General features: G+C 39.8%; 193 protein-coding genes and 2 pseudogenes (1 of these 195 cut by a window edge). 91 read left to right on the forward strand and 104 right to left on the reverse strand.

The features are described 5' to 3' along the window. Window positions 1-55: 55 nt before the first annotated feature. Window positions 56-328 (reverse strand): MarR family winged helix-turn-helix transcriptional regulator, encoded by a 273-nt coding sequence (locus WDB87_RS02530; protein WP_337848912.1) that lies wholly within the window; start codon window positions 326-328, stop codon window positions 56-58. Between the two features lie 415 nt (window positions 329-743). Between WDB87_RS02530 and hmgA the strand changes: the two genes are divergently transcribed. Beyond that, window positions 744-2042, forward strand: a complete 1299-nt coding sequence (gene hmgA / locus WDB87_RS02535; protein WP_337848913.1) for a homogentisate 1,2-dioxygenase — start codon at window positions 744-746, stop codon at window positions 2040-2042. A gap of 5 nt (window positions 2043-2047) precedes the next feature. Further along, window positions 2048-2677: a maleylacetoacetate isomerase gene (maiA, locus tag WDB87_RS02540; RefSeq protein WP_337848914.1), complete on the forward strand. Its 630-nt coding sequence runs from the start codon at window positions 2048-2050 to the stop codon at window positions 2675-2677. On the opposite strand, the gene WDB87_RS02545 is transcribed toward maiA, so the two are convergent. Then, window positions 2674-2907, reverse strand: coding sequence for a TIGR02647 family protein (locus WDB87_RS02545; RefSeq protein WP_286249185.1), 234 nt, complete (start codon window positions 2905-2907; stop codon window positions 2674-2676). The genes maiA and WDB87_RS02545 overlap by 4 nt on opposite strands. 117 nt (window positions 2908-3024) lie before the next feature. On the opposite strand from WDB87_RS02545, the gene WDB87_RS02550 reads away from it, so the two are divergent. Together WDB87_RS02550 and WDB87_RS02555 are read left to right on the forward strand one after the other, a co-directional pair. Then, complete coding sequence (locus tag WDB87_RS02550) at window positions 3025-3327, forward strand: DUF1496 domain-containing protein (RefSeq protein ID WP_374761410.1); 303 nt, start codon at window positions 3025-3027, stop codon at window positions 3325-3327. 54 nt (window positions 3328-3381) lie between these two features. After that, window positions 3382-3690, forward strand: a complete 309-nt coding sequence (locus tag WDB87_RS02555; RefSeq protein WP_286249181.1) for a VF530 family protein — start codon at window positions 3382-3384, stop codon at window positions 3688-3690. Window positions 3691-3736: 46 nt separating this feature from the next. On the opposite strand, the gene WDB87_RS02560 is transcribed toward WDB87_RS02555, so the two are convergent. Then, window positions 3737-5356 (reverse strand): diacylglycerol kinase family protein, encoded by a 1620-nt coding sequence (locus WDB87_RS02560; protein ID WP_337848915.1) that lies wholly within the window; start codon window positions 5354-5356, stop codon window positions 3737-3739. Between the two features lie 337 nt (window positions 5357-5693). Here WDB87_RS02560 and WDB87_RS02565 point away from each other — a divergent pair, with 337 nt between their 5' ends. The 6 genes from WDB87_RS02565 (at window position 5694) to WDB87_RS02590 (ending at window position 11385) form a co-directional block, all read left to right on the forward strand. Then, window positions 5694-6218: a sigma-70 family RNA polymerase sigma factor gene (locus WDB87_RS02565; protein WP_286249176.1), complete on the forward strand. Its 525-nt coding sequence runs from the start codon at window positions 5694-5696 to the stop codon at window positions 6216-6218. Further along, a complete protein-coding gene (locus WDB87_RS02570) occupies window positions 6215-6898 on the forward strand; it encodes an anti-sigma factor (RefSeq protein ID WP_337848916.1) in 684 nt (227 codons plus the stop codon). The genes WDB87_RS02565 and WDB87_RS02570 overlap by 4 nt, the downstream gene beginning before the upstream one ends. A 158-nt stretch (window positions 6899-7056) precedes the next feature. Then, window positions 7057-8649: a DUF4331 domain-containing protein gene (locus tag WDB87_RS02575; RefSeq protein WP_286249172.1), complete on the forward strand. Its 1593-nt coding sequence runs from the start codon at window positions 7057-7059 to the stop codon at window positions 8647-8649. 10 nt (window positions 8650-8659) lie between these two features. After that, entirely contained in the window at window positions 8660-9163 is a 504-nt protein-coding gene (locus tag WDB87_RS02580; RefSeq protein WP_337848917.1) for an Ig-like domain-containing protein, read from the forward strand. Window positions 9164-9256: 93 nt separating this feature from the next. Next, window positions 9257-10285: a tetratricopeptide repeat protein gene (locus WDB87_RS02585; protein ID WP_337848918.1), complete on the forward strand. Its 1029-nt coding sequence runs from the start codon at window positions 9257-9259 to the stop codon at window positions 10283-10285. Then, complete coding sequence (locus WDB87_RS02590; RefSeq protein WP_286249166.1) at window positions 10282-11385, forward strand: HupE/UreJ family protein; 1104 nt, start codon at window positions 10282-10284, stop codon at window positions 11383-11385. Before WDB87_RS02585 ends, WDB87_RS02590 begins: the two co-directional genes overlap by 4 nt. Before the next feature lie 40 nt (window positions 11386-11425). On the opposite strand, the gene WDB87_RS02595 is transcribed toward WDB87_RS02590, so the two are convergent. From WDB87_RS02595 to WDB87_RS02625, 7 genes are all read right to left on the reverse strand, one after another. Beyond that, window positions 11426-12052 (reverse strand): TetR/AcrR family transcriptional regulator, encoded by a 627-nt coding sequence (locus tag WDB87_RS02595; RefSeq protein ID WP_055018021.1) that lies wholly within the window; start codon window positions 12050-12052, stop codon window positions 11426-11428. 75 nt (window positions 12053-12127) lie between these two features. Beyond that, entirely contained in the window at window positions 12128-13543 is a 1416-nt protein-coding gene (locus WDB87_RS02600) for an efflux transporter outer membrane subunit (RefSeq protein ID WP_337848919.1), read from the reverse strand. Further along, entirely contained in the window at window positions 13540-16674 is a 3135-nt protein-coding gene (locus tag WDB87_RS02605) for an efflux RND transporter permease subunit (RefSeq protein WP_337848920.1), read from the reverse strand. The genes WDB87_RS02600 and WDB87_RS02605 overlap by 4 nt, the downstream gene beginning before the upstream one ends. Before the next feature lie 12 nt (window positions 16675-16686). Beyond that, window positions 16687-17856 (reverse strand): efflux RND transporter periplasmic adaptor subunit, encoded by a 1170-nt coding sequence (locus WDB87_RS02610; protein ID WP_286249160.1) that lies wholly within the window; start codon window positions 17854-17856, stop codon window positions 16687-16689. Window positions 17857-18115: 259 nt separating this feature from the next. Continuing rightward, the gene (locus tag WDB87_RS02615) at window positions 18116-19396 is read right to left on the reverse strand and encodes a hemolysin family protein (RefSeq protein ID WP_286249159.1); all 1281 of its coding nucleotides are present in this window, start codon (window positions 19394-19396) and stop codon (window positions 18116-18118) included. Between the two features lie 125 nt (window positions 19397-19521). After that, window positions 19522-20223 carry a substrate-binding periplasmic protein gene (locus WDB87_RS02620; RefSeq protein ID WP_286249157.1) on the reverse strand — a complete coding sequence of 234 codons (702 nt, stop codon included), beginning with the start codon at window positions 20221-20223 and terminating at the stop codon, window positions 19522-19524. Between the two features lie 128 nt (window positions 20224-20351). Beyond that, complete coding sequence (locus tag WDB87_RS02625; RefSeq protein WP_286249155.1) at window positions 20352-21461, reverse strand: arginase family protein; 1110 nt, start codon at window positions 21459-21461, stop codon at window positions 20352-20354. 439 nt (window positions 21462-21900) lie between these two features. On the opposite strand from WDB87_RS02625, the gene udp reads away from it, so the two are divergent. Further along, window positions 21901-22656: a uridine phosphorylase gene (gene udp, locus WDB87_RS02630; RefSeq protein WP_337848921.1), complete on the forward strand. Its 756-nt coding sequence runs from the start codon at window positions 21901-21903 to the stop codon at window positions 22654-22656. An 80-nt stretch (window positions 22657-22736) separates the two neighbouring features. Here the strand turns inward: udp and cdd are convergent, their stop codons facing one another. Continuing rightward, window positions 22737-23663 (reverse strand): cytidine deaminase, encoded by a 927-nt coding sequence (gene cdd, locus WDB87_RS02635; RefSeq protein ID WP_337848922.1) that lies wholly within the window; start codon window positions 23661-23663, stop codon window positions 22737-22739. Window positions 23664-24008: 345 nt separating this feature from the next. Continuing rightward, window positions 24009-26654, reverse strand: coding sequence for a phosphoenolpyruvate carboxylase (ppc, locus tag WDB87_RS02640; RefSeq protein ID WP_337848923.1), 2646 nt, complete (start codon window positions 26652-26654; stop codon window positions 24009-24011). 120 nt (window positions 26655-26774) lie between these two features. Here ppc and WDB87_RS02645 point away from each other — a divergent pair, with 120 nt between their 5' ends. The 5 genes from WDB87_RS02645 to WDB87_RS02665 all read left to right on the forward strand — a co-directional run bounded on the left by WDB87_RS02645 (window position 26775) and on the right by WDB87_RS02665 (window position 30639). Then, a complete protein-coding gene (locus WDB87_RS02645; protein WP_337848924.1) occupies window positions 26775-27173 on the forward strand; it encodes a thiol-disulfide oxidoreductase DCC family protein in 399 nt (132 codons plus the stop codon). Further along, window positions 27170-27892 carry an SDR family NAD(P)-dependent oxidoreductase gene (locus WDB87_RS02650; protein ID WP_337848925.1) on the forward strand — a complete coding sequence of 241 codons (723 nt, stop codon included), beginning with the start codon at window positions 27170-27172 and terminating at the stop codon, window positions 27890-27892. The genes WDB87_RS02645 and WDB87_RS02650 overlap by 4 nt, the downstream gene beginning before the upstream one ends. 9 nt (window positions 27893-27901) lie before the next feature. After that, the gene (locus WDB87_RS02655; protein ID WP_286249143.1) at window positions 27902-28510 is read left to right on the forward strand and encodes a flavin reductase family protein; all 609 of its coding nucleotides are present in this window, start codon (window positions 27902-27904) and stop codon (window positions 28508-28510) included. A gap of 139 nt (window positions 28511-28649) precedes the next feature. Continuing rightward, window positions 28650-29870, forward strand: coding sequence for a M24 family metallopeptidase (locus tag WDB87_RS02660; RefSeq protein WP_337848926.1), 1221 nt, complete (start codon window positions 28650-28652; stop codon window positions 29868-29870). A gap of 109 nt (window positions 29871-29979) precedes the next feature. After that, window positions 29980-30639 carry a DsbA family oxidoreductase gene (locus WDB87_RS02665; protein WP_337848927.1) on the forward strand — a complete coding sequence of 220 codons (660 nt, stop codon included), beginning with the start codon at window positions 29980-29982 and terminating at the stop codon, window positions 30637-30639. Window positions 30640-30706: 67 nt separating this feature from the next. Here the strand turns inward: WDB87_RS02665 and WDB87_RS02670 are convergent, their stop codons facing one another. From WDB87_RS02670 to WDB87_RS02690, 5 genes are all read right to left on the reverse strand, one after another. Beyond that, on the reverse strand, window positions 30707-30985 hold the full coding sequence (locus WDB87_RS02670) for a peptidylprolyl isomerase (protein ID WP_004588770.1): 279 nt from the start codon (window positions 30983-30985) through the stop codon (window positions 30707-30709). Window positions 30986-31072: 87 nt separating this feature from the next. Beyond that, window positions 31073-31495, reverse strand: a complete 423-nt coding sequence (locus WDB87_RS02675; protein WP_337848928.1) for a thiol-disulfide oxidoreductase DCC family protein — start codon at window positions 31493-31495, stop codon at window positions 31073-31075. A gap of 17 nt (window positions 31496-31512) precedes the next feature. After that, the gene (locus WDB87_RS02680; protein WP_337848929.1) at window positions 31513-32040 is read right to left on the reverse strand and encodes a response regulator transcription factor; all 528 of its coding nucleotides are present in this window, start codon (window positions 32038-32040) and stop codon (window positions 31513-31515) included. Beyond that, window positions 32037-33278, reverse strand: coding sequence for an ATP-binding protein (locus WDB87_RS02685; protein WP_337848930.1), 1242 nt, complete (start codon window positions 33276-33278; stop codon window positions 32037-32039). Before WDB87_RS02685 ends, WDB87_RS02680 begins: the two co-directional genes overlap by 4 nt. 48 nt (window positions 33279-33326) lie before the next feature. Beyond that, complete coding sequence (locus WDB87_RS02690) at window positions 33327-33728, reverse strand: nuclear transport factor 2 family protein (RefSeq protein WP_286249122.1); 402 nt, start codon at window positions 33726-33728, stop codon at window positions 33327-33329. 219 nt (window positions 33729-33947) lie between these two features. On the opposite strand from WDB87_RS02690, the gene WDB87_RS02695 reads away from it, so the two are divergent. Further along, window positions 33948-35027 carry a ketoacyl-ACP synthase III gene (locus tag WDB87_RS02695; protein WP_337848931.1) on the forward strand — a complete coding sequence of 360 codons (1080 nt, stop codon included), beginning with the start codon at window positions 33948-33950 and terminating at the stop codon, window positions 35025-35027. A gap of 95 nt (window positions 35028-35122) precedes the next feature. Next, complete coding sequence (gene gloA2 / locus WDB87_RS02700) at window positions 35123-35509, forward strand: SMU1112c/YaeR family gloxylase I-like metalloprotein (RefSeq protein WP_286249119.1); 387 nt, start codon at window positions 35123-35125, stop codon at window positions 35507-35509. A 17-nt stretch (window positions 35510-35526) separates the two neighbouring features. On the opposite strand, the gene WDB87_RS02705 is transcribed toward gloA2, so the two are convergent. Beyond that, window positions 35527-36888 carry a leucyl aminopeptidase family protein gene (locus WDB87_RS02705; protein WP_337848932.1) on the reverse strand — a complete coding sequence of 454 codons (1362 nt, stop codon included), beginning with the start codon at window positions 36886-36888 and terminating at the stop codon, window positions 35527-35529. 82 nt (window positions 36889-36970) lie between these two features. Further along, the gene (locus tag WDB87_RS02710; protein ID WP_286249116.1) at window positions 36971-37393 is read right to left on the reverse strand and encodes a hypothetical protein; all 423 of its coding nucleotides are present in this window, start codon (window positions 37391-37393) and stop codon (window positions 36971-36973) included. A gap of 104 nt (window positions 37394-37497) precedes the next feature. On the opposite strand from WDB87_RS02710, the gene WDB87_RS02715 reads away from it, so the two are divergent. The 3 genes from WDB87_RS02715 (at window position 37498) to WDB87_RS02725 (ending at window position 42089) form a co-directional block, all read left to right on the forward strand. Continuing rightward, window positions 37498-37656, forward strand: coding sequence for an oxidoreductase-like domain-containing protein (locus WDB87_RS02715; RefSeq protein ID WP_286249114.1), 159 nt, complete (start codon window positions 37498-37500; stop codon window positions 37654-37656). Between the two features lie 338 nt (window positions 37657-37994). Then, window positions 37995-40574, forward strand: coding sequence for a TonB-dependent receptor plug domain-containing protein (locus WDB87_RS02720; protein WP_286249112.1), 2580 nt, complete (start codon window positions 37995-37997; stop codon window positions 40572-40574). Window positions 40575-40661: 87 nt separating this feature from the next. After that, window positions 40662-42089 (forward strand): tetratricopeptide repeat-containing sulfotransferase family protein, encoded by a 1428-nt coding sequence (locus WDB87_RS02725; protein WP_337848933.1) that lies wholly within the window; start codon window positions 40662-40664, stop codon window positions 42087-42089. 10 nt (window positions 42090-42099) lie between these two features. Here WDB87_RS02725 and WDB87_RS02730 read toward each other — a convergent pair whose 3' ends face one another. Continuing rightward, window positions 42100-43002, reverse strand: coding sequence for an alpha/beta fold hydrolase (locus tag WDB87_RS02730; protein ID WP_337848934.1), 903 nt, complete (start codon window positions 43000-43002; stop codon window positions 42100-42102). Window positions 43003-43130: 128 nt separating this feature from the next. Between WDB87_RS02730 and rlmF the strand changes: the two genes are divergently transcribed. Continuing rightward, window positions 43131-44063 (forward strand): 23S rRNA (adenine(1618)-N(6))-methyltransferase RlmF, encoded by a 933-nt coding sequence (gene rlmF, locus WDB87_RS02735; protein ID WP_337848935.1) that lies wholly within the window; start codon window positions 43131-43133, stop codon window positions 44061-44063. A 40-nt stretch (window positions 44064-44103) separates the two neighbouring features. Next, complete coding sequence (gene ltaE, locus WDB87_RS02740) at window positions 44104-45108, forward strand: low-specificity L-threonine aldolase (RefSeq protein ID WP_286249106.1); 1005 nt, start codon at window positions 44104-44106, stop codon at window positions 45106-45108. Here ltaE and WDB87_RS02745 read toward each other — a convergent pair. The 6 genes from WDB87_RS02745 to WDB87_RS02770 form a co-directional block, all read right to left on the reverse strand. Beyond that, the gene (locus WDB87_RS02745; protein ID WP_286249104.1) at window positions 45091-45675 is read right to left on the reverse strand and encodes a thymidine kinase; all 585 of its coding nucleotides are present in this window, start codon (window positions 45673-45675) and stop codon (window positions 45091-45093) included. The two genes, ltaE and WDB87_RS02745, sit on opposite strands and share 18 nt — an antisense overlap. A gap of 101 nt (window positions 45676-45776) precedes the next feature. Beyond that, window positions 45777-46571 carry an amino acid ABC transporter substrate-binding protein gene (locus WDB87_RS02750; protein WP_337848936.1) on the reverse strand — a complete coding sequence of 265 codons (795 nt, stop codon included), beginning with the start codon at window positions 46569-46571 and terminating at the stop codon, window positions 45777-45779. Between the two features lie 67 nt (window positions 46572-46638). Continuing rightward, the gene (locus WDB87_RS02755; RefSeq protein WP_286249101.1) at window positions 46639-47109 is read right to left on the reverse strand and encodes a methylated-DNA--[protein]-cysteine S-methyltransferase; all 471 of its coding nucleotides are present in this window, start codon (window positions 47107-47109) and stop codon (window positions 46639-46641) included. Continuing rightward, complete coding sequence (locus tag WDB87_RS02760; protein WP_337848937.1) at window positions 47106-48461, reverse strand: DNA-3-methyladenine glycosylase 2 family protein; 1356 nt, start codon at window positions 48459-48461, stop codon at window positions 47106-47108. Before WDB87_RS02760 ends, WDB87_RS02755 begins: the two co-directional genes overlap by 4 nt. Before the next feature lie 134 nt (window positions 48462-48595). Next, the gene (locus tag WDB87_RS02765; RefSeq protein WP_286249096.1) at window positions 48596-49081 is read right to left on the reverse strand and encodes a GNAT family N-acetyltransferase; all 486 of its coding nucleotides are present in this window, start codon (window positions 49079-49081) and stop codon (window positions 48596-48598) included. Between the two features lie 10 nt (window positions 49082-49091). Beyond that, on the reverse strand, window positions 49092-53849 hold the full coding sequence (locus WDB87_RS02770; protein ID WP_337848938.1) for a PAS domain-containing protein: 4758 nt from the start codon (window positions 53847-53849) through the stop codon (window positions 49092-49094). 426 nt (window positions 53850-54275) lie between these two features. Here WDB87_RS02770 and WDB87_RS02775 point away from each other — a divergent pair, with 426 nt between their 5' ends. The 3 genes from WDB87_RS02775 to bfr (WDB87_RS02785) all read left to right on the forward strand — a co-directional run bounded on the left by WDB87_RS02775 (window position 54276) and on the right by bfr (WDB87_RS02785) (window position 56463). Next, the gene (locus WDB87_RS02775; RefSeq protein WP_337848939.1) at window positions 54276-55346 is read left to right on the forward strand and encodes a PepSY-associated TM helix domain-containing protein; all 1071 of its coding nucleotides are present in this window, start codon (window positions 54276-54278) and stop codon (window positions 55344-55346) included. A gap of 166 nt (window positions 55347-55512) precedes the next feature. Beyond that, the gene (bfr, locus tag WDB87_RS02780; protein WP_024031963.1) at window positions 55513-55986 is read left to right on the forward strand and encodes a bacterioferritin; all 474 of its coding nucleotides are present in this window, start codon (window positions 55513-55515) and stop codon (window positions 55984-55986) included. Between the two features lie 12 nt (window positions 55987-55998). Next, window positions 55999-56463 (forward strand): bacterioferritin, encoded by a 465-nt coding sequence (gene bfr / locus WDB87_RS02785; protein ID WP_004588793.1) that lies wholly within the window; start codon window positions 55999-56001, stop codon window positions 56461-56463. Between the two features lie 71 nt (window positions 56464-56534). Here the strand turns inward: bfr (WDB87_RS02785) and WDB87_RS02790 are convergent, their stop codons facing one another. The 4 genes from WDB87_RS02790 to WDB87_RS02805 all read right to left on the reverse strand — a co-directional run bounded on the left by WDB87_RS02790 (window position 56535) and on the right by WDB87_RS02805 (window position 59052). Next, entirely contained in the window at window positions 56535-56729 is a 195-nt protein-coding gene (locus WDB87_RS02790; protein WP_286249084.1) for a (2Fe-2S)-binding protein, read from the reverse strand. A gap of 538 nt (window positions 56730-57267) precedes the next feature. Next, entirely contained in the window at window positions 57268-57723 is a 456-nt protein-coding gene (locus WDB87_RS02795; RefSeq protein WP_337848940.1) for a hypothetical protein, read from the reverse strand. Window positions 57724-57842: 119 nt separating this feature from the next. After that, complete coding sequence (locus tag WDB87_RS02800; RefSeq protein WP_337848941.1) at window positions 57843-58451, reverse strand: hypothetical protein; 609 nt, start codon at window positions 58449-58451, stop codon at window positions 57843-57845. A 64-nt stretch (window positions 58452-58515) separates the two neighbouring features. After that, a complete protein-coding gene (locus WDB87_RS02805) occupies window positions 58516-59052 on the reverse strand; it encodes a hypothetical protein (RefSeq protein ID WP_337848942.1) in 537 nt (178 codons plus the stop codon). A 421-nt stretch (window positions 59053-59473) separates the two neighbouring features. On the opposite strand from WDB87_RS02805, the gene WDB87_RS02810 reads away from it, so the two are divergent. The 3 genes from WDB87_RS02810 to WDB87_RS02820 all read left to right on the forward strand — a co-directional run bounded on the left by WDB87_RS02810 (window position 59474) and on the right by WDB87_RS02820 (window position 62800). Continuing rightward, a complete protein-coding gene (locus tag WDB87_RS02810) occupies window positions 59474-61132 on the forward strand; it encodes a P-loop NTPase fold protein (RefSeq protein WP_337848943.1) in 1659 nt (552 codons plus the stop codon). Window positions 61133-61595: 463 nt separating this feature from the next. Continuing rightward, a complete protein-coding gene (locus WDB87_RS02815; protein ID WP_337848944.1) occupies window positions 61596-62318 on the forward strand; it encodes a hypothetical protein in 723 nt (240 codons plus the stop codon). Further along, on the forward strand, window positions 62318-62800 hold the full coding sequence (locus WDB87_RS02820) for a hypothetical protein (RefSeq protein ID WP_337848945.1): 483 nt from the start codon (window positions 62318-62320) through the stop codon (window positions 62798-62800). The genes WDB87_RS02815 and WDB87_RS02820 overlap by 1 nt, the downstream gene beginning before the upstream one ends. 86 nt (window positions 62801-62886) lie before the next feature. On the opposite strand, the pseudogene WDB87_RS02825 reads toward WDB87_RS02820, so the two are convergent. After that, window positions 62887-63510 (reverse strand): annotated as a pseudogene (locus WDB87_RS02825) (tyrosine-type recombinase/integrase). 239 nt (window positions 63511-63749) lie between these two features. Between WDB87_RS02825 and WDB87_RS02830 the strand changes: the two are divergent. The 3 genes from WDB87_RS02830 to WDB87_RS02840 all read left to right on the forward strand — a co-directional run bounded on the left by WDB87_RS02830 (window position 63750) and on the right by WDB87_RS02840 (window position 67126). Continuing rightward, window positions 63750-64928, forward strand: a complete 1179-nt coding sequence (locus WDB87_RS02830; RefSeq protein WP_337848946.1) for a hypothetical protein — start codon at window positions 63750-63752, stop codon at window positions 64926-64928. 400 nt (window positions 64929-65328) lie between these two features. Beyond that, window positions 65329-65838, forward strand: coding sequence for a hypothetical protein (locus WDB87_RS02835; protein ID WP_337848947.1), 510 nt, complete (start codon window positions 65329-65331; stop codon window positions 65836-65838). 388 nt (window positions 65839-66226) lie between these two features. Next, entirely contained in the window at window positions 66227-67126 is a 900-nt protein-coding gene (locus tag WDB87_RS02840; RefSeq protein WP_337848948.1) for an NYN domain-containing protein, read from the forward strand. A gap of 826 nt (window positions 67127-67952) precedes the next feature. Here WDB87_RS02840 and WDB87_RS02845 read toward each other — a convergent pair. Further along, window positions 67953-68558, reverse strand: coding sequence for a TetR/AcrR family transcriptional regulator (locus WDB87_RS02845; protein WP_337848949.1), 606 nt, complete (start codon window positions 68556-68558; stop codon window positions 67953-67955). Window positions 68559-68659: 101 nt separating this feature from the next. Between WDB87_RS02845 and WDB87_RS02850 the strand changes: the two genes are divergently transcribed. Next, window positions 68660-69676: an SDR family oxidoreductase gene (locus WDB87_RS02850; RefSeq protein ID WP_337848950.1), complete on the forward strand. Its 1017-nt coding sequence runs from the start codon at window positions 68660-68662 to the stop codon at window positions 69674-69676. Between the two features lie 543 nt (window positions 69677-70219). Here WDB87_RS02850 and WDB87_RS02855 read toward each other — a convergent pair. Both WDB87_RS02855 and WDB87_RS02860 read right to left on the reverse strand, forming a co-directional pair. Beyond that, a complete protein-coding gene (locus tag WDB87_RS02855; protein ID WP_337848951.1) occupies window positions 70220-71482 on the reverse strand; it encodes a sensor histidine kinase in 1263 nt (420 codons plus the stop codon). Window positions 71483-71489: 7 nt separating this feature from the next. Next, window positions 71490-72185 carry a response regulator transcription factor gene (locus WDB87_RS02860; RefSeq protein ID WP_337848952.1) on the reverse strand — a complete coding sequence of 232 codons (696 nt, stop codon included), beginning with the start codon at window positions 72183-72185 and terminating at the stop codon, window positions 71490-71492. A 168-nt stretch (window positions 72186-72353) separates the two neighbouring features. On the opposite strand from WDB87_RS02860, the gene WDB87_RS02865 reads away from it, so the two are divergent. From WDB87_RS02865 to WDB87_RS02880, 4 genes are read left to right on the forward strand one after another with little or no spacing between them, the layout of a single operon-like run. Continuing rightward, window positions 72354-73175, forward strand: coding sequence for a MipA/OmpV family protein (locus WDB87_RS02865; protein ID WP_337848953.1), 822 nt, complete (start codon window positions 72354-72356; stop codon window positions 73173-73175). 28 nt (window positions 73176-73203) lie between these two features. Beyond that, the gene (locus tag WDB87_RS02870; protein ID WP_337848954.1) at window positions 73204-73854 is read left to right on the forward strand and encodes a hypothetical protein; all 651 of its coding nucleotides are present in this window, start codon (window positions 73204-73206) and stop codon (window positions 73852-73854) included. After that, on the forward strand, window positions 73841-74407 hold the full coding sequence (locus WDB87_RS02875; protein WP_337848955.1) for a cytochrome b: 567 nt from the start codon (window positions 73841-73843) through the stop codon (window positions 74405-74407). Before WDB87_RS02870 ends, WDB87_RS02875 begins: the two co-directional genes overlap by 14 nt. Next, a complete protein-coding gene (locus tag WDB87_RS02880) occupies window positions 74397-75407 on the forward strand; it encodes an alpha/beta fold hydrolase (RefSeq protein WP_337848956.1) in 1011 nt (336 codons plus the stop codon). The genes WDB87_RS02875 and WDB87_RS02880 overlap by 11 nt, the downstream gene beginning before the upstream one ends. A 739-nt stretch (window positions 75408-76146) precedes the next feature. On the opposite strand, the gene WDB87_RS02885 is transcribed toward WDB87_RS02880, so the two are convergent. The 5 genes from WDB87_RS02885 to WDB87_RS02905 form a co-directional block, all read right to left on the reverse strand. Continuing rightward, a complete protein-coding gene (locus WDB87_RS02885; protein WP_337848957.1) occupies window positions 76147-76737 on the reverse strand; it encodes a hypothetical protein in 591 nt (196 codons plus the stop codon). Beyond that, window positions 76737-77150: an AHH domain-containing protein gene (locus tag WDB87_RS02890; RefSeq protein WP_337848958.1), complete on the reverse strand. Its 414-nt coding sequence runs from the start codon at window positions 77148-77150 to the stop codon at window positions 76737-76739. Before WDB87_RS02890 ends, WDB87_RS02885 begins: the two co-directional genes overlap by 1 nt. Then, window positions 77117-77344 (reverse strand): hypothetical protein, encoded by a 228-nt coding sequence (locus tag WDB87_RS02895; protein ID WP_337848959.1) that lies wholly within the window; start codon window positions 77342-77344, stop codon window positions 77117-77119. The genes WDB87_RS02890 and WDB87_RS02895 overlap by 34 nt, the downstream gene beginning before the upstream one ends. Before the next feature lie 101 nt (window positions 77345-77445). Continuing rightward, window positions 77446-78180 (reverse strand): endonuclease, encoded by a 735-nt coding sequence (locus tag WDB87_RS02900; RefSeq protein WP_337848960.1) that lies wholly within the window; start codon window positions 78178-78180, stop codon window positions 77446-77448. Window positions 78181-78316: 136 nt separating this feature from the next. After that, a complete protein-coding gene (locus WDB87_RS02905) occupies window positions 78317-78826 on the reverse strand; it encodes a hypothetical protein (protein WP_337848961.1) in 510 nt (169 codons plus the stop codon). 230 nt (window positions 78827-79056) lie between these two features. Here WDB87_RS02905 and WDB87_RS02910 point away from each other — a divergent pair, with 230 nt between their 5' ends. Next, a complete protein-coding gene (locus WDB87_RS02910; RefSeq protein WP_138684705.1) occupies window positions 79057-79473 on the forward strand; it encodes a LexA family protein in 417 nt (138 codons plus the stop codon). Beyond that, a complete protein-coding gene (locus WDB87_RS02915; protein ID WP_337848962.1) occupies window positions 79458-80717 on the forward strand; it encodes a Y-family DNA polymerase in 1260 nt (419 codons plus the stop codon). The genes WDB87_RS02910 and WDB87_RS02915 overlap by 16 nt, the downstream gene beginning before the upstream one ends. Window positions 80718-81104: 387 nt before the next feature. Here WDB87_RS02915 and WDB87_RS02920 read toward each other — a convergent pair whose 3' ends face one another. Beyond that, window positions 81105-82496, reverse strand: a complete 1392-nt coding sequence (locus tag WDB87_RS02920) for a phospholipase effector Tle1 domain-containing protein (RefSeq protein ID WP_337848963.1) — start codon at window positions 82494-82496, stop codon at window positions 81105-81107. Between the two features lie 741 nt (window positions 82497-83237). Between WDB87_RS02920 and WDB87_RS02925 the strand changes: the two genes are divergently transcribed. From WDB87_RS02925 to WDB87_RS02940, 4 genes are all read left to right on the forward strand, one after another. Next, window positions 83238-83819: a hypothetical protein gene (locus WDB87_RS02925; RefSeq protein ID WP_197107430.1), complete on the forward strand. Its 582-nt coding sequence runs from the start codon at window positions 83238-83240 to the stop codon at window positions 83817-83819. A gap of 131 nt (window positions 83820-83950) precedes the next feature. Continuing rightward, the gene (locus WDB87_RS02930; RefSeq protein WP_337848964.1) at window positions 83951-84175 is read left to right on the forward strand and encodes a hypothetical protein; all 225 of its coding nucleotides are present in this window, start codon (window positions 83951-83953) and stop codon (window positions 84173-84175) included. A 79-nt stretch (window positions 84176-84254) separates the two neighbouring features. Further along, window positions 84255-85031, forward strand: coding sequence for a hypothetical protein (locus WDB87_RS02935; RefSeq protein ID WP_337848965.1), 777 nt, complete (start codon window positions 84255-84257; stop codon window positions 85029-85031). A 112-nt stretch (window positions 85032-85143) separates the two neighbouring features. After that, window positions 85144-86751 carry an LA2681 family HEPN domain-containing protein gene (locus WDB87_RS02940; RefSeq protein WP_337848966.1) on the forward strand — a complete coding sequence of 536 codons (1608 nt, stop codon included), beginning with the start codon at window positions 85144-85146 and terminating at the stop codon, window positions 86749-86751. Between the two features lie 169 nt (window positions 86752-86920). Here the strand turns inward: WDB87_RS02940 and WDB87_RS02945 are convergent, their stop codons facing one another. Together WDB87_RS02945 and WDB87_RS02950 are read right to left on the reverse strand one after the other, a co-directional pair. Then, a complete protein-coding gene (locus tag WDB87_RS02945) occupies window positions 86921-87511 on the reverse strand; it encodes a hypothetical protein (RefSeq protein ID WP_337848967.1) in 591 nt (196 codons plus the stop codon). A 376-nt stretch (window positions 87512-87887) separates the two neighbouring features. Further along, window positions 87888-88211 carry a hypothetical protein gene (locus tag WDB87_RS02950; protein WP_069438783.1) on the reverse strand — a complete coding sequence of 108 codons (324 nt, stop codon included), beginning with the start codon at window positions 88209-88211 and terminating at the stop codon, window positions 87888-87890. 684 nt (window positions 88212-88895) lie between these two features. On the opposite strand from WDB87_RS02950, the gene WDB87_RS02955 reads away from it, so the two are divergent. Genes WDB87_RS02955 through WDB87_RS02970 form a run of 4 tightly spaced genes read left to right on the forward strand, consistent with a single transcriptional unit; the run spans window position 88896 to window position 93806 of the window. Continuing rightward, window positions 88896-89507 carry a TnsA endonuclease N-terminal domain-containing protein gene (locus WDB87_RS02955; RefSeq protein WP_337848968.1) on the forward strand — a complete coding sequence of 204 codons (612 nt, stop codon included), beginning with the start codon at window positions 88896-88898 and terminating at the stop codon, window positions 89505-89507. Then, a complete protein-coding gene (locus WDB87_RS02960) occupies window positions 89504-91531 on the forward strand; it encodes a hypothetical protein (protein WP_337848969.1) in 2028 nt (675 codons plus the stop codon). The genes WDB87_RS02955 and WDB87_RS02960 overlap by 4 nt, the downstream gene beginning before the upstream one ends. After that, window positions 91525-92475: a TniB family NTP-binding protein gene (locus WDB87_RS02965; RefSeq protein ID WP_337848970.1), complete on the forward strand. Its 951-nt coding sequence runs from the start codon at window positions 91525-91527 to the stop codon at window positions 92473-92475. The genes WDB87_RS02960 and WDB87_RS02965 overlap by 7 nt, the downstream gene beginning before the upstream one ends. Beyond that, window positions 92475-93806, forward strand: coding sequence for a hypothetical protein (locus WDB87_RS02970; RefSeq protein ID WP_337848971.1), 1332 nt, complete (start codon window positions 92475-92477; stop codon window positions 93804-93806). Before WDB87_RS02965 ends, WDB87_RS02970 begins: the two co-directional genes overlap by 1 nt. Window positions 93807-94882: 1076 nt before the next feature. Here the strand turns inward: WDB87_RS02970 and WDB87_RS02975 are convergent. Beyond that, window positions 94883-95911 (reverse strand): DUF4041 domain-containing protein, encoded by a 1029-nt coding sequence (locus WDB87_RS02975; RefSeq protein ID WP_337848972.1) that lies wholly within the window; start codon window positions 95909-95911, stop codon window positions 94883-94885. Window positions 95912-96154: 243 nt separating this feature from the next. Continuing rightward, the gene (locus WDB87_RS02980) at window positions 96155-97510 is read right to left on the reverse strand and encodes a DUF4041 domain-containing protein (protein ID WP_337848973.1); all 1356 of its coding nucleotides are present in this window, start codon (window positions 97508-97510) and stop codon (window positions 96155-96157) included. A gap of 148 nt (window positions 97511-97658) precedes the next feature. Between WDB87_RS02980 and WDB87_RS02985 the strand changes: the two are divergent. Beyond that, window positions 97659-98021, forward strand: a pseudogene (locus WDB87_RS02985) (TIGR02391 family protein). A 438-nt stretch (window positions 98022-98459) separates the two neighbouring features. On the opposite strand, the gene WDB87_RS02990 reads toward WDB87_RS02985, so the two are convergent. Continuing rightward, window positions 98460-99344 carry an EamA family transporter gene (locus tag WDB87_RS02990; RefSeq protein WP_337848974.1) on the reverse strand — a complete coding sequence of 295 codons (885 nt, stop codon included), beginning with the start codon at window positions 99342-99344 and terminating at the stop codon, window positions 98460-98462. Window positions 99345-99472: 128 nt separating this feature from the next. Here WDB87_RS02990 and WDB87_RS02995 point away from each other — a divergent pair, with 128 nt between their 5' ends. Continuing rightward, window positions 99473-99931: an Lrp/AsnC family transcriptional regulator gene (locus WDB87_RS02995; RefSeq protein WP_337848975.1), complete on the forward strand. Its 459-nt coding sequence runs from the start codon at window positions 99473-99475 to the stop codon at window positions 99929-99931. Between the two features lie 708 nt (window positions 99932-100639). On the opposite strand, the gene WDB87_RS03000 is transcribed toward WDB87_RS02995, so the two are convergent. The 4 genes from WDB87_RS03000 to WDB87_RS03015 all read right to left on the reverse strand — a co-directional run bounded on the left by WDB87_RS03000 (window position 100640) and on the right by WDB87_RS03015 (window position 105200). Next, complete coding sequence (locus WDB87_RS03000) at window positions 100640-101413, reverse strand: 2-keto-4-pentenoate hydratase (RefSeq protein WP_337848976.1); 774 nt, start codon at window positions 101411-101413, stop codon at window positions 100640-100642. 109 nt (window positions 101414-101522) lie between these two features. Continuing rightward, on the reverse strand, window positions 101523-102488 hold the full coding sequence (locus WDB87_RS03005) for a hypothetical protein (RefSeq protein WP_337848977.1): 966 nt from the start codon (window positions 102486-102488) through the stop codon (window positions 101523-101525). A 75-nt stretch (window positions 102489-102563) separates the two neighbouring features. Continuing rightward, window positions 102564-103757, reverse strand: coding sequence for a family 16 glycosylhydrolase (locus WDB87_RS03010; protein WP_337848978.1), 1194 nt, complete (start codon window positions 103755-103757; stop codon window positions 102564-102566). Between the two features lie 240 nt (window positions 103758-103997). Further along, entirely contained in the window at window positions 103998-105200 is a 1203-nt protein-coding gene (locus WDB87_RS03015; protein ID WP_337848979.1) for a helix-turn-helix transcriptional regulator, read from the reverse strand. Window positions 105201-105470: 270 nt separating this feature from the next. Here WDB87_RS03015 and WDB87_RS03020 point away from each other — a divergent pair, with 270 nt between their 5' ends. From WDB87_RS03020 to WDB87_RS03030, 3 genes are all read left to right on the forward strand, one after another. Beyond that, a complete protein-coding gene (locus WDB87_RS03020; protein ID WP_337848980.1) occupies window positions 105471-108311 on the forward strand; it encodes a TonB-dependent receptor in 2841 nt (946 codons plus the stop codon). Window positions 108312-108515: 204 nt separating this feature from the next. Beyond that, a complete protein-coding gene (locus tag WDB87_RS03025) occupies window positions 108516-109253 on the forward strand; it encodes a FadR/GntR family transcriptional regulator (protein ID WP_337848981.1) in 738 nt (245 codons plus the stop codon). Window positions 109254-109321: 68 nt separating this feature from the next. Beyond that, a complete protein-coding gene (locus tag WDB87_RS03030; protein ID WP_337848982.1) occupies window positions 109322-110056 on the forward strand; it encodes a FadR/GntR family transcriptional regulator in 735 nt (244 codons plus the stop codon). 88 nt (window positions 110057-110144) lie between these two features. Here the strand turns inward: WDB87_RS03030 and WDB87_RS03035 are convergent, their stop codons facing one another. The 10 genes from WDB87_RS03035 to WDB87_RS03080 all read right to left on the reverse strand — a co-directional run bounded on the left by WDB87_RS03035 (window position 110145) and on the right by WDB87_RS03080 (window position 121553). Beyond that, a complete protein-coding gene (locus tag WDB87_RS03035) occupies window positions 110145-110765 on the reverse strand; it encodes a 2-dehydro-3-deoxy-6-phosphogalactonate aldolase (RefSeq protein WP_337848983.1) in 621 nt (206 codons plus the stop codon). After that, a complete protein-coding gene (locus tag WDB87_RS03040; RefSeq protein ID WP_337848984.1) occupies window positions 110756-111763 on the reverse strand; it encodes a 2-dehydro-3-deoxygalactonokinase in 1008 nt (335 codons plus the stop codon). The genes WDB87_RS03035 and WDB87_RS03040 overlap by 10 nt, the downstream gene beginning before the upstream one ends. Window positions 111764-111780: 17 nt before the next feature. Next, window positions 111781-112944: a mandelate racemase/muconate lactonizing enzyme family protein gene (locus tag WDB87_RS03045; protein ID WP_337848985.1), complete on the reverse strand. Its 1164-nt coding sequence runs from the start codon at window positions 112942-112944 to the stop codon at window positions 111781-111783. Window positions 112945-112954: 10 nt separating this feature from the next. Continuing rightward, window positions 112955-114382 (reverse strand): NAD-dependent succinate-semialdehyde dehydrogenase, encoded by a 1428-nt coding sequence (locus WDB87_RS03050; protein ID WP_337848986.1) that lies wholly within the window; start codon window positions 114380-114382, stop codon window positions 112955-112957. Between the two features lie 124 nt (window positions 114383-114506). After that, window positions 114507-115490 (reverse strand): aldose epimerase family protein, encoded by a 984-nt coding sequence (locus WDB87_RS03055; protein ID WP_337848987.1) that lies wholly within the window; start codon window positions 115488-115490, stop codon window positions 114507-114509. Between the two features lies 1 nt (window position 115491). Then, window positions 115492-116271 (reverse strand): SDR family NAD(P)-dependent oxidoreductase, encoded by a 780-nt coding sequence (locus WDB87_RS03060; RefSeq protein WP_337848988.1) that lies wholly within the window; start codon window positions 116269-116271, stop codon window positions 115492-115494. Between the two features lie 11 nt (window positions 116272-116282). Continuing rightward, window positions 116283-117854: a sugar porter family MFS transporter gene (locus WDB87_RS03065; protein ID WP_337848989.1), complete on the reverse strand. Its 1572-nt coding sequence runs from the start codon at window positions 117852-117854 to the stop codon at window positions 116283-116285. A gap of 198 nt (window positions 117855-118052) precedes the next feature. Then, window positions 118053-118928 (reverse strand): SMP-30/gluconolactonase/LRE family protein, encoded by an 876-nt coding sequence (locus tag WDB87_RS03070; RefSeq protein WP_337848990.1) that lies wholly within the window; start codon window positions 118926-118928, stop codon window positions 118053-118055. A 17-nt stretch (window positions 118929-118945) separates the two neighbouring features. Beyond that, entirely contained in the window at window positions 118946-120109 is a 1164-nt protein-coding gene (locus WDB87_RS03075; protein ID WP_337848991.1) for a mandelate racemase/muconate lactonizing enzyme family protein, read from the reverse strand. 16 nt (window positions 120110-120125) lie between these two features. Next, window positions 120126-121553 (reverse strand): sulfatase, encoded by a 1428-nt coding sequence (locus WDB87_RS03080; protein ID WP_337848992.1) that lies wholly within the window; start codon window positions 121551-121553, stop codon window positions 120126-120128. Between the two features lie 307 nt (window positions 121554-121860). Between WDB87_RS03080 and WDB87_RS03085 the strand changes: the two genes are divergently transcribed. Beyond that, a complete protein-coding gene (locus tag WDB87_RS03085) occupies window positions 121861-123996 on the forward strand; it encodes a multiheme c-type cytochrome (protein WP_337848993.1) in 2136 nt (711 codons plus the stop codon). Between the two features lie 772 nt (window positions 123997-124768). Next, window positions 124769-127291 carry a TonB-dependent receptor gene (locus WDB87_RS03090; protein WP_337848994.1) on the forward strand — a complete coding sequence of 841 codons (2523 nt, stop codon included), beginning with the start codon at window positions 124769-124771 and terminating at the stop codon, window positions 127289-127291. A gap of 75 nt (window positions 127292-127366) precedes the next feature. Here the strand turns inward: WDB87_RS03090 and WDB87_RS03095 are convergent, their stop codons facing one another. The 12 genes from WDB87_RS03095 to WDB87_RS03150 form a co-directional block, all read right to left on the reverse strand. Next, window positions 127367-129160, reverse strand: a complete 1794-nt coding sequence (locus WDB87_RS03095; RefSeq protein ID WP_337848995.1) for a CRTAC1 family protein — start codon at window positions 129158-129160, stop codon at window positions 127367-127369. 137 nt (window positions 129161-129297) lie between these two features. Beyond that, window positions 129298-130341 carry a family 16 glycosylhydrolase gene (locus WDB87_RS03100; protein WP_337848996.1) on the reverse strand — a complete coding sequence of 348 codons (1044 nt, stop codon included), beginning with the start codon at window positions 130339-130341 and terminating at the stop codon, window positions 129298-129300. 150 nt (window positions 130342-130491) lie between these two features. Then, the gene (locus tag WDB87_RS03105; RefSeq protein WP_337848997.1) at window positions 130492-132279 is read right to left on the reverse strand and encodes an Ig-like domain-containing protein; all 1788 of its coding nucleotides are present in this window, start codon (window positions 132277-132279) and stop codon (window positions 130492-130494) included. A 58-nt stretch (window positions 132280-132337) separates the two neighbouring features. Next, on the reverse strand, window positions 132338-136072 hold the full coding sequence (locus WDB87_RS03110) for a TonB-dependent receptor domain-containing protein (RefSeq protein WP_337848998.1): 3735 nt from the start codon (window positions 136070-136072) through the stop codon (window positions 132338-132340). A gap of 661 nt (window positions 136073-136733) precedes the next feature. After that, the gene (locus WDB87_RS03115; protein ID WP_055019930.1) at window positions 136734-137852 is read right to left on the reverse strand and encodes a Vgb family protein; all 1119 of its coding nucleotides are present in this window, start codon (window positions 137850-137852) and stop codon (window positions 136734-136736) included. 92 nt (window positions 137853-137944) lie between these two features. Beyond that, window positions 137945-139816 carry a CRTAC1 family protein gene (locus tag WDB87_RS03120; protein WP_337848999.1) on the reverse strand — a complete coding sequence of 624 codons (1872 nt, stop codon included), beginning with the start codon at window positions 139814-139816 and terminating at the stop codon, window positions 137945-137947. A 25-nt stretch (window positions 139817-139841) separates the two neighbouring features. After that, window positions 139842-141284 carry a sulfatase-like hydrolase/transferase gene (locus tag WDB87_RS03125; protein ID WP_337849000.1) on the reverse strand — a complete coding sequence of 481 codons (1443 nt, stop codon included), beginning with the start codon at window positions 141282-141284 and terminating at the stop codon, window positions 139842-139844. 69 nt (window positions 141285-141353) lie between these two features. Next, entirely contained in the window at window positions 141354-142877 is a 1524-nt protein-coding gene (locus tag WDB87_RS03130; RefSeq protein ID WP_337849001.1) for a sulfatase-like hydrolase/transferase, read from the reverse strand. Between the two features lie 203 nt (window positions 142878-143080). Continuing rightward, the gene (locus WDB87_RS03135) at window positions 143081-145519 is read right to left on the reverse strand and encodes a glycoside hydrolase family 42 (protein WP_337849002.1); all 2439 of its coding nucleotides are present in this window, start codon (window positions 145517-145519) and stop codon (window positions 143081-143083) included. Window positions 145520-146134: 615 nt separating this feature from the next. Further along, the gene (locus WDB87_RS03140) at window positions 146135-146653 is read right to left on the reverse strand and encodes a DUF6436 domain-containing protein (protein ID WP_337849003.1); all 519 of its coding nucleotides are present in this window, start codon (window positions 146651-146653) and stop codon (window positions 146135-146137) included. Next, complete coding sequence (locus tag WDB87_RS03145) at window positions 146637-148103, reverse strand: methyl-accepting chemotaxis protein (RefSeq protein ID WP_337849004.1); 1467 nt, start codon at window positions 148101-148103, stop codon at window positions 146637-146639. Before WDB87_RS03145 ends, WDB87_RS03140 begins: the two co-directional genes overlap by 17 nt. A 103-nt stretch (window positions 148104-148206) precedes the next feature. Then, entirely contained in the window at window positions 148207-148761 is a 555-nt protein-coding gene (locus tag WDB87_RS03150; RefSeq protein ID WP_286249079.1) for an isochorismatase family protein, read from the reverse strand. Window positions 148762-148932: 171 nt separating this feature from the next. Between WDB87_RS03150 and WDB87_RS03155 the strand changes: the two genes are divergently transcribed. Continuing rightward, complete coding sequence (locus WDB87_RS03155; RefSeq protein ID WP_443197902.1) at window positions 148933-153429, forward strand: EAL domain-containing protein; 4497 nt, start codon at window positions 148933-148935, stop codon at window positions 153427-153429. Here WDB87_RS03155 and WDB87_RS03160 read toward each other — a convergent pair. Beyond that, a complete protein-coding gene (locus tag WDB87_RS03160) occupies window positions 153426-154322 on the reverse strand; it encodes a cation diffusion facilitator family transporter (RefSeq protein ID WP_337849006.1) in 897 nt (298 codons plus the stop codon). The two genes, WDB87_RS03155 and WDB87_RS03160, sit on opposite strands and share 4 nt — an antisense overlap. Window positions 154323-154520: 198 nt before the next feature. Here WDB87_RS03160 and WDB87_RS03165 point away from each other — a divergent pair, with 198 nt between their 5' ends. From WDB87_RS03165 to WDB87_RS03175, 3 genes are all read left to right on the forward strand, one after another. Continuing rightward, window positions 154521-155972 carry a sensor domain-containing diguanylate cyclase gene (locus WDB87_RS03165; protein ID WP_337849007.1) on the forward strand — a complete coding sequence of 484 codons (1452 nt, stop codon included), beginning with the start codon at window positions 154521-154523 and terminating at the stop codon, window positions 155970-155972. Between the two features lie 106 nt (window positions 155973-156078). Then, window positions 156079-157035, forward strand: coding sequence for an SPFH domain-containing protein (locus WDB87_RS03170; RefSeq protein ID WP_029774439.1), 957 nt, complete (start codon window positions 156079-156081; stop codon window positions 157033-157035). Between the two features lie 28 nt (window positions 157036-157063). Further along, window positions 157064-157519: an NfeD family protein gene (locus WDB87_RS03175; RefSeq protein WP_337849008.1), complete on the forward strand. Its 456-nt coding sequence runs from the start codon at window positions 157064-157066 to the stop codon at window positions 157517-157519. A 4-nt stretch (window positions 157520-157523) separates the two neighbouring features. Here the strand turns inward: WDB87_RS03175 and WDB87_RS03180 are convergent, their stop codons facing one another. After that, the gene (locus tag WDB87_RS03180; RefSeq protein ID WP_337849009.1) at window positions 157524-158396 is read right to left on the reverse strand and encodes an SMP-30/gluconolactonase/LRE family protein; all 873 of its coding nucleotides are present in this window, start codon (window positions 158394-158396) and stop codon (window positions 157524-157526) included. A 204-nt stretch (window positions 158397-158600) separates the two neighbouring features. Between WDB87_RS03180 and WDB87_RS03185 the strand changes: the two genes are divergently transcribed. Continuing rightward, window positions 158601-159437, forward strand: a complete 837-nt coding sequence (locus tag WDB87_RS03185) for a patatin-like phospholipase family protein (protein ID WP_286249069.1) — start codon at window positions 158601-158603, stop codon at window positions 159435-159437. Here the strand turns inward: WDB87_RS03185 and WDB87_RS03190 are convergent. From WDB87_RS03190 to WDB87_RS03200, 3 genes are read right to left on the reverse strand one after another with little or no spacing between them, the layout of a single operon-like run. Then, complete coding sequence (locus WDB87_RS03190; RefSeq protein WP_286249066.1) at window positions 159434-159670, reverse strand: hypothetical protein; 237 nt, start codon at window positions 159668-159670, stop codon at window positions 159434-159436. The genes WDB87_RS03185 and WDB87_RS03190 overlap by 4 nt on opposite strands. Then, entirely contained in the window at window positions 159667-161262 is a 1596-nt protein-coding gene (locus WDB87_RS03195) for a PepSY-associated TM helix domain-containing protein (protein ID WP_337849010.1), read from the reverse strand. Before WDB87_RS03195 ends, WDB87_RS03190 begins: the two co-directional genes overlap by 4 nt. After that, window positions 161259-161546 (reverse strand): hypothetical protein, encoded by a 288-nt coding sequence (locus WDB87_RS03200; protein ID WP_029774445.1) that lies wholly within the window; start codon window positions 161544-161546, stop codon window positions 161259-161261. The genes WDB87_RS03195 and WDB87_RS03200 overlap by 4 nt, the downstream gene beginning before the upstream one ends. A 245-nt stretch (window positions 161547-161791) precedes the next feature. On the opposite strand from WDB87_RS03200, the gene WDB87_RS03205 reads away from it, so the two are divergent. The 4 genes from WDB87_RS03205 to WDB87_RS03220 all read left to right on the forward strand — a co-directional run bounded on the left by WDB87_RS03205 (window position 161792) and on the right by WDB87_RS03220 (window position 165612). Beyond that, window positions 161792-162565 (forward strand): undecaprenyl-diphosphate phosphatase, encoded by a 774-nt coding sequence (locus tag WDB87_RS03205; protein ID WP_337849011.1) that lies wholly within the window; start codon window positions 161792-161794, stop codon window positions 162563-162565. Window positions 162566-162747: 182 nt separating this feature from the next. Then, entirely contained in the window at window positions 162748-162969 is a 222-nt protein-coding gene (locus tag WDB87_RS03210) for a penicillin-binding protein (RefSeq protein WP_286249060.1), read from the forward strand. A 347-nt stretch (window positions 162970-163316) separates the two neighbouring features. After that, window positions 163317-165344, forward strand: coding sequence for a hybrid sensor histidine kinase/response regulator (locus WDB87_RS03215; protein WP_337849012.1), 2028 nt, complete (start codon window positions 163317-163319; stop codon window positions 165342-165344). A 16-nt stretch (window positions 165345-165360) separates the two neighbouring features. Continuing rightward, entirely contained in the window at window positions 165361-165612 is a 252-nt protein-coding gene (locus tag WDB87_RS03220; RefSeq protein ID WP_286249056.1) for a hypothetical protein, read from the forward strand. 111 nt (window positions 165613-165723) lie between these two features. Here the strand turns inward: WDB87_RS03220 and ahpF are convergent, their stop codons facing one another. Together ahpF and ahpC are read right to left on the reverse strand one after the other, a co-directional pair. Further along, window positions 165724-167307 (reverse strand): alkyl hydroperoxide reductase subunit F, encoded by a 1584-nt coding sequence (ahpF, locus tag WDB87_RS03225; RefSeq protein ID WP_337849013.1) that lies wholly within the window; start codon window positions 167305-167307, stop codon window positions 165724-165726. Between the two features lie 156 nt (window positions 167308-167463). Then, window positions 167464-168033 carry an alkyl hydroperoxide reductase subunit C gene (gene ahpC / locus WDB87_RS03230; protein ID WP_286249054.1) on the reverse strand — a complete coding sequence of 190 codons (570 nt, stop codon included), beginning with the start codon at window positions 168031-168033 and terminating at the stop codon, window positions 167464-167466. Between the two features lie 255 nt (window positions 168034-168288). On the opposite strand from ahpC, the gene WDB87_RS03235 reads away from it, so the two are divergent. From WDB87_RS03235 to WDB87_RS03245, 3 genes are all read left to right on the forward strand, one after another. After that, window positions 168289-168708: a DUF3429 domain-containing protein gene (locus tag WDB87_RS03235; RefSeq protein WP_286249053.1), complete on the forward strand. Its 420-nt coding sequence runs from the start codon at window positions 168289-168291 to the stop codon at window positions 168706-168708. Between the two features lie 67 nt (window positions 168709-168775). Next, window positions 168776-169174, forward strand: a complete 399-nt coding sequence (locus WDB87_RS03240; RefSeq protein WP_337849014.1) for a hypothetical protein — start codon at window positions 168776-168778, stop codon at window positions 169172-169174. A 3-nt stretch (window positions 169175-169177) separates the two neighbouring features. Next, complete coding sequence (locus tag WDB87_RS03245) at window positions 169178-170002, forward strand: class I SAM-dependent methyltransferase (protein WP_337849015.1); 825 nt, start codon at window positions 169178-169180, stop codon at window positions 170000-170002. Here the strand turns inward: WDB87_RS03245 and WDB87_RS03250 are convergent. Continuing rightward, window positions 169997-171607 (reverse strand): GMC family oxidoreductase, encoded by a 1611-nt coding sequence (locus WDB87_RS03250; RefSeq protein WP_337849016.1) that lies wholly within the window; start codon window positions 171605-171607, stop codon window positions 169997-169999. The genes WDB87_RS03245 and WDB87_RS03250 overlap by 6 nt on opposite strands. Before the next feature lie 102 nt (window positions 171608-171709). On the opposite strand from WDB87_RS03250, the gene WDB87_RS03255 reads away from it, so the two are divergent. From WDB87_RS03255 to WDB87_RS03270, 4 genes are all read left to right on the forward strand, one after another. Then, a complete protein-coding gene (locus WDB87_RS03255) occupies window positions 171710-172726 on the forward strand; it encodes an AraC family transcriptional regulator (RefSeq protein WP_337849017.1) in 1017 nt (338 codons plus the stop codon). A 288-nt stretch (window positions 172727-173014) separates the two neighbouring features. Continuing rightward, the gene (locus tag WDB87_RS03260) at window positions 173015-174016 is read left to right on the forward strand and encodes a Gfo/Idh/MocA family protein (RefSeq protein ID WP_337849018.1); all 1002 of its coding nucleotides are present in this window, start codon (window positions 173015-173017) and stop codon (window positions 174014-174016) included. A 347-nt stretch (window positions 174017-174363) separates the two neighbouring features. Continuing rightward, entirely contained in the window at window positions 174364-175113 is a 750-nt protein-coding gene (locus WDB87_RS03265; RefSeq protein ID WP_004587131.1) for a FadR/GntR family transcriptional regulator, read from the forward strand. A 219-nt stretch (window positions 175114-175332) separates the two neighbouring features. Beyond that, window positions 175333-176190, forward strand: coding sequence for an EamA family transporter (locus WDB87_RS03270; RefSeq protein ID WP_286249041.1), 858 nt, complete (start codon window positions 175333-175335; stop codon window positions 176188-176190). A gap of 74 nt (window positions 176191-176264) precedes the next feature. Here WDB87_RS03270 and WDB87_RS03275 read toward each other — a convergent pair whose 3' ends face one another. Further along, window positions 176265-177443: an MFS transporter gene (locus WDB87_RS03275; protein ID WP_337849019.1), complete on the reverse strand. Its 1179-nt coding sequence runs from the start codon at window positions 177441-177443 to the stop codon at window positions 176265-176267. Between the two features lie 78 nt (window positions 177444-177521). Further along, the gene (locus tag WDB87_RS03280) at window positions 177522-178616 is read right to left on the reverse strand and encodes an NADH:flavin oxidoreductase/NADH oxidase (RefSeq protein WP_337849020.1); all 1095 of its coding nucleotides are present in this window, start codon (window positions 178614-178616) and stop codon (window positions 177522-177524) included. Between the two features lie 405 nt (window positions 178617-179021). On the opposite strand from WDB87_RS03280, the gene WDB87_RS03285 reads away from it, so the two are divergent. The 3 genes from WDB87_RS03285 (at window position 179022) to WDB87_RS03295 (ending at window position 187582) form a co-directional block, all read left to right on the forward strand. Beyond that, entirely contained in the window at window positions 179022-181439 is a 2418-nt protein-coding gene (locus WDB87_RS03285) for a TonB-dependent receptor (protein WP_337849021.1), read from the forward strand. Window positions 181440-181531: 92 nt separating this feature from the next. Beyond that, the gene (locus WDB87_RS03290) at window positions 181532-183115 is read left to right on the forward strand and encodes a tetratricopeptide repeat-containing sulfotransferase family protein (protein WP_337849022.1); all 1584 of its coding nucleotides are present in this window, start codon (window positions 181532-181534) and stop codon (window positions 183113-183115) included. A gap of 348 nt (window positions 183116-183463) precedes the next feature. Further along, the gene (locus WDB87_RS03295) at window positions 183464-187582 is read left to right on the forward strand and encodes a helix-turn-helix transcriptional regulator (RefSeq protein ID WP_337849023.1); all 4119 of its coding nucleotides are present in this window, start codon (window positions 183464-183466) and stop codon (window positions 187580-187582) included. Between the two features lie 159 nt (window positions 187583-187741). Here WDB87_RS03295 and WDB87_RS03300 read toward each other — a convergent pair whose 3' ends face one another. Continuing rightward, window positions 187742-188701, reverse strand: a complete 960-nt coding sequence (locus WDB87_RS03300) for a hypothetical protein (RefSeq protein WP_337849024.1) — start codon at window positions 188699-188701, stop codon at window positions 187742-187744. Between the two features lie 274 nt (window positions 188702-188975). Here WDB87_RS03300 and WDB87_RS03305 point away from each other — a divergent pair, with 274 nt between their 5' ends. Next, window positions 188976-189098 (forward strand): hypothetical protein, encoded by a 123-nt coding sequence (locus WDB87_RS03305; RefSeq protein WP_337849025.1) that lies wholly within the window; start codon window positions 188976-188978, stop codon window positions 189096-189098. 16 nt (window positions 189099-189114) lie between these two features. Here the strand turns inward: WDB87_RS03305 and WDB87_RS03310 are convergent, their stop codons facing one another. Further along, window positions 189115-189525, reverse strand: a complete 411-nt coding sequence (locus WDB87_RS03310) for a hypothetical protein (protein WP_443197901.1) — start codon at window positions 189523-189525, stop codon at window positions 189115-189117. 77 nt (window positions 189526-189602) lie between these two features. Here WDB87_RS03310 and WDB87_RS03315 point away from each other — a divergent pair, with 77 nt between their 5' ends. After that, window positions 189603-189752 (forward strand): hypothetical protein, encoded by a 150-nt coding sequence (locus tag WDB87_RS03315; protein WP_286249272.1) that lies wholly within the window; start codon window positions 189603-189605, stop codon window positions 189750-189752. On the opposite strand, the gene WDB87_RS03320 is transcribed toward WDB87_RS03315, so the two are convergent. The 13 genes from WDB87_RS03320 to WDB87_RS03380 all read right to left on the reverse strand — a co-directional run bounded on the left by WDB87_RS03320 (window position 189749) and on the right by WDB87_RS03380 (window position 202810). Further along, a complete protein-coding gene (locus tag WDB87_RS03320) occupies window positions 189749-189937 on the reverse strand; it encodes a DUF2798 domain-containing protein (protein WP_337849026.1) in 189 nt (62 codons plus the stop codon). The two genes, WDB87_RS03315 and WDB87_RS03320, sit on opposite strands and share 4 nt — an antisense overlap. 293 nt (window positions 189938-190230) lie before the next feature. Then, on the reverse strand, window positions 190231-190503 hold the full coding sequence (locus WDB87_RS03325; RefSeq protein WP_337849027.1) for a DUF2798 domain-containing protein: 273 nt from the start codon (window positions 190501-190503) through the stop codon (window positions 190231-190233). 320 nt (window positions 190504-190823) lie between these two features. Then, window positions 190824-191294, reverse strand: coding sequence for a DUF4234 domain-containing protein (locus WDB87_RS03330; protein ID WP_337849028.1), 471 nt, complete (start codon window positions 191292-191294; stop codon window positions 190824-190826). A gap of 133 nt (window positions 191295-191427) precedes the next feature. Next, the gene (locus WDB87_RS03335) at window positions 191428-191997 is read right to left on the reverse strand and encodes a hypothetical protein (protein ID WP_337849029.1); all 570 of its coding nucleotides are present in this window, start codon (window positions 191995-191997) and stop codon (window positions 191428-191430) included. 1 nt (window position 191998) lies between these two features. Beyond that, window positions 191999-193198: a murein transglycosylase domain-containing protein gene (locus WDB87_RS03340; protein ID WP_337849030.1), complete on the reverse strand. Its 1200-nt coding sequence runs from the start codon at window positions 193196-193198 to the stop codon at window positions 191999-192001. Between the two features lie 37 nt (window positions 193199-193235). Next, window positions 193236-193949 (reverse strand): hypothetical protein, encoded by a 714-nt coding sequence (locus WDB87_RS03345; protein ID WP_337849031.1) that lies wholly within the window; start codon window positions 193947-193949, stop codon window positions 193236-193238. After that, window positions 193949-195244 carry a hypothetical protein gene (locus WDB87_RS03350; RefSeq protein ID WP_337849032.1) on the reverse strand — a complete coding sequence of 432 codons (1296 nt, stop codon included), beginning with the start codon at window positions 195242-195244 and terminating at the stop codon, window positions 193949-193951. Before WDB87_RS03350 ends, WDB87_RS03345 begins: the two co-directional genes overlap by 1 nt. A 9-nt stretch (window positions 195245-195253) precedes the next feature. Further along, window positions 195254-196618: a hypothetical protein gene (locus WDB87_RS03355; protein ID WP_337849033.1), complete on the reverse strand. Its 1365-nt coding sequence runs from the start codon at window positions 196616-196618 to the stop codon at window positions 195254-195256. After that, complete coding sequence (locus tag WDB87_RS03360) at window positions 196615-197745, reverse strand: hypothetical protein (RefSeq protein ID WP_256845773.1); 1131 nt, start codon at window positions 197743-197745, stop codon at window positions 196615-196617. Before WDB87_RS03360 ends, WDB87_RS03355 begins: the two co-directional genes overlap by 4 nt. 8 nt (window positions 197746-197753) lie before the next feature. Then, entirely contained in the window at window positions 197754-198656 is a 903-nt protein-coding gene (locus WDB87_RS03365; protein WP_337849034.1) for an LPP20 family lipoprotein, read from the reverse strand. Then, window positions 198656-199378, reverse strand: a complete 723-nt coding sequence (locus tag WDB87_RS03370) for a hypothetical protein (RefSeq protein ID WP_337849035.1) — start codon at window positions 199376-199378, stop codon at window positions 198656-198658. Before WDB87_RS03370 ends, WDB87_RS03365 begins: the two co-directional genes overlap by 1 nt. Before the next feature lie 279 nt (window positions 199379-199657). After that, window positions 199658-200278: a LysE family translocator gene (locus WDB87_RS03375; protein ID WP_337849036.1), complete on the reverse strand. Its 621-nt coding sequence runs from the start codon at window positions 200276-200278 to the stop codon at window positions 199658-199660. 69 nt (window positions 200279-200347) lie between these two features. Then, on the reverse strand, window positions 200348-202810 hold the full coding sequence (locus tag WDB87_RS03380) for a S9 family peptidase (RefSeq protein WP_337849037.1): 2463 nt from the start codon (window positions 202808-202810) through the stop codon (window positions 200348-200350). A gap of 165 nt (window positions 202811-202975) precedes the next feature. Here WDB87_RS03380 and WDB87_RS03385 point away from each other — a divergent pair, with 165 nt between their 5' ends. The 3 genes from WDB87_RS03385 to WDB87_RS03395 all read left to right on the forward strand — a co-directional run bounded on the left by WDB87_RS03385 (window position 202976) and on the right by WDB87_RS03395 (window position 206516). Beyond that, window positions 202976-203953 carry a LacI family DNA-binding transcriptional regulator gene (locus WDB87_RS03385; protein ID WP_337849038.1) on the forward strand — a complete coding sequence of 326 codons (978 nt, stop codon included), beginning with the start codon at window positions 202976-202978 and terminating at the stop codon, window positions 203951-203953. Beyond that, entirely contained in the window at window positions 203953-205182 is a 1230-nt protein-coding gene (locus tag WDB87_RS03390) for a glycosyltransferase (RefSeq protein WP_337849039.1), read from the forward strand. Before WDB87_RS03385 ends, WDB87_RS03390 begins: the two co-directional genes overlap by 1 nt. Window positions 205183-205289: 107 nt before the next feature. Then, the gene (locus WDB87_RS03395; RefSeq protein ID WP_248450447.1) at window positions 205290-206516 is read left to right on the forward strand and encodes a threonine/serine ThrE exporter family protein; all 1227 of its coding nucleotides are present in this window, start codon (window positions 205290-205292) and stop codon (window positions 206514-206516) included. Between the two features lie 56 nt (window positions 206517-206572). On the opposite strand, the gene WDB87_RS03400 is transcribed toward WDB87_RS03395, so the two are convergent. The 5 genes from WDB87_RS03400 to WDB87_RS03420 all read right to left on the reverse strand — a co-directional run bounded on the left by WDB87_RS03400 (window position 206573) and on the right by WDB87_RS03420 (window position 209254). After that, entirely contained in the window at window positions 206573-207631 is a 1059-nt protein-coding gene (locus WDB87_RS03400; protein WP_337849040.1) for an alcohol dehydrogenase family protein, read from the reverse strand. Between the two features lie 11 nt (window positions 207632-207642). Beyond that, the gene (locus tag WDB87_RS03405; protein ID WP_337849041.1) at window positions 207643-208149 is read right to left on the reverse strand and encodes a TetR/AcrR family transcriptional regulator; all 507 of its coding nucleotides are present in this window, start codon (window positions 208147-208149) and stop codon (window positions 207643-207645) included. A 309-nt stretch (window positions 208150-208458) separates the two neighbouring features. After that, complete coding sequence (locus WDB87_RS03410; protein WP_286248997.1) at window positions 208459-208677, reverse strand: DUF6500 family protein; 219 nt, start codon at window positions 208675-208677, stop codon at window positions 208459-208461. Window positions 208678-208687: 10 nt separating this feature from the next. Further along, on the reverse strand, window positions 208688-208945 hold the full coding sequence (locus WDB87_RS03415) for a hypothetical protein (protein WP_337849042.1): 258 nt from the start codon (window positions 208943-208945) through the stop codon (window positions 208688-208690). A 57-nt stretch (window positions 208946-209002) separates the two neighbouring features. Next, window positions 209003-209254 (reverse strand): hypothetical protein, encoded by a 252-nt coding sequence (locus tag WDB87_RS03420; RefSeq protein ID WP_337849043.1) that lies wholly within the window; start codon window positions 209252-209254, stop codon window positions 209003-209005. 314 nt (window positions 209255-209568) lie between these two features. On the opposite strand from WDB87_RS03420, the gene WDB87_RS03425 reads away from it, so the two are divergent. Then, window positions 209569-209994, forward strand: coding sequence for a hemerythrin domain-containing protein (locus WDB87_RS03425; RefSeq protein WP_337849044.1), 426 nt, complete (start codon window positions 209569-209571; stop codon window positions 209992-209994). 81 nt (window positions 209995-210075) lie between these two features. On the opposite strand, the gene WDB87_RS03430 is transcribed toward WDB87_RS03425, so the two are convergent. Then, complete coding sequence (locus WDB87_RS03430; protein ID WP_286248990.1) at window positions 210076-210489, reverse strand: hypothetical protein; 414 nt, start codon at window positions 210487-210489, stop codon at window positions 210076-210078. A 275-nt stretch (window positions 210490-210764) separates the two neighbouring features. Between WDB87_RS03430 and WDB87_RS03435 the strand changes: the two genes are divergently transcribed. The 10 genes from WDB87_RS03435 to WDB87_RS03480 all read left to right on the forward strand — a co-directional run bounded on the left by WDB87_RS03435 (window position 210765) and on the right by WDB87_RS03480 (window position 227301). After that, window positions 210765-213119: a TonB-dependent receptor gene (locus WDB87_RS03435; RefSeq protein ID WP_286248988.1), complete on the forward strand. Its 2355-nt coding sequence runs from the start codon at window positions 210765-210767 to the stop codon at window positions 213117-213119. A 21-nt stretch (window positions 213120-213140) separates the two neighbouring features. Further along, complete coding sequence (locus tag WDB87_RS03440) at window positions 213141-215294, forward strand: FAD-dependent oxidoreductase (RefSeq protein WP_337849045.1); 2154 nt, start codon at window positions 213141-213143, stop codon at window positions 215292-215294. Window position 215295: 1 nt separating this feature from the next. Then, window positions 215296-216102: a DUF547 domain-containing protein gene (locus tag WDB87_RS03445; protein ID WP_286248984.1), complete on the forward strand. Its 807-nt coding sequence runs from the start codon at window positions 215296-215298 to the stop codon at window positions 216100-216102. Then, window positions 216089-217366, forward strand: coding sequence for an ABC transporter substrate-binding protein (locus tag WDB87_RS03450; RefSeq protein WP_286248982.1), 1278 nt, complete (start codon window positions 216089-216091; stop codon window positions 217364-217366). The genes WDB87_RS03445 and WDB87_RS03450 overlap by 14 nt, the downstream gene beginning before the upstream one ends. Next, the gene (locus WDB87_RS03455; RefSeq protein ID WP_337849046.1) at window positions 217363-219117 is read left to right on the forward strand and encodes an ABC transporter permease; all 1755 of its coding nucleotides are present in this window, start codon (window positions 217363-217365) and stop codon (window positions 219115-219117) included. The genes WDB87_RS03450 and WDB87_RS03455 overlap by 4 nt, the downstream gene beginning before the upstream one ends. A 22-nt stretch (window positions 219118-219139) precedes the next feature. Continuing rightward, window positions 219140-219778 carry an ATP-binding cassette domain-containing protein gene (locus WDB87_RS03460; protein WP_337849047.1) on the forward strand — a complete coding sequence of 213 codons (639 nt, stop codon included), beginning with the start codon at window positions 219140-219142 and terminating at the stop codon, window positions 219776-219778. Window positions 219779-219807: 29 nt separating this feature from the next. Further along, window positions 219808-220452 (forward strand): CDP-alcohol phosphatidyltransferase family protein, encoded by a 645-nt coding sequence (locus WDB87_RS03465; RefSeq protein ID WP_337849048.1) that lies wholly within the window; start codon window positions 219808-219810, stop codon window positions 220450-220452. Continuing rightward, window positions 220445-221236 carry a sterol desaturase family protein gene (locus tag WDB87_RS03470; RefSeq protein WP_337849049.1) on the forward strand — a complete coding sequence of 264 codons (792 nt, stop codon included), beginning with the start codon at window positions 220445-220447 and terminating at the stop codon, window positions 221234-221236. Before WDB87_RS03465 ends, WDB87_RS03470 begins: the two co-directional genes overlap by 8 nt. 404 nt (window positions 221237-221640) lie before the next feature. Continuing rightward, window positions 221641-224301, forward strand: a complete 2661-nt coding sequence (locus WDB87_RS03475) for a family 16 glycosylhydrolase (RefSeq protein WP_337849050.1) — start codon at window positions 221641-221643, stop codon at window positions 224299-224301. A gap of 66 nt (window positions 224302-224367) precedes the next feature. Continuing rightward, window positions 224368-227301 carry a TonB-dependent receptor gene (locus WDB87_RS03480; RefSeq protein ID WP_337849051.1) on the forward strand — a complete coding sequence of 978 codons (2934 nt, stop codon included), beginning with the start codon at window positions 224368-224370 and terminating at the stop codon, window positions 227299-227301. A 359-nt stretch (window positions 227302-227660) separates the two neighbouring features. Here the strand turns inward: WDB87_RS03480 and WDB87_RS03485 are convergent, their stop codons facing one another. Together WDB87_RS03485 and WDB87_RS03490 are read right to left on the reverse strand one after the other, a co-directional pair. After that, on the reverse strand, window positions 227661-227960 hold the full coding sequence (locus WDB87_RS03485; protein ID WP_286248968.1) for a hypothetical protein: 300 nt from the start codon (window positions 227958-227960) through the stop codon (window positions 227661-227663). A gap of 483 nt (window positions 227961-228443) precedes the next feature. Further along, on the reverse strand, window positions 228444-229550 hold the full coding sequence (locus WDB87_RS03490; protein WP_286248967.1) for a PIN domain-containing protein: 1107 nt from the start codon (window positions 229548-229550) through the stop codon (window positions 228444-228446). A 303-nt stretch (window positions 229551-229853) separates the two neighbouring features. Between WDB87_RS03490 and WDB87_RS03495 the strand changes: the two genes are divergently transcribed. After that, window positions 229854-230054 carry a helix-turn-helix domain-containing protein gene (locus tag WDB87_RS03495; protein ID WP_337849090.1) on the forward strand — a complete coding sequence of 67 codons (201 nt, stop codon included), beginning with the start codon at window positions 229854-229856 and terminating at the stop codon, window positions 230052-230054. Between the two features lie 79 nt (window positions 230055-230133). Continuing rightward, window positions 230134-230686, forward strand: partial view of a LacI family DNA-binding transcriptional regulator gene (locus tag WDB87_RS03500; RefSeq protein ID WP_054981726.1) — the 5' portion only. 479 nt of this gene lie beyond the right edge of the window; the window shows 553 of its 1032 coding nt (coding positions 1-553); its start codon is at window positions 230134-230136; its stop codon lies beyond the right edge, outside the window.

Genomic DNA, 230686 nt, shown 5'->3' on the forward strand with positions numbered 1-230686 from the left:
TGGAAATAGCTTAATCATTTTACTGAGTTACTGGCAGGTGTATTTTGCTAGACGCTTACCGTTTATCTTGCTCACTTAACTGAGTAACTAAGTAGCCTTGATCTATTAACGCTTTAATGGCTCTTGAAACCGTAGACTTATCCATATTGGCCAATGAACATAATTCCCTCGCATTACTTTGACCAAATTGAGCTAAATTGGCCACTATGCGCCATTGAGAAATGGTTAAATTGTATTTTTGTTGATATACACTGGCAAAGTCATTACTAATTTTAGTTGCCAATTGGTTTAGCTGATAAGGTAAAAATTCATTTAAATCTATTTCCATTAGTACTTTCTCACCGTTTTTACACACTTTTCAAGTTGTGCATTTTTATTTACAGGCTAAAACATGCGCTCATTTGAAATTACTCTCACTTGAGAGTACTTTAAACTAATTAGGGCCTGTTGACCTTTCAGGATTGAAATTTGTTCAATCTAGGGGCCATTTAATCGCGGCGCGAGGTTTGTAACCTAGTGGGCTAAGTAAAAACCGAGCAACAAAGAGTAAATGATCCCTAGGCAGAACCCTTCGGGCAGCGCCTGTTTGGCATTTATGCTACGTTATCGCCTATTTATGGGGAACAACCACACTGCATAGGCTCTGTCTTGCCTAATTACCAAACAGACTGCTGCAAATTCAACCTCGAAAGATAAACAGGCCCTAGAAAGATAAAACACTGTCACTCTCACAGGATCACATTATGGCCAACGAAATAAACTACATGAGCGGTTTTGGCAATGAATTTGAAACCGAAGCACTACCCGGAGCACTGCCTATTGGGCAATTTACCCCACAAAAAGTTAAGTACAATTTATACACTGAGCAATTTAGCAGCACTGCCTTTACAGCGCCGCGTGCTGCTAATCGCCGCACGTGGTTATACCGCCTTCGTCCATCTGTTGTACAAGGCGAATACACCGCTATAGATAACGCATTAATAAGAACAGCACCTATAACTGAAGCAATTACGCCCCCTACGATGATGCGCTGGAGCCCGATTGATATTCCCTCGAAGACTACTGATTTTATTGATGGATTAATTACAATGGCTGCAAACGGCAGTGCCAATGGTCAATCGGGTATTGGTATTCATATGTATGTTGCAAACAGCTCTATGCAAGGCCGTTATTTTTGTAATGCCGATGGTGAGCTGTTGTTTGTGCCTCAACAGGGCGAATTGCTATTACACACTGAGTGCGGAAAGCTGACTGTAAAGCCTGGCGAAATTGCAGTAATCCCACGCGGGATAAAGTTTTCGGTTGATTTAATAGATGAAACTGCACGTGGTTACATTTGTGAAAACTATGGCCATGCGTTTGAGCTCGCCGAGCGCGGCCCCGTTGGTGCTAATGGCTACGCAAACGATAGGGACTTTAAATACCCTGTTGCGTCATTTGAAGATAAAGAAGGCAACTTTCAATTAATAACTAAATTTAATGGTAATCTATTTAGCTGCCCAATCACTCACTCGCCTTTTGATGTGGTTGCATGGACTGGTAACAGCGCCCCGTACAAATACGATTTGGCCCGTTTTAATGTTATTAACACGGTGAGTTTTGATCACCCAGATCCCTCTATTTTTACTGTACTTACCTCCCCCTCAGCCACTGAGGGCATGGCAAATGTAGATTTTGTAATTTTTCCACCGCGCTGGATGGTGGCAGAGAATACATTTAGGCCTCCCTACTACCATCGGAATATTATGAGTGAGTTTATGGGTTTAATAGAGGGAGTTTACGATGCAAAAGAGCATGGGTTTGTACCTGGAGGCGCTAGTTTGCATAATTGCATGTCGCCCCATGGGCCTGAAGCAGAGGTATTTGAAAAAGCATCTAACGCTGAGCTCATTCCGCAAAAATACGAGAACACGTTGGCCTTTATGTTTGAATCTCGTTACATAATATCGCCCACTAAATATGCCCTTGAAGGAAAAGAACGCCAAACTAATTACACTCAGTGCTGGCGTAGTATCACAAAACATTTTACAGGCGAGGAATAATAACAATGAAACTATACAGCTACTTTCGCTCATCTGCTGCTTATCGTGTACGCATAGCACTTAATTTAAAAGGCATTGAGCATGATATGCAATTTGTTAATTTACTTAAGTCTGAACAGCTAGCTCAGCCTTATTTAGATAAAAATGTGCAAGGCCTACTTCCCGCTCTAGAAACAGACGAAGGCGTATTAGCGCAATCACTCGCTATTTTAGAATGGTTAGATGAAAGCTATCCACAAACGCCGCTAATTTATGGTACTGCATGGCAAAAAGCGCAAATTCGTAATATTAGCTATGCAGTGGCATGTGATATTCACCCTGTAAATAACTTACGCGTGCTCAAGTATTTAAGCAACGAACTGGGTGTAGACGAGCAAGCAAAAACCACCTGGTACAGACATTGGGTAGAGCTTGGTTTTGAAAAAATAGAATTGATGTTAAGTGAAAATAATAACTTTTGCGCTGGGGATCAGCCATCGCTGGCTGATATATGCTTAGTGCCACAGGTATTTAATGCGTTGCGTTTTAATGTTGATATGGCTGCGTATCCAAAAATTGCAGCCATTTATGCCCGCTGTAATGCTCTAACTGCATTTAGTGACGCCGCGCCGCAAAATCAGCGCGATGCGGTTTAGCTTTTTAACGCACTGTGTATAACACTTACGTGCTCAATTAAATCAAGGCCCAGTTCGGTTAAATAGCCGCCATCTGGGCTATCTATTACGCCTTTATCAAACAACCTTTGCGCTGCGCTTAATAAATTTGGCTGCGCATCCGAGTGTAACTTGATCCCCTGCATTTTGCTCTCACGTGGAAACTTAGCTAATAACGTAAATTCATCTATCATTGTTTGATTAAATTGCATGTGTTCACCTTTTTATAGTTGTGTGTTTAAGTCAGTGTTGTATAACGCTATTACTTACCCTAGCATGTTTTTTAATCGTGTGTACTATTTTTAAACTATCAAAATTCGAGGTTGATCATGCGCCATATTATGAGTTTATTTATTTTTTTAATTGCATTCACTTTAGCCTTTAACAGCTATGCAAAAACGCTCAAAACACATTCTATTATTGACGCCAATGAGATTATTAATAGTGGTGATATCTGTTGGTACGATAACAAACGCTATAGTGAAGGTGCGCTGATACAAGTACAATCTTTTGTCTTAGTGTGCGCGGCCATTAACTCGCAGCAAAATAACCGTGAGCTAATTTGGCTAAAATTAAATAAAAATGGCAATGTTGTTTATCCCGCTAAGCCTAAAACCATTACGGTCAATTAGCGCTAAATGAGTATTTACGCTACAATGCGCGCAGTTTAAATAAGTAGTATGGCTATGGATAATCAACCAAAAAATCCTCTTCACGGGGTAACATTAGAACAAATTTTAGTAGAGCTTGAGCAACGCTTAGGGTTTAAAGCCATGGGCGAGCAAGTAAAAATTAAGTGTTTTACCGACTCACCAAGTATTAAGTCGAGCTTAAAGTTTTTACGTAAAACCCCTTGGGCGCGTGATAAAGTAGAAGCGCTTTACCTTCATACTTTAAGTAACAAGCCACTGCGTAAGCCTAAAAGCGCAGCACGTCCTAAACACACTAACACGCCTGATACGAGCGGTTTTGTTTGGCCGTCTATTAAAAAGTAATTAACAATACGCAATTAAAAAGCACGTTTAATCGTGCTTTTTGTATTTACAGCTCTTTGCTAATAACCTTTAGCGAGCCTGGGTCTATGTTAATAACCAGTGTTTTAGCTGTTTTTACCTCACCATCTAGCACGTACTTTATGTCATCATCTGCCGTAATGGTTACTCTTTTAGCATTTGTATGATGCGAGCTAATTGCCAATTGGGTTTGAGTAATACTGCTAAACATTAGCTCGGCAATGCTAAGCACGCTGGTTGTATTTTCTTCACTTGGTACCAGCCAATTTATGTCTAATAGACCATCTTCGTGATTGGGTTGCCCTCCCCCTTGCGCTAGTAATGTAGTAAACGGAGCCGCATTAGCAACTATAAAGCTATTGGTATGCACCTCTTGTGTTTGGTTATCGTCAAGAGTGACATAGAGTGTTTGCGCTTTTTGCTCACTAAATGCCTGAAAAAAACCGTTTAAATACGCAAGTTGCCCAGATTTATTTTTAGCCTCTCTATCCGCTTTTTCTATCATCGATTGCTCATAACCAATACCAGCTAACAACAGCATTAGCTCATCGTTACAATACGCGGTGTCTATTGTGTGAGTTTGACCATCAATAATTAAATCGCAGGCCTGTTCAACAGGAATTATTTTAGAGCTAATCCCCATAAGCACATGAGCTAAAGCATTGGCTGTGCCCATTGGTATAATGCCCAGTTTACACTGGGTGTTTACCAACACACTTGCTACTTCTGTCACGGTTCCATCGCCACCACAGGCAATAATTATATCTGGCTTATCGTTAATGGCTTGTTTAGCAAGCTCAATACCGTTTATTTCTTTGGTGGTGGTTAATACTTCTAAATCATAATACGCCGACAACCTAGCCACTATTAAATGCTCTTTGTCTTGCCACATTTTGGTACCCGACACAGGATTGGCTATTAATACAGCTTTGTTTTTAATAACCAGCTCGCCCTTTTTATGTCGCTTTGCTAAATGGCGAAGCTGATGCTTATTAAGATTTGCGGTTTCGCGGGTTTCTTTTATTTGCGCGAGCACTTGGTGAACATCGGCGTTTTTATTTTGGCTCAATAAATACGCTGCCATTACAAATACAGAGCGCCCTCTTCCTAGTGCACAATGAACTACCACGCGGCGGTCTTCTTTTATGTGATGATGGATCCAATTTATTGCCTGATTTAACTGCGAATGCGTAGGCACACTATGATCAAGCACTGGAATATTCAAGTAGCTAATATTTTCTTGTGTAGAGCTCCACTCTAAACCATCAAACTCACACGTAACATCTAAAATTGCTGTTATCCCGTTTTCTTTTAACGTATCAATATCGGAGGGGAATAATCTGCATGCTAAAAACAAGTGCTCGTTAACTTTTTGAATCGGAGGGACTTTATCGTGCTTTCGAGAATACGCATTGTAAATTTGCACCCCCAACAAAAAAGGTACAAATGCCCAGCGAATATAAAATGGGATGACACCATTTTCGCGCTTTCTAAAAATTTTCGCTAAATTAAAAATATATGCACCACTAACAAGTATTAACGACAGTGCACTCCAATAAAATACCACGGCAAAATAAACCGAGTTAACCTCCCAGCCTATCAATATAAAAATTAACGCTAAAATTAAATAACTCGTTGCAGCCCACATAAATTCCCCTTTGTATTTACTGTTTTTATGTTTTTTAACAGCCTTGTGCAAGTGTAGTTGCAATTTATACGCCAATAAAACACGAATTTAAAGCCCGGTAATTATTGTAACCAACTGATTATTAAGTACTATAATTTACGCCTTGCTAAGTTAATTAACTAATATGTGCTTTTTACATTTAAGTCGGTCATTTTTTCTCATCATTAAAATGCATTATTTAGGATTAAAACTTGTTTAGATGCGCATAACAGCTAATATGAAAAGTCAGCTATAAAGTGTGCATCCAATTCCCGCCCTTAAACGTTTAATCAGTAATAATAAAAACAACAGGACCCATATGGAAAACGATAATTTACTCCCCCTTTTGTGTAAAACTGCACAGGGTAACAAAACCGCTTTTGCCGATTTATATCAGCAAACCAGTGGTAAATTATTTGCGATTAGTTTGAATATGCTTTCAAACCGAGCTCACGCAGAAGAAGTATTGCAAGAGGCATTTATTAAAATTTGGCATAACGCATCTGAGTACAATTCCACAAAAGGCACTGTAATAAGCTGGATGATAAGCATAGTACGATACAGATGTTTAGATGCGCTGCGCTATCATAAGGTCAGAAAAGAACAAGCCATGGGCGATGAGCAATACGATGAACAAGCAGTCGATGTTAGTTACGACGAACAAACCAAACTCGTTGATTGTATTGAACAACTCGATCCACAGCAAAAACAAGCCATACATTTAGCCTATTACAAGGGCTTGAGCCATGGTGAACTAGTCAATTACATAGAAACGCCCTTAGGTACGGTTAAAAGCTGGATCAGGCGTGGGTTACAGCAGTTGCAGAGGTGTTTAACGTTATGAATTATAACAAACCAGAACTACTAGAGACTTTAGCGGCTCAATATGTGCTAGGCACATTAAAGGGGCTTGCCCGAAAGCGTTTTCAGCGTTTAATGTTGAGCCTACCACAAGCGCGCGAAGCTACCGTTATGTGGGAGCAAAATTTAAATGACTTAGCCAGTGCAATTACACCACAAGCACCCAGCGCTCATGTATGGCAACACATTTTAGATAAAATAGAAAACAACTCACCGCCAGCTAAAACAGTCATAAAACCGGCTCCATCGTTATGGCGTACTTGGTCATTTATAGCCACAGCGGCCTGTATTATTTTAGCATTTTTAATTATTCAGCCAACCACACAACTCCAAGATAGCCAGCAAATTGCGCTGGTACAAAACCAAAATAAACAATCACTGTGGTTTATTAATGTGAACGAGCAAGTATTGTCAGTTAAAGCCAGCACTAAATTAGTTGCTCAAACAGATAAAGACTACGAGCTATGGATGATCTTAAAAGGACAGGATGCACCTATTTCGCTGGGCTTATTGCCTAAACAAGGCGAAAAACTATTAATAAAAGACACACGCTTTAATGCGCAAAACATTGCCTTACTTGCAGTAAGTTTAGAGCCACTCGGTGGCTCACCTAATGGCTCACCAACTGAGGTACTTTATACCACTGAGCTAGTTATTTTATAGCTTTTTGCACGCGAAAAAAAGAGGGGGCTAATCGCGCATTAGCCTCCTCTTTTATTATTTAATTTAACAAAAAATAAAATTTTTTAACTTTTTTGCATCCATTGTGCTTTTTGCTTCGTTATTAATGATGACTCCAATCAAAACTAAAGGAAAAAGTCATGAAAGCTTTAACTCCATCTATACTCGCAGTAGTAGTATGCAGTACCTTAGTAAGCACCTCTAGCGAGGCATCAAGTCACCGTGAAGCGCCAAATATTAGCCGCTTTCCAACTTTAGACTCTACCGACTTTTATGTATTTAATAGTTATGAGGCAGGCAGAGACGATTACGTTACGTTTATTGCCAATTACATTCCATTACAAGATGCCTACGGCGGCCCAAACTATTTTGCCATGGACCCTGACGCAACTTACAGTATTCATATTGATAATGATGGTGACGCTGTTGAGGATATTACCTTTGCGTTTAACTTCAAGAGCATGCTCCCTAACGATAACCAAGGGGTGCAATTAACTGTTGGCCCAGAAGGTAATCAACGCACTGTATCTGTCCCCCTTAAAAATGTAGGTGGCGTTGCAGCAGGTGATGATAGCGCTGCAAATTTTAGTGAGTCATATACACTAAGCATGATTAACGGCCCACAACGCACAGGTACCAGTACCACATTAAGCAATACCACCACCAGCTCAACCACGTTTAATAAACCACTGGACTACGTAGGCGATAAAACATTTGGTTCAATGGCAGATTACCAAACTTATGCCGATCAGTTTGTTTACCAAGTTTCTGTACCGGGCTGTGACAGTATGGCCAAAGTATTTGTAGGCCAACGTAAAGACCCATTCGTTGTTAACTTAGGTAAAACCTTTGATCTAGTAAACTATGTGCCTGTAGAGGGCGACAGTGCACCTGGTGCGGGCGATGGCGGTGGTTTCCCTGGTGGTATTACGCAATCTGCCGATAATGATGACCTCATTGATAAAAACGTAACCTCAATCGCCGTTGAAATGCCTAAAAGCTGTATTGTGGGTGAAGGCAACGGCGTAATTGGCTCATGGACTACAGCGAGCCTACCTCAAGCACGCATTTTAAATCCTAACGCTAAGTTTGCAGATAACGCGGTAAATGGCGGTGCATTAACACAGGTTTCTCGCTTAGGTAACCCATTGGTTAATGAGCTTGTTATTGGTATTAAAGACAAAGATACCTTCTCAACGGCCCAGCCAAAAGACGATGCACAATTTTTAGATTATGTTTCGCACCCGTCTTTACCGGAACTATTAAATATTTTATTTAAAGATGCAGTAAATACCACATTAGGCGCTGAACTGGAAACACTAGCACCTACTAATTTTCCGCGCACAGATTTAATTACTGCATTTTTAACCGGTTTTGCTGGAGTAAACCAACAAGCAACGGTAACGCCTTCAGAAATGTTACGTTTAAATACCGCAATTGCAGCCACAGCCCAGGCTGATCAATCTGCATTTGGTGTTGCTGGTGATGATTTAGCGGGCTTTCCAAATGGCCGTCGCCCAGGTGATGATGTAGTAGATATTGCACTTCGCGTAGTAATGGGCCGTTTGTGTCACCCTATTCCAGTAAATGGTGAAGACACCGACTTAGGCCTGTGTACGCCAGAAGATGCTGATGTAGGTACAGTGCCATTCACTGATGGTGCGCCAGTTGATGCAAGCATGATGGATGCCGCTTTCCCATACTTAGCCACCCCACTTGCAGGGTCTAAATAAGGAGTAACGTATGCGTAATTTAACTCTTACTCATATCGGTGTACTACTTGGCGCACTAACGCTTAGCGCATGTAGCAACGATGATGACAATAAACTGCCTACACCGGTGGTAAATACAGCCCCCAGTGCAACTGATGTAATGTTAACCACACAAACAGAAGTTGAAATTAACGACATGTTAGTGGCTAGCGATGCCGATGGCGACTCACTCACCTATGAACTCACAACAGAGCCTACACTGGGCAATGTAGTAGTTAATAGTGATGGCAGCTTTACCTATACACCCAATAAAGAAGCAACAGGCAGTGACAGCTTTATGTTTGGCGTATCTGATGGGGTAAACCAGCAAGTGACAGCTATGGTTGATATTACCATTGAGGCTTTGCAAGTAGATTTTGCACAATTTGCCAGTGATGCATTTAATCAAAGCCCTAACGATGAGCCACTATCGACCAACGGACGTGTTTTTACCAATACAGATACCGATGTAAGTACTATTTCATCAGGTAACTAATTGATACCAAGCCGCAATAATACTTAATTATGCGGATTGGTATAAGTAATTTAAGCTGATGGCCATGGATGGCTTTTTTAAGAGGATAAAACAATGCACGGTCATTATAAAAAAATGCTCTTTGCTTTTTGCGCTGCACTGTTTGTAAGTAACGTGCTTGCAAAGCCCACGATTCCAAATGATGACGATATTATTGCAACCAGTAATTCATCAATTAGCGCTAATTTGACACTAGAGCAACTCAACACTTTGGTTTTAAACAGCCAATACATAGGGCAAACCGAGCGTTATCAAGGCGTGCTTAAAAACCGCTTAGCGGCACTTTATAAACAAGAACCCACAGCAAAAATAGGCTATTTATATGCAAGAGTGTTACAAAAAGAGCATCAATTTACACGCGCTATTAAAGTTGCAAATACTGTAATAGAAAAACACCCAAGCCATGTTAATACCCATCTTTTATTGGCAAATATGTTGATGACACAAGGTAAGTTTGAACAAGCCAAGCAACACTGTGTATCTCTTATTGGTGCAGCAAGCGTTATCACTGCAACAACCTGTGTGCTTGATATCCAAAGTCAGCAAGGTCAATTACAGCAAAGCTATCAATCATTACTTGATATTACTCAAAATAAAAACATAAGCTTAACAACCAAACAGGTACTTAGTGAGATGGCGTTTAGGCTTAATAAGCTCACCGAAGCGCTTGAGCACATTAACAGTATTGATTTAAGCAAAGCACCTGTGAGCCTCATTGTGTTATGGGCTGATATACAGCTAAGCCAAAACAACCCTGAGCAGGTACTTAATACCTTGAGTCAATTTAGTAATTTAAAGAGTCAACTTGAAGATGCTGTTTTACTTCGGCTCGCCATAGCTGAAAAACGCAGCACACATAAAGTTAGTGATCAGTGGCAAACACGTATGCAGCAACGAGTTAACTTACGAGAACAACGACAAGATACTTTTCATGCCAATGATTTAGCTAACTATTATATTCATGTACAAGTAGATAAAGCCAAGGCACAATATTGGGCAAATATAAATTGGCAGCAAGCAAAAATGAGCACAGATCAACACCTATTACACCAAGCTAATGCCATGGCTAGGGACACCTTATGAAAACATTAAGCTCTTTTTTAACCGCTTTACTTGTTACACTAATTTGCACTTTTAGTGCCCATGCACACCAACTAAGTACCAGTTACATCACTTTAGATAACGCGCAAAATCCGCAGCAATATACAGGTACATGGCAAATAAATATTAACGATTTAGAACAAAGCGTTGCGCTTGATTTAAACCAAGACCAACAAATAAGCTGGGCCGAACTTAAGTCACAAAACGAAGCCATTAATCGCTATGCAAAATCTAATTTTACTGTTTTACAAAACTTGCAAACTTGCCCGCTAACAATAGCTGATAACTACCAATTAGATAACCATTTTAATGAGGCTTATTTAGTTTTACCGCTGCTATTTAGTTGCGCCAATAATGCCGATATCACCCTTAACTACAGTGCTTTTTTTGAGTACGATGCTAATCACAAGGTGATTGTTAACGTAAACCAAGTATCGCGCGTATTTACCAAAGCTGAGCAACAACAGGCGTTTTCTACACAACAAGCAAGTTACCTAAGTACATTTAACCAATATGTTTATCAAGGTGTATTACATATTTGGATTGGTGTTGACCATATTTTATTTTTAATTGCCTTACTTTTAACCTGTGTATTGTATCGCACTAACAAACAATGGCAGGCAATCGCCTCTAAAAAACAAATAATTAAGCACACAGCCTGGATTGTAACGGCATTTACCCTCGCCCATTCACTTACTTTAACAGCGACAGCACTTAATATGGTGTCGCCAAATAGCCGCTGGGTAGAGCTTGGTATTGCAATTTCAGTATTATTTGCAGCTTTAAATAACGTATGGCCAGTTATACTGCGCCTTGGCTGGCTAACTTTTGCATTTGGTTTATTACACGGTATGGGCTTTGCCAGTGTGCTTGGTGAGCTTGGGTTATCGAGTGATTATCAGCTATTGAGTATTTTAGCATTTAACTTAGGGGTTGAACTGGGACAGTTGAGTATTTTGTGTCTAGCACTACCTCTGTTACTTATAGTGCGAGATAAGCCTACCTACATAAAATGGATAATGCCCATAGGTTCGCTTGCAATAGCCGCAATGGCTTTAATGTGGTGTATAGAGCGAATTTAATACAAAAAGCGAGTGCTGAGACTCGCTTTTTTATTTTCCATTACTGGGCTTTATCGAACGGCAATAACAGGGTTTTCATTGCAGGCCTTAGTGCGATTAAAACCGTTTCTTCGGTGAGTTCAGGGTAGAGCATTTTACGTAGCAGTAACCCCGCCATCATCGAAAAAATGACGTTAATGCGGCTTTCAAGCTCTTGTTCATCCGTGTTTTTAAGCGCACTCCGCTCACTGGTGAGCAGTTGGCGCATGCGAGAGCGTGCTTGAGTGTCCATATCGCGCAAAAGCAAGGCCACTTTATTATTGCGACCTGCTTCCGCCATCATGTCTAAATCAATGACACAAGCACCGGTATCCATATGCCTTTGCACACCCATGTTTAAGCCATCTATAAGCGCTTGCAAAACATCACCAGGGTGATCTTCAAACTCCTGAAAGATAGAAAACATTTCTTCCATGTCTTTAGCAATAATACTTTCAATTATTGCCTCTTTGCTTTCAAAGTAGTTATATATATGCCCAGCGCTCATACCTGCAGTTCGGGAAATTTCGGCCATACCTGCGCCATGGTATCCCTTACGTCTAAAGCACTCTGCGGCAGCACTAAGCACCTGTTCGCGCCTGGCTTGGGCTAAGGCTGGGTCTACATGTCTTTTGGCCTTAGTGCTCATAACCTAACTCCAGTATTAAACGCATACATAATAGGTAAGAACATTGCAGATCTTAATTTAATAACACCTTTCATTTTACTGCTCTTGCACAGGAGTTTTAGCAATATTCCAGCCACCACCTAAGGCTTTATACAAGTTAATTTGGCTGGCAAGGTAAGCCTGCTGACCCGTTATTAACTGCTGTTGAGCCGAGTACCACGTACGTTGAGCATCAAGTACTTGTAGGTAGCTATCAGCGCCTTTTTCGTAACGCATTTTTGATAAATCGTAAGTAAGCTGACGCGAACTTATTAGCATATCGAGGGCTTCAAGTTGCTCTTTGTAGCCTTCTCTATCTGCTAATGCATCGGCGGTTTCACGAAACGCATTTTGAATTTTTTGTTGGTAAGTAGCCACTGCAATTTCTTGATCAGCCTTAGCAACATCTAGGTTTGCTTGGTTACGGCCCATAGTAAAAATCGGTAAGTTTATCGACGGTACAAAGCTCCATGTCCCTGAGCCTGAATCAAACAAGCCACTTAAATCACTAGACGTACTTCCCGCCGCTGCCGTTAAGCTAATGCTAGGGTAAAAAGCCGCACGTGCTATACCAATATTCGCGTTTGCGGCTAATAAAGCGTGCTCAGCGGCTTTAATATCAGGGCGCTGCGTTAGTAAATCAGAGGGCAAACCAACCGGTACTTCTGGTAAATCCAATAAATTGGTTAACGAATTAGTTGGCAATAAATCACTCGATACAGGCTGCCCTACCAGTAAATCTAACGCGCTTTTATCACGTTTTAACAAGCGTTTATACGTTGCTATATCTACTTTTGCTGTGGCCACAGTACTTTTGAGCTGCTCAAGCGTAATGGCAGATGTAGCGCCTAAATCAAAGCTTTTTTGCGTAAGCGAAAGTGACTCTTGTTGCGAGCTTAATGTTTCTTTCGCTAGTTCTAATAACTGTAAGTCGGTGGCGTAGTTTAGCCACGCATTAGCAAGCTCAGCAATAAGTGAAATTTGCGTGCTGTACTGAGTAAGCTCAGTGTTATAAAGGTTTTGCAGGGCTTGCTCTGATTGGTTACGGACCTTGCCCCAAATATCCAACTCATAAGAGGTAATACCCACTGTTGCACTGTATTGTGAGCTGATTGCAGCTTCACCCGTACTTGATAAGTCAGCCGGTAAACGTTGGCGCGTACCACTGGCGTTAAAATCTAACGATGGGTATAAAGCCGAGTCTTCAATTTGGTATAAGCCACGTACACGCTGCACATTGAGTACCGCAATTTGCATATCTTTATTATGCTCAAGGCTTAAGCCAATCAGGGTTTTTAATTTTTCATCGTTAAAAAATTGCTGCCAATGTAATTGCTGTGCTGATGCTTGCTCAGTGTCAGATGCATATGCATCTGGCACTGGTAAAGTAAGCTCTTTTTGCTCAGGGGCTAATTGGCAACCACTTAAAATAACAAGCGTAATAGCGCTTAAACTTAAACGTTTTATGCTCATTGTGCGCGCTCCTTTTTGTCTTCGCTATTTGCCATAGGGAATAAACGACGAACCAATACAAAGAATAACGGCACAAATACCACCACTAAAATAGACGAGGCAAGCGTACCACCAATAATTGAAATACCCAGTGCATTTTGTGCGCCTGAGCCAGCACTTGAGGCAATAGCAAGTGGAATAACACCACAAATAAAGGCCATAGATGTCATAAGTATTGGGCGTAAACGCAAGCGTACGGCAGCAACAGCCGCATCGACTAAGCTTAAGCCTTCTTGCATTTTATGAATCGCGAACTCTACAATTAATATTGCATTTTTAGAGGCAAGACCTATGGTGGTTAACAAACCAACCTGTAAGTATATATCGTTAGATAATCCAGCCGTTAGTGCAGCAACCATAGCGCCAAATATACCCAGTGGCACAATAAGCATTACAGCAAACGGTACCGACCAACTTTCATAAAGCGCTGCTAAACATAAAAATACAAACAACAATGATAAACCATATAGCAATGGCGCTTGGCCGCTACTTGAGCGCTCTTGAAACGAAATACCGGTCCACTCAGAGGCAATACCATTAGGTAATTGCTTTACTAAGCGCTCCATTTCATCCATTGCTTGGCCTGTACTGTAACCTGGCGCAGCTGTACCTTGAATTTCCATTGCAGAAAAGCCATTGTAGCGCTCAAGACGTGGCGAGCCATAGGTCCAATGCGAACTTGCAAAGGCTGAAAATGGTACCATATCACCGCTATCATTACGTACATACCACTTGTTTAAATCCTCTGGCACCATACGCGAATCGGCATCGCCTTGTAGGTATACTTTTTTTACACGGCCGCGGTCAATAAAGTCATTTACATAACTACTACCCCAGGCTGTTGCAAGCGTGCTGTTAATATTAGCTTGCGAAACGCCCAGAGCCTGAGCTTTAGCAAGGTCTACATCAAGTTGAAGCTCTGGCATATCTTCTTGGCCATTAGGGCGTACGCCCGCGAGAATTGGGCTTTGGCTTGCTAATCCTAATAACTGGTTACGCGCGGCCAGTAGTGCGTCGTGGCCAAGTCCAACACGGTCTTGTAAGAAAATATTAAAGCCATTAGCCGTACCTAGTTCCACAATCGCTGGCGGCGGAAAAGCAAATACAAACGCTTCTTTAATGGTAGAAAAATAGCCCATTGCTTTACCTGCAACTGCTTGTACAGATAAACCTTCGCCTTGACGCTCATCCCAGTGTTTAAAGTTAACAAAGGCAATTGCTGAGTTTTGACCAGAACCTGCAAAACTAAATCCAGTTACCGTGAAAATACCATTTACAGCATCTGATTGATCGTTCAAAAAGTGCTTTTCTACTTTTTTAACTACTTCAAGCGTCTCTTCAGTCGTTGAGCCTGCTGGTAATGACACCTGATTAAACAAAATACCTTGGTCTTCATCTGGTAAAAATGCCGTTGGTAAGCTTGAAAAGATATACACCATACCCGCTACAATAAGGCCATAACATAAAAGATAGCGCTTAGATAAACGGATCATACGACTGACAAAACTTTGTGCGCCTGAATTAGTTTTATCAAATCCGCGGTTAAAGCCACTAAAAAAACGACCGAATAACGAGCTGTTATCGTGAACATGGCTTGGTTTTAAAAGCGTGGCACACAACGCAGGTGTTAAAATAAGCGCCACCAATACCGATAGTCCCATTGCTGATACCAACGTAATAGAGAACTGACGATAAATAACACCGGTAGAACCACTAAAGAACGCCATCGGAATAAATACCGCCGACAGCACCATAGCAATACCCACTAGCGCGCCTTTAATTTCATCCATTGATTTACGTGTTGCCTCAAGCGCAGAGAGTTTTTCTTCACTCATTACACGCTCAACGTTTTCTACTACAACAATGGCATCATCAACCAGTAGGCCTATGGCAAGTACCATGGCAAACATGGTTAATGTATTTATTGAATAGCCAAACGTGTACAAAATACCAAAAGTACCTAGTAACACCACTGGCACGGCAATCGTTGGAATAAGCGTAGCGCGGAAGTTTTGTAAAAACAGATACATAACTACAAAAACCAGTACCACTGCTTCTATTAACGTATGAACCACTTTTTCAATCGATAGCGATACAAATGGTGTAGTGTCGTAGGGTACAACAACGTCTAATCCTTCAGGGAAAAACTCCTTAAGCTCTGCAATCGCAGCTTTTACACCTTCGGCTGTATCAAGGGCATTTGCCCCACTGGCAAGCTTAATACCTAGGCCTGATGCAGGTTTTCCATCGTAACGAGCTACAACACGGTAGCTCTCGCCACCTAGCTCTACACGCGCTACATCTTCAAGACGAACAAACGAGCCGTCAGCGTTTGCTTTTACTATAATTTGTTCAAACTCTGCTGCAGTTTGTAAACGGCTTTGTGCTGTTACCGTTGCATTGAGCTGCTGGCCTTCAACCGCTGGCATGCCGCCTAATTGACCAGCAGATACTTGCGCATTTTGGGCGCTAATTGAGGTGCTAATATCAGCAGGCGTTAATTTGTAGTTTTGTAACTTAGCTGGGTCTAACCAAATACGCATAGCATATTGAGAGCCAAATAGCTGAACCTCACCCACCCCTTCAACACGCGAAACAATATCTTGCACATTCGATGAGACATAATCACCAATGTCAATATTGGTCATGCTGCCATCTTTTGATACAAAACCTAAAACCATTAAAAAGTTACGTGCAGACTTAGCCACCGATACACCTTGCCTTTGTACTTCTTCTGGTAAAAGCGGTGTAGCTGTGGCTAACTTGTTTTGCACTTGTACCTGTGCAATGTCTGGGTCTGTATCGGCGCTAAATGAAAGCGTAAGCGTAGCAGAACCGCTCGACTCAGACGTAGATGACATATACAACAAGCCATCAAGTCCTTTCATTTTTTGCTCTATAACCTGGGTAACCGTATCCTCTAGGGTACGAGCTGATGCTCCAGGGTAAGTAGCGGTAATGCTAATTGCTGGCGGTGCAATTGACGGGTATTGTGCTATTGGTAAATTTTGAATAGCCAACACACCTGCAAGCATAACCACGATAGCAAGCACCCACGCAAAGATGGGTCTGTCGATAAAAAATCGTGACATTAAAACTCTCCGTTATTGCGCTTTGTCGGCTGTTGCAGACGGTGAAACTTCTGAAGGGCTAACTGGTGCACCTGGGCGAATTTTTTGTAAGCCTTCAACAATTACTTTGTCGCCATCAGCTAATCCAGCGGTTACTAACCAGTTAGAGCCAATCGTTCTATCTACTTTTAACACCCGGCTTTCAACGGTGTTTTCTTTGCTTACAACCATAGCTGTTGGCTCGCCTTTTGTATTTCGGCTTACTCCACGCTGCGGCACTAAAATAGCGTTTTGTTTTACGCCCTCAACCACTGAGGCACGTGCATACATACCCGGTAATAATAACCTATCTGGATTTGGGAATTTAGCGCGCAAGGTTACCGACCCAGTGCTTGGGTCTACAGTTACTTCTGAAAATTGTAACGTGCCTTTAATTGGGTAAATTGAGCCATCTTCCATTTGCAGCTCAACGTCGGCTTGTGCTTTTGAGTCAACACTTAATGAACCAGAAGAAATGGCTTTTTTAAGTTGAGTTAGCTCGTTGCTTGATTGCGTTAAATCAACGTATATAGGGTCAAGCTGGGTTACTGTTGCCAGTGCCGTTGTTTGATTAGCACTAACAAGCGCACCAACAGTAACGCTCGATTTACTAATTTGACCACTAATCGGAGAAGATACATGGCTATAATCTAAGTTTATTTGTGCAGATTTAAGCTGTGCTTTTGCTGTTAATAGCTCAGCTTGTGCTTGCTTTTGTGCTGCATCAGCTTCATCAAAATCTTGCTGACTTACGGCTTTAATTTTTAAAAGCTCACTATAACGCGATGCTTTTGATTTAGTACTAGCAATGCTTGCCTCAGCGCGGGCAACAGCCGCTTCGCTTGCTGCTAAGTCAGCTTCAAACGTGGCAGGGTCAATTTGGTAAAGCGCTTGGCCTTGCTTAACTTGCGCACCTTCTTTAAATAAACGCGATTGCACAATACCACTTACTTGCGGGCGGATCTGTGCAATTTGAAAAGCACTAATGCGACCGGGAAGCTCCTTTTTTAGAGTAAGCGCTTGGCTTTTTAATGTAATTACACCAACAGGTACTGCTTGTGGAGCTGAAGCTTGTTGCGAGTCAGCTGCTTGGTCACAACCTGTTAAAGCAACAGACCCAAACAGGGCTGTTAATACAAATAAAGCGATGCGAGAACGCTGCATGTTAAATACCTTTTAGTCTATTTATCTCTAGAGTGAACGATCATTCTAAAGCAATTTGATAGGATTATAAATCTTAAAAGACTTAAATTTACACTAACTTACAGTTGCAAATTAAACCTAGTCACTAGGTTGTAGGAAATGTTAACTTGATGAAAAATAAAACACACAAGTATGAAAAATAAACTTTCTGCGGTTTTTTTGTTGTAGGTCAGGAAATAAAAAAGCCAAGCTTAGCTTGGCTCTTGACGTAAATTTACGGCTAGTTTTTTATTCGCGAAACCAGTAGTTGTTCTACCCTGATCCCCTCAACATCGACTACTTCAAACTTAAACCCATTAAAGCTTAAATGTTCTGCCCGTTTAGGAATGCGTTTCATGGTATAAATTAAAAAACCGGCAGCCGTTTCAAAATGCATTTGCTCAGGAAACTCTTCAATATCTAAAACCTTAGCTAAATCAGAAATAGGGGTTAAACCATCAACCAACCATGACCCCTCATCACGCTCTATAATAAGCTCATCGCCTTGATGGGTAATTAAATCCCCCATGAAGCCTTTCATTAAGTCTTTAACGGTTACAATACCTACCAATAACGCATACTCATTTACCACTACCGCAAACGGTTTAGCAGCGCTTTTAAATGCATTTAAAGCCTCTGAAAGACTTAACGTTTCGGGCAAGTAAAAAACATCCGCTTCTAATAGCTCTTGCTTAATGGTTGCAGGCTCACCTTTAAGCACTTGACGTAATATATCTTTTGACTCAACAGAACCACGTAGCTTATCTAAACTCCCCGATACCACTAAAAAATGATTATGAGGGTGATCAATAATTTTGGTGGCTATATCATGGCTGCTTTCATTTAAGTCAAAATAAACTATTTGGTCGCGCGGAGTCATAACACTTGATAAAAAACGTGCCTCTAATTCAAACACATTGCCAATTAGCTCATACTCTTGTTGTTGTAAGCTTCCATATTCAGCGCCCGCGTCCATCATCGCCACAATGTCTTCGGTGGTAACAATATCTTCTCGCTCTGCAGGTACTTTAAATAAACGCAGTACAAAATTAGTTAACCCATTAAAAAACATGACTAGTGGCGTGAGCCCAAAAGTAACCCATCGCATAATTGTTACTACACGCACAGCGACAGCTTCGGGCATGATCATCGCTAAACGCTTTGGCATTAAATCTGCAAATAATATAAACAAAGAAGTAATGGTAAAAAACGAAAATAAAAAGCTAATTTTTTCAAGATGTATACCTTGATAAAAAAGCACTAATACACTTTGAACATAAGGCGATAGCGCTTGTTCGCCAACTATTCCGCCTAAAATAGCAATGGCATTTAGAGCGATTTGAATCATCGCAAAAAACGCCCCTGGATTTTCTTGCAGTTTTAATACCGCGGCCGCGTTGTCACTGCCTTCATCAGCCATTACACGCAGTTTAATTTTACGTGACGCTGCAATAGCAATTTCCGACATGGCAAACAACGCACTGATCAAGATCAATAAGCTAATCCCGATTAAATCACCCATTTAACGCTCCAAAAAGTTAGCGCTTTTTCAATAAAAAGCAGCTGATTATAGACGCTTTTTTAAACGCGGCAATTTATATTTGCATTTTTACAGTTTAAATAAGTAAGCCATTGAATTTAATGTACTTACCTTTCCTTTTTTGCTTCATCGAATGCCAAGGCGAGTCTATCTTGTAGACTTTGCTGCATGTTTTTATTACAGGCAAAGTAAAGGGGAGAATGTTGTGTATTGAGCGTAAAGATCGGCTCTAATAACTTTAGCTTTGGCTCAAACTGCGCTCGATAATTAAATTGTTTTTTACTTAAAATAACAAAGTCGAGAATATCGTGCCGTGTGCTTATTATTTTATCTATTTTGTCTAAGCTATCAATTATCAGTAAGTTTTTAGCCTCATTAAAACCACGCTCTAACAAATAATGGTGACTAAAGTTATTCCTAACCACCGCTGTTTTATATTTTTTTGCATCGTTAAGTGTATTTAAACGAATATTACGTGATTTAAGCGCGTAAATGGCAGAGTCAAAACTTTCAAGTTCAGCCACCCAGCTAAATTTATCTTCTCGCTTAGGCAGCCTCACAATAGAAAAAATACAAGTGTTAGTATCTCTTAATACTGCGTTATAAGACACAGCCCAACTATTTGCAGACATATTGTATTTAATATCGGTAGTATCAAGTGCTTTTCTTACTTTATCTACAGAACGCCCAGCAAGTTGGCCGTTCGAGTCAATATACTGAAAATCAGGAAAAACTTCAGTCACAATAGTAATTTCAGCTGCATTAACCCTTATGCATGCAAAACACAGTATAAGTAAATACAACTTCATTTAATTACGCCTTTAAACTATAAATGGGTATAAACCAACTATAGCTGAGGGTAACCGAACTGCTAGTTTTTCAACTAAAAGTCTAGTCCTATACGCTGATAGGACTAGATTTTTTAAGTTTCTACTTGCTACTTATTCATCGCATTAATCAAAAACGCTGAAATTTTAGCGCCTTCGCGCAACGTTGTTTCTGAACTTGATTGCCCTACTAATGAGCTGTCGGTAAATGGGGCTATTTCCATCATATCCGCGCCGGTAATAGGAAACTCATCAGCAATCGCCGATAAAATATCAAGTGCGTGCTGTGGAGTTAAACCATTATCTTCTGGCGTGCCTGTGGCCGAGGCAAATTCTGCATCGAGTGCATCTATGTCAAAGCTTACATACACTTCATCTACGCTATCAGCTTTAAGCTGCGCAATGGTTTCGGCCGCAACCGCTTTAGCACCACGCTCTATTATTTCAGCTGCCCAATGCTGTTTAACGCCAAAGGTGTTTTCCCAATGCGCCTTCGGTTTACCGCTTGAGCGAATACCAAATTGAATTAAATGATGCGGCGCTGGTAAAAATTCTAATATATGTGTACACCACGAACCAAAACATAAATCTATGCCTAAACGCTCTACTAATAAGTCGGTATGCGCATCAAAGTGAATAATTGCAGTGCGTTTACCTTGTTCGCGCTTTGCTTTTAAATAGGCTTTAGTTAGCGGGTAGCTAATTGAATGATCGCCACCAATACCAAAAATGCCTTTCTCTTTAAATGTGGCGTAAAAACTGTCACACACGTCTTCAGTAATAGAAAGCGGGCTTACGTAGTAATCGTTACTCTCATCACCGTAAAGGGCTTTTTGACAATTAGAAATTGTTGCATCGTTTAGGTATTTATCATGCAATAAATGCGGAATTACGCGCACGTCTCCTAAATCGAATGAGTGGCACTGCGGTTGCTGATCTATAAGTGCTGAGCGTAAAAATAATGGCCCCCAATTCGCGCCACGTAAAATACCACCACCACAATCTGAGCTAATGCCTAACATAACGGCTTTATGTGGGGAATTTGGTAGCTCATTTAAAGAATCGCGCCACAGTGAATCTACGTTTTCGGTTTGCCCATAAAGCTTATTACGAAGTGCGGCCTTGCGCTCTTTTGCTGTATTTACAGTAAATACACCATCGCCAGGTGAGCACAAGCAGTGCTCAACTTTATTTTTAAATGCTTGAAATTGTGTGCTCATAATAAACCTCTATAAACTATTACTGTGTAAAACAGAGTTTTTTGATTAGTTATGCAAAAAGATAAAACATACTTAAACTTAAATTTAATTTTACTAAACCATTTTTTGCGCTCTAAAAACGCAGTAGTAAGGGTCTAAATAAAGTTCAAATAAAGCATTAACCACTTGAATTTTAATAACTTTAACTCTAGTTTTAATCAGCAAATATTAGTGTGCTTTTGCTCTTGCCCGATACATATAATGTCTGCAAGGGCAAGTCAACAGCGCCTTTTTTTATACCGGTTAAGTGTTTGATTGAATATTCAAAGTAGATGAATAAATTGTTGTATCTTAATATTTTTAAAGGGGATTAGCACAAAACGGACAAACGTCCTGTACTTGGTAAACGTTTATGGCAATGATGCTAGATTGACAACAAATTTTTATAAAAGGCTTAGTTATGGAAAAGGTATTTCACTTAGGACTATGTATTGACGATCTTAAAGGTGCAAAACTTGCGATTGTACCGGGCGATCCTGATCGTGCAGCACGTATTTCACAATTCCTAGACAACCCAACCTGCCTAGCTCAAACTCGCGAATTTCATGTGTATTTAGGTCAGCTAAATGGCCACTCAGTAGTGGTATGTTCAACTGGTATTGGCGGCCCATCTACATCGATTGCTGTAGAAGAATTAGCGCAACTTGGTGTGCGTAAATTTTTACGTATTGGTACTACAGGCGCGATTCAGCCTCATATTAACGAAGGCGAAATTTTAATTAGCCAAGCATCTGTACGTTTAGATGGTGCCAGCCAGCATTTTGCGCCGCTTAGCTACCCTGCGGTATCTGATTTTTACGCAACACAAGCTATGGTACAAGCGTGTAAAAACTTAGATATTGATTTTCATATTGGTATCACAGCTTCAAGCGATACCTTCTACCCAGGCCAAGAGCGTTACGATACGCACTCGGGCTACGTACCAAAGTCATTACAAGGTAGCTGTGAAGAGTGGCAAAACCTAGGCGTGATGAATTACGAAATGGAGTCGGCGACATTATTTACAATGTGTGCAGCTCTTGGCTTACAAGCTGCGTGTGTTGCAGGTGTACTTGTTAACCGTACTCGTCAAGAAATTCCAAATGTAGATCACGGTGAAATTGAAAGAAAATCAGTAGCCGTCGTAATAGAAGCTGCAAAGGTACTATTAGTCTAACCCCTTCTCAGCACTTTAATTTAACGTATAAAGCACAGCAATTGCTGTGCTTTATTGTTTTAGCTTAAGCTGAGTTCTGATTACCTTAACTCTGCGCTAATCACGTCTATTTCGGGTAGGTTGTCAAAGCTTGCAAGTACAGCACGTGCCACACCACCTTGATTTTCATGGCCATGAGTTTCTAAAAGGGTGATTGATTTAACCGTATTACCATTAAAGCTAAGCCCTGCTAAAAATAACTGACTAAGCGCACTTTGCAGTGGCGAAAGGCTTGGGCTATAGGCTGCATTTTCTGCGTAGCTGCCGTAAAAATCACCATCGTCAAAAGTACTAATTTTAACAGCGCTAAAATTTTGGCTATAAGGTACATATGCATTTAGCGCCATGGCGGCTAATTTGCTATCTAGTCCAGTGTCTGCAAACTTTTTCTGATGAGGCTTAGGATTAAACAAACTGAATTCGTTACCTAAATCGGTAGGCCCAAATGAATGTGGTAATAAATCAGCGAGCTTAAAATGGTTCTCTGGCAGTAAAATATCAAACTCTTTGGCATCGGCCAGCTCGTTCATAAACTGCCTACAATAACCACAGGGTGCATCACTAATAGCTATTTTAACTATTTTTTTAGCGCCGTTTAACCAAGCATTATTAATTGCCGACTGCTCTGCATGTACCACTAAGCTAAGTGCTTGATGATCAAACTCTACATTGGCACCAAAATAAAAATTTATATCACCTTGCTCATCAAGTGCTTTAACAATAGCTCCCACATGAAAATGGGAAACTGGCGCTACTGAAAATTCTGAGGCGAGCGGTACTAAGCCCTGTAATAATGCATCATTGGATACATTAAATTGCGCACATAGCTGTTTTATATTATTAGAATTTAATATGCCGCGTTGGGTTTTTAGCTGACCACGTAAAGCTTGAGTTTGCGCTACGCTTAAAGAGATATGTGAATTTGTAAGGGCTGTGTCTTGTTGCACAGTAAAAGTTGCTGAAGCCATAACATATTATAATTATTTAATGGCCAAGTAGTTTAAAAGGTTAAGGTTAGAATTACTAGGACTATTGACCTTTGCGGTTAATATTTGTTCAGACTGGATTTGTTTTAAACGCGTCTTGAACTTTGATACCCAGCAGGTTAGATAGCTCTCCTGTGCTATTTTAATGACTTACATTCAGCAAGAATAAGTAAAGCTAAACAATGCATCCACCCCTTATCGACCCGCATATAGGCCACAAAAGTTAATTTTTAGGTTATTAAATAAAAAAGGGAACACAGCGTGATCCCTTTTAAATACCGATTACATTAAATTAGTGATTTACTATCACGATAATAAAATCACGTATTAACCTGTATTACGCATACCTGCAGCAATACCTGTCATAGTGATCATTAATGCATTATCAATGTCACCTTCGCTACCTTTTTCGCTTGAACGTGCACGTCGTAGTAATTCAACTTGCAGTACGTTAAGCGGATCAGTGTACGGATTACGAAGCGCAATAGACTCTTTGATCCAAGGCTGATCAGCTAATAAGCTGTTTTGTGGGCTGAGTGACTGTACTAAGCTTATAGCTTCTTCAAGCTCTTTACGCAGTGACACACCCAGTGGTTTGTACATATCCTCCACCAGCGCGTTATCGTAATGCTCACTTAACCAACTGTCGGCTTTACTAAATACCATTTCTAGCATTTCTAGGCGCGCTCTGAAAAACGGCCATTGCAAGCTCATTTCATGTAGCGTTTCAAGTCCATACTTATCAAGCGCTGCTTTTAAGCCTGTTAATGCACCTAGCCATGCAGGTAGCATTAAACGGTTTTGACTCCATGCAAAAATCCACGGAATAGCACGCAAACTTTCTACGCCACCATTTGGATTACGCTTAGCAGGGCGTGAGCCTAATGGTAATTTTGATAGTTCAAGCTCTGGGGTTGCCATTCTAAAGTAAGGGACAAAGTTTTCATCATGACGTACTACATTGCGGTAGTGCTCACACGACTGTTCACTTATTAACTTCATTACTTCACGCCATTCTTGCTTTGGCTCTGGCGGTGGTAATAAGTTACTCTGCAGTACGGCACCCGCATAAATATTTAAACTTTGCAGTGCAACATCGGGTAAACCAAACTTAAAGCGGATCATTTCACCTTGCTCAGTTACACGTAAGCCGCCTTTTAACGACCCCGGTGGTTGTGAATGAAGCGCTTGAGCAGCAGGCGCCCCACCACGCCCAACTGTTCCACCACGACCATGGAATAAAACAAGCTCAATGCCACGTTCATCGGCAAGCTGTACTAATTTATCCATTGCTTCGTACTGCGCCCAACCTGCAGCCATCATGCCGGCATCTTTGGCAGAATCTGAGTAACCGATCATTACATTTTGAGTATTTTTAATATGCCCGCGGTACCACACGTTATCAAGCAATGTAGTAATTACATCGCTACCCGCATTTAAATCGTCAAGTGTTTCAAACAATGGTGCAACAGGTAAATCAAATTGACAGCCACTTTCTTTTAACAGTAGTTGTACCGCTAAAATATCAGAGGCAGTACGCGCCATTGAAATGATGTATAAGCCAAATGTATTTTCATCTTGCTTTGCAATAACATCAAAGGTGTCGAGTACTTCTTGTACCTCTGGGCTTGGTTGCCAATTTTTAGGAATTAGCGGACGGCGAGAATTAAGCTCGGTAAGCAAAAACGCTTGCTTGTCTTGCTCTTGCCATTGGTTGTAATCACCTAAGCCTAAGTGGCGTGTTAGCTCTGAAAACACATCGCTGTGACGATCGGAGTCTTGGCGCACATCAAGTTTTGCCAAACGCAGGCCAAAGCTATTAATACGGTGCAATAAATCAAGTAATAAGCCATCGGCGACTACTTTCATGTTGCACTTTAATAACGAGCGGTAACACACTTCTATTGGGTGTTTAATTTGATTAATATCAGTTATTAAATCTTGTGAATCACTACGCTTGTTTTTAATTTTAGCGCCTAAATGAGCCACTGTTTCAGCAACTTGAACCTTAAGCTTTTTGATTACTGCACGGTATGGTTCAAACTCTTGCCCTGCAAGTTCAATAAGCTCATCGCTTGCATCAGACATAGAAAGCTCAGCGCACAATGTTTTTAAGTCTTGAATATATAAATTAAGCGCCATCCAACGACCGTGATCAAGTACTTCAGAGGTCACTTGCGCGGTCACAAACGGGTTACCATCGCGGTCTCCGCCCATCCAAGAGGTAAACTCAATAGGGCTGTAATCGATTGGTAATTCTAAACTTAAATGCTCTTTTACTTGATCTGAAAACTCACGTAAAAAACGCGGCACAGCATGCCACAAGCTATTTTCAATTACCGCATAGCCCCATTTAGCTTCATCAATAGGCGTAGGACGCGAACGACGAATGTCGTCTGTGTGCCACGCTTGGCTAATAAGCTGTGCAATACGGTTTAAAATAGCAGTGCGTTCTTGCTCTAAATTATCTTTACGTTCAAGCGACGCTAAACATTCGCTAAGTTCAACTTGTTTGTTGATCATTGTGCGGCGCGTCACCTCGGTTGGGTGAGCGGTTAATACTAAGTTTATGTGGAGTTTTGAGAGTGTTTCGGCCAGATGATTACTATCTAATTGACCTTCTTTTGCTTTTGCAGTTAACGTTTTTAATGTTTGAGTGAGAGGGTTTAGTTGGCAAAAGCCAACATCATTAAAACGCGAAACAGTGTGGAACTGCTCTGCTACATTAGCTAAATTTAAAAAATGATTAAATGAACGGGCAACCGGTAAAAGCTCTTCATCACTAAGCGCATGTAGTACCTCAATTAGCGCTTGTCTGTCGTCTTCGTTACCACTGCGAGATGACTTTGATAAAGCACGAATTTCCTCTACTTTATCTAAAATCGCTTGGCCTTGAGCATCCTTAATAGTTTGTCCTAGTAGTTGCCCAAGTAAATTTACATTACCTCGCAAGGCGGCATATTGTTCACTCATTTCTCAGTCTCCTTTGTTTCATGGAGTGCTATTAATATCATCATGCGCGCAGATTTAATAGATCCATTTGCAATGGTGAATCGTAATTAGCTATATGTAAATTATTAGAAAACGGTTTTTATGATCATTTTTTACGATGCTAACTGCCCACTGCGCAACACTGAAATGCAGCACCTCAAAGATGCTGATACTAAACATAAAATTGTTTTAGAAGACCTTAATAGCTGTGACTTCAGCGCGCGTTACCCAAGTGTTAACAAAAACAAAGCGATGGCAATTTTGCATGCACAATTGCCAAGTGGTGAGATGATTTACGGGTTAGATGTAACTTACCAAGCATGGAAAACCGTTGGAAAATACCGCTGGTTGAAAATTTTTCGCTTGCCAATAATTCGCTATTTCGCTGACGTCGCCTATTTATTTTTTGCAAAACACAGGCAAAAAATTAGTCAGTTGTTAATGCCAAGCGCTCAGTGTTCAAGCGGCCAGTGCACTTTAAAACCTAGGGATAAGCAATGAAAACAATTGTTTTATTTGGTGCCAGCAGCGCAATAGCACAAGCTTATATTGAACACTTACAAATTAATGCTCCCACAGTACAAGTCATTTGTGTCAGCTCAAAAAATGCAGAAACCAATAGTAACATTGTTTACCTAAAGAGCGATTACACAGCTCAAAGCTTAGCCAAAGTAACAATGTACTTAAAAGATCAAAATGCCGATATCCAACAAGTTGTTATGTTTAATGGTACGCTGCACAACAAAACCCACATGCCAGAAAAAAAGCTAGAAGATTTAAACGCCGATTACTTTAACGAATTATTTAACGCTAACACACTCACTCCCCTACTGTGCTTACAGAGCATTTTGCCGCTCTTAACACATAAAACTCAGTGCACTATTACTGCACTGAGTGCCCGAGTGGGTAGTATTAACGATAATAAATTAGGCGGTTGGTATACGTATCGCGCCTCAAAGTCTGCACTTAACATGCTATTTAAAACCGCAGCGGTAGAGCTTGCACGCAGAGCTAAAAATACCAAACTGGTGTTATTTCACCCGGGGACTACCGATACAGCGCTTTCAAAACCATTTCAAAAAAACGTACCTGCGGGAAAGCTATTTAGCACTGAATTTGTAGCTAAACAGCTTTTTACACTTACGTTTAATAACCCTCATTTAGAACTTAACGGTGAGCCCGCCTATTTAGATTGGCAAGGCAACACCATACCGTGGTAAGGATTTTTAATGCATTTTACTAAAGAGCGTATAAACGCGCTTGAAAAACACACGCGTACTCATTTAATTAATTCGCTTTCGGGCTTTAAAAGTGCCAACTTAATTGGCACGCAAGACAAACAAGGCAATACAAACGTAGCTATTGTTAGCTCTGTGATACATTTAGGTGCTCACCCGCCATTAGTTGGTATGATCATGCGCCCTAATAGCGTGCCCCGCCATACGTTTGAAAACATCATTGAAACGGGTAGTTACACCATTAACCAAGTTAATAAAGCTATTTATAAGCAAGCTCATCAAACCTCAGCCCGATATGACAAGGGCGAGTCAGAATTTGACGCGACAGGTTTAACGCCTGAGTACCTAAACAACTTTACAGCCCCTTTTGTTAAAGAGTCGAGATTAAAATACGCGGTAAATTACGTTGAGCATCAACATTTAGCAGTAAATGGAACCGAGCTTGTAATCGGTGAAATCACCGACGTATATTTAGACGAAGTAGCCTTGCAAAGCGATGGCTTTTTAGACTTACAAGCAATAGAAACAGTCGCTGTGACGGGGCTTGATAGCTACCACACCAGTAATAAATTAACCCGCCTTGCGTACGCAAAAAAATAGCTACAAATGGGCATTTACGCCCATCATTTCACTACATAGTTTTTATTTAGACCAGCCACACTTATAAATGCGGCTGGTCGCATAACATTGAATTTAAAAAATACATTATTCACACTGTAAAAAATCTAAGGAGAAGCCTATGAGCACAATCGGTGTGGGTATCAATACCCCAGAGCAAGCGCTAGCCAGTTTAAGTAACATGACCCATTCGGTACAGCCTATTCAAGCTGATGAACATATTGAGCGAATAGCAAAAGCGCAAGCTTATATGACGGCCAATAATATAGATGCCATTTATTTAAACGCAGGGTCAAACCTCACCTACTTTACAGGTATGAAATGGTATGCAAGCGAGCGCATGGTTGGCGCAATACTGCCTGCGGTTGGTGAAGTACAATACATAGCGCCTTATTTTGAAATTGGCACCCTAAATGGCTTTAAAGTGATTGAAGGCCCAATTCATGGTTGGCAAGAGCACGAAAACCCGTATGCGCTATTTGTTAGCGTATTAAAGCAACTAAACATTAATGACAATGCCACAATAGGCATTGATGAAAGTGCGCAGTTTTTTATATTTGATGGCATTAACAAAGCGCAAAAAAGCTTAAATATAATCAATGCACAAAGCGTTACTGCACATTGCCGCATGCATAAATCGGTAAACGAATTAGCGCTTATGCAATGCGCAATGAATATGACCTTAGCTGTACACCAAGCAACTGCTAGCATGCTTTACGAAGGCATCACCACCACAGAAGTGGAAGCCTTTATTAAACAAGCGCATCAAAAAGTAGGTGCACCAGGTAACTATTTTTGTATTGTTTTATTTGGTGTGGCAACGTCATTCCCGCACGGTGTTAAAGATGCACAAGTACTTAAAAAAGGCGATATGGTATTAATCGATACCGGCTGTAAAGTACACGATTACCTATCAGACATAACCCGCACGTATGTATTTGGTGAGCCAACACCGCGCCAACGGATGTTTTGGGATCATGAAAAAGCAGCGCAAATAGCCGCATTTAACGCCGCTAACATTGGTGCCACCTGCGAAGATGTTGACGCAGGCGCTCGTCACTATTTAGCGACTCAAGGATTGGGGCCACAGTATCAAACACCCGGCTGCCCGCATCGTACGGGCCATAGTATTGGCTTAGATATTCACGAGTGGCCTTATCTAGTCGGTGGAGACAAAACCCCACTTGCACCTGGCATGTGTTTTAGTAACGAGCCAATGCTAGTTATACCCGATGAATTTGGCGTACGTTTAGAAGATCATTTTTATATGACCGACAACGGCCCGCATTGGTTTACACAACCAAGTTATAGTATTGACGACCCGTTTGGGCTTAACGCTTAAACCCTTTATAAAGAGCAGCCATTAGCTGCTCTTTTTAGTTTGAGGATTGATAAAGCATACTTCATCCCAATATACTTGTTATACCAAAGCAATCCGCAAAAGGATGAATATGAAAAACTTTAAAATTGATATCGTGTCAGACGTAATGTGCCCATGGTGCGTAGTAGGTTATAAAAACCTTGAGACAGCGCTTGGCCAACTTAAAGACGAAATGAGTGCAGATATTACGTGGTATCCTTTTGAACTAAACCCTGATATGCCACTTGAAGGCCAAGATTTAAACGAACACTTAATGCAAAAGTACAACCTGACTGAAGAGCAAGGTGATGAAAATCGTAAAAACATGTTCGAAGCAGGAAAGCGTGCTGGCTTTACGTTTAATTTTGATGGCAAACGCATCATGATCAACAGCTTTGACTTGCACCGCCTACTTACATGGGCACGCGAACAAGGCAAACAAACGCAGTTAAAACTCGCCTTTTTTGAAGCCCACTTCACCGATTTAAAATACTTAAATCAGGAAGACGCTCTGCTTGATGTAGTCGCAAGTGTTGGCCTTGATAAAGAAGAAGCCCGCAGTATTTTACACTCAGATAAATACGTACAAACAGTGCGCCAAGAGCAAGACCGCTTTAAGCAAATGGGTATTACCTCGGTACCTACGTTTATCATAAACGATAAATATGCAATCAGTGGCGGACAACCAAGCGATTCGTTTATTCAAGCACTAAAACAAATTAGTGAAGAAGAAGCCAAGCAAGAAGTTTAAAAACACCTGAAATTTAAAACGAAAAGGCTGCAGTGTGCAGCCTTTTTAGTAATCGTAAGCAAGCTTGTTAGGTACGATAAAGCACTTTAATAACATGCCAGCCAAATTTAGTTTTAACTAAATGCGGCTCTAGAATAGCGCCATTAAAAGCTATTTTGTCAAACTGCGGAACCATTTGCCCGCGTCTAAATTCGCCAAGGTCACCGCCTTTTTTACCTGATGGGCACGACGAGTATTTTTTAGCTAAGGTTTGAAACTTGGCACCTTTACCTAATTGCTTAATAATGTCTTCTGCTATTTCTTTGTGTTTAACCAATATGTGGAGTGCGTGCGCTGTACTTGCCATTTCAAAGCCCTGATAATTTAAAACGCGGCGATTTTAGCACAGCCACCTAAACCTAGCATCTACTTATAGCTAAGTTAACTTAGCCAATTATAAATAATGTTTTGCATCATCTGGGCTGGGTATTCTGCAATAGTTGTACTTGCCAAATAAGGTATACCGGTTTAAAGCAATTTTATCGTACAGCCAATTATTAAAGGTATTAGGTAAAACACTAAATGCAGTTGCTAATTTATAGGGGTAACCTAGCTGCTTTACTACTTCAAAAAAAGCATGGCTTTGCGTGTACGCTTTGCCATTTTGTAGGTAAACCATTGAGGCGTATTGTGTGGTTGAAAAACCAAAGTGAGTTAATAGCAGTGCACCTTTTGGTGATTGCACGCTGCATAGTTTAAAAATGACATTGGCATCGTTACTAATTATAAAATTACACCACGCACTACATAATTTACACTGCGCATCGAATAATATAATTTTTTGATTACGCATTAATAAAGCCGCATCATCACTCATTTTATACCCCTAAGCGGTTACTGCTGAACCGGCTTTTTTTGTAACTTACGCTGCAATGTGCGCCTATGCATATTTAACTGCCTCGCAGTGGCCGACACATTGCCATTATTACTATGCAGTACTTGCTGAATGTGCTCCCACTCTAAACGCTCTGGCGACATAACCGGTGTGACAATACTGCTCACATTTTGCGTATTTAAATCATTGTTTAGCGCCTTTAATAGCGTGGCCATATCAACGGGTTTAGTAAGGTAGTCGTCAGCGCCTAAACGCATGGCCTCTACTGCGGTGGCTATGCTTGCAAATCCGGTTAGTAATACAATATGTGCCTGCGCTAATAAGCTGCGAAGTGGCTTAATTAAAGCAAGGCCGTTATCGTCACCTAGTTTCATATCGAGCAAAATAAAATCGGGCAAGTGTTTATGTGCACTAAGTAATGCATCACTTTGATTATGCGCAACCTCACAACTAAAGCCTTGTTTTGTTAAACGCCGAGCAAGTGTACTGGCTAGGTTTATATCATCTTCAATTATCAGTAATTTCATGTATGTGACTGCTCATTATTTACTATTGCTAATTTTACTTTAGCCACTGCCCCGCCACCCGCGTGATTATACAGAGTTAAGGAGCCGTTTAATCGCTCAAACGTTACATTAGAAAGCAATACCGCAAGCCCCATACCTTGGCTACTAGGCATAAGTTGCCCGCCAAGCTCTGCTAATTGTGATTGGCTAAAACCGCTGCCAAAATCACGAATTAGCAGATATACACATTCACTATGTTGATTATTTTGCTGCCAGCTTAACTCTAACTGGCTTTGGTTATTTTTTTGATTTGCAATGCATGCATTTTGTAGCAAATTGAGAATAGCAGGCAATAGCATTGCATCACTTTTTAAAGTGGCTGCTATTGGCTCACTTAACCAATTAATGTGCTGATCAGGGTATTGCAGTAATAATGTGTCGGTAATTTGCGTTTGCAATTGGCTAACTGTTGTGTGCTCTTTGGTATTTTTATTACGAAGCTGCGCAGAAAGCTCTCTAAAGTCGTCTAATTGCGACGCACATTGCCTGAGCGGTGTTTGCATTTGCACAACAACAGGGTTACTCGGTTGCTCTTCTAAAAGCTCTTCAAATAGTAATTGTAAGTTAGCGATGGGTGTAGCGAGTTGATGGGTTATTTGTGCAGCGGCGCCATCTAAGGTTACCAGTTGCTCGTTACGTAATTGTTGCTCGCGAGCTTTAGCAATTGTACGTTCGCGCTCTTTTAATGCTCTACTCATAGCACCAATAACAAGGGCGATTACACTTGCGCTTAAAACAAAATTTACCCACATGCCTATAAAGTGCCCGCTCATGTTCATTTGATGCATACTATGATCGGGCATCCTAATTAGCAAAAAGCTATAAGCGGCAATAGCAAGCACGGCGATATAAGCGAGTCCTTTTTCACGTAGTGTTACAGCTGCAATCATAATAGGTAACAATAATAGCGATACAAACGCATTAGTTGCGCCGCCACTTAAAAAGAGCAAAATAGTTAAAAACAGGACATCAGCAGTGAGCTGCATCAACATACCAACGGGGCGAGCTTGGCTTACATTTCGATAGGCAAATACGCTCACTAATTGGAATATAGCCTCTATCGCAATTACCACTAATAAGGGCAATAACGCTATTTGGTGTTCTAATAAAAAATAAACGCTCAGTACAGCAATTAACTGCACGGCAATGGCACCACTTCGCAGCAGTAAAAGGCGGCTAATGGTCGGGTCGGTTTGCATAAACAAGATGCGGTTTACCTATAAAATTTAATACGTTAATAAAAGCAGTCAATCATCCATTGATATAGTAAAAAGCGCGCACGGCGTTCCTTGATGAAATACCATTTTCCACTGTTCATTACTTTTGCGCCAAAGCGACATACGTAAGGAGTAATTAAACTCACTTCGGGCAGAGCGCCTGTAAGCCGCTTGATAACTAATTTGTGCTACATCATCGCTAAGCATTCGCCCTTTAAAGTGCTGATTATAAAACTGTGGAACAACCTCAGTAGGTAAACGGGTTAGTACGTGCTGCTTATCAAATACGGTGCCATTAGCTGCAATTTCAATAAACTCATCATCAAGCAAGGCATTTAATGCATGGCTTGATTGGCGTACTTCTGGGTCTAATAATTGCCGCTCAGACTCAATTAAGTGATTAAATAGCGATGCTTTAATTTTATTACCCATACACTTCCCTTTTATCAGTACAGACCTAAGTTAATAATACCTTTATTTGCTTTAAATTCGAACGGTTATATTTATAAATGCAGCAACGGGCATTTAAAATTACAGTAAATTTAAACTTTAAGAGACAAAACAGGTTAATAACTTCTCTTAAAGGGCAATTTTTGATATAACTCCTCCATTAGCAATACACGTCAGACCACCTTTTTAAGAGAACACACTATGGCCTACGCACATATCACAGGTTGGGGTAAATGCATTCCACCAGCAAGCATTAGCAACGATGAAATTAGCGAAATAGTTGATACCAACGATGAATGGATCACAACACGTACTGGTATTAAATCTCGTAGGGTTAGCCATGTAAGCACCGCAGAGCTTGCAACCGTTGCTGCAAAACATGCCATTGATTGTGCAGGGGTTGACGCAAAAGATATCGATTTAGTTATTTTAGCAACATGTACACCCTCTACCGTAGTGGCCAATACCGCGTCTTTAGTACAAAAAAATATTGGTGCAACCGGCGCTGCAGCTATGGATACCAATGCTGCGTGTTCTGGTTTTTTATATGCCCTTCAAGCAGCTACTGCACAAATTCAAGCAGGTATGATTAAAAAGGCCGTGGTTATTGCTGCCGAGCGCATGACTTGGTATGTAAACTGGGCACGCCGTGACAGCGCAGTGTTATTTGGAGATGGCGCAGGCGCAGTAGTGCTTGAAGCCGCAGACACACCTGCAGGCCTGCTTGGTACTAAAACTGGTTGCGACAGCGAAGACAGAGACATTTTGCATATCACTAACTTTGGTAGTGATTTAAATAAATATGAGCCAATTGGCCCATCTGACTTACTCTTTGAAGGCCGTGAAATTTTCAAACGTGCTGTTAAAGGCATGAGCGAAGCGTGTGATGATGTATTAACGCAAGCCAATCTAAGCCTTGATGACATAAACGTATTAGTGCCACACCAAGCTAATTTACGTATTATTCAGGCAATTCAGCATCGTTTAAAAGTACCTGATGAAAAAGTAATGGTAAACATTGCTGACTACGGTAATACCTCCGCGGCTACAATTGCTATTGCATTATGTGAAGCCGTAGAGCAAGGCTTAATTAAGCCACATTCAAATATTATGTCGGCTGCATTTGGCGCCGGTTTAACGTGGGCAGCAAGCTACATAAAATGGGGCGAGCGTGTAACACCGATTAAAGTAAGTGATGCAACCTTACCACCGTGTGAGCTAACAGGCCTTGAGCTTGTAGCCCCCGCAGTTAAAGCCTGTAAAGACGCTGAGCTAAGCTAAAAGTACATGTAATAAGCTATACATAAACGCACTTTTTGGTGCGTTTTTTTTTAAGGACAATGAAATTAAGGAACTAACTATATGGGACTCACTAAATGGAACTATTAGGCATTCATCATGCTGCTATTATTTGCAGTGACTACGCTCGCTCTAAGCACTTTTATAGCAACATACTTAAACTTAAAGTTATTAACGAGCACTTTAGGGCCGCGCGTAATTCGTATAAATTAGATTTAGCGATGCCTGATGGCAGCCAAATAGAGTTATTTTCGTTTGATGGCGCACCTGCAAGACCAAGCTACCCAGAAGCGCAAGGCTTAAGGCATTTAGCATTTAAAGTTAAAAACGTTGCCCAAGCAAAGCAGTATTTAGAGTCACAAAATATAACTGTGGAAGAGATAAGAGTGGATGAAATAACCGGCAAAAAATTCACCTTTTTTGCCGATCCAGATAACCTGCCACTTGAGTTATACGAGGTATAACCCTCGTATAACAAGGTTTATTTAAAGCGGCTTTGCAAGTAATTAAATACCGCACGAATCCCTAACGCTTCACCGCCTGTTGGGCGCCCAGGTAAAGCACGTAAATTCCACGCCATTACATCAAAATGTACCCATGGAGTGGTTGGCTCTACAAACTCTTTTAAATAAAGCGCTGCGGTGATGGCCCCACCAAACGGTGTGCTGGCACAGTTAGCCATATCGGCTACATCGCTCTTTAAAAAGCTTTTGTACTGATCAAATAAAGGTAATTGCCATACAGGGTCACTTACATCCATACCGGCATCAATAATACCATTTGCTACATCGCGCTCTGTTGAGAAAAAGCCCGGTAGCTCAGTACCTAAAGCAACACGGCAAGCACCGGTAAGGGTCGCAAAATCAATAATTAGCTCAGGGTTATCGTTTTGTGCTTCGCTAAGCGCATCACACAACACTAAACGCCCTTCTGCATCGGTATTGTCTATTTCAACCATAATGCCTTTACGCGTTTTAATTACATCCCCTGGGCGAAATGCATTTCGCGATACCGCATTTTCAACCGCAGGCACTAAAACACGCAATCTAATTGGTAAGTTAGCCGCCATAATTAATTGTGCTAATGCAATAACATGCGCTGCTCCGCCCATGTCTTTTTTCATGTTACGCATGCCCGAGCTTGGTTTTAAATCAAGCCCGCCAGAGTCAAAACATACCCCTTTACCGACTAAGGTTATAAGCGGTGCATCTTTTGCGCCCCATTTTAAATCAAGTAAACGCGGTTTGTTTTCGCTCGCGCGACCTACCATATGTATTGTTGGGTAATTTTGCTCAAGTAGCTCATCGCCAATCCACTGGGTAAATTCGCCGTTGTAATTATTGGCTAAATCTTCCATTACTTGCGATAAATGCTGCGGCATCATATCTACTGCCGGTGTGTTTACTAAATCACGCGCTAAATAAATGGCATCAGCTTGTTGCTTAATACGTTGATACAGCGCTTCATCAGCAATGGCTAATTGTGCTTTGACAGTTGGCTTTTCTTTATATTCACTAAATTCATAGCCGCCTAACACAAAACCAAGTGCGACTTGCTCTGTAAAGGCATCATCGCCTTGAATTTGATACGTGCCCAGCGGTAATTTATTTGCAAGCTCGCCTGCGGCCCAAAAATCATCTTGGTTTTGTAATAAACAATAAACGTGGCCTAGCTCGCCGGTTTGCACGTCAGGCACAAGCGCTAATCCTTGCTTTTCAAAGCCGCTATTTGTTAACCATGTTTGGATAAAAGCCGGTTGTTGTGATTGCCAGTCAGTTAACTCGTTTTTAAGAATAAAAGATAAGGGAATACCAGAAGAAGTATGACGAAGTAATGCACTCATTAAAAAGCTCATATAATAAAAAATGGTAGCTCAAAGCATACCAATAAGACCGGCTAAAAGGTATAGCTAATTTTAGCCAAATTTATTCTTTATTTGGCGCTTTAGTGTGTTGTTTTAAATCCTCTTTAACTATTTCAGCGTCTAGCTCTTTAACGGGTTTATTAATGTTAAACGAGCTAGGCAATACATCTACACCTACCATTTTGCCTAGCTTTACAACCAATGGAATAGTAATAGGGGCAAACGGCAGTACGGCAAATACACCTAAGCCAAGCCCTTTTAAAATATCTACAAACTGCTCATTAGCACGCTTTAACTCTTCTTTACTGGTTTGCCCTTGCGTGTAACGCCTATAAATGGTGAGCATTTCTATGGTTTCTTGCCTTTCTTGCGCAAGAGCAATTTTTAGCGCCACCATTGCACGACGAAAGCGAAGCTGTTGGCGCTTTTTACTAATTTTAACTACCCGCCAAGGCGCACGGTGAATAACTTTATATAATCGCATAGTCTGTATTTTCACATATAGGCGGTTTTACACAAGAATAATTTACTTAATCCGCCTCATACTTTACTCTTTTGCACTAAATTAGTGCTTACAAGCTCCTTATAATGCAAAACAAACAAGTAATAGCGCACAACAAACCCCAAAAACCAAAGCCTGATGAATGCTGTGGCGGAGGCAGCTGCTGCCCGTGCGTGTGGGATGAATACAAAGAGAAATACCGTCAATGGCAGGCCCAAAACACTCTCAAAAAACCCACAAAATAAACAAATTGATAACATCAAGTTATCTACAAAGCGCATTAAATCTTCCAAAAATCGTCAAAACCGCACTTTATTAGTTCAAATTAGTTACATACTGCACCATTGTTGCAAATTTATTTTATTTTGAACTTTTTGTTATTAAAGAGTTAATTATTAATTGCTCTCAAAGTTTTTTATGTATAGGCTGTACATAGGACTTCACATGAGGTGGGCTTTTAGCTTTAAGAAGTCAAGTAGGTTGGCCTTTTAACTCCCCCATGTGAACACGTCCAAAAATACAAAATAAGTAATGTTAACTAACACATTACATACAAAATATATTCTAACTGGGGAAAATTAGAATGAAACTTAAAAGTAATGCGCTAAATCAGGCAGTTAAATTTGCCTTAGCTACAACAACCACTGCTGGTTTGTTTATGTCAGGCTCTGTTATTGCAGCAGAGGAAAGCGAAACCAAAGTTAATAAAAATGTAGAAAAAATAGCCGTAGTGGGTACTCGTTCAGCACCCCGCTCTATTGGTGATTCACCAGTTCCTATTGATATTATTGGCGGTGAAGAATTAGAAAAATCTGGCAACACCGATATGCTTGAACTTTTAAAAGGCTCTGTTCCTTCTTTTAATGTTCATCAAAACCCAATCAGTGATGCCGCATCACTTGTACGCCCAGCTAACTTACGTGGCCTACCTTCAGATAGCACATTAGTTCTTTTAAACGGTAAACGTCGTCACCGCGCGTCTGTCATTGCATTTTTAGGTGGTGGTATTAATGATGGTGCACAAGGCGCTGATATTTCAGTTATTCCTAGCATTGCACTTAAGCAAGTAGAAGTACTACGCGATGGCGCAGCAGCACAATATGGTTCTGATGCAATCGCAGGTGTAATGAACTTCCAACTTAAAGATGCCTCTGAAGGCGGTAAGCTTGAAGTTCGTCAAGGTCAATATTACGAAGGCGATGGTGATACAACACAGATATCGGGTAACGTAGGCTTACCATTTACCGATAACGGCTTTGCTAACTTAAGTTTTCAATACAAAACAGCGGACGCAACAAGCCGATCAGTGCAACGCCCTGATGCCGCAGGACTTGCCGCTGCAGGTGTACCAGACGTTTCATCTCTTGCACAAGTGTGGGGTGCCCCTGAAGTTGATGACGACATTTCAATTTTTGGTAACGTTGGGTTAGAACTAACAAACGACTCTGAATTTTATATGTTTGGTAACTACTCTGAGCGTGATGTACGTGGTGGCTTTTACTACCGTAACCCGCATACCCGCCCAGGTGTTTATTCAAACGATGGCGGTGAAACTCTGCTTGTTGCCGATTTAACAGAGGACATGAGCGCTAACTGTCCTACTATCGCGATTGACGATAACGTACTTGATAACCCAGACTACATTAGCGGAGTTGCTAACAACCCTGATTGTTTTGCATTTAACGAAGTGATCCCTGGTGGTTTTACACCTAACTTTGGTGGCAATATCACCGACACCTCTTTAACCATTGGTACAAAGGGTATGTTCACGGGTGGTTTCCTTAAAGATGCATTTTACGATTTAAGCGGTACAGTTGGTTTAAACGAATCTCGCTACTTTATTTACGACACAGTTAATGCCTCATTAGGTGCAGACAGCCCGCGTGATTTTAGCCCGGGTAAATACGAGCAACTAGAGAAAAACTTTAACTTTGACCTTTCTAAAGGCTTTGATTTTGACCTTGCGTACGATGTAAATATTGCCGGTGGTTTAGAATGGCACGAAGAAACATTCACTGTTATTTCTGGTGATGAAGCATCATTCACTGCAGGTCCTTTAACTGAGCAAGGTTTTGGTATTGGCTCTAACGGTTTTCCTGGTTTTAAACCTTCTGATGCCGGCGAATACACACGTCGTAACTACGCTGCCTATGTTGATGTAGAAGCACCATTTACCGAAGAGTTCTTAATGGGCCTTGCGGTACGTTTTGAAGATTACGACAGCTTTGGTTCTACAACAAACTACAAAGTAATGGCACAGTACCACCTTACAGAAGACTTAAATATTCGTGGCTCTGTAAGCACAGGCTTCCGCGCCCCTACTGTTGGCCAAGCGAACGTTAGTAACGTACAAACCAACTTAAGTGACGGTGTGCTACAAGATTCTGCATTATTACCACCTACAAACCCAATTGCTGTGCAACTAGGCGGTACAGAGCTAACACCTGAAGAATCACAAAGCTACACATTAGGCGCGGTATACACAATTGGTGATTTATTTGTAACGCTTGATTACTATAATATTGAAGTAGAAGATCGTATCAGCCAATCAGAAAAAATCGTACTTAGCCAAGAAGACAAAGATACGCTAGAAGCCGCTGGTGTAGCAAATGCACAAAGCTATGCGCAAGTAAGCTTTTTCACTAATGACTTTGATACTACAACGCAAGGTATTGACTTAGTTGCTAACTACACAGCTGACATGCTAGGCGGAAGCTCTACATTTAGCCTTGCTTATAACTGGAATGAAACTGAAGTAACTAAGTTCAGCGACATTACCGGTGAATTTAAAGTTAAGCGTTTAGAAGAAGATTTACCAAATCACCGTGCAACGCTTACTTGGGCACAACAATGGGAATCAATTTCGTTATTTACTCGTGCTAACTACTACGGCGAATACCAAGGTGTTCACGTAGATTACGATGCAACAGCAAAAACAGCTGACGCAGCAGTAACTATTGACGCTGAAATAACGTACTTCCTAAATGAGTCTATTAGTTTCTCGGTAGGTGCACAAAACATCTTTGACCAAGACGCTGAAAAACTTGATTTTGAAGACCGTACGGGTATCCCTAACAATAACTGGGGTGGCCAATACTACGAAACATCTCCATACGGTATTAACGGTGGCTTCTACTACGCGAAAGCAACCTATACTTTCTAATATTTTTTCATGATAAACCAAGGCGAAATGGTAAGACATTTCGCCTTTTTTATTTTATATTAATTAAAAAAACAATAATGCCGCGTCATGCTAATTAAAAAAGCCAACCAACTACTACACGAAAACAAACTCAAAGAAGCCGAGTTTCATTTTAAAGCAATTTTAAATAGTAACCCGCAAAGCGGTGAAGCTTTATTTGGTTTAGGCAGGATAGCACTTAGGTTAGAGCGCTATGATGCAGCAGTATACTTATTACAAAAAGCATGCGAACGTTTGCCTCACATGCTGGAGCCTTTACATGCGCTTGCCGATGCATTTAATAGCGTGCACTCCCCTGATGATGCGCTTAAAGTACTCGAATATGCTAAAAGCCTCGCAAGCCATAACCCTGAGCCTCATTATTATTTAGCTCAGCATTATTTAAGCTACGGCGAGTTAGACAAAGCACACACCACATTTGCGCATGCACTAAGCATGGGGTTATATCCCGTAACTGCCTATATTTTATTTGAATTAGTACAGCTAGGCCGATTTAATAAAGAACATAATTATGTGAGCAACCTACACCATTTTTTAACGCAAACTAATAACGTGCGTTTAAAAATGGTGTGTTACTACGCGTTAGGTAAAAGCTATGACAAACTAGATGATACAGCACAAGCATTTAACTACTATGTGCTTGCCAACAAACTTCAAAAAAAACTTACTCACTTTAAAACCAGTGACTTAGTGCCTTTTTATGAACAAATTATAGGGCACAATACGCAACAGCTAATTGCATCTGCCGATCACACTTTCAGTGGCACTATTACACCCGTGTTTATAATGGGTATGCCCCGCAGCGGATCAACCTTACTTGAACAAATGATGGCTAATCATTCACAATTTACTACGCTAGGTGAAAACACGAGTATTGGTAATCAAGTAGTGGGGTTTATAGAGCAGCAAACACAAACTCCATACCCGCAATGTTTAAGCGGACTTAGTAGCGATTTAATAGCAAAAGCTCGCAACATTTATATTGAAGAGTTAAAAAAAGCACAGCCTGTACGCCCTTTCATTATTAATAAGCTACCGAGTAACTATCAGTCTTTGGGCTTAATTTACTTACTGTTCCCTAATGCTAAATTTATTAATTTAAGTAGGAATTTTAACGCCACAGCTTTTTCGGTGTTCAGTAACTACTTTGCCGAAAATGAGCCGTACTTTTGTGATTTAAAAGAATTCAAACTTTACCATGCGTTGTATGGAAAATTAATGGATCATTGGTACAGTCTGCCCTTATTACCGCTATACGATATTCATTATGAGCAACTCGTTGTTGAGCCTAAGGCGCAGCTAAGTGCTTTATTTTCGTTTTTAGGGTGTGAGTATGAGCCGCAATGCTTAGCATTTTATAAGCGCAAGGCTGCGGTTAGCACACTAAGCAAACAAGCCATTAGGCAGCCAATTAATACACAGGCACTTGCGCATTGGGAGCGCTATAAAATTCCGCTGTTAAAACAATTTGAATAAACCTAATGGCTTAACTGTGCTCATTAAACCAGTCAACCACATCTTTAAATTGCTCATCCCGTGCCTGCGGATGTGTAAGCATATTAATATGATCATAATCGACACTATGACCATGGCGCTTACCATAAATTTTTAAGGTTTGTTTGCCAGGTCCGGACTCGGCTATAAACTTTTTAATATCAATCGGCTGTGCGAGAGCTTTGTCGTTTACTGCACCAACATGAAGTGTAGGGGGTACATGCAGCTTAGCTAACGCGCTTGCGTAGTCAAAGCCATCATCGCTATCAACCCATGGCCTTTTTTTAGCCCACTGCATACTTTGATAATGCGACTTTTGCGATTCGTTATCGCTGCCCCACTTATAGCCTTTGGCGTTTAAATAACCGTGCTTTTTAGCCAATATCGGCGCCATAAAGTACCAAATTACATTTGCTTGTAGTAACTTTTTAGGATGATTGTTAAATAAAGAACGTTTAGAGCCAAAATAAGCACACGCTTTAACCTCTTTTAAATACTCAGGAAAGCGCGCAAACACGCTGTTCATTAACACCCCACCCCATGAGTGAGCGACCCAATAATCGGGCTTTTGACCTTCGAGTTGTTCAATATGATTAATAAAAGCAGGGATGTCTTCAACTATGGCCTCTGTTTGGCCATATTTTGAATGGCGAGTTATGAGCGGCTTACTTTCTCCACGCCCCCGCAGATCTGCTACATAACAACAATATCCTTGATCCGCCAAAAAAGGCGCTAAACCTTTATTACTGTGAGTATAAAAAATTTTGCCGTTTTCTACTGCTCCATGCATTAAAAACACTACCGGGCCTGCTTTATTAACGTTCGCGATACGGCGTAAATGCAAAGTTTGCTGATCGGCTAGTTGAACAAAATGTGATTGCTGAGTGATGGCCACAAATTTTCCTTAATTATTTTTACACACTCATCCTACCAGTTACGGTACTAATTCTAAAGTAAATGGTTACACTTTTGATCTAAGCATTTGATACACTTGCATCATTATTTAATTGCTAAATTTAAGCTATGAAATCAAAATCAAACAGCAACAAGTTACATCCTCGCAATCAGCACTTAAATGGTTACAATTTAGACTTATTATGCGAAAAACATAATGCGTTAGCACCTTTTATAGTGGTAACACCCGCGGGCAATAAAAGTATAGATTTTAGCAATAACAAAGCCGTTAAAACACTGAATCAAGCTCTGTTAAAAGCGCACTATAATATTGAGTTTTGGGATATACCGGATCAAAACTTATGCCCCCCTATTCCAGGGCGAGTAGATTACATACATTACTTGGCCGATTTATTAAGCGTAGATAATCAAAAAAAAATACCGATAGGGCGTCAAATTAAAGCACTTGATATTGGTACCGGTGCTAATTTGGTTTACCCACTCACAGGGACTCACGAATACAACTGGCACTTTACTGGGAGTGATATAGATGCAAACTCAATAAAAATAGCAAAGCAAATTACCCAGTTTAATAGCTTGAAAATCACTCTAAAGCATCAAAAAAATGCATCTTCTATTTTTAAGGGTATTATTAATCAAAAAGATTTATTTCACGTAACTCTATGTAACCCTCCGTTTCACGCAAGCGCGGACGAGGCTAACAAAGGCACTGAGCGAAAATGGAAAAACTTAGGAAAATCACCTAAAAACACCCTTAATTTTAGCGGGCAAAATAATGAGCTATGGTGCGAAGGGGGTGAAGCCCAGTTTATCAGTAATATGATCACCGAAAGCGAGTTGTTTGCAGAGCAAGTTATATGGTTTACATCGCTTGTTTCAAAAAAAGAAACTCTTACTACCTTAGAAAAAAAACTAAGCACCCTCCCTATTGCTGAATATAAAATTATAAATATGGCACAAGGGCAAAAAGTAAGTCGTTTTATTGCGTGGAGTTATTTTGATAAAGCCACCCGCGAACACATTTTTGAAGAACTTGTGTAAACCCATAAAAAAACAAGGCCCTAATAAAGGAATAACAATAATGATAGATTTTCGCTCAGACACAGTTACTAAACCGTCAATAGCTATGCGCGAAGTAATGTACAACTCGCCAGTAGGCGATGATGTGTACGGGGATGATCCTAGCGTAAACCAATTAGAAGCATACGCGTGTAAGCGTTTTAACTTTGATGCTGCGCTTTATTGCAGCTCTGGCACACAAGCTAATTTACTGGCGTTAATGGCACATTGCGAACGTGGAGATGAATATATCTGTGGGCAAAATGCCCATAATTATAAGTTTGAAGGCGGTGGCGCAGCCGTTTTAGGGTCTGTTCAACCACAACCTATCGAAAACGAAGCTGATGGGACTCTCCCTTTTAGTAAAATTGCTGCGGCAATAAAACCCGATGATTGCCACTTTGCTAAAACTCGGTTGCTTAGCCTTGAAAACACCATTGGTGGAAAAGTGCTCCCGCTTGAGTACTTAGCCCAAGCTCGCGACTTTGTTAATACACATAATTTAGCACTACATTTAGATGGCGCGCGTGCGTTTAATGCAGCCGTTGAGCTAAATGTTGATATAACTACAATTACAAAGCACTTTGACTCTGTCTCAATTTGCTTATCTAAGGGCTTAGGTGCGCCAGTCGGCTCGTTATTATTAGGCTCACAAGCATTGATTGATAAAGCTAGGCGCTGGAGAAAAGTACTCGGTGGTGGCATGCGCCAAGCAGGAATGCTTGCAGGGGCAGGGCAATTCGCACTTGAGCACAATGTAAATCGCTTGCAAGAAGATCACGCTAATGCACGTTATTTAGCTCAAAAGTTAAATGAATTAAGCGGTTTTACTGTAGATATGAGCAACACCACTAATATGGTGTATGCAACGTACAGTAGTAGTATTAATATTGAAGAACTTGCACAAGCGCTTAAACAGCAAGGTATATTAATTAGCCCAAGCAAGCAGCTTAGGCTAGTCACGCATTTAGATATTACGCGCGAAGATATTGATACATTTTTAAATACTTTAACGGCCCATATTTAATTCTGCTTTATAATGTTTGCGGCACACCGAAACGTATCGGTCGTTGCCGCCAATTTCTACTTGGTTACCATCGGCAATCGCATTGCCATTTTCATCTGTACGCAGCACATGATTTGCTTTGCGCCCGCAATGACACACCGTTTTAAGCTCAACTAATTTATCGGCCCATGCTAATAAATACTGTGAGCCAATAAATAACTCACCTCTAAAGTCGCTCCTAAGGCCGTAACACAATACCGGAATACCTAATTCATCCACTACATCGGTTAACTGCATCACCTGCTCTTTTGACAAAAACTGGCATTCGTCGACCAATACACAGTGGCGTTTTTTTTCGTTTTGAAGGGTTTGGATCAAATCAAATACATTGTTGGATTCATCAAATATATGTGCTTCAGCTTGCAGACCAATACGAGATGATACTTTTCCTACACCAGAGCGGTTATCAATTGCAGCCGTTAAAATAACTGGCTCCATACCGCGCTCACGATAGTTAAACGCCGATTGTAATAAGGTGGTAGATTTACCCGCATTCATCGCAGAGTAGTAAAAGTATAATTGAGCCATTGCCGTGCCTTAAGATAAAAAGTGCGCTTATGCTACCTTAATATGCGATTAATACCAATTTCATATCTCTATTTTAGTTAATAAGCGCTTTGATTTTCTTATTACTCAACAGTTTGTAGATATTTTATATAAATTGGAGCACTGTCAAAGCGCGCTAACCATTGCCATATTTCTTTACTAAGCTGGCTATTTTGCTGGTAAAACTGCTTTGAAAAAATTAAATAACCGTCGGTTGTTTCATAAGGTGGGTAAAGGGGTTTTACATCGCTCCCTTTATGTTGATAGCTCGAAACTTTTAAATCATCTACTTGGCATAAATCAACACTAGCCTGTACAACTCCTTTATCAAGTAATTCAAATGCTTTGTCTTTTGAAAACGTATTATGGATGTAAAAAGGCTCTTCTTTTAGTGCGCTGTTCAAGCCATAGCCATTAGGAATGGCGATAGTGAATGCTTTATTTTGAAATACTTCACGCGTTTTCCATTGTTTATGAAAACGACCCCGCCCTATTAAGCAGCTACTAAAACGACTCACTGCAAATTTTTCTAGTAATACCCCTTTTTCGTTTGTAGGGTACACAGCAAAACGTTCACGCCCAGCAAGATAACTGGCAATAACGGCATTAGCTCGGTTGAGTTCTAAATCGTTTAGGCATCTGCGCCATGGTTTTCTAACAAATGAAATGACCACATTTTGTATCTCCGCATCCAATTGCTTTAAAATTTCAATTGAAGCGCCAGGGTTATCTATAGGGACTTCTTGCCCAACACCTAAAAACATAGGTGCTACATCTTTATCTTCGTAGCAAAATATAAGCGTTTGAGGGTTAGCAAACACTGCAGAAGAAAACATCATACCAATTATAAATAAATAATTTAAGCCGCTGATACTCATAATAATTTTTATTAGTAAATAATGTAAATTGTAGCGTGTAATAATAAAGCTGCCAGTTCTGTAACTATTAAATTATTCCTTCATGCTTTAGTAGCCAACTTTTTCTCTCAAGGCCACCGGCATACCCTGTAAGCTTTGAGTTTGCACCAATAATTCGATGACACGGCACAATAATACTAATGGGGTTTTTACCATTTGCAGCCCCTACTGCTCTGACCGCATTAGGATTATTTAATTGTTTAGCTATATCGCCGTAGGTCATGGTTTTGCCAAAAGGGACGCTGAGCAGTGCTTGCCACACACCATTTTGAAAAGGCGTTCCTTGTGTATCTAATGGCACATTAAAGGTTTTGCGCTGGCCATTAAAGTATTCGTTTAATTGTTTTACGCAGATTAAAACCGCACCATTTGTTACTTGCTCAACGGGTGTATGGCTGTAATGTGTTTTTGGGAAAAACCCAACATAGCTCACCCCGTGTTCAGTCGCTTGAATAATAATATCGTCAATTGGGCTTGAAATAGCGGTCTGTATAATCATGAAAGTTGCTGCCATAGTTGAAATGTTAAGTACGAGCGAAATGGTGCGCTCAGCTCTGGGTTAAACTGCTTAGCACTTAGTAACGCTTTTTTTACCCCTAGATCACCGGCTAATAGTATATCTGGGTTACTTTGCCCGCGCAGTTTTGCGTAGTTAACTGTCCAAGGGCCTATGCCTTTTATATCGAGCCAATTACCTAAAAGGCTATTATTCGGGTTATCTGCGCAATACTGCGCTAAATTTTTTAAAGCATTTTTACGCGCTTGTGGCATTTTAAAAAATTCAAAGTCGCATGTAGCTAAATCCTCCGGCTGTGGAAAATACACTTTATCAGCGAGTTTGTCGCCGCGCTCTGTGACCAGCGTTGTTACTAAAGTGTGCGCTGCCCCCACGCTAACTTGTTGGCCCAATACAGCCCTAACCCCTGCTTCAAAACTTGACCAAATCCCAGGTAAGCGTAGCCCTTTGCTTAATGTAAACGCATCATTAATACTGTTTTTTAAGTGGCTTTCAATATGGTTTATGTCGGCATCTACATCCAGTACACGGCGTATATTATTAATTACTTTTTGTAAGTGCTCGGTATTATTTATTACTATTTCAACTTTGAAATGGTTATTTTGTACCTCAAAGTGCGCATTAAAATAACCTACCGCCCCTTTTAGCTTAAACGTTCGCCCGTAACTGGTTGGGGTTATCCACTCCATAGGCTCTATTAGCCGCTTTGACAAAAAGCTATGCAAAGCTTGCCAATTGTAAGGCGGTCTAAAAGGGAGAGTTAATACAATCACAGGGGTTGCCTCTTTTTTTGATTTTCTGAGCTTTGATGGGGGTATATTTAATTGTTGTAAAAAAGCATCGTTAAAACGACGCACACTTTTAAAACCAGCAGCAAATGCAATATCGGTTATGGGCAATGTGGTCTCTTGAATGAGCTTTTTAGCAAAATGGCACTGATTAAATAACCGGTACTGAGTAACAGACATACCAAAGTGCTGATTAAATATGCGCCGCAAATAACGACTGGTAATACCCAGACGAGTAGCTAGCATTTCGCAATTACAGGTATCTCCTAAATCAATTAACTGCTTAGCTCTAAGTGCGGTCGTTTTTACCCCCTGCCAAGCAGCGCTGCCCGGAGCACTATCGGGTCTGCAACGTATACATGGCCTAAAACCAGCTTGTGCTGCGTTGTGCGCATATTGATAATACACCACATTTTTTTCGTGGGCGGTGGGCGCGGGGCAGATTGGCCGACAATAAATGCCGGTGCTTTTTACCGCAACGTAAAATAAGCCATCAAATCGTGCATCGCGGCTTTGCCGTGCTCTTTGCCAATACTGATTATTCATGTAGGGTCTGATACCAATCCGCAATAAAACGTAACTCAGCATAACAATTTTTAAAGCAGACACTGGCCGTTTTCGGCACTCAACTTATTTTAAAAGTATCATACTAACCCACTTAATTAAGCGACTTAGTATAACTACTGCTCTGCAAAATCGAGTAAGTCTTGGCCTGCTAAGCGGTAGATTATCCATTCGTTTTGGGCTTTTGCCCCTATGCTATTATAAAAATCTATAGCGGGTTTATTCCAATCCAGTACTACCCACTCAAAACGTCCACAGTCATTTGTTATGGCTTTATTAGCCAGGTGCTTCATTATTAATTTACCAGCACCATTGCCTCGGCTATCAGGGCTTACGTATAAATCTTCCAAATATAAGCCATTTTTACCCAGCCAAGTAGAGTAATTATAAAAATACACCGCAAAGCCAATAGGCTCATCATTTTCAAGGCAAATAACACTATGTGCTGTTGCCCCCTCACTAAACAATGTTTTTATAATTGCCTGCTCATCTGTTTTTACTGCATCGGGTTCTTTTTCGTAAATAGCCAGTTCGGTAATAAACTGTAAAATGGTTGGCGCGTCGCTTTTTTTAGCATCGCGTATTTGTATTTGTTTACTCATGTTATTAATCCTAAAAGTACTGCTCTATTTTTTCTTTTAAAATATCAAGCTGTATGGGTTTAGTTAAGTAATCATCCATACCGGCATCTATACAACGTTCTTTATCTGAGTCCATTGCATTGGCGGTGAGGGCAATTATTTTTATTGCTTTGTGCTCACCCCCTGCCATACCGTCTCGTATATTAGCCGTGGCGTCAAAGCCATCCATTACCGGCATTTGGCAATCCATTAATACTAAATCAAAATACCCCTCGTTATGCTCACTTAAAGTATCTATGGCTTCTTGACCATTTTGCGCCAGTATCACTTCGCAATTTAGCTTTTTAAGCATAAGTGTAGAAACATGCTGATTAACAGGGTTATCCTCAACTAATAAAATTTTTGCAGGTGTGTCTGATTTTTCTTTTCTTAGTGACGAAATATACCCTGGGGTCACTAGAGGAAGGGGTTCAGTGCTGTCTGAACTTGTAATAACCGATAACGCAGATATTAAATCAGCGGTTGTAACTGGCTTAGGAAAATACGCCTGAAAACCAATTTTTGAATAGCGCTGTGCACCTTCCATGCCTGCAATACTGGTCATCATTACCAGTGGCATGGCTTTATAATCATCATGGGCTTTTAATAATTTACAAAGCTCCATACCATCCATTTCTGGCATTTGCATATCTAGCACGGCAATATCAAACATTGCCTGATTTTTTTCTATGCGCTGTGCACAAAGTTCAAGCGCCTGTTTTGCACTACTAGCAAGCGTAACATTAGCCCCCCAATGCCCTAATTGCTGAGAGATAACTAAGCGGTTAGTTTCGTTATCATCAACTACGAGTACATTTAACGAACTCATATTTATATTAGGGATAGTACGTTCTTTTTCGATGCCTTCAGCCACTTGCATGGTTGCAGTAAATTCGCTGCCTTTGTCAGGTTCGCTCGCCAGTGAAATTTTACCATTCATTAGCTCACATAACTGTTTACATATAGCGAGCCCCAGCCCCGTGCCTCCGTATTCTCGCGTGGTAGATGCATCCACTTGCGAAAAAGGGGTAAATAATTGCTGTTGTTTTGCTTCGGTTATGCCTATCCCTGAGTCTTTTACTTTTATATTTAGCAGTAGGTCTTGGTCGGTTTTTTCTATAGATGCGCTCACCACCACTTCACCCTGACTGGTAAATTTAACTGCATTACTAATTAAGTTGGTTACCACTTGGCGTATACGCCCGGGGTCGCCCATTAAATGTGAAGGCTCCAAGGAGACTAAATCTAAAATAATCTCAATGCCTTTTTCTTGTGCGGTAAAGGCCTGTGCCTCGGCTATTTCGCCAATTAAGTCGCGCGCATTAAAATGTATATGCTCAAGCTCAACTTTGCCTGCTTCCGCCTTTGAAAAATCTAAAATATCGTTAATAACGCCAAGTAAAGAATGAGCACTGCTTTTAGCAATAGCGACCTTTTTTTCTATTGGTTTACTTAATGGCTCTAATTCTACCAGCTCTAACATGCCTAATACGCCGTTCATCGGCGTGCGAATTTCGTGGCTCATGGTTGCTAAAAACTGGCTTTTTGCTACAGCAGCATCTTGTGCTTGCACTAAAGCAACCTTTAGCTTTTCAGCGGTTTCTTTACGCTTTTGCGAGACCAAGGTGCTACCGACTAACGTAGCCAAAGAGCGCAAATAGGTTTCTTCACTTTGCGTCCAAGTGTGCTTAGCCCCTACAGTTTCTGCGCATAAAATACCTAAATTTCCATCGCCTGTCGAAATAACCGCATCCAGCATCGACTGAATATTTAATGGTTGAGTATAACTTTGCGTAAATTCAATGGTTGCCTTATGCGTATATACATCTTCAATTGCCACTAGGTTTTGCTCAAAAATAGCCTCATAGTAACTTGGAAAATCAACCTTTTTAAGAACGCCGTCAAAATCTACAAATCCATCTTGTCGAGTATATAAACCATGGCACGCCATTTCGTCGCACTGTTTGTTAAATATCCAAATAGAGGCACGCTCAACATTTAATACCTCTACCATCGACTTTATCGTCAGCTTTTTAACTTGCGCAACGTCGCTATTTTGTACCTCAGGCGAAACCGTTAATGACGCTAAATTTTTGTTATAGGCGTTTGCTTTTTCGCTTTCTAACTCTAGGCGTTTATGTGCATCAATACTTTGAAAAGAGCCAAATACACGCACACATTTGCCGTCTTTAAATTCCGCCTGCCCCATCGACTTAACCCAGCGCTCTTTACCGGTATAAGTTAAAATTATCAGCTCAACACTCCAGCTTTCGCCTAAAGTCACCGCACATTCAAACAACGTGCTAATTTTATCGCGGTGCTCTCCTGGCTTATAAAAGTTAATGGCAGTATCAATGCTAGGCTCAAACCCGTCGGGAACTTCGTGTATTACTTTTACTTCGTCTGACCAATACATGGTTTGGTTTTCAAGGTTTATTTCCCATGCGCCAATTTGGCCTTGTTTACTCATTGCCTCAAGCAGGTTTTGTTGGCGGGTAATTTCTACTTGAGTATTATGGCGCTCAGTAATGTCTAAAATAAAGCCATCTAAATAAAGAACTTCGTTGTCATCGCCATAAATTGCTTGGCCTTTTTCGTGCACCCAACGAATACTGCCATCATTTCTTTTTACTCTGTATTCAATAGACCAAGGCAGCTTTTGTGCAATACAGGTACTTACTTGCAGCTCAACATCTTGATCGCCATCGTGAATAATAGCGGCAAAGCTTAGTGTTTTATTATTAATAAAGTCATCAGGCGTATAGCCTGTTATGTCTTTTACTTGGTCACTCATATACAACATAGTCCAGGCTTTATCGAACTTACATCGATAAATAACCCCTGGAATATTTGCCACCAAAGATGCAAAGCGATCGCGGCTATGCTGTAGTTCAGATTCAATTTGCTTGCGCTCGGTAATATCTAAATGTGTGCCAATCATACGACGAGGCGAGCCATCTAAGTTCCAGTCGACTACTTTTGCAGTATCAAGCACCCAAACCCAGTGGCCATCTTTGTGTTTCATCCGCGCTTCGCTGACATAGTAGTCTGTATCACCGTTAAAATGCGCTTTTAATTTTTGCTCTGAAATAACTAAATCATCAGGGTGTGCATACTTATACCAAGTATCAATTGTTGTTGGCTCTAGCTCACTGAGCTTATAGCCTATTATTTCTGCCCAGCGATTATTAAACGTCACTTTGCTGGTATCTATAAACCAATCCCATATTCCTACTGCGGTAGTATCTATTACAAGTTGCAGCTGCGTTTTGTGCTGCTCAAGTTCAAGTTCTTGTAGTTTTAGTGGCGTGACATCGGTACGAATAGCTATATAGCTTTGCGGTTTACCGTGCTCATCAAAAAATGGCGCTATCGTTGTGTCTACCCAATAAAAACCGCCATGTTTTGCTTTATTACATATTTGGCCGTTCCATACTTCACCCCGTTTAAGGGTTTTATACATGCTTTTAAAAAAACCTTTGTCGTGCCTGCCTGAGTTTAGTAAGCGGTGGTTTTGGCCAATAAGCTCATGTTCTTCATAACCGCTTATTTCACAAAACTTCTTATTGACAAAAGTAATAGTGCCCGCTAAATCGGTTACTGCAACAATGGCATGTTCATCAAGGGCACTTTTTTGCTCATCTAATTGTTTAAACGCGGTTTGCAAAGCTGAACGTTGCTTTTGCAGTATACTCTGCTGCTCTTCTTTCACTGCCACCATTTTTTGAAGATCGACTGATAACCTATTTAACTCATGGCTATCAGTTAAGGTCGGTACAGTTACTTTCTCGCCATCGGTAATTTTAGTCATTACTGAGGTGAGCTGAATTAAAGGTTTAGATAAGCGCCGACTAAACCACCATGCAGCGCATAAAATAAGAAGTAAAGAGACTGCATTTGTAAAAATAGCCAGCTGCTTATAATAAGCGGAGTCTTTGAGCATAATTTGCAATGGTTTTGCTGCTAAAAGTTGCCACCCTTGCACACCTAAAAAATTTAAATCACTAATATATGCATGGTATGTCGTGCCGTTTGCACTGACATAATCAAACACTTGCTTACTGGTGAGGGCCGTTTGCGAAAAAACAGGCGCCTCATCTGCATTTGTTACTGAAGAGCGCTCTATTTTATTATTATGTAGTACAAAAAAACTCACTTCGTTGTGCATGTTGTGAATGGTGTTTAAACTTTTTAAAAGGCCATTAATATTTACTTCTGTGAGAATCACACCCTCTAGTTGCTGCGCCGAATTAAGCAAAGGCATAGCCACAATATTAAACTGTTTGCCATTAAACATAACAGAGCCAAAAGCGGCTGGTGTTGAGGTATTAACCGAATTAATAAGCGTACTAAGCTCACCTTTGTTTATCTGCCCGTAAGTCGAGATAATGGGCTGCTTAAGTGCCGATGCAGCTATAATTTCTATACTATTTACAAAGTCATATTGATTAACAAAATGATTTATTAATTTGCTTTGCTCAAGTGGGAAGTTAGAAAGCTGATTTTTAAAGGTATATAAATCAGTAAGGTGATCATCAAACCATAAATTAGCAAACTCTGAGGCGATAGAGCTTAATTCATGCAGCTCGGTATTAGCATTTTTTCGCAGCGTATCATTAACATGCTGTAAGCTAAACCAAGTCAGTAAGCAAAGTGGAACAATAGCAATTAATAAAAAAGTAACGATCAGTTTACTGCGCACAGATTGAGCTGCGCTATTTAGCAGCCCATACTTTCTTCCTTCAACCATGCTATACGTCCAATAATTGTTATTGTATTATTTATTACCTATATTAATGCACTAAAACCTAAAAGACGCAAGTTTTAACCCACAAAGCGAATAAAATACGCCGTATAATTACAGTTTAAACATCAATAAGTTGCAATCAAAATTTACACGTAATAATAAGCAAAAATGTAAATAGCATATATTTTAATCTTTGACTGATACTTATGCCATTATCATAAAATTAAAGCACTATTTATACGAACTTTTACCTACCTTATGCCATTAATTATTCTCAAACTTAGTTAAATGTATAAAACTTGCCGCAGAGTTCGCTTTCGGAGTTTTGTTCACAAGAGCACGTTTATATTTAGAGCTGCATTTTATAAATTGATAAACACCTATTCTATCACTTACAATCACTGTAACTGCTTATTATAGAGATTACTTTTGAAAATCTGGTTACGTAGAATACACTTATACCTTGCCTTACTAAGTGGCCTTTTTTTATTAATACTTAGTATTAGCGGCGCCATTTTACTCTATGCAAATGACATACAATATTATGTTCAACCCGAAAAATGGCAAGTAGAACCACAAACCAAAGCGCTTAGTCACGGTGAATTAATCCGTGAAGTACAGCAGCAAACAGATAAAAAAATCACCCGCTTTATGCCTCTCAGTAACCCTAATGCCAGCTGGCAATTTAGATTAGGTGATGGCAGTAACGCCAGTGTAAACCCGTATACGGGCAAAGTAATTTTTCAATACGAAACAAAAGACACGCTGTATGGTTTTACCCTTGCTTTGCATCGCTGGCTATTATTTGAAACAGTCTCTGGTGAAAAACCACTAAAAAACGTGGTCTCTGTATGCGCCCTATTATTAATAATAAATGTGTTAGTGGGTTTTTATTTATGGGTTAAGCCTAAAAACCGCCTAAAACGACTGGCGATTAAACCTAAAGCCAAATTTAAAGTACTTATGTATCAGCTACACACCGTGATTGGTGTTTATGTTTTATTACCGCTAATGCTTATTGCCTTTACCGGTATCACCTTTAATTGGAAAAGTGCGACCAAAACATTAGTAGAAACCGCGGCATTTTCTCACGTACAAAATAGGCCTAAAGCGCCCACAGTGATAGCAAAACCAGCAGTAATTACTAACTACGACCAAGCAATAAATAACGCCCTTGATGTATTTCCTGAGGGTATTTTGTATCGTATTTACTTACCTAAAAAACACGATGACCCAATCGCTTTACGCCTACAAAACCCAGGAGAAAGCCACGCTTATAGCTGGGTGTGGGTAAACCCATATAACGCTAACGTGCTTAGCGCGTATGATGCCAGTAAAGCAAATGCAGTTACCCATGTATGGAACTTTAAATATGTGTTTCATACTGGCGCATTTGCAGGGCCAATTGTAAAATTTTTATGGCTTTTAATATCACTGTCGTTAGCTTTTTTTATACTCAGTGGTGTTTATTTATGGTGCAAACGGCACAAGTGGGTATAGCATTACCCTTTAAATAAAAATACAAAACTGTACACAAACCAAGCAATAACGCAAACTTAAATAAGAATCAAAACCAATTATAAATCAATGATTTTTATAGAAAAACTTGCAAAATACGTAGATTTAACTACACTGTGCACAATTAAAATAGTTAAGGTGATTTATCATGAAAGGTAATCAAAAAGTAATCGATGCATTTAATACTTTGCTAGCCAATGAGTTAGCAGCAATTGACCAGTATTTTATTCATTCACGAATGTATGATGACTGGGGTTTAGATAAATTATATGTGCGCCTTAACCATGAAATGGAAGAAGAAAAAGATCACGCAGATTGGTTAATCAAACGCATCTTGTTTTTAGAAGGCGTGCCTAACATGACTAAACGCCGTGACCTTTTAATTGGTAACGATGTAAAAAGCATGATGCAGAACGACTTAACACTAGAGCTTGAAGTAGTGGCATGTGTTAAAGAGGTAATTGCTATTTGTGAAGAACAACAAGATTATCAGTCGCGCGAAGTATTAGAAAAGCTATTATTTGATACCGAAGAAGATCACGTTTATTGGTTAGAGCAACAACTTGGTCTAATTGATAAAATTGGCACACAAAACTACCATCAAGCACAAATGGGCGAGTAAGGAGCATAAAGTATGAAAGGCGATAAAGACGTTATAGCAGCTTTAAACAAAGTACTCGCTAATGAGCTTGTAGGTATTAATCAATACTTTTTGCATGCTCGTATGTTTAAAGATTTTGGTTTTAGCCAGCTTGATAAAGCAGACTACAAAGTTTCAATTCAAAAAATGAAAAATGCCGACCGTTTAATCGAGCGTATTTTATTTTTAGAAGGCTTACCTAACTTACAAGACTTAGGCCGTTTACGCATTGGCGAAAACAGCGAAGAAATGATTGCCGCAAATATGAGCTTTGAGCTCGATACAATTGATGATTTGCGCAGTGCCATTAAATTAGCTGAAAACAAAAAAGATTATATTAGCCGTGAAGCACTTGATAATATTTTGAACGAGCAGGAAGAACAAATTGACTGGCTAGAAACCCAGCAATTACTTATTCAAAACACGGGGCTTGAAAATTACTTACAGTCTCAGCTGTAAGCTAAATTTAGGTCATAAAAAAGCAGCTTTATAAAGCTGCTTTTTTTGTATTTGAATTTTTTAATAACGAATTAAGCGACTTGATCGGTAATATCTGCAATCTCAATAAGTTTGCGATTTAGGATCTTTTTAGTACAACAACAACACTTACCGCATTGGCTGCCTACTTTAAGCTCTTTAGTTAATTCACGCATGGTGGTTGCACCATCGTCAATTGTTTGCTCAATTTTTTTATCGGTCACACCGTGACAAAGACAAACATACATGAATAAAAACTACTCTCAATTTCATTTAGTAGCTGCATATTAATCTAAACAATAATGGTTATCAATTGTTTCGCAGTAAAAATCTTATTTTTCGAAAATTTTATGATCAGTGCCACTTAAATAGAGAATTCACGGCGCGTTGAGAACTTGTTGATTTATAATGAAATATGGCACTTAAATTGAGATTTATTAACTAAATTACACTCTAAAAATAATTATGTTTTTTATTAGGTAAATTTCTTAAACAACGAGAAATCGCTTGAAAACATCTATTACAGTAAGTGATTTGAAGTGGTAATTTGCCTATCTGTTATACGAAAGCTAATCGGGTTTACTTCGAGGTAGAGTTTATTTAGGCCGATGCTTGCCAGAGGAGCGACAGCGCATCTTTATTTTTCATTACGTAAAGAACCCCGACTCTTGGCCAGTTACAACTGTTAATTGCATCAATCAAAAATTACCGGCGGTCTGCTCTGTGCCAGAAGCGGACGCTGAGCATCTTTATCATGCTCATTGCAAGACGCACCACCAAGTTCCTTTATAGTTCATTTTCCCGTGCTTGCATTACTGACATTACTTTTGCCAATACACTTGGAATACCAGTACCTTTGAGATATTCAACACTTATTGGGCGACTGGTAAGTTCATAAAATAGTTCATGAAATGGACTTTGTTTTTCAATGATGACAGAAGGTAGCTCATAGCCATCATCGTTAAACTGATCAGCTGTAATATCAATAATGTAATCTTGGCATACTAGCCATGCATGTGTCTGGTTTGAGTTATCCCCTAACCCATGCCCACAAACATAGTCACTTTCTAGACTGTGATGCTTCAATAAATATATGCCAAGTAAATCAGTAGCATCTCCACAGCAGCCAGCAGGAAAGCCTGATGAAAAATAAAAGCTAGTCATGCTATGAAAGTCAGCCTTTTCAAATCGAGCTAGAATCTCTCGAATTTGATAGATCTTTTTTTCTATATTTTTATTCAATCGAAACTCCAAATTTCACTTGCGTTAAATAACTCGCCCTAAGCACTGTGTAATAGTTGACAAAATCTAAAGCGAAACGAAACCGAGCCAACAAATACGAATTCTACTTTAAGGCCTTGTTATGTAACGTTGGCAAACGCCTTTTCTAATACGACATTTACACTGCCAGCGTGGCAACTGATAACACCAGTTATAAAGTGCGAATGCCCATTATCAGCTTCAAATTTATAGGAGTTATCAAAATCCAAGTATTCATCACCAGTTAATTCAATTTCAGTTTTAGATATTGCTTCATAAAGCTTTACCATAAAATTGAAAACACATGGATTTATATTAACAACTTCACCATACCACCTCAAAGTAGATCTAATAATAGGTTCTTCGCTGACTCGATATTTTTTGGGGATAGTTTCAATGGACTTATCTACCAATTCTGATGGAACCAAACACAAGTACAATAAATCAGTTGTAATCGGTGGTAACTCTTGTACTGGAATTAGTCTCAACTCATTTAACAACTCCTTTTGATGATGAAATACATTGCGCAGTGCTTTCAGTGCAATAAATTCATCCATATCAAAGAAATTAAACAGTTTAGCTTTTGTTAACTTGTCATTAAGGCTATGAATTGCATTTAATAAATTGAATAAAGTATCTAAATCAGGGGAAATGCAATGTGAATGATACAGCCTAAATACTCTTTCACTTGCAGGTACAATTACATTCATTGATACACCTTAAAATTGAGTTACATAACGCCTAAATCAGGTGCGCCCTAGGCGTCACCTGGATTTACTTGTTAGCTTCCTGCATGATTTCACCAAATGTGAGAAACTGCCTGATTGTAGGAAAATCCCACTCATTTAGCCCTAAAGACATCAGGTGCTTAAGGGCTCCATCTTCAGGACAATCGCTGAACTCATCTGGGTATGTACTGACAAACCAACTCCAGAAGACCTTTGCTTCGAGAGGAATTTCACCCGAAATATATTGAAGCATTAGTATTGCATCAAGCATGAAATCAGATGTAAATCTCTCAATTGGAGCGATATTTATCTTTCCTTCAGGATCTTTATCTGCATGTTTGAAAAAATTATAAGGTTCATTGACAGTTCTTACATGCTTCCTGAATTCCTCTCTCGTCATGCCTTTTGGGTTCTTGACTACACTTACTATTCCTTGCTCTTTGCCCACATCAATTAACACCTGATGAGCAGATGCAATAACAGTATGAATCACTACAAAATCACGTAACTCAAAAAACAGAGTCACTGCTTCAGTAATCTGTCGTCTAGCAACTTCTATCTTGTCAATCCAAATTGGTTGCATGTTACTCCTTGGAAGCTAACAATTTAATATCGACCCATTGGGTCGTTTTTCTACCGAGCCGCGGGTCATTTTTATCATTGTACCAGTTCTACCACACTAACTAACTTGTTGCTACAGATAAACTTTTAATCATTATAGAGATTATGAAAAAGGTAAAAACGACCAAATGGGTCGTTTTCCTGAATATAGGAGAAACACATAGCAATTGGACACAAAATCAGTGTTGAAAAATAATTTTCTAATGACCGCTATTCGCTCTTTGCCGAAGTTCGGCTTAGTGCTACCACTCGTAACTCATTTCTGCCCCAAAAAGAGTTTAGCCAGCTCACTATGGAAGTTATTTCAACCTTCATTTGACCTAGTTTTTGTATTGTGGTTTGCTAAATCAAATCTACATGGCGTATTGGGCTTAAGGTAATAAATGAGTAACTTAGCAAAGCAAATTAATGATGTGTTTGAGAACTGTTCTCTTGCGCCAATTGTTCTGTTGGATGGTGCTTGGGGAGTTGGCAAAACTCATTTTATAACTCATGAATACAGCACACAATCAGATCAAGATTGCTTACTAATATCGGTTTTAGGTATCCAATCGTTACAGCAGTTTCACGAGAAGCTAATAGGGAAATACTTGTCTTTAGCTAGCAAGTCTGAATCAGACACTGCAGCAAAAACAGTGAGTATATTCTCAAAAGCTGTTAGTACATTTGGTGATGCTACAAAATCCAATCAATTGATTGAGTCTCTATCTGGATTAGTGAAACAATCCATAATTTCAAAAATTAACGATGTGACAATTATCGTTGATGATCTTGAACGTATTGAAGATAGCTCTCTAGCATCCATTATACTTGGGGAGCTATATGACATGTGCAATTCCGAAAGCAGCATTAAAACAATAGTGGTTATGAATGATTCGAAGTCATCAGTCAGTAAATCTCTTATCGAAAAGGTAATTTGCTGGAAATTTAAGTATGAGATCTCTAGTGAAAATGCATTCGGTATCGCTTTCGGAACTTTAGATGTTTCCCCTGACATTCAACGTTTTATGATTAAACGTTTAGACGAGATACAGCCTTTGAACTTACGAGTCCTTATTAGGCTAAATGACAGGATGAAACTGGTATCTAGAATGCTAGACACTATGGAGGATGAAATTGATGTCGAGAGTTCTAAGCAAGCGCTTTTCCATAAAATGCTATACCTCTCTTTTTTGCATCATCAACAAGATCAAGATTTGGAAGAAATAGTTAAACAAATCAATATAATATGTATGCCTGATGAGAAAGATGAACGCCATCCATTTTATAAGCAATACATATTTCATAATGAAAGCACTTCATTTATTGAGTTTACACTTGGCTGCTTATCGAGACCATTGCAAGATTCTGACCTACATAACCTTCGCCCAAAAACTAACGAATTATCAGATTTCATACATACGAAAGGGTTAAGCCGGTACTCTGATCAAGAGCTTGAAGTAAAAATATCAGCTTTGATTAATTATGTATCTAATGAGACGAACCCATCGCTGAGTTTATGGTATAGCGCTGTTAACTTCCTTGCCTACTTATACTCATTAGGTGCATCTAACGACCAACGACTGTCTAATATCGTCAACATAGCTCAAGAAAGGCTTGAGCACATAACACCATCAGAAGAACGACATTTTCACACTTTTTCTTTTAATTCTGGTTTACCAAAACATATCGACGAGTTGAGAGCATATTTCAAGGAAAAAGAGAGTAAAGATAATCATACTAAACTTATCGAGGAGATTGTTACATCAAAATGGCGCGAAGTTGACACAAAAGCATATTCGCATGCAGCTAATCGTCAGGAGCCACTGACTTTAAAGGCGGATGATTGGCTCGATGCTATTAGCAAATGGGATAATCATGACCTAGAGCTATTTTGGGATTTCTGTATGGAGGTTCACCGAGTCAGTGGCATCGACCACTTTTTTGGCAAAGACAATAGAGAGCAATTACCAACTTTACTGAAGTCACAGTTAAATTCGATGACTCCGTGCTTACGTAAGGGATTACTTACAAGAATTTATAATTTGTTGTCCGCAAGTTGAGGTTTCAGGGGTTGGGGTTGGATTGGTAGCTTGAATATTTTAGTTAGAAAAGGTTGTTCTACACATTATGCCTATTAAAGATCGTAACAAGTTTTGCCCAGTTCCGCGCTAACCGAGCACCGCTGACAACGGTGGTCTTTGATATTTTGAAATGCGAGAAGTTATCTGAAAGCGGGGTTCTAAGTTGTTAACTATGACGAGCTTTTGTCCATCGACGAGTTATAAATATAACTCGCCTTTGCCCCAAAACGAGTTTAGGCGACGGTCTCAAATGAGCGATAACCGGACGGTCATCTTTTTATATCAAATGCATTTAAGATTTTTCTGACTTAAATTAACTGATGTATTGTAAATAGTGATTTTGCTCCTGTATAAGGAGCGATATGAGTATCGTGAGATAAGGTTTACTTAGCTACTTTATGTTAATGTAAATAAGGTAATAATTAATTTTAAGGTTGAAGTAATGGAATATAACAATCTATCCAAGCTTATAAAAAAAGTTCTCAAAACAGATCAAAGTGGTAATACAATAATGCCCTCAAGGCGCGAAATGACAAGTAAAATTTTTGCGTTTATTATGCTTATTCCTGGAGTTATTAGCATTGTGATGACATTTGCAAGCGAAGGAGGGGAAAGTATTTTCTTCGCGACTTCTGCAAGCTTCTTTTTAGGTATATCTATATTGCTTTTTGGTCGAAAGAGCCGTTTAGAGTTTAACGTGACAGAAAAACAGCTTAATTTAAAAACCGCACTATGGGGTTGCTTTCAAAGAAGTAAAGTTGTTACATCGTTTGATACACTATCATTTGAATTGAGTAGTATAGGCGCGCAAGGCCCTTATCAAATTAAGTTTGTTGATCAGTTATATGAATTTAAACAGTATACAGATGCTAAGATGTTCATTTCGTTTTTATATACGAAATATAATACTACTGCTGTTGAAACCATATCGGATTGGCCCAACAAGACACCGATAAGGTTTGCTCAAAGTGAATTATATAGCTCACCTCAAATTACTCATGATACTAAAAAAGCTAATTCAAACTCTCATCTGGAAGATGTAGATTTTAATAGTGAAAATCTTGTTTTCATTGAAATATGGGATCGCAAATCGCTAATAAAACTATCCCTGCCATTTTTTGTTTTTACAGCCATTGCTGGCTTAGTTAAATACGGAGTGCTGTAATGTATTTTAAAGAACTATCTAGTGAGCTAGCTATTTATCGACAATCAAGGTTAAGTAGATTATTGCTAGCTTTGTTGTGTGGTTTCTTTTTATTTATCGGACTAATTAATGTGTTCAATTCTGATGAAGCAAAATCATTACCGATATGGGTATCTGGGTTTATATGCTGGCTAGGGTGGAGTGGTTCGTTTGGTGGTTATGTATGTCGTTTTGATCTCGCAAAACAAACCTTGGAATTAAAGTCGACTAGTTTATACACTATATTTAAACGTGTTTATAAATTATCAGATATTAAAGGTTTTAAAGCTATACCTAGAAAAGGCTACACACATAACTATAGATTATATGCAGTGTTGACTGATAATACTCATATTGCTTTCGCAAACTACAAAGGACGAGGATTTGCAGTTAAGGAGTGTATAAAAATGGCTGACTTTGTCAATAAGCCTTATCAAATCAATATTGATACAGTTCCATTATAATTTTATTAGAACAAAGTAGCGTAGATTAACATATTTTTTATGAACCAATGCCAGACGCTTACTTCAGGTCTGGCATTGGTTCAAACTTAAGCATCGATCTGCTCTGATACTTCTAACGCATCATCAACTTCTATTCCCAAGTACCTGACAGTGCTCTCTAGTTTTCTATGGCCAAGTAGAAGCTGACAGGCTCTTAAATTTTTAGTTTTTTTGTAAATTAGTGATGGTTTGGTACGTCTCATTGAGTGAGTACCATATTGAGTCTTATCTAACCCAATTGAGGTGACCCAAGAGTCAACTATACGTCCTTATTGACGGGTTGAGAGGTGTGCAGAAGAATGAACTCTTGACTTAAACAAGTAATCATAAGAATTGAGACTAAATTGCTCTATGAGCGCCACAATTGAGCTCCTTGTATTTCCAGTAATTTCAAATTGAACAGGCATACCAGTCTTTTTTTGAACGACTATTGCCCTTGATTGGATTGTTTTACCATGTGCGATGTCGTTAACTTTTAGTGAAACTAAATCACATCCTCTTAGTTTGCTATCTATGGCTAGGTTAAATAGTGCTAAATCTCTTATTTTATGAAAAAGTTCTAGTCGTATTCGGATAGCCCATATTTGCTGTAATTTTAGTGGTAACTTTTGTCCTACAAGCTTATTTTTATTCCAAGGCTCTTTAGGCTGATATATTGTTAACTGGTGCATTAGTTGTACTCCGGTGTTTATGGAGTTTTAAGCTTAGCTCGTTACAAAAGAATTCAGGTATGAGCGAAGTACGGCCGTTGAGATGGCCTCATGAGTCTCAAAAATGTATGACCAGACTAACATTTTGGAATCAGTTTAATACCAATTAACGTTAATTCTAGAATTTACTAATCTCTTGACCTCTTAATATTCACGTAGGATAATTTTGGCATAGAAATTAGTAATTTAACGGAATAAAAATGAAAAAAATGACGACCATTGTAACCATCGCTTTATTGACTACAGGATGCGCAAGCTTAGAATCGACGTTTAGCCAATACAACGCTCAAGCCCTGAAAATCAAGCCTTCTAAGGAAGCGGATTACAAAGTTAAACATGCCGAATTAGCGCAGACTATGGGTGAAATCCAACAATCATTAGAAAGCCCTTACGGCACAATATACGCATTCTCTCAAGGGGGGTACGACTCTTCCCCCTCCGTTGGAAAATCATTTTTAAGAACAGCCGGAGAACTGTTCAAAAACTCGTGCAAAGGTGAAGTAAATTCGCTAAAACGCTTTGAGGAAGACGCACATGAAGGAAGGCTAAATCCCCTTCTTTATGCGACAGAAGAAGAGATTGAGCTAATCTCAAAGCACGCGGTAGGGTCGTCCACTTCATCAGTCACAAATAAAACGTTTCCTCAATACCTCAAACTATCGTATCGCGCCATGCTAAACCCAGATCAAGAAAAGTATCGCGATTCCATCGTCAACTATAACAAGCCATTCGTAAGATCAGTGGACTTTGCCGCTAAAGGCATTGACCTTTCAAACCACCTACTAAGTACATTGCGATTAGGAACTAAAGCATGTTATAGCGATGGAAAAATGGTTGGTGCCCAGATATTTTTCTCTCACTACAAAGGTAAGAGTGTAAAGGGCCATACATCCGCAATAGCAGGAACACGCGGCATAACCTCTCTCTATATACCATCGAAAACGATTGATACATTCATCAAGAGTTCTTTCGAAGTGCGACTCGAAAATGTAGCGAGACAAATTAAACTTAAGGAAGCCGCAACAGCAAGAAAAGCAGCAAGAAAAGCGGCCCGAAAAGAAGAAAGAGCGGCGAGAGAACACGCTATCGCCAAAAATGACGCGGCACAAAAACAAAAATGGAACAATCGATTTGATAGCGAATTAAATATTGGAGACAGCGTTTGCACACCAGACAACAAGATTGGCTTTATCGAACAAGTGAGCGGCAACAACATTAAAGTCTGGTTTAGAGGCAAACTTGTCCGAGAAAACCAAAATTACTTTTTTGGCAACTCAGGTAAAAGACCAAACTCAAGCTTTTCTTACGAGAAACTTAATGGCTTAACTTGGGTTAAGCGTGGCGAAGTCGCATCCTGCGAGTTCAAACTAGACACATAGTTCGGCTCTTCAAAAACTGAACCGTACTAACAATTTTGGACACCTCGCTAAGTGAGTCTAATCGCCTAACGAGGTGAAAATGTCAACAAAGGAAGTCCGCAAAACACATGCCGCTGAATTTAAAGCTACATCCCTGAAGTTGGCAGATCAGATTGGCGAACTGCCACAACGCGGAAAGTTGGATTGTTTCTGGTAAATTCACCATCACTGTCGGATGGCGTGGCTTCGCCACTTATCCGACCTACGCCTAAAGGTAGGTTGGTTTAGCCGAAGACGCCACCCAACAGAGCTTCAGATACACACCTTTAGGGTCCGCAATTGGCACATTAATGCCCTTGGAATTGAGCTTGAAACTGTTCCTAAACGTTTGAACTAACAAGGAGCCTGTTTAAGTTAAAAAATGACAAAATTCACATATTATAAAAATTTATCTTTATCAGTTATTTCCATCGCATTAGGACTAGCCATCGGATTTGTAAATCTAAATCAGCTTAATAGTGGCTTTCCTTTTAAAAGTGACCTTGTAGAAAAAAGTGGTCTTGTTGATTGGGTTCAAGCACATGATTATGGAATACGCTTCACGTTTGCTAATGATCCAATGAATTTTAATTACCCGTCAAAATCAAATGGGCAAGGCATTGTTGAAGAGTCTCTTTTGAAATCAAAAGATCAGCTTGTTACTATTTTATTTGAGGCTTCTGATACGCATTCGCCAATCTACTCTTCGAAGATATATCATAATTTTTTTGAGATAAAAGTGAATGGATTACTTGTTCGTTCTTATGAAGAATCTGAACAAGCTTGGAAGTCAGACAACAAGTTGACACCTTTTATTGTTGCTCTATTTTTGATTGGAGGAACATATATTTGGCGCAAAACAAAAAAAGAGTACAAATATACTCGATATTAAAGCACAGCTAACTCTCACATCATCAGTCCAGAGGGCTCAAATATTGACTTCAAAAATCACGATTCAGCAATGTCTGCTCTTGGCACAGAGCCGTCCTTCGGCTCTGACTCATTTTTGTCCAATAGTGAGTTTGATCGACCCTATGCTACTCGTTCAAATATTCCCCCGATAAGTAGCTCATATAGCAATCTAGGTTAACGCTTTAAAAAAACAGAAGTATATTTCCGATAACTAACTACGAAGCCCTAAAAATGGGAGTTTGCTTCCGAAATATAGCAACCGAAAGTTCGAAAGCTATAGTCTAATGATTAATTGTGTTTAAAGCAGTTGAAATTATGGGTTTATTAAGTTTTACTAAAGCTGATAAATGGAATAAGCAGGACATATTATGGAAAAAGTATTTGCAGTTTTAGTTGATGGTGAAAACTTTAAGTCAGAAGCCTTTCCACGGGTGCTAGCAGAAGTTGAAAAGCACGGTTCAGTAGCACTGAAGTGGGTATACGCTGACTGGACGAACGGTTGTAGTAAATCTTGGGAGAATGTCTTAGAGATAACGGCTTCTCGGCCCAAACAACAGTTTCACTATACTAAAAAAGATGATGCTGACCATGCCTTGATTATGGACGCAATAGAGTTAATTAATAATAACAAGCGTATAAACTCTGTGTGTTTGGTTACCAGTGATGGCGGTTTCGCCAGTTTAGCTCAACGTATAAGAGAATACGGCATTTACAGTATGGTTATAGGTGAGAAAAAATCACCTAAGAGATTAATTAGGGCTTGTGAAAACTTTGTCGATATAAATAACATAGATTTTGACGATATAGTTGAAACTGACAAAGATCTTGATTTAGAGGCTTTATTAATAAAAGCATATAATCGCGCCGAAATTGATGGGGAAGCTTACCTAGGTAATTTTGGAACTGCAATCAAACGAATTGACCCCTCTTTCGACTATCGTAATTATCAAGTTGCTAGTCTCAAGAAACTTATTAAAAGCTGTGATGATATTTTCCATATTACCCAAGAGACTAATGATCGCTTTTATTTCACTCTTAAGATGAAATTAGAAGGTGTCGAAGGCAAGCTTACCAAATGTTTTAAAGTTCAAGGGTATGGTTTTGCTAATTATAATAAAAGTAAGTTTTTTGTTCATAAAAGTGAATTCATTAACCCTGAAGATTGGAAAAATGTAAATCCAGGCTCAATAATCAAGTTCCAATTTGACGAGAAAAATTCGAAAAATGGGAATGAGATCCGTGCTTTAAATATATCCATCGCTAGTTAACTAAACAGCCATAACAATGATTTTCGACTATATTTTTGGCTTATGTCATCTATAGTCGCAAGCCCAACTACTTTTTCATAGTAAAAAACAAGTCGTAGTATTTATAACAATAAGTACCCTTAGGCTACTCATTTCACATAGTTGAGGTTAGAGCGAGTAGCGGACGGTCGGGTAAACTCGTTTTTGGACAGAAACCTTTCTGTGATGTTACTTATTTAGAATAATATGGATTATCTTAAGTATTGCAAAGCATCTAATTGGTGACTAAGTTTTGTCATCCACTGCACAAGTGGTCAATTAAATTGGGCCACTTAACGATTCGTCACTCATTGCGCTCCCATATCTCAACTAAACTATTCACTAATCGCTCATAAGCAACCGCTAATTAAGAGGCCAGCTAATGTGTAAAGTGGCCTAGTATTCTTAACCATAATGATGGTTTGATATTGCCGTGGCGCTTTATGTTTCAGAGAGAGTCTATTGATCTTAGTATGGATCACCGCTTGCTATCGGGTGATCTTCTTAAATCTGTCGAAATGAGCTTAAACAGTGTAGAAGCTACGTATTTGTCAATTGGATTAGTTCAACGGTATATCGATGAAGGAAAACTAATAAGCTTTTGTGAGGAATAGCTCCCGTAAGGAAAATAGTTGCATCTGGTTTATACCGATAAGTAGCACTTACCTTCAAAATCGAAGGAATTTATTCACTTTATTAAAAGCCAGCGTGAGGAAATTACCGTATTGTTAAGCCAGCATAACTCCGAGTACTCTTCAATAAAGAAAATCATTCAGAGCTAAGCATTTATTAGATTGTTGGCTCTCTATTAAAGCACGGAAAGAGCTAACTGCAATATTGCCCGAGCCTCCTTACTGGATTCACCTTTCATCACCTGTAACTGCGCAAAGCTGATTTGGGTATAAATATAAATAGCAGCAAATCGGCTATCCATATCCACTGCTTTGAACTCTCCTTTCTCTTTTGCCGCATCAATCCATAGCTTGAATGCCTTTATAACATTTTCATAGGTTTTATCGATTTGACCGATTGTTGAATCACCTAAGTTCAAGCGTGATTCTTTCATATTTGCAAACAAGCACCCTTTTGGCATTTCAGAGGTTTCATCTTCTCTCGTGCTGAAAAGTGCAAGATTTTGTAACGTCTCATTAAATGGAGTGTCCAAGCTCAGAACGCTGAGCATCGGGCTGAGTATTGTCTTCTCGTAGCGCTCTAGCACAGCATGCCTCAAACCATCTTCATCACCAAACTCTCGATAAATACCTGGCTTAGATACGCCTGCCAGTTTGCACAATTCATTGATCGACACCTGATTGATACCTAGTGTCCAATAACTTTCCTGTGCGATATCTAGTACATGGTTACGGTCGAATTTTTTAGGTCGACCACGAGATGCTTTTTTTTCTTGATTCATATTTAAGTACCGACTGGTATTTTATTATTGACAGCTGAATGACATAGAATTAAGATACCACCCAGTACTTAATTATTCAAGAAACAAAAGAGGCAATTTCAATGACAAACCAAACCGTTCTACTGACTGGTATTTCAGGCTTTATTGGTCTTCATATTGCAAAGCAGCTTTTAGACCAAGGCTTTCACGTTCGTGGCTCTATTCGTAATATGAAAAAAGCACATAGCATCAAAAAAACGCTAGAGAAAGCATCAGCCAATGTAAGCGTGTTGTCATTTGTCGAGCTAAATCTGACCTCTGATGAAGGATGGGATAACGCCGCCGAAGGCTGTGACTATGTAATGCATGTTGCATCTCCGTTTGCCGCCGCTGAGCCAAAACATGAAGACGAGATGATAAAACCTGCTGTCGACGGCTCACTTCGAGCACTTCGAGCTGCTAAAAAGGCTGGAGTAAAGCGAGTTGTATTAACTAGCTCTACCATGACTATGATGGCGACAATGAAAAGTGGCACAATTGGGCCTGATGATTGGGCTGACATTAACGCTAAAGACATTAGCACTTACGCAAAAAGCAAGACATTAGCAGAACAAGCGGCGTGGAAATTTATGGAAAAGCAAGATTCGGCTATGGAGCTTGTTACTGTCCACCCTGGTGGCGTATTTGGTCCGGCATTAGGTGATGACATTAGTGGCCAATCGATGTCAATGATTGACCAAATGCTACACGGAAAAGTCCCAATGCTCGCTAATGTGGCAATTCCAATGGTCGATGTTCGTGATGTGGCAAATGTCCACGTACAAGCAATGACTCACAATAAGACTGCCGGTCAGCGTATTATTGCTTCTCGTCCAGAGGCAATCCACCTAACAGAGATTGCAAAGGTACTGAAAGAGCATGGCTATAAAGGTCCAAGCACACGCGTCGCTCCAAACCTATTGATTCGTATCATATCTCTTTTTGATAGCGAAGCCAAAGGCATGCTCGGCTTCCTAGATATGAAAATCAGTGCAGACAATAGCAAAGCACGTAAGCTATTTAACTGGGCGCCACGCCCGTTTTCAGAAACTGTACTTGATGCGGCAAAATCTATTAAAAAGATTCAGGAAAAGTCATAACACGCTTGCTATAAAGGTATCCGTTAATCATTGTTCACATGCCACCAAGAGTCATAGCTTAGAGAGAGGTATTAAGCAGTCTTATATACTAAGACGCCCAAGGTTATTATCAGCCTCGGGCGCTTCTTTTTAGCAAAATTAAAATAGCTTCCCCTAACATCAAGTCATGAGTGTGTATTCGATTCGCAATATCATTAAATATTCTAATGGTGCACTAAAAGGCTTCTAGCTTGAAAAGGGGCAGAAACGAGTTACGACTGCTGACACTAAGCCAAACTTCGGCAAAGAGCGATAACCGGACATTAAAAAAGTTAAATTTATCCCACGTCTTTGAGTAGGAGCCTAATTTTGTAAGACAACATTATTAACCGCCGCTTTGGAGGTGTGATGAACCACTAAAATGGTGTTCAATAGGCTGTTAGGATACAACGGGCAAGCTATGGGAAGCCCAAAGGTTAACTTCAAGAAGATGGGCGCAAAACCACTATATGGGTAATAGATAAGAAAAATCTGATAAAGTAGTAACCATTAATAGATGATTAATTACGTCCTTAGATCAAGCGGCAACCGAATCGTAACCGCTGATAACGAGCCAGAAGACAGCTTTATTGTGCCTCGGTGAGCATCGGTGATCTTCTGCACTAATGATAACCCCAGACCACTACCGGAGATATTTTGTTTGCCACGACCACGTTGAAAAGGCTCAAACATGCTTGCTTGATCTGCTTCTGGAATACCGTCGCCGCCGTCGCTGACGATCAAATTTACAGATTCTGTATTAAGCTGAACATCTACCACAACAGGTGTACCGCCGTACTTAAACGCATTATCCACCAAGTTTCGGATAAGGTGTTGGATCATTCGTGCATCCCCGTACATGCTCACTGGTGACCCCTTAACATCGCAATTTGAGTAACGAGCGCATTCTTCTGCGATGACACCCATTAAGTCAAACACTTCAAAATCCTGTTGCACGACACCAGCATCGATGCGGGTCATCAAAACTAGCTCGTCGATCAATACTCTTAGTTCTTGGACATCTTGTGCCAATGCTAATTGTCGAGCATCATCGTCTACAGTTTTGATCATTTCAATACCGAGGCGAATACGTGTTAGAGGTGTGCGCAATTCGTGAGATGCGTTGGCGAGTAGCAGCTTTTGAGCATTGACCAATACTTCGATGCGTTCGGCGGTAGAGTTAAAGCTACTAGCAAGAGCTGCAATCTCGTCGCTACCTTCTGGCTCAACACGAGCGCTGAGATCGCCGAAGCCTATTTGTCTAACAGCGAGTTGCAGCCGCTCTATTCTTCCCGTAAAACTTCGAATGAAAGGGTACATGATTGCTGAGATACCAAGGGCGGAAATGATCAGAAATATCACAAATACGGCGGATTCACCGGGCAATGCGATCCTGTTAACATTGATAACGAGCTGGCGACCGTCTGTTAATTTGGTTGCCCACCGCGTGCCACCTTCAGTCTGTCGCCACTCGCCCTCAGCCAACGGTACGTCGTCCAATCGGGTTACTGTACCGACTGACGCAATCAGCAGCTTTTCGCTGCTGTAGAGAGATAGATCAATATCGAGGTAGTGGCCAATTTTATCAATGGCTGCTTGCTGCACATCTTCTGGTTCGGTGGCTCTAGGCACAAGAAGTTCACTAAGAGCAGCGGTTTTGACAAATAGCTGCTCGTCATATTGATCTTGACCAATGATCGTCCAAGCAATCGTGGCGACCAGAGCGAACCCTAATAAGCTTGAAAAAACAATGAAACAGATTTGTAGGTACAGACGACTGTTAATCATAACTGCATCACTCCTGCGAGCGTGCAAACAAGTAGCCGACACCGCGCACAGTAATAACACGGCGAGGCTGTTTAGGGTCAGTTTCAATCTCGGCGCGTATTCTAGAGATATGCACATCGATAGAACGGTCGAAGGCTTCCAAATCTGACCCTTGAAGTTCATTCATAAGTTGATCGCGGGTTAATACTCGCCCTACGCCACCTGCAAGTATCGAAAGAAGTTGGAACTGATAGGAGGTAAGATCGCAGCGTGTCCCGTCTATCCGTGCTTCCATAGCATCTTTGTCGATTTCTAGCGCGCCAAAGCGAACGACATTGACGGTTTGCGAATGTGTACCGCGGCGTAATATAGCACGTAGCCGAGCTAGCAATTCTCGTGGTTCAAATGGTTTGGGCAAATAATCGTCAGCCCCCATTTCTAACCCCAACACACGATCAAGGGGGTCACCCTTTGCAGTGAGCATTAAAATGGGAATGGCTTCGGTTGCTCTGAGTGTTCGGCATACTTCTAAACCATCAATATCAGGCAACATCAAATCAAGAATGACCGCTCGAAAATTTCCTTGTTGCTGCAAAGCTAATCCAGAGGAACCATCTATTGCAGACGTGACAAAGTAACCCTCTTTCTCAAGATACTCTTTGATCATTGCTGCGAGACGTTCATCGTCGTCGATCAACAAAATGTTGTCAGTTGTTTTGGTCATGTTCATATCCATATTATGCCACATTTTTTTTTAAACTCTCTAGCTTTACATTACTTTACGTCGTAGAAAAAACAGAGCAATGCAGTTGTGTTGTTATGAGTATAGGCAATTAGGGCAACTGCCTATACCGCGATGTGCGGCCACACTAAAACTATTAAGTGAGAAATCATGATTGCAAAACATATTACTTTACCAAGCCTTGGGGCACTCTTTTTCAGCACACAGATTGCTTTCGCAGTAGAGCCTAGGACCGAAGACCAGTGGAGTATTTCGACCACGCTAGGAATCGTCAGTGCATCCACCTATGTGGGGGATGACGAAAACCAACTGAACATTCTTCCCGATGTGCGCGTGACTTACGGAGATCGATTTTTTGCATCACTGTTAGGCGGTGTCGGCTATAACTTTGTGACAACAAATAACTGGAAGGTTGGTGGAATTGTTAAATACGATTTTGGCCGCGATGAGGATGGTGACAATCCATTGCGTATATCTGGTGATGACATAAATGATCTGTTGGGGTTGGGCGATATCGATGGTTCAGCTGAGGTTGGAACTTATGTCGAATTCGAAGCTAGACGATTTCGATCAAAACTGGAAATACGCCAAGGGCTGTCCGGCGGACATGAGGGTTTGATTGCAGAAGCTGAAATCAAATTTACCGGACAATTTCAAATGCTCTCGAAATCCGCCTTTTTTGCGGTAGGGCCAGAAGTCGTCTATGGCGATAAAAACTACAATCAGACCTATTTTGGTATCACCAGAATGCAAACATCGCGCACGGGACTTTCTACGTATCAAGCTGATGCGGGATTGGTTTCCTATGGACTGCACGGCTCGTTGGTCTTAGCGCTCAATGGTCGAATCACCCTGATTGGCTTTGTTGGCTACGACATGCTCGGCGATGAGGTTGCCGATTCTTCGCTAATTACGCAGCGAGGTAGTGACGATCAAGCCATAAGTGGCCTCATGCTTAGTTATCAGTTTTAACCAACATTAACGACAGAGGTGAACTGCAATGACTGCTGAAACCATAACTTATACCAATGCATTGGGCGAGGTAATTGCACCGTTCTTGCTCGCGGTACGCTCGACCGGCTTCTTTGAAGTCTATGTGTATCTACCACTAATGACGATACTCGCCATTTTTATTTTCAGACGTACCTACCATCTAATGATGGCCAATGGCACATTCGATTCGCCGCTTCGTCAGCGATATCGCTATGTCATTTTGTCACTGTATTTCATGATATGTTTTTTCTTCACCGGCGTTATCGCGGTAGCATTCAAGACCATGATTTTGGAAGAGACGGACTACACTGAGGCACATTGGTTTATCACTTATGTGAGCTACTTGCATTTTTACATCGCCAGTGTGTCATTGGCCTATATCTATCTTATGCGCACCAATCGTTCGTCGCTTTTTTCGCGGGTATTGAGTGTCTACATACAAGTGGGCTTTCTTGGTGCATATCTAATCGGTATCGACCGCATTGTTAATGAACCGTGGGTGCTGCTCGATCCAACGAGCGGTTTGAGTGGTTTCTACATGTTTGCGATATTCGGTGTATTGCATTTTGATGTGCTCGTGCGGCTTCTGCAGCCGTGTAATAATGCGGTCTTGGTAAGCGCACCAACGATGATAGGCGACGACAATGCTAAATCGTAAACATACAGCGCGTGCAACGGCGTACACCTCGGTTGCTAAATGGCTGCATTGGACTATGGCGGCTTTGGTGGCCGCCATGTTACTTAACGGTTGGTCGCTAGATAATTACGAAGGTGGGGCATTGTCAGCAGCACTCTCGCATCACGCGCTAGGGGGCTTTTTTGTCGCTTCGCTTTGCGGACTTCGATATCTATGGCGCACCTCACATCCGCCGCCAGAGTTACCAGTAACATCATCAAGGCCACAAGTGATCGCTGCGAAAGTCATCCATACTACATTTTACATTTTGATGTTCGTTGTACCTGTTACTGGCATCATGACAGCAGTAGCGCATGACGTGCCGGTGGTCGTTCTAGGGGTGATCGATCTACAAGATACATTTTCATTTTTTGGCCACGACAATTCTGACCTTAAACGCTTCATTCATGCCCAAACGATGCATACCTTCGCAGGGCTGATTATTAGTCATATCGGGGCAGCACTGGTACATCAATTTTGGGTTAAAGACGGCCTGCTTCGACGGATTCTATGGGAGAAAAGCAATGATAGTTAGCCGCACCAAACGAGCTGGTATTGCAATGGGCGCGATGATCGTCCTTTCTCTTAGCATTGCTGGCTTTAGCGTTGTCCAATTACAAGCTGGGTTAGAAACCCCATCAGAGGCTGCTATTGTGGCGGCAGAGCAAAAAGTGCGGGGAACGGACACACCAACGGCTATTACTGAATACTCTACGTTCAGAGTGCCGGTGACGGGTTATATAGCCGTATCAGTCTATGCCCGCGAACACGATAGTGCGAAAGCCAATATTTTTATGGTACATGGAGCAGGCGGCGGCGCGTGGGTTTGGGAGTATTATTTTGAACACTTGCCGACATATTATAATGTCTACGCTTTGAGCTGGCGTGGTCATTTCGACAGTTCAAGCGTTGATGATGCTAATGCCAACGATTATGTTGTCGATCAAGAGGCGGCACTAGCTGCAATCACCACACGCAATGACTTACCTACACACATTATCGGGCACAGTTACGGAGGTGCTACGAGCGTTATTCAGGCAGCACGATCAGAGGTAAAGATTGGTTCGTTGGTACTGCTTGCGCCGGTTGTTCCGCTTGATTACACATTCGCACAACGTCTAATTGTGCCAGCTATCGCGCCGTATTTTATTCGCAAGGCAGTGAAAAATGGCAATGAATTAGAGGGCACATTTGGAGGTATGTTTTTGTCTCAGAGTCGTATGCGGCGTTACCATGAGTTATATGCCGGACATGATTACTCGACTGAGAAGCTGAGCCTAATTGCTGATGATGGTGTGTCTCCTGAATGGCAAGATTTGTTGTCAACTTCGTATCAGGAGGTTACTAATCGTGGTATTCCGGTATCTATTTTTATGGCGCGATATGATAACGTGGTTGTACCGCATCGGCAACGAAATACAGCTAAAAATACTGGAGCAAAATTGGTTGAAATAGAGAGTGGCCATTACATTCCGCTTGATGTTGGTGTCATCGATGTAGTGATGGCTACTGTGGATATCCTTACTTTACCGTAATCTTATTAATCGGATAAAGGTTATTATAAAACAAAAACCCCCTTTTGAAACTATCGCAGGGGGATCAAGTTTTAACCTTCAATCTTCAATCGACAATCGCGTGCGGTTAGCCTTGACTGCTTAAACAACATAAATCATTCATCTACTAAGGTGACAGAAAGCGATCTTGTTTGTAAGCGTATAGCTAACGACACCTAACCTTACTTAGTGTTCCAAAGTAACAGTGACGCAAGGTTATCAGGCAGCTCAGCTAGGTGCTGTAAGCAAGTAGAAATATAATCATTCACCACAAGGTCATTTATCTTTCAAGTTTCAACAATGCTATAAAATATCGCGCTGACATGTGCACCTTTTTTGGTATTTGAGAACAACCAGTTTTTCGCCCTATCACGAAAAGAACCGGTCAAATATTAACTACGCGTATCAAAGTTTACCAATGACCGCTCATGGCACAGAGCCGTCCTTCGGCTCTAGCTTGTCCAATAATGAGTTTAATCGACCGTCTGCTACTCGTTCACATAATACCCCGATAAGCAGCTCATATAGCAATCTATTTTAACGCTTTCAAAAAACAGAAGTATATTTCCGATAACTGACTACGAAGCCCTAAAAACGGAAGTTTGCTTCCGAAATATAGTAGTATAATCTTATAAACCGGAAGTTTACTTCCGTTTTGTACCTTAAGATTATGAGCTAGCCGGTATCTAGTGGACTTCTCATAGCTTGTTAGACACTGACGTTATACTGTTTCTATTTCATGAAAGTACAACCCTTTTATTCCGTGTTCTTGAACGATGCTATATAAGCTATTTGTAGCATCTGTAGTAAAGTATCGAAGTCCAGCTTCTCGTACTCTAAATAGTTCAGGACTCTCAATCGCACTCTTTTCAAATACCATCTTTTTAAATTTTCTAATTCTGCTTGGTTTGCCATTTTTAATATTTCGGATGGAATGCTCTTCACTTAGGGCTTTGTCAAAGCCTACAACATTAAATGCAAACCACTTCTCACCTTTTAAATTGCATTCAAGCAGCTCAACGTTGTTGCTAAAATCGTTTAAGAATAGTGGTGAATACTTAGGAGATACTACAATTGTTGAAGCACCCAAACCAGCTATATCAGGCTTCTTTAAGTTTTGGTGAGCAGTACTAGGCTCTATCAACCAATCAACGGCCAACTCTCTCCAATTGTCTCTCATGCTCATACCGTCGAACATTAACAACTGGCCCTCAGTCAATTGAATTGTTTGTTCGAACCCCGTTTCATTAAGTAAGAGAAACTCATCAGGCTCGACACTCACACTGTATACTTTATTAAATTTGTCTGTCATTAAGCATTACCTTGTGTCAATAATGTAGTGATTGGAAATGTACCATCCGCAAGTTCTTCACCTATCTCTTTCAACGTTTCGATAATACCTTGTCGACCTAGGCCCTCTGCTATCGTTTCATTAAGTAAGAACTCAATATTCAAGTAATATTTGCCTGTATGAATTTTCGAATGAGGATAAGCATCTGGAAGGATATCCATTGGAACATGCTTTTGAAACCGAGGTAAGTAGACACCATTTGCTTCATGGTCAATATCAATACCGAACGCTGCTAATCTAAGCCTTGAACGGGCAGCACGCATATCATTCCAAGACACTATATGATGAGCCGCTGTATTCTTGGGTTTATTTCCACGCCCAGCCTTCGCCATATTTGCGGCTAGCTTTTGAGCAGCTTTTTCATATGCTCCCAACGTACATGGCGTGAATAGATTAAGTCATCAGCTGAGATAAAGCCCCGTTTATATTTAACCGAGTCTATAATTTCTCCACGATAATGTATGGAAAACGCATGGGCTTGGGCTTTAGCTAAACCACGGTCACCCGTTACGAGAAATAAATCATTTTCAATATCTTGAATAGTTACTTCATGTATTTCTTGACGCATAAAAACTCCTTTTAAATGTTGTTTCTAATATAGATATTTTTACAGATATGTACAAGCTTGAAAGCTTTATTTGAATATACAGCCACTTCAAAACAATATAGTTAGAAACCCATACTCTCACAGCGGCTTTTAACTATATCATTTTGATTCTTTTGTAGCTTTGAAATCTTCTCAGCTCTGGTGCACTCCCAAGCATCAACAGGATACATTTTATCCCAGGCATTCATCAGCTGGCGTTGCGCTTTACTCATGTTGTATCGTTTATAGGTTTTTTCCATATACAAATAAGTACGTGCGATTTTCCCTCTGGCTATTTCAGGTGGCTCGGCTTTTCTCTCGTCAATTTTCATCGCACAAAGTCCAAAGTCGCTTTGAGCTGCTGGAAGCATAGTAAAGTTATAATTGCTTCTGAGAGCATTCACAGCGCCAATGGCCGGATAAAGGTTAAACATATCAGCTTGCATAAAACGATATTCTGTATTTACTTTTTCCGCACATCGTCGACCTTTAAATGATTTACCCTTACTATTTACACACTGCTTATGACCATCTCGCCATTCGCTAAAAGTACGACCAAAGTTTTCTGCTGGAACAACGTGCTCCCATTCAATTTTTTTAGCTCGTTTGACGTACTTTGTTGTAGAAAAACCCTCCGGCGCGGTTACTTTTTTATTAGCGTCAAATATCGCACCACAGTAAAGTGTAACGCGGTGGTTGTTATATACCTGCTTTTCTAGAAGTCGTTTAGCTTTGCTGAAAGAGTCGATTTCTTGGTTTGCAGAAGAGGCAGCAGAGAAAATAAGTATTGATAACAGTGTAATTGTTGATGCTTTCATTATGATTCTTGGTACCTATTTCGGTTTAAATATGTCACATATAATAAGTGAGTTAATAAGCTAGTTCTCATTTGTGGTGACTGACAATTTTTGTTGTAGAGCTTAGATATTATACTCTTAAAATTAAATGGAAAAGTTACTTACCAGTCCAAGTATTGTCAGTTTTGTACTGTCCAGAGCAAGCGCTGTTATAGGCAAATTGGCCTGTAGACTTATCTCGACAACGCCAAACTAAGTTGTAGTTACCATCATAAAACTGGTCCCACGCATAACCAGAAGAATAGTTATTTGACCCGCCAGCTTCTGCCGCAGCAACAGCTAAAACGACGACACCTACCGCAACAACTGCTGCAATAACGCCTTGAGCGATTTCTTTTCTGTCTTGCGCAGCTAAAATCTCACATTTGTATTCGGTTAGTGCTCTATATTCAACTTCTTTGTTAAGCGCGTAAATATAGTTCGCTTCATCAGTATCCTCAGCGATATAACCTTTAGTAAGGATATCTTTATCATTGAGGTAGTTTCGACACACTTGGGCATCTGTTAATTCAGAGTCACCGGAAATGATGGCGTGTCTAGAGGCTGAGCAGCCAGTAATAAAGCTAAGTATCAGAAAAGATACAATAGTGTTTTTAACTAAAGTCATTAGTAAATTATTCCATAATTAAAATAAGCTTTGAGTAAGCTCATTATTCCTTCGCTAAATTTTAACGTAAGGATGCAAATTTTACTAATTGTTATTAAAAGGGTTTTTAATATTAAAGAATGAAACCTGCTTACATCAGCTCTAATAAAACTATCATCTTCACAAAAAGAATCTTGGCTTAATTTAAACCTTAAATTATACTGTATATACAAACAGTATTTGAGGTGTGTATGTTCGTTATTCCAATTTATATTGAGGCAGGGATTTCGGGATTTGAATCTCCAGCAGCAGAATACACAGAGCTAGGTATTTCTATCGATGAGCTAATTATCAAGCATCCTAACGCCACATTCATAGGGCTGGCCTCAGGTCAATCGATGCAAGATGTAGGGATTTTCGATGGAGACTTGCTCGTTGTTGATAGAGCTGAAGACGTAAGTTCAGGCGATGTAGTCGTTGCGAGTTATAATGGGTCGTTTGTTTGTAAAATAATAGATAAAACAAACCGCTTGCTAATCTCAGCATCCAAAAGCTACAAATCTGTTTATGTTTCACCTGAAGATGACTTCAAACTCGAAGGTGTAGTCACAACCAGTATCCGCCTACACAAAAACAAAATAGAGCTCAGTCGATGTTTGCCCTCGTAGATGCTGTCGCTTTTTACGCAAGTGCGGAGAAGGTATTTGACCCTTCGATTCGCTCAAAACCGGTTGTAGTACTTACAAATAACGATGGATGTATTTGCGCCATATGCCCTATCGCACGAAAGTTGAACATCCCCAAATTTCAGCCTTACTTCAAGATTAAAAACTATTTAGAACAGCACCATGTCGTGGTTCGCTCTTCAAATTATGAGCTTTACGCTGATTTAAGTGAAAAAATGATGACTGTTATAAATCGGTTTTGTGATGACCATTATGTTTATAGTATTGATGAATCGTTTTTACGTTTTACTGGTTTCTCTAAAATCATCAATGACTGGGCTGACTATGGACATACGATACGCCGAGCAGTTTGGCGAGAAACAGGTTTGCCCGTTGGTGCAGGCTTTGGCACAACACCTACCCTAGCGAAAGCGGCCAACCATGCAGCAAAAAAACTATCTGGGTACAACGGTGTGGCCGTTATTAACGATGAAAAATCTCGTAAAGAAATACTCATGCGCATGGATGTTACCGATGTTTGGGGTATCGGCTCTCGTTTAGGAAAAAAGCTTAAGTTAATGCAAATTAATACTGCCTGGGACTTGGCTTGCCAAAACCCTAAAGCAATGAGGCGTATGTTCAGTGTTGTCGTAGAGAGAACGGTCAGCGAATTAAATGGTATTGCCTGTTTAAGTTGGGATGAAGTAAAGCAAGATAAAAAAGAAATATACTCAACAAGAAGTTTTGGTGAAAGAGTCATTGATTTAACGACATTAAAATCGGCTTTAGTAACGCATGCCGCCATTGTTGGGCGAAAACTTAGAAGACAACAATCATTAACAAAGCGTATAGTTATTTTTGCTGCCAGCTCGCCACATGAAGATGAGCACTACAAAAAATCACTTCTATATGAATTTCCCATACCGACATCAGACACCAGCGTTATAGCTAAGGCTGTTTCTGAAGTTATTGATGAAATTTATAAACCGGATACGCGCTTTTATCGCTGCGGTATAGGAGCTATAGAATTAGAAAGTGAATCATTTCAGCAAGCCGATATGTTCTCTGTGAGTGAGGATAAACCTAAAATGATGAAATGCTTAGATACTATAAATAAACGTTATGGTGTAGGAACTTTATCAATAGGCAGTGAAAAGCTAACACAGAATTGGAATATGAAACGAGCTTTCTTATCGCCACATTATACGACTCGTTGGACAGATATCCCTATAATAAAATGTGATTGAATTAATTAGGGTAAACCAAGTATTGAATATAATTGTTCTATACAAACACAGTGGTTCTTTATTAGAAACTTCTTTAATAAAATGAGTATTGCCTTAGCTTGTCAATGCCCGCGGCTCGTTTAAAGCAGTCTTTTAAAGCAATTACGTTAACCCTCTTTGGGGTAGACACGTTCTACGATTGAATGTTCGTTTATGGCTGTAAGTTCACCTGCTTAAAGCCGCGACACAGTAATATATAGCATAGCTATTCAAGTTAATGCTCTATTTTGTTCGCGAAAAGTAAAGGTAGTCCTTAAAAAACCTTGCCAATGGCGTACAAGAAACTAGTCTAAATATATTAATAAGTACTGGTTAGTTAAAATTTTTGAAATTAGTTATTTGCCCAAGCTAGTTGATATATACCTCCATAAACTGACAATTTACAAATAAGTAAATAGCATGAGCTTTATGGCTATGTAGCTCAACTAGTTCTAAGCGAGTATTTTGGTTTTCTGGAATTGAGTTCCAAACTTTGTTAGAAATGGTAATTATCGAGTCCATAGAGGATTTCGGAAAAGAATATATGATTGAACGCTGTTTTGATTTTGCATCATATTTGAATCGCACTTTGTTTATAAAATTGTATGTACCTAGGAATTGGAGTGAGTTTCCTTGCTTTCTGACATCAAATACTATTGAACCAGTACCTTTACTATCTATTTGATAGTTAAATCCATTCATATCAAGATGCATTTTTTGAAGCCTAACTTTGAGTAAATCAAATTCCTTCTTACTTAGCTCTTTTGAGATTTTTTGCTTAGCACCCCGTTTTTCTTTTCCAAAAATGAAATCCGAGATAATATCGAACATCCCGCGAGAATCGTGTTTACCAGCAGTAAAGGTATCATCCTCTATGACAAAATAAGGTTTATCAATTAGGCCTAATTTAGAAAGAGCGACTTCTCCGTAAACGCGATAATAATTACCGAGTCCGCTTTTGTAAGATGCACCTATATCAGAGTGCGCCCCTGGTAAAGCTATATGAATCATTCTTTCAGAAGTATATATTTCAGGGGAGGCACAGTGATTGACATCGAGCATTTGTAAGCTCCCAGACATGGGCGGAAAATCAATATCAAAATCCCTAATAACAGGAAATAATCTTCTCGATTCATCTTTTGCAATGAAGTGTAATAAAAAATCTGTGGAAGGTGCTATTTCTAATTGCAGCTCATCCTCAACACTTGTTGCAACAGTATCATATAGTATTCCAATAGTACGGACTAACGGAGCCTCTTGTATATTTTTATCTGAATATAAACTTGTTTGAAACTTATTACCAACATTGTTCATAAAGTGTCTGGCAATTGCAGCTCCGCGACTAAAACCAATTGTAATGACTCGAACTTCAGTATTTGAGCTGTGATCGATGCTTCTCTTTAAATATTTTTCGAAGTCTCTTAGTGCCTTCTTTGCTATACTTTTACAACTATAACATTGGGCTGAATCTAGCTTGCGTGGAAAGAAATTTTTTTGTGTACCTGGACCTTTGTAATATTGTCCGTTATAACCATGAGCTTTAGTAAGAAGGTTGAAGAGATGGGCAACAACTGTTTGTCTAGAATTACCGTAAATGTTATCTTTATCATTTCCGGTACCATCAAAGGCAATTACATAATATTTAATCTGTTTGTCATATGTTTCGGAAACCCAACGAGGAACTTGAAGGTATAATGCTGCATTTCTAACCTGTTTTCGCTCTTCAAAAGTTACGGGTAAAGGAGTGTCTCCTGAAAACATACTAGTGCAAGAAGGTAATGTTAATATAATTATAAGCAGGAGAAGTGATTTTCTCTTTAATAAGTGCATTTTTAATTAGACAATAAAGTTAAGATTAGGGCGCGAAAAACATAACAAGTATGCGCTATTATTACTACTTTATTCCAATTAAATTAACAGTATTACCTTTATGAATTCAACTATCACCACATTGCTGCATATTTAGCACTACAAATTTCGCCTGCGTAGTGCCCTCAACATTTGTGCAAATGTAACTCTACCAAATTGAGTACAGCTTTTTCGTAGACTTTTATGTATATGTAATTTTGGAACTGCAATCAAACGAATTGCCCCCCCTTTCGACTTTCATAATTATCAAGTTGCTAGTCTCAAGAAACTTATAAAGGCTGTGATAATATTTTCCATATTGGGCTTCCTAGGTTTTTCTAGACAGTTGGTAACTCAGTTTGGACTTCCCAGCTTTCACTAGACAGTTCCTCGGCAGCTTTGAGCGATAACCGGACACTTAAAAAGTTAAATTTATTCATGTGTTTTAAGTAGAAATCTAATTTTGTCCAATAACATTATTAAACGCCGTTTTGGGGCAAAATAACATGCTTAATTTCTAGCTATTTTAATTACTTGTTTACAAAGGTAATTATTGGTGAAATTATCATGGTATGTAATATAGGCCATTTTGGTGTGTTATAAAGCACCAAAAAATGGTGTTCAATAAGCGGTTATGTATACAAGGAGAGTTTGGTGGAATTAAATGACTTTTTCGCTTCAATAGACTGGGCAATTGTTGTTGCGCTATTAGCCGTTTTTGTTAGTGTGCTCACTAAGGTAGATCAGAGCAAGCTACAAAGGGAATCTATTGAGCTGCAAAAATCACAATCTAAGTTAGCAGAAAAACAGTTGCAACTAATTGAAAGTGAAAAGAAAATTTTACAAAGTACAGTCGAGTTGCAAAAAGCACAAGCTACATTATCCCAAAAGCAATTAGAGTCATTTGAAAAAGAAGAGACCCAAAAGTTACAAGCATCTGTTCGTTTAGACTTAAGAAAGGTTTCGAGTAACAACTATAAGTTTTTCTTATCAAATAATAGCCAGCAAAATGCTAAAAATGTTTCCTTTGAGTTAAATATTCCTTCAAATTATTCTAGCCCACTCATCAGTAGTGAAGTGGAAGAAAAGCTTCCTATATCTGTTCTCGGTTCTGGCAGCGATGTTTCTTTTATAGCCGCAATTTGTGATGACACTCCTTTGGGATTTAATGCTACAGTTTTATGGACAAATCCTGATGGTTCACAAGGTAAGTCAGAAATATATGTGTCTGCGTAAATGCATGCCTTACAAGAAAAATCTACAAGGACAAATACTGTTTGGCTTTTGTCACTGCGTTACAAAATTATTGCCAAACACTATTAGCCCGTTATTTTGGGGTTAGCCATAAAGAACATAAAGGAATAATCATGTCTCATAAAAAAGTCGAAATAACTGAATACAACTATACAGAGAAACTGGGAAAATCTTACTTTAATTTTTCCGATATAAACCCATCTGTAATTTGCACAAACCCATTATGTAATAACCCTAATGTTGCGGCTAAATTTGATGTTGCTCAATTTAGTTGTGAAGGTAAAGAAAGTACAGGTCGAGACTGTAAAAGGCTATTCGAAGTAAAGTTAATTAACTAGTTAATTATGGCTAACAAGGCAATAAAGTCGGATTAGTAACGGTTTAATGCGGCGTTAGCCTTTTATAGGAGAGTATAAATTGTCATTCAGTGGTCATCTCTCTGGAGATATCTATTCTCATTGTTGGTTTTATGAATCAACAAGGCGATCATTTCAATTTGAAGGTTATGGTAATATTTGTGGGGGAATTACTGCGGTGGCCTTAACTGCATTTATGGTGGAAAGCTATTTGAACCTAAGTTGTAAATTGATCTTTGATTTGCAAGCTAGGGTAAACGAAGTACTTGATTCTTCTCCTTCTGATTTCTTTGATGTTATTGATGACAAATCAGTTAAAGGCACTCATATAAACGATAAAGTTGCTATTGCTTATGGATTTAAAGAGCAGTTGGATAACCTAATAGGTGTGTTTAATGACAACTTATTTGGTCGAAAAAAAGTAGACTTTAACCGATTATGTGTCGGAAAATCATTCTATGAAATAGATGATAAAATAAGATTTTCTCCAAAAGCCAAATTTTTCGCTTTATCTGAAGTTTTATATGCTGATGACACTAAAAAAAAAGAGCACCGAAAACTAATAGAACATTTATTTAATCTAAGAAATTCATTAGCTCATGGAAGGTCTGAATTCGTTTCAAGTTCAGTTTGGATTGAAGCAGATGATAATAGTAGCTTCTCCTCTGAGTCCATACCTCCTCTTCAAGCAAGCTGGCAAGAACAATGCTCTATTGTAAATGCAAAAAAAGCATTCGATGATTCATGTGAAATCATCAAATTTTTAAGCTTAAGTGCATTCAATGATAAATATCCTTTTAGAATGCCAAATCAAATTGGTGCATTTTTAAAGGGCTAAAAAGGCATTTGAACGCAAATATAACAGTGGGTTACGTTTCGCTCCGCTACACATTATAACCCACAATTTTAGTCCGCTGAGTGCGGCGTTATAAATCACAATCGGAATTCTCATGGAAATAAAGGTCATAGCAATAGAGTTAAATAGACTGTCAGAGGCAGTAAGTATTGGGCAGTTTGATGAGGCTATGAACGGTGCCGATATTTTGTTTCAACAAGTCAATGAAGATACTAAGAGAAGTGCTCATTTTTTTACAATTATATCTAATGTTGCCAGTATATTTATTGATATTGGGCACATGAAACCATGTGCTGACTCTGCTCAAAAGGGTTTGAATATTCTCAATGAGCATAAGAATGAGATAGCCGAACAGATTGGAGAAGATGCCTATTTTTACAATTTGAGTAATGCAAAATCAAATTTAATCAGTGAGAAGAACCCATTTAACCATACCTTCTCTACGATTGAGCAACTTGTAGAGATAAAAACAGACCTTTGGAAGGCTACCAAATTATTCAGAGATAAGAATGCTGGAGAATTTGAGCCAACCTTTATTGTCAATTTAGGAAATTCCTTGAAACAGCAGTTTCGAATAGTTGAGGCTATGGAGTGCTACGACCTAGTTAATTCATTAAATCAAGATATCCCCCAATCGTGGATCAATAGATCTGAAACTCTTATGATACTTAACCAAGTTTCGAATACAGTTACTATACAAATGCTGGAACAGATTAAAAATGGGTATGAAAATGTACTTTTATCAGAGCAGATTCCTCCAATGTGGCATGACCATTATAAGGAACAGGTTGCTTTTCATGAAAATAAGATTAGCGAAGCTTGTGAAGATGCTGGTATTGAACCTGATTTACATGATTCAGAAAAAACTAAAGATGAATACGAAAAACTAAGTAGTTACAGAAAATTTTGTTTAGACAATAACTTAAGTTTATCTGAACATGGTTTGTACTGTCCATGTATAGGAAGCTCCAGAGATAATTTAACTATACCTACTGCCGGAGGAGTGGTTGGTGATTTTGTTATTCCGATGGAAATGGTTCTTAATCGGTTAAAGTCAGAGTTTGCGTTCTCACGACATTTATATTTTGAATACCTTACAACAGAGAGTGATTTTGAACTACTTCACGACTCATGTTTTTCAGAGCTTTTTAATGATGAGTTACTAGGTATAGATGTTGAGAAGCTTAGAACTTCTTTTCGATCATGCTTCGGTATATTGGACAAAATAGGTATAGCTATTTGCGAGCTATTTGACCTCTATCCCCCCAATGGAAAAGTCTATTTCCAAAGTTTTTGGCAACTCGACCGTGACAGTAGAAGAGAACTTTTTAATAGCATTAAAAGTCCGGGACTTCTAGCTTTGTATAGTATTGCTACTGATTTGAATGACAAAAAAGATGGTGAGTGGTCATTTTTGAAACAGTTAAGAAATGACTTGGAGCATGAGTTTGTGGTTGTTCATAAGAGCGAGGCTCCAAGTGATATCTATGAGTCTTACGAATTCATGAATAACATAGTATTTATCAAAGAAGATGATTTTATTGAACATCTTCGACGTATATTGCAATTAACAAGATCTGCAATATTTTCGTTTGTATTTGCAGTGCGTGATAAAGCATTAAACGAAAAGAAAGATGGGGGTATTTATCTTCCTGATAGTATCTATCGACAAGATTATATATTTGAAGAGCAAGATTTATAACAAGCACATGTTGATGGAGCCAAAGGGATTAAACCTTAACTTTTGACCGTCCGCAAATGGCACATATGCGAATGTCAGATTTGATCAAAACTAAAAACCAAACCTGACAGATTAAGTTAAGACTTATTCATGTGATACTGTTCAATGAATAAAATACGCACTTATTTTGTTAAGCAAAAATGCTAACTAAGTTACTATTAAAAGAAAGCCCGCTTAAATTATTTTCATTAACTAGAGATTTAAACGCAGCATTACAATAAAGTGCTGTCCCACCTTGTATGTATGACTTAAAGACAAGATGTTTGTCTGTTTTAAATGATAAGGATTTGAGGCCATCCTCAATTCCATTCAGATAAGCCTTTTTAGTGAGAGTTTCGTCTTCACCTTCGAAAACGAGTGGATTAAATAAAATTAGCTCTCTATCACACCTGAGAGGTATAAATTCCCCGTAAACCTTTAAATATTTTCCTAAGGCATTGTATGCTTTATGGTTCAAAATAAGGTAATTAGCAAATAAGTTAACATCAAAGGCTTGCTTTAAAGCTTCTTTTTCAACTTTGCAGCTAAATCCGTTTGTGACTATATCCGCTATTTTAGTTTTGCCGCTAGGAAAACCAAACTTGGCTAATATCACTGCCTCTCTAAAACTGAGGTTATTTTCTTCGGCAATTTGGTCTGCCATCGATACAATATCTAGATCAATAATATCGTATGTTCTATCTGGTTTATGTAATTTATAAATATCGAGTTCCTTTCCCATAAGTGATCCTTTATTAAGTAAGATTTGTGTTTATTAACATTTATTGAAGCCAGATTATCTGGCATGTACTACAAAGCCAACCAAATCACGTTGGATATTAGCCAATATTATTAGGTTGGACTAATAAGAGAGTTCGCGTTAGTTATACCTATACTGTATTTATTAGCTTTTAATGTTTTCGTTTATTAGCTTTTAATGTTTTCGTTTATTAGCTTTTACTGTTTTCATTTATTAGCTTTTAATGTAAAACTAGCAACATTTACATAATACAGATTCTCATCTTTGCCTACCAAAGCCGCTAAGTATCTTCCATGATGAAGAGCTCATGACCTTCAAAAGTAAAATATAATAGACTAATTAGAAGGCGCTAATCACCTTATTTATCTTCCATGATATCTTTAAGTGCAATGCGTTTTAGCTGAGTGCCATCGCGATACCCTTTTACTAACAATTCATCTAATACAGCGCCGGTGTAGAAGGTATAGCCATTTTCTTCATCAACGGGAAGCTCATATACAGAGCCTGATATTTGAGGCCAAATCCAATAATTCCCACAGGGTGATAAGTGAGGTAGAACCATTGAACCTGAGCTTACTCTCCATTCATCATCATTTTTCCACGAACAAAACAACACATAGCAGGGTTTGCTATCAATAGTTTGAAACGTTAAAACAACCCATCCTTCTGGCTTGTGTTTCATATATCACTCCCTCTCGTTTATAAAAAAACTAAAACCACCATTAACCTTAACTTAATAAACGAGAACACCCCCTAATTTTTCTTAGAAAACACTAAAAACATTAAAGCTTATATTAACGCAGGATTAATTTCATTGGCACTTTTTTGAATTTTAAAACCCAAATCAAAGACGTTGTAAGAAGATTGCGAGAGGTCAGACCAGTTTATGCTTCTTTATTTTTGCGATATTTGCAATCATAGCGACTGCCTTTTAAAAAGCACCGACTTTACTGGGTCTAGGTGTGAATTTTAAATTTAAGCTTTAGGAGCAGCACTGAATATTAATTTCGCTTTGGGTGTTTTACTTGAACATAACAACGTCATGTTAAACACAAACATAAAATCGGTTTGGATAAGGTAAAAACAACTCGAGAAACCTTCACAGTACTTTAAAGATAAATTTTTTTTGAGAATAAATAATTTGTTCGTAGAAAAAACATTGAACTTAACTTTTGAATTTTAAAGTGAGATTAACCCTTGAAAATAAAACAAAATTTTCATTGGCTCCAAGGATTGATAAGCCTAATTATGACGAAAGGAATAATGTAAAAATGCTTACCAAGATCGAATATCTCAAAGGTAAACCTTTAAATTTACCACCCATTATCTATAGTGTAAAGACATTTGTTTTTTGGGGAGTAAAATTATGACCGTTACAAAGACGAACGCTAACGTTCACAGAGGTCGATTTGTTATACGATTTTACTCCCATAAAAATCAGTGCGTTCTTAATCCCGAGTCATTTCAGGAGCTGATCCTGGCTTTTAAACTGGAATGCGATCCTAATGTGAAGTTGTTTGCCACCCAACCAGAACAAATAGAAGTGACTATAGACAAAAAAGTTTACCGCTACACACCCGATTTCTTAGTGCAATATCATTCTGGCTTCGCTGAATATATTGAAGTTCATCATGAGTCTCAGGTTGATAAAGAGTATCACTCCAAAATTCATGTTTTTAATGAGTACACCCGAAAAAAGGCACAGATAGGTATACGATTAATTATCGTCGATAAGCTCAATACCATCTTTATGGCGAACCTTAATCTGATAACAATGTATTACTCGGAGCATTCATTCCCATTAACAATGCTGCCTGATGGAAATTTGACCTTAGGTGAACTCATTGAGTGCTTAGAGGGTATAGCTATAAACCCAGTGTCAGAGGCTTATGGACTAATTGCATCTAATGTATATAAATTCGATATGGAGAAGCCGTTAAACGCCTCTACTACTTTGATGCGAGGTCACATCAAATGATTGGATATGCTGCGGGTACAGACCTGACTAATAAGTACGGTAACGTTGAATCTATTGCCTTTGTTGACAGTACATCAATACTCCTTTCCGGTGATGGTATAGCGACTAAGAAGCGACTATTGCTTCGAGACGACTTTGAGAAAACAATTGATGCTCAGGGCTTTGTATTAAGAAGCGCACAGCATCCACATATTGAACTAACAGAATATCAAAAGTTAACGGTTACATCACGATTGATGTATCAATCTATCTTGAAAGAACTAGTTAGTGAAGGATACCCTGCTACAACCAAGAAGACATATGATGAGCTCATCAAACGAGTCGAGAGCCAACATCCTGCAACTATTGCCACAAAACACCCGCAATGGAAAACGGTATGTCGCCATTGGCGGGTATGGGTTCAATCAGATTTTAATGATGAGGCGCTTGCGGGAGTGAAGCGTAATAGCCCTATACGGCTAAATGCGGCCACTGAGGCTTTCATACAACACTACATCGCTACCGTCTATTCGTGTAATAACTCTGCTTTCAAAGGCGCATATTACAGTAACTATAAACGAGAAGCGCAAGAAGCTAGCTTGAAAAATAATGAGATTCAAATCGCATCACAACGCACCTTTTACCGCCGGTTACAAGAGCTTACTGATGCTGAAAAGCTTGCTAATTTTAAAGGTCTTTCACAAGCGGAAATCAATAAGCGACTAACAACGCTACGTAAACGAATAAAAACCTATTACGCAATGCAACGCGTTGAATGCGACCGTGTTGTGCTAAATATGTGTTTAATTGATGATAAAACAGGTCTACCGACACCGCCTATTTCTTTGTATGTTGCAATAGACGTATACACACGCGCACCTATCTCTGTAGTGCTTAGCTTTGAACCTGAAAACGCTGCAGGTGGGCTTAACCTTTTACGTCAACTATTTATGGCGGATAGTAATCTTACAATGAATGGCCGAAAACCGACTACATTGATTATGGATAATGGTCCAGGGTTTAATAATCGTTTGATAAAAAAAGCTGCGGAGCGACTTGAGTTAAATATTCATTATACACCATCAAATCAACCTTCTAAGAAGCCATTCATTGAGTCATTTTTTAATGTATTAAGAGATCACTTTTTTTCGGGTATGAAGATTGAAACGCAAAGTGGTGAGACGAGTATTGGATTTCAAAGTTATTCAGGAAAACGTACTAACCCGAACTCACTAGACACAATTCCATTAGCTAAACGTGCGGATATAAAGGTATCTGATTTTACAAAGCTACTGAATATATTTTTGACAGAATACATGCACAAACACCATAAACAGGCTGGCCATACGCCTATCAAAAAATGGAATCAGTCCATTATTGATACGCCTATGCCTTCATTCACATATGATCAGCTACAACATTGCTTCCACGTGTCCAGAGCCCAGGCCTCACATAAATTACAGCAACGTGGAACTATCAGATGTTTAAGTCAAGATTATTACAGTGATGAGCTAAAACAACTATACGCGGCTACTAAAACAGACATGGAGCTGGGTGAAAACCCTTCTGTTTATGTGTTTCATGACGACCTAGATGCCAGAAAAGTAACAGTTCAAGCAACACTGCCTGGCGAGAACAACCCTGTGGAAATAGTGGCTGATAATATTGACCATCATGATATGAAACTACCAGTCAGCTTTGCTGAACTAAACGGCAATCAAACCCTGACCCAACTCGGAATATATACAGATACTTTCTCCCATACCCCTACTGGTCACTATGTCGGTGAAATAACTGAATTCGTAAAGCAAAAGCCCAAACGCAAACAGCACAGAGGCCCGAAGGTAGCGTCTTTCAATAAAAATACGACTGAAAACTTATCCATTGAAGAGCGAATAAAAAAATCTCATAAAGTGAATGAACTTAAATCACAGATATCACACTCAGGTGAACAAGATACCTACGCAGATACGATAGTTAGCAAAACCAGAGAAATGGCCTCTACCCGTTATAATGATGATGAAGGAAATGAAAAACAATGGTAACTATGCCAAGTACAATTTTCGCATGTGACATACAAAAGAAAATATGGCAGAGGATAGCGGAAATCCACAATATGTATAATGTACCTTCAGAGGATAAACGAGCTCAACTTATTTATGGTGCCTCGGGGGCTGGCAAGACGTATATATTAAAGCAGTATCACGCTCAGTTTTTACCTGTGACTACACCTGAAAAAACGACAAAACCAATCTTTTATGTCGCTTTTAAGGAGTTTAAAAAAAGTACTGCGGAGATAACTCGATTTTTAATTTCAGAGCTAGACGGAACAATGCAACATTCTCGCACTACTGCAGCTGAATTAGACGCTCAACTTATCACACTTCTCAGAGACCTAGAAGTGGAGTTAATAATTCTTGATGAAATTCAAAATATTGCCTCAAGTTATGATGGAATAGAGTTTCAACGAATTATTAAATATTTTTGCTACCTTATCGATAGTAACAAGATCCGTTGTTCGATTATTTTCGCCGGTACAAGTAGTGCTAAGCGTCTTATTACATTTGGTAGGACCGCCGGTAAATTTGACGATGACGAGCAGATGTCTCGTCGACAAATGCGCCCCATTGAAATTAAGCCAATCCTTCCTAAAACGAATAACTGGATTGCCTGCTGTAATTGGTTCATTCAACAAGTTGCGTTACCAGATTTAACAAAGGATAAGCACAGTGAGCTACTTGATCGTATTTACCTTGCGTACAGTGAACACACTATGAGTACAATGCGCGATTTGTTTTTACGTAATAACACACGAAATGCAAAAAACTATGAACAGCTTATAGAGGCCTTATTCGAAAACTTTGAGAAATATGCAATTGGAGCTATCAATCCGTTTGATTATGAACTTTTAACAAAAAAACAGTTAGATGCATATCTAAATGAGCAAGATAAAAACCTTAGAAGTCAGTTCTATTCGGGGTTATGCTAATGCGCTTTCCAATAAAACCCTCTCACTATGAAGCGGAGTCAGCTATTGGGTATGTACTTCGTTTACTTAAAAGAAATGGCATACAATCAGAATCTCGCGTACTCAATAAAGCTATGCTAACCAGTATCATCAAAGGTAGATCAACAAAGAACGAACTCCTTGATCACCTTATGCCTACTACTCGCACTTTATCATCATTAAAGATAAAGTGCTGGACACATGCTAGATTGCTAACGCCACAAGTTTGCCCAGATTGTGTTAACCAATATGGGTATTTTAGAGCCCAATGGCAAAATCCATTTTTACGACACTGTATTATTCATGAGTGTGCCTTGTTATCCGAATGCCCTCATTGCAACTCACCGCTGCAATTTACTATTAATCTTCTAAATGGTCGCTGCACCTCACCTTTGTGCGGCTTACATTTAACGCATATGCCATTGAATAAACAATTAAAATCCCCTGAACAAGTCCACGATGCATACCTCATAGCGAAAGTGATAGTTGACGATAGTAATACACGAACGAGTTTCCCACCAAAGGAGATTACCTCCACATTATTGAATAGAGCAGCTGATATTCTTAATAACCCAGATAGCGCTAGAGTATTCTTAAGTGAAAGGGCCAAACGTTTACCAAAAGATGTACCGTTGAACATTGAATTTCACAAAATTGAAATTATTGTTCAGAATTTGCTGTGTGAATGGGGGTCATTATCCACACTATATGACATGTATAATAGCGAGTATATTCGTTCAAAAGATCCAGTTACTCAACTTTGGATTGAAGCTCAAACAGCCTCCTCTATAATTGGGATAACGTTTAGACAAATCGCTCTTTTAGTCGAAGTTGGGTTAATAAGAACTGATTCAAAAAAGGCTTTAAGAACAGATACTCGCGTTGAAATATCAGGTGTTTATACCTATTTAGCCGAGTTCAGTCACAATAAAGATTACGTCCCCCTTTCTGAGCTACATCGCTTAATGGCTATTCATAACATCTGTATAACTGACGTACTGATAGCCGCTAAAAATAATGATTTATCAATAAGTTACAAACCTTCATTAGACTTGATGCATTCCATACACGTTTTGCCTGAAGCATTCGATACCTTTTGTAAATTACACACTCAGCTTATAAGAGATAAAACGATGTCCATTGCAAACGTAGCTGAAGTCACTGGTATACCAAAGGTAGAACTAATGAGGTTGATTAATACCGGTAAGATCAGGCCCATTTATATTCATGGCAATAATTCAAAACGTATACATAACTGTGATACTTTGAAGTTGGCGAAAACACAAAACAAACAGCTATCACTCGACATTTAGCACTTTGTAATTTCAACTTTAATTTTTAGGCCGAGACTTGTTCTCGGTCTATGCTTTATTAATAACAATACCGGCAGTTCACTAAAACTAACCGACTGAATATCAATAAGTTTAACTTTCCCTTTTTTAATAAAGGTTTAGTAACTTCATCCATAACTAAACCTAAATCAAACCAAATTTGAATTAACTCAACATTACAAATGAAGCTTCGCATATCTGCATTTTAGCTTTCACTTAAATGGCTTCATTTCTCTTTATCTTAAAAATCCATTTTCTAATCGATTTACTACACTTTTACTAAGTAAATATTAGCGTATAGTGTTCGCCACTAATTTACCGAATACAGAATCTACTTAATTATGTGCTCATTAAAATCAAGTCAGAGTTCTTCAGTGGCAGAATGAGAATCTGCAAGGCAGAATGAGAACTTTTTGGCTGGATGAGAATTTGTGTTGGGGCAGTTTTTAGCTATAAATAATTCTCAATTTAAGAGGCGAAGTACCCATAAAGAACACAAGCTAAGTTATTGTTTTGAAATCTTATTACTTGGCTGAGATTCTCAAGTTATATGGCGCTGATCATTTATGATCAGTGCCACTTAAGTCGAGAATTCAAGGCACGTTGAGAAGTTATTGATTTATTATAAAATTCGGCACTTAAATTGAGATTTATTAGCTGAATTACACTCTAAAAATAATTATGTTTTTTATTAGGTAAATTTCTTAATCAACGTAAAATCGCTTACAAACGTATATGAAGGTAACTAGTTTTAAATGATAATTTGGCTATTTATGGTTTACTTCGAGGTAGAGTCTATTTAGGCCGATGCCTTCCAGAGTATCGACATCGCATCTTTATTTTTCATTACGTAAAGAACCTCGACTCTTGGCCAGTCACAACTGTCGATTGCATCACTCAAAAATTACCGGCGGTCTGCTCTGTGCCATAAGCCGACTATCAGCCGTAACTCGTTTCTGCCCCAAAACGTGTTAGAGCCGAAGAACCGCTCTGTGCTAGAGAAAGATGTTGGTAACGCCTTGCTAGCGCAATGCAAAAGCTACCACAGCAGCTTGCCACTATGCCACTGCTAACGTGTAAGTGTCTTTATGCGGCTCCAATTCGATCTCGTAATCTTCTTGGTAATTGTCGAGTGCCTTAACAACGCTTTGAACATCCACTTTAAAGAACTCTTTGCGATGATTTACTAGGTTGACTCTTTGTTTGCTGAATTCGTTATGTAGAAATTTCTCTAAACTGGGGGCATCTTCCGAATATATATATGCTTGGACATCAAACAGTTCTGGTACAGAAGCATCTCCGAGTTCTTTGACTCTCTCATCTGGATTTGCTCTTCGAGTCATGCCAATTTTTACCATCCCCTCCCCAAATGATACCCTATTAGAGATTATATAAACGTAACCAGCTCGTGTTTGTTGAGCGAGCGATTGTGCGCGAACCTCTCTTTTCTTCAACACTTCCAGTTCCAATTTGTGCAGCTCGTACAGTTCCTTTTGCTCATCAGAGCTGGACTCTAGTTTGCTCAACTCCTGCGCAACCAGCTTCTCCATAATCTCACGATCTTTCCTAGCTTTATTCACAGCATCAATTATACGCTTTTCTTCTCGCTCTGCTTCTTTCGCTATACGTGCTTCCTCACGTTGTTCTTCTTTGATGTCAGCTTTGATCTGGTTCAATTCATATGTTAGTTGGAGCTCTTTATTCTTTAACCTGAAATAACTTTCAGACAATTGCGTCTTAACTATACGGCCTGAGTTGTTTATATCGTCGAATGTTTCACGGGCGCGTTGAGATAGCCTATTGATGTTGTTCCAATCAACCATTGAACATGCCGCTTTAAACTCATTATCTAAACAGCGGATCCGGAGTTTTATTTCACGATTGAATAGTTTTGTAGCGCCAGCTTTGCGACCATTAACTCTTACATCTTTACTCATACTGCAGATACAAGCTGTTTTGTTTTTTACCATTTCCTTTAAGTCTTCTTTAACTTGAGCAAGTTTTGCTTCAATTTTTCTGACTTCTTTCGTTTCCGATATAAATGCGTAAGAAGTATCATCAGAAGTACCCACGCCAAGGTTGTACAATGAAAGCTTTTTTTGTTGTCACGTAGTCTGCTGAATGTCTTATTGTACTTTATCTGTAAGTCTGAATATTTCTCTTTAATTTGTTTTAGCTTGTCTTCTGCCCTCGATACAGGGAAGTACGCATCTCTAACTTTCTTACCATCTGCTTCGACCATTTCAAGCGCTGCGCATGATTTCCTCCACAAGAAAAATGCACCTAATGCACAAATGAATAATATAATTGTTATGAGCATGGTTATGTCCTTATATTGATGCCGGAATTGACCCAGTTAGGTTTTCGTGCGATTGCTTGTTCATTGCTTCACGAATCAAAATACTTTCTCTGTATTCCTTGGCTTCTACATCAAAGTACCAGTCGCTTGACACATTCAGTTCGTCCATTGCAGCTTTTACTTGCTGGGGGCTTACCTTGAAAAACTCCTTTCGATTGTTTTCCACATTCACTCGTTGTTCGTCAAACTTTCTATGAAGTTTCTTTTCTATTTCTGGAGCATTCTGCACAAATGCCATCGTGTGCACATCAAATTTAAACGGTACGCTTGCGTCACCGAGTTCATTAATGCGATCCATCGGTTCGAGTCTACGAGTCATTCCGATTTTAACAACACCCTCTCCAAAACTACCTAGGTTTGAAATGACATATATGTAGCCGACCTTTGTGATCTGTGCTTGCGAGGTTGCGCGTTGAAATTTATTTTCTAACTTGGCAATTTCAGATTTCATCTTTTGGATTCTTTCTTCCATGACTTTAGCGCTTGCCCCGTGCAGTTTTAAAGCTAAGGCTTGGGCTTTTTTCAGATCAGAGCTCCGGTAAGATATCTCGTCTTCAAGGTCATCGGTTTCATCTCCGGATTGATTATTTTGCTCACGGAGGATAGCTTGTTGTTTTTTCCTCTCCGCTTTCTGTCTTTCTCTGTATAAAAGTTCTCGATGCCAAGCGTTTAACTCATTGATTTTCAAATTAAAGAATTCTTCTGAGATGGTTACATTAGCCGTCTCGCCCAGTTTACCAAGTTGTTCGTTTACACGATGTAGTTTATTAACCGCCGTATCATAAGTTGAATGGCGCATTGTTTTTCGTATGGCATCAAATTCTGCATTGAATGCTTTGAGCGAAAGATATCGGTAATCTTCGACCATTCGTGCACCAGTTTTATCGCAGCCAAACCATTCCCATTTTGAGTATGCGTCTGTTGCCAGGCCTCTGCTTATGACACGATACTGATCCGCATAACATTTATTGATTTGAGCTTTAAGTTCCTCTCTGTCATCAAAACTATAAACAGGTGGCAGTAATCCAACTTCGATATATTGTCTCTCTAGCTCAAGCTTCTCAGTGGATTCCTCGAGTGTTTTAAAATGTTCTTGACCAGAAGTGATTTTCCTTTCCACTTCTTCTAACTCACCTTCAAGTTTGGCAACCTGATTTTCAACAGATTCCTTTTCAAGGTTTTCCTTTTGACGTTGAATTTCAGCAATTTGTTCAATTCGTTTCGTGTGATTAGATTTCGCTTTGATGGCGAGAACAATTATGGCTCCGCAAAATAGCGCCCATAAGTAAACGTGTATGTCTATTCCCTCAATCATATTTCCCTTCATTTTATTATGCTTTTGGATTACCTTATCTTTTGTATGGAATATATTCAACACTACCTCCGAACAGGAACTTCCTTAATCGCACTTTTGTCGAAATCCAAACCATAATTACCATATCAACATGCTCAGCTTTTACATTTATTAACGTGTAGTGGTTTTCAATTATTGTCGGGCTGAACTAGTCGATGAAAATTACTTTCATGCTGTCCTTGAAGCCGTAAAGGGTATTGCAGAATGAATTCGCAATATGTCATCTTTAACAACAGATGGCGCAGATCTATTTAATACCGCGTTTTCTGTTAAGCACCCAATCTTAAAGATAAACGCTCTGAGAACAGATACAGAAATCAGTGAACAAAAAGGCTTTAGCAATATGATTGTAGGGTTGTTTGGCGCAGTTAGGAATCCTGTAGCTCGTGCGCCAAAAACATCGTGGCCCATGAGTGAGCTAGATGCACTGGATATTTTGTCTACGGTATCATTTATTCACAGGAAGCTAGACAATGCCCATTAAAGCTAAAATTGTGTGTAACACCCGTGTTAACAAGGCTATCAAAAATCGTTCCGGCCAAAGAACGGCCTCCACTGGACGCGCTAACGCGCGTCTTTTATAGCGGCGTTACAAATGTCCGCTTGTGGCACAAAGCACGCATTCGTCATAACTCATTTTTGTCCAGAGACGGGTTATAAATATAACTCGCCTTTGCCCCTTTTCTTCTTAACGTAATTCCTCAGTGACGGATCGCGCCACTGAAGTAACCGAACTTTTTCTCATAGTTACCCACAGAGAAACTGAGGCGAAAACTTACTCTTACTGCCAAAATTGGAGTATCCAGCCTGATAGTGTCAGGCTGCATTTTTATGCGAGCTAACTAAGGAGCATGGCTATCAACTAAACCTAGCTGCGTTCATCACAACCAATTGAGTCCAATAATTTATGGCGATATGCTAGTTACTGGCCAGTCTCTATAATTGGCTTATGCAAAGAAGGTGATAGCACTGTACCGATAGAGGCAATAACGATAGTTCCGATACCAAAACACTGAAGAAGGGTTAGCTGTTCACCCAGTATTAAAAAGCTAACAATTGTTCCAATCAGTGGCTCCCCACTCGTCAACACACCGTATGTGTTCGTAGGTAATCTACGTAATGCAAACATTTCCAGCATTAAAGGAAGCGCACTCGACAGTAATGCAATAGCAACGACCCATAGCACTACCTCGATATCCAAAGAAACGTATGCAGCGGTTATATCTCCGAAAGGGATTACAAACAATGAAGCAAAGATCAAACCTAATGCAGGTGCTTTACTTCCATAGTGTTTTCCCGCTTTCTTGCCCACAAGGATGTAAGTTCCCCAGAAAAATGCGGCAACTAACGCATAAAGTAACCCCACCATATCTAAGTCACTCACTTGTGATGACGACGGTAATAAAAAATAGATACCAATTGCAGCTAATAGTACCCATATGTAATCCAAGCGATTCTGAGAGTAAACGGCAGCAACGCATAAGGGGCCTGTAAGTTCGATGGCAAGCGCAACGCCAACGGGAACCGTTTTTATCGCTAGATAGAAAAAAAAATTCATCCCCGCTACCGCAGCGCCATAAGCAAGCACTATAAGGAAACCTTTTCTCACAAAGCGAACTTCCCAAGCTTTCAGCCCAAAAAACAAGATTATCGCGGATAAGATCAGACGAAGAACGGTTATATTCTCTGGGGTTAGAGTTGAGAACATGGATTTAGCAATTGAAGCCCCTGCTGTAATTAAGATCATGGCAATCAGGATCGCAGTGGCTGCCGCACTAATCTCGAACTTGCTTGATTTAAGATACATAGGCCTACCTCTATAAAGTAATGATGAATTTAGATAAAATTTATCTTAAATGGCTGGATTGATGGGTTAATATTTATGTCATTTCAATAATTTTTATCAATTTTGTTTTAAAAGAGGACTTGAATTACATGGATGCGTTAGATATGAAAATCCTAGAGCAACTGCAGATTGATGCAAAAGCCGCTATGAGTTCGATAGCAGAGAAAGTCGGCCTCTCAGAGCCCGCTTGTTACCGTAGGGTCAGGCATTTGAGAAACAGCGGTGTGATTGAGCGTGAAGTGGCTATAGTCAATCCCAAAAATATGGGGTGGTCATTGAGTATGTTAGTTATGGTCACGTTCGAGAGAGATCACAATTCTATTGTCAATAAATTCTTGGCAAGAGTTAACAAGGAACCAGAAGTGGTGAATTCTTGGGTTGTGACTGGTGATCACGATGTTGTTTTACAGGTGCTATCTACCGATACGGATGCATTCGATGAGTTCACAAACCGAGTTTTACACAAAGATGACAGTGTGAAATATTTTAGAACCTCGGTTGTTCTAAAACACTCAAAAGCACATGGTGCAGTTCCGCCTTCTATATGACTTTATCTGTGTTGCATATTCTGCGTGTTATCACTGCATAAAGTGAACCTGATATAGTAGTATCGAGGATACGCGATTATGCCCAATTCCTTCCAAACCAGGCACTTTGCTCAACTGTGTCTGGTTGCGTTTTGGGATATCTAAAGTTATTCGGTGATAGATAAATTAGAAAAAACACTGACGCGTTTTTGTCCAAAAACGAGTTTAACTGACCATCTTCTTCTCACTCAAATAAGACCCCGAAAAGTGGCTCATATAGCCTATCTACGTTAATAAAAAACAGAAGCATATTTCCAATAACTACCTTTAAGCGCTATAAACGGAAGTTTGATTCCTAAATATAGCAATATAGGCTTACAAACCAGAAGTTTACTTCCGTTTTGTACTTTTAGATTATAATCCTATATCTATTGAGCACTGGGAAATACAATTTGTTATTTAACCTATACTACCAGCCATAAAATCAAATAGTGCTGGCTACAATTTGCCAACCATCCTTCGTGAAGGCGTTATAAATATTGGAAAGTTTAAGCAATTAAACCACGCAATGTACAAAGGATTAAAACTGGACTTAGTAAAGGTAATTTACGAATTAAACCTGCAACATCTACAGTGCCAATAGGTGCTCGTAAAATACCATAAAGTGAGTTCCTGAATTTGTGATTTATTAAAGTCCGCTAGCTAAATCATACAATCTAGGTAAAGGGTTTAAATGAGTTTTGTTTCAAATTTAACCTTTATTTCACCCAGCTCTTCATATGTTATTTTTATCTCTTTATTTATATCCATCTCCATAAGGCCATTATATGAGCCGGTTATAAACACTTGGTTTTTTTCTAACTTAAACCCATTTGCAGATAAAAAATTAATAGCCCAATACAAGGGAAACTGAGGTAACTGGCCGGGGTGCTGTCCTGTAACAATAAAGCTATTGTCGCCTTCTTGCTCCACTATAAGCGTTATATTATTACTCTCATATGCTTTTTCTAGGCTTACTTCTGGGCCGATATACACACCTTGATTAGATAAACCGTCGGCAAGTTTTTCAAACTGTGTAGCTTCGTATTGCTTGCTAAACCTGTTTTCAATAAGCTCTAATGCTAGATGCGCACTGCCTACAGCATTATCTATTTGTTCATTTGTATATACCTTCAACGCACTTAAGTCTTTGTTTAATATAAAAGCAATCTCAGGCTCTATCAGCGCTTTGTTATTTTTTGTATTTAACGAGCACGTATTAGTGTCATTAATTGGTTTATGAAGCAACGGCGCTAAAGTAATTGCTCCATTGCTTGGCGGAAGCATACATTTCCAACCGTAAACTTTCCCATCATTTAGCTTTATCATCAATTTATGAATTGCTAAAACGTCTTCAATCGAGCCTGGCGTTAAACCATCAGGGAGATCAGAAACGCCATTACGGCTATCTCTTTTGCTTAATAAGTGTGCGGCTATATGCTTAAACTTTTCTGAATTGTCCATTTTATTGCCTTTAGGTAATACACCACTTGTGTTGTGACGAGAAAATTATGGTTAGATTAATAATACCTTGGATACACCAATAAACATACTATCTTTACCTTAATAGCATCTATTGTAACCTTTCTAATAAATACGCGCGTAATGTCGGGCTATGGATTTGCTCAATTAATTCATTCATATTTGCGCTAGATGTGCCTGTATAGTCGATATAGCTTTTGATAGCGAAATACTTCGATTGTTCGCCTTCCAGGGTAAATATCCATTCTCGTGCATCACTTAATTCATGTTCTGGCCATTGACTGATAACAGAATAAGCTAGATTAGGTTGAAATGATGGAGGATAACTATAAAACTCATCTTGTACCTGCTGCGAGTTATTTTTAGTAAGAGTTTGCGCTAGTTGGTGTTGAATAATATGTCGCTTGTTACCGGCTATCTCAGTGTGGACTTCAAGGTAATTTAATAGCTGCGTTGGGTCTAAGTTAGCCCAGCTTTGTAAAAGCCTGAACTCTGCCTCTTGTTTAATTTTTTCATTATTTAAGTTATTCAACCATTCGATCCCGTCATAGGGCGATACAGCTACTTGGCTGCTCAAATAGTCATCAACAATACTTTGATCTGAATGAAGTATTTCAAAATTTAAAATAATGCTTCCAGCTAGCGATAAGTCATCTGTAATTAAGAAATGTATTACTTGGCTTACATATAACATGTACTCTGGCGTTTCATATTGCTCATCCAGCCAATGGACACATTCATATGGTGCGTCTTTGGCCCAATTAAGTAAATGGTTGCTTATGGTTTTTATACGTAACTCTTTATCTTTGATTAACAACGCCTTATCAAGTATGGCCTTATAGGTTGGCTTTTCTTTTTCAAGATCTTTTGCATGTGAAGCTTTAGACTTAAGCTTTTCTTTTGAGTGTTTCGTATTATTTATTTCAAAATGCATTTTCGCAGAAGTTTCTTCAATAACTTGCTCATTGTCACTTGCTTGTATTAAATAAGCATAACCACTAATAATTAGTAAACTAATGCCAATTATCCACTTGCCGTTTAAATTTATCTTTTTCATACCCCCTCCAAAGAAGTAGATGCCTGAAACCTATAAATAAAGTGCCTCAATCCTTCGAGGCCAGGATTTGTAAGCTTAATTAACCGTTATGGTTAATTTATCTACTTTCCCTTTGTTCTTAGTTTTAACCGTAATAGTCGCTGTGCCTTTGCTCCTCGCTTTTACAACTCCAGCACTGTTCACAGTTGCCACGTTCTTATTGCTTGATGAATAAATGACTTTCTTGTTGGTTGCACAGTTTGGAAGAACTGTGCTTTCTAGCGTTGTAGACTGGCCCTTTCGAAGTGTTTGTTTTGCTGCACTTAGTTGAACACTATTAACAGCTACAAAAGTGTTAGGACATGACTGCCCCTCGCCTGGATCAGAGTTGTTATTGCCCACCTTTACCCACGTTCTTACATAATCAACTTCCATTGATGTTGGGAAGCCTTCGGCTGATTTATTCGCTGATGGGTAAAATTGATTACATTTCCATTGTGTATGCGGCGCGCGTAAGCCTTGTGATAATGTGAGATTCATTTGACGATGCCAGTATAAGTTATCCTTTTCGCCCACAATTTCACCATCTACGTACCAAGTGATTTTGTCTTTAGTCACATTGACACCATAGGTGTGAAAGTCATTTCGAGGATCGAAAGGTAGATGGTATCCGTTATGGTTTGTCTGAGGAAACGAGCCTGGGCGCATCCATGTTGGTTTGCCATTTTTTACCACAATATTGTGTAAGTCATGATCAGACTCTCTCACGGCACTTTTTTGAGTAAGTTCTACTACGTCTATTTCGCTATATTGGACATCCCCTTCTTTCGTTAATGAACGGTCAATGGTGCTATACATCCAAAACGCAGGAGATACACCAGGAAATGTGCTCGCTCCCTTAATTCTTGCTTCGTAATAACCGTAGTTACCTGTAGCTCTTGATTTAGCAACACCCGAGGTATAATAAAGTGGATAATTTGTAACTTGCTGCTGGTTACAACCGTCCCAAAATGTACGCTGATGAGACTCTCTTTTAGTGGTTAATTTTAGTTTTCCGTTTGATACTGTCGCATTTTCATTTTTCCACGACCATACACCATAGTTTTCGGTTTGAAAGTTCCACTTTGTAGCATCTTTTATATCAAACTCATCTGAGCGCTTCGCTTGTAAAATCCATGTTTCGCCTGGTTTTGCAATAGGTGGTTGTATATCAGCCGCTTGAGCTGCTGAATTTAATATAAGCATACTTAATGCTGATAGAGGGAATATCACAATATTTTTAGGTTTCATTTATTTATCCATCCTTTGTTGGTGTGAACTGAGCCACAGCTCAGCAATAGATACAGTGTTATATTCGATTAGTTTAGATATACAGATACGTAAAACTTACCTGTTAAGCTAACTCTCACTACTCGCAAAAAATTAAGCTGAGCGAGTGGGTATATTTAATATTTATATACAACACCAAACCTCAAAAAATGGTTTTACTGTTCTCTAAAAATGGCTTTTAATCGTTATTTAGTTGTAGTTTTAGCTGGAAAAAGTACGTTTAAATTGCTTGGGCGTGTAGTTTGTTCGTTTTTTAAAAACCGTCGCAAAGTAGTTTGAGTTATTAAAACCGACTTCGTAAGCTGTTTCTGTAACAGACTTTTTTAGTAATACTTTTTTAGCCTGCTCTATTCTTACTTCAACAATTTTATTATTGATTGTCTCATCCGTAGCTAACTTAAATTGCTTAACAAGATAAGAGCGACTTACGCCAACGGAAAGAGCAACCGTGTCTATATTTATATCTTTGTAGTAATTGTTTTCTATATATAGAAGTGCATTTTCTACAACGCAATTATTAATATGAGCCTGCTTCATCTTACTATCGATATACTCATTATTATTTTCTTGTTGCTGTTTACTTTTACAAAGCGATGAGTTTACTTGCCTGCTGAAATTAGTTTCATTAGAGTTAAAAGGTGAGCTAAGTACTTGTTTATTTTGACAAGTGGTTATTTGTAAAGGATTAGCAAGATTGCTTTTAGTTTCAATGAGGTAATTTTCAATTTGCATACCTTTTAACATAGTACCGAGCCAGATTAATCCACATAGACTAGTGCCTGAATAATACGTAACCCAATGCTCTGCCATACTGCCAAAAATGGCGATAAAACCTAAACTAATTGCGCTGTATATATAACCTTTGTTTTGTGATTTTGCTGTGTTCAGCAATAGATAGCAACATGGGATAATTAACAAAACCATAAAGGTGATGCTCTGGAGTTGGTAAATATGAGTTAGTTTAAGCCAGCCAATGGGCGGTATTATTACCCCAAAGTCTTCAAGTACGTTAATTTTAGGATGCTGTAATTCTGTTAAAACTAAAAAACACAATGAAAAAACTAATCCAAAGCTGTAACTAAAACACATAACTGGCTTAGGTAATATAACATTCGAAAATCTAAAAAGTGCTATTATCAGAGAAGGTAAACCAATCCAAAAAAATAAAATTGTTCGCCCTAATTGGATATAAGGCTTGGCGTACTCAATAGGAAGAATATTAAAAGCAGGGCCGCATAAATAGAAAATAAAGGTTGCAAAAAACACAGCAAAATAGTTATACGACGAACTAAAGCGCCGTCGCTCGAGAGAAAAGTACACAAACGCAGTAAAAAAAATAGTTGCAACTAACATTGGCACGATGCAACGCAAAAATACCCCCCACGTCAATAGATTGTCTATCACACCTTTTCGCCTTATACCCAAAAACAATACATAGTATGTTTATATAAATATAACAAATAGGCCAGAAATAAATTGTAACTAAAGCGTTAAATTCAATGTATTTCATTCAGGTATTTTTAAATAAGCGCCAAATTGTAACAACAAAATAATAAAGCTAAATAAATTCTTTGCTTGACGCATAAACATATGATGTTTAGATTCGTGAAATGTAAGGCCGCGGTTTTACTATTTATACACTGACTTCTATCTATAACAATAAGGAGAGTTACAATGCACATTAAAAAGAAACTAGTACTTGCTATATTAACTTCACTATCAAGCTATTCGTCCGCACACGCTTCTGATGTTTCTGCTACCGCTAAGGACAATGATGATACAGAAATAATTGTCGTGACTGGCGTGCGCTCCAGCCTAGAGGCTGCATCATCACTAAAGCGCTACAGTGATAGTGTTCAAGACAGTATTGTTGCTGAAGATATTGGTAAATTTCCTGACCAAAATGTTGCCGAATCCTTACAGCGTATACCTGGTGTATCAATTAATCGCGTTAATGGCGAAGGCTCAAAAATAACAGTCCGCGGTTTTGGTCCCGAATTTAACGTTGTTACTTTAAACGGACGCACACTGGCAACGTCTGAAATAGGCCGCTCTTTTGATTTTCAGGTATTAGCTGCAGAGCTCATATCGGGTGCAGACGTCGTAAAATCTCCTACAGCTAAAACGCCAGAAGGAAGTATTGGCGCATATGTCAACGTTAAAACCGCACGTCCATTAGATAACCCCGGATTGCACATACTAGGCTCAATAAATGCTAAATATAGTGATCTATCTGGCGAGAGCAGCCCTGAATATTCTGCTTTGTTTAGCAATACCTTTGCTGATGAAACACTTGGCTTTAACATTGCGCTATCGCAACAAAAAAGTGATAACCGATACGACTCAATGGGTACAACTCGTTGGTTATTGCTTAATAATGAACCCGGCGTTATTGAAGGCGATATTCATAATCTAAATGGTGATGTGGTTACACCCAGTATGCTTCGCCATGCCGGGCGAATTGAATACGCATTAGGTCAAGAAAGCCGTGAACGCATAGGTGTTAATACCAGCTTACAATGGGCGCCCGATTCAAGCTTTACCAATACGTTTGATTACATGTATACCGACCTCTCGGTAGAAACGCAAACGCAAGGTTTACAAGCTGGTTTGCAGTATCCTAATTGGCGAAATGTAGTTGTATCAGACAATGGTACTATTTTGTCAGGTACTAAGTTTTCAGGTAGAACACAGGGAGGAACCGGAGAGAATGTCGATTTTAGAATTGATGGTTTGTTCCAAGAGCTTGAATCAAAATCAAAAACGCAGGCATTTGGGTTTAATTCTGTAAAGGAATTTGATTTATTAACGCTCGAATTCGACATAGCCCATTCAACATCTAAATCAACGCCGCGTAGCGATCTATTAGTGCCGAATTATATTTCACCAGATCGAAACGATAGTTTAAATTTCGATTTTAGAAACACTGACACCGTAAATTTAAATACCACTATCGATTATGCTTCGCCGTCAAGCGTTAGGGCTCACTGGAACCAAGTTTCACATTATGAATTAGAAGACACAATTACGGAGCTACAAACAAAAGGAAAATACCTACTCGATCTAGAGTTCACTGAAAGCCTAACCCTCGATTCAATCGATTTTGGGATTGCGTACTCGGACCGTGAAAAAATAAGAGATCGCTATGAAACTTTCCATGAAGATAACTGTGGTTTAGTTGCGCCAGATGCCGATATTTGTGGTGAGCTTAGAGACATGCCAGATGATATATTTTCAGCAAGCCCCTATTCAGACTTTTTAAGTAGCGAGCAAGGTAATTTCCCTCGTGATTTTTTGTTTGCAGATATCAATAAATATCATAGTGCAATTGCCCAAATGACAAAAAACCCCAATTGGCCAAATGAGCAATATAATGAGATCGCATCATCAAAAGTAACTGAAGAAAAAATAAGTGCTTATAGTCAATTTAATTTTAGCGGCTTGGTTAATGATTATGATTGGCGTGGTAATTTCGGTGTGCGTTATGTAAAAACTGAAACAAAATCTTCAGGATATGGAAAACGCCGCTTAGGGTATACAGGTGAGCTTGATAATGGCCAACCATTATTAGTTGTAGAGTATACAGATTCAGGAATTCTTGAAGCAGAAAATAGTTATACCAATTGGCTACCCAGCGCTAATTTTAGTATTAACTTATCAGATAATTTATTAGTCAGAGCAGCAGCTGCAAAAGTGATGTCTCGCCCTGCCATCGACGATATTGGTGTGCAAACAACCTATACTGATATGCAAGCGGGCAGTTTTTCGCAAACAGGTGGAAACCCTTATTTAGCGCCTTATAAAGCCAACCAATATGACTTATCTTTTGAATATTACAGTGACAGTGGTGATGCATACGCAATTAACTTTTTTAGAAAAGATATATCGAGTTCAATTGGGCAAGTTACCTACCTAGATAGTACCCCTGATATTTGGGATGGAGAGCAATATGTTGATTCTTCAGTTAGTATCGATGGGTACGGAAATGTTAACGAAACCATTAATACTAAACAAAACCAACCTGGCGGAACAATTAGCGGGGTAGAGTTAGCTTTACAACATAATATGGACTATTTACCGCGCTTTTTAAATGGCTTAGGGGTACAAGCAAATTATACGTGGGCCGACACTAAAAACAATAACACTCAAAAGATAGACCTCCCTGGTGTAACTGACCCAGGTGATAAGCTGGAGGGGTTTGCCGAAAATTCATATAACATTGTTGCCTACTACGACAAAAATGCATTTCAAGCACGCTTAGCATATAACTGGCGCGATGACTTTTTAAGTAGCCGAGCTGGTGTAAAAAGTGGCGGATTACCAGAGCACACTGCAGCCTATGGTCAGCTTGACTTTAGTATGTCTTATGCACTAAATGATAACTTTACGATCACAGGTGAAGCAATAAATATAACTGATGAACGCGTTTATCAGTACGCAGATATAGAGGAGAGAGTGATAAATGTGCAGTACACAGGCCCACGATATCGAATAGGCTTACGCGCCAAGTTCTAAGTACTAAAATAAATATTCCAAATTGCAATAAAGATCGCTTTTACGCGATCTTTTTTCGCAAAAGCAGTAGGCTTAAATTATGTATATTAGCCATCAATATAGGCCTTTACCTCCGCCCCTGCATTTAAATCTATGGAGCTAATATTCTTTATTATAGGTTATGTTACGTTGACTATATAAACATATTATGTTTATATATTAAGTATGAGCGAACTTATATATTACGACCTTAAACAAACATCTGGAATGGCAGCAAGCCTTTCTGTGCAAGTTGCTAAAGAAATTGGCAGGCGCATTGTGTCTGGCTCATTTGAAGCAGGCAACTTAATTGATGATGAAGATGCATTAGCTAAACGCTACCAAGTGAGTCGTGTAGTTGTGCGCGATGCTGTTAAAATTTTAGTTAGCAAAGGGCTCCTAGATGTACGCAGAGGTATTGGTACTCGTGTGCTACCTCGAGATAGATGGAATATGCTCGACGATGACGTTTTAGCATGGCATTTATCAGCGCCACCTAATCGCAAGTTTTTAGAGCAATTAATGGATGTACGTTTGGCTTTTGAGCCAAAAGCTGCTCGCTGGGCTGCAGAGCGCGCACGACCTGAAGATTTAATCGAAATAGCCACGGCATGCGAGCGTATGGCAAAAACCGATAACAGTGCAGAAGATTTTATTATTGCAGACTCCCTTTTTCATAAAGCCATTATAAAAGCTGCTCAAAATAGCTTTTTAGCCTCAATGGAAGGCGTTATTTATTCAGCTCTTTTAGTGAGTATTAAAGTAACGAATAAAGACCCACGTGATAATGGTGCATCTATTCCATTTCATCGTGAAGTGTACGAAGCTATTGCTGCAAAAGATGGCGATAAGGCTGAACTACTAACCGAAAAACTCCTCAAAGACGCCAGTTTTCGCCTTTCCGCGACAGTAAATAATAAATAGCCATTGTTTATTGTCGCAAATTCATATAAATAGTACGTATAAATAAATTATACGGACACGAAGATACTATGAGCGAACTAACGTACTACGATCTAAGACGCAGCAATGCGATGTCACCGAGTCTACCTGTTCAGGTAGCAAAAGAATTAGGTCGTAGAATTGTTGCTGGCACCTACACTCCTGGTACACTAATTGACGATGAGAACCGCTTAGCTGAACGCTTTCAAGTAAGTCGAGTCGTTGTTCGCGACGCAGTAAAAATTCTTGTTGGTAAAGGCCTTTTAGATGTACGCAGAGGTATAGGAACCCGCGTAAAAACCCGTGACAACTGGGCTTTACTTGATGACGATGTATTGGCTTGGCATTTAAGTGCCCCGCTTAACCCTGAGTTTTTAACTCAATTAATGGAGTTTCGTTTAGCATTTGAGCCAAAAGCTGCAAGTGTCGCTGCTCAGCGTGCAACCCCTGAAGATGTTAAAGCCATTGAAGATGCGTTAAATGAAATGCAAAGCTCAGTAAGCGATTTAGATAAATTTGTGATTGCTGATGCACATTTTCATGGTGCTATACTTCGCGCTTCACACAATGAACTATTTATATCTATGGAGTGTGTTATTTTTTCAGCTTTACTTGTGAGTATTAAAGTAACTAACCAAAGTGCAGAAAGTAACCATGCCTCGATTCCATTTCACAAAGAAGTGTTTGATGCAATTGCAAAAGGTGACAGCGATAAAGCGCTTGCTTTAACCGAAAAACTATTAGCAGATGCTAAAGCTAATTTAGCCAAATTAATGAATATCTGAATTAAATAGCGGCACTAACAAATCATTTAAAGTGAGAGGAATGATTAGCTAATGCCGCAAACACACAACGCTTTTAAAACTTAATTATTTATAAGTAGTATGCTGCATACTTTTTGGCATTAGCTGTAAATTCTTCTAAGCCCATGCCTGCTTTGTACAAGCCACTACCTAAGCCAAAACCAGATGCCCCCGCATTAACAAATTCATCTTGATTTTTCGGTGACACACCACCAACAGGGTAAATATTAATACCCGAAAGCACGGCTGTAATTGCTTTTAAACCTTTTGGGCCGGCTGTATCTGCTGGAAAAAACTTAAGCGCGTCTGCCCCGGCATGTAATGCAGCAAACCCTTCTGTCGGCGTGTAAAACCCTGGTACGCAGTACAGTCCTTTTGATTTACTAAAACGGATCAGCTCTACATCGCTATGCGGCGAAATAATAATACGCCCGCCCGCTTCAATCACTTTTTCAACTTCGTTTTTGGTAACAACGGTGCCTGCGCCAATAATCGCAATATCAGCATATTTGCCGCTTAACAGTTCAATGCTTTTAAAAGCATCTGGAGAGTTTAATGGCACTTCAATAACGCGGTAACCGATATCAATAAGCACCTTTGCATAATCGAGTACTTCGTTGGGTGTAATACCGCGCAAAATAGCAACTAATGGTAATTGCTTCATTGCTTGTGTGAGTGAAATTAATGACATTTTTGACTTTCCTTATCAGTGATCAACCCTGCTTTTACAGCAAGCGTAAACATGCCTATTGTAGAAGCGGTTGCACTGCTTAAAATAGAAGACGTAAAACCGAGCTCTTTTAGGGCTTCGCAATAAAGTGTGTTTAAACTTGAATTACCAATCAGGTAGACATGTTTAATATCGTTAAGCTGGGTTTTGATACCCGCAAGCTCGGCGCCAATCAATAAACCCGAAAGATAACTTGGCACATGTTCTGCTAATAACTGCTTATCTAATTTTAATGTGCGTGCACTAAATAAAGCGCTCAATAAGCTAGTTTTAGTTTGACTAACACCTACCCCTCTTATAAAACTAGGTATGTCTGTCTGGGTAATATCTAATGAATCTAGGCCATCGCTTAAAATGCTATGCTTAGACAGCAAATTAAACATTTCGCCAGTCATAAATGTACTTAAACTCGTTATAACCGTTTTTTGTTTGGTATCCTTTGCAACTTGAACCCATTTTGAATGCGTCCCAGGTAAGCAAAACATTGTTTCACTCAATGTTTTATTAGTAAGTTCACCAGAGTGCTTTTCCACGGCTAAAACAGCACCAAACACCTGTACCTCTTCACCACGCATTACATCGCATACGTTATTCTCCATCACATACTTTACGCCAGGAACAATACGAATATTTAAATTAGATTTGTTTTTTGCAAGCTGTAAATTATTTGCCATATCAGCTGAGGTACAAGGTGTATTTACGTAACCTGTATCTTGCCAGCCAATTGCACCGCCCACCATGCCAGCCATCATAATGGGTAACTTCTTGTCTGCTATCCACGATGATATATAATCAAGTAACACGGTTTCTATACATCCGTTTTTTATATTTAATACACCAAGCTCACCGGTCACTGTATCTAAAATAGTGCCTTCGTTATTGATTAAAAAAGCTCTAAAATTAGAGCTTCCCCAATCAACAACAATCAGCACCGGTAAGTTACTATTGCTGTTGTTCATCAAGCTGTCCTTAACTATTAAATTGATACTTCGTAATGTTTAATAAAGTCAAGATCTGGCTCTATTCCAAGACCTGGGCCTTTTGGAAGTGCAACAGTGCCATTGTTATTTTTAACCTGCTCATTTATGTTTAACGACTCTTGCAGTAACTGCTCCCTAAACAAGTTAGGTGTTGTATCGTATTCCAGCATAGGCTGTACAGGGTGTGCAGCCCCAGGTAAATCGGGAAGGGCTGCCAATAAGTGCAGATTAGTACCTACGGCAACAGCTGAGCCCCACACATGATTTACTACAGGAACAAAATGCGCATGCGCTATAGCCAATACTTTTTGATATTCGGTAATACCGCCAAGCGCACACACTTCGGGTTGTAATAAATCAACACATCTATTTTTAATTAAATCTCTGAAGCCCCAGCGAGTAAATTCAGCTTCGCCACCGGCAATACTCATATCAAGCGCTTCACATAAATCACGGTAGCCCTGGTGATCTTCTGGCGCAACCGGTTCTTCAAACCAGTAAACACCTAAGTTTTGTAGTTCACGACCTAATGGAATAGCTTCTCGCGCAGTATAAGCATGGTTAGCATCAACCATTAAACGCATATCACTGCCAATTCCTTTACGCACAGCCTCAACAAGCTTTACATCACGCTCAGGAGAGAGACCAATTTTCATTTTCATGGCCGTAAAGCCCATTTCTTTTATGCGTTGGCTTTCTTCGGTAAAGCGTTCTTCTAAATTAGGGAATTTTTGTAGCATCATGCCGTAGCCATAAGCCGGAATTCGCTCTCTAAAAGCCCCTCCTAACAATTTATAAACGGGCTGATTTAAAAACTTACCTGCAATATCCCACAGCGCAATATCTACACCAGATAACGACTGAATAGGCATGCCTTTTTGGCCATGATCGCGTAATAAGTTGTAAACTTTGTGCCAAATAACGTCTCTGTCGAGCGGATCCATGCCCAAAATCATCGGTTGAATCACATGTTCAACAATTGTTTTATTGGCAAATGCAACACCGCCACCACCAAAGCACTCGCCCCAGCCAGTAATACCTATATCAGTACGTACTTCAACTAAATGTGCAGTGCGTTTTGCATAGTACTGCTGAGAATAACCTAGCTCTTCCTCTAGGTCGTATTGTAAAACGTGGCTAATAATTTGAGTTATTTTCATTGTCTGTTCCTTAAACCTTTAACGCACGTGAAACACGCTTATAGACGAGGTAATCATCTAAAGCTAATAACGAGCAATCAGCCCCAACACCCGATTGTTTAATGCCAAAGTGCGGTAAATTAATACTGTACTTAATTCCGTTTACTTGTACTTCGCCAAAGCGTAAATGCTTAGCAAAATAAGAAATGGTGTCTTCGTTGTTGCTAAAAATAAATGAGCTTAAGCCAGCATCCGTGTCATTAGCATCGCTAAGTACTTGCTCGTTATCACTAAATATAATAATGCTAATAACGGGCCCAAATATTTCGTCTTGGTATATTTTCATGCTCGAATCAACATTTGTGAGCACGGTTGGTTCGTAAAAATACCCATTAACGCCGGCAGGCTTTTTACCCCCTAATTGCAATTTCGCCCCATTTTGCTGAGCATCCTTCACTAGCTCATCAATACGTTGCCATGAGTTGGCATCCATAACAGGGCCCATATCAATAGCCTCGTTTTTATCAAAACCAACTTTTACTGCTTTTGCACGAGTAAGTACTTTTTCAATAAATTCATCAGCAACGCTTTCGTGTACAAATACACGATTTGGGGTAACACAAATTTGCCCTGCGTTGGCAAATTTAACACCACAAATTACATCGGCCGCGTTATCTAAATTTGCATCGCTACATACAATAGCCGGTGCATTACCACCAAGTTCCATTGAATAACGCTTGATTGACGTAGCACCTGTTGCAATGACATGCTTACCTACATTAGTAGAACCAATTAAAGTAAGTACAGAGGGAATAGTTGACGCTGAAATAGCATCACCTACGGTGCTATCCGTACCCGAAAGTATATTAACTACACCTACTGGCAAACCGATTTTTTCACATAACTCACCTACTGCATATGCAGACAAAGGGGTTTTGCTTGACGGCTTTACTACAAGTGGACAGCCCGCTGCCATTGCTGGGCCTAATTTATAAGCTAAATTTAATAATGGAAAATTCCACGCTAAAAAGGCAGCGGCTACACCCGCCGGCTCGCGGCTCAATGTATGGCTATGCGTACCTTCAGTGTCATTTAATTCTTCATCAACCATATTTACAATAGCGTCGGCATAGAAGGTCAGACTATCAACCAACATTTGATAGTCATCAGCGGTTGAGTCCCACGGTTTTGCCATCTCTAAATGAACGCATTCACGTAGGTGCTCTTCATTTTCAATTACAGCATCACGCAGTTTAAGCATCCACTGTGCACGCTCTTTCGCTGGAGTCGCTGACCAAGTTGCAAACGCGCCTTGCGCAGCATCAAGTGCTAACGACGCTTCATTTATACCCGCTGCTGATATTTGCCCAACAGCTTCAAGTGTTGCAGGGTTAATAACATCAGTTGAAACATCACTGGTTATTAATTTACCGCCAATATACAGTTGTTTAGAAAGCATTCTGTCGCTCCATTATTATCTACAACACCCACTAGGGCTAAATGATTAAAGAAAGACTCACCGGTCTTAATACATAACAACTATTTAAACATATGATGTTTGAATGAGCAAACAGAAAATACATTTAGTTAACAAAAAATACTAGTCGCCAAAACTTAGTTTGGCCTTTTTCCACTATGCCATGTTCACTATTTTGAATTGAATGTTGTAAAGAATCGCTATTACCTATACACGGCTCTATCCCCAGTACAAAAGGAGCTGAAGCTCCAGTGGCTGACCAACCATTGTAATTAAACCAAAGTCCTAAGTGACTTATGCTTGCTGATGAAAATTCAAACCCACAGCTTTGTTGGGCTTTATCATCAACTAGTTTTACAATTATATTTTGATCTTTATGAGTACCCGTATTTAAGTGTTTGCTAAAAACCTTACTTGCAAAACCACTACTATAGGGCATAACTTTATTTAGCGGCGGGACTTTAGTTGAGCACTCACTCCATTTAATAAAGGCACTATTAACGTTATAAAAACGACTAAGCCCTTCATCAACTTTAAACTCTATATGTTTGCTATTTATCAAAATACGCATTTCTGGTTCTACGGCAAAAATAGGATGCGCTGACCAAACAAATGGAAGATTATCAGTTGTATTATTTTTTATTTGGTAGTCAACAAGTAGTCGTTTACTGTGTTTTTTTAAGGTAAACGTTCTTATAAATGTAAACGTAGAGTCAAAAACCTCAGCTTGTAAGCTAAGTACTATTTCTTCATCGCTAATATGGGTATTCGTTATTTGCCATGCTTGGCACCACAGCTCACCATGATCATGTGAAAAATACGTTTTATCGGGGATGTGTTCATACACCTGAGGAAAAATACCCGGGAAACATTCATCCCAGCCACCGTTATCATGCTCAGAAAAATCATTGTTTTTTGTAATTTTTAAAGTGATTTTTTTATCGTCAGCAAGCCACTCCCTATTGTGCTTTAAGCTTACAATAGAAGTGACTTTTGCACCCAACTGAGGAATAACTGTGATAGCAAGTTCACTATTTTTTAGTAAAATAGCCTCAAACCCATGAGCTTTACAGTGTGTTAAGTTAAGCACTTTAATCGTGATAAATTACAGAGCGGCCACCATCAATGATTAAGCTTTGCCCCGTCATAAAACTCGAATCTGAACTGGCTAAAAACACGGCTGGATAAGCGATTTCTTCAGTTGTTCCATTTCGTTTTAGAGGATGTACATCGCCCATTGCTTTGCGTGAAGCTTGCGGATCGTCTGTTTGCTCCCACGACTTAAACGCCATAGGTGTTTCTATCATACCTGGGCACAGTGCGTTTACTCGTATGTTGTGCTTTGCGTATTCAACGGCTAAGTTTTTAGTAAGCCCTATAACCGCATGCTTAGTTACCGCATACGGAAAATACCCCGGTACAATTTTATAAGAATGTACAGAACCTACATTTATAATGCTGCCACGGCCTAACTCTTTCATATGCTCAAGTACGGCTACAGCACACTGCCACATACCTTCAACATTAACCGCAAAGCTATCACGCCACATTTGTGGAGTAACGTCATCTACGTTTCGCCCAGGGCTAATTAAAGCGGCGTTATTAACTAAAATACTGGGCTTGCCGAGCTCATTAACTACCTTTTCAACCATGTTTTTTATAGCCGTTTCGTCGCTAATATCTGCATGAGCAAAAATAGCATCAAACCCTTTGCTTTTTAGCTCTGCTACAACACTTTCGCCCATTTCTTTATTTATATCAGCAACACACACTTTAGCGCCTTGCTCACAAAATACGCGTGCTACTGTTTTTCCAATTCCATCGGCTGCGCCAGTGACAATAGCAACTTCGTTTAATAATCGTGATGACATAGTTATGTTCCTTATTTATTAAGCCCTGGGACCAAATCGCGTTCAATGGCCTCAATAGACTTGCCCTTAGTTTCGGGAAGTATAAATGCCATAACAATACAGCCCACAATAGCTACGCCTCCATAATATAAAAACGTATTTGCTGCGCCCATGTTCTCTAATTGCCAAGGAAAAAACTGCTGAATACTCCAGCTAGAAATACTCTGTACTAACGCGGCAAAGGGTAGCGCAACACTGCGTACTCGACTTGAAAATATCTCCGAAAATATCACCCACATAATTGGTCCTATCGACATATTAAAAGCGGCTAAAAATGCAAATAATCCAAATAGAACATACGCAGGGCTAATATTTATAGAAGCATTAATAATTGCACCGGTAACAACTGGTAGCTCTTTTTTACTGTAAATAGTGGCTAAATCAGCTTTTAGCGCAACATCAGTGCTGTATATTTTATTTTCGAAAACGTGCAGCTTTGTAATATCTACTTTTTGATCTGCAACTTTGCTTATTGCTTCACTGTTGAGTGAGTACGTAGCATTTTCAAAGCCATACCAAATTGAAATATGTGCAACAGCAATAAGCAATAAACCGGTAATCGTTAATGTTCTCCTGCCGAGTTTTTCAACAAAGAATATGGCGACTAATGTAAATAATACAGATACTGCACCAAGTACTATTGTTTGTAAAAATGAGTTTTCAACGCTCATACCTATTTGTTCAAACACGGTAGGCGCATAAAACAATACCGCGTTCATGCCGGTTGCGCCCTGCACTACTGCGTAACATACAGCGAGTAATACAACAAAACGCATAGGCTTACTAAACAATACTTTAAGTTGCTCTAGTGCACTGTTTTTTGAATCTTCTTGAATGGTTGCTTTAATATCATTGAGTACTACTTCGGTATTGGCGTTATTGATTCCCATACTTTTAAATACAGCGCGTGCCTCTTCATCACGTTTTTTGCTCATTAACCAGCGAGGCGATTCAGGAATTGTCAGTAATAACGAGAACCAAATAATATTAGGCACAATCTCAAAGCCAAGCATATAACGCCAAATATTAGCCTCATTTAACCATTCAATTGAGCCCATATTTTTAACAAAAAAGTAATTAACGACAAACGCAAATAAGCTACCTAAGGTTATAAGCAACTGATTAACCGATACAAATTTTCCTCGTTTATCAGCGGGGGCAATTTCGCCAATATACATGGCTGACACAGTTATAGAGGCAAATGCGACCCCTCCTATAAAGCGGCCAACAACCAGCATGGGGTAACTTAGCGCAAAAGCAGAAATAACAGTAGAGAGTGAATATGTTAAAGCAATGCCAACAAGTACCTTTTTACGACCAAATTTTTGGCATAAAGTACCAGTAAAAAACAATGCGATGATTACGCCAACAATGGCGCAACCCACTACGTTACCTGTTTGTAAACTAGTTAGCTCAAACTGCGAGCTAACATAACGTAACGCCCCCGATATATTTGCCGCATCTAGGCCAAATACAAACCCACCAAATGCGGCAATGAGAGAGTATTTAATTGCTTTTGTGGATTGTGTGTGTGTGTCTTTCAATGTATTACCCTTATTTTATTTTTATACTTTTACTGTGTTGGCAATGAATGCTCTACAACATATAAAAGAATAACATTGATAGAATTAGTAAAAACAATATAAACATATGATGTTTATATGTGCAATGTGTTTTACCTCCCACATTCAATCAATGTAAGAAAAAAACACAAAATTAATATTTAAAGTGGATACTTAAAACTAAAAGCCGTCTATTTTAACGCAAGGCTCTAACACGCCTTTTACCGCATTTTTAAATGCAAGCGTAGCGCCGTGAGGTATGGCATCAAATGGGGCATCTTCTAAGCCATATTGTGCTGACGTTACGTAGAGCGTTGTTCCATCATCACCAAACGCTGGGCAGGTAGGGCGAGGTGTTTGCGTCGCTAAGCTTTGAATTACCTTTGCATCTGGTGAGATACAATCTACACGTGCACCATCCCAAAGTGCTATCCACATGTTGCCTTCGCTATCAATTACAGCGCCATCAGGTGATACAGCTGAACTTGAATAGTCAAAAAACAACACGCTCTCCCCTATTGGCGACCCCGTAAGTGAGTCGACGTCAAATCGGTAAATTTTTTGCGTTTTTGAATCTGCGTAATAAGCTCTAGCACGCGACTTATCAAAACAAATACCATTGGGTATGGTTAAATTACTAACAACTTGAGTAACTACGCCGTTGTAATAACGATATATAGCTCCTTCGTTTTCTTTTGCATCGGTATGCATTGTGCTTATCCAAAAACCACCCCAGGGATCGGCACGCCCGTCGTTACTTCGATTGTAAGGTTTATCTGCTTCAACGCTGCACAAAAAAGCTTGCTTATGCGTGCTGGTATTATAAGTGTTTAGCCCTTTATCACTTGCTAGTAAAAGGGTTTCATTGTTTACCCAAGCTAGGGCGGTAACCATATCATCTAAGCGTTGCACAACTTTATGGTCGCCTTTTTTACTGTGCAAAATATGGTTTGGAAAATCGACCCAATAAAGCGTTTGTGTGATCGGGTGCCACAAAGGGCCCTCGCCTACAAAATTTAGTGTGTTATCAAAAACAGTTGCTGTAAGTGTATTCATTTAATTCTCTGAGCAAGTTACCAGTTAGTATGTGAGCCATCACGCTTTGATAAGTGCGGCGCTTCGGTTTCTACAGGGGTTGCTAATCTGAACGCAGCTTCGTTTACTTCAACACCTAAACCTGGTACTTCAGGAATAGCAAACTTGTTGCCTGTTAATACATGCTGCTTAGGAAAAAGAAGTGGATCATGGGCGCCAAACTCACTAAACGGACCTTGGTGTGTTTCCATTAAGCCTAAATTTGGTAGCGCTGCAGCAAAATGATTTGTTGCTGCTGTACACACAGGGCCAAGCGGGTTATGTGGCATAACATCTATATAATGTGCCTCAGCCCAACCAGCCACTTTCATCGCCTCCGTTAAGCCACCAATGTTACACACATCTACACGTAAATATTGAGTAAGCCCCTGCTCTATATAAGGCTTAGCTGCCCATTTAGAGCTAAACTCTTCACCAATCGCAAAAGGAATATGCGTTAAAGTACGCAGCGTTTTATACGCATCAGGGGATTCATGGCGAATAGGCTCTTCAATAAAATCGAGTGTATCGGGCTTTAAACGTTGGCAAAACGAAGCGGCTTCAGCCACGCTTAATCTGTGATGGTAATCAATACCAAGTGTAATATCAGGTCCCAGCACTTTACGCAGTTCATTTAAGCAACGGGCTGTTCTGGTAATAGATTCTTGAGGCTCAAAAATTACAGGATCATCAAAACGGCTCGGTATCACTCTTATTGTTGTCCAACCTAGCGCTATAAGTGCTTTAGCTTCTTTTACTAAATCATCAAATTTATCTGGATCGGCCTCAGTATAACAACACGCAAAACACGCTATGTGCTCGCGCTGTTTTCCCCCTAACAACTGATAAACAGGCACTTGTAATGATTTTCCTAAAATATCATAAAGGGCAATATCAATCGCTGAAATAGCAGCCGTAATTACACGGCCACCTTCAAAATAATGACTGCGATAAAGCTCTTGCCAAATACGGCCAATTTTACGAGGGTCTTGACCTTTTAAAAAGCCTGCAAAGTGCTGTATAGCACCGATTACTGCATGCTCACGATTTGAAAGACCTGACTCGCCCCAGCCAACAATCCCACACTCGGTTACTACTTTTACTAATAGCTGGTTACGTTTTCCTACGCAGCCTAAAAGCGCTTCAACAGATTCTATTTTCATTATTACTACCTATGTATTATTGAGGCTGAGTAGCTGGTAAACGGTATTTATCCATGCGGTCAATATCGTATTTTTCGTATTTTCTTTTTAATAACCAGCGCGGGCGCTCAAGTGTAAGTTCCCAGTCAAACAATGATTTAAACATAGATTTAACGCGTTGCGGATTTTTTGCTGCTAAATTTGTTTGCTCACCAACATCTGTACTCAAGTCGTATAGTTCTGCAGGGCGGTCTGGGTAACGAATAAGCTTCCAGTCGTTCTCACGAATAACCGCTCTGTTTTCTTTTTTCCAATACATCACTTTGTGCGGGCGCTCTGTATTTTTACCTTGTATATAAGGTAATAAGTCAACGCCATCAATATCACTACCTAACGCTTTACCTTGTGCCGCACTGTAAAAGGTGGGCAGTAAATCGAGTGTACTAACCGGGTAGTCGTACACAGAACCAGGTTTAATATGCTTAGGCCAACTCATTACAAACGGTACCCGAATACCGCCCTCTAGCTGGTTAGACTTAGTACCCGCAAGAGGTGCATTATTTGATGCGTTTTTATCAGATGGGCCGCCATTATCGTTTGAAAAAACGACAATCGTATTTTCATCTAAACCAAGCTCTTTAAGCTTATCAAGTACGTAACCACTGGCTCTATCTAAACCTAATGTCATGGCTGCAAGCTCTTTGCGTTTACCGGTTAAATGAGGGAATTTAGCTAAATCTTTAGGGTCTGATTCAAGCGGGGTATGTACTGCATTAAATGCTAAATAAATGAAAAAGGGGTCATCTTTATTCTCTTCAATATATTTTACAGCTTCTTTACCTAACTCGTCGGTTAAATACTCTTTTGGCTCTTCGTAATTACCAAAGTTGCGTTCTAGTTTTTTATCAAAAAAATGTTTGTTTCCATTTTCCATTTCTTGTTCTGAATAGCTAAAGTAGCTTCTGTCACCACCTCTAAACCCTAAAAAGGTATCGAATCCACGGTTTAGAGGATGAAATCTATCTGCATCGCCTAAATGCCACTTACCAAATACCGCTGTTTTATAACCTTGCTCTTTAAGATAATCAGCCATTGTTTTTTGATCTAGCGGCAAGCCCATATCGGCACCTTTTAATGCTGAGTTATCACTCATAAAACCAGGTACATTAATTTCTTCATAGCCAAAACGCTGTTGGTATTTACCCGTCATTAACCCTGCGCGTGAAGGGCCGCAGGTAGAATCACTCACATAGCCTTGAGTAAAGCGCACACCACTTGCAGCTAATTTATCTAAATTAGGCGTTTTAAGTTCGGTACTACCTTGAAAGCCAAAATCACCAAAACCTGCGTCATCTGCAAAAATTAAAACAATATTAGGTTTTTCTGTTTGTACTTTTGCCACAGCATGAGCACTAACACAAAAGCCTAAGCATACAGAGAAAAGAACAAGTAGCTTATTCATCATAGTTTCCTATTTAATATACTAGTAATGCATATAGTTAAAAGATATTAATTACACTATTTAACTAACGTGTTGGTTATATTAGATAATTATGGCTAGTTAATTTTATAGTTAAGTTGTAAAAAATACGTTTATAAATCACAATATCGCTACACTAAACAAAACATAGCAATATTGCAAACATATGATGTATGATATTTTAAATTAATTATCACTGCTGTATTAGCCTCCATAGAGCACTGAGTGCTTATTTGAAGACAATTGCCTAATTTTGATCATGCAATTAGTGTGTTTGAAGGTAAATTAAAATATGATAAATATAATAAAGTACTTAATTAGCATTCTTTTTTTATGCTGTTGTTTTTCAGCTATTGCGAACGAGGAATGCCAATCTTGCCATCAACAACAAACCCATGATTGGGAACAGTCAGACCATGCTCGTTCAATGGCTTTAGCCAACAAAAATACTGTACTTGGTGATTTTAATAATGTAGCAACGACCCACTTTTCTCAAAAAGCCGTATTTTATAAAGAAAAAGATACCTTTTTAATTGACTTGACCGAGCAAGGCAATAAAAAAACGTACACCGTAAGTTATGTATTTGGCTTTGACCCACTGCAACAGTATTTAATTGAAGTTGAAAAAGGCAAATACCAGGTATTTCCTTTTGCATGGGATAGTCGCGCTAAATCACTTGGTGGGCAGCGTTGGTATGCTAACTACGCTAACGAGGATGTTAAACCCAACGACCGCCTCCATTGGCTACAACCTCTACAAAACTGGAACGGTATGTGCGCCGATTGCCATTCAGATAATTTAAAGCGTAATTTCAATAGTGAAAAGGAGCGCTTTGATACACACTTTTCAAACATAAATGTGGGTTGTAAATCGTGCCACAGTGAGATTACGGATGAACATAAAACTAAAAAAGTGACTAAATCGCCTGAAACAAGCCCCACCAATATGTCGCAGTGGAAAATAATCGGTGATGACACAATCGCCACGTGGCAAGGTGAGCCCCGCGATAACAGCTTTATGCAAGGTTGTTATGCATGTCACTCGCTTAGAAGCCCACTAACGGATGGCTTTGATAACAGCCAAGCGTTTTTAGACCAATTTAGTCCTTCGTTTTTAGAACCGAACTTGTATCACGCTGATGGCCAAATTAAAGAAGAAGTGTATGTGTTTGGCTCTTTTGCACAAAGTAAAATGTACAAAGCGGGTGTTAATTGCATTGATTGCCACGATAAACACACCATGAAAGTTAAAACTAAAACGAATGGGCTGTGCTTACAGTGCCACAGTGCGAGCGAATACAACAAACCCAAGCATCATCGTCATAAAGAACAATCAACCGGGGCTCAATGTGTTAGCTGCCACATGCCAACCAACAGATACATGGGCGTTGATGACAGGCGCGACCACAGCTTTAAAATTCCACGCCCTGATATATCAATAAAATACGATACACCCAATGCGTGTGTGCAATGTCACGACGGTCAAACAAACGAATGGGCAGCAAGCACACTTGAAAAATGGCATGGTAAAGCACCGCCATTAAGTGCAAGCGAGCACAGTATGCTTGAATTACGCTCATTAAAAGCGATATCGAAAAATGCACATATGAGCTTGATTAATGATTTTTCGTTAAACGAAATAGACCGTGCCAGTGCAATAAGTTATTTAGGCGGCTCAGCTACAGAGCTTAGTGATAGTGACGTAAAAAGTTGGGTTAACTCGCCGCTTCCGCTTATTCGCTTAGCGATTGCTAAGGTAGGCTTTTTGCTGCCCGAAGCAGAGCGTTTAAAAAGTTATAAGCAACTATTAACCGACAAATTAAAGTCAGTGCGTGTTGCTGCAGCGCAAAACCTAAGCCAAACAACAGCGCAGTTAAACGGGCTTAATCAATCAATTAGAGAGCTTGCATATACCAATAAGGTAAATACATGGCGCGGTGAAGGAAATATAAATCAAAGTATGCTCGCGCTTAACAAGCAAGATATAAACGGTGCTATAAAATCGTTACAAAAAGGCATTAGCGTTGACCCTTACTTTGATGCAAGTTATGTAAATTTAGCCGACATTTATTACCGACTAGGCCAAACAGAAAAAATGCAAAGCGTGCTTAATAATGGTTTAACAGCAGTGCCGAGCTCTGCGCCGCTGCATTATGCAAATGGTATGGCGCTTATTAGAAGCGGTAACAAACCCGCTGCGGTTGACTCGTTTAAACACGCAATGGTACTTGAGAGTAATAACGTGCAATACGCTTATTTGTACTTTTTAGCACTCGATAGCATTGGCTCAACAGCCAAAGCCATAATAGAGTTGAAATCAAAAATCAGTACCTATAACAATGCAACACAATTAAAAAGTTTAGGGATGAGTTTTGCTCAGAAGCTAAAAAATGCTGAAGATTATCACTTTTTTGCATCGTTAAAATAAGTTTGAATATATAGGGCAAGCTGACTTTTCGTGATTAACTCTGTAGTTGTGCGTTGGGTATTTAAGAAAAGCAGTCCCTATTTGCACTGATTTTCATACGTAAGCGCAAACGTTACATGTTTATCGTATATACGCTACTCTTTTCTTTCTAGGGGCGAATAACGCAATAGCAGCTCTAAAGCCTGCTAGGTTAAAGCTTCAGGCGTGATTGAATAGCCCCTAGATTGAACAAATTTCAGTGCATACAGTTCAACCGCCCTAATAACAACTTTACTAATTAAGCCAGTTTTTATGAGCCAAATAAAACATGTCGATATTTATACCAATTCACTTAAATAATTGAGCGGTTTTGAACTTATAAAAGCGAGTTGAATAACCGTAGCAAACCATTACTAATTTTATTAATGTAGTGTTTTTAAAAATCAGCGCGAGTATTAGCCTTTCAAAGTCATCACGTATTATTACTCGTTTTTAAAACTACGCATGCTTATCCATAATCGTAATCTCTTTTAACAGAAGTCATTAATTAACGCTTATCTATCAGACCATTTGCCTCTAACTAAAACAATATTTAATAAACAAGTGATTAACATATTGCAACCGCAAACATCATATGTTTAAATTGTTAGAATGAATTGCGTTGCTTATTTTTACTGACTGTTAATGGTCTTTAAAGCACCAACAATGTCTTTTAGTCAACTCGATTCTTCATGACAAGTACTGCAAAGTACTACCTGCACACTGACAACTATAAAGAAATGGAGTGGTTAAAATGCTTAAACACAGTAAATTGCACACAGCTATATTGCTTGCATGCTGTTCTTTATCAACTTTCACACACACAGTATCGGCCCAAGAGGAAGTTAAGAAGGACGACGATAACTTTGAAATAATCTTAGTGAGCGCGCAAAAACGTGACCAAGCACTAAAAGAAGTACCCTCTTCAATTGAAGTATTGAATGGTGATTTAATTCAGGAGACCCAGATTGATAATGGTTTTGATCTAGTAACTTACCTCCCAGGCTTTGGCATTGATGACAGTAGTGAAATAAGAACAACGACATTAAAAACACGTGGTATAGGTACTTTTACAAATTCTATTGGCTTACAATCATCAAACTTAGTTGTAATTGATGGTGAAGTACTACCCCGCCAATCAATGCTCAACCTTCCGGTATCTGACGTTCAACGTGTAGAAGCAATGCGCGGGCCACAAGGTACGCTATTTGGTCAAAATACATCTACCGGTTTATTACATTACGTAACTAAAAAACCTCAACTCAATGACGTTGAGGGTAATGTACGCGCGCAAGTTACTGAGTTTGATGGAACCGACTTTAGTGGCACAATTAATATTCCGCTAAACGAAAATTGGGCGGCGAGATTTAATGCACAGTACAGCGATATAGATGGTTGGATAAAAAACACCATGCCTGGTGAAGAAAACTATGACATTGGCGCAAAAGAAACAAAAGCGGGCCGCGGACAGCTGTTATACGATAATGGTGAAGAACTCAATGTGTTATTTCGTCTAGAGTACTCAGAAACAGACACAAACTGTTGTTCACTTATCCGTTTAGGTGGCATTAATCCAGATTTTGGCCCACGACCAATCGTTAATGTAAAAGACGACGGCACTATTGAAGGCACTACATATAATCGCGTAAACCCAGAGTCGACCTTTGAAGAAGCAGGCGGCCCAGTAACAGCACGAAACGCTGAAGCCAATTACGGTAAAACTGAAAATTTTGGTTTTTCTATGTCGGCTGACTACTATTTAAATGATGAAATTACACTTAGCTATAATGGTAGCTATAGAGACTTTGATTTATATAATAGCTCTGCATTTTTTACAGTAAACTTTCCTGTGCAACGTTCGGCATTTGGCGGTAACGAGTCCGTAGATGTAATTCAACAAGAATTTAGGGTATCGTCATTTAATAATGAAAAATTTGATTGGGTATTAGGCCTCTTTTATCATGATACCGACGGCCAGCGCTCTGAAGTAAGAGATGGTTGTATTGCGGGTAACCGTGGTTTTATTGAAGGAGGCGAGCTAGTTGGTTGTTACTCAGGACCTTCAACAAATGCCTACTTAGATAACTACGCTACAACTGGCGAAGACGACCGTTCTTTGTTAGTTCCATCTCGCTTACTTAACAGTGGTGACTTTACCACCAGCTTTGAAAACATTGCCATTTTTGGTCAACTTGAATACCAAATTACCGAGCAGTTAGATGCCACATTTGGCTTTAGGCTACTTCACGAAAAAGGTGAAGCAACATTTGCACGTACCGATCTTGCGACTCCATCTAATGGAGTCGGTATGGACACCTATGCCGATGTTTTTGAGCTGGCTAAAACTGATCCATCGCTAATAAAACGTCAAGATGATCCTACTAAGTTTTCTGATTCAGATACTGCCTTTATATATAAAGCAGTACTAGGGTATGACTTTACAGATGATATTCGTGGTTATATAAATTATTCCACGGGCTATAAAGGGGCGTCTTACTTTGTAACAACAAACACAGACCCTGCTGAAGCTGATAACTTTCCTACTGCGCCTGAAAATTCGTCGAACTTTGAGGTAGGCCTGCGCTCTGCTTATTTTGATAACGATTTGCTATTTAACTTTACTTATTTTGATATGTCAGTTGATGATTATCAGGTGCGAGCAACCCGTGTAATTGACGAAGAAAATAACATTGTTTTTGCAGGTTATGTTAACGCAAATGAAGCACGTTCTACCGGTATTGAAGCTGATGTAGTAGTAAAGCTCACAGATAACCTTAAATGGTCGTTTAACTATGCTTATTTTGATGCACGCTACGAAGATTTTGCAGATACGCCTATTAATTGCCCTGCAAATGATGGTGGCTTACTCGCTGCGCGTTGTACAACCGATGAAACAGGCCGTCAGAGTTTTGATCAAACAGGCCTATCTTTCCCTAATAATGCTGAGCAGCAGTTTTTAAGCACTATTTCGTATAGTACTGAAATAGCGGATACTGGATGGCAAGCTAATACTCGTGCTGTTTGGCGGTACAACGGTAGCCACACACAATCAATCAATGAGCTTGCTTTTGGTGAATCAGCAAATCCATCTTCAAGTATTTGGGATGGCTATTTAAGCGTGAGTAAAGAAAACATCAAAATGAGCGTATTTGTTAAAAACTTATTTGATAAGTCATACACTACACGTCAACGCATAAACTCAGAAGGCTTTGGTGAAGCGTTCTATCCACGCGATTGGCAGCGTTATGTAGGTGCAAGCATTGAGTATAGTTTTTAGTAGATTAAGAAAAAATAGCGCTAATTTAGCGCTATTTTTTTTCTTAAATTTGAGGTGTAATGTTAGGCAATTATTTTATAATGCTTTGAGCTTACCTGCCAGCATTCCTTTTGTGTCATTAACCTGTACATCGTAGAGCTCTATTTGCTCGTTATTACTCCATTTAACTAATACGCTTTTTACATTAGTACACCTGCCTAAGCCCACGTGTAAAGTGCTATTTTCACTTTGTGAGAATCCCGCGCCAGTTGCACCTACAATCCGTTTATAAGTTTGACCACATGCATGAATAGTAACAGCTGCCCCCAGTGCAGAAGCCCCATTAACTGGTGAGTAGCCCACATTGGCGACTAAAAAGTTATGTTCACTATCTTTCACGCTATTGTTTTGAAACAAGTGCCAGCGCCCACGTTCATTTGAGAATATCAGATCTAAGTCACCATCGTTGTCGTAATCAATAGCTTGAGCTCCACCACCGGTAGCACCTAACTCAGCTGATACAAGCCCGTGCTTTTTTGCTCTTTTGAACGCTTTACCCTGGTCGTTTAAAAACAATATTTGTTCATTGGCTTTCGCTGGGTTGCCATAACGAACTACAAATAAATCACTCCAGCCATCATTATTAAAATCCCCAGAAACCGCACTTGTTGTAGGCTCATTCAGAATAATATTTAATTTTTCCGTTGCATTTACAAATTTACCATTTTTATTTTCAAGTAACACCGCTGGTAATGGCTCAAGCCCTTTTACTTTGGGTGAATTGGTCACTCTTTTAATAACACCAGCGGTCGGCGATTTAGTATCGCCAGCTACTCGCCAAGTATCGTTACCTAAGTAACCTATATATAAACCTTTGTTACTGAGCTTTTTAGGCCAGCCAGCAGCTTGTTCTTTTGTAACCTGTACCGTACGTTCACTACCGCCATGACCTTTAAGTTTTAACGGCTCACTATTTTTACCAATAAACACATTAAAATGAGGATATGCCATTTGCAGGTTTTCTATTTCAAAATTACCTTCGATTTTAAAGTTTTCAAATTTAAATGCTTCGTTACGAGTAAAGAAAGCAAAATTTTGAGATTGAGTATCATAAAAGGTGTGTTGTTCAAATTGATGTTTAGCGCGGGTTAAAAATAAATCGAAGTCACCGTCATTATCAAAGTCAATTTCAGTCATGCTGCTTACATGACTAATATTGCGATTATCCCCTAGGACAGCCTTACTTTTATTTTTATAACCTAAATCAGATTTACTCTGCGCTACAACAATGTCATCTCCGCCATAAAAAAATAAATCATCGTGCCCGTCATTATCAAAATCACTAACTAAGGCCTTATATCCAAGCCATTTTGCAGTAGGTAAATAATCGACAAACTTAAACTGATTATGTCCTTCGTTTTTATATATGTGGTTGGCACCCTTTTTTTGCTTCTTAAGCGGAAAAGCTGAGAGCATTAAATCTAAGGTGCCACTGTTATTGCCATCTATTAATTTAACCGCACGTCCGCGTGTACGTTCAAAATCATTAAACGTTTCTCCATCTTCAACAGTCCGGTCGTGATTTATTTGAAACGATACAGGTAAACGAGGTTTCAAGCCGCCGCCACCGCCTTGGGCTATTATTAAATCCATTCTGCCATCAAGATCATAATCAGCCGCGGCTATACCGTGAGTATCACCTTTAATAATTATTTGTGGCACTGAAAAGGTATTATCTTGATTATTCCAAAAAATTTTAACAGCATGAGTATGCTCCGTAATTAATACATCTTGATAGCCGTCTTTATCAAAGTCAGCAATGAGTGCACTATCCCATTTACGTCTCGACAAAGGTTCAAAAGGAATAACATTTTTAGTTTCCGTGAACATTTTCTCCTTTGTAAAACTATTTTTGTGGGTATCAACTTTCATATAGCTGCAACCGCCAAGGACAATACTTGTAGCAATAACAGTTAAGCAAAAAATTTTATTTACTGGCTTATAATATTTTTTCATTCCTTTAATCCTTAATTAGCTAATTGAGCTGGCTTTTTCTGCCAAACACGGACATACTCAATTTCAAAATCAACCACGCCATCCTCTTTTTTCCCTTCAGGGCTATTACGCTCAAGCTCCTCTTTGCTGGTCGGTACACCGTGCCAAGGAAATGTTTCCTGATCGAGCCATAAAAATAACGGCTTAGTGGCTACATAACCTTTATCAACCCCACGATGTTCTTTAGCCCATGCATCTGCTTGTTCTGCGCTAACTTCACTAAATAACTTGCCATCAACATAATACTTAATCCCATCAGCACTCCAATCAATTCCATATACATGAAAGTCATCAGCGACTCTAAATCCTAAGTCTTTACGCTCTGTATAAGTGGGCTTACCCATTACCTCTTTATTCCAATCGCGAATTGACCACCATAGTTCACTGTCTATATGGTCTTTTTTAGGGTCAAGAGAGTCACCAAACAGTTCAAAAAAATCAACTTCTAGCTTTTCACCCATCGACCAAAATGCACTGCTTACTTGCGCATCAGCGGCTTTACTTTTAATTTCTATATATCCGTACTGAAATGATTTTCGGCCAATAAAACACGCTGTTGTTATATTTTCGTATTTAAGTGGATCACCAAAAACAGGTTTGTGAATTTTTTCTTCAAAAGGAAAATCGGGCTCCCAACGGGTCTCAAGTTTTAATTTGCCATTTTCTAGGCGATAATTATTGCCGGAAAACTGCGAAGGTGCGCGGCCTTTCCATACCTTTTTATTTGGCTTATCTGGGTGCTTATAAACGGGTTTGCCGTTTTCCAGTTTACCCACGATGTACCATCGCTCTTCATCGATGGCACTGCCTTCAAATTCATCGCTTACTTGGGTGTTAAGTATCCATTTACCTGTATTTTGTGGATCCGATAATGGCAGGAGGTTACTCATAGCTTGGGGAGGCCTTTGCATATTAGCTGTCGAATCTCTGCTACAACCACCAATGGTTATTACCGACAATAATGCTGCTGTGAGCATCAATTTATGTGTTTCTATTTTTTTTTGTGCGCTGTTCATGGTGCCTCATTATTTTGTATATAAATTTGTGTGAAAGTTAAAAATTAATGCGTAAATGAATAGATTTAGTGGCTCATAAGCAGAACAGCTTTAAATCCGATAAGTTTAAAGCCGCTCTAATTGATATTATGTTATGCGTTGATTACTCGCTTAAATATCGGTACGCGTAACTGCATAATCGTCAATCAAGATTGAATCACCCGTTGGCAGTCCATACACTTCCCAAAGGGTAAACACATCAGTAACTGAGCTCCACGTTGCTGGAATTGCCCACTCTCGTGTGTTAGTTGAATCTTCTGTAAATTCAATATATTGCCACTGAGTAGTTGAATCCAGTTCAGCACTGAATAACCCCGCTTGTGAATAGCGTCCTGTAAAGCCTTGCGCATCATCAGGTATTCCTTCATAAACCCAAGGCACTACAACATGGCGAAGCGTTATAGGCTGTTCAGGTAGTTGATTTAATTTAACCCATGCTGAAAAGCGATACGTTTTACCTATAGACTCGGCACCTCGACCATAGTTGGCGCTGTACCAGTTACGTTGCTTATTCCATACTTGCTGAGTTGCAAAAGAGTACGGTGTATTCGCTTCACCTTGAGTTGCAGTGCCCGCTGTAATTTCAAGCGAACGGCCATTACCCGACACAGAGGTTGCCGATACACTATAAGTGGCATTCCCTTTATAGGGTGCACCTTCTCCATCTAAATTAAAGTCAGTGTTAAAGCCTGCAGGGTGTTCTGATACCCCCGGTTCACACATTTGGTTATTAACGGTGTTTACTGAAATACTTTTTTGTGGAATAAGTGATAAGGGCGTGCCTGCAGTCTCTCCCTCTTTAAGCTCAACAGTTACCGTATTCACAGTATCAATTGTATTAGGAGCCTGTAAGGCAAGTACTTCTCCAAAGCCACTTTTTGCGGTTAAGCTTTGCGTAAATGAAACTTCATCGTTAAGTGTCCAATCAAAAGTGTATTCACCGCTTAACTCTGCGTTTAATAGAGCCGGCTGCACTTCTATACCGCTTGCTACGCAGATTGGAACGTCCTTGTTTCCGGAAGATGCGCCTAACTCGTTTTTATCATCATTTGTTATTGCAATACTAAAAGCCCCCGTTACTGTAAGCGTGGCGTTAGCTGTTACTTCTGGGTTATCAACACTTGTGGCTGTAATAGTGGTTTCACCCGTATTTTTAGCGCTAATAAGGCCATTTTCATCAATGGTTGCAATATCTTCATCTGCAATTGAGTAAACAAGTGCGGGATTGCACGCGTAACTAGGTATTGCTGATGCAAACACACTTGCCTGCCCACCTACAGGTACTTCTATGGGTGAAATAGTTACTTCAGATACAGGATCATCAATTGCATTGATGGTTAATTGCAATGTACGGCTAGGCAGTGCCTCCCCTGGTATGCGATTTGCGCCATTATCAATAGAATAGGTAATACTATAAATAACTTGACTTGGAAAATCTAAATTCCCATCCGCAATGGGATTACCATCGCCATCTAATGCGCCTCTTACATCTGTTTGATCGCATTTCCTTAATGCTTGTGAAAACGCATCTGTATCCACAACTAATTTAGTGCTTTCTCTTGATTGGGTAAATGGCGAAATTTTATGTGAGGCAATAGTGTTTGCGTTTGCTTGTGGTGTAATAAAGTTATTATTTGCAGTAAACTCTAAACCACTTATATTTATAGTTCCGTCAAAATCAGAGGCGAGCTTACCGTCAATTGTAACGCCTTGTAGTAAGTCAATTTCTTGAACTGCAGACTCTTCATCTAATGTGCTCGTGATCACTGCAGTATCGATTACAAGTGCTAAATTAGATTTAAACTGCGGGTCGTAACCTTCATCCGTTCCGCCGCACCCTGTTAATACTGAAAATATAACACTGCTGATTGCTGTTTTTATTAGTAAGTTGTGTTTCATCTTACTCTCCAAAATAGGTAGCGCAGCATACTTGTGTATGCTGCTAAATAGGTTTCAATTAAAATGTACCGCGAAGACCTAAACGGAACTGGCGACCCGTTTTCCAAACTGATGCTGTACGCGAAGTAGTTACACTGCCATCTTCAATCGCATTACCTTCATCCATTACAACTTCTTGCGAGTTAGCTTCAAACGCGTTGCGCGTAAATGAGCTTGTGTAATAAATTCGGTTTGTTTCATCGGTTAGGTTAAGTGCCTGAAAAGTTAAGCTAAAGTTTTTATTAATTTTATAACTTGAGCTAAAGTCTAAACGGTGGGTTGCCTCTTGCCATGTAGCACCGCCTACTAAGCCTCGGTTGACTAGCTGCTCCCCGGTGTAGCGGCTCGCTAAACGTAATTGAATTCCTTTTTGCTCCCAATAAAGAGTGGTATTTAATGAGTGTTTTGGTGTGTAAGGCTGCGGTAAAGGTTTTAAGAAAATATCGGTATTACCCACCTGCTGGCGATCAGATTCAGAGTCTTGGTATGTATAGTTCATGTTTAAACCTAACCCCCCCCAATAACTTGGTAAAAAGTCATAGTTTTGGTTGTAACCTAGTTCAACACCTTTAATATCCGCCCCTTTGCCATTAGTAACTGTGGTTACGTTTACTACGTCACATTCAATACGCCATTGGTCAAAAAAGCCTGCAACCTGCCTAAGAGGCATACAATTTTCTTCGCTACCTGGCGCTCGGCTTTCATCGTAATCGAGCAGTAAATCGGCTGTTTGTAAGTCGTACTCTTCTCTTACATCTTTGTAGTGATATGGAACAATAACGGTCTCTTCAAAGTCTTTCATGTCTTTATAAAAAAATGCAGCCGACAATAAACCTGAGTCGCTAAAGTACCATTCGTAGGAAAAGTCTAAATTAGTTGATTTTAGTGGCTTTAAGTTTGCATTACCCGCAGAGCCATTTGCAGAATCCCATTGTTGCTCAAATATTTGTGTACGCGGGTTCAGTGAATCAAAACGAGGGCGGGTCATGGTTCTGCTAATAGCGAAGCGAGCAATCATTTCTTCATTAATTGCATAATTTAAATTTAAGCTTGGCAAGTAGGCGTCATGCCCCCCCTTTTTTGTGACCCATGCGATACGATCTTGTACTTCTCGGCCACTACCTTGCGGACCAGTGAATGCCGTAGTCCTATCCAAAAATGGCCATATTTGCCCATTACTTGCAAAATGAGCCCACGCATTAGCAGAGGTAGGAACCAAGTTCCCGTTGCTATCGTAAATTAATGAAGGCAAAGCACTATTACCAATGATGTTGCCATTTTCATCTACAAATACTTGTTGATTTACGCCCAGCCCTGTATTGCCATCAGCACCAGGGATAACAAACTCTCCTGTTTGCGGGTCAACAGGAAAAGTAGCTGGGTTTGAGCGGTTATAAGCATGAGTGATTTGCCATGCCCAACAATTTTGTAGCTCAGCATCGTTTGCTGGTGTATAGCGGTGGTCAGGGGCGCCGCTTTCGGATACCCCCATAACAGCAGCAGGGCATGGTTCTAAATTAGTATTAGCTAAACCACGTTCAACTAACAAATTATATGCATCAACCATTTGCGGAAAGCGTATAAAGCTAATGCCGCCTACACCTGTTGCCGTTGTGTCGTCTTTCACATAACGCAGGCCTAGGTTACCGGTTAAGCGGCCATCCATAAGTTCAAAGTTTGCCTTAAAGTAGGCAGCTTTAGTATCCGTTTCTATATTTCGGCTACCGGTAATCGTTTCACGTATACCGACTTCACCAGCATCTTTACCCGATACAATCTCAAGCGCTTTCTCTGCATCTAGTAGTGGCCAGCCATTAAAAAATTGTGCAGAACGGTCCGATTGAATATCTTCACCAAAGTTATCATATGGGTATGCACTATTTGCCACTATATCAGCTAAGCGAATAGTGCCGAGTCCACGTACTTCAAAGGCTTGACTGGGGTCTTCTAAATCTATTAAATCTGTACCGTTCGTCGTTGCTCTGTTTTGGATAGAGACATTTTTTTTACGATTAGCCCATTTAACACCAAACTCAAGTGAGCGTAAAAAATCTCCCTCAAGGGCATAGTCAAAATCAACAAATAACGACTTATTTGTATCAGCTAATTTGTTTTTACGCAGCACTAAACTACCTAAGTGGTTATGCTGCATGTCAAATGGATTAAAACGGCTATATACTGTATTAGATGTACCATCAAAGGCATCAAAATCAGCTGGCGTAGTGCCTGTTGAGTAACTACATTCGCCATTACCACCACAGTTGTAGCCAACCATTTCGTGGCTGCCATCAGGCATTGATTCCACTATTTGACGACCTGCCGTGCCCCATGTAGCTGTGCTAATAGAGATGAAACGATCTTTTTCATCGTCGTCTGGTGTTTCATCTGTCGTTTTAGAAAAGCCGGCGCGCACATTCATATTCAGTGCATCGCTCACTTGATAATCAATATCAAGTGACGCTACGTTTGTATCTATTTCACGTAGACCGTAAGAGCGAACAAAATTCCCCCCCGTAGAACGACTACTTGACTGCTGTAAAGTATTGGTTGATAAATCAACACCGTTGAGTGATGTGTTGTCATCTCCTGGATGAATTAAAGGTGTAACGGGCCCCATGTTTAAACGCAATCGTTGACTGTCGGTTAATACATCCTGCTGTGTATGAGTAATATCAAGCTGAATATCGAGTGAGTCTGTTGGGCGATATTGAAACCCCGTTGATACTGATAGACGATCTCGTTGGTCATTATTTAATGTAAAGTCGATAACCTCACGCGCTAAAACAAATAAATCACCTTCATGCAATATTTGCGTTTCAGGATCGTAATTATTGAGCGTGCTAATTGGATTTAATAGCGCTTGGCCGTCATTACCAAATAGCTTGTTGCCATCAGTATCACGTTGATAACCCAATACTCTAATCGGTTTACCGGTTGCTATATCATGAGCTGTGCGCCCTGTTGCACTCTCTAAATCAACAATGGGAATTGCACCATTAGCCCAGTCAGTATTAATTCGGTCTTGACGGGTTTTTTGCGTATCTTTAGAAGCAGTTATAATAAAGCCAAAATTGTCATCTAAGTATTTATCAGAAAAGCTAAAATTAATGCGTGAATCATTTTCATCAGAAAATTCGTTATAGCGTCCTTCAACAGTAAATGAACGTCGTGGCTTAGCTAAATCTAAAGGCTTTACAGTACGTAAAACAACAGTCGCACCAAGTGAACCTTCATCATTATCAGCTGAGGATGTTTTAATAACGTCTATTGATGATAAAATATCTGATGAAAAAGAACTTAAATCTACGCTGTTATCGTTAGTGGCACCTGCACTAGAACCATCAGTACTAAGCCCACCTGTTAGTGCTACACCGTTCATAGATATTTGGTTTAAAGAAGGCCCTGCACCACGTACTGATATACGCGTTCCTTCGCCACCCTCTTCTTGAATACTCACCCCTGTTACTCTAGATAGTGCATCGGCAATGTTTTGATCTGTCGATTTACCTACATCTTCAGCATGAATTGAGTCACTTACGCTGTCGGAAAAGCGCTTTGCGTTTACCGATTTTCGCAAGCTACTTTTGATACCCTGAACTTCTATTATTTCAATGTCTTTTTCTAATTTGATCTTCTTCTTTTCTTCATCCTCCTGTGCAAAAGCAGAGGTTGAAATAAGCGAAGCAATGATAGCTGCAGAGACTGCTGATAACCTAAAGTTATGCTGCATTGTGTGCTCTCCTGTTTTCGGCATTGTGTGTCTCAATGCCTGTGTGATGATGTCGTCAGTTTTTTATTATTAGTTAAGCAATGCAGATAAAATAAATGAACGCTCTAGTATCCTAGTTTTATCTTAGAGCGTTGCTCAACTTACGATCAAGTTAAACATATGATGTTTACATTTACAAGCTGTTTACTTTAATTTTTACATTTTTGTTTCTTTTTTGAACGATCAAATTTAAACTGCTGTTTTTAAACAATTTATACCAATCCGCATAATTAAGTGATCTATTTTGAGGATGGATAGACGTGTTGATAGCAAGGCAAAAAATACGCTATTTAGTTGTTCTAAATGAGAATATTTAACGCAGATAGCGACACCTTTAGCCCCTGAAAATGATTAAGTATTATTGCTGATTGGTATTAAATTCATTAATATTTAAGTGAAAGTGGCGCAGGGATTTTTATACAGAATAAAAAATGTTGCTCAAAATGATCAGAATTGAGCAGTTTAGGAAGGAATTTACGAGGGTTTGTAATAGTAATTTATGCTCAATAGAGTATTTACAGCTATCAAAAACTACCAATCAGCAGCTTTGAAAGCTGTAAACCAAATGTATTGCCGATTAATCTAAAGCTCAGACACACACCGCAATACACACGATTTTAATTTAAGCGCTTAACTTAAAACCTTACTAATTATGTAACTTAATTTCACTTACTGTATAAGGTTTGCCATGCCCAGTATTGATAATGCCTGGGCCTGTAAGCAAGTCAAAATTCGACATGAGCAAGGAACCTTTATAATAAATAATATCGGCGGGTTGGTCTAATTCACCATTTTCTGAATTGTTATCGGGGTAAGATGCAATAACGGTTACATTTTGGTTTGTATCAATTTTTATAACTTGATTAGTTAAAAAGCCTGCGGCGTATAAATTCCCTTGAGGGTCTATAGTAAGACCATCAGGTCCGCTTCCTTTTGGAAGTGTTGCGTAGGTATTTTTGCTAAGCAGGTTGTGGTTTGCATCAAACGTTAATTTATAAATTAAGTCGTCACCTAAGTTAGTTACAAACAAGCTACCCTGAGAGTCAAACACTAAACCATCAAGTCCAAATTTACGTTGCTTATTAATTGTTTTAGCCAAAAATAATAAATGCGGATCATCTGTACTGTTTGTCACTAATATATTGGTATCTGTGGCTTTAAAACGATATATCCCACTGAGAGTCTCAGTCTTATTTTTACTTGGTAAACGCAGTTGAGTTACGTAAATATAACCATTGTGATAGCGCACACCGTTTGGCGAACTCATACCTTTGGCAACAACTTGAGTGTTAATAACCGCATTATTTTTTAAGGTAAGTTTAAGTAATCGAGCGTTGCCAGCGCCTTGGTTATCGGCTACAAATAAGGAACCATCAGGGGCATAAGCAAGGCCCATAGGACGACCCTTTCCTTTATTATTTGGCCCTGATAACTGGGCTATTTTAGTAAACGTTTTGTCATCGTTAATATTAACCAACATACCTGCTTGTAACCCTTTATTGGCATAATTAACGCACGATAAAGTAAGCTCTCCTGTAGGAGAGACTGCAAAAGCGTCTGGGGTTGGGCAATAATCAGGGAGTGATGCAAATAAACTTGCACTAGCAAGCATAGTATTAGACGCTTTAACAGATGCATTTACTTCCTCTTTATTTATACTGTTATTATTCCTTTGAGCTGTATCAGTGCTGCAACCAAACACAGTAAGTAAGCACACTAATCCCGCTAATTTTTTTTTAAGATGAGTGATATTGTTTTTATTCATTGTTGCTCTCTTTTGTCCTAAATTTTTGCGAAAAAAAAGCAAGGCCTGTTACCAAACCTTGCTTTTTACCTCTCATAGTTAACTCTGTTGAATTAAAGATTGATTACTTTATCTATCTCAATCTTAGATTTATTTATTACTTCACCATTGCTGTAACGCACACTCACATTCTCTATTTCGTTGCACTGACCCAAACCAAAATGAACTACGTTATCAAATGATTGTGTATAAGGGGCTGCATCAGGCGATACTCGCCTTGTTAGGGTTTTACCGCAAGCCGTAAGCGTTGCTATAGCTCCAATTGCGCTTGCATTATACTTAAGTGAATTACCTATGCGCAGTAATGTATAGTGATTACTGTTATTTGCTTGATTACTAAATAAGTGCCATTGGCCTCTGTCGTTATTCATAATAATATCGACTTGGCCGTCCAAGTTGTAATCAAGTACATTTGCGCCAGAGCCAATAGTACCTAAGGTATTTGTTATCAATCCCGAGTCAGTAGCTTGGCTAAATGTGTTATCACCATTATTTAAGTACAGTATTTGCGATGTAGGCGTTACCAAGTTACCTTGTTTAACAACAAACAAATCTTGGTAGCCATTGTTGTCAAAATCTCCCACGCTTACGCCGGTCGTATTTAAATTTGTTTTAATGCCGGCTTTGGCGCTCACATCCACAAATTTTCCATTTTCATTTTTAAGCAGTAAATCCGACGGTGCCACTGGCTTTTTATTTACCGTATAATGTTTAACATCGGTTACAACACCCGTTGTAGGCGAAAAGGTATTACCCGCCATACGCCATTTATTATTACCTATATAACCAACATACAGTCCTTTATTAGGTTGATTATCCGGCCAGCCTAAGCCATCACTACTTACTATATTAACGGTCTGCCCACTATGTCTTTCACCTTCAAACTTGTATTTATAAGCCCCCTCTCCAACAAAAACATCTTGGTTTGGGTAAGGTGATTGGTAATTAACTAAATTAAGCGTGTCGCCAATAAGTAAGTCGTCGAACTTAAATGGACCACGTTTAGTATAAAAACCAAATGTGTGGCTTTTAGCATCAAAAAACGTATCGCCTGCCTGTAATGGGTTAGCCCGGCTTATATATAAATCAAAATCACCATCGTTATCAAAATCGATTTCGCTAACACCTGTCGCATCCATTATTTTATTAGGTAAGACGTTGGCGGTTACGTCACTAAAGGTAAAGTTGCCGCTGCCTTTTAAAACACGTAAAGCGCTGTCTCCGTATATCACTAAATCGTCAATTTTATCGTTATTGAAATCTGTAATAAGGACTTTTTGACCGTCTCGATTAGTTTTTGGTAAATCAGTTGCGTGGGTTATATTGCCAGTAGCATCGTTTTTATAAATAAAATTACTGGTTTGTTTACCGCTATTAGCTTGGGGGAACCCCATTAGTAATAAATCTAAATGGCCGTTGTTATTAGCATCAAAAAACTTACTAGTACGCCCCCGTAACGTTGGCAATTTGGGGGAAAACTCACCGCCTTCTATAATTTCTCTTTTGTTAAAATGAAACAATTTAGCATTGCGTGCGTTACTGCCCGAACCACCACCACGCGAAAGCAAAATGTCCATTTTGCCATCTTTATCGTAATCACCTACACCAATACCATGCATATCACCCACAATTAGGTCCCGGCCTTTGTCGTAAACGCCTTTATTGTTCCAATACAAACGAATGGTATAACCATGATCAGTAAGTAATAAATCTGGGTAACCGTCTTGGTCTAAATCGCTTATTAATGCGTTATCCCATTTACGCCGGTTTTTGTTTTCTAATTTAATTGCTTGGTGCTGCTCACTAAATAATGTACTGCCAGGTGTTATCTGAGCGCCCGCTAGGGCACTCGCTTGCTGACAACCTAGTAAGCTTGCACCCATGCATAACAAAGACACATGCCAAACAACTGCTTTTAGTTTCATAAAACCTCCATGAATTTGATAAAACTTACTTAGTTGTTTTAAATGTTTTATCGAATCGTGGCATAGCATCTAACCGCCAGTTCACACCTTCGTTTGTTTCGTGGAACCAGCGAGGCTGTTGGTTATCCCAACTCCATTTTTCCATTTCGCGAACCATATCGGTTAATAATGCTCTGTTAGCTTTACTTACATCGTGTTTTTCAGAAATATCGTTTTCGATATTAAATAACTGCCATGGCTGCTGGTTTACTTTTAGTGCTTTCCACTGATTTAAGCGTATCGCTGCATCACTGTAACCTTTACGATGACGAAGAGCATAAATAGGCTCATCTTTATGTGGGTTTTCATTTTTAATAAATGCAGGCCACATATTAGTGCCATCTAATTGTTGGCTTTCTTCAATTTTAGCGCCCGCTAAAGCTGCAAATGTTGGGTATAAATCAAGTGCCGATACAGGGTGCGAGAAACGCTTGCCCGCAGGTACATGTTTAGGCCAATGAAACAACATAGGTACTCTAAAGCCGCCTTCTTGTGTACTTCCCTTACCAGCTTTGAGTGGGAAGTTATTAGCGCCTTTACTTAATTTTCCACCGTTATCACTCATAAATACAATAAGCGTATTATTTAACTGGTTATTTTTTTTAAGTGCGTTTACTAATTTACCTATACCGCGGTCAACTGCGTAAACCATGCCCGCGTATGTTTTACGATCTTTATTTTTTATATTAGGAAACATCGCTATGTCTTCGTCTTTAGCTTGCAGTGGTACATGTGGGGCGTTGTACGCTAAATATAAAAAGAACGGGTTAGTTTTTTCCGCTGCTTTGTCTACAAAATTAACGGCTTCGCGCGATAGTGCATCTGTAATGTATTCACTCTCTTTAACCTCTTTACCGTTATGCTCAAGCGGTGTTAAGTATTCAAAAATATTTTTTAAACCTTGTGCCTTTTGCTTTTCATACATTGGCTGGTATTGGCTTGGAAAATAGTTATGCCCGCCACCTAAAAAACCATAGTATTCATCAAAGCCACGTTGGTTAGGATGATATTTCGGCGCATCACCTAAGTGCCATTTACCAAGAGCACCAGTGAAGTAGTTATTTTCATTTAGTAATTTACTAATAAACTTAGCATCAGTAGGCACGCCTACGTTTGAGCCGCGTGTCGGTAAATTAAATTGTGAGCCAATTTTATGTGGATAACGACCTGTCATTAACGCAGCTCTGCTTGGGCCGCAGAACGGGTGTGCTACGTAAGCGTCTGAAAAGGAAGTTCCTGATTTAGCAAGATCATCAATATTTGGGGTAATAATATCTTTAGAGCCATTAAAACCTACATCTGCATAACCTAGGTCATCTGCAACAATAAGAATAATATTGGGTTTTTGTTCATTTGCTTGTATACCCGCAGAGCCAATTAATAGCGCAAGCGATGATAAAGCGGTAAATAATTTTGTGTGTATTTTCATAGTGCCAATCTCAATTTTGATAATAAAAAATAGTAGGCCAATTAAGGCCCACCAAAGGGCATTTCTCGGCTATAAAAAAGCTTTCATATGATGATTAAATTTAGTTAATGATGGGTCCTCAATACGCTTCAGCTCCCCAGCCATTTTATTAACTAAATCAGTAAGCTGTTTTTTGTATTTAGGATTATCTATTTGGTTTGTAATTTCGTAAGGATCATTTTTTAAATCGTATAATTCATCACGGCTGTCGCCGGGATTCCATACAAACTTCATTTCAGGGGTACGTATCGCTCTAATACCAAACCAGCCTCCGTTGTACCACTCGTATGCATAAAGTGCTACATCATCCTTGCCAGAATCTGCGCTATCACCCTGCTCCATTAATGGTACGAGTGAACGTCCATCCTCGTCACCATCAAGGGGTAATGACATCCATTGGCGAAGTGTAGGGGCTATGTCGAGCATAGACACTTGGCGGTTAATTATTTTAGGCTCAAGGTTAGGGTCGCGAATAATAAGCGGCATACGCATTAATTCGTCATACGCGTAGGGGCCTTTGTCATAAAGGTTATGCTCGCCTAACATACTGCCCTGATCGCCAACTAAAATAATATGCAGATCGTCGTATAATCCTTCTTCTTTGGCTGTATTAATAAGTTCACCAACTGCATGATCTATCATGGCAATGGCACCATAGTAAAAACTGTGTGCTTTGCGCCAATCAGTTTCAGTCATATGGCTTACATCATGCCAAGGCCACCAAATATCGTCTTGTGCCATTGGTTTGTTTTTACGTTCAATACCAAAATTGGGAGGAAGTTTTATATCTTTGTAGTCGTACATGCTGGCGTAAGGCTCTGGTACGCGGTACGGCGGATGCGGTTGCTCAAAACTAACAATACCAAAAAATGGTTTGTTTGATTTAGCTGCGTTTCTGAGCATTAGTTTGCCTTCGTTTACTTCTTTAGCCGTTACCGTATCAGCATAATTGCCAGGCAAAGTTTTATAGTAGTCGTGTTTTTCACCGTTTTTATCTCGCTCCCCAGCGTTCATTCGCTCTACATTTTTTTTAGTACCATAAGGTGTAAAGGGTCGGCCATTACGCTCTTCATCTTTATCGTGCCCCCACATAAAGTTAGCACCGCGCAGTGCTGGGCCTTGAGCGCCTAAGTGCCATTTACCTACATAACTAACATCGTAACCTACGCTAGTTGCACGTTTAATAACGCTTCCCTCACTTAGTGATAGTTCAGAGAGTCTTGAATGATAAAGCCCTACGTTATCGTCAAGCCCCGTTTTATGTCCCCAGCGCCCTGTAAACATTGCCGCGCGAGAAGGCGAGCATAACCCCGTAGATGTCATAGCTTGATCAAAGCGTGTACCTTCATGTGCTAACGCATCAATATTTGGCGTTGAAACAGGGCCATTACGATAAGAAAACGTATCAAATCGCATATCATCAAACAGTAAAATAAGCACATTCGGCTTATTGACTTGTCCTTGTTTATGCTTTGCGTCAGTAGCATATACATTAAATGTAAACAGCGCGCAGTATCCTATTATCATCAGTGACTTAAAATTGAATACTTTCATTATGTGTGTCCTGTCAGGTGAAAGGTTTTACCAATTAACTTACTAGGCATTGTTAAAATAGTTATCCATTTAGCACAATGGTTAGTTTAGCAACATTAATACAAACAATATAAACATATGATGTTTGTGTTTTCAATAAAAAAAAGAGGTTGTCCCTTTTTAACAGTTAGAACCTGTGTAAATATACACAGGTTCTAACTCGATTAATTAGGTGTAACTTCGAGTAGCAGAACACCCTCAGATGGAATATCAAAAGTACTTTTAAGCTTATTGCTGGTCATCAAGTTTTTAATATTTACATTCTTACTGCCTTTAATAGATAACTCTATATCTGCATTGCCATGGCCTAAATTTAAAATATTAACAAGATATTTCCCATTTTTTTGTTTAACAGTACGCCATGTTACCGTTTTAAAATCTTCCCCATTATCCGCCGTTATTAATACATCTGGTAGACCGTCTGATACTTGCTCAAGTGCTACTTCTTTAATTGCTTTAGTATCCGAGCCCTTAGGCATAACTATAAGCTTACCTTTTGCGGCAGCTAGCTTTGCTTTACGTGGTTGACCGTACTCATTTAAAGATAGACTTTGTTCAGAGTCTAAAATAACCGTACCACCATTATTTAAGTAGCTCTGTAGTGACTTAAATTCATCATCAGTAACAAATTTATTGCGATAGACAAGTATTGCATCCCAATTACTATTATCTTGCTTTTCGATTATATTTTTTGTAGCAAAGCCAAGCGGAAAACCTTCAAAAAACAAATCTTCATAAAGCTCATAGCCTTTACTCATGTAATCATCGATATTAATTGCCGTGGTTTCAGAGTAAAACAAACGAAGTGGGCGGCGCTGCTCTCTAAGCTCAATAACTTCCTCAGAGAAACTATTAAGATCAAACATTACTTGAGTAACTTCGTTAGTTACATGGGGTTGCATATTGTTAGAACCCGCAAATGCTCCTCCTAAACCTGGGTCAAAAAAGTCCAAGTCACCTTCTAATCGATCCTCTGGTGAACCATCAGGATCGCGTGCCCAAAACCACCCCATATTGGCATCCATTCCAAGCAATGTTGCGAGCCAATAAACACTTCGTACATAACTAGTCCGTGTATCTAAATCACGCCACTGACCCGATGATAAAAAGTGAGACTCTGAATTAACATTAATTTTATTTGGCGCCACAGATTCCATAAAATCATGAAACATAGCGACTATGCCCCAATTATAAGCGTATTTTTCAATCCATTTAGACGATTTACCAGGACGAATGTTTTCGCTACCAAATGATTTAGCATCATGCCCAACCATAGTTGTTAATTCAGCTAGAGCTTCGGTATCAATCCCTCCAGAGCGAGAGTCTTCCATAAACATACGAGGCATGATTTTAATATGAGTATCAGCATCTTCGTTTACTGAATGCAGTTCGTTTTGAACATACGTAAACCAATCCGTACTTCTATCCATATTATAACGCGTCCAGTCGTACCAAATGGGTAAACCTTTTAACGCCGGATCAATAGGAATTTCTATTGCAACGCTTTTAAAGCTTTCAAAGTTTGTATCCCAATTTTCGTTAAGATCGCTTATATTTCCCTGATATTTAGTGCGCAACCAATTTCTAAACTTATTTAACGTGTACGAAGAAATGCTCGTCATTTCTTGGAAATTTTGTGTCCAATGCCCTTTTTCAGCATACCAATGTGGTTCGTTAGCAAGCACAAAACCCACCTCAGTGACTTTTTTACCTTTAGTAAGCTCACCGGTTTTACGAATTATCTTGCCCCATACTTCGCGTGCTAATGGGTTGTCAATATCGAACCCAGTAAATAAAGAACGCCCTTTTCTAACCTCTGGCTCTCGCTCTTCAACCCACTGTGGGATACCCATTAGCCAATAAACTAAAAAACCAATGTTAGTGTCTGGAATACGGGTTAACTCTTCCATTAGCTCCTCGTCAAAGGTACCATCCTCACGCACTAAAAAAGAATTAATAGCGCGATCATGATCAACAGGGTATAAATCTTCACCACCGTGATAAAGCGCACCTAAATGGTCGTTGTAAATATCTTTATTTGTAAGCGGTTGCCCCACCGTTTTTGAAAAATAGTCATATAGAAATATTGGCTTACCATTACTTACAAACATGTTGTCTTGTGCTTTAGTATTTTGCCAGTCAACTTTATTTACAGGACGACGCTTTATCTCACCAGCCAGTTCTTTAGACAAATCCTCTATCCCTTTATCTAAAATTTGAATGACTTTTTTACGTTCAAAATCAGGAAGGTCTTTTGCTAACTGCTCTTTTGTGTCTTTATAATAGCGTTCATAACTAAATAGCTTAACAACAGCGTCGTAATTGTTTTCATCCCAATTAGCAAACTTTAAAAACTGTTCAGCAAACCATACAACGCTTTCTTCACGTGTAACATCAATTTGCTTATGTTCAGCCTTTGCCATCAACTTCTTAAGTTTGTTAATTTTTAGTCGAGCTGTTTTCTCGTAACTATTTAACGAAACACTACTAGATGTACTAAGCGTTTCAGTGTTTTTTAACTCTACGACACTTTCTTGTTGTGAACAGGCCGATGTAAGTAAAAATAATGGGGCTAGTGTGAAGCCTAATAGATGTTGTCTCATGCTATCTCTCGTTTAGAAAGGTTATTTATTAACAGTATTAATTCTGTTGTTAAGATTTATTTAAGATAACATACATCATATGTTTGCATTTGTAATTTGTTTTTTGCGTTAAAATACTATTTCTCACAAATGCCTTAACTTTTAGCATCTAGTCAAATACGCACGGGTGCATACAACTTAAAGTGCAAGTAAAGCTTTCGCTTTTTTTCTCTCACCAGATTATGTGTAAAGTTACAAAACATACTTTACACACCATGTAGCTACACTCGCATCACTATGGCGCTAAATAAATTCAGTACATGTACTAAACAATTAAATTTTTAAACCATTAAAAATAAATAAGTTTACTACAGAGCTAATGTGTTAGATGACGAGTAATACCAACCCGCAAAATTAAGTGCTCTATTTTGAGGATGGAAAAGCGTGTTGATAGCAAGGCAAAAAATTCGCTATTTAGTTGTTCTAAATGAAAATTTTTTTAACGCAGATAGCGACACGTTTAGCCCCTAAAAATGATTAAGTATTATTGCGGGTTGGTATAAACTGTAGATACATTCGTTTAAATATAACTTAGCTTACTGATAGTAAAATAGGGGGATTTTTACAGTAGGGAGATTAGACCGTGCAATAACAACCACTGGTTTTATTAAGTAACAGTTCGCTGTTAAATCCCGCTACCAGATTATTTATAACCGTTTCAACAAAACCACTGCCCTGTGCGCAACCAAGGCCTTGAGAGAGTGGCCCAGCATAAACAAAGTCACCTTTATCGTTAATAACCACAGCAGCCGGTGTAGCTGGGAGCAGCTTTTGTAAGGAGGCTGTTTGTTCAATATTGATAAGCGCAAAGTTTTGCGCTTTAGAAAATGCCGCTAATTGTTTTAAATGAGGCTGAGCTTGTTTGGTACAGCCGCAATTAGGATCCGTGACGATAATCAACGAATTATGCTTTGCGGCTGTAAACCCTATATGGTGTTTAAATTTTGTAAACCACCCAGTTTGCTCAAGTACACCAACACTATCAAATACACGTAACTGATTGTATTGATAATAAACTAAACCAGAGACCGTAAGTACCAGCCACAAAACAAGCACTGCACTCATTTTAGCAGATGAATTACTTAAATTTAGCAATGCTTTGCTCTAATACCGCAATACTTACGTCGATCATTTGTACTTTTTCCGTTAGTTTTTCTACCACTTTGTTGTCTTGGTACTGGCTTTGCTGCATTTGCTCTGTGCTTGAGGCGATTTGTTTAGTGTTTACAGCTTGTTCAGCAACCACTTGCGCAACAGAATGAGCACTGTGATTAACGGCTTTAATTTGTTCGCTCATGGCACTTATGTTTTCTTTCATGGTGGTGCTGATGTGCGTTAGATCAACCACAAAATCAACACACTGGCTCATTGATTGAGTTGAGGTTTTACTATTTGTAACCAAATCTTTTAATGTTAATGCAATTTTATCTGTCGTGGCTTTACTGCTTGTAGCAAGCGTTCTGACTTCATCGGCTACAACAGCAAACCCTCTGCCATGTTCGCCCGCTCTTGCGGCTTCAATGGCTGCATTAAGCGCAAGCAAGTTAGTTTGCTCTGCAATACCTGATATTTCATTTAATAACCCTGATATTACATCGCCAGCGGCCACTAAATGATTTATTTGCTCTTCTGTATGATTAAGTAAATTAAGTAACTCTGTGCTTTTAGTGTCGGTTTGCATAACATCATTTAACGCACTGTGAGCAGCTTGACTAATATTGTCTACCTCTTGCTTTAACACTTCGCTTTCATGCTCAACTAAGCTAAAACCCTGTGCAACTTGAGCACCTGAGCCAGCTATGTCATTAGTTTGTTGCTTTCTTTGCTCTGCTCCGCTTGCTAGCTCATCATGCACATTTATTAGCTGCTGTGAATTTTGCTGCAGTGAAAGAGACTGCGTTTGTACTTGCCTAATTACATCCGATAAGTAGCCCAATAAAGTATTAAAGCCCGCTACTGCATTACTGTGTTTATCGTCCGCTCTAAGTGAAAGCTGTATATGCTCTGGGTCGTGCATAATCGCTTCTGTAGCTTTAGTTAAAGATAACCCTGCTCGGCGCTCTTGTTGCAGTGTTTTTGCAATGTAGCCTGCTACAAACACTTCTACGATTGCATAACCTGCATGTATAAGCACGGTTGTAAACGCTAGTCTGTCTGGGTCAAATACATAAAAACCGGTGTTTTGTGTTTGTAAAAAGTAAAAACTTAAATGATGAACGGCCACAAAAATAATGGCCGTAATAAATACCTGCCACTGCACAAACATGATCAACATGGCCATTAGAATAAATATTTCGAAGTGTATTTCTATTAATCCATAGGCTTGTTGTATATGCAAAAAAGAAAACATCATGATAGCCGCAGCAACAACATGGCCTGTAATTGGGCTATTTGGCTGAGTTTTGAGTAACCACACAGGCATTAAACATAAAGGTAAGCCAACAATAAATGCCTGTGTAAGTGTCTCGTAATACAAGCCTAAGGCTATAGATTCCACAAACAAAAAAATAAATATTATGGTGAATAAACGACTTACACTATTCATAAATACCCTAAGCTATTAAAATTTTAAACACATTCTGATTATGTACGTATTGGCCGATAATTAAGACCACATTTTGTTATTACTATAGACTAGCTAGCCAACTTTATTTAATTATTGATAAAACGGCTTTAAATTCTGGCAATGCTGCATTTTTTGTCCACTGAAAAATAATACTTTCTACGCTTGTAATTATTGCCCCTGCCTGTTGTAACTGCTTTAAAGCTAGCGATTTATGCATCGCATTTCGTGAGCCCACCGCATCTGCTGCTACGTGTACCTCAAACCCTTGCGTTATTAAGTCTAAACATGTTTGTAAAACACATACATGTGCTTCTGTGCCTATTACTACAATTTGTATACGTGCAAGCTGCTTAGTGACAGCATTAAACATCGCCTCATTGCATGCACTAAAATGTGTTTTTTCAATAGTCTGTGCATTTAAAAGTGCATTTTTTAATAGGCTGTTTGTACTGCCAAGCCCTTGAGGGTATTGTTCAGTAACTATATTAGGAATTTTAAAAATACCACTTACTTTGGCAATTTTTATTGCCCACTCTAGTAATTCAGAAAATTCGCTTATAGCGGGAGAAAGCTTATCTTGAATATCGATCACTAATAATACGCTGTTATTTACAGTTAAATTATTGTGAGTAACCATAATACACCACTTTACGCAATTATAATTAGCAAGCGTAGCTTAAATAGTTATAAACAACTAAGTTAGCCCTTTAATTTAGTTGTTTATAAGTTGTAATCCACAACATAAAAAATGTGCTATATTTAACTTTTAGATGTATACCCCTGCCCTAGAGCGAGTTTATTAGTGCGATTGAGTATTTTGTTTTTTCTCTTCACCACTGTATGTTTTCTTTGTATTACTAGCGTATCGGCCACCACAAATTATGCTCAACAACTACAACGAATATCTACCGATGAAGGTTTATCTCAAAACTATGTAACTAAAATTTTGCAAGATGATTTAGGTTACATTTGGATAGCCACAGCGCAAGGGCTAAATCGATTTGATGGTTACACTGTGACCCCATTTGATGGCGGGTTTACCCTAAACGAAAACTTCATTACTACGCTATTTAAAACAAATGAAGGCAATATTATTGTCTCTACTGAGCTTGCCGGTGCTTATTTAATTAACCCTAAAACGTTAACTACACGCAATATATTTTCAGGCAACCTTGCTGGAAAAACAACCAGCCACGGCTCAATAGAAGCAGTTGAGCAACACCAAGATACCTTTTATCTTGCTATTTTAAACAACGTGTACTCACTTAACTCAAAAACAAACTCACTTACTTTAGAGTTTACTATGCAGAGTGAAAAGAACATGGTTCGCGCGTTAAAATATCACAAAAATACGCTTTTTATAGGCACACAGACGGGGTTATTTAGTTACAACCTAAAAACAGAATCATTAACGCCCCTTCGTTTACATACCCCCGATAAACAAACAGCTGATAACAATAATGTTAAGTTTTTATCTGTAGATCCCACACTAGGGTTATTAATAGGCACCGTTGAGGGCATGTACGCGTTAAATTTAAATGACTCAGCAAAGGTCAATGTAGCTCAAAACACTACAAGCATAATTGCTGATTACAATATTTGGGATTACAGTAATACACCGTATGGTGAATTTATCGCCACGGAGCATGGTTTGTTCGAGTTTAACCGAGAAGAAGGCGCTACAGAGTTAATTCTTAGCTTTGATCAAAGTAAATTCAATATTACCGAAAACACTATTAACGATTTAATGGTTGATCCGACTGGCGTGTTTTGGCTAGCGTCACGCACTCAAGGTGTGCTCACATGGTCTATAAATACGCGGCGCTTTAACAAAACCACCCTACCCGAAAACAATTTTATAAATAGTATTTACCAAGACGATGACTCAACTATATGGTACGGCACCGATAATGGTCTTGCCCATGTAAATGCTAAAAATAAAACAACCTACTACTTAACTTCGCAAGACCCAAAAGCGGTTTATGGTGAATACGCTATTTTTGCAATTAATAAAGCGTATTTAGGCCCAACGTCGCGGTATTTATGGCTAACGGGGTACTACAGTTTAATTTTATTTGACAAAGAAACAGGCACCGCTGTTGCAAAAAAAGATTTAAATAACGCAATGCCTAAAGAAACTGCTATTTATGGTTTATCAGAAGTAGCCCCCGACACATTCGCTTTTTATAATGATCATAGTTTTTATGTATACAATGGTAAAACAGGCTTAACGCGCGAAATAAACGGATTAAAACAACACGTTGACCCACTAGAAGCCTATACTTTCCATCGCCCCTTTGATGATTACCCAAATGAGTTTGTATTAAGTACAACTACCCACTTTTACCGTTTTAATGAGCAAACAAACACCCTTACCACTATTTACAAAACCAGTAAAAAAGACAGCCAAAATTACCACACAGTAGAAAACTGGTTAATGGATAAAAACAACATTTTATGGCTCGCCACAACCAGTGAAGGCCTAGTGGGTATAGATGCGCAAAGCTTTGAAAAAAAGTACCATTTTAACGTAAGTAATACCTTAAAAACACAGTCTATTTATTCACTTATTAGCGATGACTATGGCTATTTATGGTTTAGCAGTAAAAATGGTTTGTACCGCTTAAATACGAATACATTAAAGTTGAAGGTTTTTACGGTTAAAGATGGTTTATCGGTTAATTTATTTAGCCCTTTAGGGGCTATTACACTTAAAAATAACAATATTATGTTTGGCAGTAGTTATGGCGCTGTTTCGTTTAACCCGGCTGAGTTTTTGGAGCAAACTACACAAACCACAACATCAATAACCGATATTACTTTAATGTCGCGCGATTTAAACTATCAGCCAAACCAGTTTGCCACCAACGTACTGCATCTATCGCATGAAGATATGGGGTTAGAGGTCAGTTTTACGAATTTTGATTTTCAAAATAACGCAGAAACGCGTTATAAAATAACGCTGCAAGGGCCTACCTCACTAGAATATGATGATTTAAAAACAAACAAAATATTTTTTACAAAGCTCCCGCCTGGTAATTATCAATTAAAAGCCAGTGCGGTTAATTTTAATAGCGCAACTGATTCAAAGCCGGCAATTTTAAACTTTAAAGTAGCCTTTGCGCCTTGGAAATCTCCTTATGCGTATGCGGCTTATATTATAATTACCATAGCAGTGCTGTGTTTACTGTTTTGGCAGTACAGAAGCAGACAGCTAGCAATAGCTAACGCGCAAAAAGCGACAATACACTCGCAAAAACAAACCGAGCTTGCGCTCAGTAACAATAAAAGTGGCATCTGGGATTACCATTACAGCGACGATTCGGTAAATACAAACCGGGGGAGTGAACTAGGGTATACTAATTTGCCAAGCCGTATCCCGTTAAAACATTATTTAACTTTAATTCACCCTGAAGACAAACCGCGGGTTATTTCGCATTGGTTAAATTTTACCAAACAAAAAAAGCATGAGCACTGGCAAGCAACTTACAGGTTAAAGCATAAGCTGGGCCATTGGTTGTGGTATCAAGATTTAGGGCAAATTATTTATGACGAACAAACAAATAAACCGGTGTCTGTATCTGGTATATATACCAACATAACTGAACAGCGGGCAAACGAGCAACAAGCCAATATTTTAGGTGAAGCGTTTGGGCAAATAAACGACTGGCTACTTATTTTGGATAATAACTTAGTGCCTGTTTCTGCCAATAACAGTTTTATAAAAACCTTTTCGCAAAATCACACGCACCCGCTTAGCTTAAAAGTGTTTGTTAATGCGATAGGTAAAGCACAATGTAAACGCTACGCTAGCACATTAAAAAGCTTAGCAGCAAAGCAAAATTGGCGCACTGATGCGGTTATCAAAACATCGATTAACCAGCACCATCCCATTCACATAAGCGCCACAGCAATTGCCAAAGACACACATAGCATAAGTTATTATGTGATTGTTATTTCTGATTTAACAGAGCAAAAAAAAGCGGAAGACGAGCTGCGCTATTTAGCTAATTTCGATCCCCTTACACAATTGCCTAACCGTAGTTTAATGCATCAAAAAATTAGTAAATCGATTAAAAAAGCGCACAATGAGCTAACTCAAAGTGCTTTACTATTTATTGATTTAGACAAATTTAAACCGGTAAACGACACATTTGGTCACGCAGTGGGAGATCAACTACTGTGTAATATTACCCAAAGAGTAAGCGCTATGTTGCCAAGCAATGCCACCCTTGGCCGCCAAAGCGGTGACGAATTTTTAGTGCTTATTGATAACCTAGAAGACATTGGTGCACTTAATAACATAGTTAAAAGTATCAGCTCAGAACTTGCCAATAAGGTCATTATCGAAGATTTTTCTATTAATATATCAGCCAGTATTGGCGTGGCTTTATACCCATTTGATGCCAGCTCGACCGATTTACTGATCAGAAATGCAGATGTAGCCATGATGCATGCAAAGCAAGCAGGCCGAAACGGGTTTAAGTTTTTTAACGATTCGATGAACGAGCAAATAAAACAAAAACTAATCCTCGAAAACGATTTAAAAGATGCCGCAAAAGATAATTTATTATTTAATCACTACCAACCCATAATAGACACGCACGCACAAACAATAAACGGGGTTGAGTTACTTATGCGCTGGGAAAATAACGGCCAATTTGTCTCGCCGGCATTATTTATCCCTATTGCTGAAGAAACAGGCCTTATAGAAGCGTTAACTGAGCAGGCTTTAGAGCGTGCGCTAACAGAGCTTGCACCTACATTAGCTAGCAACCCGTTATTTTATATTTCACTTAACTTGTCGCCTAAGCACATTTTAAGGACAAATATAGCAACTAGGCTGACCAATATTTTAACACAGCATCAAATGAGCCCGATGCAACTGCGCCTAGAAATAACAGAAAACATATTACTAGAAGATAAGCATAAAGCCGCAAAACAACTACAAAAGCTAAAGGCTGCTGGTTTTAAACTGTTATTAGATGACTTTGGCACTGGCTACTCATCACTCACTTATTTGAGCCAATTTCCTATTGATGTAATTAAAATAGATCAAAGTTTTGTTAACAGCATTGGGGTTGATAAAAGTGATGAGTCGATAATCAAAACCATTTACACGTTAGCCCAAAACCTTGAGCTTTATTGCATCGCCGAAGGCGTAGAAACTAAGCAACAAAAAACCTTTTTAGAGGGATTAGGCTGCCATGTTTTACAAGGTTATTATTTTGCAAAACCGATGCGGGCGGCGCAATTACAAAACCCCAAAACACATGAGCATATTCATAGTTTAATAAAAAGTTAGCTATGAATATGCTGGCATTCGTGGCTTTCTATTTGTAGTACGCTGGTTTTAACATTAAAACGCGCAGCGAGGAGCTTTTCTATTTTTAAACGGCAGGCTTCATCGTGCTTTTCAATTGTACAATGCTGCTTTAACACCACGTGAGCACCGACAATAATATCGTTGTCTTTGCGCGACACGGTTACATTATGTACGTTATGCACATGCTCTAAATCGGTAATCGACTGCTCAATGTCTTTCACTTTAGGTAACTTCGCGTTATTAAAAAACAGACCTTTAATACAGCTAGTGATCACTTTTCCGCCGGTAAATAACACAAACGAGGCAATCAGCATGCTCGATAAAATATCGATAATGCTCCAGCCCGTATAATAAATAAGTACACCGGCTATAAACGTAGAAATAGTCGATATAATGTCAAAAAACGAATGCAAAAATACAGCATACACATTAATGCTTGCTTTACGTCCTTTATAAAGCACCCACGCTGCAGCACCATGAAATAAAAACCCCACAGAGGCAATGCTCGACATTAAAAAGCTGTTTATAGCTAAATCATGCCCCTCGTTATGATGGGAAATCCTCTCTACACCTTCATACAAAATAACGGAGCTTATCGTCAAATACAGCAAACCATTCACTAAACCACCAATTAGCTCAGCCCGTTGGTAACCATCGTTATAAGTTTTAGCAAAATGAATGGCTAAGCTTGAAGCAATAAGTGCAATAAATAGCGAGCTATTATGCACAAATAAATGCCCTGCATCAGCAAGTACAGCCAGCGAGTTAGCATAATAAGCGCCTACTACCTGAATGACCATAAATGAACATGTTATCGCTAATGCGATAAGTAACCGACGACGAGACGCCTGGTGTGTAGTGATTTCTGTCATGAAATGCTTGAAAAACCTATACTTAAATTGCAAATAAGCCAGCAGATGGCTTAGAGTAGAAAAGAGTAATGATATACAGTAGCAATTGTAATACGAAGCCCGCTTAAACGCACTAAAAACTTCGCAAAATAGCTAAAGTTAGACTAAATATTACAATAGGAATAATAAAATTGTATGTAAAACAAACTGGAGTAGTGAGTGGGCTCAAAACCAACCGAAGATGTATGGAGTACTGTAAAACTTATTCCGTTTGCCGTGTTACTTTGTGATACAAAAAAACAGACCTTTCAAGCAAACTCTCACGCGCAAAGTATGTTTGATTTACCCTCACAGACAACCTTAAAAAATTCAGATTTTAAGCACCTCACGCTAAGTAGTCCAGAAAGTAAAAAGCAATTTACTATTGAGCAATTGTTTGAAAAATACTTAGTTATAAATACTAACTGCCACGTATGTGTACAAAAACAAACTAAGGGCCTATTACTAAACGCCAAACTCGCTCAATTAAACAGCCATTTATACATTGCTACGTTTGAGGTAATTGAACACAACGAAGATGCGCAATATAACTTTGATAAAATTATTTCAAAAATTTCTACCGACTTAATAGATATTCAAATTAACGATATTGATACACATATAGAGTTTGCGCTTAAAGCCATTGGCACCGTATGCCATGCCGATAGAAGCTACTTATTTAAATTTTCTGATGATGGTCAGTTAATGCGAAATACTCATGAATGGGTTAATCAAGGCATTCAACCATTTAAAGATCAGCTACAGCATGTCCCAAAAACTTCACTCCCCTACTTTACTAACTTAATGGATACCACACACTTATTTAGAGTAAATGATGTTGCCGGCCTTCCAGCAAAGGCGACTAAAGAAAAACAAGAACTAAAGCGTGAAGGTATTCAATCGGTGTTATGTATTGGCCTTCGCTACGATAAAGAGCTAGTAGGCTTTATAGGTTGTGACTGTGTAAAACAAAAACGTGAGTGGACAGACTTAGACTTAATTAGGTTAAAGCTAGTTGGTGAAATAATCACGAATGCGTTTAAAAACTTAAACTACAAACAAGAGCTTCAGCATATTCAACAGCAACTAATTACCGCGAATCAAAAACTCAACCAACTTGTAAATACCGACAGCCTCACCACAATTGCAAACAGGCGTTGTTTTGACAAAGCCCTAGAGAGCGAAATTAAACGCTGCGCACGAGCTAAGCAACCCGTTAGCTTAATTATGTGCGATATAGATTTTTTTAAAAATTACAACGACAGTTACGGCCATCAGCAAGGCGACGAAGCCTTGGTTAAAGTGGCAGCTGCGCTTAAGTCGCAATGCCGACGCGAGGGCGATTTAACCGCGCGCTATGGCGGTGAAGAATTTGCCGTAATTTTACCGGCAACTAATGAGCAAGACTGCCTGCAATTTATCCACTTAATTCAACAAGCAATTAAAGCGGCTGGCATAAAACACAACAATTCTACCGTAAGTGAGTACTTAACGTTAAGTATCGGTTTTTATTCTGCCATGCCGTATAAAAATAGCACACCGCAGTGCTTTATAAGTAAAGCCGATCAAGCACTCTATACCGCAAAAGAAACAGGCCGAAATAAGGTGTGCCAATTTAAACCCACTCACTAAAAGCTTGTTTTTGTGGTGCGTAAATTCAAGTAGTGGTAATCTATATACGCTGAAATTCTAAACAATACAACAACTCAGCAACTCCACTCTCATAAGGAATTTTTAAATGGATCCAATCAATCAAATACTAAATATGGTATTTACTGTTGAAGCATTTTTACTTGTTTTTGTAATTGTACTTCTAAAAAGTAGCGTTAAGTTTGTACCTCAAAACCGGGCATGGTTAATAGAGCGCTTTGGAAAATACCAATCAACCAAAGAAGCTGGCCTCAATTTTATTGTCCCATTTATAGATCGCATAGCTGCAGATCGTAGTTTGAAAGAACAAGCTCAAGATGTTCCCTCACAGTCAGCCATCACAAAAGATAATATCTCCTTAATTGTTGACGGTGTATTGTACTTTCGAGTACTTGACCCTTACAAAGCAACATACGGTGTGGATGACTATGTATTTGCTGTTACTCAATTATCGCAAACAACCATGCGTTCAGAATTAGGTAAAATGGAACTAGATAAAACATTTGAAGAACGTGACTTATTAAATACCAACATTGTCGCAGCGATAAACCAAGCAGCGGAACCATGGGGAATACAGGTTTTACGCTATGAAATAAAAGATATTGTGCCGCCTCAATCAGTGATGGAAGCAATGGAAGCACAAATGAAAGCTGAACGTGTAAAACGCGCGCAAATATTAGAATCCGAAGGTGACAGACAAGCAAATATTAATGTTGCAGAGGGTAAAAAACAGGCGCAAGTACTTGCCGCAGAAGCAGAAAAAGCAGAACAAATACTCAGAGCTGAAGGTGAAGCAAAAGCTATTATTGCGGTAGCTGAAGCACAAGCAGATGCCCTGCGTGAGGTAGGTGCAGCAGCAGATACAGAACAAGGACAAAAGGCAATACAATTAGACCTTGCAACTAAGGCTATCGCTGCTAAAGAGGCCATAGCTAAAGAGTCATCGGTCGTTTTACTTCCCGATAACGCCACCGATGCAAGCTCGCTCGTAGCGCAAGGTATGTCTATTATCAATACATTAAATAAAACGCAAAAGTTGCAATAAAGCCTATTAGCTTAATTTAGGAGAATATATGGACCTAATTTCGCAAAACTTACCACAAGCTTTAATGGTTATAGGTATTATTGCATTAATAATAGAAGTCGCTGTTTTAGGGCTATCGACTATTATTTTGCTTTTCTTGGGGTTATCTTTGCTTACTTCAGGGCTATTAATGGTAGTAGGAGTGTTACCCGAAAGTATTACAGCGGCACTTTGGAGCAATACCATCATTACCGCTGTTTTAGCTCTACTCTTATGGAAACCCATGAAGCGTATGCAAGAAAATGTAGATTCTAAGCAAGTCAATAGCGATTTCGCCGATCTTACTTTTGTATTAGCAAAAGATGTTTCAGATAAAGAAATAACAACACATCAATATTCTGGTATAAGCTGGCAACTCAAAAGTACACAACCCATTAGTGCTGGCACCAAAGTGATGGTGGTTAAAAAAGAGGTGGGTGTTATGTGGGTTGCACCTGTCTCATAACGTTTTATATTATTACGGGCGGCTCTAGCTGCCCGTTTTTTATGCCTGTTATTTTAAACACATTACCTTGTAATGACTGGTTGCGTTTTGCATTAACGTCATCTGCAGAGGTTACAAATAGCCACTGTGCTTTATTGCCACCAAAGGCAACACTTGTAGGTTTTGTTGCAGCAAGCGGTAGTGTTTTTAAAACCTCCCCGTCTGGCGATAAACACATAACGCAGCCCATATCCCATACCGCAAGCCATAAGTTGCCAAGAGCATCAATCACACAACCATCAGGATCAACTTGGGTATTTTTAAATTGATAAAAAACTTGGGCGGGCAATATAGGCTCGCCACTTTGTGAGTTTATATTTAAAGTAAAAATACAGCTGGCTTTAGAGTCGCAGTAATAAGCACGTGAGCGTGCTTTATCAAAACATAACCCGTTGGGAATGGTTAAACCTTGCACCACGCAATTAAGCGAATTTTGATAAAAACGGTAAATTTTCCCCTCGCCTGTGCGGGCGTTTTTATCCATAGTGCTTAGCCAAAACCCACCCCAAGGATCGGCTCGGCCATCGTTAGCGCGTCGTGTGGGCTGGGTGTTTTCTAATAATGTAAGCGTTTGGCGCACCCCAGAAGCTATATGGTATTTATAAATCCCCGTACTTGTGCCAATAATAAGGTGGGCTTTATCAAGCCACGCTAAAGCTGAAACCGTATCATGCATTTCAACTTGTGTTAGTGAGTCAGGCTTTGTTACACACTTACTCAGCAGTAGGTTTTTTTCTATATCTACCCAAAATAGCGTTTCAAGCAAAGGGTGCCAAAGCGGGCTTTCGCCTAACTTATTTTGCAGGTTACTAAATACGGTCACACTTGAGTCAGTCATAAATAACGATTCTTTAATATTAACAAAGCCTTGTATTAATAAGTACTTTATCAGAAATCCCTAATTCAGGCGATGAAACAAAACACATTAAAAGCTAAACACTTTTTACAGCCTACTTATAAAAATTTATACAGCCAATTATTTAATCATTTTATCGCGCTTTACTTGGTTAGTTGGTAATATCATCAAAAGGGAGGTAATAGTATGATTAATAATAACAATAAACATTCTTTAGTGGTTGAGGGAGGCGCAATGCGCGGTATTTTTGCCGCCGGCGTATTGGATGAGTTTTTAGCGCAGCGTTATCAACCTTTTACTAATTACTTTGGGGTTTCTGCTGGCGCTACCAATATAGCCGCTTATTTATGCCAACAACCTAAACGAAATTACCATGTTATTACCGATTTTTCGTGTCGGCCTGAATTTATTAATTTAGCGCGCTTTATTAAAGGCGGTCACTTGTTTGATTTAGATTGGCTGTGGCAAGCAACCATTAAAGAGATCCCCCTCAATACAGAAGCCTTTGCGAAGGCAGATCACGAATTTTATATCGTTTCTACCGCTATCAGCTCAGGGCAGCCCCACTACCTTAAAGCAAGTAGTGATGCGATGGTAGAGCAACTTAAAGCATCGTGTGCGATTCCAATTGCATATCGTAACTACCCTATAATTAATGAAATTGCGATGACCGATGGCGGCGTAGCAGACTCTATTCCCGTAATTAAAGCTTACGAAATGGGCGCTCAAGAAATAACCGTTGTGCTTTCTCAGCCTCTAGGCTATAGAAAAAAGCCAAGTAAATCGCAGTGGTTAACTAAAAAACTATATAGAGACTACCCCGCTTTAATAAAAAGTGCGATTAACAGAGCGCATGTTTACAACACCAGCATAGATTTTATTAATAACCCGCCACAAGATTGCAAAGTCAATATAATCGCTCCACCGTCTCAATTTAGAGTGGGTCGTACAACCAAAAACGTGAAACGGCTTAACGATGGATATAAAATGGGAATCGATACAGCCAAAGCCTTTTTAAGCTAAGTGTGTTGTTTACCAACAGATAACGCAACCAGTATGCCCATTATAGTAAGCGCTGCAATGGTGCATACAATGCCCGCTATCACAGCGTAAACATGTATAAAGCACGCTAAGGCAATAGCTATTAAAGCCCAACAATACAGCCACTTATAGGCTGCTTTGCCGTGCTTACTTCTGATTAATAATAAAGCGGCCAGTAAACTCGCTAGCGCAATAACTATCAAAACTATGTTCATGCTGCTTTTACCTCTGCAAGTGGCATAGCTTCAGAGCTTGTTTTTAAGTATCCCCATAAAAACGCCAGCCCAACAATTAAAAAGCTAACATCTGTAAAGACCACCAGAGTGCTGTTCGCATTAACAACGTTATTTACGCCCAATACACTATTAAGTGGTAAAACACTCATTAAAAACAAGGCGCAAAGCAACAAGGTTGCTCTAAAGTAGTTTTTATAATTTTTCCAAAGTGCTGCAATCACCATCCATATTAACCAAGAGTAAAAAAATACCGGCCCAAAGTAAGCGTTGTGCTCAGTACCCGCCACGGCATAGTTTAAAAGTACTTGCACAGGGAATAACACACAACAAGCCAACACTAAACCACCACAACTGCCTATAATAAAACGGTTCCACCTTGCATACGCGTCAGCGCTAAGCGTTGGTGTACTGCCTCTGGTACGCTTTGCTAACCACATCATCATGCCAGAGAGTGGCATTAAGGCACATGCTAAGCCAAGCATTACCCAAAGTAACTTCACAAATAGACCGGCAAAATTACCAAAGTGGAGCGGGAAGAGTATTTCAATAATTTTAATTGATACCCCTGCTATATCGCCAAAGCTACTCATTGAGGTGATGTACTCCCCTTGCCCATTGTAATGCACTAACTGAGAAGCCACAGCTTCGCCTCCTAAAAGGCGTAAATACACTTGTGCGTTTGCATCGTTATGTGCCATTACAGTGGCATCTAAAATAACAGCATGTGGATAGCGTTGCTGCGCATCACTTAAAATAGCGGTTATGCTAGTAGGTTGATTTACATGACTAATTATTGGCTCAGGAATAGCTGTAAAAGTTTCTATCAACTTATCTTGGTCGCCACCAAAGCTTACAAAAGCAGCTGCAGGTAGCAAAATTACGGTTGCAAGCCCTAAAAATGCGCCACTAAAGCCAATAACAATATTAAAAATACTACCCCAAATGCCCATTACTTTGTGGCCGTCACTTATGGTTATATCAAAGCCTTTAAGCCATCTAAAGGTAAATAGCTCTTTAATTAATTTACGATGTATAAATAAGCCAGTTACCGTACTTACTAATAATGTTAAACCTAAAAACCCAGTTAAAATAAGCCCTATAGGTCGCCCTAAGTGTAAGTCGGCGTGAAACTCACCAATGTAGCTGGCTGCATCTGTTTTTCTATTGGCATAATATTGCTTACTAGGGCCATAGTAGGTATTTACCAACGCTAAGCTTGCTGGGTCAAATTCGAATGCCCGAAGTACTTCTTGCTGGTAATTCTCATCACCATGGTGCGATTCAAATACTAAAGTCAGTAAATGAAAATTATGTCCTGTTGGCATAAACACGTGAATATTTTCACCAAATTCTTCAGGTACTTGCGCGTGGTATGTATTAACTAATTTGGTTATTTCACTATTGGGGATTTGCTGGGTTTGTTGCAGCGATTGGTTAGCCCAAATTTTAAGTTCGGGCCTTGCAAGCACTGCTAACGCGCCAGTAAAAGCCACAACAAATAATAAAACAGCAGTAACTACGCCCACCCAACTATGTAATAAAAATAGCTTTTTTAAAGTAATTGATTTCATCCTTGCCCCTGCATTAATGCAAAATAACTTAAAATCCCATGCACTAAACACAAAGTGATCATAAGTAAAAATGGCTGCCATGCTTTTTCGCTAATGTAGGCGTATATAAAAAGCCCAACCCAAATAATTGGAAACAGCAAAATAGGCAATAAAATTTGTTCACTCATTTGCAAAGGTAAGTAGGTAGTCATGCCGGTGATCATCACCGTAGCGGTTACCAATGCCAATACGCACGCCATTAAATGACGACGCTTTGTAGCGCTAAAGGTTTTTTTATTATTCATTTTTAGCTCATTAAATAAATAGCGGGCATACGCATTCGCATATGCAAATAACAACTATTTGTATTATATTGCGCATTTATAAAAAAATACAATTAATTCTGTGCGGTTAGCACTAAAAGTTGCTATTGATGATAGGTTTATCAGCTTAAAAATCTTTTTAAATGACTTTCAAGCTTTTATGCTTAGCCCGCTATTTAGATATATTTATTTTTGAACCACTATTATTCATTAGGAAGCCATTTACCATGGATATTTTAAACGCCATTATTTTAGGTATTATCGAAGGGATCACAGAATTTTTACCCATTTCATCTACGGGCCATTTAATTGTAGCCTCCAAGTGGCTAGGCATTGAGTCAACCGACGCAAACCTTGCATTTGAAGTTATTATTCAACTTGCTGCTATTTTGGCAGTACTTGCAAACTACAAAGACAAATTTAGCCCAAAACATTTAAATCTATGGGTAAAAGTAGCCATTGCGTTTATCCCTTTGGCCGTTATTGGCTTTTTATTTAGTGACGTAATAAAAACACTATTTAGTGTGCCAGTGGTGGGAGTAATGTTCATAATTGGTGGTATCATTTTTATATTGCTTGAGCGCAATTATAAAGAGAATTACAGCACAACTATTGACGTAACTCACGTTACTTATACACAAGCGCTATGGATAGGAGTCGCACAAGTATTTGCGCTTATACCAGGTACAAGCCGTGCGGGTAGTTCAATTGTAGGGGCTATGTTGTGCGGGTTAAATCGTAAAACCAGTGCCGAATTTTCATTTTTATTAGGTCTGCCTGTACTTGCTGCTGCCTCTGGTTACGACCTGTTCAAGCACTACCAATTGTTTAGCCTCAGCGACTTAACAGCCCTCGCAGTAGGCTTTATCACCTCATTTATAGTTGCCTATTTTACCATTAAACTATTTATTCGATTTTTAGAAAATTTCACTTTTGTAAGTTTTGGTATTTATCGTATTGTATTTGGTGCTATTTTATTAACTAACCTGAATTCTGGTTAAGAGATTTAAGCCTGTTTCTCTCTAGCTAGAAGTTTTTGGTGAAAACAAGGCGAATTTACGCGTCAATAGCTGGTCTATTGCAAGAAAATTCAACGCAGTTAGCGCTAAAAATAGCTGCTTGAGATAGATTTATTATCCAGAACTCAGGTTAGCTATAGCTTACGCTTAATTAGAGGAAAATCATGAGCGAAAAAATCAACCCAGATGCATTACACGCATTAAAAATTGCATTTACGTATATGCCACAGGCCATTGAGGTAACAAAATATGAGTATGGCGAGCGTTATCAAACCGTACTTGATCACATAGAAGCCGTGCGTGAAGTGTTACTTATAAACGATGTTGACCCTGAAGAAGTCGGCGGCGATATAAACCCAGAATACACGCCTAATTCAACGTACTAAATGGGGTAAATCTTGCTATTTATACTAATTATGCTAGACAATTAAACTAGGGTCTGCTGGCCATTCAGGATGAAATTCGTTCAACTTAGGCTATTTAGCCGCGGCGTGAGCTTTGTAACTTAGTGAGCAAAGTAAAAACCGAATAACAATTAGTAAATTCCCCTGGGCAAAACCCTTAGGCCTGCACCTGTATGGCATTAATGCTACATTAACGCCAATTTATGGGAAATAATTATAAATTACTCAATAGTTTACACCTGTTAGTATAAACTGTTAAAAACGTATAAATAAATGTGCCAATCAGTCGATACATATAAAGAAATAAAAATAAAATTAAGGTAATTGCGGTGAACTTTTTAAGGCGTTTTCACGATATAGTTTCAGACCAAACACTGGATTTTAATTCTAAAATTAAAAGCCTACTCGCGTTTGGCTTAGAAGTGTTCAGCCTTGATATAGCAATAATTAGTAAAATAGACGCCAATACGTACACAGTATTGCATGCTCTAACACCCGATAACGCCTTATTGCCCGGTACACAATTTGAGCTAGATGGCACCTATTGTGTCCATACGTTATCTGCAAGCTCGGCGCTTTCGTTTCATAAAGCTTCACAAAGCTCGATTGCAACTCACCCTTGCTACATCAATTTTCAACTTGAGTCATACATTGGTGCGCCTATAAAAGTAGCTGACAAAACCTTTGGTACTGTTAACTTTTCATCACCTAACGAGTCAACTGCATTTAGTGACGAAGCCTATGATTACATTGAGTTATTTGCTCAATGGCTAGGCTCTGAATTTGCAAAAATAGACACCAAAGAGCAACTTTTAAAAAATAGCTATACCCTTTCTAAGCTCGAAAACATCGCTAATATCGGCACTTGGGAGGTCGATTTAATCGAAAACAAAGTTTATTGGAGCACCCAAACTAAACGTATCCACCAAGTCGCCGACAACTACCTGCCCGTCATTGATAATGCAATTGAGTTTTACAAAGAAGGCGCCAGCAGAGACGCCATAAATCAAGCAGTAGAAAACGCCAAAACCAAAGGTGAAAAATGGGATTTAGAGCTTGAGGTTGTCACTGCACAAAACCAAGAAATTTGGATTTCGACCTTTGGAGAAGCTGAGTTTCATGAAGGTAATTGCATAAGATTATTTGGTACATTTCAAGACATTACCGAATCCATATTACTTAGAGAAGAACTTAAAAAGAAAAAAGCCGAAGCAGAGCATATGTTAGAAGATAGAAGTATGCTGTTTGCTAAAATTAGCCACGAGTTACGCACACCGCTAAATGGTATAACCGGCATGCTCACCACCCTTATAGATGAAAAAGATACTGAGAAACGAGACGAGAAAATAAAAATAGCGCTACGCAGCGCTGATATTTTACTTAATATTATCAACGAAGTACTCGATTTTTCTAAAATTAATCATGGTGAGCTAAAACTAGAACCAACCGATGTACTGCTTAAAACTATATTTAGTGATTTAGCCTCTTTATATACCCCGTTATTTAAAGACAGCCATGTTGAGCTAATCATAGAAAATACGATTGATGATAGCTGCTGGGCCTTTTGCGACAGTACACGCCTGAGCCAAATTACCTCTAACTTATTAAGTAACGCATTAAAATTTACCGAGCAAGGCCATGTAAAACTTAAAACACAGCTTATTAATAATAACGACGCGTTATCTCTTGGTATCACAGTTTCTGATACTGGCCGAGGCATGACCCCCGCCTTTTTAGAGTCTTTATTTTCGCCGTTTACACAAGAGGTTGACGCTAAAAACAATAAAGGGGGCACAGGGCTTGGTCTAGCAATTATAAAAGAGCTGATAGAATACATGGGTGGCACAATAACGGTGACGAGTGAGTTACAAAAAGGCTCAACGTTCAATATTAATATTCCGCTAGAGCTTGGTAAAGAGCAAATAATAGACGACACCCAGTCAAAAATTGAGCTAAACAGTCACTCACTTAGTGTGCTTATTGTTGATGACAACGATATAAACCGCCGTGTGCTTGATGCCTCTCTTGATAAGTTAAACGTAAAAGCTGACTGCGCCATCGATGGCCAAGACGCTATTTTTAAGTGCAAGCAAAAGCATTACGACCTTATTTTTATGGATTGCATTATGCCAATCTTAGATGGTTTTGAAGCCACTAAAACACTAAGATCGCAACATATTTGCCCTAAAGAAAGCACCTACATTGTAGCCCTTACAGCCAACACTTCCTCGCAAGATAAACTAGCTTGCCAGCAAGCAGGCATGGATATGTTTGTCTCTAAACCATTTAAGCTTCCGCACATAGAAAAAGCGCTTTCTAACGCCTTAGAACATACAACTAAAGTAAACTCGCTTTAACTAGTAAGGATATAAAATGAAAAATATAATAAGAACATTACTATTTATTGTACTGTGTTTTGCCATATTTAAAGGCATTTCTACAGGGCAATGGGGTTCATCAATAACGATCGTTATTGTATCAGGCGTATTGTTATTAGTTACGTTTATCAGTGGTAAAGCATCACGTGGCTCTTCAACTTATACATACAGCGACTCTTCAGTTTTTGCTAGTAATAAATCACATTCTGATAATGATTGCGGTGGGGATTCTGGCGGCTGCGATTAATAAGTATATTGCTATAAGCATTAAAAAAGCCGCCTTTGGAGAGGGCGGCTTGGGTTAACAAACAGCTTTTGGGTGTACCTATTGCTGTTACATCAAGAGAAGGTTTGCCTATTAAGCTGCATTTTGCTCTTGGTTGCTTTGCTCGCTATGGCGAATTAAGTAATCAAACGCCCCTAAGCTTGCTGTTGCACCACTACCCATTGCAATAATGATTTGCTTAAATGGCGTATTTGTCGCGTCTCCCGCACCGTAAACGCCCGGTAATGAGGTTGCGCCTTTAGCGTCAATTTCTATCTCGCCAAACTTGCTTAGTGTAAGGTCGCTCTCTTTTAACCATTCGGTATTAGGGATCAAACCTATTTGTACAAAAATACCTGCAAGTGCTAATGATTTTTCCTCGCCTGTTACACGGTCAGTGTAATTAAGTCCGGTTACTTTTTTACCATCGCCTACTACTTCAGTGGTTTGCGCATTTTTAATAATAGTGATGTTGCTTAAGCTATTCGCTTTACGAATAAGTACTTCGTCAGCGCGTAACGTGTCAGCAAACTCAAGTACCGTTACATGCTCTACAATGTTAGCTAAGTCGATTGCCGCTTCTATACCCGAGTTACCACCACCAATAACGGCAACAGGCTTACCTTTAAATAGCGGGCCATCACAGTGTGGGCAGTAAGCTACGCCATGACCGCGGTACTCTTGCTCACCGGGTACGTTCATTTCACGCCAGCGTGCACCGGTTGCTAAAACAAGCGATTTAGCTTTTAAAGTAGCCCCGTTTTCAAGGGTAATTTCATAACCATTACTACCGCGAACAAGCCCTGCTGCGCGTTGGTTATGCATTACATCTACATCGTATTCTTTAACATGCTCTTCAAGCTGAGCAACAAGCTTTGGACCTTCAGTGGCTTTAATCGAAATAAAGTTTTCGATAGCCAACGTATCGGCAACTTGGCCACCAAATCTATCGGCAACTATACCCGTGTTTAACCCTTTACGAGCAGAATAAATAGCGGCTGAGGCACCCGCAGGTCCGCCACCTACTACTAACACATCAAACTCGTCTTTTTCGCTTAGTGCTGCAGCTTGCTTAGCCGCGCCTTTAGTGTCTACTTTGTTTAATATGTCAGTTAGGCTTAATGCACCTTGGCTAAATGGCTCGCCATTTAAGTAAACAGCCGGTACTGCTAAAATGTTGCGCTCTTCTACTTCGTCTTGAAAGAGTGCGCCGTCAATCATGGTTGCTTTAATTTTGCTGTTTGTTGCTGCCATTGTATTTAGCGCCTGCACTACTTGCGGGCATGTTTGGCAACTTAAGCTTATGTATACTTCAAAATTAAGTTCTTGATTGAGTGATTGTATTTGCTCAATGTCTTCACTTTTAGCTTTACTTGCGTGCCCGCCAGTATGTAAAAGCGCTAACACTAAACTTGTAAATTCGTGACCCATAGGTACGCCAGCAAACGTAATGTGGGTATTTTTTTCAGGTGAATGCACAACCATAGATGGACGACGTGCGCTCGAATCTGGGTTGTTCACTACTGTAAACTTGTCACTTAGCGAGGCTAAATCGTTTGCTAAGCTTTCTACTTCTGCTGATTTTTTGCTGTCATCCAAGGCAATAAGCAGCTCAACAGGTTGAGTAAGCGATTCAAAATGGCTTTTTAATTGATTTTTGATGTTGTTATCTAACATGGCTTAACCCTTTTTAGGAAAATTTAAACAGCAAGCCTCCCATGCCAACTAATGCATGTGCTAATGAGTCCGAGTTGAGATAGGAGGCACCAACAAACGAAATGATGTTGGTTTAAGGGCAGTTACCTGCCCTTATAACAGTGGATAAACCTGTATTTAGATTTTACCAACTAGGTCTAGTGAAGGAGCAAGTGTGTCTTCACCTGGCTGCCAAGATGCAGGGCAAACTTCACCGTCGTGAGTTGCAATGTATTGTGCAGCTTGTACTTTACGTACTAACTCTTTAGCGCTACGGCCAATACCTAAATCGTGAGTTTCGATTACTTTAATTTCGCCCTCAGGGTTCATTACAAATGTACCACGAAGTGCAAGGCCTTCTTCTTCAATCATAACGCCAAAGCTGCGAGTAATACGACCAGTTGGGTCGCCAATCATTGGGAATTTAATTTTACCAATAGTGTCTGACGTGTCATGCCATGCTTTATGCGTGAAATGAGTATCAGTTGATACTGAGTAAACTTCTACGCCCATTTCTTGTAGTTGCTCGTAGTAATCAGCAACATCGCCAAGCTCTGTAGGACATACAAATGTGAAATCTGCAGGGTAAAAGAAGAAGATAGACCACTTACCTAGTACGTCTTTTTCAGACACTTCTACAAAGTCACCGTTGTGGTATGCAGTTGCGTTAAAAGGTTGAATTTTTGTGTTGATCAATGAAGTGCTCATAGTATTCCTCATTTATATTTAAAGTGTTTTAAAGTTACTCAACGCAGCCAAAATGTGTGGCCTTTCGCGTTGGCTTGATTAATACAATAAGCCCATTGATTAATTAAATAAAATTGATTGTTTAGATTAAAACAATCGATTTTTAGGATTGAACTATCCCGCCCTTCTATTCGTACACGATTTATTATCTGTAAGTGCTAAGAATACTGCTACAATAGCGGAGCTTAAAAAAACACAAATATAAGGCATGCTGTAATGGAAAAATTTGTTAATCATATTCAACTAGGCTATTTGGGGTTACTGCCCTTTTTGGGCTGTGTAGCGTGGCCGCTTATGTTTGGCAGTAATAGCGTTAATTTGGAGTTTTTTACTTTTTACAGCATTGCCATATTGGCATTTATGGCGGGCAATTTATGGCGCGCTGGCACGCAAAGTTACAGCGATGCAATTAAAGCGGTTGTGCCTGTTATACCCGTACCATTTTTATCGTTTATTCCGCTGGAGTGGGCGCTTGCCTGGTTAGGGGCAAGTTTTTGGTTAGTTCTTATATTTGAAAAAGCCACACCGCAATGGCAAACCTACCATCGTGATTATCAAAAAATGCGCTTTATTCTTACCTCGGTGGTATTTGTGTGTCACATACTCACCATTGGTATGAGCCTTTACCCAAAATAACCTTGCGCTGCTTAACCTACTAGGCGTAATAGTGTAACATCCGCGCACTGCTATTTAAGGACGCACCATGATTGATACACTACGCCAGCAGCTTAACGAGCTTGGCGAAAACTACGTAGAAAAAAACGCCGCTTTTAAAATTAAAGTTATTCCGTTTTTTTGCGCTATTAGCATTAAAAAAGATCACAAAAATGAAGGCCGGCTCAGCTTTTACTCAAATCAATTAATAGAAATACTGTTAGTTGTGTTATTTATGCTGTTTGGGCTTACGCTTTATAACCCCGAAGCAGGTTTTGCACATGGCCCTGTTCATATTGTGTTTGCTATTTTAATTACCTTTAATCTAATTTTAAAACAAATAGCCATTGAAGGGCTCAAAACACGCCTTGCGTTTCATCGTTTGCATGGTGCTAATACAGCACAAAACACGCAAAGTTCAGATCAAAACTCTCACACACCTAATTAAGCTATGTATTTAAATCCTAATTGGCGAATTCTCACCGTAGGCGATGGCGATCTATCGTTCTCACATGCGGTGGTTAACCATATAAAACCGGCAAAGTTAGTCGCATCTACCTATGATAGCGCCAAAATCATAGAGCAAAAATACCAACATAATGCGCTCAATAGCTTAAAAAAATGTAATGTTGAGGTTATTAATAGCTTTGATGTAACTAATCCTTCGTGTTGGCAAAAATTAGCCGCCCACCAACACAGCTTTGATGTGGTTATTTTTCAGTTTCCGCTTATACCTGCCTTTGTAGGGCGCGAAGCATTTGAAAGCAACACCCAAAAAACCAGCATGAACGTACTTAATCGTGCGTTACTTCATCAATTTATTAAATATGCTAACAATTATGCGCTCGACAAAAGCGGGCCTATGCTTTGCTACATCACCTCAAAAGATGTAAAGCCCTACCGCGAGTGGAATATTGAAGGCAGCTTAAGTGTTGGCCTTGAGGCTAAATACACGGGCCAAATGCCTTTTGATATAAACCAATTTGATGGCTACAAAATAAGAAATGTAGACCGTGATAAACATGTAAAAGACACCAGCGGCATCACTTATGTGTTTAGTCCTAAAGTAATCTCGTTACACACAAACGAACTAAGCGCTCACCTTACAAAGCCAGCGTATTTAGGTGAAAATCACTGCTCGCTTTGTCGGGTAGGCCCTTTTATTGCCACCGAAGATGAAAACAAACACCTTAACGCTAAAAAGCACCAACAAATGCTTAAACTAGAAGATGACTGGCAGGCGTGGCTTACTGACTTTTACAGCCACACTTTATAACCCCGTTTTATAGCTTAATTTAATTAAATCAGCGGCCTTTTCAGCAATAGCAATAACAGGCGCATTTGTATTACCTGTTACTATGGTTGGCATAATTGAGGCATCAATAACCCTTAGCTTTCCTACCCCGTGTACTTGTAGCTTGTTATTAACCACCGCCATGTTGTCGGTGCCCATTTTGCAGGTGCCAACAGGGTGATATTCGGTATCGGCTGTTTGGCGAATAAACTCAATAAGCTGGGCGTCGTTATTTACATCGAGCGGGTAAACAAAGTTGCCACGAATTTTATCAAAGGCGGGGCTTTGCATAATACGCAGCGCTTTTTTAAGCCCTGCAAGCATAAGCGATAGATCATCAGGGTGGCTTAAATAATTAGGGTCAATAAGCGGCGCACTGCGTGGGTTGCTATTGGCAAGCCGTATTGTCCCTCGGCTTTTTGGGCGCATAATACTACTGTGAATACTATAGCCATGGCCAAGGTGAACCTTGCGGCTATGATCGTCCACCAGCCCGATTACAAACTCAAGTTGAATATCCGGCGCAGGCGAATTATCCAACACATTAATAAACGCATGCGACTCAGCAAAATTACTGGTTAATACCCCGCAGCGTTTACTAAACCACTGCGCACACCCTTTAATAATACTTGCAGCCCCTTTTACGCTTACCCCAAAGGTGCCTTTTGCTGTATTCGCTTTACACAAAGGCACCACGGTTAAGTGATCTTGTAAATTAGCCCCGACTCCTTCCAGTGCATGTTCCAGTGGTATGTTATGCGCTGCTAAATGCGCTTTAGGGCCAATTCCTGACAGCATTAACACTTGCGGCGAGTTAATTGCACCGGCGCTTAAAAGCACCTCCTTTTTGGCCATTAAAGTGGTGGTTTTACCGTCGCGCTCAAGCTCTACGCCGTAGGCAACCTTATTTTTGATTATAATTTTATTAACGTGGCTGTGGGTAAACACACTAAGGTTAGGCCTATTTAAGTGTGGTGTTAAATACGCTTTTGCAGCACTACAGCGCTCACCATTATGTTGCGTAACCTGCGAAAGCCGCGCTCCATATTGCTCAGCGCCATTTATATCGTCATTTAACTGTATTCCTTGCTCAATACACGCTTTTAAAAAGCAAGTGTTTACCATGCTTGGCTTAGTCAGCTCTTGCACATGCAAAGGCCCTTTTGTTCCATGTAGCGCGTTATTAAACGTTTTATTGTTTTCGGCTTTTATAAAATAGGGTAATAAACTGTTGTAGTCCCAGCCTGGGTTACCATTTTTTGCCCAGTTATTGTAATCGAATTTATTGCCGCGTATGTAAACCATGGCATTTGTAGAGCTAGACCCGCCAAGTACTTTGCCACGCGGCACAAAGCCACATCGGTTATTAAGGGCTTTTTGCGGTACCGTGTTGTAATGCCAACTATTTATGCCATATGGCACACTTGCTGCGATACCCGCCGGCATCTGTATAAAAGCGCTCTTATCGCTACCGCCCGACTCTATTAAGCATACACTGATCTGCTCATCTTCTGATAAGCGTGCTGCTAGCACACACCCCGCACTACCAGCGCCAATAATAATATAATCAAACGTATGGTTACTCATAGGTGCCTTTAAATCGTCACTAATTAAAGCACTATAGTGCATAGATTAACGTCACAAAACTTGATATTTTTAGACATCCTCTTTAATTTACAGCACCAGTGTATGAGCAGCCCAATACGTGCCACCTCTTTATATTCAATAGATTCGTTAATTAAAGAGCTTGGCGCAGACCCAGCAAGCGTAATGGAAACCTGTAAGGTCAATGTCGACTTTAGTAACCTTGAAAACCAATATTTGCCCTATTTGAGCTATGCAAATTTATTAGAGTACTGCAGCCACACACTCAACTGCCAAAGCTTTGGGCTTAAACTAGCAAATAAACAAAACTTTGATATTTTAGGCCACATAGCCATAGCCGCTAAAAGTGGCACTAATTTAGAAGAGGCGCTTGGCTGGGTGGTTAAATATTTACACTTACACAGCCCCGCACTGTGCTTAACAACGCACTCATTAGATAATGACGAGAGCTTATTTTTATCGTTTGAATTTAACCTAAGGCCCCTGCCACAAATAAATCAAGCCATAGAGCTCACGCTAGGTTTAGCCATGAGCATAATTAAAAAATTAAGTAATAATCAGTGCAAGCCAAGCACTGTGTTTTTACCGCAAAAGCTGGCAGCTAATACACACGCATACCAAACCTATTTTGGCTGTAAAGTAATAGAGCACCGCAACAGTGCGGGCATTGTAATAAACAAAGCAGACTTATCAATAAAGCTTAACCACAGCAACCTTAATAAAACCGACGCAGCCTTTAACTTTTTAGCCAAACGCAACGAACATAGCCAGTCATTACCTGCCCAAGTAAGTGCACTAATAAGGCCTATGCTGCCTATTTACCAATGTTCAAACCAAACTATTGCCGAGGCGCTTAATATGCACCCGCGTACTTTGCACCGTGAGTTAGCTAAACATAACACCAGCTTTGTAAAACTCAAAGACACCACACGACGCGCGTTAGCAGCCCATTATTTGCGTCAAAAACAATACTCTATCAGCGCTATTTCAATGCTTTTAGGTTATCAAGAGCAAGCAACCTTATGCGCAAGTGTTAAACGCTGGTTTGGGTATTCTCCTAGGGCGTGTCGAACTTTGTGGATTGAAATTTATTCAATCTAGGGGCGATTTAATCGCGGCGCGAGGTTTGTAACCTAGTGGGCTAAGTAAAAATGGAGCAACAAAGAGTCAATCGTCCCTAGAAAGAACCCATAGGGCAGCGCATGTTTGGTCTTTATGCTGCGTTATCGCCTATTTATGGGGAATAACCACACTACATAGGCTCTGCCTTGCCTAAAAACCAAACATACTGCTGTAAATTCAACCACCAAAGGTCAACACGCCCTAAAGCATACAGAGCAAAAAAAATGTTAAAGTAGCGGCTCTTATTATTTAAGCTAAGGAGCAGGCATGAACTTTGTCATTGTCGGTACAAATTTTATAAGTGATACCCTATTAAGCGCAGCAAATACGCTACCTGCATTTAATTTATATGGTGTGTGCTCACGCAAGCAATCGAGCGGTGAAGCCTTTTTATCTAATCACCCAAATACTAATGTAGAGATTTTCACCTCAATTGAGCAGGTATGCCAAAACCCCCATGTTGATGCGGTGTATATTGCAGCGCCAAATAGCCTACACAAACAATATGCAGTAATGTGCCTTGAAGCAGGCAAGCATGTATTAGGCGAAAAACCTTCAGCCGCTAACAGCCAAGAGCTAGACGCTATTTTAACTGCAGCTAAAGCTAATAAACGCCTCTATATGGAAGCAATGATGACCACGCATTTGCCAAATTTTTCGCGGCTTAAAAATGCGCTTAGTAAAATTGGCAAACCCCGTAAGTTTATTGGTCAATACAGTCAGTACTCATCACGTTACGATAAATACAAAAACGGCGAACGCCCAAATACCTTTTTACCCGACTTTGCCAATGGCGCTCTACTCGACTTAGGCGTTTATCCGCTTTATATACTTATAGCACTTTGGGGGGCTCCACAGCGCGTGAGTGCCAGTGGTGTGTTATTAGATACAGGCGTAGATGGCGCAGGCGACGTATTATTAAATTACGATGATAAACAAGCCGTTATTAGCTACTCTAAAATTTCTCAAGGCGACAACATAACCGAAATACAAGGTGAGCGCGGACGCTTACGAATACATGCCGTGTCGCAGTTAAAACACATAGAGTTTGTTGCTAATAACGGGGAGGTTGAGGTTATTTCTGATAAATTTGATGAGCACTTTATGAAGTACGAAGTTGCGCACTTTATGCAAACCATAAACGCGCAAAAGCTAGAGTCAGATGTTAATACACATCAACTTGCCCGCGACGTAATGAACGTACTTGATACCGCAAGAAAACAGCTCGGGGTAGTTTACCCTAATGATAATAGCGCTACAGCGGACTAAAGTTGACCCCCATCCGTGGGCAATCAAGGTTAGGGCCAGATTTAAAATTGTCGGCTTACTTATTTTTATTGGTAAAGCCAAACAAAGTGCCCTAACTACCCTTTATATAAAAGAGCAAAGTTAACTTAGCACACAAAAACATGACCAATCAAGCTAGCCAATTATTAAAATTTATACTAAATTGGTAACATAAAAAGGTTAACACTCATTTATAATATTATATGACCGTTACATCACTTTAGAATTTTGACATAATAGTGAATTTTGGGGTAACCTCTGCTAATAACAGTAGGTTTAGGCTATTTGAGCCTATTAGCCACTATTCCTTAAGGTAATAAAGGTAGAATATGGGAAACCGTCGCTTATTTTGGCGCATTGTTGATAAAGTTGAAGCTTTGATAAACCAAGGAGAGTTTTCTGCTGGGAGTCGTTTACCACCAGAGCGAGAACTTGCCGACATGTTTGACGTAAGCCGCCCAACAATTCGTGAAGCTATTATTGCATTAGAAGTACGAGGCCGCGTAGAGGTTAAAACCGGCTCAGGCGTTTATGTAATAGAACAACAAGAAACATCTGTAAAAACAAAAGAGATCAGCGCTTTTGAGCTAACCCAAGCTCGCGCACTCATTGAAGGTGAAATAGCCGCACTTGCCGCTCAATCAATCACCGATGAAGAACTAGCTCAATTAAAGCAAACGCTAATAGCCATGGAAAAAGGCTTATATGTAGAACAAGCAGACCGCGAGTTTCACGAAATAATAGCGCGTGCTACACGTAACAAAGCCCTTGAGTATGCGGTGGCAAATTTGTGGGATTTACGCCTTAACAACTCCCAAATTGTGGCTGATTACGGCAGCGTGTGTAAAAACAATAACGATTGCGTAATGGATGAGCACACCGCTATTTATAATGCGCTGCAAACACACGACGCAAGCGCCGCACGTACCGCAATGCATAAACACTTTAACCGTTTAATTAATGCATTATTTGACGCAGTAGAAGCGCGTGCGCTTGAAGAGATAAAACGTAAAAATGATGAAAAACGTGGCCTATATTCTTTAGATGGCTTAGTTAAAAGTGCTAGCAAAACACATTAAAACAACCTAAACGTTGATAAGCCAGCGAGCTATTCGCTGGCTTTTTTATTTTAAGGCGCTCAGCTTTTGCATTTGGTTATGCATAAGCAGTTACGCAAATTCATCGCACATATTAGTCACTCCCTCCGAAATTTAATTTGTATGCCTTACAAGCTATTACTTAGCCAATAAAAAACAGATACACTGCGCAAAACTCGGCGATTGTTACCAAGGAAAACAATGCAATCATCCACTAAAGACTTTTTGCTCGCGCTTGTGTGCGTAATTTTAGCAATGATCACCATTCAATCTGGCGCCTCATTTGCTAAGCAGTTATTTCCTGTTGTTGGCCCCGAAGGCACCACTGCACTTAGGCTTGGCTTTTCTGCACTTATATTATGTTTAATATTTAAACCGTGGAAACACCTGCCAGCTAAAGGTAATCGGTTATCAATTGTGGTGTACGGTTTAAGCCTAGGCGGAATGAACATTTTATTTTATTACGCCATTGACCGTATCCCTTTAGGGATTGGTGTTGCGCTTGAATTTACCGGCCCACTCGCTGTGGCGTTATTTAGCTCACGCGCTAAGCGCGACTTATTTTGGGTGGCGTGTGCCATTGCGGGTATTTTACTGTTACTGCCCGATATGAGCAGTCAAGAAAGCCTAGACCCAATAGGCGTAGTACTTGCGCTAGGTGCCGGTGCCTGTTGGGCAGCCTATATTTTATTTGGCAAAAAAACCGGCACGCAAAGCTCGGGCGGCGCAACGGTCGCTTTGGGTATGACCGTTGCAGCCATTGTACTTGTACCTTATGGCGGCATATTACAAAGCAGTGCGTTTACATGGAGTGTTATACCGCTGGGCATTGGCATTGCTATTTTATCAAGTGCATTGCCCTATACACTTGAAATGGTTGCCCTGCGCAATATGCCCGCTCAAGGGTTTAGTATTATGCTAAGTTTAGAGCCTGCATTTGCTGCCTTGGCAGGCTTTATAATACTTGGCGAGTTATTAACCTTATGGCAATGGTTAGCTATTTTATTGGTGATTATAGCCTCGGTGGGTAGCTCATTTTCGAGTGCTAAAAAACAGTAATCGCCTCAATATAAAGGCCAGCACATAACTGCGCTGGCCTTTTAAATAACAAATTCTATATAACCTGTATCGCGCTACTTTCTACTTGTCATTAAATAGCCTACTAGTGATATAACAGGCATACCTGCTGCCACTAACGCTACGCTTTCCCAGCCACCAGCTTCGTATAGTGGGCTTGCCATTAACGAGCCAAGCGCCCCGCCTACAAAAATACTGGTCATGTAAATGGCGTTTAAGCGAGCTCGGCTTTGTGGCTCTAATGAATATACCACTCGCTGACCCAGCACCATATTTGCTTGCACAGCAAAATCAATAAACACACCTGTTAAAGCTAAAATTATTATCCCATTGGGTAACTCAAATAAGCTAGGTAAAAAACACACTGTGGCAATCACCTTCGCCAATAACGATAACTGGTGTGTATAACCTTTATCGGCTAAACGCCCTACAATAGGGGCTGCTATAGCACCTGCTGCGCCAACTAAAGCAAACAAAGCTATTTGTGATTGCGATAGGGTATATTCTCGCGCAAGTACAATGGGTACGCTTGTCCAAAATAAGCTAAAGGAGGCAAACATAAGCGCCTGATACAGCGCTCGCTGGCGCAGCACAGGCTGCTGTATTATTAGCTGCTTAAGCGATTTTAATAACTTAAAGTAGGTTGTATTTTGTGTCGGTTGCCTGCTTGGTATCGCAAAATAAATAACACTGGCTATAAATGCCATACAGGCTGCGGCAAAGTAAAACACAGCTCGCCAACCAAAATGATCGGCTATTAAGCTCGAAACTGGCCTGGCTAATAAAATACCCAGTAACAACCCCGCCATTATATTACCCAGGACTTGCCCACGTTTTTCATCTGACGATAAATGCGCAGCAAGCGGTATTAATACCTGCACCGATACAGAGCTTGCCCCAACTAATAAACATAATAGCAGCATTACACTTGGGCTTTGCGCCAAGCCTACGCCTATTAAACTTAAAAATGTTATAGCTAAGGTAATGAGCATTAAGCGTTTGTTTTCAACTAAATCAGCCAATGGCACTAAAAAAAACAGTCCCAATGCGTAACCAATTTGTGTAAGCGACACAATAAAACTTGCGCTGTGCGCATTTAAGCCAACATCGGGCGCTAATAACTCAATGATAGGCTGAGCATAATAAATATTTGCCACAATAAGGCCGCAGCACAGTGCAATAATACTCACTAATATATTACTTATTTGCACTGGCTGTGTAGCTGCTTGGTTCATGAAACACTCTAATTTTTAACGAATAAAACCCACTGCATATAATGCAGTGGGTAGCCATGGTAAATGTAAAAATGTAAGTTACTTAATAGGTGAAGGCTGCCCATGCGGGCTAGATCGCAAATACTGTTTTGGCGCCTTAACAGTTGCGCCAAGCTCAGCTGCTGCATGCCAAGGCCAATGCGGGTTATACAATATACCTCGTGCTAGTGCTACACCATCGGCTTGCTGTTCGCTAATAATATCTTCGGCTTGTTGTGGCTCGGTAATTAAACCTACGGCTATAACCGGCATATTCACAGCCTCTTTAATAGCGGTTGCAAATGGCACCTGAAAATTTGGTTTAACAGGTATTTGCTGTTCTGGGCTTAAACCCGCTGTACTTACGTGAATAAAATCGCAGCCAAGTTCATCAAGCGCTTTAGCAAGCTCAATAGATTGCTCTAAATCCCAACCACCTTCTACCCAATCAGTCGCAGAGATACGAATACCTACCGGTTTATGGCTTGCAAATTCAGCTCTTACTGCTTTAAACACCTCAATCACAAGGCGCATACGGTTTTGTAAACTGCCGCCGTATTCATCATCACGCTTGTTTGAAAGTGGTGATAAAAACTGGTGTAACAAATAACCATGCGCGCCATGTATTTCAATTAAATCAAGGCCAAGCTCGTCAGCGCGTTTAGCGGCACTAACAAAGTCTTTAATTAATGTGTTTATGTCGGATTGGCTCATGGCTTTAGGCACTGGACTATTATCGTCATACGCAACAGCTGAAGGCGCAAGTGTTTGCCAGCCGTTTTCATCCGTTGGGTTTAATGCGCCCCCCCCATCCCATGGTTTTTCTGTAGATGCTTTACGCCCAGCGTGCGCTAGCTGAATACCAATTGGCATGGGGCTGTATTGCCTAATAGCTTTTAAGCTTTTACCTAGTGCTTGCTGGGTTTCGCTATTCCAAAGCCCTAAATCACCGTAACTAATACGCCCCTCAGGGTTAACCGCTGTAGCTTCTAAAATAAGTAACCCTGCCCCGCTTAAGCTTAACTGTCCTAAATGAATAGTGTGCCAATCACTGGCTGCACCATTATTGGCTGAGTACTGGCACATAGGCGCAATAATAATGCGGTTGTTCAAGGTGAGTTGCCCTATGTTTAACTTTGAGAATAACTGACTCATAATGTAATCCTGTAAATGCGCGCACACATGTGCGAATTGAAGTAGCTTACGATAACTAAGAACAATGGGGATCAAACTAAAAATTTATAGGGCTAAAAATTAAATAAACCACTGAAAAATAGACCTACAAATTTTGTATTAACAAACAACACAATTACTACAAAATAATAAACATGAATGGCTATTTACATTTGCTCAATGAGGAAAAGCACATTATTTGTACCTTATTTAGCCAACACATTGGATGTAATAGCTATTTATATAATTTTTTACCGTCACTTTATCTATATTTATTCCAAAAAAGTGAATTAAAATTCAGTTTTATCATTCCCAGCCACCTAACTCCCTGCTAAACTATTCACTTAATTTACTAATGTAAAACATTTGAACTGGGGATCACTTTTTATGTTTAAACCAAGCTTGTTAACCTTGGCTATTTCGAGCGCAGTTTCTGGCGCATTTATATTTTCTAATTCAGCAGTGGCGCAAGAAGAAGTCATAGCTCAAAACAAATCGCTCGAAGTAATCGAAGTAACAGCAACAAGGCGCAGCGGCTCGGTGCAAAATGCACCGCTAAACATTACCGCACTTGATGCCGATGTAATGAAAGATCAAAACATTGGCGAACTTGCCGATGTAGCGCGTTGGGTGCCTGGTTTAACAATTACCGATCAAGGTGGTCGCTCAGGCTCGCCTATTATTGTACGTGGTTTAAACACAAACTCGTCAGGCCCATCATCAGATGGTGGCACAGTAGCTACTTACGTTAACGAAATTCCAGTGTCAGTTGATATGCGCTTGGTAGACATAGAACGCGTAGAAGTACTTATTGGGCCACAAGGTACATTATATGGTGCTGGTACTTTAGGCGGCGCAATTCGTTACATGCTTAAAGAGCCAGAGCTTGATTTTACCTCGGTAGAAGTATTTGGTGACCTATTTCAAACTCAAGAAAGTGACTCTTTAGGCGGCGAAGGTGGCTTTATTGTTAACCTGCCAATTATTGAAGATAAATTAGCAGTACGTGCAAGCTTAAACGTATACGAAGACCCAGGTTTTATTGATTATGCTTACACAGTACGTGAGCCAGGTGTATCGCTCCCAGACCCTGATTGGAGCAACGCCGAGGAAGTAAACAACAATATAAAAAATGTAAAAGACGCAAACGGCGAAACCACCACTACAGGGCGTATTTCAGTTCGCTTCAAACCAAGCGAAACATTTGAAGGAACACTTAACTACTTTTATCAAAACCAAGACAGCGAAGGCCGTTCAATTGTTCATTACAACAGTCTAAACGATGATAACGGTTTAAGCGATATTGTAGGTAAATACGAGTCGGCTTATCGTTATGAAGAGCCGCGCGAAAAAGAAGATCAATTACTAAGCCTTGAACTAAAAGCCGATTTAGGTTTTGCAGAGCTAGTATCGGCTACAGGTATTTCAAGCTTTGATGCAGACGGCCAACGTGACCAAACCGATTTACTTATTCGTCTTGATTACGGCTACGAAGAATTCCCCGCGTTTTCATCTTTCACACGTGAAATAGACGAGGAAGATACCTTCACGCAAGAGCTTCGTTTAGTATCGCAAAGCGATAGCGACTTTAACTGGATTGTGGGTGGCTTTTACAACAAAACAGAAACCGAAGCATCAAGCAGAGAGTTTACGCCTGGGTTTGACCAATTCGCTGTTGATAACTTTGGTGGCGCGCAGCTAAGGCCTGACTCATTAGAATACTTAGAGCTTACAAAAAGTAAAGTCACTGAGTCTGCGCTATTCGGCGAAGTTGGCTACCAAGTTACCGAAAAATTAGATGTTACCATTGGCGCACGTTTTTACGAATACGATGTAGAGGCGCAAGCAGCATTTGACTTCCCGCTTGCAAATACACTTTATGGCGATGCAGACCCTGATGCAATCACAGTTGCTTATGAAAAAGACGAAGCAGGCGATAACGGTAACTTATTCAAATTTAATGCTAAATACCAGTTTACTGACTCAGTAATGGGTTATGTAACAGTAAGTGAAGGCTTTAGAATTGGCGGTTCCAACCTTCTAGCTGTTTGCCCTGATCCTATCCCTGAAAACCAGCAAACAGGGTGTGGTAACGCTGACGAAAGGCTTTTTGTTGCAGATACTACTACAAACTACGAGCTAGGCTTTAAAAGCACCTGGTTTAGAAGCCAATTACACTTTAACGCTGCTTTATTTAATGTAGATTGGGATGATGCGCAAATTGCAGGCGCAACAGATGTAGGCCAACTCCCGTACTTATCTAACGCAGGTAGTGCAAACGCAAAAGGGATTGAGCTATCTACCCGTGCCATTTTATCTGACTCGTTTACTGTGTATGCAACCTATGCTTATACAAAAGCAGAGCTAACGTCAGACGCACCATTTTTGTTTAATGCTGATGGCACAGACGGCGCAGAAGACGGCGACCGTTTACCAGGCTCGCCAGAGCATCAGTTCTCAATGGGTGTAAACTATCAAACAGATGTATTTAGCGATAAAACCCTTGATATTAACTACGGTTTAACCGCACAAAGCGATGTACTTTCAAAAGTAGGTTTGCATGACAATGGCGAAACCCTGCCAGGTTACAGCTTAAGCAATATATCTGCTAAGCTAACAGCCGATGAGTGGTCGACTACTTTATATGTTGATAACCTATTCAACAAATATGCATTTACATCGGTTCGTCGCTCAGATGCTGACATAACAACTGCAAACGGTGCCGACATACAACGTAACTACGGTCACTTTGTAAATCAGCCACTAACAGTAGGTGTTAAATTTAACTACAAATTTGAAATATAATTTATAGTCACTTTTAAACAATGTGTTAAGGCTCAAATTTATTTGAGCCTTTTTTCTTTATTCACGCGCAACTAAATAATAAAAATTAAACAATGCAGCCAAATTTAAAACAACTCCACCAAAGTGCAATTACACATTTAAACCAAGGCAATATTGAGCTTGCTCATAAAGCCTTAGTTGAATTGGTTACTCAAAAAAACGACTTTGCCGATGGGTATTTTTTACTGGCCATGGTTAATTTACGTGTTGGGCAAATACACAAAGCCATAAAGTTAATTGAAAAAGCCCTAAGCTTTGGTAAAAGCATTGAATACAGCGCCCAACTTGCAAAATGTTACTCATTAACAGGTGAACTTGCTAAAGCAAAAAATACCGCTTTAGCCATACCCATTAAGCAAATAAAAAAAAGTCTTGATGCCGATACCTTAGGTGTTGCGCTTACGCAAGCAGGCCTTCATGAACACGCACTAAATTACTTTAACTGCGCTATTGAACTGGCCAAACATGCAAATAAACCGCAACCGCAGTTTTATTATAATTTAGGTGTGAGCGCTAAATTTGTAGGCCAATTTGAACAAGCCCAAAATGCCTTTGAAAGCGCCATTACGCTAAACCCGCTGCATCACCAAAGCCATTTTGCATTAAGTGACTTAACCAAAGCCACTGCGCAATCTAATCATATAGCGCGCTTAAAAACCGTAGCTGAGCAAATCACTCATCCCGATGCAAAATTACACATTGGCCACGCACTTGCAAAAGAGTATCAAGACGTAGGCAAGTTTGATGATGCGTTTAAAAGCCTAGAGCAAGGTAAGGCGGCTAAACGGGCTATGCAGCCGTTTGATCATAAAAGCTCAGCCGCATTATTTGAACACATTAAACATTTAAGTGAGCAGAATAAACACGCGCTAACACAAGGTAACCCAACGCCAGAGCCTATTTTTGTATTAGGTATGCCCCGCTCTGGCACCACATTGGTTGAGCGCATTTTATCTAGCCACAGCGACGTACAATCAGTCGGTGAATTACAAGACTTTGGCCTAAGCGTTAAAAAGTTAAGCCAAACTCAAACACCCCATGTACTCGATACTCAAACCCTCACTAAAGCCTACGAGCTTGATTTTAATCAGCTTGGGACGACGTATTTAAATGCCACTCGCGTAACCACTGGCAGCCATAAACATTTTATAGATAAGCTCCCATTTAACTTTTTTTATATCGACTTAATAACTAAAGCCCTACCAAACGCTAAAATTATTTGTATGCTGCGCGACCCAATGGACACCTGCATCGGTAACTACCGCCAGTTATTTACAATAAATAACCCCTACTACGCATACTCGCTCGATTTGCTCGACACAGCCAAATTTTATAGCCGTTTTTACAAACTTATGCAGCACTTCAGCGCCCTGCACAGCAATATAAAATTAGTAAAATACGAAGAACTAGTCGCCCAGCCCGAGCAGCAAATAAAAGAGCTACTTAGCTTTTGTAATTTAGAATGGCAGGAGCAGTGTATAGACTTTCACTTAAACACCGCACCGGTATCTACGGCTAGTAAAGTACAAGTACGCCAACCACTTAACAACAAAGCAATTGGCCGTTGGAAAGCGTTTAAGCCCCATACTAATGCAGCTGTGGACTACCTTTTAAGCCAAGGTATTAGTGTTGAATAAGCGTTTTTATTTTATCGGTGGGACAATCTAAATAGGCGACTTTTTGTAAGTGTAGGTCGGATAAGCGAAGCGCCATCCGACACAGTAAAATACCTTGCCAACTATTATCAATTTTTTATGTTGTCGAGTTACTGGAGAGTGCCAAAAGCAGCCATTCCGTTATAACTCGTTTCTGCCCCAAAATGAGTTATGAGGGGTATCCAATACATCAAAAATTCTAATTGCCACTCGCTGCATCGGCTAGCAAAGTCGATCAATTCTTAACGTTACACATGTAGTTCCTTAATGGCTATTGTGTAGCGTTATGCGCTACACTTTGATCAAAATATATCCACGCAAGAGGTTATTATGAGAGACAATGAAAATTTCCCTTACCTAGGAGCCTACATTAAAAGCGAAGTGATTCCGAAAGGGACTTCAGTAACAAAAGCCGCTGAATTGTTAGGAGTTGGTCGCCCTGCACTTTCTAACTTACTCAATGGTAAAGCATCGCTATCTACCGATATGGCCAAGCGACTAGAGAAGGTTTTTAACTGTTCGAGCAAAGAGCTTCTCGCAAAGCAAAGCAGTTACACAGAAAATAAAGCTTCGTCAAATGAAACCCCAATTATTACCAAAACCTATGTTCCTCCCTTTTTAGAATTAAAATCAAACGATATTGAGCAATGGGCTTCGTCAACAATATCTGCGAGAACACGATTACCTGTTTTTATTCGCATACTTGTTAACTCTACTGGCTCTAAATTCACAAAAGTAGACTTCCCTGGTAATGATGATGGTGAACGCCCTGGATGGGATGGATACATTGAAGCAAAGGAAGCTACACCATGGATCCCGAAAGGACGTTCTGGCTGGGAGTTTGGAGTAAATAAAGATCCCAAAGGTAAAGCAGACGGCGACTTTGAAAAAAGTGTTCGAGCTTTGAGTGAGAAAGACAGAGCAGAAATGACTTTTGTTTTTGTTACACCTCGACGCTGGTCTGGAAAAAGTCGTTGGGTTGAATCGAAGAAAAATGAAAAACTATGGGGAGATGTTCGGGCTTACGATGCGAGCGATCTTGAGCAATGGTTAGAACAATCTCTTGCTGCTCAAGCATGGTTTGCTAATGAAACGCGTGTCGCAGCAAAAGGAGTACGAACTCTAGACAAATGCTGGGCTGATTGGGCTAATGTTTCTGAACCACCATTATCAAAAAGAATATTCAACTCTGCGATTCAAGCATCCAAACGAACAATTTTATCAAGATTATCTAAACCAGTAGAAGGGCCAACTATCATTGCTGCTGATTCCATAGAAGAAGCCCTTGCATTCATATCGCAATTACTAAGTGAAAATGGTGGCGTTGAATTAGCTCCTTATAGAGATCAAACTTTAGTATTTGATGAACCAGGGACATTATCCCGACTGGCTGAAAGTACTCAAACGTTTGTACCAGTTATTCATAATCGCAAAATTGAACAAGAACTAGCTCCTTATGCGCACAAACTTCATTCGATTGTCGTTTACCCACGTAACGCATTAAATACTGAACCCCATGTAATTTTGGAACCAGCTAGCTACGAATCTTTCAATGAAGCAATGGAAGATATGGGGAAAAATCGTGATGAAACACAGCGTCTAGCAAACGAGTCTGGTCGTTCACCAACAGTGTTGAGACGTAGATTATCTACGGTTCCAGCTATTAAGTTGCCTCTGTGGGCTAATGAGCACCAGACAAAAGCAGATTTGATTCCTTTCTTGTTTGTTGGCGCATGGAATAGTAAAAATGAAGCAGATAAGTGTGGTTTAGAGCTTATTTCTGATGAGCAAAAATACTCACAATTAGAGCGAAAATTTCGAAGACTAGCCCAACTAAATGATGCACCTGTTTGGATGACTGATGGTTATAATGGGGTTGTTTCTAAGCTTGATTTGCTCTTTGCAATTAGCGATGTCTTGACTAGTGAAGATTTAAAGCGTTTTTTCGATGTGGCCAGAATAGTGTTGGGAGAGGACAATCCAGCGCTGGATCTCGATGAAGACAAAAGATGGGCAGCCTCAATTTACGGCAAAACTCGCGAATTTTCAGGGGTGTTTCGTGAGAGTGTTTCTGAAACATTAGTTCTGATATCAGTACATGGTGACACATTATTTAAAGGGTGCATTGATTTCAGCGTATCGGCTGAGGTTTCTATTCTAGTAAAAGAATTACTCGGTTCGCCACTAACACTTCGAGCACTTGAGGCACATGAGCGAGACCTTCCTGTGTATGCAGAAGCTGCCCCCGATGAGTTTTTGTCAATTTTGGAGTCTGACTTAAAAAGTAAGAACCCAGCGATAACAAAATTACTGCGCCCTGTTGGAGCTGGACCATTCAGCCATCCTAGTCGAACAGGGCTGCTTTGGGCATTGGAAGGTCTATCTTGGAATCCTATGACTCTACCTAGGGCTGTCATGATTCTTGCACAATTAGCTCAGATCGAGATAGATGATAATTGGGCAAATAAACCCATCAACTCTCTGCTTTCTATATTCAAATCTTGGATGCCTCAGACTGCTGCAAATCTTGAAACACGAATAGCGCTAGTAAAACGTATCATCAGTAAATATCCATATGTTGGATGGAAAATATGTATCGATCAGTTTGATTCACGTAACACAATTGGTAACTACAGCAACAAACCTAACTGGAGAACAGATGGGTATGGATTTGGGGAACCGATCAGCGAGCCAAATCAAATTAAGTCATTCATTGATGAAATGGTGTCATTAGCTCTGAGCTGCAATGACTACTCTCTCTCGATGCTTACTGATTTAGTAGATAGGCTACGAGATCTAAGCGAAACCGATCAAGAACGCATCTGGTCAATAATTCAAGAATGGGCCGAAACCAAAACTTCAGATAAAGAAAAGGCTCTGTTACGTGAAAAAATCAGGGTTACATTGTTTTCTAAACGAGCAGTAAAACGATGTGATATTAGTGCCAGTGCTAAGGCAGTCTACCAGTCTTTAGAACCTAAAGATCTATTGAATAGACATAGTTGGCTATTTCAACAGCGATGGCTAGAGCCTTCAGCCAATGAAGTTGAAGATATTGACAGCTTGGATTTTGATGCTCGAGAAGAAAAAGTGAGACAGTTGAGAACGGCGGCACTTAGAGAAATTTCTGACCAAGAAGGCATTCAAGGGTTACTGGAATTAGCAAGTCAAGGGAGTTCTTCATGGGACATTGGATGGCTTTGTGCTAATTCTGTGCTTGATAAAAAGAAGCTTGTTACGTTGCTAAAACAAGCTTTTAAGATAGCGTTAGCCCAAAAGGCCAACTCCAATTCACAACAAAGCTTAATATCAGGTGCCATTGTAGCTATTGAAGACGAGAGAGAGCGAGAATCCATTATTCATGAAGTGGCGGAAAACGCATCTGAAAGTGAGTATGTCGAATTGTTTTTAATGGCCCCCTTTAGAAAGTCTACTTGGAAAATTGTAAACGGCATAAGCTCTAATGCTGAACGATTATACTGGAAGCAAGTAGCTCCTTTATGGATCCATTCTTGTGAGGAAGAAAACATCGAGGGGGTGCATAGGTTATTAGAAGTGAAACGGCCACGAGCAGCCTTTGCTTGTATCCAGTATCATCCAGATAAGCTTGATGTAAAAGTCCTATATCATTTACTTTCGGACATTGCTAAAGGAAGAGATGAAGACTCAGGACAATATAGGCTTGATAGTTATCATGTAAGAAAAGCATTTAAGCTAGTCAATGCCACACCAGAACTGTCTTTGAATGAAAAAGCAGGGCTCGAATTTGCCTATATGGAAATGCTGTCTTCGCGGTTAAGTGGAGATCGAAGTGATAATGCAATTCCTAACTTAGAAAAATATGTTGAGATTCATCCTGAAGTCTTTGTTCAAGCAATAACGTGGGCTTATAAGCGAAAAGATGGGCTTTCCGATCCGAGTGAATTCCAAGTACCTGTCGAAAACCAAGAAAATTTAGCAAACAGAGGTTACCATTTAATCGAAGCTCTTACTGTAATTCCTGGACACAATGATCTAGGAGAATTGGAGACTGAGCGATTAAGGAAGTGGATTGCAACTGTTCGTGAGTCGTGCGGTGAACTAAGCCGTTCAGACATCGGGGATTTGTGTATAGGCAAACTACTCTCTTCTTCAGCTGTTGGAAAAGATGGTATCTGGCCTTGTGAAGAAGTAAGGGAAGTGATTGAAGATATTCAATCTGAAGATATTATGAGTGGGATGCGTACTGGCCTGTTTAACTCACGAGGTGCCACCTGCCGAGCACCAGGCGAGGGTGGAAATCAGGAAAGAGAATTGGCTGAAAAGTACAAAGCTTTTGGCCAAAAACTTTTATCTTCTCACCCTTATGTTGCAACAAAACTTCTGTTTGCAATAGCGGAGTCCTATGAGTATGACGCTGTAAGACATGATGCAGATGTAAACGTAAGAGCACGTTTGGTTAAGGGCTAAAAGCGAAACTTTAGCCACATACTTTGATATTTTTTTCTAATCTATAGAAATGGGGTTAGAGCAAGCACTCTAACCCATTTTTGTCCAAAAACGAGTTTGTCTAAGCGACCGGTAATCGCTCATAACCGCCTTTAAAAACCACTCAAGCGAGTTTAAATTTTAAAGCCCTGCCTTAAAATAAGCATGCTCGTCTATGTAATCTATCACTAAGTCAAAATACTTCAGACCTGAGCCACCGAATGCGCCATCAATTTTTTTGTCCATCATTGAAGACATAAACTCATGAAAGTTATTATCCTCTCTTCTTGTAAACCAAACAGGTCCAATACTTTGTTCGGCTATAATAACGAAAGGTACCTTAATCATAGCTTCCTCGGTGCCATGTTCGGCTTTTTCGATAACGTCCCAATCTGGGTTTCTGGCTTTCCAATTATCAAAAACACTAGCTGCGATAAAAGAAGTACCAACCACATTCGATTTACTCTGTATTTGTTTTTTTGCGGTATTAGTTAAAGTTGATGTTGCACCAGTATCTAACAACATTTGATACTCTATTCCTTGAACTTTTATACTCATTCTAGGAAATGCTGTGGTGTATTTTTGCTGAGAGTCTTTTTGAAAACCTAATTCTACTTTTTTAAATTTGTTTAAGTTAACCTCATCAAGAGAATCAAGGATAAACATTGATTCATTTACATAATCAATTTTAATAATTTTTTCTGCGTGCCATCGACCACCTAAAAATCCATCAAACTGTTGCTCTTTTGATAGTTCTGCCTCGGGGGCTATAAACAAATATCCGGCCATGAAATTTTCAATGCCACCAACAGGTATTTCTGCCTCTGCTTTAAACTTAGGCATTTCTGACAAGGTATACTCTTCGCCATCAGCTACTTTTATGATTGTTGGCCAATTGTATTGCTGATGAAGTTCTTTTGAAATGGCATTCCACCCACCGCCGGTATCTGTAAAAAATCTGAGTTTTTTGCCACTGATAAGTTCCGGGATTAAAATTATACGATTATCATCAAATTGAGTTGGGAGCTGTTGCTCAGCTAAAACCTGTGAAGGAGCCAAAACTAAGGCAATTGAAAAAAATATTAAAATTATGCTATTCATTGATCATCCATGACTTTTATATAATTCATGATACTAGCGTTTGACCATTGTAAGTGTAAATACTTGATTAAACTCGTTTCACTTTTAACTACACATTAAGCATATAAACAGAGTAATACAATAGCGTTAATTTCCCCCACCACAACACTCACTTTTATGTCGGTTCAACTGCAAATAATGTCGATTCAGATAAACATTAATTAAGCTGGTTAAAAACTCGCTAAATTCCTTATCAACAAAACGCCAAATACCTATTTTGATAAGGAATATAGCCATGAACATTATTACAAAAACAGTTAATGGCAAATTGATGGTGATTGTAAATGATGATATTAAATCTGAGCTAAGCACCAGCAGAGCCGGTGCCGATAAACTAAAGCAATTAATACACATTTAGCTTATCTAAAAATGTGTTACTGATCATTGCTCGAATATACACTTAAAATAGGAAACTTATATTCCGCAAACGATACAGTTACCGACTGTGTTTGGTTGCCATTAAAGCCGAGTTTAAATTCACTTGGTGTTAGCCTGCTGCCATCTGCAAACAGCGCTAATACGTGTTCTTGATTAAGCTCTCGCTTGCCAGAGGCTAAATTAGTAAGGGTAATAACCGCCCAACGCTCTCCTATTTCGTTACTCATAAGTACATAGTTTAAAATTGAAAAGTCAGACTTTCTAGGCGTTATATTGTTATCGTTAGGGAAGGACAACTGCATACTATTTGGTATGGCTCGGTCAACGTTCAATACATTATTTTGCGCTGCAAACACATTGGCGCAAAGTACTAATAAAAATAAAAAGCTGCCTACAATTTTTGCCACAATTAAACGTCCTTTATAAATTTAGATACTTGATTAAAATTTATACTCGCAGTTTTTACCTATTATGTAAACACTCTATGCAAGTTGCCAGTAACAGTGATTGGGTTATTGATATTGGCCCAGGAGCCGGCGACAAAGGCGGGGTAATTGTTGCTCAAGGTGAACCTGAAGAGGTTGCGCAATCTACAAAAAGCCGTACTGCACCGTTTTTGAATAGCGCAATTTAGCTTTTTAAAAAGCGCTCTAATTTGGGCTTTACCGTAACCGACATTATTAACATTATAGTAAGGCCTATAGGCAGTGCAGCAAGTAGCCCTTCAGCCCAACCATTTAAAAATAAACGCATATCTGCATAGCCAATATTGTTGGTAGCGGTTACAAACGCCATTAGCGATTCCATGATCAGCGCCATAAAAACACTAATCACTAAATTACGTTTTAGCTCGCTACTAGGGCGTGTTTATCTTTGTGGATTGAAATTTGTTCAATCTAGGGGCGATTAAATCACGGCGCGAGGTTTGTAACCTAGTGGGCTAAGTAAAAACCGAGCAACAAAGAATTAATAGTCCCTAGAAAGAACCCAAAGGGCAGCGCATGTTTGGTATTTATGCTGCGTTATCGCCTATTTATGGGGAATAACCACACTACATAGGCTCTGCCTTGCCTAAAAACCAAACACACTGCTGCAAATTCAACCACCAAAGGTCAATACGCCCTAAGTAATAACTTATTAACTAGCTTGTGCATTAAGGTCATTATTACCAAGCCTACCGGCGCCATTACCAGCACTGCACTTATAAACGAGGTAAACCAATCGGCATAAAACTGCTTTGTAACCCCTACATTTACATAAGTCATAATGCCAGTAAGAGAGCCGCCAACAATTGTAATAATACTTACCATAACCAGTATTTTATAAATTACAGGTGTTTTTTTAGGCAAAGCCATATCTGGATTTACTGATTGGGGTGTACTCATTTTGGGCATGCCTTAAGTGTTAAGTAGATGATAAAATCAACTATAGCAAATTAATTGACAATGTCAACTAGTTTCAAATTCCCAAATAATAGTTTTCTTTAAAATGAGGAGTAACTAAATACTAAAAAAGTAATTTCCTATGGAGCTAAATAAGAATGGTAGGAGCCCTCTTAGCTAATGCTAGAACAACAACTTTAAGTGATAAAGTTAATACATTAATTGGTTTTAAAGATATAATTTGCGAGGGTTTCTAATTTATTGGCTAGCAAACAGTTGGTTATATTTTACTAAAACCAACTGTTAAATTACGAATATATTATTTATAAATTATCAGCTTTAGGTTCTTGCCCTGATAATATTTGTTGTTTTCTCTGAGCTTCTGGTAAATCATTAATACAATAATTGATATAATAGATAGTTAAAAAGAAAGTATAAATACCATTCATTCTAAGATCCACTTTATGTTTTGTTAGTGCGTATTCTTGTAAAACACTTTTTGCACGGAATGCCCAAATAATATATAGGACCCAAGATGCAATAGTAAGTAAACCAGAAATAACATCCAAAGACTCCTCACCTGTGCCCACCAAAGCACCACCAAGCCCCACACACACAGCTAACCATATCAGAAATGTATTGTCAGCTATATTTTTAGAGGTTAATTTCTCTAGCTTTGGTGTATTTATAAACATCCATATAATTGCATAAATACCAGCGGTAACAAATGTAAGAAGTACTAAATTCAAAGTTTTAGTGTTGATGCTGTCTTTTAACTCCGTGATAGATGACATTATGTCTCCTTGTTTTACTGCGATTGAATTAGGGCTAATGGTAAATTTTAGCCCTATAAAAATTGATTAATCTGGATTATATTTTTCACTATATTAATTATTAAAACTAAATTTTAATAATTAACTCTGTAAATTACTTATTTAAATTATCTAACTCTTTTTCAAGATCTTTCATCGCTTTTTGGGCTTTAAACTCTTCGTAAAGCGCTTCGCGTGAACTAGGATCTAAACGCTTACCAGATTGAGCGACTAGGTTATTAAATGTTTCTTGTGTATTGCTCATTACAACGAATGTACAAAGTTGCTTTACCCCGTCTAATTTAGCAAAGGCAACTTCTTGTGGCACAGCACCTACAAGGCTTTGCTGTGCAACTTGCTTACTTACTTGCTCAAAAGTTCCACCGACGTTTAGCTCATCATTACTCTGTGCTTTACGTTGGTATAGTTTATCCATAACACTTGCTTTAACCTGTATTTGCTGAGATAAATCAGCGCGAGCAGCTGCAATTGCTTGCGCTCTATCGGTTGACATACTGCCCGACCAAGGTACGCATGACGACGACGCTAAACCTTTATCAGACACAGGTAATAACACCCAACTTGGTACTGAATCATTTTTTGCTAACGGCTCAGACTGTGTTTGTTCAGTGCTTGAACACGCACCTAATGCTAAAGCGGCTATTAGAGGTAATAACTTTTTCATTTTAAATTCCTTTCAATTGCTTTTGATAATAAGCGGTGCGTTTAACCACTTTTTGTAAATAATTTCGGGTTTCTTGCGCAGGTAAATTGTTAACCATTAAGGTATAAATTTTCTCTGCAGACATTGAATTAGCTGCAATACTTGCCTGGTTAAGTGATTTAGAGCCACTTAGCGTTTTGGCTACGTTGCCAGGGCCAGTATTATAAGCGGCTATACTCATGTAAATTCTTGATTGCGCATTACGCACATTTTTAAAGTAACGATTACTTAAAATATGTACATAAGTGCTGCCTGCCTCTACGTTATTATCAGCCTGAAATAAATACTCAGGGCTAAGTAATAGCGGTTTACCTTGCAAAAAGTTGCTCACGTCTTTACCCGCTGATGTTGGGACAATTTGCATCAATCCAAAAGCAGGAATTGGGGAACGAGCTAGTGGGTTAAAACTTGATTCCGTATGAATGATGGCTAATAACAATGCGGGATCTAAGTTGTAACGTTTAGCTTGTTGCTGAATTTCAGGTAAGTATCGTTTTGCTTGATTAGAGAGCGTATTAGCAGGCAGCTTATAGCTAATTGTTATTCTGTCTTTTTGCTTCGTTATTACAGGCGCCTTTGCAGAGAGTGCCTCTTCTACAATCTCCGTAGAAAGTACTGTTTGCTTAGCTATTTTTTTAGGTTGAATCGTTGTTGATGGCTTATTCCGCTCAATTTTACTATTTAAAAACTTACCCGCAGAAGTGAAGCTTTTATTATTAATGGTATTATTAGCTGCAATATATACCGGATCCTTTGCAAGTGTTTTATCTACCGTAACTTGAGAAAGTTCATTTAATTGCTGTTTTGCATATTCAACAGCTTGCTCGTTGTTTTTGCTGTTTAAAAGCTCAACTACCACTTCACCACTTTCAAAGTTTACACTCGTGCGTTTATTTAAGTCATCACTGTACTTGACCCATACTTTTGAGCTTGGCAGATTTGGGTCTTGCCACTTTGTAGTTACTTGTTTTAAATATGCATTTTGCGCATCACGCCAAGCAGTTACAAATGCTTCAAATTCTTGTTTTTGTTGTTGCTCAAACTGGTTAAACTCACTTTGACGCTTTTTTAAAAAAGCCTCAAATTCAGCCTCATCATTCGTTTGAGCTATGCTGGTAAAACTCATTGTTAAATAAGCGAATACACCTATTTTTAGAAGCATTTTTGCTCTTAAATGCATTTTTTATATCCGTATAAAATTAAAAGTAGCTACTTAGATCATCAGCAGGTAGGTTATCAAAAGCAGTTTGAGCTGCTAAATTTAAACGCTTACAGTCTATGCTATTGCATTGTTGGGTTAGCGAAATAACTTGTTTATAACGCCCATAAACAAACCAGGTTTGTGCAACTGACGCCTTAGCTTCATCGAGCTTTAACTCACTCGCTTGTAAATATTTATCGAGATAGCTTAAGCGTTGCTCTTCTGGTGATTGAGCTGCAACTAATGCCACCGCGTCAGACATTGTTGTAGGGTGATTCAATGCAACTTGTAATAAAGGGCGTAAGTTTGTTTTATCTTTTTGCTTACCTACTTGCCAAGCAGCTCTAACGGCAAGTCCAGCTTCGTTAATATCTTGCGCAGTAGGTGTTACAACGCCAGTACAAGTTAACCATTTTTGCTGTTTTTCTTGTTTATAGCCCACAATTTCAGCATCAATAAAGCTTACCGATGCTGGCAAAGTAATATTAAGCTTTTTAGCTAAAGTATTTTTAATAATACTGCGCTGTGGCAGGGTCAATGCATTTCGACATGCCTGCTCAAGCGCACTTTTTGCACTCGATTTTAACGCCATTACTCGGGCGTATTGACCATTAACCTGACTTTTAAAAAAAGCAGTTTGTTGTTCAATGGTTTGCTCTGAGTCAAAGGTGGCCGAAGCCACCAATGAAAGCGCTAAAATAGGTGCTAGCATTAAAGTTCCTCTTCGCTCGCTACTTTACCTGATGCCCCTTGAGGATTTGCCGCTTTTTCATTTAACCCACCATGGGCTTTAATTTTATGACCATAGCGACTGACGCCGTTTACTGTTTGTCCATTATTACCGGTCATTTCTTTTGCAGCTTGGCGCGCAGTTGCCTCTAGACTTGGCGCGTAAACCGCAACACTGTATTGCCAAAAGCCATCATCACTTGCAAAGCTTTTAACACTTACACCCGGTGGTAATTTCCCTTTAGCAACTGTTGAGTACTCGTCTGACGTTTTTAATTGATTTAAAAATGTACTGCGGTCTTCTTCGAGAATTTTAACTTGTTGAGGATCGTTTAAATATGGGTCTTCGTATTCAAACTGCTTTGTGCCTTCCATTTGGCTTTCATCAAAGCTACCTTGCCAATACACTTTTTCACCTTGAATAGTGGCAAGCAAGGCAGAACGAGCACGTGTTTGCGATTGAGATTTAGCAACACCTTTAAGTTTACGGGCAACCGTTTTATTTCGGTTTTGACGAGCAATGGCTGAGCCGTAACCTAATATGATGACTTCTCCTGTGTCTGAATTAGTTAGTACTTTAGCCCCAACAGGAGGTAAAACGCCACTTTTTACATCACCAATTACTTGTTGAAAAATAACATTTGGTTCAGTAGTCACTGCAACTGCACCACGATTCCCTTTAATTTGTGAACGCGTTTTAGGAGTAGATATTAAACTTACACGCACTTCTTTTTCATCAATATTGTCGTAAACATCATAAGTAACAAAACCCGCAAGCGAACCTGATACAGACTCTTTACACGCTTCCAGCATATTAGTCTGTTCATTTACAGTACTTTCAACACCCGTATCGATAGAGTCCATACTTGCAGACACTACATTACCACATTGATGTTCAACTCCTTTCATGTTTTCAATTAATTGTTTTTTTGCAATTAAATAAGCTTGATTATAAGCCCCGCGTTTGGAAAGTAACGATGCATTCATATTGTCGTAAGTGTTATAGCTAGCACTACCGATTGATAAAATACCGGTACCACTGCCAACCTGAATCATTTTTATGCCATCTTCGTTATCATCAATTAGTGCCTGATGAGCTACAGCAACCGCAACATTTGTATCTTTTGCAACCACTACATCGCCAGAAACTTGCGCTTGATCAGCACCCGCTACTTGTGCGCCAGGGCGAGCAGGTATCATGTCTGTTAGGCTAAACTCTTCAGCTGCGATCGCAGGCATAGCTAAAACCATTGCTAATGTTAATACTTTAAATTTCATCATCTATCCTTATTTGTACCTGAGTGTAAAATCGTCTTCGACTGTAATTTTTGAAAGGTTTTTTGTTATTGTCATTAATGCTTGATCGAGCGCATGAGCAAGCTCACCGGTATTACCTTTAAACCTAAGGCTTGCTACAGTATATTTTTGTTGTTTGTGTATAGATACGTCGCTTACGCCACCTAATGTACTTAATACATCATGCAGTTTTTCTGGTTGGGTTAACTTATTACTTGGCAACATGACTTCACGAACTAAGCCCCCTCTTGCAACAACTTGAGTAAATGCATTATTAAGCCTGTTATGAAGTGCCTTTGATTGTGACTCACTCGCCAAATGTACTGCCATTAAGTCTTTTTCAACGTATGGGCCTTTAGGTAATGACATAAATGAAGGGTCGTTTTTCCATTGACCATAAATATTTCCAGCTAAATCTCTAACGTCAGCAGTTAAATAAAGCTGCCTGTTGTTCCCTCGGCTAATCACTGTAGATTTTGCATAAATAGCTAAACTAGCTGCATTACCAACTTCAATGCCTTGCTCGTTTAGCCAAACTTTAAGCTCTGTTTTTAGTGGCTCCGGTGCAATAATTTGCACTCTAGGCGAGCCTATCATGCTCATTAATTTAGATGCTTTTTGAATGAGAGGTGCTTTTTCTACCACAGCCATAATAGTAACTTCTACTCCTCCATTTTTGAGCTCTTTGGTTTGCAGTGTTTGCCACTCTTTAACAAGCCCTTCACTATGACTCGAAAGCTGTTGCCCTATCAGCTCTTGCATATTTGTTGACTCGTTACCGTCAACAATACTCATACTCGTGCTTGAAGATTGCGTATGTTGCTGAGTAAGCCACACACCTACAACTTGCGATACAGCACGTTGTAAAGCATCTTGTTCAGCTATAGTTAGTGCTGTTTTACCTTCTTTTTTCCAGCCTTGACCTATTACTGTCACACTAATATTTTGCGCAGTTTGCTGCCAGTTTTGCTGTTGCGGCTCACCTATCTCATGCGGGTTGAGGCTTACGGTCATGCACGTGTCGTTACCGCTTAGTGTAGGTGCTGAGTAATTTAAAGGAACAGCGCCGGCACTCAACCCTTCCATCATCGTAGTGCGTTGCTGCTCATATAAGCTGGCTGCATCATCATCTAAACTGGTTATTAAATGTTGCTGTGCACCTTGTGTTGTAAGGCTTTTATTACCTTTAATAAAACTGATTAGCTCGGCACTTGCCTGAGCTTTTGCACCAGAAATAGCCGTGCTACCTCGACCATAAGCACACGCCTGTGTTTGCAATGTGCCATCAGCCAAGACATCAACCTGGGCTTGTGCACTTAAAGAACACAAAGCTAACAGGCCAAGCTTTTTGATCATGTCCTATTCTCCAAAAAGTCTGCAGGCGTGCCTACCGATACAGCAAATATTTTTGCACCATTTGATGGACGGTAAATTCCATTTTCAGCTTTGTTTTTTACATCATCAGCTGCATCAGAGTCTTTCCAACGAATAATTTCACCATTAGCGCTACTACGCGAAGGGTTTACATTGGCAACTCCAAGTGGCTCAACAAATCCAGCCTCATAGCTAAAAATGATCATTGTTTCGTTAGGCAGCACACCAGCATTTTGGCCTCTGTCTAAGCTAATTTTGTTACCTTTAATACCTAACACTTGTGCTGTTGCTGGCATTTCACTCAACATACGAGTAAGTAAAATATCAATACCGCGCGATCCCATGTCACTAAGTACTGCATTTACATGAGCACTTTGATCAAAGTGGAAACCCGCTGCATAGCGTCCGCTTACTGTTGTAAATTTTAACTCTGAGCGATCACGTACATCTTCCGATTTAACACGAATTTTTCCTAAATTTGGGTGCGATAGCTTTTCACGTGTTTGTGGATTTATAACGCCGGTTGTCAGCTCTAATGTGTAGTCGGCCCAATCTGTGATCGCCCCTTCAGTTTTTAGCGTTCTCAGTGAATCAATTTTCACGACAAAATCGGGAATTAGTGCTTTAACTTCAGCGCGTTTAGCTGCTATTGCTACACCTTGTTGTTGTAAAATTAATTGTTGTTCTTTTGAAATAGCATCATCATCACGCGTAACGATTCTAAAGCGATTAATACCAGCAAATTGATTTTCGAGCATAAGCAATAAATTTTGATTATCAAACTCACGCATTGCATCAACACCAATACCACTTCCGCTTACACCAGCTAAATCAAAATACATACGTACAATAGGTTTTTTGAGTGGGCAACTATCGGTTTCACTATTAATATCGAAGGTACAACGCTCTAAACCTTGAGTATCAAAATAGGCCGGCATTGCAATATCGGCATCTTTAAATACATAAGCACTTTTAGCGATTACAGTATTCGAAGCGTTGTTGCTTACTGTACCAGATTGAGTCGTGCTTCCCTGTTTTGGGGTTGTGTTACAACCAGCCAATAAGGCAATAGTTAGTGCAGAAAGAGTTAAATTTTTGACTAATTTCATTGCTATTCCTAATTATCAAACAGCCACTGACTTGCAGGCGCTTTAATTTGTTTTACTAAGTTATTAATCGCGTTTTGTTTTGCGATTTCTTGAGTGCTGGCACTTTCTTGTGCGGATATATCGTGCTGTAACAGCACTTTAAATGGGCTGACACTGCGAGTAAGAGCAATAGTTAAGTTTGCTTTTGCAAGATACTTCTCATTGGTGTGAGCAAACTGCCATTGTAATTGTGGCCGAACCCATAAGCGTGTTGACCCGCTGTGAGGTAAGGCATCGTTTAATGCTGACTTTATTTGGCTAATATTATTAGCACCAATCACATCGCAAGCTACCGCATCTAGCGCTAATGAATGCGCTTGTAATAATTTATTTAATGTTGATTTTATAAATGGTTTAGAACCAGAAAGATGCTCTAATAAAGCTAATTTTTTTGAGGCAAGATTAAGCTCTCCACTTTTTTGGAGAGCCCATATAAATCGCTGTTCTGCATTTTTTTTGGGAATGTCCATACGCTCTAGTCTCTCTAAATCAGATTTAAGATTAGCTATTAAAGACGTTTTTTTTATGCCCATTTTTAAAGCAAATAAATTATTTTGGTTAATCGAATTAAGCTCTTCAAGCCCCGTTAATGTAATCGGTAAACTTGTTAGGCTCGTTGTTTGTTCAAAATAGTTATTTACTCGATTATTTTGCTTTTTTAGCGTTTGTAATTGCTGTGAATTTACATCAACGCTTAACTGAGTAGTAATGTCAGCTAAAGCCGCTTGCTTTGCGGCTAAGCGACTTTCACCAATACCGACTGCAGTAAAATATTCATCACTCTTATCTGATTTGGTTACCCAGTCAGGCCAACTTTGAGCAGAACAATTAAAAACACATGCTACTAAAAAAGCAAAAATGCTTGTTTTCATCAGCCTTTCGCTTCTTGCTCAAGCTGAAGCTCATTTATAGCTGTGATAGTTGCTTGCTCAAGTTCAATAATTTCGTTTGCTTCAAGTGCTAATGCAAGCTGATCTTTTGCTTTAACAAGTGCAGTGCCTATATCTTTTGGATCTTCTTCTTTTTCGGCGTTTTCTTCGTCACTTGATAACCAAGAGCTAACTACATCACCTCCCATCCGCAAAGCTGTAACTTTAGCTATTGCAGTACTATGCTGGCTCAAAATATAAGCAGACTTAGCTATTTCAATTGTTAAGTCTGTCGCAAGCTCAACGTTTTGTTGGTAAATACCTTCATTTGCTAAATTATAAGCCGCAATTTTATGACCAATTTCTTGGTCTTTATTTTTAGCTCCTGCGTCAAATTCAACAATGGCAGCTTGTAATTGTTCAGGTGTAGAATTCTTATGAGCATATAAAAATGCTTGCACATCTCGATAGTTATCAGTTTGAGTACGATACTCGGCCATAACCTTGCGTTGACGCTCTAAAATAATGGCGGACATATTTAAAAACTCATCTATCCCTGGTTGCACTTCAACAGGGTGAAAATAGCCTAGTGTGTCCATACGAGTTGTTAATTCTGCGACGGCTGCATTTCTGTCTAGATTAGCAGATGTACCTGTATCTGTTGTTGATACACAACCGGCGAAAAGGGGGGCGAAGATAATGGCAGATAAGATAGCTTTTTTCATTAGGTTATTTCCCTATACTTATAAAAACACAAGAAAGCACAAAGCTAAGCTGTTGACTTGGTTCATTCTTCCTTGAACATTTAATTAGAATTACCGAATTTATGAAAAAATGCAACTCTACAAATTAAGAACTTTTTATTTACTTACCTTTCATTTCATTACAAATGTAACGCTGGCAAGGCATTCAGCCAGCATTCATACTTTCATCTCATTTTGTAAAAAATTTAAATTTTTATACTTAATAGTATAAACAGGCTTAGATTTAGTATAAATAATAAACTAACGTCCTAATGCCAGCCATATGCCTACGAGCACCATTAAGCTGCCCGCAATTCGGTTCATCCATTTAATGTTGTCACCACGTGCTAAAAACAAGCGTAGGCTTTTACCGCCTGTGGCATAGGCAAGCATACATATAAATTCGCTTATCATAATGACTAAAACAAGCACTAAAAGCTGTGGGGCTACTGCGTGCTGTACACTAATAAATGGCGGTAATAGTGAGATCATAAACGCCCAGCCTTTAGGGTTTGCAATGGCAGTTACAAAGCCTTGCGTAAAAAGCGACTGGCGGCTTACATCGCTGGGGCTTTGTGTATTAATTGACATTTTACCTTTGGCTCGCCACATATTTATGCCTATATAAATTAAATACCCGCCGCCTACCCATTTTAAAATAGCAAAGGCCTCTGGGTAATTTAGCATTACACCTGCAACACCGAGTACCGCAGCAACGGCAACACTCGCCACCCCTAATAGCTCACCTATCATCATCCATAAGGTTCGGCGCACACCTATGCTCATGCCGAGTGTCATGGCAAGGGTCATACACATACCTGGGGTGATAGATACAAAAAAGAAGGTAGGAATAAAAACCGCAAGCGCTGCTACATCAATCATTAATTTACTCTCGTATTAAAACAAAAACGCGGCTATAAGTAGCCGCGTTTTGCTTACTTATGTTTATTGCTATTGCCCTGTACTTGCCACTGGTTCAGTAATTACCTCTACAGGCTCTGCTGAATCATTTAACAAATACTTATCTAACCACTGCTCTTGTTCCCACAGTACGTGTAATAAACTTTTACGTGCGCGGTAACCGTGGGCTTCGTAAGGAAGCATAACTAAGCGAGCGTCTTTACCTAAGCCTTTAAGCGCTGCGTACATGCGCTCACTTTGCATTGGGAAGGTGCCTGAATTAGGATCTTCTTGACCGTGGATCATCAGCATTGGCTCATTGATTTTTTCTGCGTGAAAAAACGGCGACATATTAGCGTACACACTTTGTGCTTGCCAAAAATCACGTTCTTCGCCCTGAAAACCAAACGGCGTTAATGTGCGATTATACGCGCCACTGCGAGCAATACCGGTTTTAAATAAATCGCTATGCGCCAATAAATTTGCCACCATAAATGCACCGTATGAGTGCCCTGCTATGGCTATTTTGTTTTTATCAGCAATACCCTTATCAACTAACACATCTACCGCAGCTTGCGCGCTTGCTACAAGTTGTGTTCTAAAGTTATCGTTTGGTTCACTGCCATCAATACCTACAATCGGCATTTTAGGGTCGTCAAACACGGCAATACCTTTAGCAAGGTAAGGCATTGGGCCCCAATAGCCAATGTAAGTAAATTCATAAGGCGACTCGCGAACTTGCGATGCTACGGCTTTATCTTTGTATTCAAGCGGATACGCCCACATAAGTACTGGTAACGGGCCTTGGGTTACGTCGTAGCCTGGTGGTAAATAAAGTGTACCTGAAAGATCTACGCCGTCATCGCGTTTGTAACGTAATTGCTCTTTTGTCACCCCTTTAAATGCAGGGTATGGGTGAGCAAAATTAGTTAATTGGGTAAGCGTATCATTATCTAAATCACGAATAAAAAAGTTAGGCTGCTCAGTTTTAGACTCTCGCACAGTTATAAAACGCTCGCCTTCATCGTCAAGCAATGCACGAACACGCTCGTAGTATGGCGCTTGTGATTGCCATAAACGCTTGCTGCTATTTGTTTTTACATCGTACTGGTCTAAAAACGGAATATTACCTTGCTCTGATGCGCCGTTACCGCGCAGGTACATATAGCGCCCGCCAACAATTTTAATAACGTTAGCGCCTAAATCGTTGCGCTCGTAAATAAAGCTACCTGGGTCTTTATACGCATCGTTATAGCTTCGCTCTGAAAACAGCACGCGGTTTTTATCGGCATTACGCGGTTGAATAACAAATGTGCGTACTTGGCGGTCGCTAAAGCGCCAATCAACAAGCATGGCAACATTTTGGTTCCCCCACTCAATACCTGCAAAACGGCGCTCTACTTTAGCAAATAATTTAGGCTCGCGTTTAAATGGCGCACGTAAGCTGTAAATATAATCATGGTGCTTAACATCGGTTTTCATGTCGCCGCCATCTTGCGCCTCGGCCCAAATAACTTCAGCGCCTTGATCCGCGCGCCATTCAAAGTTGCGTCGGCCAGTGCGAACACTGTCATAGCCTTGTGGAATGTTATCGGCAAGCGGTTGCTTCACAAGCTCGGCTAATGCGTAACCGCGCATTCCCCATATTTGCCACGTACTGGCAAAACGGCTGTAAGGTACTTGATACGAAAACGGCTCGTTTATCGCAGCAACTAATATATTGGTTGAATCTGGCGATACCGAAAACGATTTAAATAACGCTGGGCTACCAATAGCTTGTGTATTGCCATCAAGCGTTACATAAGCTAATTGCCCTTGGCCGTAAAATTTAAACTGTGCTTCGTCAAACGGGCTGGTTAATAAGTTTTGATAGGTACGCGCGGGGGCTTTTTCGCCGGTACTTTGCTGTATAACCGGCACTACATTTTGACTGCTGTTTTTTAACGCGGGTTTATCTATATTAACTGCTAAATTTGCCACAAGTGCGCTGCTATCGGGTAGCCATTGGTAAGGCGTAGCGGTAATAACCGAGTTAAGCGCTGCGTTTGAGAGCATTTTTGCTTGTTTTGTTTCTACACTGTAAAGCCATAAATTTGCTTGGCTTTGTTGCTCTACAACAAACGCTAAATATTTACTATTAGATGACCATTTAGGCGAGCGAATAATACCGTTTGGTAAATTGTTAATATTAATAACGGTGCCGCTTTGCACATGCTTTAGCTCAACAGCGCTGTATTTAGCACTTACACGCGAACGTGAAAAATTAGCAGGATTAAGCTTTATACCTGCAAGTTTAAGCTCATCTTTGGCAAGCTCATCTAGTGTTACTACACGCTTACGTTCAAACAGAGCCAGCCATTGGCCATCGCTCGATAAAAAACTTGTAGGTGCTAATTTGGCATCTACCACGGCAGCAAGCTCTGGCGAAGGTGTTTGATAACCTTGCTCAGCATAGCTGTTTGGCATTATTACAACACAACAAATAAAGGCAACTAACAGCCTAAATGCGTTCATGTTTTTATCCTTTTGTTATTTTTAAGATTATAAAAGGTATATAAACATGTTTTGACCTGTTCATAAAGTATTAAGCTTTAAATTACAGCGCTAAAAGATGACTTAATTGCATTATATACGCTACACTACGCAGCTATTTACTCATTACTGCGCGCTTAAAATACCATGCCTGACAAAGCTAAATCGGTCACTATTTTTGATGTTGCTCACCGTGCGGGTGTGTCAAAGTCGACCGTGTCGTTAGTGCTTACACAAAGCAATAAAGTAGCCGCTAAAAGCAAACAAAAAGTGTTAAACGCAATTAATGAGCTAGGTTATGTTTATAACCGTGATGCTGCAGCAATGCGCTCTGGTCGTTCAAACTTAGTGGCTGTTGTAATTGATGATTTAACAAACCCGCTTATGGCATTACTTGCTAAAAATATAGAGCAAGTATTAAGCGAGGCTTTTTTTCAAGCCATTATTGTTAGTAGTAACAACAGCGTAGATCGCCAAACGCAGCTAATAAATAATTTAAAAGAATACAAAGTAGCTGCATTTATAATGTGCCCTGTGGCTAACACCTGTGCGCAGTGGCTCGACAACCTTGCAGCCACCCACCCCGTTATTAGCCTAATGCACGAAGTAACTTACAGCTCAGCTCCATGTGTTTTACCCGACTACACTAAAGCAAGCCATATAGTTACATTACAGCTAATTAATGAGTCGCCTAAAAACATACTGTTTATGGGTGATGAAAGCTTATCGACAGAGGATTTATTAAGCGGCTTTAATAGTGCGTGTAAAAAACACAATATAATCCCCGAGCCAGCTATTACGTGCACAAAAAACACTCCATTACATGCAAAGCAAGTATTTAATAACACATTACTTAATAAGCCGAGTATTGATGCGGTTGTATGCGCTAACAATATAATTGCGTATGGCGTTTTAGCCGCCGCCCCGCATTTAAAAAACAATATAGTAAGTTGCTTGCATATTCCTGATATTACCGAAATGCAACCGCGCTTTACTTGCGCCAGTATAAACACCCAAGAGCTTGCTAAGCGCAGTATTTTAGTGCTGCAAGAGCAACTACAAACACACACTGCGCCAGTAAAAACACTGGTAAATGTAAACCTACAAATTAGAGAAACACCGTAATGAAAAAAGTGCTGGTAATTGGTTACGTATGGCCAGAGCCAAATTCGTCTGCTGCGGGTACGCACATGATGTCGTTATTAACCGCGTTTAAAGCGCAAAATTGGCAAGTAGAATTTGCCACCCCAGCACAGCGCACCGAGCACATGGTTAACCTAAACGACTTTGGTATAACGAGCCAAAGCATAGCCCTAAACTGCGAAAGCTTTGATGAGTACGTTAAAACGTACAACCCAAACATAGTGATGTTTGACCGCTTTATGATGGAAGAGCAATTTGGCTGGCGTGTAGATAAACACTGCCCGAATGCCATTAAAATCCTCGATACCGAAGATTTACAATGCCTACGCAATGCGCGCCACGAAGCGCACAAAGGCGAGCGTGAATTTACCACCAGCGATTTACATTCAGACATAGCCAAGCGCGAAATAGCCGCAATTTTGCGCTGCGACCTCAGCTTAATTATTTCAAGCTTCGAAATGGAGTTACTCAATAGTGTATTTAAGGTCGAACCAAGCTTATTACACCATTTACCGTTTATGGTCGATTTAAGTGCATTACCTAAAACCACTAAGCGCTTTGATGAACGCGCACACTTTATGACCATAGGTAACTTTAGACACGCCCCAAACTGGGATGCGGTTCTTTACTTACAAAAAATATGGCCATTAATTCGTAAGCAACTACCAAAAGCCGAGCTACACATTTATGGCTCTTACCCGCCCCCAAAAGCAACCGCTCTTAATAACCCTAAAACAGGCTTTTTAATAAAAGGCTGGGCCGATGACGCCTATGAGGTAATGCAAAGCGCACGCGTGTGTTTAGCGCCCCTTCGTTTTGGCGCGGGTATAAAAGGCAAGTTACTTGAAGCCATGATAATGCAAACGCCCAGCGTTACCACTAATATTGGCGCAGAGGGAATGCATAACGATTTACCATGGCCTGGTAAAGTGGCTAATAATATTGACGATTTTGCAAATGCAGCCGTTGCGCTTTACAACAATCAAACTGATTTTGAACACGCTCAACAAGCGGGTAACACGCTACTTAATACACTCTACGACAAAGTAAAATTAAGCGCGGCGCTCATTAATAAAATAGATGCAATAAGCAGCGATTTAACAGCTCATAGGGAAAAAAACTTCACCGGACAAATGTTAAAACACCATACTATGCGCAGTACGCAGTATATGGCGCAATGGATTGCTGAAAAAAATAAAAAATTAGATTAAAAATGACTAGACTCCTACAGATTTGTGTTTAAAATCGCGCCCATTACAAATGGGCGTTTTAGCCTATACTTTTAGCTAATTTATTTACACATTGGTCCATACAAGATTTGAAAACTGCAACCTTTACTGAAAAACGCAAATTTATCGTTAAATTAGGTAAAATGCTTCATAAGTACGGCACCCCTGCGTACCGCCTAGAAGCACACTTAATGGAAGTGGCCACTTACTTAGGACTTAAATCGTCTTTTGTTATGTCGCCTACTTCAGTAACGTTTGTAATTTGGACTGATGGCCACGAAGACGAATACACCCACGTGGCACGTGTAGACCCAGGCGATCACGACTTAGGCTCACTTGCCGATACCGACGACTTAGTAAATCAGATGCTTGACGGCAAGCTCACATTACAAGAAGTAGATGCGCAGCTTGATGCCATTTACGACATGCCAAACCCTTACAATAAACTTGTAACCGGTATAGCTTTTGCAACATCGGGTGGTGCATTTGCCATGCTAATGGGCACCAGCTGGACAGACGTTATTTGGTCAGCGTTACTCACTTTAGTGGTGTATGCGTTTGTGCTGTGGTCAAACCGCTCTAAGCGAGTTGCTCACATGCTAGAGCCTCTTGTTGCTATAGTATCGGCTGTGTTGGCTTGTGCGGTAAGTGTGTATATTTCGCCCGATATAAATATACGGTTAGTGGTGCTTTCAGCCATTATTGTGTTTATACCCGGTTTAGCACTAGCCCTTGGTTTAGCAGAGCTTGCCGCTAGGCATTTGGTGTCGGGTACGGCGCGGGTTATGGACTCGTTCATGCTGTTATTTAAACTGTACTTTGGCGCCTTTATTGGCATAGGCATTGGCTTTGCCCTGTTTGGCCAAACCGACTTTGTACAGCCCGAGCCACTTCCGCGTTGGACGGCGTGGCTGGCTATATTTTTACTTTGTAGTAGCTTAATAGTGATATTTAGAACCAAGCTTAAACATGCAGGATGGTCAATCGCTTCTGGCTTTATAGCCTATGGCACGAGTATTGGTTCGGCTATGTACCTTGACTACACGTTAGGCACGTTTGTTGGTGCGCTTTCAGTTGGTGTGTTTAGTAACTTATTTAATCGCGTTGCAAATGCCCCAGCTTCCATTGTTGCCATGCAAGGCTTAATTGTACTGGTACCCGGCAGTAAAACTTATATTGGCTTAAACTCGCTTATTGAAGGCCAAGACTTTGTTTATGCCGAGCATATAGGCCAGCAAACATTTTTAATATTTATGTCGCTTGTGGCGGGGCTTATATTTGCAAACGTGGCTTTACCGCCTAAAAAAAGCTTATAAGCTTGTTGCCACTAAAAAGCCCGTTAATTTTGTAACGGGCTGTGTTGTTTAACGTGCTATTCGCTATGGGGGATAGTTAGTACAATTTTTCCTACGTGTTGTTTTTGTGCAAACACTTTTTGCGCTGTAACTATTTCGCTCAATGGAAATGTTTGCGCCACAATAGGTTTAATTTTTTCTTGTTCAATAAAGTTGACTAAACTTTTAAACACCTCAGGCTCTATAACTGTACAGCCAAAAAACGTTAAATCTTTTAAGTACAAAGTACGTATATCAAGCTCTACTAACGCCCCGCCTATAGCGCCCGACACCGCATAACGCCCTTTTGGTTTTAACACTTCTAGTAGCTTTGGCCATTGCTCGCCAGCTACCAGATCAATAACAACATCAACACTGTTTTTACCTAACGCTTGAATTAAATCATCTTCGCGTAGTACCACTTTATCGGCACCTAAATCTTTTAACTGCTGCGCCTTACTTTTACTAGTAATTGCAATAACACTCGCACCACGCGCTTTGGCTAATTGCACAGCCGCAGAGCCAACCCCGCCGGAGGCTCCCGTTATTAAAACAGTTTCCCCTGGCTGTGGGTTTGAGCGGTACAACATGTTTTCGGCTGTAGAATATGAGCACGGAAAAGACGCCAGCTCAACATCGCTATAGCGACTATTAATTGTATAAGCATGGATTGAATCAACTACAGTGTACTGTGCAAATCCGCCATCGCACTCTGAGCCAAAATACCACGGTGCTTTTAGTGTTTCGCCGTTAGCTTTTACTAAACATGGCTCAACTAAAATACGCTCGCCAATACGGCTTTTATCAACACTTTCACCTACGGCTACTATTACACCACATACATCTGCACCTTGAATGCGCGGAAAAAAAAACGCATCACCAGACCAACTTGCATCGTCTTTACTGCTTTGTTTTTTAGCGTACCACGCCGTGCGGGTATTCAGATCGGTGTTATTAACACCTGCCGCCATAACTTTTATAAGTACATCGGTTTGTGCAAGCGCTGGCAACGGTAAGTTAGTTGCATACTTTAATACATCAAAATCACCATGCTCCGTAAGCTGTACGCCATGCATTGTACTAGGTAAATTTGCCATTGGTTGCTCCATTATATTAATTTAAGAATACTGTTTTTTGCTGATGTAACCGCCTCATCGCCCATAACTGGCCACGCGCTCGACACTCCTTCATGCAGCAAAAACAAGCTACTAGCCAATGATGGATTTAAGCCTTGCGCACCTAACAGTTTTTTTACGTCATTTTTATGAGTTTGCACCGCAAAGCTAATAGCTTCATCCTCAGGAAACGCCGATAGCGCATTGATAGATAAACAGCCGTTAGGCGCAAATTCCACCATCCACGCTTTTAGCTGTTCAAACATATGCAAAACTGCCTCAGCACCCGGTGCAGGCGCATCTTTAAGTAAAAAATTAATATAGCGATTATGGCGATACTCAAGCGCAGCAATGATCATTGCCTGCTTTGACGGGTAATATTTATAAAGGGTGCGCAAACTAACGCCACTGAGTTTTTGCAGCTTTGCCACGCTTGGCTCGGCAAAACCATGTTGACTAAAAGCCACCTCAAGCGCAGCAGCTATTTCTTGTTTTAGCATAGTGTTTAACCCGTGTAGAATGAATGCTCTACCCCCATGGTAGAGCATTCATTCTACATGTCAACCAATACAAATTTATAGACAATGAAATTTGCGAAAAGCCAAGGATAGTTATTAGTAATAACTATCCTTGAATCTGGCATGGGTGCCAGCGTTATTTTTGGTGGTGTTATGATTATTCTATAAATGGTTTTCATAGTTATTTACTAGAATAATAACTGTGACACCCATCTTAAATTAACAAACTAGGTCTTCGCTTTATACAACTATTCAAATGGGTGTCATGATTATTTAAAATGGGCGTCAAGGTTATTTTCCATCAATAATCAATTGTTTTATTTTGTGGGCTTTTTCAAAGTGATCTAATTTATGGGTGTGTATCCACCAAGTTGCGGCTTGCATGAGCAGCTCTGGGTTGTCGTTTTTATTTGCAAAAAAAGCATAAAAAGAAAGCCCTACATTTTCGCCTTTGGCTGCTATTTTTTTATCGCACACAGCAACAATTTTTGCTCTTAACGCTTTATTCATTGCTTTACCTTTAGTTAAAAAGCCCATTTAAAAAATGAGCCAGCGTTTGCAAAATACTCCTATCTAACACGCCATGATTCTCAAGCGCTTTATTAGGTACATTTACGTTTGCAGCTTTGCATTCATTGTTAAATGACTCATCTTCGTGTGTTTGTGCTTCATAAGCAATATCAGCTTGCTCCATACACTTTGCAGAGCCCGCATAAGGCTGGGCAGCACAGCCAGTTAAAAATATACACAGCAATAATAAAACTAAATATGCTTTCATAATCAATCCTATTTTACGCACCCTTCAGTTTTAAATTATAGCTGCAAGTTTGCTCACTTAGTCGGCTATCAAAATAAGTAAATCAATAAAAAACACTGCAACTTCATCAAAAAAAGTATCCTCTTTAGCATCCTTTTTTATTTGAGCGCTCATACATTCATTGTAAACTTCTGGGCTTGTTTGGCTGCCATTTAACCCAGTCATTCCCGCTTTTTCCCTGCATAAGCTGTTACCATAATGCGGCGCTGTACTACATGCACTTAATAATGCGCAAAGTAACAATGTTGTAATCGAGATTTTTATGCTCATCCTTAAACTGTCCTCTAAGCTATCCCTTAAACTGTCCCTTACACTAAAGCATCAATAGGGTAATGTATTTAAATTGTACCTAAATACTATTATTACTTTATCACTGCAATAAAAAACACCACCAGTAAATATTTGTAAGGTTCTGTAGATCTAAAGCCTGAAAATATTGCATAAGCGTGCTTGTAAAACTTACAGGCCGCATACTCCCACGAACAAATAAAAAATATAAGTTAATTAAATACAACAAGTTAAAAAATGGCACTTAGCTTGCTTTAACATTTGTAAGCAATTAAAGAGCAAGTAAAGGATTAGTTATGAATATATTTGAAGCGCTACGTCACGATCACGATAAACAACGTAAATTGGTAGATGCACTTATTCAAACTCACGGCGATACAACTGAGCGCCACAAGCTAATGGACGAGCTTAAAACCCAATTAGAAGATCACGCTAAATTTGAAGAGCGCTATTTTTATAACCCGCTTATGTTTGATGATTTAACGCATGAAAAAGCTCGCCACAGCGTTGCAGAGCACCACGAAATAGACGAATTGATTGAACAACTTGAAGATACCAAAATGAGCTCATCTGCCTGGTTAGTTGCGGCTAAAAAGCTGCATCATTTGGTGCATCATCATTTAAGTGAAGAAGAACATGAGGTATTTCAGTTAGCGGGTAAAGCTTTAACCGAAGGTCAAAAAGAGAGCCTAGCTGATCAGTATAACGATGCAATGCATTAGAACCGACATCCATACACTCCCCTGTGTACTTATTGGTTATAAGCCGTATGGCTTATAACCATTTTTTTGCTTTAAATAAAATTATTTAACAGTAAGTTTTACGTCTTGGTCACGTAATAGGTAAAGTGCAAAACACGCTGCCCACATTGGCCACGCTGTAAAAAATAGTAAGTTATTAAAGCCATCAATATACTGGTTGTAAGATGAAAGTGTAGAAAGACCGTGCATTACAAAAATTACGCCATAAGTAAGGCGTTTTTTAATACCTGCCACAAAGGCCAACACTAAAATAAGTTGTAATCCACCCAGCACATAAGCAACAACATCAGTAGAGCCGCTAATTCCATAAAAATGCTCAAAAATACGTGCGCTATGCCCAGGATTAACAAACTTATCAAACGTCCACATAATCATTACAATAAATACGCCTAAACGTAGTGAAAAAAGCGACCATTGCAGACGATTTTGAAAATCAGTACCTGTTGTACCAGTCATAAAATTTCCTTAAAACTAAATAATTTAATGTTGAAACTAGCAAGACCGCTGTTAAGCAATTTTATTTCACAAAAAACAAAAATATTTTCAGTCATTTACCTGTCCAATTTCAGCATTAATTTCGTATAGTAATTTTTATAATTAAAAGATTGCCTCTATGCTAAGCTTTTAACGTTTCGTTCTAAAAAACAAAAAGAATTAATATTCACTGAAAGTTATTTACAAAGCTACAGGTCTTTATTGCCACATTCACACTAACTAAAATGAGAACCCTTTTGAAACATTCATATTTGGCACTTTTTATAGCCGCTTCACTCACAACTAATTTTTATGCTCATGCGGCAGAACCTGCAAGCAATACCGATTCGATTGAACGTATTGAAGTGGCAGGCCAAACTATTAAATCTCAAGGGCTTTCTGTAAAAGATGCTACTATTAACGGCCCCTTCGGCGACAACCTAGCACTGCAAGATATAGCCCGCTCGGTCACGCCTATTTCAAGCGAGTTAATAGAGCAGCTAAATATTACTACCCTACAAGACGTACTTGCAGTAAGCCCAAACACTTATTCTGCAAGTGGCTTTGGTGCGCCAAGTTTACCTACTATTCGTGGCCAATTGGGTGAGCTTTTTCAAGATGGTACACGTCGCCAAGCGGGTAATAATGGCTTTGGCGTGCCGTTATCGTTCAACTCTATAGAACAAATAGATGTAGTAAAGGGTGCCCCGCCGGTTTTATTTGGTTCAAGCCAACGTAACGGTGGTTTTGTAAATTTACATTCAAAAGTTGCTTCTACAGATGAAAGTAAGGGTAAGGTTAAGCTCTCTGCAGGACGATGGGATCAATACAGCGCCCAAGTAGATTACACAGCGCCGATTATAAAAGACAAAGTTGGCCTTAGAGTAAGTTACGAGCACCTCGATGAAGGCAGTTACTACGATTACTCAGGCACTAAAAGCGACAGCTTATTTGCAGCACTACGGGTATTACCAGACGACAAAAGCAGTTGGGATATTAACTTTGAGCTATACCAAGTTGAATTTACCGATAACGCCGGTATTAACCGCCCTACCCAAGCCTTAATTGATGATGGCCTTTATATTACCGGCCAAGGCGTGCAAGCAAATGGCAGTACCGTACCCGCAGCGGGTTCTATTGTGTCGCCTACTGGGCAAGTAAAAATAGATCGCAGCACCGTACTTACCGACCCTGATAACCAAAACGAAGCAACAACCTACTTAATTCACAGCATTTATAAGCGTGAGCTAAGCGCTAATGCCTCACTTAAAAACATTACGTATTTTCAGCATTTACAGCGTGAAGAAATAGCCCAAAACAGCTTTGTAGAAATTATAGACGGCGCCGATACAGCGCAAAACCGCACTGAACTTACCTACAGATGGAATAGCGACCAGCAAACAATTTTTGCTTTTGACGTACGCTATAACAAAGTACTTGGCTACAGCCAATTTACAACCGAGGCCGACTTACCAATTGATTTAACTGGCCCACTTTCAAACCGTCGCATTCCTTTAACCGATGCACAAAAAGCGCGTTTAGTAGAGCTAAGCCCAGGTGTATTTGTATCACCTGGTGGCCAATACGATTTAGATAACGATGGCAGCGGCGACTTTAACTTATCAGACACCACCGACTCACGTTCATGGCAAACCGGGCTTGCAATCCAACAAGATTCAGATTGGGGCGATAAACTTCATACTAGTGTGGGTTACCGCATCGATTTTTACGATGTAGAAGCAAACGACCCTATTGCACCACAAGGCCAAGTTGCTGCAAGCGATAGCATTAACGAAACCCTGCATTCTGGCCAAGTTAGCTTTAACTACAAAATAAATGCCGACTATACCACTTACGGTGCAGCAAGTTATAACGAAGCAACATCAAACAGTATGGCTGGCGGTACATCGCTTGGCAGCGATAACACCATTAGCGCACAAAATTTTGCTACCGAAAACACATTAGTCGAGTTTGGCTTAAAGTACGCCCCAACCGACAGCGATTGGTACGCTGATGGCGCGGTATTTAGCCAGCGCCGCAGTTTACGTAATCGCGACGGCAGCAATACAGGTATTCGTACTACAGGTTTTGAAAGCCAAATATTTTACGATGCTTACCCTTATTGGCTAAGTGCGGGTTATAGCTACATAGATGCTCGTTACGACAATTCTGCAAGCAGCCAAGACTCTGCTCAAGTAATCGATGCGTTTGACAATTCGCGTCCAGATATTATTGCAGGTACCGGTGTTGGCGCGCCAAGTTTTACCGCGTTTGCACCTTCAAACCGCCAAGTTCAGGGCATTCCTGAGCAGTCGTTCAGTTTTAACGGAAATTATTCAATTAATTCGAAATGGCAAATGGGTTTTTCAGGTCTATATACAAAGAGTTACCCATTAGACTTTTTGGCAACAGTTAAAATTCGTGATCAATACACACTAAACGTTAATACTAGCTACGCATTTACGCCTAGCACTAAGTTGCGATTAGATGTAAACAACGTCACTAATCAAAAAAACTGGCGCCCAGTATTTGAAGGTGGTTACTTTGGCGCAACGCTGGCTTTTCCAGAGTTACCAATTAACGCAAAACTAACACTTTCACATAATTTTTAAGAACGTTTTAAGAGAGAGAACATGATAAAAAAACTATTTTTGATATTGATTGCAGCAGTCGTAATAGGCATGTTCTTTCACTTTAATTTACACCAGTTACTTACGCTTGAAGGCTTAAAAGGCTCTATGGAGCAATTTAACCAATATAAAGAACAATCACCATTATTGGTTTTTGGTGGCTTCTTTTTACTGTACGTAGTAGTAACGGCTCTCTCTTTACCGGGTGCGGCAATATTAACATTAGCCGCAGGTGCGTTATTTGGCTTAGTTGAAGGCTTACTTGTAGCCTCTTTTGCCTCAACTGTAGGTGCTACGCTTGCCTTTTTAGTATCGCGTTACTTACTGCGCGATACAATTAAACAACGTTTTCCTGAGCGATTAGACGCTATTGACGCAGGCGTTGAAAAAGAAGGTGGCTTTTACCTATTTACACTTAGATTAGTGCCAGTATTTCCGTTCTTTTTAATTAACTTATTAATGGGTGTTACTGCAATTAAAGCGTGGACCTTTTACTGGGTGAGCCAAGTAGGCATGCTTGCAGGTACATTTGTATTTGTAAACGCGGGTACGCAACTTGCGCAAATTGAAAGCTTATCAGGCATTTTATCGTTAGATCTTATTTTATCGTTCGCTTTATTGGGTGTGTTCCCATTCATTGCCAAAGGAATCCTAAACGTGTTTAAAAAACGTCGCGTATACAAAAATTACACTAAACCTAAAAAGTTTGACCGTAACATGATTGTTATTGGCGCAGGTGCTGGCGGCTTAGTTACAAGCTACATTGCAGCAGCAGTTAAAGCCAAAGTAACCCTTATTGAAGCCGGCGAAATGGGCGGCGACTGTTTAAACTACGGGTGTGTGCCAAGTAAAGCTGTTATTAAAAGCGCTAAAATTGCCGAGCAAATTCGCCATGGTGAACACTACGGCTTAGAAAACATGGCGCCGCAGTTTTCGTTTAAAAAAGTAATGGCACGTGTACATAAAGTCATTGCCGACGTAGCCCCACACGACAGCGTTGAGCGCTACACAAACCTAGGTGTAGATGTTGTAAAAGGCTACGGTAAATTATTAGACCCGTGGACTGTAGAAATTAAACTTAACGATGGTGGCACACAAACATTAACCGCCCGTACTATTGTTATTGCCACTGGCGCACGCCCATTTGTACCGCCATTACCTGGTATTGAAGAAACAGGCTATGTAACAAGCGATACATTATGGACTAAATTTGCTGAGCTTGAAGAAGCACCTAAAAAGCTTGTTGTACTTGGCGGTGGTCCAATTGGTAGTGAACTTGCACAAAGCTTTGCACGCTTAGGCTCAAATGTTACGCAAATTGAAATGGCTGAACGCATTATGATCAAAGAAGACCTAGAAGTGTCTACCTTTGCTCACGAAGCGCTTACTGAGAGCGGCGTAAACATTTTAACCTCGCATCAGGCACTTCGCTGTGAAGCGCGCGATGGCAAAAAATTCATTGTGGTAAAACATAACGATACCGAAATCGATATTGAATACGATGAGCTCCTATGTGCTGTGGGCCGAAGCGCTCGCCTTAAAGGCTACGGCCTTGAAGAACTCGGCATAGAAACAAACCGTACTGTAGTAACTAACGAATACCTTGAAACGCTTTACCCTAACATTTTTGCCGCGGGCGATATTGTAGGCCCGTATCAGTTTACGCACGTAGCCGCTCATCAGGGTTGGTACGCAGCAGTAAATGGCTTATTTGGTAATCTTAAAAAGTTTAAAGTAGATTACCGTGTTATTCCGTGGACCACATTTATTGACCCTGAAGTAGCACGTGTTGGCTTAAACGAGCAAGACGCTATTGATAAAGGCATAGACTACGAGATCACTCGCTTTGAATTTGAAGAGCTAGACCGCGCCATTACCGACAGCGCCACCAAAGGCTTTATCAAAGTAATTACACCAAAAGGCAAAGACAAAATACTCGGTGTTACTGTGGTATCTGAGCATGCTGGTGATTTAATTGCTGAGTTTGTACTGGCAATGAAACACGGTTTAGGCCTTAACAAAATACTAGGCACAATTCACAGCTACCCAACTTGGGCTGAAGGTAATAAGTACGCAGCAGGCGAGTGGAAACGCGCTCATGCACCTGAAAAAGTACTTAACATGCTTGAAAAATACCACACATGGCGCAGAGGCTAATATGTTTAAAACACCTTTAAAAGCACTATTGTTAGGGTCGGCTTTGTTTGCAACATCGTTTGCAAGCAACGCTCAAAACATACACGACAGCTGGAATACATTATTAAACAACCATGTTGTAGCTATTAACCATGGCCACAGCACAGAAGTTGATTACGCTGCAATTAAAGCTAAGCACAGCGAGCTTAAAACCTATTTAGATTCGTTATCGGCGGTTACGCAAAATGAGTTTGATACATGGGAAAAACCTAAACAGCTGGCGTTTTTAATCAACGCGTATAACGCCTTTACTGTTGAGCTTATATTAACAAAATACCCAAACCTTAAATCAATTAAAGATTTAGGCAGTTTTTTTAGCTCACCATGGAGCAAAGAGTTTGTACCATTACTTGGTAAAACTCGCAGCCTTGATGATATAGAGCATGGTTTAATACGTGGCAGTGGTAAATACAACGACCCACGTATTCACTTTGCTGTAAATTGCGCAAGTATTGGCTGCCCAGCACTACGTGAAGAAGCCTACACAGCCACTGATTTAGAAAGCCAATTGCAAGCGCAAACGGTGCGTTTTTTATCAGACATGACCCGTAACATAGCGCAAGATAACACGCTAAGTGTGTCTTCAATATTTAAGTGGTACGGCGATGATTTTGAACAAGGCTTTAAAGGCGCAAACACGCTGCAGCAGTTTTTTTTGCTATATCCAAAAGCACTAAAGCTGATACCCGCTCAGCAAAAAGCGCTTAAAAATAACGACATGAAAGTGAAATTTTTAGACTACAACTGGGATTTAAATGCTCGCCAATAAATGTTGGCAAACATTATCGCGATACAGCGTGTGCTGTGTCGCGTTTTGCATTTGCCTTGTTATTAGCTTTAAAAGCCTAGCAAGTACACAATTACAAAGCCGTTGGCAGCAAATTGAAAGCTTAGGCAAAAACCAAAGCGTCTATTTTTATGCCTGGGGTGGTGATGCGCAAATAAATGCGTATATTCAATGGGCTGCGCAGCAAGTAAAAACCAAATACAACATAAATTTAGTACATGTAAAGCTAAGTGATACCAGCGAAGCAGTAAGCCGGGTACTGGCCGAAAAATCAGCAAACAATAACGATAAAGGCAGCGTAGATTTAATTTGGATAAACGGTGCTAACTTTGCCACCATGAGCGAGCACTCATTATTACTTAAACAATGGGCTAATAAGCTGCCTAATTTTAGCTACACCGACCCTAGTAATAACCCTGCGGTTAATTTTGATTTTGGAATACCCACTAATGGAATGGAAGCACCTTGGGGCCAAGCATCGCTCACCTTTTATTACGACAGTTTAGCAATTGACGGCACTGCAAATAACACGTTACCAACAACCTTAAACCAATTGCTTAGCTGGAGCACAAAAAATCCGGGGCGTTTTAGCTACCCCAAACCGCCTGACTTTTTAGGCATGAGCTTTTTAAAATACGCGCTTGTTATGCTACATCAACAAAGTGATGATACACTTAAAGCGCAGTTAAATCAGCCTGCTACAGCACAAAATACAGCCCAAGTATTAAGCCCATTATGGGATTTTTTAAATAAACTGCACCCAACACTTTGGCGCGATGGCAGTCATTTTATGCAAAGTGGTGCGCAAATGCGCCGTTTAGTAGGCGACACCGAGCTAAGCATCGCGTTTACGTTTTCAGCGCCCGAAGTACCCGCCGCCGTTAAACGTTATGATTTACCAAAAAGTATTCGCAGTTATGCAATGCAAGATGGCAGTTTAAGTAACACCCACTTTGTGGCTATTCCTTATAATGCAAGCCACCAGCAAGGTGCGCAGTTAGTGGCTAATTTTTTATTAAGCCCAGAGGCGCAAGCTCAAAAACAAAAAGCGCCTATATGGGGCGATAAAAGTGTACTTATTCAATCAACGCTAACACCACAGCAACAAGCCTTATTTAAAACAACGCAACCACATCCAAGCGCGCTGCCTTTAAATAGTATTAAACGCACACTAAGTGAGCCACACCCAAGCTGGGTAAGCGCGATTATGCAAGGTTGGCAAGCGCGTTATGGAGTAAGCCAATGAGTGTTGTTTCAAATAAGTTAGCAGCAAGCCCAGCGCTTAAACCACATAAAAGCGCCGATATGTTTAGTAAATTAGTTAAATTAAGCCCACGCTTTTTACTGGCATTGCTAATTTTACCGGTAATAGGCGGCCTAATTAGCGTGCTATTACCCGCTTTTGGCTATGCGCCGGTACTTGAACATACAACACTTGGCCTACATGGCTTTACTATGCTTATGCAAACACCCGGCCTTACGCACATGGTTATGCTAAGTGTTGGCACCGGATTAATAAGCACCTTACTTGCCTTTTTCATTACGTTAATGATTTTAGCGGCATTTTTTAATAGCCCGTGGCTTAACCGTATTCAGCGTTTACTGAGCCCAATACTGGTAATACCCCACGCAGCAGCCGCTATAGCCGTAGGTTTTTTAATAGCCCCTTCGGGTATGATCTCGCGGTTAGTATCGCCTTGGTTTAGTGGATGGGAACTTGCCCCTAACGGCATGTTTCCGCATGACGCGTTTGGTATTAGTATAATTTTAGGCTTAACCCTTAAAGAGCTGCCTTTTTTACTGTTAATGGCGCTAGGTGTGCTTGCCCAACCTGAGCTTGGCAAAAAACTGCGCCAACAACATAAAGTAGCGCTTAATTTAGGCTACTGCCCTATGACTGCTTTTTTTAAAGTGATACTGCCAAGCCTTTACCCATTATTGCGCCTACCCATTTTAGCCGTATTGGCTTATGCCAGTGCAAGTGTAGAAATGCCACTTATTCTGGGGCCAAATACACCACCCACCTTGGCTGTCGCTATTATGCATTGGTTTAACGATGTAGATTTAAATCTGCGCATTAAAGCCTCTGCAGGGGCATTATTACAGTTTGTACTTACTGGTGGTTTACTCGCTCTTTGGCTTGGCGGCGAAAAAACCATAAAAGCATTATTTAGTGATTTACTCACCAATGGCGAGCGAGAATATGGCGGTGTTTATTGGCAAAAAATAACAACCGTATTAACAGTATTTGTAATTGGCTTTATTTTGCTTTCATTAATTGGCTTAATTATGTGGTCGGTTGCCGGATTTTGGCGTTTTCCGGCGGCACTGCCCGAGCAGCTCACGCTACTTCACTTTAAAAGTGCGCTAATGCAAATGCAAAACCCGCTTTTTAATACCCTTGCTATAGGGCTAGTTACTACGTTATTTGCCATTATTATTACGCTTTTATGCTTAGAGTCAGAGCAGTTAAGTGCAAAACCTATGTCGCGCTTTACCAGCTTAATTATTTATTTACCGCTGCTTGTACCAAGTATTGCGTTTTTATTTGGCCTAGTGTGGCTGCAACAACTAGTAAATAACCAAGCGGCGTTTTTAAATGTGGTATTTACCCATTTATTGTTTGTACTACCGTATGTGTTTTTATCGCTTGCGAGCAGTTATAGACGATTAGACCCTCGCTTTGCTCATGTAGCAGCAAGCCTTGGCGCAACGCCCTGCAAAGTGTTTTTACACGTAAAATTACCCCAGTTATTTGCCCCTATTTTAATTGCGGCGGCACTTGGTTTGGCCATTAGTTTTGGCCAATATTTACCTACACTTTTAGCCGGTGGCGGACGCATTGCAACCATAACAACTGAAGCGGTTACCCTTGCTAATGGCGCAAGTAGGCGTACCAGTGCGGTGTATGCCATTATGCAAATGGCATTGCCACTCATAGGCTTTATACTGGCGTGGGTGTTACCAAAGTACTTTTTTAAAAGCGCCCATCGCTAACCCATAAATTAAAAGGTTTTTAATGCAGTCATCTTTAGAGATTAAAAATTGTCAGCTTTATCGTCAAAACCAGCAATTACTAAGCTTAAACGAGCTGGTAAAAGGCGGCGAAATACTTACTATTATGGGGCCATCAGGCAGTGGTAAATCAAGTTTATTAAATTGGCTTACCGGCACATTACCCGCTGGTTTTAGGGCAAATGGCGAAGTGTGGCTTAACGGTGAAAATATTAATAACTTGCCCGCACATTTACGCCACATAGGTGTGCTTTATCAAGATGCGTTATTATTTTCGCATTTATCGGTAAGTGGTAACATTGCCTTTGCTATGCCTAAAGGCAATAAAAAACAGCGCCTTGAAAAAATAGAGCACGCGCTTGAACAAGTGGGATTAAAAGGCATGGCTAATCGCCACCCCGACAATCTCTCTGGTGGGCAACAAGCCCGCGTTGCTTTACTGCGTATGCTATTAAGCGAGCCAAAAGCTATTTTGCTTGATGAGCCCTTTAGCAAGCTCGACACCCAGTTAAGAGTAGATACGCGCGAGCTGGTATTTAGCCAAATACGTGAGCATAAATTGCCCGCTATTATGGTAACCCACGATCATAGCGATGCAGAGGCTGCAAACGGCAAACTGGTCACCTTACATTTAGCCAAATAAATACACACAAAAAGTACAAGGCACCAAGCATGTTAGACAAATACATCACACCGGTAATAAAGCCACTGTTAACCCCTGTTGTAGCATTAATGCACAAGCGCGGTATAACGCCCGATCAACTTACTGTGGCAGGCTTTTTAATAGGGCTATTAGCTGTGCCATTAATTGCGTTTGAAATGTGGTACGCAGCGTTGACGGCTATTGCTTTAAATCGTATTTTAGATGGGCTAGATGGCGCATTGGCACGCCATGCAAATTTAAGTTCAAGCGCTGGCGGTTTTTTAGATATTACCCTCGACTTTTTATTTTACGCGGCAATTCCGCTTGGCTTTATTTTGGCAAACCCAGAGCAAAACGCCATTGCAGGTAGCATATTACTGGCCACCTTTATAGGCACTGGCTCAAGCTTTTTAGCCTTTGCCATAGCCGCCGAAAAATTTAAGCTCGAAAAACCCCAGTTTAAATACAAAAGCTTTTACTATTTAAATGGTTTAACCGAAGGCACAGAAACCATAGCGTTGTTTATTGCCTTTTGTATTTGGCCGCAGCACTTTGCCATAATGGCAAGTATTTTTGCTACTGCGTGCGCTATTACTATTTTTACACGTATACATGGTGGTTATAATACGTTAAAACGCCAAGAAGCTGATGAGGTTACACAAGCCAATGAGTAATGAAATTTGGTGGCGTTTAGGGTTCTTTTTTAGCATTTTGGTTATTATGATGCTGCTAGAATCGCGTATGCCTGCGCGTAAATCGCCTATAAAAAACAACACCCGATGGTTTGCTAATTTTGGACTCGTGTTTGCTTCATCACTAATTGCCCGCTTAAGTGTGCCCATAGGCTTAACCGCCGTAGCGCTTTATAACCAAGAGCACGGTATTGGTTTATTTAATCAAATAGCCACACCAAGTATTGTTGCTATTATTTTAAGCATGTTACTGCTTGATATACTTATTTATTGGCAGCACCGGCTTTTTCATCAGGTGCCTATTTTGTGGCGCTTGCACCGTGTACACCACGCCGATGCCCATGTAGATACCAGCACAGGTTTGCGTTTTCACCCTATCGAAATTGTACTCAGCATACTTATAAAATTGATTGCCGTAACCGCTTTAGGTGTACCCGCTATTGCAGTATTAATATTTGAAATAGCACTTAATGGTTTAGCATTATTTAATCATGCAAATATACGCTTGCCACAAGCAATAGAAAAACCACTTCGATTAGTTTTAATGACCCAAATACTGCATCGTATTCATCATAGCCAACGCGTGAGCGAAACCAATTCAAACTACGGATTTAGCCTTATATGGTGGGACAAACTATTTGGCAGTTACAAAAATGAAGCGCAAAAAGCCGATAACGATATAGATATAGGCTTAAAAGAATACCCTAACCCGCAGCAAAACGCCTCGCTGTGGGGCTTGCTAATCATGCCTTTTAAAAATAAATAGCCTGGTGCTATATAGCACCAGCTTATACGCCATAAGCTGGCAAAATAACACGTTAGAATCTTATAAATGTACCGATTAAAAACCCAGATAGCGACATGCTAGCTCAGCTTATCGCGCTTTAAAATGTTGCATATTAGCTAATTAAAAAACCTACCAAGAAATTTTAAACCACTAATTTTACACACTATTCTATTAAAAACTCAATTTGGTAAACTGGTCTTACCGTAAACTAAATGTAAATATAATAAACAAATATGTTGACCATTTACTTGCTGCGCAATATTATTTGTAAGCGCTTACAAAAACACATATAAAATGTAAGCGCTTACAATGAATAAATAGAGTTCTTTTAAATAAGTATAAACACACATTCTGACAACAATCTGTGAAACCGGGGTTCAGCTATGAACATTGAAAAAACACACATTGCTCGCTTACTGGCTGCTATTTCGTTAGCGTCTTTAGCTGGCTGTGGTGGCGACTCTGCCACAACATCTAATTTTGAAAATATCGACGCTTCTGAGCCAGTTTCAGATTGGCAGTTAGTATGGAGCGACGAGTTTGAAGACTCAACCATTGATACTAACAAGTGGAACTTTGAATTAAACTGCGATGGCGGTGGTAACAACGAAAAGCAATGTTACACCGACAGCGAAGAAAACGCCTTTATACAAGACGGTGTGCTTAACATTGTTGCCCTACCTGCAGAAGAAGGCGCTGAAAAGCTATACACGTCTGCGCGTTTAAATACCCGTTACAATGCTGATTTTACTTATGGCCGCTTTGAAGTACGTGCAAAGCTCCCTTCGGGTCAAGGCAGCTGGCCTGCGTTTTGGATGCTACCAACCGATGAAGAATACGGTACATGGCCACGTTCTGGCGAAATTGATGTTTTAGAATCAGTAAACCTAAAAACCGCTGATGAGGATGGCGGTGTTGAATCAAGCATTCATGGCACATTGCACTATGGCCGCGCATGGCCAGATAACAGCTACACAGGCCAAGAGTACAAATTTCCTGAAGATACTAACCCGGCAGATGACTTTCATACTTACGCAGTAGAGTGGCAAGAAGGTGAAATACGCTGGTACGTTGATGGCTACCTATATGCCACACAGCGCCAATCAGAAGTATTATATAATTCCAAAGGCGAAGCGGCAGGTTTGAAACATCGCGGTTGGTTTGCCGAGTATTTTGAACAAGGTTCTGGCGAGCTTGAAACCCATTGGGACAGCGCGCCTTACGATAAAGACTTTCACTTATTGTTAAATTTAGCCGTAGGCGGCGACTGGCCAGAAAATGTAAATGAGTTAGGTATCGATGCCAGCGCATTTGAAAACGGTCAAACTTTTGCAATTGATTACGTGCGCGTTTATCAATGTGCATCAAACCCAGATACCGGCAAAGGCTGTGAAACTATTCGCCCAGGTTACGACAGCCTAGACGATGCCCTACTTGAAGGTGAAGCGCCTATTCCTAGCCCGCCATCTACCGGTATTGCGACCCCTTTAACTATTTTTGGCGATAGCTTTAACCCTAACTGGCCAGCATGGGATTGTTGTGGTGGCTCTACACCTGCAATTGTAAGTGATGAAGAGCAAGGCGACGTTGTTGAATTTACAATAGGCAGTGAGCCTACAGTGGTTGGTTTTATTAGCCGCGATGCGTTTATTACTGACGAAAACGGCGCTGCAACACCTTTTGATGCATCACCTATGCTAGAAGAAGGCTACGTACGCTTTAAAATGAAAGTAACCAGCGCACCAAGCGTGCCAGACACACCTTGGTTTGTAAAACTTGAAAGCACAGAAGCCTCAACCGATGCTGATATGCCGCTTACAAGTAGCGTTGAAGGCCAAGCACCTATAGTAGGTCAGTGGCAAACCTATACGTTTTTACTTTCTGACCTTGCTGACTTAGATTTAGATATCAGCGCAATTGACGTACTTATGGTATTTCCTGAATGGGGCACGGGCGAAGGCGCAACCTTTTTAATTGACGACGTTGAAATTACACAAGACAACCTAGGCGCATCACCAGAGCTGACTATTTTTGAAGATGAGCAAAACCTAGCATGGCCAATGTGGGACTGTTGTGGTGGCTCAACGCCTATCGAAGTGGTAGATGATGAAGCGCACGGTGTAACCGCTGAATTTAGTATTGGTGCAGAGCCTACAGTAATGGGCTTTAACAGCCGTGTTGAAGTAGGTGGTGCAGGTGAGTCATTTGATGCAAGCAGCATTTTAGATGAAGGCGTTATACAGTTTGACTTAAAAGTAACATCTACCCCTAGCGACCCGTCAACTGCGTGGTTATTTAAAGTAGAAGCAAATGGTGCAACTTCATTTGCAGAACTTGAACTAACGCAAAGTGTTGAAGGTGAAGCGCCAGTGACTGGCGAGTGGCAAACTTATACATTTAAGTTATCAGATCTCGCAGGTGCAGGCCTTGATGTAAGTGCAATTGATGTACTTATGATTTTTCCGGCATGGGGCGCAGGTGAAGGCGCGGTTTACCGTGTAGATAATGTTAAAATTTACAACCCTAATGCAGCGCCCGTTGCCTCTGGTGAGCTAAACGTATTTACAGATACAGTCGCCGATCAGTGGAGCATATGGGATTGCTGTGGTGGTTCAACACCTACTACAGAAACCGACGATGATCAGCACGGCGCAGTGGCTCAATTTAGCATTGGTGCAACACCTACTGTAATGGGCTTTTTAGCCGATGAAGACGTATCGTTTGATGCATCAGCCCTATTAGAAAATGGCGTTGTACAGTTTGATTTAAAAGTAATAACAGCACCCTCAAACGTGGATGCACAATGGTTATTTAAAATTGAATCAATTGGCGCTTCAAGCGCAGTAGAGCTGGCATTAACGCAAAGCAATGAAGGGCAAACACCTGTTACAGGCGAGTGGCAAACATACACCTTCCCTATTGGGCAACTATTTGATGCGGGCTTAGATATTAGCGCTATAAACGTGCTCATGGTATTTCCTACGTGGGATATGGGCAACGGCGCACTATACCGCATAGATAACGTGATTATCGCGAATCCATAAAAACACACTACAATAGGCGCATGGCGCCTATTGCTACACAACAACATTTTATAAAGCAGAGCTATTATGAACACATTCAATTTTAAAAAGAGCCAACTTGCGGCTTCTGTGTCTCTTATCATTGCTGCAAGCACGTTAAATACGGCCATTGCTGCCGAGGCAGACACTGCAGCATCTCCTGATGTAGAAGTTATTGAAGTAAAAGGTATTCGTGGTTCACTTATTCGTTCTATGGATATGAAACGTGATTCATCTGGCGTGGTAGATGCCATTTCAGCAGAAGAAATGGGGAAATTTCCAGATACCAATTTAGCAGAATCATTACAACGCATTACCGGTGTATCGGTGAGCCGAGCAAACGGTGAAGGTAGCCAAATTACCGTACGTGGTTTTGGCCCAGAGTTTAACTTAATTACGCTAAACGGCCGCCAAATGCCAGGCACAGGTTATACGCGTTCGTACAACCTTGAAAACATTGCCTCTGAAGGCGTAAGCGCGCTAGAAGTATTTAAAACAGCGCGCGCCGATGTACCAAGCGGTGGTTTAGGTGCAACAGTTAATATTTCTACTGCGCGCCCTTTTCAAAAGCCAGGTCAAAATTTTTCAGCCACGGTTAAAGCAAATCACGACTCATCAAACGAAGCCGGTGATGATGTAACGCCTGAGCTTTCTGCTGTTTATAGCAACACATTTGCAGATGACAGATTTGGTTTTGGTTTTTCGTTTTCGCATCAAGAACGCGACTTTCAAAAACAACGCGCCAATATCCAAGGTTGGCAAGCCAATGTTGATTTACCTGAATTAGATAGCAGTAACGTTGTTGATAACCGTACTGACTCATCAGGTAACTACTACTTCCCTAAAGACATGAACTACTCTATTGAAGATGTAGAGCGTGAACGTACTAACGGCCAAGTTACTTTTCAATTTGAACCGGTTGATGGCTTTGTAGCCACCTTAGATTACACAGCAAGTAAAGCTGTTACGGGCTCTGAAAGTATTGGTTGGGGTATTTGGAACGACTTTGGTAGCAATATTAATGGCTACGAGCTTGATGAAAACGGCACCGCTGTTTATGCCGATATTAGCGGTAACGATGCCTCGTTTACAGCCAACAAAGGCACCACAGAAGTAAAAGCACGCTCTATTGGTTTAAACCTAGAGTGGGAAATTAACGACACGTGGCACGTAGAGCTTGATTACCATGACTCTAAAAATGAAACAGATAACGGCGCCGATGACGGGCTAGGCAGTACCGGCCAAGTGATTTTAGGCTCTGATCAGCTAGCAAACAAAATTTACGATTACCGCACAGGCGAAATCCCAAGTGCTCAAGTTAACTGGTTAAACGGCACAAGCGAATTAACGCCAGGCGAAATTGACTCTAACTTTAGCCAATTTACGCACTCACCGGGTGAATCTAACATTGAGCAATTACAATTACATACCACTTGGTACAACGAAAACTTTGATATTGGCCTAGTTAAAGTAAAATTTGGTGCATCACGCACTGAGCAAAACACCGGCGGTTATACTGCATGGAGTGGCTTAGTGGGCGGCCCTGGTTTTAACCCATCGTACACAGAAATATTCCCAGATAGCATGTTTACTCGCCACGATACGTCGGGCCTTTTAGATCAATTTGATGGCGGCGGCAGCAACTTACAACCAGGTTACTACTACACCTACGATTTTGACGAAGCAGTGGCTCGCCAAATGGCTTACTTAACCTCTGATGTAACCGGTGGCGATGCATACGCAGCCAATGCTTACATGGATGGTATTGATAGCGAAAGCTACGTAGAAGAAATTACAAACAGCTTTTATATTCAATCAAGCTGGGAGTTTGATGTAAGCGATTACTACGTAAAAGTAAACGCTGGCCTGCGCTACGAGCAAACAGATGTAACCAGCACAGTACGCCAACGTGTTGAAGAACAAGTAAACTGGATCAGCGCCTCAGAGTGGATAATGCAATATGCAGCCGGCGGCGATGATAACTTCCTTGAGCAGCAAGGCGATTACGACATATTATTACCGTCAATCGATGTAAGTGTTGATTTAACCGAAGACGTTGTAGCCCGTGTTTCATGGGGTAAAACTATGTCGCGTGCACCACTGGGTGATTTAGCCGGTGGCCGTAGCTTAACAGGCAGCCCAAAACCTGGTTCGCGTACCGGTAGCCAAGGCAATACAAATTTATTGCCGTTTGAATCAACCAATCTCGACTTATCATTAGAGTATTACTACGCAGAAGGCAGCTACGCCTCTGTTGGTTACTTTAAAAAAGACGTAGATAACTTTATTCAAACCACTATTACGCAAACCACGATTGAAGGCCTATACGACATTTTAAACGGCCCGCGTTACTTACAAGCTGTTAGCGATATTGAATCGCGCGGCGAGCAAGCAACCACCGATGCTATTTTTGCGCAAATGATTAGCAATGGTTATGGCAATGCGAATGGCGTCATTGAGCCAAATAGCGATGACCCACTTATGGTATGGAACATAAGCCAACCACAAAACACCGACAGCAAATCGGTAGATGGTTTTGAAGTGGCTGTTCAGCACTTAATTGGCGAAACCGGCTTTGGTGTAGGTGTTAATGCCACGTTTGTAGATGGCGATGTAGAATTTGATAGCGAAAGCCTTGATCAACAAGCTCCGCTTACGGGTTTAAGTGACTCTGCTAACTTTCAAGGCTTTTACGAAAAAGACGGCCTATCAATCAAAATTACGTACGCATGGCGCGACTCGTACCTAATTGGTGTAGGCCAAGCACAAGGCTCAGCCGACGCGCCACCGCAATATGCTAAAGCGTATGGCCAGTGGGATATGAGCGTTAACTACGATGTAAACGAAAACGTAACGGTATTTTTTGATGGCATAAACTTAAATAATGCCACCGAAGAAGGCTACGGACGCTACGAAGAGCAATTCTTATTTGCTAATCAGTACGGCCCACGTTACTCAGTGGGTGCCCGTTACACATTTTAAACTAAACCCTAGTTAGAAAGTTAAGCCGCTTGTTGAAACAAGCGGCTTTTTTATAACGCTTTTATTTGCTCAAGCAACACATTGGTTGTACAATCAATGTCGTTATAAGCCACATCGGGCTTGTAAAAATCCCCGGCCCATATAGCGCAAAATACAGTGATTGTATTTTGTTTCAACTAAGCATTTTTTGCATTTAACGAAAGCTAGTCGCTAACTTAGAAAAGTGCAAAATTTAGGATGGGTGTCTATTAAATTTTAATATTGTAGTTTTTTAATCGTTAAAACTGGACACTATTGATGCCGTTTAACTTAGCACACACTTAAAATAATTATGCCTAAATGCCAGCTTTAGTGATTGTTTAATGCTTGAGTATACCAATCCATTCATCAGGGTTTGCTATGATAAAATCATAAGTATCTTCATTATCTAAAGTGATTGTTATTGCATCGCTTGTTAGTGGTAAAATTCCTGCACCTGTCCCAGCTGATTTTTCAATTTTAACAATTGCGCTTCGTGTAAAAGTATAAGGCCCTAAACCAGCACTTTCATTGTATGGTTCAAAACGTACCTCACCTTGCGTTACATAAAATTTACCATCGGCTTTTGCAACACCACTTTGATACGTAGCGGTAGATGATTTGAGTATTTTATTGTTCATTCGGCTTTCCTGCTAATAAATAAAATGACTTTTATAAAACGTATCCACTATAATAAGTTATATAGTTTTATGTTTTAAGGCAATTAGTTTGTACCCAAAAAAACAAATTATGATGACACCTACTTTATTTAACCTATTAGAATCTAGGCTTCGAAAAATACAAATTTGGATAGGCGTCTTGTTAATTCTTTCTCTGAATTTTTTTAACTAAAGGTACTATCGCTAAAGCTAGCAATACGGCAAGAAAAAAGCTCACAAACGTATTATCAAACACCCACCTAAAAAAGATTCCTGAAAGAGATAAAACAAAAGCTGACCAAAGCCATGGATTTATATTCTGCATACTATCTAGAGCACCAACGCTTTGCTAAGCGGCAATAAAATTGTTGGCTAAAATTAGCGAGGAACGAGCAAAAGCCAACTGTTTTTTGTCCGTTTAAGCAACTTGTTATATCACGGCAGCACCAAGCTGAAATTTTCAGCTTATTCACCACTTAAATCTAAATATTTGACACTAATCGTTTCACTATTCTCTTCATTTAGTTCAAATGCAGAATCAGTAAAGTCTAACTCTGAAACTTCTGCGTTTGCTCTAATACCGTCCATGTAATCAATATTTACATAGGCAGAAAATACTTCAGTGTGCTTTTTCACAATATCGTTATGCAGGACAAACATGTAAACTTTATCTTCAGGATCCCATGGTGAGCGATCGTAATCCGCAATTGAATAGTGAGCTTTTAAAACTATTTCAAAATCAATTTCATACTCAACATTTTCATCTGAAACCGAAATTATGTTTTTGTGGTTTATACAAACAGACTCAATATCAATTTGGTAAATTTCATCATCGAACTCATTTGCTTCATCTGAGTAAAATTCTGATGAGCTAATTATCTCTCTAGCGCTTTCAATTAAATTTTCTTCTAGCTGTTCAAAAATACTGTCTGCAAATTTTACTGGCTCTTTTAATTCTTCTTCTTTCCTAACAACTAAATCTAAAAGGTCATCAACTCTCTTTAAATGAATCAAGTTATCTAAAGTGTCAGCATATTTTTCCATATCGCCGTCATCACTGATGACATATAGAGTATGTCCTCGATCCTTGCTTACTTTGCCTACAGCTTCGAGCACAAATGCGTCAGGAAATTCAGATTTTTTATTTGCTCCTCCAAATGGAGGTTCTGACTTAAAGTATTTATCGAAAACAATTGAGGCATCTACATTTTTTATATCTACAATTTCAGCTGAGCTCTTATCAAGAAACTCTTCAAATTTTTCTAAAGCAATTTTATAAATATCTTTGGCTTGTACTTTCTCAAAAATTCCGTGACAAGCTAGTTCAGGTGTATTTCTTAAGAACATAGCTTCTTTTTGTATTTTCTTTATAGCCCTTGCCGATTCTTCTGCCTTTGATAATAAATGAGCTTTTATTTCATTGATCGTAATTTGTGTAATAAGGAGGTGAAGTCTTTCAGATTCAAGAAAGTCACAAAGCTTGCCTAAGGCATGCTCATTAAATTGGTAGTTTTTACTTTCATATGCTGAAGTATCAACAAATACCAATCTACTTTCTAATTCAGTGCTCATGAGCTTCCTTAGTGATATAACAACTTTGTCTACGACATTTGTCGTTTTATAAACCGACAAATGTCCCTATATTACAATGCATTTATCTTAGCCAGCAAATAACCTCCTGTAAACAATTAGTTAACTACAAAGAAATCTCCGTTAATGCTGTAATGCACCCAAATGGGGGAGATCAGTAATATCCGACAATGCATAAATCACTGCACATTTTTAGAGCCGCTTTGTATAAAAAGTTAGTATCATACAACCCGCTTTTTTAACGCAATGATGAGTTATTTAAAACGCTTAGGTTTAACGTTTTGAATACGGCTGGTATTGTGCTTATATATTACAACAAGCCTACAGTGGCGTTGTAAGCCCCTAAGTAAAAAAGCCCGCAATCAATTACTGCAAGGCCATACAATTAGCCAAGTGTGCTTTGATGTTGGGTTTAATAGCGCGAGCCACTTTAGTCGTGTATTTAAACAAACCTTTGGCATTGCGCCTAAAGAGTGCCGGCATTAAGGCTAAAACCTTATTTTTTACTTTGCTAACGCCCTGAATATGTTAGTTTATTAACATGAGTATTGAGTAAAGAATTGGTATGAGTAAGCAAACCCGCTGGACCCTAAAAAGTATTGCTAAAGAGTTAGGTGTATCTAACGCAACAGTCTCTAATGCGTTTAATCGCCCTGATCAGCTATCGGCTAAACGCCGAGACGATATTCTTGCAGCGTGCAAAACCTTGGGCTATTACGGGCCCAATAAAGCCGCGCAATCGCTTCGCAGTGGTACGTTTAATATTGTAGCGTTAGTGCTGCCCGATAGTGTGGAATATATGGTGTCGGACCCTGTGGCCAGTAGCTTTATGCGGGGTGTAACCTCGGTGCTTGAAAAAAACGGCATTAATGTTTTATTGTTTTCAGGAAATAGCGATAACCTTAACAGCGTGGTCGACTTTGTTGATGGCTTTATTTGTTATGGCCGCCCTCGTAATAACGCATTAGTAGAGCAGTTAAAAACGGTCTCTAAACATGTGGTCACTATTGATTTTGATATAGCCCGCAATGCCTCTGTAAATATTAATAACGAGCAAGCAAGTTACGAAATAGCCAAGCATGTTTTAAAAAATCAAAGCGATAAAGTCGCTATTTTAG

This window comes from Pseudoalteromonas sp. C12FD-1, assembly GCF_037414265.1.
Taxonomy (GTDB): domain Bacteria; phylum Pseudomonadota; class Gammaproteobacteria; order Enterobacterales; family Alteromonadaceae; genus Pseudoalteromonas.

Excerpts from the sequence above, each read along its gene's own strand:
- WDB87_RS03440 (WP_337849045.1), top strand. The coding sequence starts at position 213,141 with ATGATAAAAAAACTATTTTTGATATTGATTGCAGCAGTCGTAATAGGC.
- WDB87_RS02555 (WP_286249181.1), top strand. The coding sequence starts at position 3,382 with ATGGATAATCAACCAAAAAATCCTCTTCACGGGGTAACATTAGAACAA.
- WDB87_RS02895 (WP_337848959.1), bottom strand. The coding sequence starts at position 77,344 with ATGCGTCAAGAAATACATGAAGTAACTATTCAAGATATTGAAAATGAT.
- WDB87_RS03205 (WP_337849011.1), top strand. The coding sequence starts at position 161,792 with ATGGATATTTTAAACGCCATTATTTTAGGTATTATCGAAGGGATCACA.
- WDB87_RS03220 (WP_286249056.1), top strand. The coding sequence starts at position 165,361 with ATGAAAAATATAATAAGAACATTACTATTTATTGTACTGTGTTTTGCC.
- WDB87_RS02885 (WP_337848957.1), bottom strand. The coding sequence starts at position 76,737 with ATGACAGACAAATTTAATAAAGTATACAGTGTGAGTGTCGAGCCTGAT.
- bfr (WP_024031963.1), top strand. The coding sequence starts at position 55,513 with ATGAAAGGTAATCAAAAAGTAATCGATGCATTTAATACTTTGCTAGCC.
- WDB87_RS03250 (WP_337849016.1), bottom strand. The coding sequence starts at position 171,607 with ATGAGTAACCATACGTTTGATTATATTATTATTGGCGCTGGTAGTGCG.
- WDB87_RS02575 (WP_286249172.1), top strand. The coding sequence starts at position 7,057 with ATGAAAGCTTTAACTCCATCTATACTCGCAGTAGTAGTATGCAGTACC.
- WDB87_RS02605 (WP_337848920.1), bottom strand. The coding sequence starts at position 16,674 with ATGTCACGATTTTTTATCGACAGACCCATCTTTGCGTGGGTGCTTGCT.
- WDB87_RS02680 (WP_337848929.1), bottom strand. The coding sequence starts at position 32,040 with ATGAAATTACTGATAATTGAAGATGATATAAACCTAGCCAGTACACTT.
- WDB87_RS02685 (WP_337848930.1), bottom strand. The coding sequence starts at position 33,278 with ATGCAAACCGACCCGACCATTAGCCGCCTTTTACTGCTGCGAAGTGGT.
- WDB87_RS02660 (WP_337848926.1), top strand. The coding sequence starts at position 28,650 with ATGAGCACAATCGGTGTGGGTATCAATACCCCAGAGCAAGCGCTAGCC.
- WDB87_RS02840 (WP_337848948.1), top strand. The coding sequence starts at position 66,227 with ATGGAAAAAGTATTTGCAGTTTTAGTTGATGGTGAAAACTTTAAGTCA.
- WDB87_RS03460 (WP_337849047.1), top strand. The coding sequence starts at position 219,140 with ATGCAGTCATCTTTAGAGATTAAAAATTGTCAGCTTTATCGTCAAAAC.
- WDB87_RS02665 (WP_337848927.1), top strand. The coding sequence starts at position 29,980 with ATGAAAAACTTTAAAATTGATATCGTGTCAGACGTAATGTGCCCATGG.
- WDB87_RS02570 (WP_337848916.1), top strand. The coding sequence starts at position 6,215 with ATGAATTATAACAAACCAGAACTACTAGAGACTTTAGCGGCTCAATAT.
- WDB87_RS02610 (WP_286249160.1), bottom strand. The coding sequence starts at position 17,856 with ATGCAGCGTTCTCGCATCGCTTTATTTGTATTAACAGCCCTGTTTGGG.
- WDB87_RS03480 (WP_337849051.1), top strand. The coding sequence starts at position 224,368 with ATGAACACATTCAATTTTAAAAAGAGCCAACTTGCGGCTTCTGTGTCT.
- WDB87_RS03095 (WP_337848995.1), bottom strand. The coding sequence starts at position 129,160 with ATGTTCACGGAAACTAAAAATGTTATTCCTTTTGAACCTTTGTCGAGA.
- WDB87_RS03120 (WP_337848999.1), bottom strand. The coding sequence starts at position 139,816 with ATGAAACTAAAAGCAGTTGTTTGGCATGTGTCTTTGTTATGCATGGGT.
- WDB87_RS03160 (WP_337849006.1), bottom strand. The coding sequence starts at position 154,322 with ATGACAGAAATCACTACACACCAGGCGTCTCGTCGTCGGTTACTTATC.
- WDB87_RS02950 (WP_069438783.1), bottom strand. The coding sequence starts at position 88,211 with ATGAAACACAAGCCAGAAGGATGGGTTGTTTTAACGTTTCAAACTATT.
- WDB87_RS02550 (WP_374761410.1), top strand. The coding sequence starts at position 3,025 with ATGCGCCATATTATGAGTTTATTTATTTTTTTAATTGCATTCACTTTA.
- WDB87_RS02965 (WP_337848970.1), top strand. The coding sequence starts at position 91,525 with ATGGTAACTATGCCAAGTACAATTTTCGCATGTGACATACAAAAGAAA.
- WDB87_RS02695 (WP_337848931.1), top strand. The coding sequence starts at position 33,948 with ATGGCCTACGCACATATCACAGGTTGGGGTAAATGCATTCCACCAGCA.
- WDB87_RS03005 (WP_337848977.1), bottom strand. The coding sequence starts at position 102,488 with ATGAAAAAGATAAATTTAAACGGCAAGTGGATAATTGGCATTAGTTTA.
- WDB87_RS03150 (WP_286249079.1), bottom strand. The coding sequence starts at position 148,761 with ATGGTTACTCACAATAATTTAACTGTAAATAACAGCGTATTATTAGTG.
- hmgA (WP_337848913.1), top strand. The coding sequence starts at position 744 with ATGGCCAACGAAATAAACTACATGAGCGGTTTTGGCAATGAATTTGAA.
- cdd (WP_337848922.1), bottom strand. The coding sequence starts at position 23,663 with ATGGCTTCAGCAACTTTTACTGTGCAACAAGACACAGCCCTTACAAAT.
- WDB87_RS02565 (WP_286249176.1), top strand. The coding sequence starts at position 5,694 with ATGGAAAACGATAATTTACTCCCCCTTTTGTGTAAAACTGCACAGGGT.
- WDB87_RS03280 (WP_337849020.1), bottom strand. The coding sequence starts at position 178,616 with ATGAGTCAGTTATTCTCAAAGTTAAACATAGGGCAACTCACCTTGAAC.
- WDB87_RS02625 (WP_286249155.1), bottom strand. The coding sequence starts at position 21,461 with ATGAGCACACAATTTCAAGCATTTAAAAATAAAGTTGAGCACTGCTTG.
- WDB87_RS03465 (WP_337849048.1), top strand. The coding sequence starts at position 219,808 with ATGTTAGACAAATACATCACACCGGTAATAAAGCCACTGTTAACCCCT.
- WDB87_RS03325 (WP_337849027.1), bottom strand. The coding sequence starts at position 190,503 with ATGAGTACACCCCAATCAGTAAATCCAGATATGGCTTTGCCTAAAAAA.
- WDB87_RS02995 (WP_337848975.1), top strand. The coding sequence starts at position 99,473 with ATGGATGCGTTAGATATGAAAATCCTAGAGCAACTGCAGATTGATGCA.
- WDB87_RS03420 (WP_337849043.1), bottom strand. The coding sequence starts at position 209,254 with ATGAGCATAAAAATCTCGATTACAACATTGTTACTTTGCGCATTATTA.
- WDB87_RS02990 (WP_337848974.1), bottom strand. The coding sequence starts at position 99,344 with ATGTATCTTAAATCAAGCAAGTTCGAGATTAGTGCGGCAGCCACTGCG.
- rlmF (WP_337848935.1), top strand. The coding sequence starts at position 43,131 with ATGAAATCAAAATCAAACAGCAACAAGTTACATCCTCGCAATCAGCAC.
- WDB87_RS02760 (WP_337848937.1), bottom strand. The coding sequence starts at position 48,461 with ATGAATAATCAGTATTGGCAAAGAGCACGGCAAAGCCGCGATGCACGA.
- WDB87_RS03305 (WP_337849025.1), top strand. The coding sequence starts at position 188,976 with ATGAACATTATTACAAAAACAGTTAATGGCAAATTGATGGTGATTGTA.
- WDB87_RS02930 (WP_337848964.1), top strand. The coding sequence starts at position 83,951 with ATGTCTCATAAAAAAGTCGAAATAACTGAATACAACTATACAGAGAAA.
- WDB87_RS02880 (WP_337848956.1), top strand. The coding sequence starts at position 74,397 with ATGATAGTTAGCCGCACCAAACGAGCTGGTATTGCAATGGGCGCGATG.
- WDB87_RS03135 (WP_337849002.1), bottom strand. The coding sequence starts at position 145,519 with ATGAGACAACATCTATTAGGCTTCACACTAGCCCCATTATTTTTACTT.
- WDB87_RS03075 (WP_337848991.1), bottom strand. The coding sequence starts at position 120,109 with ATGAAAATAGAATCTGTTGAAGCGCTTTTAGGCTGCGTAGGAAAACGT.
- WDB87_RS03415 (WP_337849042.1), bottom strand. The coding sequence starts at position 208,945 with ATGAAAGCATATTTAGTTTTATTATTGCTGTGTATATTTTTAACTGGC.
- WDB87_RS03105 (WP_337848997.1), bottom strand. The coding sequence starts at position 132,279 with ATGAAACACAACTTACTAATAAAAACAGCAATCAGCAGTGTTATATTT.
- WDB87_RS03110 (WP_337848998.1), bottom strand. The coding sequence starts at position 136,072 with ATGCCGAAAACAGGAGAGCACACAATGCAGCATAACTTTAGGTTATCA.
- WDB87_RS03300 (WP_337849024.1), bottom strand. The coding sequence starts at position 188,701 with ATGAATAGCATAATTTTAATATTTTTTTCAATTGCCTTAGTTTTGGCT.
- WDB87_RS03360 (WP_256845773.1), bottom strand. The coding sequence starts at position 197,745 with ATGAAATTAGTCAAAAATTTAACTCTTTCTGCACTAACTATTGCCTTA.
- WDB87_RS02920 (WP_337848963.1), bottom strand. The coding sequence starts at position 82,496 with ATGTTTTCAGGAGACACTCCTTTACCCGTAACTTTTGAAGAGCGAAAA.
- WDB87_RS02915 (WP_337848962.1), top strand. The coding sequence starts at position 79,458 with ATGTTTGCCCTCGTAGATGCTGTCGCTTTTTACGCAAGTGCGGAGAAG.
- WDB87_RS02790 (WP_286249084.1), bottom strand. The coding sequence starts at position 56,729 with ATGTATGTTTGTCTTTGTCACGGTGTGACCGATAAAAAAATTGAGCAA.
- WDB87_RS03330 (WP_337849028.1), bottom strand. The coding sequence starts at position 191,294 with ATGTCATCTATCACGGAGTTAAAAGACAGCATCAACACTAAAACTTTG.
- WDB87_RS02720 (WP_286249112.1), top strand. The coding sequence starts at position 37,995 with ATGAAACTTAAAAGTAATGCGCTAAATCAGGCAGTTAAATTTGCCTTA.
- WDB87_RS03050 (WP_337848986.1), bottom strand. The coding sequence starts at position 114,382 with ATGCTTTCTAAACAACTGTATATTGGCGGTAAATTAATAACCAGTGAT.
- maiA (WP_337848914.1), top strand. The coding sequence starts at position 2,048 with ATGAAACTATACAGCTACTTTCGCTCATCTGCTGCTTATCGTGTACGC.
- WDB87_RS03375 (WP_337849036.1), bottom strand. The coding sequence starts at position 200,278 with ATGATTGATGTAGCAGCGCTTGCGGTTTTTATTCCTACCTTCTTTTTT.
- WDB87_RS02585 (WP_337848918.1), top strand. The coding sequence starts at position 9,257 with ATGCACGGTCATTATAAAAAAATGCTCTTTGCTTTTTGCGCTGCACTG.
- WDB87_RS03265 (WP_004587131.1), top strand. The coding sequence starts at position 174,364 with ATGGGAAACCGTCGCTTATTTTGGCGCATTGTTGATAAAGTTGAAGCT.
- WDB87_RS02875 (WP_337848955.1), top strand. The coding sequence starts at position 73,841 with ATGCTAAATCGTAAACATACAGCGCGTGCAACGGCGTACACCTCGGTT.
- WDB87_RS03175 (WP_337849008.1), top strand. The coding sequence starts at position 157,064 with ATGGACCTAATTTCGCAAAACTTACCACAAGCTTTAATGGTTATAGGT.
- WDB87_RS03240 (WP_337849014.1), top strand. The coding sequence starts at position 168,776 with ATGATTGATACACTACGCCAGCAGCTTAACGAGCTTGGCGAAAACTAC.
- WDB87_RS02800 (WP_337848941.1), bottom strand. The coding sequence starts at position 58,451 with ATGAATGTAATTGTACCTGCAAGTGAAAGAGTATTTAGGCTGTATCAT.
- WDB87_RS03185 (WP_286249069.1), top strand. The coding sequence starts at position 158,601 with ATGATTAATAATAACAATAAACATTCTTTAGTGGTTGAGGGAGGCGCA.
- WDB87_RS02770 (WP_337848938.1), bottom strand. The coding sequence starts at position 53,849 with ATGGTTGAAGGAAGAAAGTATGGGCTGCTAAATAGCGCAGCTCAATCT.
- WDB87_RS03130 (WP_337849001.1), bottom strand. The coding sequence starts at position 142,877 with ATGAAAGTATTCAATTTTAAGTCACTGATGATAATAGGATACTGCGCG.
- WDB87_RS03405 (WP_337849041.1), bottom strand. The coding sequence starts at position 208,149 with ATGCTAAAACAAGAAATAGCTGCTGCGCTTGAGGTGGCTTTTAGTCAA.
- WDB87_RS02675 (WP_337848928.1), bottom strand. The coding sequence starts at position 31,495 with ATGAGTGATGATGCGGCTTTATTAATGCGTAATCAAAAAATTATATTA.
- WDB87_RS03370 (WP_337849035.1), bottom strand. The coding sequence starts at position 199,378 with ATGAAAAAAGCTATCTTATCTGCCATTATCTTCGCCCCCCTTTTCGCC.
- WDB87_RS03025 (WP_337848981.1), top strand. The coding sequence starts at position 108,516 with ATGAGCGAACTTATATATTACGACCTTAAACAAACATCTGGAATGGCA.
- WDB87_RS02710 (WP_286249116.1), bottom strand. The coding sequence starts at position 37,393 with ATGCGATTATATAAAGTTATTCACCGTGCGCCTTGGCGGGTAGTTAAA.
- WDB87_RS02530 (WP_337848912.1), bottom strand. The coding sequence starts at position 328 with ATGGAAATAGATTTAAATGAATTTTTACCTTATCAGCTAAACCAATTG.
- WDB87_RS03210 (WP_286249060.1), top strand. The coding sequence starts at position 162,748 with ATGAGCGAAAAAATCAACCCAGATGCATTACACGCATTAAAAATTGCA.
- WDB87_RS02870 (WP_337848954.1), top strand. The coding sequence starts at position 73,204 with ATGACTGCTGAAACCATAACTTATACCAATGCATTGGGCGAGGTAATT.
- WDB87_RS02705 (WP_337848932.1), bottom strand. The coding sequence starts at position 36,888 with ATGAGTGCATTACTTCGTCATACTTCTTCTGGTATTCCCTTATCTTTT.
- WDB87_RS03285 (WP_337849021.1), top strand. The coding sequence starts at position 179,022 with ATGTTTAAACCAAGCTTGTTAACCTTGGCTATTTCGAGCGCAGTTTCT.
- ahpF (WP_337849013.1), bottom strand. The coding sequence starts at position 167,307 with ATGTTAGATAACAACATCAAAAATCAATTAAAAAGCCATTTTGAATCG.
- WDB87_RS02850 (WP_337848950.1), top strand. The coding sequence starts at position 68,660 with ATGACAAACCAAACCGTTCTACTGACTGGTATTTCAGGCTTTATTGGT.
- WDB87_RS02725 (WP_337848933.1), top strand. The coding sequence starts at position 40,662 with ATGCTAATTAAAAAAGCCAACCAACTACTACACGAAAACAAACTCAAA.
- WDB87_RS03085 (WP_337848993.1), top strand. The coding sequence starts at position 121,861 with ATGATAAATATAATAAAGTACTTAATTAGCATTCTTTTTTTATGCTGT.
- WDB87_RS02860 (WP_337848952.1), bottom strand. The coding sequence starts at position 72,185 with ATGACCAAAACAACTGACAACATTTTGTTGATCGACGACGATGAACGT.
- bfr (WP_004588793.1), top strand. The coding sequence starts at position 55,999 with ATGAAAGGCGATAAAGACGTTATAGCAGCTTTAAACAAAGTACTCGCT.
- WDB87_RS02940 (WP_337848966.1), top strand. The coding sequence starts at position 85,144 with ATGGAAATAAAGGTCATAGCAATAGAGTTAAATAGACTGTCAGAGGCA.
- WDB87_RS02810 (WP_337848943.1), top strand. The coding sequence starts at position 59,474 with ATGAGTAACTTAGCAAAGCAAATTAATGATGTGTTTGAGAACTGTTCT.
- WDB87_RS03380 (WP_337849037.1), bottom strand. The coding sequence starts at position 202,810 with ATGAACGCATTTAGGCTGTTAGTTGCCTTTATTTGTTGTGTTGTAATA.
- WDB87_RS03010 (WP_337848978.1), bottom strand. The coding sequence starts at position 103,757 with ATGAAACCTAAAAATATTGTGATATTCCCTCTATCAGCATTAAGTATG.
- WDB87_RS02855 (WP_337848951.1), bottom strand. The coding sequence starts at position 71,482 with ATGATTAACAGTCGTCTGTACCTACAAATCTGTTTCATTGTTTTTTCA.
- WDB87_RS03485 (WP_286248968.1), bottom strand. The coding sequence starts at position 227,960 with ATGAACAATAAAATACTCAAATCATCTACCGCTACGTATCAAAGTGGT.
- WDB87_RS03040 (WP_337848984.1), bottom strand. The coding sequence starts at position 111,763 with ATGAACAACAGCAATAGTAACTTACCGGTGCTGATTGTTGTTGATTGG.
- WDB87_RS03270 (WP_286249041.1), top strand. The coding sequence starts at position 175,333 with ATGCAATCATCCACTAAAGACTTTTTGCTCGCGCTTGTGTGCGTAATT.
- WDB87_RS03235 (WP_286249053.1), top strand. The coding sequence starts at position 168,289 with ATGGAAAAATTTGTTAATCATATTCAACTAGGCTATTTGGGGTTACTG.
- WDB87_RS02805 (WP_337848942.1), bottom strand. The coding sequence starts at position 59,052 with ATGCAACCAATTTGGATTGACAAGATAGAAGTTGCTAGACGACAGATT.
- WDB87_RS02955 (WP_337848968.1), top strand. The coding sequence starts at position 88,896 with ATGACCGTTACAAAGACGAACGCTAACGTTCACAGAGGTCGATTTGTT.
- WDB87_RS03490 (WP_286248967.1), bottom strand. The coding sequence starts at position 229,550 with ATGAGCACTGAATTAGAAAGTAGATTGGTATTTGTTGATACTTCAGCA.
- WDB87_RS03430 (WP_286248990.1), bottom strand. The coding sequence starts at position 210,489 with ATGACTGGTACAACAGGTACTGATTTTCAAAATCGTCTGCAATGGTCG.
- WDB87_RS03400 (WP_337849040.1), bottom strand. The coding sequence starts at position 207,631 with ATGGCAAATTTACCTAGTACAATGCATGGCGTACAGCTTACGGAGCAT.
- WDB87_RS02595 (WP_055018021.1), bottom strand. The coding sequence starts at position 12,052 with ATGAGCACTAAGGCCAAAAGACATGTAGACCCAGCCTTAGCCCAAGCC.
- WDB87_RS03475 (WP_337849050.1), top strand. The coding sequence starts at position 221,641 with ATGAACATTGAAAAAACACACATTGCTCGCTTACTGGCTGCTATTTCG.
- WDB87_RS02600 (WP_337848919.1), bottom strand. The coding sequence starts at position 13,543 with ATGAGCATAAAACGTTTAAGTTTAAGCGCTATTACGCTTGTTATTTTA.
- WDB87_RS03115 (WP_055019930.1), bottom strand. The coding sequence starts at position 137,852 with ATGAATAAAAACAATATCACTCATCTTAAAAAAAAATTAGCGGGATTA.
- WDB87_RS02865 (WP_337848953.1), top strand. The coding sequence starts at position 72,354 with ATGATTGCAAAACATATTACTTTACCAAGCCTTGGGGCACTCTTTTTC.
- WDB87_RS02755 (WP_286249101.1), bottom strand. The coding sequence starts at position 47,109 with ATGATTATACAGACCGCTATTTCAAGCCCAATTGACGATATTATTATT.
- WDB87_RS03125 (WP_337849000.1), bottom strand. The coding sequence starts at position 141,284 with ATGAAAATACACACAAAATTATTTACCGCTTTATCATCGCTTGCGCTA.
- WDB87_RS02590 (WP_286249166.1), top strand. The coding sequence starts at position 10,282 with ATGAAAACATTAAGCTCTTTTTTAACCGCTTTACTTGTTACACTAATT.
- WDB87_RS03320 (WP_337849026.1), bottom strand. The coding sequence starts at position 189,937 with ATGGCGCTGATCATGGAATCGCTAATGGCGTTTGTAACCGCTACCAAC.
- WDB87_RS03100 (WP_337848996.1), bottom strand. The coding sequence starts at position 130,341 with ATGAACAGCGCACAAAAAAAAATAGAAACACATAAATTGATGCTCACA.
- WDB87_RS02835 (WP_337848947.1), top strand. The coding sequence starts at position 65,329 with ATGACAAAATTCACATATTATAAAAATTTATCTTTATCAGTTATTTCC.
- ltaE (WP_286249106.1), top strand. The coding sequence starts at position 44,104 with ATGATAGATTTTCGCTCAGACACAGTTACTAAACCGTCAATAGCTATG.
- WDB87_RS02655 (WP_286249143.1), top strand. The coding sequence starts at position 27,902 with ATGCATTTTACTAAAGAGCGTATAAACGCGCTTGAAAAACACACGCGT.
- WDB87_RS02715 (WP_286249114.1), top strand. The coding sequence starts at position 37,498 with ATGCAAAACAAACAAGTAATAGCGCACAACAAACCCCAAAAACCAAAG.
- WDB87_RS03385 (WP_337849038.1), top strand. The coding sequence starts at position 202,976 with ATGCCTGACAAAGCTAAATCGGTCACTATTTTTGATGTTGCTCACCGT.
- WDB87_RS03410 (WP_286248997.1), bottom strand. The coding sequence starts at position 208,677 with ATGAATAAAGCGTTAAGAGCAAAAATTGTTGCTGTGTGCGATAAAAAA.
- WDB87_RS02765 (WP_286249096.1), bottom strand. The coding sequence starts at position 49,081 with ATGAGTAAACAAATACAAATACGCGATGCTAAAAAAAGCGACGCGCCA.
- WDB87_RS02620 (WP_286249157.1), bottom strand. The coding sequence starts at position 20,223 with ATGAAGTTGTATTTACTTATACTGTGTTTTGCATGCATAAGGGTTAAT.
- WDB87_RS03190 (WP_286249066.1), bottom strand. The coding sequence starts at position 159,670 with ATGAACATAGTTTTGATAGTTATTGCGCTAGCGAGTTTACTGGCCGCT.
- WDB87_RS03275 (WP_337849019.1), bottom strand. The coding sequence starts at position 177,443 with ATGAACCAAGCAGCTACACAGCCAGTGCAAATAAGTAATATATTAGTG.
- WDB87_RS03195 (WP_337849010.1), bottom strand. The coding sequence starts at position 161,262 with ATGAAATCAATTACTTTAAAAAAGCTATTTTTATTACATAGTTGGGTG.
- WDB87_RS03000 (WP_337848976.1), bottom strand. The coding sequence starts at position 101,413 with ATGGACAATTCAGAAAAGTTTAAGCATATAGCCGCACACTTATTAAGC.
- WDB87_RS03355 (WP_337849033.1), bottom strand. The coding sequence starts at position 196,618 with ATGATCAAAAAGCTTGGCCTGTTAGCTTTGTGTTCTTTAAGTGCACAA.
- WDB87_RS03335 (WP_337849029.1), bottom strand. The coding sequence starts at position 191,997 with ATGAAAAAGTTATTACCTCTAATAGCCGCTTTAGCATTAGGTGCGTGT.
- WDB87_RS02980 (WP_337848973.1), bottom strand. The coding sequence starts at position 97,510 with ATGAAGGGAAATATGATTGAGGGAATAGACATACACGTTTACTTATGG.
- WDB87_RS03295 (WP_337849023.1), top strand. The coding sequence starts at position 183,464 with ATGAGAGACAATGAAAATTTCCCTTACCTAGGAGCCTACATTAAAAGC.
- WDB87_RS03080 (WP_337848992.1), bottom strand. The coding sequence starts at position 121,553 with ATGATGAATAAGCTACTTGTTCTTTTCTCTGTATGCTTAGGCTTTTGT.
- WDB87_RS02690 (WP_286249122.1), bottom strand. The coding sequence starts at position 33,728 with ATGGGTAATAAAATTAAAGCATCGCTATTTAATCACTTAATTGAGTCT.
- WDB87_RS02645 (WP_337848924.1), top strand. The coding sequence starts at position 26,775 with ATGATCATTTTTTACGATGCTAACTGCCCACTGCGCAACACTGAAATG.
- WDB87_RS02820 (WP_337848945.1), top strand. The coding sequence starts at position 62,318 with ATGTATTTTAAAGAACTATCTAGTGAGCTAGCTATTTATCGACAATCA.
- WDB87_RS03340 (WP_337849030.1), bottom strand. The coding sequence starts at position 193,198 with ATGCTTCTAAAAATAGGTGTATTCGCTTATTTAACAATGAGTTTTACC.
- WDB87_RS02945 (WP_337848967.1), bottom strand. The coding sequence starts at position 87,511 with ATGGGAAAGGAACTCGATATTTATAAATTACATAAACCAGATAGAACA.
- WDB87_RS03170 (WP_029774439.1), top strand. The coding sequence starts at position 156,079 with ATGGATCCAATCAATCAAATACTAAATATGGTATTTACTGTTGAAGCA.
- WDB87_RS02670 (WP_004588770.1), bottom strand. The coding sequence starts at position 30,985 with ATGGCAAGTACAGCGCACGCACTCCACATATTGGTTAAACACAAAGAA.
- WDB87_RS02560 (WP_337848915.1), bottom strand. The coding sequence starts at position 5,356 with ATGTGGGCTGCAACGAGTTATTTAATTTTAGCGTTAATTTTTATATTG.
- ppc (WP_337848923.1), bottom strand. The coding sequence starts at position 26,654 with ATGAGTGAACAATATGCCGCCTTGCGAGGTAATGTAAATTTACTTGGG.
- WDB87_RS03470 (WP_337849049.1), top strand. The coding sequence starts at position 220,445 with ATGAGTAATGAAATTTGGTGGCGTTTAGGGTTCTTTTTTAGCATTTTG.
- WDB87_RS02910 (WP_138684705.1), top strand. The coding sequence starts at position 79,057 with ATGTTCGTTATTCCAATTTATATTGAGGCAGGGATTTCGGGATTTGAA.
- WDB87_RS03350 (WP_337849032.1), bottom strand. The coding sequence starts at position 195,244 with ATGAAATTTAAAGTATTAACATTAGCAATGGTTTTAGCTATGCCTGCG.
- WDB87_RS03030 (WP_337848982.1), top strand. The coding sequence starts at position 109,322 with ATGAGCGAACTAACGTACTACGATCTAAGACGCAGCAATGCGATGTCA.
- WDB87_RS03060 (WP_337848988.1), bottom strand. The coding sequence starts at position 116,271 with ATGTCATCACGATTATTAAACGAAGTTGCTATTGTCACTGGCGCAGCC.
- WDB87_RS02970 (WP_337848971.1), top strand. The coding sequence starts at position 92,475 with ATGCGCTTTCCAATAAAACCCTCTCACTATGAAGCGGAGTCAGCTATT.
- WDB87_RS02845 (WP_337848949.1), bottom strand. The coding sequence starts at position 68,558 with ATGAATCAAGAAAAAAAAGCATCTCGTGGTCGACCTAAAAAATTCGAC.
- WDB87_RS03425 (WP_337849044.1), top strand. The coding sequence starts at position 209,569 with ATGAATATATTTGAAGCGCTACGTCACGATCACGATAAACAACGTAAA.
- WDB87_RS02905 (WP_337848961.1), bottom strand. The coding sequence starts at position 78,826 with ATGACTTTAGTTAAAAACACTATTGTATCTTTTCTGATACTTAGCTTT.
- WDB87_RS03045 (WP_337848985.1), bottom strand. The coding sequence starts at position 112,944 with ATGAAAATAACTCAAATTATTAGCCACGTTTTACAATACGACCTAGAG.
- WDB87_RS02960 (WP_337848969.1), top strand. The coding sequence starts at position 89,504 with ATGATTGGATATGCTGCGGGTACAGACCTGACTAATAAGTACGGTAAC.
- WDB87_RS03455 (WP_337849046.1), top strand. The coding sequence starts at position 217,363 with ATGAGTGTTGTTTCAAATAAGTTAGCAGCAAGCCCAGCGCTTAAACCA.
- udp (WP_337848921.1), top strand. The coding sequence starts at position 21,901 with ATGGAAAAGGTATTTCACTTAGGACTATGTATTGACGATCTTAAAGGT.
- WDB87_RS02750 (WP_337848936.1), bottom strand. The coding sequence starts at position 46,571 with ATGAGTATCAGCGGCTTAAATTATTTATTTATAATTGGTATGATGTTT.
- WDB87_RS03260 (WP_337849018.1), top strand. The coding sequence starts at position 173,015 with ATGAACTTTGTCATTGTCGGTACAAATTTTATAAGTGATACCCTATTA.
- WDB87_RS02815 (WP_337848944.1), top strand. The coding sequence starts at position 61,596 with ATGGAATATAACAATCTATCCAAGCTTATAAAAAAAGTTCTCAAAACA.
- WDB87_RS02545 (WP_286249185.1), bottom strand. The coding sequence starts at position 2,907 with ATGCAATTTAATCAAACAATGATAGATGAATTTACGTTATTAGCTAAG.
- WDB87_RS03145 (WP_337849004.1), bottom strand. The coding sequence starts at position 148,103 with ATGAATAGTGTAAGTCGTTTATTCACCATAATATTTATTTTTTTGTTT.
- WDB87_RS03255 (WP_337849017.1), top strand. The coding sequence starts at position 171,710 with ATGAGCAGCCCAATACGTGCCACCTCTTTATATTCAATAGATTCGTTA.
- ahpC (WP_286249054.1), bottom strand. The coding sequence starts at position 168,033 with ATGAGCACTTCATTGATCAACACAAAAATTCAACCTTTTAACGCAACT.
- WDB87_RS03245 (WP_337849015.1), top strand. The coding sequence starts at position 169,178 with ATGTATTTAAATCCTAATTGGCGAATTCTCACCGTAGGCGATGGCGAT.
- WDB87_RS02580 (WP_337848917.1), top strand. The coding sequence starts at position 8,660 with ATGCGTAATTTAACTCTTACTCATATCGGTGTACTACTTGGCGCACTA.
- WDB87_RS03180 (WP_337849009.1), bottom strand. The coding sequence starts at position 158,396 with ATGACTGACTCAAGTGTGACCGTATTTAGTAACCTGCAAAATAAGTTA.
- WDB87_RS03035 (WP_337848983.1), bottom strand. The coding sequence starts at position 110,765 with ATGTCATTAATTTCACTCACACAAGCAATGAAGCAATTACCATTAGTT.
- WDB87_RS03090 (WP_337848994.1), top strand. The coding sequence starts at position 124,769 with ATGCTTAAACACAGTAAATTGCACACAGCTATATTGCTTGCATGCTGT.
- WDB87_RS03290 (WP_337849022.1), top strand. The coding sequence starts at position 181,532 with ATGCAGCCAAATTTAAAACAACTCCACCAAAGTGCAATTACACATTTA.
- WDB87_RS02650 (WP_337848925.1), top strand. The coding sequence starts at position 27,170 with ATGAAAACAATTGTTTTATTTGGTGCCAGCAGCGCAATAGCACAAGCT.
- WDB87_RS03020 (WP_337848980.1), top strand. The coding sequence starts at position 105,471 with ATGCACATTAAAAAGAAACTAGTACTTGCTATATTAACTTCACTATCA.
- WDB87_RS03345 (WP_337849031.1), bottom strand. The coding sequence starts at position 193,949 with ATGCTAGCACCTATTTTAGCGCTTTCATTGGTGGCTTCGGCCACCTTT.
- WDB87_RS03070 (WP_337848990.1), bottom strand. The coding sequence starts at position 118,928 with ATGAATACACTTACAGCAACTGTTTTTGATAACACACTAAATTTTGTA.
- gloA2 (WP_286249119.1), top strand. The coding sequence starts at position 35,123 with ATGGAACTATTAGGCATTCATCATGCTGCTATTATTTGCAGTGACTAC.
- WDB87_RS02900 (WP_337848960.1), bottom strand. The coding sequence starts at position 78,180 with ATGAAAGCATCAACAATTACACTGTTATCAATACTTATTTTCTCTGCT.
- WDB87_RS02830 (WP_337848946.1), top strand. The coding sequence starts at position 63,750 with ATGAAAAAAATGACGACCATTGTAACCATCGCTTTATTGACTACAGGA.
- WDB87_RS02615 (WP_286249159.1), bottom strand. The coding sequence starts at position 19,396 with ATGGGTGATTTAATCGGGATTAGCTTATTGATCTTGATCAGTGCGTTG.
- WDB87_RS03200 (WP_029774445.1), bottom strand. The coding sequence starts at position 161,546 with ATGAATAATAAAAAAACCTTTAGCGCTACAAAGCGTCGTCATTTAATG.
- WDB87_RS03450 (WP_286248982.1), top strand. The coding sequence starts at position 216,089 with ATGCTCGCCAATAAATGTTGGCAAACATTATCGCGATACAGCGTGTGC.
- WDB87_RS03390 (WP_337849039.1), top strand. The coding sequence starts at position 203,953 with ATGAAAAAAGTGCTGGTAATTGGTTACGTATGGCCAGAGCCAAATTCG.
- WDB87_RS02745 (WP_286249104.1), bottom strand. The coding sequence starts at position 45,675 with ATGGCTCAATTATACTTTTACTACTCTGCGATGAATGCGGGTAAATCT.
- WDB87_RS03445 (WP_286248984.1), top strand. The coding sequence starts at position 215,296 with ATGTTTAAAACACCTTTAAAAGCACTATTGTTAGGGTCGGCTTTGTTT.
- WDB87_RS03315 (WP_286249272.1), top strand. The coding sequence starts at position 189,603 with ATGCAAGTTGCCAGTAACAGTGATTGGGTTATTGATATTGGCCCAGGA.
- WDB87_RS03365 (WP_337849034.1), bottom strand. The coding sequence starts at position 198,656 with ATGAAAACAAGCATTTTTGCTTTTTTAGTAGCATGTGTTTTTAATTGT.